Source organism: Streptomyces sp. NPDC047982 (assembly GCF_043204165.1).
GTDB lineage: Bacteria > Actinomycetota > Actinomycetes > Streptomycetales > Streptomycetaceae > Streptomyces.
In genome coordinates this window covers 1-167,360 of record NZ_JBIDBS010000019.1, presented here as the reverse complement: position 1 = coordinate 167,360, position 167,360 = coordinate 1, and the positions used below count along the sequence as shown (strand labels likewise).

The following is a 167,360-nucleotide window of genomic DNA, read 5'->3' as shown; positions in this document are numbered from 1 at the left end:
CTCACAAACTAATGCACCCACACGTGAAGATCAAACCTGCTGGTCAGAGCACTACGATCCCCCCTGGCGGCGAATCGCAGCCCTTGCCCTGCTCCACAGGAGTCCATTTCCTCTCCGCCCTGAAGGGCGGAGTATCCACGGAGGAATCAGATGACTGCTGAGCCCTCGCGTTCCGTCAAACCTCTGCGCGCTTCCGATGCCGACCGCGAGGCGGTGGTGGAACAGTTGCGGGAGGCGGCGGCCGAGGGACGCATCGACCTCGACGAGCTGGACACCCGTCTCGGGCTGGCCCTGTCCGCCAAGACCTACGCGGAACTGGCACCCCTCACCGAGGACCTGGTGCCCGTCGCGGTGGCCGCGGGCGAGCCGCTGGTCCTCGAAGGAGGCATGCACGGCGCGTCCCGCTCGGGCCGCTGGAAGGTGCCCCCGGCGATACGTGCCCGGGGCGGCGCCGGCGGCGTCAGGATCGACTTCACCCTCGCCGATTGCCGGTGGCGCGAGATCGAACTGGACGTGCGAGGGGGCATGGGGGGCGTGAAGATCGTCGTCCCGCAGGGCTGGACCGTGCAGACCGACGAGCTGTCCCTCGGCCTCGGCGGCCTGAAGAACAAGACCACGGGCGAGGGGTTCCCCGGTGCGCCGGTGCTCCGGGTGACAGGATCGTGCGGCATGGGGGGCGTGGTCGTTCGCCACCCCAACTTCCGGGAACGTCGCAAGCTGCGCAACGCCCAGACGCATTGAGACACCGGCACGCCGGGCCTGGCATCGCGACTCAGGGACGGAAGAACGACTCAGGGCCTGGAAGAACGGCTTCAGGGGCCGGAAGAACGGCTCTCGGGGCCTGGCATCGCGGCTCAGGTCCGTAAGGGCGGCTCAGGGCCGGAAGACCGCAACGGCCTCCTGACCCGGCTCCCGCCGGAACGTCAGCCGCAGGGCCATACCGATCACCAGGTCCGACTCCGCGCAGTCCACGATCTCCGTCATCATCCGCGGCCCCTCGGCCAGGTCGACGACGGCGGCGGTGTACGGAACCCGGGCGCCGAACGGCGGCAGGTCGTTGCGGTGGACGACCGACCACGTGTACAGCGTGGCGGCCCCGCTCGCCCGCTCCCACGCGACGTCCTCGCTCCAGCAGTACGGGCAGAACTCGCGCGGGTAGTGGTGGGCACGCCCGCAGGCCCCGCAGCGGCGTAGCAGCAGCCGCCCGCGGGCGGCGGCGTCCCAGTACGGGCGGGTGAAGGCGTCGGGTTCGGGAAGGTCGAAGCGCGGGGCGGCGCCGGTGGCGGTCACAAGAAGAGTCCGATCGCGTGGTCGAGGGACCAGGTCTGCCAGGACATCGCGAACAGCGCCACGAGCGAGATCAGCGCCATCATCGCGTTCTGCCCCTGCTCGGCCCAGTCGTGGATCATGAGCACGAGGTAGAGGAGGTTGAGGAGCAGCCCGCCGACGAGGGCGACGGGGGTGAACAATCCGGCGATCAGGCCGAGGCCCAGCGCGAGTTCGGCGTACACGACGATGTAGGCCATCGCCTTGGGGCGGGGGGCGACGATCCGCCGGAAGCCGGTGCGCACGGCACCCCACCGGTGTTTCGCCGCCACGTCGGCGGCCCAGGCGATGCCCGTGCCGCGTTCGAACCAGCCCTTCTTGTCCTTGTGCCGCCAGCTCTCCAGCCACCACAGCCCGAGGCCCACCCGGAGAACGGCCAGCCACTCGGCCCCGCCGAGCCAGATCGTCTGCATGAGCCCTCCCAGCCACGTTATCTGACGGTACGTCAGTTCACCCGATGTCGACGACGGACACAAGAGGCAGGCGCCCGTGAGCGATTGATTCCCGTGATCGATCGGCCCGTGATCGATTCGCAACCGATTCCGGTCTTGACCGAGACCCATCAAAAGACTTCGCGATTACGCTCCGAGCCATGTCGCACACCGCCACCGCCTCGGCTGGTTCCGCCTCGGCCCCCAACGACCGCACCGAGATTCGGCCCGTGTACGTCATCGGCGGCGGCCCGGGCGGGCTGGCCGCCGCCGCGGCCCTGCGCGAACGCGGGATACGGGCGGTGGTGCTGGAGAAGTCCGGCGACGTCGGGGCGTCCTGGCGCGGCCACTACGACCGGCTGCGCCTGCACACCACCCGCCGCCGGTCCGCGCTGCCGGGTCTGGCGATGCCGCGCCGGTTCGGGCGCTGGGTGGCTCGGGACGACGTGGTGCGCTACCTGGAGAAGTACGCCGAACACCACGAGTTGGAGGTGGTGACGGGCGTCGAGGTCTCCCGCGTCGACCGGGCCCCGGACGGCTCCGGCTGGCAACTGGCCGCGAGCGGCGGCCGGATGCTGACCGGGCGCGCGGTCGTGGTCGCCACCGGCTTCAACCACACCCCGCGCGTTCCCGACTGGCCGGGGCGCGACACCTTCACCGGCACGTTCGCGCACGCCTCGGAGTATCGCGATGCCGCTCCCTACGCGGGCCGGGACGTCCTCGTCGTCGGCATCGGCAACACGGGCGCGGAGATCGCCGTCGACCTGGTGGAGGGCGGGGCGTCACGGGTGCGGATCGCGGTGCGCACGGCGCCGCACATCGTGCGCCGCTCGACGCTCGGCTGGCCCTCCCAGGCGACGGCCGTCCTGGTGCGCAGGCTGCCGGTGTGGCTGGTGGACCCGGCCGCGCGCCTGATGAGCCGGCTGTCGGTGCCCGACCTCGGCGCGTACGGGCTGCCGCGTCCGGACACCGGGCTGTACTCACGGGTCCGGGAGGGCGCCATTCCGGTGCAGGACGTGGGGCTGATCGACGCGGTGAAGCGCGGCCGGGTGGTGCCGGTGGCGGCCGTCGAGTCGTTCGACGGGGACGCGGTGGTGCTGGCCGACGGGGACCGGATCACCCCGGACGCGGTGGTCGCGGCGACCGGATACCGGCGGTCCCTGGAAGGGCTGGTAGGCCACCTCGGCGTGCTGGACGCCCGGGGCCGCCCGGTGGTGCGCGGCGGCCGTACGCCCAAGCAGGCGCCCGGCCTGTACTTCACCGGGTTCACCAACCCGATCAGCGGCATGCTGCGCGAAATGGCCCTGGACGCCAGGAAGATAGCCAAGAAGATCGCCAGAAGGGCACCACGCCGCACCCGCTGACCGGCCTGCGCACCCAATGCCGCACATGCGCGCGGGGCGAGGTACGCGGCACGCGCACACGCGCGCGGCGTGACGGGGCCCGCAGACACGCGCGGGGCGCGACCGGACGGACCCGACCGCGCCCCGCGTTGCGCCTGCTATGCCGCAGGGGTGCTGTTCGAGGTGGCGTTCACCACCACCTGGGCCGTGTTGTTCCCGGCGTTCGGGTCGAACGGGAACGGCGTGCTGCCGAAGGCCGGCCGGAGAACGACCTGGCCGGTGGCATCGGGCACGACCCGGTCGATGCGCAGCTTGAACGGGAAGGCGTGCGTCGTGTCCGGCAGCGTCCAGTACGGCAGGTCGCACACGTAACGCGGGGCGCCGGTCCGGCCCGGCAGAGAGCCGTTGCCGTCCAGGGTGCGCGCTATGCACTCCTCGGGCACGGAGGTGACGGTGACGCCCTCGGGAACGGTGAAGTCGACCAGGGCGACGGGGTCCCCGGAGCCGAGGTTGCCCAGCCAGGCCGGGCCGTTGTTGCGGAAACCGAGTTCGGCGGTGACGGTCTCGCCGGCACCGCCCGCGACGCGGGCGCCTCGCGCCTCGAAGTCGGCGGTGTTCACCGCACCGAAGGAGGCGACGGTGTAGTTGTCCTCGTCCGCGAGATCGGTGGCCCCGTTGCCGGGCTCGACGCTGATGTCGAGGCGCTCGGCGTACGCGTGCGGGGCCAGGGCCACCCGTATCGGCTCGGGCAGCGCGAAGGACTCACCCGGTTCGAGGAGCTCGTCGAACGTACAGGTGGCCTCGGTCATCGGGGCGTAGTCGCCACCGATCGTCCGGTACGTGCACTCGGGGTACCGGGTGACGAGATCGAGCCCGTACGAGGCGACCAGCCTGGCGGTGAAGCCCTCGGAAGGGCCGTCGCCCTTGTTGGTGAGCGTGAACGGCACGGTGTGCGTGCTGCCCGGCTGGGCACCCTTCACCGGGGCGATGTTCCCGAGGGAGAGGTCCGGCCCGCCGGCGACGGTGAGCGTGGTGTCGAACGAATCGAGCGGCGCCTCCAGGGTGCCGGTGGGCCCGCCGGTGGCCACGGCGGAGTAGGTGATCCGCCCGTGCGCCCCGGCCGCCGCACCCTCGGCCGCCCGTACCGTGAGATGGACCTGCGGGCTGTACGCGTCGCCCATGACCGGGACCTCGGGAACGCCGCACACGGCGGTCGTCCCCCTCGGCGTGCAGTTGTCGGGCCAGGTCACCTCGGCCACACCGGCGATGCCGGAGATGTCGACCGTGAGCCGGCCGTCCGTGACGGCGAAGCTGTCGTTGTCGTGGTAGAGCCCGATGTCCAGCGAACGGCTCTGCGGCTCGCCGTCGGAACCACCACCGAGCGGCAGGCTCCGCTCACCGGGCGCGTTGATCCACAACTGGTCGGACTGGCCGGTCGGCTCCTCGGCGGACGCGGGCGCGGCGGCTCCGACGGCGAGCAGTCCGGCGGTCAGCAGACCGGTGGCTGCTGCGGCGGCGGTACGGGCCCCGAGGCGCGCGGTGCGCCGGGCGGCGGCAGGTCTCATTCTTTCTCCCAAAGGTGTGCCGTGGACGGCGGATTCGGCCGACGAAAGCCGGCCTGCACATGGGACGTTCAAGATCACCCGGTGGTTGTACGCCGCCACCTGCCCGCATCGCCTGCCCGCCGCACCGCCCGCCCGCATCAGCCTTTGCCTGCACACCCATTCCTGACGGCCCGTCAGTTCTGTAACCTGACACGGTGTCAGCTTTTGCCTGGCCGGAAACAGGCACCCGACGGACTTCGAGCAGGAGCGGGGCGGAACGATGCTTGGATCGACTCACGGCACCCTCACCACCGACTTCCGCGCCAGGGTGGTGGCCTGCGGCGAGGAACCGCACGCCACCGTCCGCTGCATGGCGACCGCCGCCACGGAGGGCGATCTCGATGTCAGCGGCCGTCCGCTGCACGCGCCCGTGCCGGACCTGGACCGGTTCTTCCGGCCCGAGTCCGTGGCCGTCGTCGGCGCCTCCGACGCCGAGGGACGCCCCAACACGGGGATCACGCGTCAACTGATCGCCTGGGCCGAACGGGTCGGCGCCCGGCTGCATCCCGTCCATCCCACCCGCGAGACCGTGTTCGGGCGGCCCTGCTTCCCGTCCGTGGCCGACCTGCCGGAGGAGGTCGACCTGGCCGTACTGCTGGTCGGCGATCCGCTCCCCGTGATCGAGGAACTCGCCCAGGCCAAGGTGAAGTTCGCGGTCGCCTTCGCCTCCGGGTTCGCCGAGACCGGCGACGAGGGCGCCGCCGCCCAGGCACGGCTGGCCGAGGCGGTGGAACGGTCCGGCCTGCGGCTGCTCGGGCCGAACACCAACCTCAACGCCTTCGAGAAGTTCCGGGGCGACCTGGACGGCCCGGCGATCGCCCTGATCACCCAGTCGGGCCACCAGGGACGCCCTGTGTACACCCTTCAGGAGCTGGGTGTGCGGCTCTCGCACTGGGCACCCACGGGCAACGAGGCGGACCTGGAGACCGCCGACTTCATCTCGTACTTCTCGCAGCGCCCGGAGGTCGGGGCCATCGCCTGCTACGTGGAGGGGCTCAAGGACGGGCGCTCCTTTCTGCTGGCAGCGGACCGGGCCGCGCGGGCCGGGGTACCGGTGGTGGCGGTCAAGGTGGGACGCACGGAGACGGGGGCCAGGACGGCCGCGTCACACACCGGCAAGCTGACCGGTGCCGACGAGGTGGTGGACGCGGCGATGCGGCAGTTCGGCGTGATCCGGGTGGACGGGCTCGACGAACTCCAGGACACCGCCGCCCTGCTGGCGCGGGCCCGCAAGCCGCTGGCCGACGGCGTCGTCGTGTATTCGATCTCCGGCGGCACGGGCGCGCACTTCTCGGACCTGGCGACCGCGGCCGGCCTGAAGCTCCCCACCCTGTCCGAGGAGAAGCAGCGCGAGCTGCACACCTGGATACCCGGCTACCTGAACGTGGCGAACCCCGTCGACAACGGCGGGCACCCGGTCGGCGACTGGCGGGGCCGGAAAATCATCGACGCGATCCTCGCCGACCCGGACGTAGGAGTGCTGATCTGTCCGATCACCGGCCCCTTCCCGCCGATGAGCGACAAGCTCGCGCAGGACCTGGTGGACGCGGCGGAGGCCACGGACAAGCTGGTCTGCGTGGTGTGGGGCTCGCCCGTCGGCACCGAGGACGCGTACCGCACGACGCTGCTCGGTTCGTCCCGCGTCGCCACGTTCCGTACGTTCCGCAACTGTGTCACCGCCGTGAAGGCGTATCTGGACCACCACCGGTTCACCACCCGTTACCGCTCCCCCTTCGACGAGGCACCGCGCACGCCGTCTCCGTCCTTCCGCAAGGCCCAGGGGCTGCTGCGCGCGGGCGACCAGCTCAGCGAGCACGCGGCGAAGCAACTGCTGCGGGCGTACGGGATCCGTGTCCCGCGCGAACAACTGGTGACCAGCGCGGCGGCGGCCGTCCGGGCAGCGGGGCTGGTCGGCTACCCGGTCGTCATGAAGGCGTCGGCGGCCCGGCTCGCCCACAAGACGGAACTGGGCCTCGTCAAGGTCGGACTGACCTCCGCCAGCCAGGTGCGGGACGCGTACCGCGAGCTGACCGACATCGCGCGGTACGAGGACATCGACCTGGACGGCATCCTGGTCTGCCAGATGGTCGAGCGGGGCGTCGAGATGATGGTCGGCGTCACGCAGGACGCGCTGTTCGGCCCGACGGTGACGGTCGGGCTCGGCGGCGTGCTCGTCGAGGTGCTGCACGACGCGGCCGTACGGGTGCCGCCGTTCGGCGAGGACCAGGCCCGGTCGATGCTCGGCGAACTGCGCGGCCGGGCCCTGCTGGAGGGTGTGCGCGGCGGCCCGCCGGCGGACGTGGACGCGCTCGTGGAGGTCGTGCTGCGGGTGCAGCGGATGGCGCTGGAACTGGGTGACGACCTCGCCGAACTGGACATCAACCCGCTGATGGTGCTGGGGCGGGGACAGGGCGCGGTGGCACTGGACGCGCTGGCCGTCTGCCGCTGAGGGAGCGTGGGACCGACGCCCCCGTCGGTCCCGCCGGACCCATCGGACACGTCGGCCCGACCGGCCCGGCCCACCCCACCGGACCGCCCCGGCCCACCGCAACCACCCGGTCCCCCGTTCCGCCCCGTGCCGCGCACGGCCCCACCACCTGCCAAGGAGCTGCCTCATGCCGTCCTCCCCCGAAGACACCGCCGAGCACCACACCGAACGCGATCAGCCCTCCCGACACACCGGGCACGACGAGCACGCCGAACGAACCGGTCCGGCCCCATCGGCCGACCCGCTCGATTCATTGGTACTCCACACCACTGACAACGGCGTCTCGTGGATCACGCTCAATCGCCCGGAGGCGATGAACGCCGTCACCTGGGACCAGCGGGAACGCCTCATCGCCCTGCTCGCCGACGCCTCCGCCGACCCGGCGGTCCGGGCGGTCGTCCTCACGGCCACCGGCCGCGGCTTCTGCGCGGGAGCCGACCTGCGCGGCTCCCCGGCGACGGGCTCCTCCGCCCCCGGCACCCGCGCGCCCGGCGACCGGATTGCGGGGGACGTGGCCCGGACGATCCGGCTCGGCGCGCAACGCCTGATCGCCGCGGTCCTGGACTGCGAGAAGCCGGTGATCGCGGCGGTCAACGGCACGGCGGCGGGTATCGGCGCCCACCTCGCGTTCGCCTGCGATCTGGTACTGGCCGCCGAGTCGGCCACGTTCATCGAGGTGTTCGTACGCCGCGGTCTCGTGCCGGACGGCGGTGGCGCCTATCTGCTGCCGCGCCTGATCGGCCCGCAGCGAGCAAAGGAGCTGATGTTCTTCGGGGACTCCCTCCGGGCGGCGGACGCGGAGCGCCTGGGCCTGGTCAACCGGGTCGTACCGGACGGGGAGCTTGCGGCGACGGCCCGCGCCTGGGCCGAACGGCTGGCCGAGGGCCCGACGCGGGCCATCGCCCTCACGAAACAGCTCGTGAACGCCTCGCTGGAGTCCGACCGGGCGACGGCCTTCGCGGCGGAGGCCATGGCACAGGAGATCAACATGACCACGCACGACGCCAACGAGGGCGTGACCGGCTTCATGGAGCGGCGGGCACCGAAGTACCGGGGGCGGTGAGGGCCCGGGGTCCGGCGGCGATCGTGCCGGACCCGGCCGCGGCCGCGAGGGGCCCGGTCGTTCGGGCCCCCGGACCTCGCTCTGCTACTTCTTCCCGGCGAAAACTTCCTCGACGGTGGAGGCGTTCGGAGCCCGCAGCAGCCATTGATTCAGCGTCTCGACATCACCACAGCCCAGGATCTGCGCACGGGCCTCGTCCGAGACATCCACACCGGCCTGCCCCAACAGAAGCAGCACACTCCGCGCGATGCCCTCGGCGCGGCCCTCGTCCCGGATCTCCTCCGAAAGGGCCGACTTGTAGAATGAAAGATCCACGGCCACCAGGTTCCTCCACTGTTGTGCGGCCGGGCGATTGCCCAGGCCCTGTGCGGTGAGTTCGACAATCGGATCGGCGATGGTTTCCGGCACATCCCGCAGAGCGCTCGACAGCGTCTTCAACATGGTACCGATGTCCGGATCGCTTGCATGTGTGATCGCCGCCAGCGTGGCCAGTGCCAGGTCCTTACGCGCCTCGGCCACGTCCTTGATCACCGGCATGTTGTGCGGACCCACGACGAGGGGGCGCAGGGTGAGTACGGGCGCCTCCGGATGTCCGACGGAGTACGGCCGAGCGGCCCATTCGGCGGTCGCCCGGTCCTGACAGACGACCAGCAGCATGGGCGGCAGCCTGTACTTGGCCTGCAAGTAGGACAGGTAGTACATCCAGCTCACTGGCTTTTCCGGATCCTTCTTCCCCTGAGCCTCGATCGCCAGGAGGTACGAGTGGTCGTCGTCCTCCATGTCGATCCGCAGCAGGGTGTCCACCCGGCGTTCGAGTGGCCGGTTCTCGGTGAGGTCAGTGGGCATGACGGTGGCCGAGACCGGGGAGTCGATGGAGATTCCCAGCACCTCGGAGACACGGGAGAAGAGCCCGGGATACTCCTGAAAGATGCGGTGCATCGCCTCGTGGGACGAGCTGACCATACGGATTTCCTTGGAATTGCTTGGAAACGAACGGAGGGCGTGGCCTGGTGAAGACGCACGGGCCACCGACGGGCTTACGGGTCCATGTGCGGGGCGGAGGAAACGGCGAGTGACGGCCCGTCCGGCGGTATGTCGCGGACGGTCCCGGGCCACATATGCCTGGAAGGCCGTGTTGCGTTCTGCCGGCGACGTCGCGTCCCCGAAGCTGTTCGCCTGGCGAGCATATGCCCGACAACCAGGCCTATTTCCAGCTCAGTTGGCCTGGTTCAGCCGAGCGTGTGACGGGACGGCGAGAGCGTGATCGCACGGATATTCGCTCACGCACCGCTCGGCGGTCGGAGGGCCAGGCAGGCCGATCCCGGTAGCGGTGACCGGCCCCGGTCACGGCGCGGGGGCGAGGTCGAGATCGAGTTCGGCCCAGACGGTCTTGCAGGGCAAGGGCCCCGGGCTGACGCCCCAACGGTCCGCCAGCGCCTCGACGATCAGCAGCCCGCGCCCGGACTCGCGGTCGGCGTCCGGTACCAGCGTGTGCCCCGGCTCGGGCGGCAGGCGCTCGCCCCGTGCGTCACTCACCTCGACGCGCAACACCGCGCCCCCGCCGTACAGGGCGAGCCCGAGCCGGAAGTCCCTCCCCCGCGCCCGACCGTGGGCCACGGCATTGGCCGCCAGTTCCGCCACGATCTGGACTGCGGCCTCCGCCCGCGACGTGACGCCCCACTCGTCCAACTGCGTCGTGGCGAGCAGCCGGGCCAGCCTGGCACCTCGGCGGGTGGGCGAGAGCAGCACGGCGAACGCGCGGATAGCACCGCTGTGTTGAGGGAGGGTGATTTCTTCTTTCACACCACTCAGCCTCGCCGAACCGATCTACGCTGACCAGTGATCAGCCGAATGCGTACGGTAACTGTCCGCCGCTTGTCCGGAGCTGTCGGGGCTGTCCGGAGCGTGCATACGAACAGACACGGCCGTCGCGATGACGATGACACGAGGGCATGGCGGAGGTGGCGCGGATGCGGGTGGATGCGGACGGTACGGAACGGTCCGGTACCGATACGGACGAGCCCGGCTGGGAGGTCGACCCCGACGACGAGTCCGGCGCGGCCGTCGTGGCCACGGTGGGGCGCCAGCTGAAGCTGCGCCGGGAAGCCGCAGGGATGCGGGCGGCCGAATTCGGCCTCGCGATCGGGTACGGCGAGGACCAGGTCTACAAGGTCGAGGACGGAAAGCGGATTCCGCGCCCGGAGTATCTGGACAAGGCCGACAGGACCTTGAAGGCGGGCGGGCTGATCTCCGCCATGAAGGCGGATGTGGCGGAGGTCCGGTACCCGAAGAAGATCCGGGACCTGGCTCGGATGGAGGCTCGGGCGGTGGAGTTGCTGTCGTACGGCAGCCACAGCCTGCACGGGCTACTCCAGACCGAGGAGCACGCCCGAGCGCTCCTCAAAACCAGGCGCCCCACCTTTTCGGACGACGAGGTGGAACGCGGAGTGGCAGGCCGCGTGGCCAGACAAGCCATTTTCGATCGCTCACCTGCGCCCGAACTGAGCTTTGTCCAGGAAGAGTCGACGCTCAGGCGCCCCACCGGAGGCACGATGGTCCAGCGCAGGCAGTTGGAACACCTCTTGGAGGTGGGACAGTTGCGCAATGTGGAGATCCAGGTGATGCCGATCGCTCGTTGGAATCACCCTGGGACAGGTGGGCGGATCCAGGTGCTGAAGTTCGGGGACGGCACCGCAGTCGGGCGTACCGACGACGAGTTCGGGGGACGCCCCGTCTCCAGCCCGAAGCATCTGAGGATCCTCGAACTCCGCTATGGCATCATCCGATCGGAGGCTCTCAGCGCACGGGAGTCGCTGGCTTTCATCAAGCGAATGCTGGAGGAAACATGATCCGGAATGCCTCTACTGGAGACGATTCCGAGCTGACGTGGTTCAAGAGCAGCTACAGCGACACCAGCAATCCAAATGACTGCGTCGAGGTCGCCACCACCGCTCACACGATCCACATCCGTGACTCCAAGAATGTCCCGGGCCCGCTGTTCACCGTGTCACCCGGCACCTGGAGCGACTTCGTGACGTACGCCGCCGATCTCTGATCTGCGCGGCACCCGTGCCTCGCCCTCGTAACGGGGGCGAGGCAGATCACCAAGCCGACATGTACCAACGAGTGCTGGAGGAAAGGTGATCCGGAACGCCTCTGCCAGGAACGGCCCCGAGCTGACGTGGTTCAAGAGCAGCTACAGCGACAGCAGTAGCGGAAACGACTGCGTCGAGGTCGCCACCACCCCCCGCACCGTCCACATCCGTGACTCCAAGAACGCGAACGGCCCCCACCTCTCCCTCGCCCCCACCACCTGGGCGGACTTCCTGGTGTACGCCACCGGCGGCTGACCAGTCGGTCGGCGAGTGATCAGCGACCGGTCAGCGCGTGGTCAGCGTGTACCAGTCCGGTGAATCCGGGTCTCCGTACTCATAGTTGAGTTCGATCCGGTCCGGCGTACCGCTGATCCGCCACCCGCCGATTGCGTCGTAGTCGGGGCAGCCACCGACCCGGAGCCGTACGCGCTGCCCCCAGGTCGTGGAGTCACCCGCTTCGTAACTCCATGTGCCCCGCCCCGAGCAGCGGTGCTTCGCGGGGGCCGACTTCGCCGGGTCCGGCCACGCGTTCTCGGGGTCTGCCAGCGCGTCGGCGTGTGCCGTGCCGTCGGCGGCCAGGCGCAACGTGCCGCCCCCGCCGTCGGTCCAGGTTCCGGCGAGCCGGGCGGTGTCGACCTTCGGCGGGCGGTACTCCGTGACCAGTCCGGTGCCGTACAGGCCCGCGCCGATCCCGTACACGGTCACGGCGGCGACCACGCACCAGCCGAGCACGCCCCGCAAGCGGCGGCGCCGCAGCACGACCTCGCGGGCCACGAGCGCGGTGGCCGTCAGCAGCGACGCGCCCACTGTCCAGCACAGGAGCAGCGACAGCGGGGCCGGATGCCAGGCGATGCCTGCCACGGCGGCGCCCACCGTGGCCGGGACCAGCGCGGTCGCCGGGACCCACCACCACACTTCGCGTCCGGTGAACCGGGCACTCGCCCAGCACGCCGCCGCGACGGTCGGGAGCACCACCAGCAGGCTCGCCACCAGGAAGAACGGGGCGCCGAAGCAGAGCAGGAACGGCACCATCAGCAGTACGGCTGCCGGGTCGACCGGCGGAGCGGGAGCCGGGAAGGCGAGTTCCACGACCCCCGCGATCTCCACGGCCAGCAGGACCAGCATGAACTGGGTGATCGCGCTCGCCGCGATCGGCCGACCGCTCCAGATCGTCCATGCCGCAACGGCCGGTCTCGCACCTCCCCCGATACGCGTCGACACGCGCCCTCCCCTCCCCCGTACTGTCCGCGCCGCCGCACTCGCCCGCCGCCCAGGCCGGACCGAAGCGGCTCCGGGCGGCTTGAAGCTTCTCCGAAGCGTTTCCGGAGCGAGAGTAGTCCTGCTCTTCCGTCCGGATTCGCCGCCCCCACCCCTTCCGATCTGACGTGCCGTCAGTTTCAATGGTTGTGTGATGGGACACGCAGGAATGGCCGCAACCGCCGTCCGGTACCTCAGGTCCGTCGGCGCCGCCACCAGTGCCGGGCCGACGCCGGTCGATCCGCTGCCGCGCCCGGATCTGCGGGCCGTCGCCGAGGACGAACGGGCCCCCGTCGACCCGGCGGAATTCCGCCGCGTACTGGGTCACTTCGCCAGCGGGGTCACCATCGTCACCGCGCACGACCCGGGCGGCGGCGCCCCGGAGGCGCCCGCGGGGCAGGGGGGCACGGCAGGGCAGGAGGGGCCCGCGGGCTTCGCGTGCCAGTCGTTCGCGTCGCTCTCCCTCGATCCGCCCCTGGTCGCGTTCATGGTCGCCCGTACGTCGACGACCTGGCCGCGCATCGCCCGCGCCGGAGCCTTCTGCGTCAACGTGCTCGGGGCGGACCAGGAGGCGTTGTGCCGGAGCTTCGCGGTGAGCGGGGCCGACAAGTTCGCCGGGGTGGCGTACGAGGCGGCCCCGGTGACCGGCTCACCGCTGCTGGACGGCGTACCGGCCTGGATCGACTGCCGGATCCACGCCGTCCACACCGGGGGCGACCATCTGATCGTCGTCGGCCGGGTGGAGGCGTTGGGAACGGCGGACTCGGCGGATCCGGTGGGCGAAGACAGGGCCGCGGACGGTCCGTTGCTGTTCCACCGAGGGCGGTTCGGGCGGTTCAGCCAGTGACCGGTTCTCCGGCCGGCCGCCCGTCGCGGCGGCGTCGGACAGCCAGGGTCATCAGGGCGGCTGTCGCGCACAGCACTCCCGACGCGCACCAGACCACGACGTAAGAGACGAACAGGTCGTAGAGCCAAACACGTCGCACGGCACGCCGCCCAGGAACGCCACCGGCGCCGCGCCCACCTGGTGGGAGCCGAGGGCGCGACCGAAGACGATGGCGCTGTCCTCCCGTACTGCTCGCGGCAGAGGGCAAGCGTCGGCGGCGTACCGAATCCGACGCGTTCGCCTCGTTCGCGCCCTGGCGTGCTCCTTTCGCGCATAGGATCACTGGGCCACGCCTTCGAGCCGATGCCCGCCTCAGGCCGAACCGGGCACCAGCCGCGCCCCGATGCTGCGCCGGGAGAGGTCGGCCGGCAACCCGGTCAGTTGCAGCAGTTCGACCGGGTCCTGCCCCCGGCCGGGATCAGAAGACCAGCACCCCCCGGGCCACCCGGCCGTGGTGCGCGTCGTCCGCCGCCTTGGCGAAGTCCTCCACCGGGTAGGTCTCGGTGACGAGTTCGTCCAGCAGCAGCCTGCCGTCCCGGTACAGCTCCGCGTACAGCGCGATGTCCCGTTGCGGACGCGAGGAGCCGTAGCGGCATCCCAGGATCGACTTGTCCAGGTACATCGACGAGACGAGGAACGACGCCTCCGCCGTCGCCGCCGGGACACCCAGCAGGACCGCCTGCCCGTGCCGGTCCAGCAGGTCGATCGCGGTGCGGATCAGTTCCGTACGGCCCACGCACTCGAAGGCGTGGTCGGCGCCGTGCGGCAGGATCTCCCGTACGGCCCCGACCGAGGCGGAGGTCAGGAAGTGCGTGGCGCCGAAGCGCCGGGCCACCGCCTCCTTCGCCGGGTTGGCGTCGATCGCGATGATCGTCAGGGCGCCCGCGATCCGGGCACCCTGGATCACGTTGAGCCCGATGCCGCCGGTGCCGATCACCACCACCGTGTCGCCGCGGTCGACCCTCGCCCGGTTGAGCACGGCCCCGACCCCGGTCAGCACTCCGCAGCCGATCAGGGCCGCCGAGGTGAGCGGCAGGTCGGCCGGGATCTTCACCGCCTGCACGGCCTTGACCAGGGTCCGTTCCGCGAAGGCCGAGTTGGAGGCGAACTGGTACAGCGGCTCGCCCCGCCGGGAGAACGGCCGCCCCGGCATCCCGATCGCCTTGCGGCACATCGTCGGCCGACCCCGGTCGCACTGCGCGCACGCCCCGCAGTTGGCCAGCGTCGACAGGGCCACGTGGTCGCCGGGCACCACATGGCCGACACCCGCGCCGACCGCCTCCACCACACCCGCGCCCTCGTGCCCCAGCACCACGGGCGACGGGAACGGGATCGTCCCGTCGACCACCGACAGGTCGCTGTGACACAGCCCGGCCGCGGCCACCGCCACCAGCACCTCGCCGGGCCCCGGCTCCCGTATCTCCAGATCGTCGACGACCTCGGTGCGACTGCCGTCGAAGACGACGCCTCTCATCCCGTCTCCCTCGGTAGGCCGAGCACCCGCTCGGCGATGATGTTCCGCTGGATCTCGTCCGAGCCGCCGTAGATGGTGTCGGACCGGGTGAACAGGAACAGCCTTTGCGCCTCGTCGAGTTCGTACGGCGCGCTCGACGTCCAGTCGTGCGGGCCGACGGCCCCGGACGCGCCCCTGATCCGTACGGCGAGTTCGCCCAGGCGCTGATGCCAGCCGCCCCAGAGCAGCTTCGCCACGCTGGGCGCGCCGCGGTCGCCGACGGCTCCCAGGGTGCACAGCGCGTTCCAGCGCATGACCTTGAGCTCCGCCCACTGGCGGACGAGGCGTTCGCGCAGTACCGGGTCGGTGACGGCGCCGGTGGTCACGGCGTCCCGCACCACCCGGTCGAGCTCGGCGGCGAAACCGATCTGCTGGACGAGCGTGGAGACGCCGCGTTCCAGGGCCAGCAGCCCCATGGCCACGGCCCAGCCGTTGCCCTCGCCGCCGACGCACTCCTCGGCGTGCGCCCCGTCGAAGAAGACCTCGTTGAACTCGCTGGTCCCCGACATCTGGCGGATCGGCCGCACCTCGATCCGACCCGGCTGGTCCATCGGCACCAGCAAGAACGACAGGCCGTGATGGCGCCGGGAGCCGGGCTCCGTACGGGCCAGCACGAAGCACCAGTCGGCCTCCCGGGCGAGCGACGTCCAGATCTTCTGCCCGGTCACGCGGTGGCCGCCGCGGGAGGTGTCGGGGACGGCGCTGGTCCGTACGCCGGCGAGGTCGGATCCGGCGCCGGGTTCGCTGTAGCCCTGGCACCACAGCTCCTCGCCGCGTGCGACGGGGGGCAGGAAGCGCCGTCGCTGCTCAGGGGTGCCGTGGGCGATCAGCGTCGGGGCCAGGAGGTTTTCGCCGATGTGGCCGACCCGGGCGGGGGCGGCGGCGCGGGCGTATTCCTCGGCCCAGACGATCTGCTGGGTGAGGGTCGCCCGCCGGTTGCCGTACCCCCCGCCGTCCCCGTGGCCCCGCTGTCCGCCCCGCTGTCCATCCCGGTGTCCGCCCCCGTCTCCGCCACCCTCTCCGCCACCGGGGCTCTGCCAGCCGAGGCCGATCCAGCCGCCGCGCCCGAGTTCGCGTTCCCAGGCACGACGCACGGCGACGCTCTCGTGCTCGCTGCCCGGACCACCGGTACCGGCCGCCTGCGCGTACGGGCCGACGAGGTGCTCTCGCAGCCAGGCGCGGGCCTCCGCGCGGAAGGCGGTGTCGTCCGGGCCAAAGGTGAAGTCCACGTTGCCTCCTGCGCACGGGTGGGGCTGCTGTGTACGGGTGGGCTCTGCGTACGGGCGAGGCTCCCGGGTACGGACGGGCGGGGCTCTGCGTACGCGCGGGTGGGCTCTGCGTACGGACGGAGAGCGTCCGCGTCAGGCGTTCGGCCGGGCCTTGGCCGCCGCCGCCGCGGCCATCTCCTCCAGCTGCGCCAGCATCGGCATGGGATCGGTGCCCACCGTCCCCGGCAGGAAGTCGGCGATCCGTTCCGGGGTCCACGGCCCCTGCGCGTACCCCGCGCGCAGTTCCCTCGGCTGCGCCCAGACCGCGATCTTCGGCCCGGCGACCGTGTACACCTGGCCGGTGATCCGCTCCTTGCGGGCCCGGTCGCTGAGCAGGTAGACGACGAGCGCCGCCACGTCCTCCGGCTCGCCGATCTCCTTGAGCTCCATGGGCACGTTGGCGGACATCCGGGTGCGGGCGACCGGGGCGACGGCGTTCGCCGTGACGCCGTACTTGTGCAGACCGAGGGCCGCACTCCGTACCAGCGAGATGATCCCGCCCTTCGCGGCGCTGTAGTTGGCCTGGGCGACGCTGCCCTGGTGGTTGCCGCTGGTGAAACCGATGAGCGTGCCGCCGCCGTCCTGCTTCCGCATCACGGCCGACGCGGCGCGGAAGACGGTGAACGTGCCCTTGAGATGGGTGGCGACCACCGGGTCCCACTCCTCCTCGGACATGTTGAACAGCATGCGCTCGCGCAGGATGCCGGCCACGCACACGACCCCGTCGATCCGCCCGTACCGCGCCAGCGCCGTGTCCACGATCCGCTGTCCGCCCGCCATCGTGGAGATGTCGTCGGCGACGGCCACCGCCTGCCCGCCCGCCGCCTCGATCTCCTTGACGACGGACTCGGCCACCTCGCTGCTGGGCTCGCCGCCGTCGATGGAGACGCCGTAGTCGTTGACGACGACCCGCGCGCCCTCGGCCGCCGCCGCGACCGCGACCGCCCGCCCGATGCCGCGACCGGCACCCGTCACGGCCACCACCTTGCCTGCCAAGAAGTTCCCCATGCCCGGCCCCTTCCCGTAGTTTCTGACGGACCGTTAGATTTTATGGGCCATCAGGTCCGCGAACACAAGCCCCGGGAGGCGCCGTGTCACTGCCGGAGGAGTTCCACGACATCGCCACGCGCGTGAACAACTGGGGCCGTTGGGGCGCCGATGACGAGATCGGGACGCTCAACCTGATCAGCGACTCCGTCGTACGGGACGCCGCCGCCACGGTCCGCTCCGGGCAGCGCGTCCCGCTCGCGCTGCCTCTCCAACAGGACGGCGTGCAGAGCGGGCTGGTCCCCGGAAGGATCAACCCGCTGCACACCATGGTCCAGATCAACCAGGAGCTCTTCGGCCCCGGCACCGTCGCCACCAGCGACGACTCGGCCGTGTTGAGCCTCCAGACGGCCACCCACTGGGACGCCCTCACCCACGTCTCGCACTCCGGGAGGATCTACAACGGCCGCCCGGCCGGCACGATCACCGCGCACGACGGAGCGCGGTTCAGCGGCATCGACAAGGTGCCGCACCTCGTCTCGCGCGGGATCCTGCTCGACGTGGCCCGCGCGCACGGCGTCGACCGGCTGCCCGGCGACCACGCCGTCACCCCGGAGGACCTGGACGCGGCGGAGGACCTGGCCGGGGCCCGGGTCCGGGCCGGCGACATCGTCCTCGTACGGACGGGGCAGATGCAGGTCTATCTGGCGGGCGACAAGCCCGCGTACGCCTACCCCTCGCCCGGCCTCTCGATACGCACACCCGAGTGGTTCCGCGCGCGCGACGTGGCGGCGGTCGCCAACGACACCCTGACGTTCGAGATCTTCCCGCCCGAGATCGAAGACCTGTGGCTGGGGGTGCACGCGCTGGACCTGGTCGAGATGGGCATGCTGCAGGGCCAGAACTGGAACCTGGAGGCGCTGTCCACGGCCTGTGCGCAGGAGAAGCGTTACGCCTTCCTCCTGTCGGCCATGCCGGAACCGTTCGTCGGCGCCACGGGCACCCCGGTCGCTCCGGTCGCCGTGCTCTGACCCGGGCACTCCGCCGGCTCCCGGCCGCGGCCCGAAGGGCCCGACTCGGCCCCGACCACCCCTCGGACCACCACTGCTTTAACCTTTATGCACGTCCTTGACGCGGGTCTTTCACGCACGTCGCGTGACAGCGCGCGGGGGCTCGTACGCCTTGTGGTCCCCGCTCCCCGTGCCGCCCACGCCTCCCGTGCCGCCCCCGCACGAGGCACCGCCCCCGCACCGCGTACCGCCCGTGCACGATGCGCCGTGGACGCCGCGCGGGGTGTGGGCGCCCGGCGCCGCGTGGGTGTCCTTCGCCCCCGGGGGGGGCCGCAGGGCCTGGCCGCCCGGGTGCAGGGCGACGACCTGGACCAGTGGGGGCTTCCGGTCGACCTCGCACCAGATGCGCTTGCCCGCGCCCTCCGGCTGCCAGCCCCAGCGGTCGGCGAGGCCGTCGACCAGTTCCAGGCCGCGGCCGCCGGTGTCCTCTCCCTCCGCGTGACGCTGCTGAGGCGGGCGGCAACTGGCGTCGGCCACCTCGACCCGTACCGTCCCGGAGCCGCCCGCCGAGCCGAACAGCATGCGCAGCACGGCCGGACGGCCGGTGTGGACCACCGCGTTCGTGACGAGCTCCGAGATCAGCAGGATGAGAGTTTCGGCCAGCGGCTCGTCTCTCCTCATCCCCGCCCCGATCAGTCTCGACCGGGCCCATCTGCGGGCCCGCCCGACCTCTGCGGGATCCGGACCGATCTCCAGCTGAACCTGAAGCACCTGCACCGCTCACACCATCCGAACCGGCGGACACATCGCCTCGCGCCTCCTCGGGGTCACGGAACGTGATTCCCGTACGCGACAGCATGGTTGACGTACAGTCACCGCAACAAGCGCTTCGGGCATATTCCAGCGCGAAGGAGTACGCGTGGTCCATACTGTGCGACGCACATTGCGCGGAGTCGAACAGAAGCGCGTGGAGGTTGCGGGAATCTCCCGAGCGGGACCGGTGTCACCACCGAAAACGCGGGCCGGGCGCCCCCTCCGGTCCGGAGCTGCCACGCAGGCATCACCCGGACCATCCGGCACACCCGGTTCCAGAACCTCTCGCACCCCACGGAGAGTACCCGAGGCGACCGCCGACTCCGCCCCGTGACGGATTCCGCCGCGGGAACACGCCCCGCCCCTGAGGCGGCCGAGCACACGACGACTCCGCACGGTGAGGACCCGAGGGCCGTCCGTCACCTCCCGGCGAACCACGTTCGCACACGTCTGCGGGCGGGAATCCTTCACGGAACCTGACCGAATCGAGCACGGATTCGGACCGCACGCCACGAATCCCGACCGGAACGAACACAGGTCCGAGACACGCTCACCACAGATCCGACGCCAGCCGTTCCTCGGCCGCCGCCGCCGCGATCCACCGACCGGAGCGCAGCCAGGCCCGTTTGAGGTGCAGGTGGACGTCCGCCTCCCAGGTGAAGCCCATACCTCCGTGCACCTGGAGGCAGTCGCGGGCGTTGCGGACCGCCGCGTCGTCGGCGAGCAGCTTGGCCCCCGCGATCTCGACGGGGTCTGCGGTCACGGCCGCCGCATAGACGGCGCAGCGCGCCAGTTCGGCCCGGACCAGCATGTCGGCGCACAGGTGTTTGACCGCCTGGAACGATCCGATCGGAGCACCGAACTGCTCGCGCTCACTGGCGTGTTGGACTGCCATCTCGGTCGTGCGGGCGGCGCTGCCGAGTTGTTCGGCGGCGGCGAGCAGGGCGCCCTCGTCACGCCACCGGTCCGCCTCCCCGTGCGGCCCCCCGCCGGCCGGCCGACTGTGTGTTCCAGTGAGGCCGGTGGGACTGGTGGGGGCGGTGAGACTGACGAGACTGGCAGGGCCTGTGAGACTGGCGGGGTCAGTGAGACTGGTGAGACCGGCGGGACCGGTGATCCGCCACAGCGGGGTGAGCGGGTCGAGCGACCGTACGGGTTCGGCGAACTCACGTACGAGGCCCCGCAGTTCCCCGCCCGTCACGGCGTGCGCCCGCTCCGGTGCCGGCGCCGGTTCCTCCGGCTGCGACACCCGATCCGACACCCGCTCCGGCGCCCGGGCCCCCTGATACTCCGGGCCGAGCACCAGCAGTCCGTCCGCGTCCCCCAGGTGCTCCACCGGTCGTCCCGGCTCCAGCACGGTGACCACCGCCGTCCCCTCCGCAGCACCCTTCACGGTCCCCGCCGCGAGGTGGGTGGCGATCAGCGGTCCGGGCAGCAGCGCCCGCCCGGCCTCCTCGAAGAGGAGGACCGCCTCGGGCAGCCCGAGCCCGGCGCCGCCCTCCGTCTCCGCCAGCCGCAGCGCGAAGAACCCGGCCTCTCCGAGCTCCCGCCACAGCCCGCGGTCCACCGCCGTACCGGCATCGAGAGCCGCCCGCATCCGGTCCCTGCCGAAGCGTCCGGCGAGGATGTCCCGTATCCCCGCGCGCAGCGCCCGCTGGTCGTCCGAGAGCTGGAAGTCCATGGCCGGTTCAGCGCCCCTTCGGCAGGCCGAGCATCCGCTCGGCGACGATGTTCCGCTGGATCTGCGAGGTGCCCGCGGCGATCGTGTACGAGAGCGAGGAGAGCCGGTCCAGGACCCATTCCCGGTCCAGGTCGGCGGCGTCCGCGCCGAGCACCTCGGCGGCCGTCTCGTACAGCTCCTGACGGGCGTGCGAGTAGCGCAGTTTGAAGACCGAGCCCCCGGTGCCGGGCACACCGCCCGTGCCGGACCGGCCCGTGCCGCGCCCGACGGGGCCCGTCCTCGACGCCTCGCAGACGTTCCACTGGGTGAGCCGCCACAGCGCCCGGAACTCGGCGTTCAGCCTGCCCAGCCGCCGGCGCAGCACCGGGTCGTCCCAGCGTCCGTTGGTCCGGGCCTCGGCGGCCAGGGCGGCCAGGGTGCGGCGGCAGGCGACGACCTCGCCGACGAAGGCCGTGCCGCGTTCGAAGGAGAGCGTGACCATGGTGACCCGCCAGCCGTCGTTCTCCGCCCCGACCCGGTGGGAGACCGGCACCCGCACCTCGTCGAGGAACAGCTCCGCGAACTCGGTGGACCCGGCGAGGGTGCGCAGCGGGCGGACGGTGACGCCCGGGGTGTCCATCCTCATGGCGAGCCAGGTGATGCCCCGGTGCCGGGGGGCCGCGGGGTCGGTGCGCACCAGGAGTTCGCACCAGTCGGCGACCTCCGCGTGCGAGGTCCAGATCTTCTGCCCACTCACCACGTAGTGGTCGCCGTCGCGCACCGCCCGGGTCCGCAGCGAGGCGAGGTCCGATCCGGCGTCGGGCTCGCTGAACCCCTGGCACCAGACCTCGTCGCCGCGCAGCACCGGCGGCAGCCAGCGCGCCCGCTGCTCGGCGGTGCCCTCGGCCACGACGGTGGGTCCGGCGTGCAGCAGCCCGACGAAGTTGGCGCCGACGTACGGGGCGCCCGCCTTCTCCGTCTCCTCCAGGAAGATCAGGTGCTGGGTCGCGGTGGCGCCCTGTCCGCCCGCGTCGACGGGCCAGTGCAGGCCCGCGTAGCCGGCGTCGTACAGCATCCGCTGCCAGGCGGTGTCGTACGCGCGCCGGCCCGGCCAGTCGTCGGGGGCGGGCTTCGCGGGCAGCGAGGGCAGTACGGTGGCCAGCCACGCGCGCAACCGCGTCCGGAATTCCTGCTCCGCCTCCGTGTACGCGAGATCCATCGCGCCCCTACTCCCCTGGGCCCGTAGGCCCGTTCGGGTGCGGGCGGCGGTCCCGGTCGAGGTCGAGACCGAGCATCCGGATCGCGTTTCCGCGCATCAGTTTGTAGACGGTCTCGTCGTCCAGTCCCTTGACGTGGTCGAGCGCGACCTCCTTGGTGTGCGGGAACGTCGAGTCGACGTGCGGGTAGTCGGTCTCGAAGGTGGCGTTGTCCCGTCCGACGACGTCGAGCGAGGCGACCCCGTGCTTGTCGCGGAAGAAGCAGCAGAAGATCTGCCGGTAGTAGTACGTGGAGGGCGGCTCGGGGACGAGGCCCCGCACCCCGCCCCAGGCCCGGTGCTCCTCCCAGACGTCGTCGGCGCGTTCCAGCGCGTACGGGATCCAGCCCATCTGGCCCTCGCTGTAGGCGAGTTTCAGGCGTGGGTGGCGCACCAGGACCCCGCTGAACAGGAAGTCCATCATCGAAGCCATGGCGTTGTTGAAGGAGAGGCTGGCCTGGACGGCGGGCGGCGCGTCCGGGGAGGCGGCGGGCATCTGCGAGCTGGACCCGATGTGCATGTTGACGACCGTGCCGGTCTCCTGGCAGGCGGCGAAGAACGGGTCCCAGTAGCCGGAGTGGATCGACGGCAGACCGAGGTGGGTGGGGATCTCGGAGAACGTCACGGCCCGCACCCCGCGCGCCGCGTTGCGGTGGATCTCCGCGACCGCCAGGTCGATGTCCCAGAGCGGGATGATGCAGAGCGGGACGAGCCGTCCGCCGCTGTCGCCGCACCACTCCTCGACCATCCAGTCGTTGTAGGCGCGGACGCAGGCGAGCGCTACTTCCTTGTCCCGCGCCTCGGCGAAGGTCTGGCCGCAGAAGCGCGGGAAGGTGGGAAAGCACAGGCTCGCCTCGACGTGGTTGAGGTCCATGTCCTTGAGGCGCTCGGCGGGATCCCAGCAGCCGGGCCGCATCTCGGCGCGGGTGATGCCCTCCAGCGTCATGTCGTCGCGGTCGAAGCCGACCGCGGCGATGTTCCGCTTGTACGGGAACTTCAGGTCCTCGTAGATCCACCAGTCCGTGGGCGGCCCGTCCGGGTCCATCGTGATGACGTACTTGCCGCCGGTGTACTCCAGTTCCCCGATGCCCGCGGTGAGCGGCTGCGGGCCCCGCTCGCGGTACTTGGCGGGCAGCCAGGTGGAGAAGAGGTGCGGCGGCTCGATCACATGGTCGTCGACGCTGACGATCCGAGGCAGTTCCGTCATCGTGTCCCCTTCTCCGTCACGGTGTCCCCTTCTCCGTCCCCGGCGGGCTCTTTCGCGCTTTCCCGATGTTCATTTCTGATGGCCCGTCAGATTCGGTCTCGGACTCAGGCTAGCCCCGCACCCCTGGACCGACAAGGCGCGGCGCTCTACGCTCTCCGCACGATCTGACCCACCGTCAGCTTCTGAGGGGTTCGCCGTGGACGAGACCGCACACGCGCTGGGCACGTCGGGCACTTTCTGGGAACTCGTCGAGCGACGGGCCGCCCTGACACCGGACCGCCCGTTCCTGATCCAGGACGACCGGGCCCTGACCTTCGGGGAACTGCGGGACCGCGGCGAACGGGTCGCGGCCGGGCTCTGGGGAATGGGGGTACGCCCCGGCAGCGTGGTCGCCTGGCAACTGCCGACCCGGATCGAGACGGTGCTGCTGTCGTTCGCGCTGACCCGGATCGGGGCCGTGCAGTCGCCCGTCATCCCGTTCCACCGGGACCGCGAGACCGGGTTCGCGCTGCGCGAGTCGAAGGCCGCCTTCTTCGCCGTACCGGGCACCTGGCGCGGCTTCGACCACACGGCGATGGCGCACCGGCTGGTCGCCGCACAGACCTCGCCACCGGCCTCCGCGCCGACGTCGGGCGCGGCGACGGAACCAGGCCCGGCGGCGGGGCGTCCGCCGCTGGTCTTCGAGGTGTACGCGTCACTGCCGGACGGCGAACCGGCCGTGCTGCCGCCGCCGCCCGCCGACGGGACCGCGGTCCGCTGGATCTACTGGACCTCGGGCACCACCTCCGACCCGAAGGGGGTCCTGCACACCGACCGCAGCCTGATCGCGGGCGGCTCGTGCCTGGCCCACGCGCTGCGCCTGTCGGACGACGACATCGGCTCGATCGCGTTCCCGTTCGCCCATGTCGGCGGGCCGGACTACGCGGTGATGCTCCTGCTCTACGGGTTCCCGGCGGCGCTCTTCGAGCACTTCGCGATGCCGGACGCGCTGGCGGAGTACCGGCGCCACGGGGTGACGGTCGCGGGCGGTTCCACGGCGTTCTACTCGATGTTCCTGGCCGAGCAGCGCAAGGCCCCGGACCGCCGGCCGGTCCCCACCCTGCGGCTGCTGGCGGGCGGCGGAGCGCCGAAACCACCGGAGCTCCACCACGCGGTCGTACGGGAGATGGGCGTCCAGCTCATCCACGGGTACGGCATGACCGAGGTCCCCATGATCACGATGGGCGCCCCCGACGACACGCCGGAACACCTCGCCAGGACGGAGGGGCGCCCGCCCCCGGGCATGGAGATCCGGATCACGGACGAGGGCGGCAAGCCATTGCCGTACGGGACGGACGGCGAGGTGCGGTTGCGCGGGGAGGCCGTCTGCGAGGGCTATCTGGACCCGGCCGCGACGGCGGCGGCCTTCGACGCCGACGGGTTCCTGCTCACCGGGGATGTCGGCCATGTCGAGCCGAGCGGGCACCTGGTGCTCACCGGGCGACTGAAGGACATCATCATCCGCAAGGGCGAGAACGTCTCCGCCAAGGAGATAGAGGACCTGTTGCACGGGCACCCGGACGTCGGGGACGTGGCGGTGATCGGGCTCCCGGACGCGGAGCGCGGCGAGCGGGTCTGCGCGGTCGTGGAGCAGCCCGCGGGCGCGGCCCCGTTGACCCTGCCGGACGTGACCGGCTACCTGCGGGAACAGGGGCTCTCCGTGCACAAGCTGCCGGAGCAACTGGAGGTCGTCGCGGAGCTGCCGCGCAACGAGACCCTTCGGAAGGTGCTGAAGTACCGGTTGCGCGAGCGATTCTCCTGACGGCGGCCGGTGACCCGTTTCCCGGCCCTCGCGGCCCTCCCGCCCTCCCGGCTCCCCCGGCCCTCCCGGCTCCCCGTTCCTCCGGCCCTCTCGGCGTCCCTGTCTCCCGGCTCTCCCGGTCCTCGCGGCCCTCGCGGCTCTCCCGACCTTCCCGGCCCTCTCGCCCCTCCCACCCCGGTCCCCGGCCTCCCGGTGCTCAGACCGGGAGCGGGCGTGCCCCGTCGTCGACGGCGGCGCGCCGGTCGGGGTAGACGTCGAAGAGCCGGCGTACGCCGAGGGCGCCGATGACCCGGTTGACGTGCGAGCCCTCCTCCGCGCCACGCGCTGGGAGTATCAGCCGCAGCCGGCCCCCGCACGAGCGCATCAGGCGGCGGGCCGCGATCAGCACGCCGACGCCGCTGGAATCGCAGAACTGGACCTCGGAGAGGTCGAGCACCACATCGTGGCGACCCTCGGCGACCGCCTCGTGGACGGACTGGCGCACCGCGGGTGACGACACCAGATCCAGTTCGCCGCGCACGCGCAACACGGTCCAGTCACCGTGCATGGTCTCGGCCACTTTCAGTGTCACGCGGCGGGGCCTCTCGTTCCGTGTCTTCCGAGGTCGTTCCGTGACATCGGCTTCCGACCGTTGCCGACCGGATCGTCCGATGTTCCGGAAGATTCCGTTCACTCTCGCGGGTGCCCCGCCGCGGACCCATGAAACACCGGCCCATGCGAGAGGAAGTAGTCGAGTTCGAACCAAAATGATCACTTCGGGTACGATTTCTCCACCGTGGAAAGACGGCGGCTTCTTTACCACGTCCGGCCTCAGCGGGGGCGTACTTGCCACAAAGGGTCGTCCGTGGTCGGCACCGCCGACTACATTCGGTGTGTCGAGGGGAACAGGGCTGGGGGTCGCATGGCGAGAAACGCACCACCCCGCTGGGACCGCAAGATGCAGCAGCGACTGGCGCGCGGTGAGGCGGCCGCCCTCGGCGAGCTCTACGACCGTTTCGCCTCGCTCGTGCACAGCCAGGCCCACCGGATGCTCGACGACGAGACGGCCGCGGACCAGGTGACCCGCGAGGTCTTCGGCTACGTGTGGGAGAACCCGGACGCCTACGACCCGAAGCAGGGCTCGATGCGCTCCTGGGTGGCCCGGCTCACGCACCGGCACTCCGTACGGCGACTGCGTGAGACGTACCACCCCGCCGAGGACACGGACGGGCGGACCGGTGCCGAGCTGGAGGAGCGGGTGCGTCGGGCCACGGCCTCGGCCCGCGCCGACTACATCGTGACGTCCATGCCCGCCCCGTTGCGGGCCGCACTGGAACTCGCGTACATCCAACGCAGGGACTACCGGCAGGCCGCCGCCGACCTCGGCGTCACCGAGGACGAGGCCCGCCGTCGGCTGCGGCTCGGACTGCAACTGCTGTCCACCGCCCACACCCACCCGCTGGAGGGGGCGTCCCCGCCCGGATACGGACGGGCGATGTGACCGCCGACAGCAACGCGCACGGACGCGACGACGAGGTGCGGGGCGCACCGCGCATACCGGGACCGCGGGCGGCCGCCGACGACTACGACCTCGGCTCCCTGCCGCTGCCGCCGCTCGCCCCGGCGTCCCCGCCCGACGAGCGGCGGTGGGCATCCGAGGAGCGGGCGTGGTCACCCGACGAACCGCGGCCGACGACTCCGGAACGGGAATCCGCCGTGGCTCCATCCGGCCCACTGACACCGTCAAAGCCCCAGAGCCCACCGGTCCCACCGGTCCCGCAGATGCCGACGGAGCCGCCGACCCCGCAGATGCCGCACCGCGTCCTCAAGGCGCTCCTCGGTGCCTGGGCGCTGGCCGCGTGTTCGACGGAGGAGACCGAGGCCGTCGAGGCGCATCTGACCGAGTGCGCCACCTGCGCGGACGAGGCGTTGCGGCTGCGCGACGCGGTCGGCCTGCTGCAGACCGACCGCAGTCTGGATCTCGATCCGGCGCTGCGTTCCCGGGTGATCGACTCCTGTCTGATCCGTCGCCCGGCCGCCATCCCCGTACCGGACTGGGCCGCTCCGTACGAGGCGGAGACCGCCCGGCTCGACGCGCTGCTGCACGACATCGGCGATTGCGAGTGGCACGCTCCGGTGCGGCTGAAGTGGTTCGAGGGCGAGGAGCAGGTCCGTCGCAGGACGACGGTCGCGGGTGTCGTCGGCCATCTCATGACCGTCGACGGGCTGGTCGGCGCCGCCCTCGGGCTCGACGTACCGCTCGGCGACGGGACCACCGGCCGGGCCGATGACTGGCCGCTGTCGCCCACCGCCCGTACGGAGCGGTACTGGTCCGCGACCCGTCTGCCGCCCACCCGCTCGGTCCACGAGCCGTGGCGCGCGCAGAGCCACACCCTCATCCGCACGGTGTCCTTCGCCGGCCGCCGGGTCTCCGAGCTCTCCGTCCCGTACGGCGACTTCGCGCTGCCGATGCACGACGCGCTGTTGGAGCGCGCCTTCGAATGCTGGGTGCACGGCGGTGACGTCGCGGACGCGGTGGACTATCCGTACGAGGCGCCGTCCGCCCCGCATCTGAACCGGATGGTCGACCTGGCGGCGCGGGTGCTGCCCGCGCGGCTCGCCGAACGTCGCAGGACGGGACTGGCCGGGCCCGTCCGCCATCTGGCGACGGCCGGTTCACCGGGCCGTTCGCTGCATCTGGAGATCGAGGGCTCGGGCGGCGGCGACTGGTACATCCCGCTGGACTCCCCCGCCGCCGCCGGGTCGCCGGCGCACACGGTGGCGCAGATCGCGCTGGACAGCGTCGAGTTCTGTCAGTTGGTCGCCGGGCGTGTGCCTCCGGTGGACGCGGCGGCCGGTCAGCAGGGAGACCGCGAGGCGATCCGCGACGTCCTGTTCGCGGCAGCCTCACTGGGCCGCCTCTGAGGGCTGCCGTACGTCCCGCGCGCTACGCGAAGATCACCGTACGGTTGCCATTGAGCAGGACGCGGCGCTCCGCGTGCCACTTCACCGCCCGCGCGAGCGCCTGGCACTCCACGTCGCGGCCCAGGGCGACCAGCTCGTCCGGGGTGACGTCGTGGCCCACCCGCTCGACCTCCTGCTCGATGATCGGCCCCTCGTCGAGGTCGGCCGTCACGTAGTGCGCCGTCGCACCGATCAGCTTCACACCGCGCGCGTGCGCCTGGTGGTACGGCTTCGCGCCCTTGAAGCTCGGCAGGAAGGAGTGGTGGATGTTGATGATCCGGCCGCTCAGCCGCTTGCACAGGTCGTCCGAGAGGACCTGCATGTAGCGGGCGAGGACGACCAGCTCGACGTTCTCCGCCTCGACCAGCTCCAGCAGCTCCGCCTCCGCCTGCGCCTTCGTCTCCTTCGTCACCGGGATGTGCCGGAACGGGATGTCGTACGAGGCGACGAGCTCGGCGAAGTCCGTGTGGTTGGAGACGACGGCGGCGATCTCGACCGGCAGCGCCCCGATCCGGGAACGGAACAGCAGGTCGTTGAGGCAGTGGCCGAACTTGCTGACCATCAGCACGACCCGCATCCGCTCCGAGGAGCGGTGGATCTGCCAGTCCATCCGGAAGGAGTCGCCGACCGCGGCGAAACTGGCCCGCAGCTTCTCCACGGTCACCGGGCGGTCCGCCGAGAAGTGGACCCGCATGAAGAACAGACCCGTGTCGTGGTCGCCGAACTGCTGGCTGTCCTCGATGTTGCAGCCCGTCATGAAGAGATAGCTCGACACGGCGTGCACGATGCCCTGCTTGTCGGGGCAGGAGAGCGTGAGTACGTACTGCTCGGGGCTGGTCTCGGCCGGTTCGGCGGGATGTGGCACGGTCATTCCCGTAGGGTGCCACATCGGGCCGGACTCAGGCCGGTCCGATCATGATGCGGACCCGATCACGGTGCAGTCAGGACCGAGACCGGCCAGGACCGAGACCGGTCGGACTGCGGCCCGGTCGGGACGCGGCCCCCGTCAGGACGCGGCCCCCGTCATGATGCGGAGCACGTCCAGGGAGCGCGGCGGGGTGTCCGGGTCCTCGCCGTCATTGGTGGCGAGCAGCACATGGGCCTCTCTGGCGGCCGTCACGGCCTCCGTCCAGCCGGGATGCTCCAGGTACGCCGACACGGGGGCGTCCGCGCCGATCTGGTGCATGATGCGCAGCACCCGCAGCACGGCGACGTCGACGAGGGCGGCCTCGTCCGCGTCGCGGAAGATCGTGCCGACGTACTTCTCGGCGGACCAGTTGTCCAGCCACGTGTCCTCGACCAGGCGGTACACGGCGTCGGTGACGTCGCCGTACCCTTCCCGTCCGGCCAGCCAGCACTCCTGGTGGAAGACGGGGTCGGAGAGCATGTGCAGCGCCGAGCGCACGTTACTGCGCCAGCGCCACCACGGCATGTCGTTCAGCGGCATGCCGCCCATGGTGGAGGAGCGGCGGCCGCGACGGGAAGTGTTCTGCGAACCTTGCTGCACGGTAGTCGATCGTACGTTCCCTTTTTCGGCCAGCCGCGAAGGCCCCCGCAATTCACCTGGACGTCACCGAGCGTTGTACGGAGCACACAGTGCCGTTACCCCGGGCGCGGAATCCTCCTTGACCATGACCGGACGGCGACGCCCCACCTCCCCCCGCCCCCGCAGACTCCTCGCGAGCGCGGTGGCGGCCGGGGCGTTGCTGGTCACCGGCTGCGGCGCGCTCCCTGGGGCCGCGGGGGGTTCCAGAGAGCCCGTCACCGTGGTGACCTGGGCCCCCGGTGGCACCACGGGGCCCGACGCCCTGGACATGTCCGGCATGACCGCAATGGCGGTCGCGTACGGGCGCTGGGTCAACCAGAACGGCGGGCTCAACGGTCACGAGCTGCGCGTCGTCACCTGTGACGAGGCGGACACCACGATCGGCGCGGCCAACTGCGCCCGGCTGGCCATCGAGAAGAAGGCGGTGGCGGTCGTCGGCTCCTACAGCCGGCACGGTTCGTCGTTCATGGCGCCGCTGGAGGCCGCCGGCATCCCCTACATCGGCGGGTACGGCGCCTCCGAGGAGGAGTTCACCAGCTACAACTCCTTCCCCGTCAACGGCGGCCAGTCGGCGCTGCTCGCGGGCAACGCCCAGCAGCTGGCCCGCCGCTGCGACCGGGTGTCCGTGGTGCGGCCCGACACCCTGGGAGGCGACGGCCAGGCGTGGCTCCTGAAGACCGGCCTCGCCAATGCCGACCGGCCCGCCCCCGCCGACATCCGGGCGGCCGAGACGGCCACGTCGTACGACGAGGCCGCCGATCGCGCGCTCCAGGCGGCGGGCCGGAACGGCGGCTGCGTGACGGCCGTGCTCGGGAGCCGTACGGAGACCTTCTTCGACTCCTTCCGACGGCTCGAACCCTCGTACGGCGACGTCCGCATCTCATCCGTCCTCGGCAGTGTCGGGCAGCAGTTGATCGACAGCACCGGTGGCCGGAAGAGTCTGTTCGAGGGTGCGTACATCACCGGCTGGTACCCGGCACCGAGCGATGCCCGCTGGGACCGGATGCGGTCGGTGATCCGCACGTACGCCTTCGGCGACAACCGGATCGACCCGGACGACCCGGGCGTGCAGACCACGTGGATCGCCTACACCGTGCTGAACGAGATCGTGAAGGCGATCGACTCCCCGCAGGTCACCGCCGGGAAGGTCATCAGCACGCTCAACCATGGTCCGAAGGTCGAGACCGGCGGGCTGACACCGGCGCTGCGCTGGCGGTTCTCGGACACACTCGGCTCGTCCGCGTATCCCCGCATCGTCAACAGCAAGGTGACGTTCCAGGTGGTACGCGAAGGGCGGCTCGTCGCGGACAAGAAGGGTTTGGTGGACGTCGCCGAGACGCTGTCGGACGCCAGCGCCAAGGGGTGAGCGCATGAGGAGGAGGGGCGGGGCCCGCTCCTCCTGCCCTCATTACCCTCACACCCTTGGCGTACGAGTCCCCGTCGGCGCAGGAACGCCGTGTCGGCTCACGGGCCGGGGCCGGTCCGTCTCGTCCCGGCCCTTCGTCGCGGTCTTTCTGTCCCGGCCCGCCTCGTCACGGCCCGCGCCTCGCCGCCGGAGGCCGGCCGCCGACGACGGCGGCCGGCCGCGGTTCTCAGAGGTCGACCGCTTCCCGCGGGGTCAGCCCGTACTTGGAGGCGATCGTGTTCCACAGCCCCGACGCCTCCTGCTTCGCCTGGCTCGCCTCGCCGCTGCGCACGGTGGCCTGCTGCGTCTGAGAGGTCGTGCGGGCCTTGCCGTGCTTGCAGACCTTCTTGCCCTGCTTGGCCTGCTCGGCCCACGCGGCGTAGTGGTCGTCCGCGGAGGCGGACGCCTGCCACGCCTTGGTGAGGGCGGCGGTCAGCCGCTCGTGGTCCGGCAGCTTGTCGACACTCAGCCCCTGGAGCCGGGTCACCAGATCGCGGCGCTGACGGGCCGCTTCCTTCAGGTCCGTCACGGCCTGGTCCAGGTCCTGGCAGTTCTTGGTCTTCTCGACGGCGCCGATGACCGCGGAACGGCTGTTGTTGCTGTCCGCCAGCAGCTTGTCCAGCGCCTCGGCCTGCGTCTTCACCGGGTCCTCGACCGGCTGCGGGGAGGACTCTTTCGACGGTGAACCAGCCGACGCCACGGGCTGCTTGTCGTCGTCGCCCTTGCTGTCGCCGCCGCTCAGCAGCGCACCGGCGCCGAGTCCCACGACGGCACAGCCGGCGACGACCGCCGCGATGAGCGTGACGTGCGCGCGCTTCTTGCGCGGTGCGGCCCGCCCTTGCGTCCTCTCGTCCGCCTGCTGGTACCCCGGTCGCGGTGCTGGGGGAGCCTGATGGACGCCGCCGCCGCGGTGCTGCTGCTCGGGGGCGATCCGGGGCATGTGCTGGGTGGCCCCGGCCGTCCCGCCCTCGCGGAACAGGTTGTCGAACTCGGCCGGCGGCTGACGGTCACCGGGGGCGCCCGGCCTGATGCCGTACGGGGCGCCGCCGGGGACCGGCGGGATGTACTGGGTCGCGTCCGCGTCACCGCCGTGCGCCTGTGGCTGCTGCTGTTGCTGGTACGGCTGCTGCGGCTGCGCGCCGTGGGCGAGGAACTGGGTGGCCGCCGCCGGGCTCTCCGGTGCCGGCCCGCCGGGCACCGGCGCGATGTACCGGGTGGCGTCCGCGTCCCCGCCCGCGTGGGGCGCCGCGCCCGGCACGGCCTCGGGCGGCAGGGGCTGCGCGTACGACTGCGGCGATTGCGGCTGCTGCGGAATCTGAGGCGACTCATGGTGCTGGTGGTGCTGCGGAGGCTGCTGCTGCGCCGGGGGCAGCGGCTGCCCGTACGGCTGTCCCTGCGGCACCTGCCCGTACGTCTGCCCCTGTGGCGCCTGCGCGTACGGCTCCTGCCCCGGGGCGGCCTGCTGCGGCAGCGGCGAGGCGTCCGGATGTGCCGCCTGCGGCCCCCAGGGCTGACCCCACGGCTGACCGCCCGCCGGGACGCCCTGCTCGCCGGGCCCCCCTGGCATCCAGGGCTCGCCGCCACCCGCGGGCAGCACGACACCTTCGTGCGCGGGCCGTACAGCAGGGAGCTGCCGTTCGTCACCCTGTCCGCTCTGCGTCACCGGGACTCCTACATGTGAACCTACGGAATCGTCGGCTCACGCTATCGGGTGGCCCCCACCGTCCGCCAAGGGCGTCCGGTCACTCGCCGCCCCTTCACACAAGCCATGGCACCCGGCGCCCTCGTGACGCGTCCGAAAGACCGTCGGACAACGGGGGAACGAGGGCGTGTTTCGAAAGTAGCGTCGTCCGCCCGAAGGGCGGGCCCCGCGGCGTCTGGTGCGGTGCATCGCAAGGCGGAGGGGCGTCCTCGTACTGGGCGTACGTGGACGATCCCGACAACGTGGCGAGGCGCCGTGCCAGGCGTCGCGGGCCAGACGGGACTTTCGAAACACGCCCCAGTGCCCGACGACGCCGGTCAGGCCGCCTGAAGCTCCAGACGTGCCCCGAACTCCCGCACCGCCGCCTCGTCCCCGTACGGGACCAGACGCTGTTGCAGATCGTCCAGATACTCCGTGCCCCGGCTGGAACGCACCGATGCCAGCAGCTCCATGGCCCGGGTGCCGGTGTGGCACGCCTGCTCCACCTCGCGCAACTGGACCTGGGCGGTGGCCAGAAGCACCAGGCCGATGCCTCGGCGGCGGGCTCGGGACTCCGGATGTCCGTCCAGAGCCTCCTGCGCCCGGCGCGCGGCGGCCTCGGCCTCGCCGAGGTCGCGGTGGCAGTGCGCCAACTCGTCGGCCAGGTAGGCCCGATCGAAGTGCGCGATCCAGTCGGGGTCGTCCCCGGTGTCCGGTTCGACGAGCTCCATGGCCGCCGACGCACGGCCCGCCGCCGCCTGGCAGTTGCGGGCGTCGCCGAGCAGCGCGTGACCGCGCGCCTCCGCCGCGTGGAACATCGCCTGCGCGCGCGGCGTGACGTGCCCGCGCGCCCCCTCCTGCGCGGCCCGCGCCAACTGCGCGATCTCCCGCGGATTGCCGAGCTGGGCGGCGAGATGACTCATCGACGCGGCCAGTACGTAGCCGCCGTACGCCCGGTCGCCCGCCGCCTGCGCCAGCCGCAGCGCCTGGATGTAGTAGCGCTGGGCGAGCCCCGGCTGGCCCGTGTCGACCGCCATGTATCCGCCGAGTTCGGTGAGTCGGGCGACCGCCGCGAACAACTGCCGTCCGACCGACTCGCGGTACGCGCCCGAAAGCAGCCCGGACACCACGCTGTTCAGGTAATGCACGAGCACCGGCCGTACATGTCCGCTGCCGAACCGGTGGTCGAGGTCGACCAGCGCGGACGTCATCGCCCGGACCGCCGCCACGTCCGACATCCCGACCCGGGCCCCGGCGGACCGCGCCACCTGTGGGTCGGCGCCGGTGATCAGCCAGTCGCGGCTGGGCTCGACCAGGGCCGACGAGGCGGCCGTCGCACCCGAGAGGAAGTCGCGGCGGCCGACGTCGCTCCGCCACAGCTCACAGACCTGCTCGATCGCGCCGACGACGGTCGGGGCGAACTGGAGGCCGACGCCGGACGCCAGGTTCTTGCCGTTCGCCATGCCGATCTCGTCGATCGTGACCGTACGGCCGAGCTTGCGGCCGAGCGCCTCGGCGATGACGCCCGGTGCCCTGCCTCGTGGTTGCTGCCCCCGCAGCCACCGGGCCACGGAGGTCTTGTCGTACCGCAGGTCGAGCCCGCGCTCCGCGCCGACCATGTTGACGCGACGGGCGAGGCCGGCGTTGGAACATCCGGCTTCCTGAATGAGCGCCTGGAGCCGTTCGTTCGGCTGGCGGGCGACGAGAGGCCTGGCTGTCATGTTTCCCCCAGAGGCCGCGGAGATCGATGAGCGGATCAATGCCCGGCGATCGCAAGGAAAATGCGCATGTTCATCGTGTTCACCACGTCTGTCATATTCCTTGCTGTTCCTTGCCGTTCCTTGCCATTCCTGTCGGCATATGACAGAGGGCGACCGTTCCCAGAGTGCTGCGCCCCGGCCCTCCGACGTTGCCGCGGGGGGATGTTGCGGCCGCGTCCGTACATGGCTACCCGACCACCCGGGCGCCGTCCCGCGCGCGCCCCCGCCCATGCATCCATGCGCCTGTTCACCGGATCGGTACGCCGTGGCCGCACCCGGTACGCCCGTAACCCCGTCCGGCGGCGGGAGTTGTGCCGATCATGGAAGAGCCCATCGGAGTGGAAGATCTCGTCGGAGTCCGGCAGCGGACCGGGACCGGGGACCCCGACGGCCAGGTAACCGGCGGTGGCCCCGCGTCCGGCCGTGGCCATGTGGCCGGTGCTGAGCGGGAACCCGCCGGTGCCGCGCAGGCCACGCACATCCCCCGGCAGCGGGGCGGACAACTGCTCGACGCCGCAGTGCGGTACGCGGAGGAACGGCACTGGGACGTCTGCCCCGGAACCTGGCTGGAGGAGGTGGACGGCACCGAGCGGTGCTCCTGCGGCGACACCGGCTGCGCCTTCCCCGGCGCCCATCCCGCCGGGCCCGACTGGGCGGACCACGTCACCGGCAGCGGCCCCGCGGCCCGCCGGATGTGGTCCGAGCACCCGGGAGCGTCGATCCTGCTGCCCACCGGCCGCTCCTTCGACGCGCTCGACGTACCGGAGTCCGCGGGTTTCCTCGCCCTGGCCCGGATGGAGCGGATGGAACTGCCGTTCGGCCCCGTCACCCGCACCCCCGACCGACGGATGCTCTTCTTCGTCCTTCCGGGCGCGGCGGCCAAGGCGGACGGTCTGGTACGGGAGTTGGGCTGGCGAGCCGCCACGATCGACCTCGTCGGCCACGGCGAGGGCCGCTGCGTGACCGGTCCGCCGACCCGGGTCGGCGGACGTGGCGCGGTCCAGTGGGCCCGGCGCCCCACCGCCGCCAACCGCTGGCTGCCGGACGTGGAGGAGGTCATCGGCCCGCTCGCCTACGCCTGCGCGCGAGAAGCGGCCGACGCCCGGACGCGCCTTCCGTAGGCGCGTCGAGCCCGGACGCGCCCACCACGGGCGGCGACCGGCCGAACGCGCCTTCCGCGAGCGACGACGTGCCCGACCGTACCTTCCCTAGGCAAGAGCGGGCCTGCACACGCCTTTCGTAAGCTGTCCACACAAACGGGGCAACGAAAGGCAAAAAACATGCAGGACCGGGCACAGAATGAAAGAGAAGTCCGGCCGGGGGAAACGGGAACGGCGAGCGGAGCGCCGACGGCGTCGCCCGCCGTTCGCGTGCAGGGGTTGTGGAAGCGGTTCGGCCAGCAGACCGCGGTCGCCGGGATCGATCTCGAACTGCCCGCGGGCAAGTTCATCGGTCTGGTGGGGCCGAACGGCGCGGGCAAGACCACCACACTGTCGATGATCACCGGGCTGCTCCGCCCCGACGAGGGGCGCATAGAGATCGGTGGCCACGACGTGTGGCGCGACCCGGTCGCGGTGAAGTCCAGGATCGGCGTGCTCCCGGAGGGGCTGCGGCTCTTCGAGCGTCTCTCGGGGCGCGAACTCCTCGCGTACACGGGGAGGCTGCGCGGGCTGCCGGGCACCGAGGTCGACAAGCGGGCCACCCAGCTCCTCGACGTCCTCGGCCTGGCCGGCTCCCAGCACAAGCTGGTCGTCGACTACTCGACCGGTATGCGGAAGAAGATCGGGCTCGCCGCCGCGTTGCTGCACAACCCCGAGGTGCTCTTCCTGGACGAGCCGTTCGAGGGCGTCGACCCGGTGTCCGCGCAGACCATCCGCGAAGTGCTGGTGCGGTACACGCACTCGGGCGCGACCGTCGTCTTCTCCAGTCATGTGATGGAGCTGGTGGAGTCCCTCTGCGACTGGGTGGCCGTCATGGCCGCGGGACGGATCAGGGCCCAGGGCCCGCTGACCGAGGTGCGCGGTGACGCACCCTCCCTGCAGAACGCGTTCCTGGAACTGGTCGGCGCGGGTGCACGGACCGCCGGCGAGTCCCTGGACTGGCTGGGCGGCGACCGATGAGCGTGCTCGACACCCCCGTGGGAGCCGCGCCCGCCGGGCCCGCCGCGACCGGGCGCACGGCGCTCGTCCCCGTCTTCGTACAGCTCAAGCTGGCCCTGTTGCGCAACGGGCTGCGCCAGTCGGCGGGCCGGCGCGCGGCGTACATCGCCTCGATCGTCTTCGCCGCGCTGTTCGCCGCGAGCGAGTTGCTCGGGCTGATCCTGCTGCGCGGCAACGCGCACGTCGCGTCCGTGGTCGTGCTGACGGCCGGGGTGCTGGCGGTCGCCTGGGCGGTGATGCCGCTGTTCTTCGCCGCCGGTGACGAGACGCTCGACCCGAGCCGTCTGGTGATGCTGCCGTTGCGTCCGCAGCCGCTGATCACGGCGCTGCTGGTGGCGTCGCTGATCGGGATCGGCCCACTGTTCACGCTGTGCCTGGTGCTGGGCTCGGTGATCGCGGTGGCGCACGGGGCGGCCGGTGTGGCGTTCGCCGCGGTCGCCGCGCCGCTCGCGCTGCTGCTCTGCGTGACCCTGGCCCGGGCCGTGGCCACGGCCAACTCCCGCCTGCTGACCTCGCGCAAGGGCCGCGACCTGGCGGTGCTGAGCGGGCTGGTGATCGCCGTGGGCTTCCAGGTGGTCAACTTCGGCGTGCAGCGACTGGGCGAGGCGGGCGGCCTGTCCGCGCTCGCCCCGGTGGCGGACGTGGTGCGCTGGCTGCCGCCCGCCTCGGCGATCGCCTCCGTGGACGCGGCGTCGCAGGGGCTCTACGGGCAGGCGGCCGCGCAACTGCTGCTGTCCCTCGGGGCGTTCTTCCTTCTGTTGTGGCTGTGGCAGCGGAGTCTGGTGAAGCTGATGACGGCCCCGGACGGTTCGACGCTGGCCGCTGCCGCGCCGACCCGTGAGAAGGCCGGCCGGAGCGGCTCCGGGCTCGCCGCGCTGCTGCCCGCCGGACGCACCGGCACGGTGATGGAGCGCAGCCTGCGGTACATCGCTCGCGACCCGAAGACCAAGGCGTCCTGGGTCACCGCGCTGGCGGTCGGGCTGATCGTGCCGGTGTTCAACGCGCTGCAGGGCCACGGCTCGGTCTACTTCGCCTGCCTGGCCGCCGGGATGCTCGGCGTCCAGATGTACAACCAGTTCGGCCAGGACACCTCCGCGTTCTGGATGGTGGCGCTGACGATCTCCTCCAGCCGGGACGCGTACGTCGAACTGCGCGCGCGGGCGCTGGCGTTGCTGCTGATCACCCTGCCGTACACGGCCGCGGTGACGGTGGCGACGGCGGCGATGATCGGCGACTGGACGGCGCTCCCCGGGGCGCTGGGGCTGTCGTTCGCCCTGCTGGGCGGGATGCTGGGGACGGGCGCGGTCTCCTCGGCGCTGTTCCCGTACTCGATTCCTCAGGACGGGGCGTTCAAGAACGTCGCCCCGGGACAGGCCGGGCTCGCCTGGATCTCGATCTTCGGCGGCATGATCTCGGCCGTGGTCCTGGGCGCTCCCGTGATCGCGGCGACGGTCTGGCTGAGCGTCACGGACCAGCACGCGTGGCTGTGGCCGCTGCTGCCGGCGGGCGCGGTGTACGGAGCGCTGCTCATCTGGGCGGGGCTGCGGATCGCCGCACCACGCACGGCGAACCGGCTGCCGGAGATCCTGGCGGCGGTCAGCAAGGGCTGAGGGCCGGGCCGTGACGGGCCGCCCGGTTCCGTCACGGCCCGCTCAGGTCCGTCATGACCCGTCCCGATCCGTCAGATCCGTGCAGGCCCGTCAGATCCGTCAGGTCCGCTCACGGGGAGGCGGGCTCGTGGTGGTCGTCGACGGCCCGGGGCCCTCGGCGAACCGCTCCAAAAAAGGCTGGACCGCCGTGCGCCAGCCCTCCGGCTGGTCGTAGTGGACGAGGTGACCGGCGTCGGCCACCTCCGCGTACTCCCCGCGCGGAAGAACGCGGACCATCTCCTGGGCCTCCGCCCGGCCGAGCTCCCCGTCGATTCCCCGGAGCACCAGGGCCGGGCAACGGACCTGGGCCAGCTCCTCCCAGTGCGCGTCGAACACCCAGGTCGCGCGGGACAGGAGCATCTGGCGGCGGGAGAAGACGGGGCGCCAGCCGTCCGCGCGTTCGGCCATCACCTCGGCGAAGAAGTCGCCGCGCGCCGGGTTGGGCCGTTCCACCCGGGGATCGTCCTCGCCGAACCACCTCCGTACGTCGGAGAGCGTCGCGAACGGCACCGGCCAGGACGTGAACCACTCCTCCCACTCCCGCTGCGAGGCCGCGCCGAGCGCGGACGCCCGCATGTCGCAGATGACCAGGGCGCGGACCAGGTCCGGGCGCTTCGCGGCGATCTGCCAGGCGGTGAGCGCCCCCATGGCGTGCCCGACGAGGGTCACGGGGGCGAGGCCGAGCTGTTCGATCGCGGCCTCGGCGTCGGCCACGTACGCGTCCCGGGTGTAGGGGCCCTCGGCCGGTTTCTCGCTGCGGCCGTGCCCCCGCTGGTCGAGGCCCACGGCGCGATACCGCTCGCCGAGCCAGCGGCTGGTCGAGGCCCAGTGCGAGGCCCGGCCCATCAGGCCGTGGAGCAGGAGTACGCCGGGGGCCCGCTCACCCTCCGCGCCCCCTTTGGGTGGTTCGGCGAACTCCCAGGCCGCGAGACGTACGCCATGGGCCCCGGTCACATCGATGCGCCGCGCCATAGGTTCTGGCACCCCCTTCTCGTCCTCGATCACCGCTCGGTTCCGCTCGATCACCACGTGGTCACACCGACGCAGACTATCGAACCTCTATTCGAAAACAGGGTTCCGTCGGCCAACACCCCTCGTTCGAGTGACCGGCCCCGAGGGTTGGCGCCGACGTCGGAGGGGAGACCTTCCCCGGGAGGCGGGCCGCTCGGGGATGAGGGCCCGTGGGGACCGACCCTGAGAGCTCGGGGCTCCGGGTCGAAGCGGGGGAGGGCAGGCCCCGGCGTCCGCAGGCGCCGGGGCCCTCTGCTGCCCAGGGGCCCTCTGCCGCACGGGCCCTCTGCCGTGCGTGGCGAAAGCGGCCGGGCGGGTGCACCGCTCGCTGGTCGCTGGCCGCGGGTCGAGCGACTGGGCGGGCCGGACGCGCTGGATGGGCCAGACGTGCCGGTTCGACGGGCGCATGCGCCTGCTCCCTCCCCGGCCGCGCGGCCGAGTAGCGACACTCTCAGGCATGCCTGGAGCCACAGACTGGCACGTGACCCGTCCGAGCGCTGCGGTCCGGACAGAAAAACAAAAAAAGCGAACGCCGAAACAAAAAAGCGGACGCCGGGCTCTCGGCTCCGGCGTCCTGTCGATGTACGGCGCCCGGTGCGGCCGAGGGTGCTCCTCGGCCGCACCGGGCGCGGCTCAGCGCTTGCCCACGAACACGTGCGAGGCGATCTCGGCGTCCAGCTCCGCCGCCTCGCCGCCGCTGCCGACCAGCACCCCGCCGGGCGACTGGGTCACGCTGACCACGGAACCAGGCTGCACACCCGCCCGCCGCAGCGTGTACATGAGCTGTGCGTCCGTCTGGATCGGCTCGCCGATCCGGCGCACGACCACCGTCTTGCCCTCGGCTCCCGGGTCGAGCTCGGACAGGCTCACCATGCCCTCGTCGAGGAACGGGTCGGCCTCTGCCTTCTCGCCCAGCTCCTCCAGGCCCGGAATCGGGTTTCCGTACGGGGACTCCGTGGGGTGGCGCAGCAGTTCCAGGACCCGCCGTTCCACCGCCTCGCTCATCACGTGCTCCCACCGGCACGCCTCGGCGTGGACCTGCTCCCATTCCAGCCCGATGACGTCGACGAGCAGACATTCGGCGAGCCGGTGCTTGCGCATGACGCGGGTGGCGAGGCGGCGCCCCTCCCCGGTCAGCTCCAGATGGCGGTCGCCCGCCACCTGCACCAGGCCGTCGCGCTCCATCCGCGCCACCGTCTGGCTGACGGTCGGACCGCTCTGGTCCAGCCGTTCCGCGATCCGGGCGCGCATGGGCACCACGCCTTCCTCTTCGAGTTCGAGGATGGTGCGGAGATACATCTCCGTGGTGTCGATCAGTCCGGACATTCGTGCCCCTCGGTGCTGTGACAGGAAAACGTCGTGCGCTGGCCCTCCATCAATTCTGACGCATACCGCAGACAACCGTGCCGAGCCGGTCGAACGGCATGCCGCGAAGCAGCGGGGACGGTATTGACAGGTCACTGGTCCAGACCGCAACGTGATCCGCGGCGCGACGCCTCATGGACATCCCGTGCACCATCCCGTGACTTCTCCCCCTGTGGAAAGGGCCTCCTCGATGAGCGACAGCAAGCTGGCCGGTCAGTTCTTCGACGCGGCGATCGGCCTGCTGGAGCGCGTGCGCGACGAGGAGTCCGGGAACATCTCGGCGGCCGGAGCCGCGATCGCCGACACCGTCGCCGCGGGCGGCAGGCTCTTCGCCTTCGGCGCCGGGCACTCCTCGCTGCCCGCGCAGGACGTCGTCTACCGGGCGGGCGGGCTCGCTCTGATGAACCTGCTGGCGGTGCCGGGGACGGTCGGCGTCGATGTCGTACCGGCGACGCTCGGCTCGGCGCTGGAGCGGGTCGACGGTCTGGCGGGCGCGGTGCTCGACTCCAGCCCCGCCAAGGAGGGCGACCTCCTCGTGATCATCTCGCTCTCCGGGCGCAACGCGCTCCCGGTGGAGATGGCGGTGAACGCGCGGGCCCTGGGGTTGAAGGTCATCGGTGTCACCTCGGTCGCCTACGCGGAGGGCACCAGGTCCCGGCACGCCTCGGGCGGCTTCCTGCGCGACCACTGCGACATCGTGCTCGACAGCAAGATCTCCATCGGCGACGCCGAGCTGACCACCGAGGGCGTCGAGGCGCCGTTCGCGCCGGCGTCGACCGTGGTCACCAGCGCGATCATGCAGGCCATGATGGCCGCCGCCGCGGAACGGCTCGTGGCGCGCGGCATCGAGCCGCCACTGCTGAGGTCCGGCAATGTGGACGGCGGCCACGCATGGAACGGGCGCGTGATGGCGGAGTACGGGGACCGGATCTTCTACCGTCACGGCTGACCTGGCGCGACCGGACCGGCGCGACGGCACGGGCGAGGTGGCACGGGCGGCAAGGTGGCACGGCGCCCCTCGGTCCCGCCTCGGTCCGGCCTCCCCTGAAGTTCTCCCCGGACGTTCTCCGGAAGTTCTCCCGACCCGCTGCGAACCCCTCCGGACGAATGTGCCGCGCGCCCGAATAAATGGGTTGATCCGCCTTCCGCGCGTTCCTAGGCTGCTGCCACACGTGAAAGGAGGTGTTCCGAAAAGTGATTTCTTCTCGGACTCGTGAGGTGGCTGCGGGCTGACGCCCGTTGCCGCGCTCTTCGCAGTGCAGGCCGGTCATCGGCCAATCCCAAGCAGTCACCGACCCGCAGGCTCGCCGGTAAGTCCGGCCGGCTCCTCCGTGAGGAGGGACCAGAGCCTGCGGGTTTCTGCTTGTCCGGCGCGGACACCGCGGTATCCGCGTCTCCGGCGCCGTATACCCCCGTATCCGCGATATCCGCAGTATCCGAAGTGCCCGCAGTGTCCGAAGTACCCGCAGGACAGGGCGTCCGCTACGGACACAGGCGCTCGACGCGCCAGTTCTCGCCCTCGCGCACATACCTCAGCCGGTCGTGCAGCCGGTTCTCGTGGCCCTGCCAGAACTCGATCGTGGCGGGGACGACGCGGAAGCCGCCCCAGTGCGGGGGCACGGGGACGTGTGCGCCCTCGGGGTAGCGGGCGGCCAGTTCCTCGTAGCGCGCGATCAGTTCGGTGCGGGTGCCGATCACGGTGGACTGCGCACTCGCCCAGGCACCGAGCTGAGAGCCGTGCGGGCGGGTACGGAAGTAGGCCACGGTCTCCTCACGGCCGACGCGGGACGCGGTGCCGGTGACGACGACCTGGCGGGCCATGGGGTGCCAGGGGAAGAGCAGCGAGACGCACGGATTCATGGCCAGCTCGCGGCCCTTGCGGGACTCGTAGTTGGTGAAGAAGACGAAGCCGCGCTCGTCGTACTTCTTCAGCAGCACCGTGCGTGAGGACGGCCGGCCGTCGGGGGTGGCCGTGGAGACCACCATGGCGTTGGGCTCGTAGAGCAGCCCGCCGACGGCGACCTGTCGGAACCAGTGGGCGAACTGCTGCATCGGGTCGGCGGCCAGCGAGTCCTCGGTGAAGGGCTCGGAACGGTACTGCTCGCGCATAGCGGCCGGATCAGTGATGGAATCGGAACGTGAGTCTGCGGTGGGCACGGGGGTCATCCTGCCGCAGCGGTCGACTTCGCCCGCCAAGGAGGGGGCGTCTGTCCGTCATCGGTGATGAAGGGGAGCCGTGCCGGATGTCACGCTTCCCCGAGTCGTGGTAACCCGCCAATATCCTGGGGCAGGCCACTGTGGCCTCCGCACAGCCGTCGACCGAGGGAGCCGCCATGTCCGACTTCGTACCGGGACTAGAGGGGGTCGTCGCCTTCGAGACGGAGATCGCCGAACCGGACAAGGCCGGCGGTTCGCTGCGCTACCGCGGGGTCGACATCGAGGACCTGGTCGGTCATGTCTCGTTCGGAAACGTCTGGGGGCTGCTGGTCGACGGGGCGTTCAGCCCCGGTCTGCCGCCGGCCGAGCCGTTCCCGATCCCGGTGCACTCCGGTGACATCCGGGTCGACGTGCAGGCCGCGCTCGCCATGCTCGCGCCTGTGTGGGGGCTGGGACCGCTGCTCGACATCGACGAGCGGACGGCGCGCGACGACCTGGCACGGGCGGCGGTGATGGCGTTGTCGTACGTCGCCCAGTCGGCGCGCGGGCAGGGCCGGCCGATGGTCCCGCAGAGCGAGATCGACAAGGCCGGTTCCGTGGTCGAACGGTTCATGATCCGCTGGCGCGGCGAGCCGGACCCCAAACACGTGAAGGCCGTCGACGCGTACTGGACGTCGGCCGCCGAGCACGGCATGAACGCCTCCACGTTCACCGCGCGGGTCATCGCGTCGACCGGTGCCGATGTGGCCGCCGCGCTGTCGGGCGCGGTCGGGGCGATGTCGGGGCCGCTGCACGGCGGCGCCCCGTCCCGGGTCCTCGGCATGATCGAGGAGATCGAGCGGACCGGGGACGCCACCGCGTACGTGAAGCGGGCCCTGGACCGGGGCGAGCGGCTGATGGGCTTCGGGCACCGGGTCTACCGGGCGGAGGACCCCCGGGCCCGTGTTCTGCGGCGCACCGCCGAGGAACTGGGCGCCCCGCGCTTCGAGGTGGCGCGGGCGCTGGAGAAGGCCGCGCTGGAGGAACTGCACGCGCGGCGCCCGGACCGGGTCCTCGCGACGAACGTGGAGTTCTGGGCCGCGATCGTGCTGGATTTCGCGGAGGTCCCGGCGCACATGTTCACGTCGATGTTCACATGCGCGCGCACGGCGGGCTGGTCGGCGCACATCCTGGAGCAGAAGCGGACGGGCCGGCTGGTGCGGCCCACGGCCCGTTACGTCGGGCCCGGGCCGCGCGCCCCCCGGTCGATCGAGGGCTACGAACAGCTCGCGGATCTGGGGAACTGAGCCCCGGGCCGGGCTGCCTCCGGCCCGGTCGACGGGGCGGAGGCGAGGGCGGGGCGGACCCGGCCGGGCGGCGGACCCGCCCCGCCCTCGTCGAACGCTCCGGAACCCGTACCCGCCCGGGGCCGTACCCGCCCGGAGCCCGTACCGGATCCGGCCCGGAGGCGGGCCTTCCGGACGCCCCGTCAGTCCTGGCGGCCCGTCGTCCGCTTGGCGCAGGTCCGGTCCGTCGCGGGCAGCTTTCCGGTGGCGAGGTAGCGGTTGACCTGGTCGTCGACGCAGGCGTTGCCGTAGTCGCCGTAGATCCCGTGGCGGTTGGCGCCCGTGAGGGTGATCAGCTTGGAGCTCGGCAGCTCACGGTGCAGCTTGACGGAGCTGCGGTACGTGGTGCGCGGGTCGCCGGTGGCGGCCACGATCAGCGCCGGGACGTCGCGGCGCACCTGGGTGGGCTCCTCGCGGGGCCGGTCCCAGAAGGCGCACGGCGTGATGTTCTCCGTCATGGGGCCGAACCGCGGGTGGGCGGCGCGGCTGCGCTCGACGTCCCGCCAGTAGCTCTCGGGGTTCCGGGGCGCGGCCCTGTCCCCGCAGAGGATCGCGGTCTGCACGCTGCCGGTCGGCGAATTGTCGCCGGTCAGCACGTGCCGCAGGTTTGAAATGAATGCCGGTGACGGCCGGGTGGGCTTCCCCTTCGCCGCCTCGGACAGCACGAAGACCGCCGCGCCGAGTTCGGCCCGCGACGCGTCGCTGTCGTCCGAGAGCATCATGAAGAGGAGAAGTGGCACGTGGGAGGCGTCGACCCGGTACGTGTCGCTGCCGGTGCCGATAGTCAGCGGCCGACGGGAGGCCGCCTCGGTGACGCGGTCGACGGTGGCGAGGACCTGGTCGCGGGTGCGGCCGACGTGATAGGTGGCGTCCCGGGTGGCGGCCCAGGTGGCCCAGTCCGCGAGCGCCTGTTCGTTCTCGGATGTCGCGTCCCGCAGCAGCCCGGGGCCGTAGTCCTGCGGGGAGATCGCCCCGTCGAGCACCATCCGGTCGTAGCGGCCGGGGAACATCTGGCTGTAGACGGTGCCCAGGTAGGTGCCGTACGAGTAGCCGAGGTAGGAGATCTTCCGCTCACCGAGCGCGCCCCGGATGACGTCCATGTCGCGGGCGGTGTTGCGGGTGGTGACGTGCGGCAGCACGGACGCGTTGGTGGCCCGGCACTTGTCGGCGAGGTCCTTCTGGAACGCGACCTGGCGGTCGAAGCCCGCCCGGTCGGGTCCGGCCGAGCGGAAGAGGATGCCGGTGGGCCAACCGCAGTCGAGCGGGGTGCTGCGGCCGACGAAGCGCGGGTCGAAGCCGATGATGTCGTAGCGCGCGCCGACGTTCTTCATCGCCTTCCGCATGAGCGGCGGGGTATCGATGGCGGTGCCGCCGGGGCCGCCGAAGTTGAGCAGCATCGCGCCTATGCGGTGGCGGGTGTCGGTGGCCTTCAGCCGGGACATGGCCACGGTGATCGTGCGGCCGTCGGGCTTGGTGTAGTCGAGCGGCACGGTCGCGTCCGCGCACTGGGCCCCGACCTCGTCCAGCTCGCGGCCCACCGTGTCGTCGGGGCCCGTGACACAGCTTCCCCAGGCGAGGTTCTGCCGGTAGTAGCGGTCGAGGCCGACCCCGGTGGCGGTGGCGGTGGCGGTGCCGGTGGTCGCGGTGGCGGAGTTCGTCCCGCGGTCGGTCGCCGGGGACGCGGCGGCCGAGGCCGTGGCCAGCGCGGAGGACGCGGTGACGCAGGCGGCCAGGGCGAGGCCGACGGCGGAGGCTCGGCGCACGGCCCCGGCCGGACTCGTCGAACTGGTCAAGCGATTGTTCGAGGCGTTCACTCTGTCTCCCTGAGCTGGTCGGTGCTGTTGGTGTTGGTGCTCTCAGTGCCGGTGGTGCTGTCGGTGCCGGTGGTGCTATCGGTGCCGGTGGTGCTGTCGGTGCTGCTCGCGTGCGGGGCACGGCCCGCGGGGCAGAAGCCGGCGTCCACGGCGGCGAGGAAGTCCGTCTCGGCCTGCTGACTGTCGGGCACCTTGTTGAGGGCGAGGGCGACACCGCGTCCGTCGGGGCCGATCGCCCCGAGCGCGCGGTGTCCGCCGGGCACCGTCCCGCCGTGCCCCCACCACATGCCGCCGCATGTCAGCGGGGAGGCGATCAGGCCGAGGCCGTAACGGGCACCGGGCCAGAGCCGTTCGGGGTCGGCGGGGACGGTGCGCTTCATCTCGGCGAGCCCGTGCGCGGACACCAGCCGCCCGCCGAGCAGGCCACGGAAGAACCGGTTCACGTCGGCGGGCGTGGAGACCAGCGCCCCGCCCGCGCCGCCGAAGCTCATGTTCCACTCGGTGCCGTCGGAGAGCGCGGCGCCATCGGACAACGATGTGCCGTCCGGCCGTGCGGCGTCCGCCGAGCCTGCGGCGGGGAAGTAGCTGCGCGAGTGCGAGCCCCTGATACGGGTGCGGTCGCCGGGCCAGTACGTGTCGCGCAGGCCGAGCGGCTCGATGATCCGGCGACGCACCTCCGCCTCGATGCCGTGCCCGGTGACCTTCTCGACGATCATCCCGGCGATCACGGAGTTGGTGGTCGAGTAGTGCCACCCGGCGGCGGGGCGCGGCATCGCCAGCGCGGTCGCGACCAGTTCCCGGGGCTCGAAGTGGCGCAGCCGCCACTCGTCGACGGGCCGCTCGACGATCGCCTCGGTGTAGTCGGGGAGCCCGCTGGTGTGCTGGAGGAGCTGTCGCACGGTGATCGTGCGGCCGTCGTGGCCGTTGCCCCGGATCAGTCCGGGGAGGTGGCGCTCGACCGGGTCGTCCAGCCGGATCCGGCCCTCGTCGACGAGCTGCACGACGACGGTGGCGGTGAAGGTCTTGGTGACGCTGCCGATCCGCAGCCGGTCCGCGGCGCGCATCGGCCGGCCGGTGTCCAGGTCGGCGACGCCGCGTTGCGCCGTCCACCGGCCGCAGTCCCGGCCGGTGACCTCGGCGGCCACGCCCGGTATGCCGTCCCGGGTGACGAGGGTGTCCAGGGAGCGCCCGAGCGCCGTGCGCGCCGCGTCGCAGCCGTTCGGTGCGCCGGTCGTCCGGTGCGCCGAGGTGGTGCGCTGGGCCGCTCCCGCCCCGTCGGCCGCAGCGGAAGCACGCGCCGCAGCCGAAGCACGCGACGTACTCGACGCACGCGTTGTTTCCGACGCGTTCGCCGCCGGGACGGCGACCGCCAGCAGGGCCGAGGCCGCCACCAGCACCGCCGCGCGGGGCGCCGTACGACTCGTTCCGGAGAAGGGCAGAACTCCGGCGGAGGGCGGGGTTCCGAGGGGGTTCCTGGTTGCTCTGCTCTGTTCGTGTCTCACGCCTATTGACGCTAGGGACGCGAACCTTGGCGATCACTCCGACTGCCACCCCAAGTCCCCTGGTGCTAGCCCCACTTATGGGCGACATCGGGCACGTCCCGCAGGCGGCGCCGCCCGTGTCCGGCTCAGCCCAGCGCCTCGTCCAGCAGCACCGCCCACTGCTCCACGACCCTGCGGCGGCGGGCGGTGTCGTCGGTGAGGACGTTGGCCAGGCCGAGGCCGCGCGCCATGTCGAGGAAACCCTGCACGGTCTCGCGCACACCGGGTCTGGACTCGTCGGCGGCAAGGAGTTCGACGGCGATGCGGTGGGTCTCGCGGCCGACGCGGGCTTCGAGTTCGGTGACGCGGGGACGGAGCTGCTCCTCGTTGGAGGCGACGACCCAGAGCTGGAGCGCGGCGCGGAACAGCGGACCCGTGTACAGGTCGACGAGGGCGGCGACGACGGCCGTACGGCCCTGCACGGGCAGGGCGCGCAGAGCGGCGGAGCGTTCCTCCGCCACGTACTCGACGGCCGCGGTGAAGAGGTCCTCCCGAGTCGGGAAGTGGTGCTGGGCAGCACCGCGCGAGACCCCGGCGCGTTCGGCGACGACCGAGACCGTGGAGCCCGCCCAGCCGTGTTCGGCGAGGCAGGCGACCGCTGCCTCCAGGAGCCGTCGGCGGGTGGCCCGGCTGCGGTCCTGTTTGGGCGTCCTGTCGGTGGGGGGCGTCACAGCACCCATGCGGGGTCCCGTCGTTCGATGAAGGCCGTCATCCCCTCCCGCGCCTCGGCGGAGGCGAAGAGCGCCGCCGAGTGGGCGATGAGGTCTTCGGTGTACCGGTCGAAATTCTCCAGCACACTAGCCGTGACCAGCTCCTTCGACGCGGCCAGCCCCTGCGGGGAGGCCCTGCGCAGCCCGTCGAGCACGGGTCCGAGCGCCTGGTCCACGTCCCCCTCGGCTGCGAGCGTGACCAGGCCGATGCGGGCCGCTTCGCCGGCACCGAAGCGTTCGCCGGTCAGGTAGTAGCGGGCGGCGGCGCGCGGGTCGGTGCGGGGCAGCAGCGGCAGCGAGATCACGGCGGGGGCCAGCCCGAGCCGGGATTCGGTGAGGGCGAACGAGGCGTCGGGCCCGGCGACGGAGATGTCGCAGGCCGCCAGCAGCCCGAGCCCGCCAGCCCGGACGTGCCCGGTGACGCGGGCGACGACGGGCTTGGGCAACGCGACGATCCGCCGCATCAGGGCGACGAACGCCGCCGGGTCGGGCGGCGCGGTCAGGTCGGCGCCCGCGCAGAACGTGTTGCCGGTGTGGGTGAGCACCACGGCCCGTACGGCGTCGTCGGCGGCGCACGCCTCCAGCGCGGCGGACAGCTCGCCGACCAGCGCGGCGCAGAGCGCGTTGCGGTTGCCCGGCGAGTCGAGCGCGAGAGTGGTGATGCCCCGGTCGTGGACGGGGGTGGCGAGCGACGTCATAAGGTTCGTCTCCTTGTCCTGGGGGCGGTCGCCCCGGGGGCGGCACCGGGGTCCCGCCGAGTTGTCCCACGGTGTCCCGCAGAGCGTGGCAGCGGAACCCGGAACAATCAAGCGCGCTTGCATGGTTCTGTGTTCCGGCCGGACACCGTGACGGAGGCGATGATGCCGACGCGGACCGTGCCGGTGGTGAGGGGCTTCCCGCACCAGACGCACATCGCGCCCCGCTGCCGTGCGGGGAACAGGGACATCGGGTTGGGAAGCGGTAACGCGGCAGCAGTGAGAGGCATGTCGTTGCGGGTTCTCGGACTCCTGTGCGGCGACCATGCCACGCTCGGCCACCCGCCACAGCAGGGCACCATCAGGCTGGTACGCGCTGAAGAACTGGGAGAGCGGGTAGACGTCGGCCAGCACTGCTTGGGCGGCCCGCCGAGACGCTGCGGAATCCGCCTGCGGCACGGCGAGTTGGGCGTCGCGGATCAGATCGGGCAGCAACTCGGCTGAGCCTCCCGGTGGTTCGCCGACCGGTGACGGGTGGCCCACGCCTTCGCGAGCCTGGCCGCCAGGTGCTCGGTCGACGGTGCGGGTCGGTGTACGCGTCCCGGGGTAGCGTCGGTTGGCATGGCCTTGTCCCTCCCTGGTCAGCTCGTCACTGCCAGGGCATGGGGTGAGGCCCTTCCTCCATGAGGCAACAACTGACCGCGGACGCACGAAACCGCCCTCTCGCGGCGGAGGACGGGGCGGTCCGCCTGTCCATACGGGCCGTCGATGCCCCGGATATGACATATGCGGCATGTGTGGAAACATGAAATACACGGCACTTGGGTGCTGAAGAGAGTCGAGAGGAGTGCATCATGCTCGCCAAGCTGCTCCGCAAGCTGTCCTTCACGCGCCACTACGGTGCGTACGGGGAACACGACTGGACCTGACCGCACTGCCGGCGGGCTCCCCCGGGCGCCCGCCGGCTCACGGTCACGCTGCCGACGGTATCGACCTGGACAGGCACGAGAGTCAGGGACGATCTCATGGGCCGAATGAATGAGCCGCAGCGGTTGCCCGAAGGCAGCTTCGCGGCCTGGAGCCGCGACCGGCTGGCACTGGCGCGCCGTGGCGCTGATGAGTGCGGAGACGTCTGGCAGCTGGAGCCGGGTGTCTACGTAGCCGCCCTGGCCGGGCCGTGTGAAGAAGTCCTGCGCCGCGCACAGGACTTCCTCAAGGTGCGCTCGCCTCTCTTCCCGCCGTTGAAGCGGTCGAGCGGAGCACCGACGCCTGAGGAGCGGGCACACGCTCACACCGCCCGCATGCGCGGACTGCGCCCGCAGGCGGTTGCAGCCCGGGTCGGTGAGATTGCGCCCGGGACCGCTCGATTTGCTGACCAATGGCCCACGGGCCAGGACATCGAGATTCTTCCCCCGGTCCGGCACGCCCTCGCAGAGATCGGCGTGCGCTACCTCTTCTCCGAAGATGCTCCCACCCTGCTGCCCTTCGCCTCACGGCTCTTCCTGGCCCGGGAGATGCTCGTACGCCCCTCGCGCTGGGTATGGCCGCGCTGGATCCCCACACCGGCACGGCGGTTCCGCACACGGCAGCAAGTCGACTTCACCAACGCTTTGCGGGCCGTCGTCCGTCGGCGCCGTTCATCGGGCCACCTCGGAGACGACGTGCTGGGACAGATGCTCCGGCCCTCCTCCCGCTACGGTCCACTGCCGGAAGAGGCCATCCTCGACAGCCTCCCCGGAATCACCGTCGCCACCTTCGAGACACCTTCCAGGGCAGCCGGATCGATCCTGCTCCACCTGGCCCGGTACCCCCAGGCCGCGGGTCGCGTCGCGGCCGAAGCCGCCTTGCTGCCCGTAAACCCGGCCGCGACGACCAGCACCCACCTCGACGGCCTGCAATACACCCAGGCCCTGGTACGCGAGGTGCTTCGACTGCACCCCCCGAGCTGGCTACTGACCCGGCGCGCCACGCGACAGACTCAGCTCGCCGACTACACCATCGACGCCGGGTCCACCGTTCTCGTCTGCCCCTACACCGCCCACCGCGACGCCCGGGAACACTTCGAGCCGGACCAGTTCCAGCCCGAACGCTGGCTCGAGGATTCGGGCTCGCCGGCGAAACCCGAGGTCTTCCTCTCCTTCGGTACCGGGCCGCATGGCTGCGAGGGAGCCGCTCTGGCGATGGCGATGCTGACGCTGCTGACTGCGCAGACCGCCCGCCGCTACCACGTGAGCGAGCCGCCCGGACCGGAACCCGGCTATCAGGTCACCACGTTCGGAGGTCTCACAACCGTCGGCTTGCGCCTGCGTGCCACCTTGCGCAGCTGAGGGGGCAGGGGCAGGGGCGCGATGCGTTCTGATCAAGGACCACGGGTCCGTACCCGTCGTTGAGGCCGTCGCGCGGCGGCACGCGACGCGGTGTGCGTTCTCAGAGACGGTGTGCGTTCTCAGAGACTCAGGGTGATCACCGCGGCGATGCCGCCCAGCCCCAGAGCGAAGGCCGCCTCGGGCCAGCCGCCGTCGCCCCAGCGGAAGATCCGGTCGACGGCGAGCCGACCCGGGCCTATGGCGGCGATGGACAGGGCGACGACGGCGATGCAGACGTTGTATTCCACGCCGCCGTCCGTGTCCCACAGGCCGTGGGCGCCGGTGACGGTCACCATGGCGTTGATCATCACGCCGATCAGGGCGGCGGCCGCCAGCGGGGTGAACAGCCCCAGGGCAAGGCCGAGGCCACCCAGGAACTCGGACCCGCCACCGATCACCGCGAAGAGCTTCCCCGGGCGAAACCCAAGAGACTCAAAGCCCGTGCCGGTCGCCGTCAGGCCGTGGCCCCCGAAGAGACCGAACAGTTTCTGCGCGCCGTGCCCCGCCATCAGCAGCCCAAAGGTCAGTCTGATGAGCAGAAGGCCGCAGTCGGCTGCGGACGCCGAGGGCGCGGCGGTGTCGCGCGCCACCGGTTCCGTCGGACGCGCAAGGCGGTTCGGGATGCGATTGGTCATCATGAGAAAGCTCCGGTTGAACGCCGAAAAGGCGTCACCCCCAGCTCGGCCGGACGCCGAGGCACCGGTCGGCGGCGAGCCCGCGCAATGTCGCGGGCATACAAGCCGCCTGTCACTACCGATCCTGCCGCAGCCGCCGGGACCGTGCATCCGGGCGCCCCACCGTCCTGCCGGCTGCCCCTTGCTCAAGCTTCAACGACACGCTCGCTTGCGGCGTTGTCGGCCATGGGTGATCGGGGTTGTGACTGCCGCTCGCGGCAGCTTGATCGCACCGACCAGTCGCGAGCGGACCCACCCCCGAAGTCGGGCGTCAGAAGTGGCCCACCGACTCAGCGTCGACCACCCGTATACGGACTGTGCTCCCGCCTAGACTGGCTCGGCCGCCACGGAAGGAATGATCACAAATGCGCCCTCAGAGGTTCCAGGAATTCGCCGTCGAAGCCCTCCTCAAGGCTCCCGACGTGACGGCCGCCGAACCCTGGCAGGAGGGTCGCCCATACGGTCTCCACGTCACCTTCAGCAGCGGGGCACAGCTGTGGGCAGCCATCACCGCCGCGGCTCTCAGCGATGACTACGATCAGCCCGAAGTACCCGTGACAGACGTGCCGCCTGCGGAAGTTCCGCTCCCGGATCTGTACGACGACGGAAAGATCACCCCCGCGCGAGCAGAGCAGTATCTTGCCGCGGTGCTCACCAATTCCGGCAACGCCGAGATCTCGAAGGTCTACACCTACACGACCGGTGAGAGGGCAGCCGAACCAAATGCCCACCCCGGGGTGGGCCTGATGTTCCACAGCAATTCCCGAATCTTCATGCTGATCCAGCACACAGCACGCCCCGGCCAGGACAAGGGCGGGCAGGCTTTCGAGCTCCAGGGCTCCTTCTGACTCTCTCTGCCCGGCCGGGCGGCCGACCGCCCGGCCGGGTACGGAGTGCAAGCGCACCACCTCTGTCAGCCCCGCCCCAGCAAGGAGGAACTGATATGTGCGACACGACCAGTCACCGCTTCGATCCCGGCCTGTGTGCCGGCGCCTGCCCCGTCTGCGGCGCGGGCGTAGGAAGCGAGCCCGGCACGCCAACGACCATCCACCAGGCGAACGGCAGCGGCGACGACACATGTCCCGGCAGCGGACAGCCTGCACAGTAGTCTGAGTAGACCGCCCCGGTTGGTTCGCTTTTGACCGATCGGGGCGGTCGTACGTTGGCGCTGAAGTCCCCCACTGGTCCCACTACATCGGCACCCGCCGTCAGTACGACTTGGGGAGCCCAAGGGACTGGTGGGACACGTAGTTGAGGATCATCTCCCGGCTGACGGGGGCGATCCGGGCGACGCGGGACGCCGTGATCAGGGACGCGATGCCGTATTCACGGGTGAGTCCGTTGCCGCCGAGGGTGTGGACGGCCTGGTCGACGGCCCTCACGCACGCCTCGCCCGCCGCGTACTTCGCCATGTTGGCGGCCTCCCCGGCGCCGATGTCGTCGCCGTCGTCGTAGAGACGGGCGGCCTTCTGCATCATCAGCCGGGCCAGTTCGAGTTCGATGTGGGCCTGGGCGAGGGGGTGGGCGATGGCCTGGTGGGCGCCGATGGGTTCCTTCCACACCTGCCGGGTCTTCGCGTAGTCGACGGCGCGGGCGAGCGCGTAACGGCCCATGCCGATGCCGAACGCGGCGGTCATGATGCGCTCGGGGTTGAGCCCGGCGAAGAGCTGGAGCAGTCCGGCGTCCGCTCCCCCGCTCTCGGCTTCGCTCGAGCGGGAGGTACCCCCTCCCACCAGGGCGTCCACGGGCAGCCGCACGTCGTCGAGGACGAGTTCGAACTGCTTCTCCGCCGCCTGGAGTTCCATGTCGATGTGCGAACGTTCGAAGCCGGGAGCGTCGCGCGGGACGATGAACAGGCAGGGCTTGAGGCGTCCTGTCCTGGCGTCCTCGGTGCGCGCGACGATCAGGGTGGCGTCCGCGATGTCGACACCCGAGACGAAGACCTTGCGCCCGGTGAGCAGCCAGTCGGCGTCCGCTCCGGAACCGTCCCGGCGTGCGGTGGTGGTGATGCGGTGGGAGTTGGAACCGGCGTCGGGTTCGGTGATGCCGAAGGCCATGGTGAGGCTGCCGTCGGCGAGGCCGGGGAGCCACTGACGCTTCTGCTCCTCGGTGCCGAAGCGGGCGATGACCGTGCCGCAGATCGCCGGGGAGACGACCATCATCAGCAGCGGGCTGCCCGCCGCGCCCAGTTCCTCCAGAACGATGGAGAGTTCGGCCATGCCGCCGCCCCCGCCGCCGTACGCCTCGGGCAGGTTCACACCGAGGTAGCCCAACTTCGCGGCTTCGGACCAGAGTTCGTGGGGGTGGGAGCCGTCGCGCACGGCAGCGGTCATGTAGTCGCGTCCGTACCGCTTGCCGAGGGTGGCGACGGCGGCGCGCAGGGCCCGGTGCTCTTCGGTTTCGAGGACAGTGCTCATGGCGTTGCTTCCTCCTGTACGGCTGTGTCTTGCGTGACGTCTTGCGTGACCTGTACGGCCGCATCGGGTGCGGCCGCCACGTCCGGTGCGTCCGGTACGTCCGGTACGTCCGTGTCCCGCACGACGGCGAGCAGGGTGCCGACCTCGACCTGGAGGCCGGGGGCGGCGTGGAGTGCGGTGAGGGTGCCGGAGGCGGGGGCGAGGATGCGGTGTTCCATCTTCATCGCCTCCAGCCAGATCAGTGGCTGCCCGGCCTCGACCGCCGCCCCGGTGGCCAGGCCGTCCGCGATACGCACGACCGTGCCGGGCATGGGGGCGGTCAGGGAGCCGGGTTCGGTGCGGTCGGCGGGGTCGGTGAAGCGGGGCAGGGCGGTGAGGGTGTACGAGCCGGTGGCGGTGTCCACGTACACCGTGTCGCCGTGCACGGTGACGGCGAAGCGGCGGGTGACGCCGTCGTCGGTTTCGAGGGTGACGTGGTCGGGGCGGGCGGCGACGACCCGTTCGCCGGTCTCGGGGACCGGGCCGTTGCGGGTGGTGCGGTAGGCGGCCTCGTGCTCGGAGCCGTCGGGTTCGGCGCGGTAGCGCTTGACCTGGGGCCCCGAGGGGTTGTTGCGCCAGGCGCCGAAGCGGACCGGGCCCGGTCCGGGGCCCTGTCGGCGGGCGGCCTCGTCGGCGAGGGCGGCTGCCAGGGCGGCGAGGCGGAGTTCCTCCGGGCCGGGGGGCGGGGTGAGGGCGACGAGGTGGCGGTCGTAGAAGCCGGTGTCGAGGCGGGCGGCCCGGAAGTCGGGGTGGCGCAGGGACCGTACGAGCAGGTCTCGGTTGGTGACCGGGCCGTGCACGCGGGCGCGTTCCAGGGCGCGGGCGAGGAGGCGTACGGCCCGGTCGCGGGTGGGGGCGTGGGCGATGACCTTGGCGAGCATCGGGTCGTAGTGCACGCCGATCGTGTCGCCGCCGACGTATCCGGTGTCGAGACGCAATCCGGGTTCGTCGGGCACCTCCAGCGCGAGCAGTGCTCCGGTCTGCGGCTGCCAGTCGCGGGCGGGGTCCTCGGCGTAGAGCCGGGCCTCGACCGCGTGTCCGTGCGGTTGCGGTGGTGTGGCGGTGGGCAGGGGTTCGCCTTCCGCGACACGCAGTTGCAGGGCGACCAGATCGACCCCGAACACCGCCTCCGTCACGGGGTGTTCGACCTGGAGCCGGGTGTTCATCTCCAGGAAGTACGGCCGCCCGTCCGGGGCGAGGAGGAACTCGACGGTGCCCGCGCCCCGGTAGCCGACCGCGCGTGCGGCGGCCGTGGCGGCGTCGTGCAGCCGGGTCCGCAGCGCGTCGTCGAGTCCGGGCGCGGGGGCCTCCTCGACGACTTTCTGGTGGCGTCGCTGGAGCGAGCAGTCGCGGGTGCCGAGTGCCCAGACCCCGCCGTGCCCGTCGGCCATGATCTGCACCTCGACGTGCCGCCCGCGCTCCACGTACGGCTCCGCGAAGACCTCCCCGTCCCCGAACGCCGCCTCGGCCTCGGCGGAGGCATCCTTCAACTCGGCTGGGAGATAGCCGAGTTCGCGTACGACCCGCATTCCGCGGCCACCGCCGCCGGCCGCCGCCTTCAGCAGCAGCGGCAGGTCGGACTCGGTGGCGCGCTCCGGGTCGACGGGGGCGAGCAGCGGCACCCCGGCCCCCGCCATGAGTTCCTTGGCGCGGGTCTTGGAGGCCATCAGCTCGATGGCCTCGGGCGGGGGTCCCACCCACACGAGTCCGGCGTCCTGCACGGCCCGGGCGAATCCGGGGTTCTCGGAGAGGAAGCCGTAGCCGGGGTGGACGGCGTCGGCGCCCGCCGCGAGGGCGGCGCGTACGACGAGGTCACCGCGCAGGTACGTGTCGGCCGGGGCCGCGCCCGGCAGCCGTACGGCGGTGTCGGCCTCCCGTACGTGAAGCGCGCCGGCGTCCGCGTCGGAGTACACGGCGACGGTGGCGATGCCGAGCGCGCGGCAGGTGCGGAAGATCCGGCAGGCGATCTCGCCCCGGTTGGCGACGAGCAGCGCGGAGATCGGTGGGGCGAACGACGCGGTGGAGGTCGTCGCGGAGATCGGTGTGGTCATCGTCGGCCTCACATCCGGAAGACGCCGAAGCCGCCGCTGGCGCCTTCGACCGGGGCGGTGTGGATCGCGGACAGGCACATCCCGAGGACGGTCCTGGTGTCGCGCGGGTCGATGACCCCGTCGTCGTACAGCCGCCCGGACAGGAACATCGGCAGCGACTCGGACTCGATCTGCTGCTCGACCATGGCGCGCAGCCCGGCGTCCGCCTCGTCGTCGTAGGGACGTCCCTTCGCGGCGGCGGAGGCGCGAGCGACGAGGGACAGCACCCCGGCGAGCTGCTGCGGCCCCATGACGGCGGACTTGCTGCTGGGCCAGGAGAACAGGAAGCGCGGGTCGTACGCCCGCCCGCACATTCCGTAGTGCCCGGCACCGTACGAGGCGCCCATCAGCACGGACAGGTGCGGCACCTTCGAGTTCGACACCGCGTTGATCATCATGGCGCCGTGCTTGATGATGCCGCCCTGTTCGTACTCCTTGCCGACCATGTAGCCGGTGGTGTTGTGCAGGAACAGCAGGGGGATGTCGCGCTGATTGGCGAGCTGGATGAACTGCGCGGCCTTCTGCGACTCCTCGCTGAACAGCACGCCCCGCGCGTTGGCGAGGATGCCGACCGGATAGCCGTGGAGCGTGGCCCACCCGGTCACGAGGCTGGTCCCGTACAGCGGTTTGAACGCGTCGAAGTCGGAGCCGTCGACGATCCGGGCGATGACCTCGTGCGGGTCGAAGGGCACCTTCAGGTCGCCGGGCGCGATGCCGGCCAACTCGTCCTCGTCGTACTTCGGCGGTTCGGCGGGCCCCGGATCGGGCTGCGCCTTGCGCCAGTTGAGGCGGGCGACGATGCGGCGGGCCTGACGCAGCGCGTCGGGCTCGTCGACGGCGAAGTGGTCGGCGAGCCCGGAGGTGCGGGCGTGCATCTCGGCGCCGCCGAGCGATTCGTCGTCGCTCTCCTCCCCCGTGGCCATCTTGACCAGGGGCGGTCCGCCGAGGAACACCTTGGACCGGTCCTTGATCATGACGGTGTGGTCGGACATGCCGGGGACGTACGCCCCGCCCGCGGTCGAGTTGCCGAAGACCACGGCCACGGTGGGGATGCCGGCCGCCGACAGCCGGGTGAGATCGCGGAACAGCGCCCCGCCCGGGATGAAGATCTCCTTCTGCGACGGCAGGTCCGCCCCTCCCGACTCGACGAGGCTGATGCAGGGCAACCGGTTGGCGAAGGCGATCTCGTTGGCCCGCAACGCCTTCTTCAGCGTCCACGGGTTGGAGGCACCGCCGCGCACGGTCGGGTCGTTGGCGGTGATCAGGCACTCGACGCCCTCCACCACGCCGATGCCGGTCACGAGCGAGGCGCCGACCGTGTACTCACTGCCCCAGGCGGCGAGCGGCGACAGTTCCAGGAAAGGGGTGTCCGGGTCGATCAGCAGCTCGATCCGCTCTCGGGCGGTCGACTTGCCGCGCTTGCGATGCCGTTCGACGTACTTCTCACCGCCGCCCGCCCGTGCCCTGGCGTGCTCGGCGGCCAGTTCGTCGAGTTTCGCGAGCATCGCGGCGCGGTTGGCGGCGTATTCGGGACTCGCGGTGTCGAGTCCGCTGCGCAGGACGGTCATACGGTCGCCTCCGGTGCCTGGGCGGATTCCAACAGCGTTACGGGAACAGGGAGATGCCGGGAGCGCAGCCACTCCCCCACCGCCTTGGCCTGCGGATCGAACCGGTGCCGCGCGGCGACGCCCTCGCCGAGCAGCCCGCGCACGACGAAGTTCAGCGCACGGAGGTTGGGAAGCACGTGCCGCGCCACGTCCAACCCGGCGCACTCCGGGAGCAGTTCCTTGAACCGTTCCACGGTCAGCTCGTGCGCCAGCCACCGCCAGGCGTCCTCGTCGCGTACCCAGACCCCGACGTTGGCGTCGCCGCCCTTGTCCCCGCTGCGGGCGCCCGCGATCCGGCCGAGCGGTGCGGTACGGACGGGTCCTGGCGGCAACGGCTCGGGCAGCGGGGGCGGTTCGGCGTCGTGGAGCGGTCGCGTGTGTACGGGCGGTTCCTGGTACGCGCGCCGCCCGTCGGGGAGGACGGCGATGTGCGGGACCTCGCCGGCCGGTACGTACCGCGCCTCGAAGACGCCGAACGGGCTGCCCTTCCCGGGCGGGGCGGTGACGTGGAAACCGGGGTAGCTGCCCAGCGCGAGCTCGACCGCCGCTCCCGAGACGGCGCGCCCGACGGCCTCCGGGTCCTGGTCGCGGACGATGAGCCGGAGCAGGGCGCTCGCGGTCTCCTCGGTGGGGGCGTCGGGCCGGTCGAGGCGCGCCAACTCCCAGCGCACCTCGTCCGGTTCGGTACGGGAACGGGCGAGCGCGTCCGCGAACTGTTCCCTCACCAGTCGCGCCTTGGCCTCGATGTCGAGCCCGGTGAGCACGAAGACGACCTCGTTGCGCCAGCCGCCGAGCCGGTTGAGCCCGACCTTGAGGGTGGGCGGCGGCGCCTCGCCCCGTACCCCGGACATCCGCACCCGGTCGGGCCCCTCCTGGCCGAGCCGCACGGTGTCGAGCCGGGCGGTGACATCCGGCCCGGCGTACCGCGCCCCGCCGGTCTCGTACAGCAGTTGCGCCGTGACGGTGCCGATGTCGACGACACCGCCGGTGCCGTCGTGCTTGGTGATGACGCAGGTGCCGTCGGCGTGGATCTCGGCGACGGGAAAGCCTGGGCGGCGGATGTCGTGGTCGCGGAAGAAGGCGTAGTTCCCGCCGGTCACCTGGGTGCCGCACTCCAGTACGTGACCGGCGACGACGGCCCCGGCGAGCGCGTCGTGGTCGCCCGGCCCCCAGCCGAAGTGGGCGGCGGCGGGGCCGGTGACGAGGGCGGCGTCGGTGACGCGTCCGGTGACGACGACATCGGCCCCTGCCCGCAGGCAGGCGGCGATCCCGGCGCCGCCGAGGTAGGCGTTGGCAGTGAGGTACCCGTCGGGGACGGCCAGACTGTCCCCCTCCACGTGGGCGACCCGCACCGGGACGCCGGTCTTCTCCGCCAGCTCCCGTATTTCCTTGGCCAGTCCGGCAGGGTTGAGTCCTCCGGCATTGGTGACGATCTTCACCCCGCGTTCGTGGGCGAGCCCGAGTCCTTCTTCGAGCTGGCGCAGAAAGGTGGTGGCGTATCCACGCGCGGGGTCCTTGATCCGGCTGCGGCCGAGAATGAGCATGGTCAGCTCGGCGAGGTAGTCGCCGGTGAGGACGTCGAGGGGCCCGCCGGTGAGCATCTCGCGCAGGGCGTCGAATCGGTCGCCGTAGAACCCGGAGGCGTTGCCGATGCGGAGGGGGGCGGTCATGCCTGGGCTCCTCGGGATGCGGAACCGTCGTCGGGCACGGTCGGCCCGGGTGCGCGGCCGGGGCCCGGGGGCCCGGCGAATGCCTGGGCGATGTCGAGCCAGTGGTCGGCGTCGGGACCGGTGGCCCGGACGGCGAGGTCATCGCGATGGGCGCGCTGGGTGACCAGAAGGCAGAAGTCGAGGAGCGGCCCGGTGACGCGCTGGGCGGCGTCCTCGGGCCCGAACACGATCAACCCGCCGTCGGGGGCGAGGAGTTCCACCCGGAACTCCTCCCGGGGTGCCGTGCTTCCCCGTACCAGGTACGCGTAGTCCCGTGCCCGCACCCCGATGCGGGCCACATGCCGCAACCGGGCGGTCGGCACCCTGGTCACCCCGAGCGCGTCGGCGATGTCCTGGCCGTGGGCCCAGGTCTCCATGAGCCGGGCGGTCGCCATGGACGCCACGCTCATGGGCGGCCCGTACCAGGGGATCCGGGTCCCGGCCGGCGCCGCGCGCAGCATCTCCTGCATCCGTCCCCGGCCGTCCCGCCACCGCGCGAGCAGCACGTCCGGGGCGGCCCCGGCCGCCTTCGCCTCCGCCACGATCGCCCGCGCGGCCACGTCCACGAAGGTGTCGGGCGCCTCCTGGGCCTTGGCCGTCTCGGCCGCGAAGGCGTCGGGGTCGGTCGCGGCAAGCAGTGCGACACCGTCGGTCCAGGCGAGATGGGCGATCTGGTGGGCGATGCTCCACCCGGGGGCGGGCGTCGGGGTTTCCCATTGCTCGGCGCTCAACCCCCGCACCAGCTCGTCGAGTTGGTCGCTCTCCTCACGCAGGTCGTCGAGCACGGCTGCGACATCGGACACGGTGCGCTCCCTCGGGGCGTGGCGGTGTGCCCAGGAGCATGGCAGCGAGACGATAAACAAGCAAGCATGCTTGCATGATTTTTCACCCCGCCTGGTCGGCGGCGAGAGCGCCCCGGTGGAGCCGAGTCCGGTGACCGCGCGCGGCTGCTCCACGCCTGAGCCCGAGCGCGCCCCCGCCCCGGTCGGCCGCACGGACCGGGGCGGGCGCGGCGGACCGGGGCGGGGCCTGCGGACCGGGGCGGGGCCTGCGGACCGGGGCGAGCACGGCGGGACAGGTGCGGGCGCGGCGGAACGGGCCGGTACGGCGGAACGGGGCCGGTACGGCGGGACGGGTACGGGAAGCCGTCAGGTCCGGTCGCGGACCCCGGTGCCCCGCACCTGACTTCGTACCGCGCCCATGCTCGCGCCGATGACCAGGGCGATGGCCAGGGCGTCGGTCGGGGCGAGGGCCTGGCCGAGGACGAGGAAACCGGCCGTGGCCGCTATCGCGGGTTCCAGGCTCATGAGGATCGCGAAGGTGGGCGCGGGAAGGCGCCGCAGCGCCATGAGTTCGAGGGTGTACGGCAGGACGGAGCTGAGCAGCGCCACCGCCACGCCCAGCCCCAGCGTGGACGGGACCAGCAGTTTCGAGCCGGACTCCAGGACGCCGAGAGGCAGGGTGAGGAGGGCGGCGACCGCCATGGACAGGGCCAGGCCGTCCGCCTGCGGGAAGCGGCGGCCGGTGCGGGCGCTGAAGACGATGTACGTGGCCCACATGGCACCGGCGCCCAGCGCGTACGCGGCGCCCACCGGGTCCAGACGGTCGAAGCCCCCGCCGCTCAGCAGCACGACACCACCCAGCGCGAGCCCCGCCCACACCAGGTTGATCAGGCGGCGCGAGGCGATCACCGAGAGGGCGAGCGGGCCCAGCACCTCAAGGGTCACGGCCGCGCCCAGCGGGATGCGGTCGACGGCCTGATAGAAGAGCGTGTTCATGCCGGCCATGGCCACGCCGAAGGCCAGGACGGTGCCCCAGTCGGCGCGGGAGTAACCGCGCAGCCTCGGGCGGCAGACGACCAGCATCACGAGCGCGGCGGCGGCCAGCCGCAGGGTGACCACCCCGAGCGCCCCGGCCCGGGGCATCAGCAGTACCGCCACGGAGGCGCCGAACTGGACGGAGAGGCCCCCCGCGACGACCAGGGCGATCGGGGCGAGCGCCGCCGCCCGGCGCGGGGCGCGGACGGAATCGGGTGCACCGACGGACCGGGCGGAACCCGGTGCCGGGTCGGCCGCGGCGGCCATCTGGGGTGCGGCGACGGCCGCCACCCGTTCCGTCGCCGCCGCCCCTGCCGCCGCGCACCGGTCGTTCACGTCCACCTGCGTCGTTCCTTCCGCGTCCGAGCCCCGAGCCCGGGTCCGAGCCCGGTGCCCGGATGCCCGATATCCGGATGCTCCGCGTCCGGAAAGCGATGAACTAAGGCTCGAAGCCGTCGCCATCAGTGCCTTCCGCCGCACCGGCCGATCGAAATCACTGCACCTTCGTGAGGTACCTCCCTCTTACGGTAGGTACCTCCGCGTGCCATGTGAAATGCCGGTTGGGCTCCGGTTATGCTCCACACGCATGAGCCTTGGACCCAGTCGTGACCCCCGTACCGGGCGCTCCCCGGACCGTGAACGGGACCGCGGCGTCGAGATCCGTCATCTGCGCGCCTTCCTCGCCGTCGCCGACGAGGGCAATGTCACACGCGCCGCCGCCCGGCTGCGCGTCACCCAGCCCGCCGTCTCCCGGACGCTCGCCGCCCTGGAACGGCACCTCGGCGTCCGGCTCGTCGACCGTTCCACCCACCATCTCGCGCTCACCCCCGAGGGCATCGCCTTCCGGGACCGGGCCGTCGCCGCGGTCGCCGCGTTCGACGAGGCGCTCGGCCCCGGCGGACCGCACCACCGGGCCCTGCGGGTCGGGCACGCCTGGTCCGCGTTCGGTCCGTACACGACACCGCTGCTCCGACACTGGCAGGAGCGCCATCCGTCCACCCCGCTCGAACTGCTGCGGATCGACGACCGCACCGCCGGGCTCGCCCGCGGCGAGGTCGACGCCGCGCTGCTGCGGGGCCCGGTGGCGGCGCCCGGGCTCGTCGCCGAGGTGCTGTTCGACGAACGCCGGGTGGCCGCCGTGGCGGCGGACGGCCCGCTCGCTGCCTGCACCGTGCTCCGTCTCGCCGATCTCGCGGACCACACCGTCGTCCTCAACACCGTCTCCGGTACCACCGGCCTCGACCTGTGGCCGCCCGACGCCCGCCCCGCCGCGACCCTCACCGTCGCCAACACCGACGACTGGCTGACCGCCATCGCGGCGGGTCGGGGCGTCGGGGTCTCCGCAGCCTCCACCGCCGAGATGCACCCGCACTCCGGGGTCGCCTACCGCCCGCTCGTCGACGCCCCGGCCGTGCCGGTCCTGCTCGCCCGGCGTGACGCCCGCGGCCACCCGGCGCTGCCGGACCTCCTCGACCTCGCCCGCGAGATCGTGCGCGGGGATGCCCGCCGCCGCGACCCCGTGTCCGATGACCGAGAACGCCCTCGCCGATGACTACGGGATGTCCCGCCCGACCGTCCGCCGGGCGATTGCCGTGCTCACCGGGGAAGCGCTCTTAAACGCGGTGTCGGGGCGCGGTAACCCCGCCGGGTTGACGAAACAGACAGGGGCACCCCCCTTTGCGGCCTGGCACGTCCTTCGAACGCACCCTGCCGAGTTCGATCGCACCCTGCCGACCCTTCGGCCCGGCCGTCGGAGCAATATGCTGGTTCCGTGTGGCGCGTCCGCCCGGCCCTCGGCCGACCTCACTCGGCGGAGACGACAGCGGGCGAGCACAGGCTTCGAGGGGCCGGAGCGGAGAGGTGCTCGGCACCTGGTCGCTCTCCCGTGCCGCGGCCTCGTCGAGAGGGGATGAGCCCCGATGAATCGTCCCTCCGCCACCCCCGACGATAAGCCCGACGACCTCGGCGGCGTCTTCACCGCTACGGCCACGGTCGATGATCGCGGCATCGTGACGGGGTGGAGCGAGGGTGCTCTGCTCCTGCTCGGTTACCGGTCCGACGAGGTCGTGGGGCGACCTGTGGCGGGGCTGCTGGCGGAGGACGTCAGCGGTGCGGTTCAGCGGGGCGGAGCCGACGGGCCCCGCCGGAACGCAGACGGGTCCGGCTGGAACGGAAGGGTGACGCTGCGGCACCGTGACGGTGGCCGCGTCGAGGTGGGACTGCTCGCGCACCGCGGAATGACGGACGGCGGGGCTGTCGAGTGGTTCGTGGTCTGCGCCCCAGCGCGCGAGGCGTGCACCCTCGGGGAGCACGCGCTGTTGGAGCGGACGTTCGTCCAGTCCCCGTACATTCTGGCGATCTACGACACCGACTTGCGGTCGGTGCGTGCGAACGCGGAGATGGAGCGCGCGGTCTCCATGACAGACGACGAGATGCGCGGGCTGCGCCTGTCGGAGATCGTTCCGCACCCGGACGCGGAGAAGAACGAGAGGGCCATGCGCCGTGTGCTGGAGACCGGCCGACGGGTCTATCTGGAAAACTACCTGCGCGTACCAGGAGAGAGCCGTGAGCACGCCTGGTCGATCTGCGTCGCCCCGGTGGTGGACAGTTCCCATCGGATGAACGCGGTGTGTTTCACCGCGCGTGACATGACCAAGCGGTACTGGGCACGGCAGCGGCTGCTGTTGATCAATGAGGCCGGCACCCGCATCGGCAGGACCCTGGACGTGGCCCGCACCGCCCAGGAGCTGGCCGACGTGGCCGTTCCCCGGCTCGCGGACTGCGCGACGGTCGACCTGCTCTCCTTCCTCCACGGCGGCGACGAGCCGCGCCCGGGCCCGCTGACCGGCCCCGTCAGCATGCGCCGCACCGCCGTGCAGTGCGCCGGGGCCGTCAAAGCTCCGGCACAGGGGGAGTACATGGTCACCTACCCGGATTTCTCACCTCCGGCCCAGTGCCTCTCCACGGGCCGGCCCTCCGCGTACGACACGACCGACCCGCTCATGGCCCGCTGGGCCGCCCATGACCCCGCGTGGGCGGCGATGATGCGCGAACGGGGGGTGCACTCGGTGATGGTCGCGCCGATTCGTGCCCGTGGCATCACGCTCGGTGTGGCATTCTTCAGCCGCCACCAGCACCCGGAGCCCTTCGAGCAGGACGACATCCTGTTGGCCGAGGAGATCACGGCGAGGGCGGCCGTCTGTATCGACAACGCGCGTCGTTTCACCCGGGAGCGCACGACCTCCGTCACTCTGCAACGCAGCCTGCTGCCGCGCGAGCTCCCCGAGCACGTGGCTGTCGATGTCGCCTTCCGCTACCTGCCCGCAGGGGGCTCGGTCGGAGTGGGCGGAGATTGGTTCGACGTGATCCCGCTCTCCGGTGCCCGGGTGGCCCTGGTCGTCGGAGACGTCGTGGGCCACGGTCTCCATGCGTCCGTGACCATGGGCCGGCTGCGTACCGCGGTGCGGACCCTGGCCGACATCGATCTGCCGCCCGACGAACTGCTCACCCACCTCGATGACCTCATCGTCCGGCTGGGCTCGGAGGACGAAGCCGAAACCGTCGGGGACGTCGGCGCCACCTGCATGTACGCGGTCTACGATCCGGTCTCGCGCCGGTGCACGCTGGCCAGCGCCGGCCACCCCATGCCCGTCGTCGTCCTGCCGGGCGGCACAGCGGAACTCCTTGAGATGCCCATCGGCCCGCCACTGGGCCTGGGCAGCCTGCCGTTCGAGACCGCCGAGGTCGAACTGCCCGAAGGCAGCCTTCTCGCCTTGTACACCGACGGCCTCGTCGAGTCCCGCATCCACGACATCGACGAGCGGATCGACACCCTGCGTGCGGCCGTCTCCCGGACGGCTCCTTCGCTGGACGAGGTCTGCGACACCGTGCTCGACGCGCTGCTGCCGCCCCAGTCCGACGACGACATCGCCCTGCTCCTCGCCCGTACCCGTGCCCTGGGACCGGGCCAGGTCGCCGGCTGGGACATCCCCGCCGAGCCCTCCGCCGTCGCCTCGGCCCGGCAGCACGCCGCGGACCAGTTGGCCGCCTGGGGACTGGACGAGGCCGTCTTCACCACCGAGTTGGTGGTCAGCGAACTCGTCACCAACGCCATCCGCTACGGACACCCTCCCATCCAGCTGAGACTGCTGTTCCACGACCACACCCTCATCTGCGAAGTCTCCGACGCCAGCAGCACCGCCCCCCACATGCGCCGCGCCCGCGTCCTCGACGAGAACGGCCGCGGCCTCCTCCTGGTCGCCCAACTCACCGGACACTGGGGTACTCGCCCCACCCCGAACGGCAAGACCATCTGGGCCGAACAGAACGTCCGAGCAATGGCCGCAGGGCTGTCGGTCTGACCGCCGGTCTCTCACGCGGTGGCCACCGCCCGTGACCACGGCCATCGATCCGCCTGTTCTCCTCCTTGGTCGCTTCGTACGGTGATCTCGTGCAGGGCCCGCCCCGGTCGGCGCTCGACCTGTCCAAGGGGTGCGGGCGTTGTGGATCCAACCGGCGCGGGGTGGTTCCCGCTCCCCTGCCGGGGGGTCGATGTGGCAGAACCAGTTGACGGGTCGTCCCCGGCAGGGGGCGGAGCCTTCACAGGTAGAGCTGTCGTTTGCAGTCCCGGCAGTAGGTCTTGCCGTCGCGCTGTTCGGTCTGCCGGTGCTCACACGTCTTGGTCCTGGTCATCGTGACACCCCTGCGGGCAGGGCCGCGGCGTACAGATCACGGCCCCGGCGGGACGCCCGGTGACGGCCGCCGGAACCCTCCGCGGGCAGGGCGCGCGGCGGGGGCACATGGGCGGGAACGGCGAGGCTGGCTGACTGCGCGGCGCGGTCGCCGTGTGCGTCCCGGTCGTGCGCCTGGACGCGCACCATATGGTCGAGCTCCGCGAGGCAGGGGCCACAGGCGTACACGTCGCCCGTCGCCCCGGGTGTGGTCACCGAGCCGACCCACAGCACGGCCACGCCCTCACGGCGGCAGAACAGCCAACACTCGCCCGCCACCCACGCGTTACCGTCGCCAACCTGCGCGACCAGGGGCCACGCATCGCGCCACGAACGCTCGACGGACGGGGAGAACATCACGCCGTACCCCCCGTTCGCCCCGCCAGTTCGGCCAGTTCGGCCAGTTCTGCCGGGGGCCGCATCACCGCGTAGTCGCCGAAGTTCCGGCGGTAGCGCCGGTGCCCCGTCTCCTGCGCGTGCCTGCGCTGCCACTCCTCCACCGGCCCGGGGCCGCTGTGCGTACCGGACTCCACGCCGCACTCGGTTTCGTCGCCGGACACGCAACGGGCCTCGTACTCCGGTTCCGCTGTCGCGTCCTGCTCGACGGAGAACGGAACATAGCGGAACACGCGCCGGGTCACCGCGCCGCCTCCTGCCGGCGTCCGGGGCCCTGGAGCCGGAGCGCGGCGGCCAGCGCACGGGCCGTCGCCACGTTGCAGCGTCCCAGGTCGATCAGCACGCGCGGGGCGGACCCGGCGCAGGAGACGACATCGAGAGAAAGGGACGGCAGCTTCACCCCCGCCGCCTTGAGCGCGTCACCGAGTTCATCGCGCGCCCGCTCGGCGTCCCCGATCCCTTCCTCCGTTGTCCGCCACCTGCTGCCTGTCGTCGCCATGCCTGCCGCTCCGTACGCCATTGACCCTTCACTCCCGCTGCTCTGCGTGACTTCCTGCTCACACCATGGCTTCGGAGCGCGTACGCTCGATAGATCTGGAGCCATTCCAACGCAGGCGGAATACCAGGGAGTTGAACAGGTGAGCGAAGGCGCTGACCAGGCACGGGAGCCCGCGAACGGTGCCGTGTACTTCGGCGAGGAAACCAAGGCACTGCGTGAGGCCCTGGGGCTGTCGCAAGAACAGTTCGCGGACAGGCTGCACTACCGACAGGCACAGGTCAGCAAGGTCGAGAACGGCACCGTGCTCGCGTCGGAAGCCTTCGCGGAGGCCATGGACCGCGTGGCCGGCACGCCGGGTGTGTACATCCGTTTCCGGGCCAAGCTGAGCAAGCAGGGGCACCCTGAATGGTTCGTGCCGTACATCACCCTTGAGGAGTCCGCGAGCGGGATCACGGACTACTCGTGCACGTTCCTCATGGGCCTGTTGCAGACCGCGGAGTACGCGACAGCCGTCTTCCGCGCCGCTCACCCACGTGAGGCGGAAGACCGAATCAAGGAGCGCGTGGGGCTACGCATCAGGCGGCAGGCCGTCATAGAGCGCGACGCGCCACCGCTCCTGTGGGTCGTGATCCACGAAGCCGTCCTGCGCACATGCGTCGGCGGCCGGTCCGTCATGATCGGGCAGCTTGAACACCTGATCGCGCGGATGGCATCGCCCCACATCACGGTCCAAGTGCTGCCGTACAGGGCAGGTGCCGCGCCCAGCCACCTGCCATTTACGCTGCTCTCGTCGAACGGTGCACCTCACGCGGTCTACACCGAGACTCCCACCCATGGCGGTCAGGTGGACGACACCCCTAGCGTGGTGGCGACAGCCGTCAGCATGTTCGACCGGCTTCGCATGGCGGCACTGTCCGAGGAAGAATCGCTGACCGTGATTCGCGAGATCATGGAGGACCACACCAAATGAGCAGCATGCCCGACCCTCGGCCCATCCAGTGGGTCAAGAGCACCTACAGCGGCGGCGATGGGGGGCAGTGCATCGAATGGGCGCCCGACCACGCGCGCACGAGCGGTGAGTTCCTGATCCGTGACAGCAAGAACCCGGACGGCCCGCACCTGACCCTGACGAACGAGGGGTTCACCGGCCTCGTGGAGTTCGCCAAGCGCCACGGGTGACCCACTGGCCCAACCGGCCCCGAGTGACCGGCCCTCGCCGCGCGGCGGGGGCCGTGGTCATGCCGTCGGGGCGACGGCGGCCAGATGGATAGCCCCCTGGCGCGAAAGTGACAGTGGGCGGCACGTTCGACACGTTTTTCCGCTGGTAGAGCGGGGGTGTGTGCCTCGCGGTCAGGCCACCGGGCCGGGGGCGGGTTGGCGGCAGGGGGTGCACAGGCCGTCGCGGAATGCTTCGGGCCTTCCGGGGACGCCGCATTCGGTGCATTCGACCATCAGGCGGCGCGCGGGAGTTCCCGGCGCGGCCGGGCCGGTGGTGGCGGGCAGGCGGGGCGGGAGTTTGTCGTGGAGGCGGCGGCGGACGAGGCCGAAGGGCGAGCCGACGGACGCAGGAAGCCCGGCGGTCAGGGCGTGTGTCAGGTAGTCGGCGTCCACACCACGTGCGAACCACTCGGCCGCCAGCCGTTCCAGTGCCGCGCAGTCCGCCGCCGAGAGGGCCAGGCGGGCGTCGGTACGGCCGAGACGGGCCAGGGCGAGGAAGGCGGGCGAGGGCTGCCGGTCCACGGCCGACCTCGGCCCGGACCCTGGCCCCAGCCCCGGCTGCGGATCCGGCTGCGGCTGTGCGGTGCGCTGCTGCGGCACTGCCGCAACGGGCGGCTGCGCCGGTACGCGCACGGGCGCGGACGCGGGAGCGGATGCGGGAATGGGTGTGGGCGCGGATGCTTCGGCCTGGGCTCCCGACCCGGGCGCGGCAGGCCCTGCGGCCTCCTGCGGCACGGAGCGGCGTTCCTCGGCGGCGAGGAACGCGTCCCACCACTCGTTGTCGTGGGCGACCTTCGACCAGAAAGTGCGGGTGACCCAGCGGACCTGACCACCGCCCTCGCCGCCCAGGCACCGCACACGCCGCAGGTGACCTGCCAGCCCCAGAGCCCGCAAGGCGCCGCCGACAGCCATCTGCCCGTACAGCGGCTGGCTCCGGGCCAGTGACTTGACGTCCATCGCCGCGCCTTCGGGCAGCGCGTCGACGAAGCCCGCGATGTGCCGCTCACGCTCGGGCAGCATCGCGAAATGGCCTTCGCGGGGGGCGTGTTGCTCCGGCACGGATCGCTTGCCGTAACCGGGCTTGGCGTTCGGGTGGACGCGCGAGTGGGGGCGCGGGGATGCGGGCGTGAGCAGGGCACGGCTAAGGTTCACAGCAGTCACGGGATCGCCTCTCGATCTTGGGATCAGACCCCGGCCGGTGAGCCAACACCGCGTCGGGGTCGCTATTTCGGGCACCGTAAACAGCCGCGACTCCGCGCCGCAACTTGGTCACGATTAGTCATACTTGCTGGCCGTTACGGGTCTGGGAGGGCGGGAGGTTTTTCCAACCTCCCTTTCCAACCAACCAGTTGAGCAACATCGCTCGAACCTCGAAGCTCAAGTCCCGGCTCTCGAAGCCCGAAGCTCAAGGCCCGGGTCCGAGCCTCTCTCCGTACCCACGAAAGAGTGAACGGCCCCACCTCCGAGGCTCGAAGCTCGGGGCTCGAATCCCGAGGCTCGAATCCCGAGGCCCAGGCTCAGAGGTCACCCGACGGGCTCTCAGGAAGCACCCGGCTCCGGCGGCAGTCCCTCCGCCAGCACCTCCGCCAGATGGCGGGCCCGTACCCCGTCGCCCAGATGTGCCAGTTGCGTGCGGCAGGAGAAGCCGTCCGCCAGGATCAGCGTGCCGGGACCGGCCTTCCGTACCGAGGGGAGCAGTTGCTCCTCCGCACACGCCACCGACACCTCCCAGTGGCCGCGTTCGAAGCCGAAGTTCCCCGCCAGTCCGCAGCAGCCTCCGCTCAACTCACCGCTCATCCCCGCCCGGTCACGCAGACGGCGGTCCGCCCCGTCGCCCAGGACGGCATGCTGATGGCAGTGGGTCTGGCCGGTGACCGGGCGGTCCAGGCGGGGTGGCTGCCAGTCCGGGGCGTACTCCTCCAGGTATTGGGCCAGTGTCCGCACCGAACCGGCGAGTTCGGCGGCGCGCGGGTCGTCGGGGAGGAGTTCGGGCAGGTCCGTGCGGAGGGTGGCGGCGCAGCTCGGTTCGAGGACCACGAGCGGGTCACCGACGGAGCCGCCCATCCGGTCCAGGGTGTGGCGCATCACGGCACGGGCCCGGTCGAGCTGGCCGGTGGACACGTAGGTGAGACCGCAGCACAGCCCGTGACCGGGTGTCAGCGCGGTGCGGCCCGCCGACTCCAGGACGCGGACGGCCGCCCGGCCCACCTCGGGCGCGAGGTGTTCGGTGAACGTGTCCGGCCACAGGAGGGCCACCTGGTCGTTCGAGAGGATCACCGTCCCCTTGCCCTGGCGCCGCCGCAGCCACCGGCTGAACGTCTCGTGCGCCAGGACCGGGATGTCGCGCTCGGGCGTGATCCCGGCGAGCCGCTTGGCCAGGGCGGCCAGGGGGCGCACCCGGGCCAGGGCGTTCAGCGCGCCCGCGAACGGGGCGGCCAGGCGCAGCCACTGCGGCAGCCGGCCCATCGTGTAATGGGCGGCCGGGCGCCGCCGCCCCCGGTAGTGGTGGTGCAGGAACTCCGCCTTGTACATGGCCATGTCGACGCCCACCGGGCAGTCGGAGCGGCAGCCCTTGCAGGACAGGCAGAGGTCGAGCGCGTCGCGCACCTCCGTCGACCGCCAGCCGTCCGTGATCACCTCGCCGGCGAGCATCTCGTGCAGCAGGCGGGCCCGGCCCCGGGTGGAGTGGGCCTCCTCGCCGGTCGCCCGGAACGACGGGCACATCACGCCCGCGCCGACGGGCGTGGCCGTACGGCATTTGGCGACGCCCACGCACCGGCGTACCGCCGCGGTGAAGTCGCCGCCGTCGTGCGGGTAGCCGAACGCGACGTCCACCGGGCGCCTCGGCAGCACGTCGACGCGGAGGTTCTCGTCGAGCCGGGCGGGGCGGACGAGAATGCCCGGATTCATGCCGTCGTCCGGGTCCCAGATGCCCTTGAACCGGGCGAAGAGGGCGACCAGTTCGTCGCCGTACATGCGGGGGAGCAGTTCGGCGCGGGCCATGCCGTCGCCGTGTTCGCCGCTCAGCGAGCCGCCGTGCTCGACGACCAGGTCGGCGAGGTCGGTGGAGAAGCGGCGGTAGCGGGCCACGCCCTCGGGGGTCAGCAGGTCGAAGTCGATCCGGACGTGGACGCAGCCCTCACCGAAGTGGCCGTACGGGGTGCCGCGCAGCCCGTGCTCGGCGAGCAGGGCGCGGAACGCGCGCAGGTACGGGCCGAGCCGGGCGGGCGGGACGGCGCAGTCCTCCCAGCCGGGCCACGCCTCGGTGCCGTCGGGCATGCGGGTGGCGGTGCCGGCGGCGTCCTCGCGGATGCGCCACAGGGCCTGCTGCCCGGCCGGGTCGGTGACCACCGCGGCGTCCAGCGGGTCACCGGCCCGCGCGATCCGTTCGGCGTGCGCGCGGGCCTCGGCCGGGGTGGCGCCGCCGGTCTCGACGAACAGCCAGGCGCCGCCGCGCGGCAGCCCGGCCGTCCCCCGTACGAGGTCGGCGGCGCCCGGCACCAGGTCGGCGGCCATGCCCTCCACTGTCAGCGGCCCGTACGGGAGGAGGCCGGGGGCGGCCTCGGCGGCCGAGGACTCGTCGGCGTAGCCGAGTACGGCGAGCGCACGGGCTGCCGGCGCCTCGACGAGTCGTACGGTCGCCTCCGTCACCACGCCGAGCGTGCCCTCGCTGCCGCAGAACGCGCGGGCCAGGTCGGTGCCGCGTTCGGGCAGCAGTGCGTCCAGGGCGTAACCGGAGATCCGGCGCGGGAGTGCGGGGAACCCGGTGCGCAGGAGGGCCAGGTTGGCGTCGACGAACGCGGTGAGCCCGTCCGGGCGTTCGGTCTCCCGGCCCCGGCCCGCCCGGAGCGTGTCGCCGCCGTAGCGGGCCACGGTCAGGGTGTCCACGTTGTCGGCGGTGGTGCCCCAGGCGACCGAGTGCGCGCCGCAGGCGTTGTTGCCGATCATGCCGCCGAGCGTGCAACGGCCGTGCGTGGACGGGTCGGGGCCGAAGGTCAGGCCGTACGGGGCGGCGGCCGCGCACAGCTCGTCCAGGACCACGCCCGGCTGGACGACCGCCGTACGGGACCCGGGGTCCAGGGCGGTGATCCGCCGCATGTGCCGCGTGAGGTCGAGCACGACCCCGGTGCCGGTGGCCTGCCCGGCGATGGACGTCCCGCCACCGCGCGGAACCACGGGCGCCTCGTGCGCGCGGCACACGGCGAGCGCTGCGGCCACGTCGTCCGCGTCGCGCGGGGCGACGACGCCGAGCGGTACGCGACGGTGGTTGGAGGCGTCCATCGTCGTCAGCGCCCGCGCGGTGGGAGTGAAGTCGACGTCTCCGCGGACCGCGGCGCGCAGGGCCCGGGCGAGTGCGTCGCGTTCGCCCGGATTCGCGAGTACGTCACGTTCCCTCGGACTCGCGAGTACGTCACGTTCCCTCGGACTCGCGGATGCGTCACGTCCCCTCGGGTTCGCGGATGCGTCGCGTTCCGTCGGTTTCCGGTGTGCGGCCATCGGCCCAGGATGCCGCCGACGGGGCGTCCGCGCTCCCGGGGCCGCGCGCGTTTCCCGCGAATGCCTCAATGCAAGGGAACACGCCCCCATGCCCGGGAACACACGCATACACCGGCATACATCGGAACACAGGTCCATGACCGAGGACGACGTTTCTTCACGGGCTGTCGCGCCCCGTGCACAGTCGGACACGCCGCCACATACGTAACAGAGAACGCCAGAAGATCTTCCCAAAGGGAGGGTCAATTCTCATATAGTGACCACGACTTACCTGGGAATTATCAACTCCAGTTGTCGCCTGACCTGCCGCTGTACCGATCCGTCCCGATAAGCCCTGTTCGTCCCGTCCGACCCGTTCAAGCTGCCCGACCTGCCCGATCGGTCCGACCGACCCGACCAACTTGTCCGACCGCCCGGCCCGCCCGCCCCGTCCGTCCCAAGGACCCCACTTGAGCGCCTCATCCCGGCCGACCGCACTGGCCCTGCTGACATCACTGGCCGTCACCGGTTCCCTGTGCCTGTGGGCGGTCGTCGCCGCCCCCGACTCGGTGCGGACCACCGTGGCGTGGGGCGCGGGCTCCGCCGCCGTGCTGCTGTCCGCCGCCGTGGCCGCCGCGGTCCACGCCCGTGCCACCGCGAACCGGCTGCGGGCCCGTCTCGCGTCGGAGACCCAGCGGTTCACCGGCGAGATCAGCAGACTGGTGTCCTCCTCCGCCGCCGAGGGCCAGCGATTCACCGCGGAGACCGCCCGGATCAAGGCCGCCGCCGGCGCCGAGACCGCGCGGGTCGCCGCGCAGGCCGCCGCCGAGGTCGAGCGACTGCGCGGCGAGCTGGAACGGCTCACCGCCCGTGCGGCCCGCAGCGAGACCGAGCGTTCCGCCGCGATCGCCGCCTGCGCCAACGCCGCGGGCCGGATGCAGGCGCTGGCCACCAGCATGCTGGCCGACCTGCGCGAGATGGAGCACCGGCACGCCGCCGAGGACGTGCTCGGCGACCTGCTCCACCTGGACCACCGCACCGCCCAGGCGGGCCGCCTCGCCGACTCCATCGCCGTGCTGACCGGCGCCCGCTCCGGACGGCGCTGGGCCAAGCCGATCGTGATGGAGTCGATCCTGCGCGGCGCCATGGGCCGAATCAGCGGCTACCAGCGGGTACGCCTGCACTCGAAGAGCGACGTCGCCGTCGCCGGTCACGCCGCCGAGGGCGTCATGCACGCGCTCGCCGAACTCCTGGACAACGCTGCCAACTTCTCGCCGCCCACGGCCGAGGTGCACGTGTACGTCGAGGAGGTACCGGCGGGCATCGTCGTGACCGTCGAGGACAGCGGCCTGGTCATGAGCGATGTGCAGCTGCGCCGCGCCGAGCGCGCGGTGTCCGCCACCGACCAGGACCTGACGGGGCTCTCCGGCACCCGGCTCGGCCTCGCCGTCGTCGGCCGGCTGGCCCGCAAGCATGGCCTGACCGTGTCGTTCCGGCCGTCCGCGCGCGGCGGCACGGGCGCGCTGATGATGCTCCCGCAGGAGATCCTCACCCGGGTCCCGGCCCCGGCCGCCGCCGGACCGGCCCTCGCCTCGCCCCCCGCCCGGGCCGTCGCCCCGGCCCGTGTCACGGCCCCCGAACCGGAGCCCACGCACAGCGCCGCCGCCCCGGCCGCCCCGGCCGCCCCGAGCGCCCCGGGCGACGTCCCCCGCCCGCGGAACGCGGCGGCCCCCGCAGGCACCGCGCCCGCGACCTCCGTCGGCGCCCCCGGCCCGTCCGCCGCCCCGGCCCCCGCCACGCCCCCGGACCCCACCGCGTTCGACACCTCCGGCGGCCTCCCCCGGTTCGGCGAGAGCGGGCTCCCCCGGCGCCCCCGCGGCCGTACCCTCGCCGCCGCCCAGGCCCGCATGGCCGAGGCCCACGACCGCGCCGACAACGCCACGAGCGCCGACGAGACCCCCCGGCCCCGTGCCGCCGACCCCAAGGAACAGGCAGCCCGCTTCAGCAGCTTCCGCCAGGCTGTCCGGCCCAGTACCCCGCACTCGGAAGAAGGCAACACCCGATGACCGCGACCACCGACGAGAAGCTCAACTGGCTGCTGGAGGGGCTCCTGGAGCGCACTCCCGGCGCCCGCCACGCCCTCGTCCTGTCCAGGGACGGCCTCAAGCTGTGCCGTACCCCCGAGCTGACCGTCGACCAGGCCGACCAACTGGCCGCGATCTCGGCCGGCATCCAGAGCCTCTCGCACGGCGCGTCCGTCGAGTTCGGCGACGGCACCGGCGGTGTGCGGTCCGCGATGACCGAGTTCTACGGCGGCGTGCTGTTCATCGTCGAGGCCGGGGCGGGCGCCCATCTCGCGGTCGTCGCCTCCGACCAGGCGGACGTCGGCCTCGTCGGGCACAACATGAGCGAACTCGTCGAGCAGCTCGGCGAGCACCTCAGCGCCCCGCCGCGCTCCGCCGCCGGGACTCCCGGAGCGACGGGGTCCGCTGCCGTCGACGCGACCGCGGCCGTATGAGCCGCCCCCGCCCCGGACGGGACGACGCCCCCGACCGGCTGTACACCCTCACCGGGGGCCGCAGCCGGTCCGACTCGGACGTGTTCGACCTGGTGACCCTGGTGGTCTCCGAGTGCGAACCGACCCCCGGCATGCAGTCGGAGCACGCCACGATCCTGCGGATGTGCACCCTGCCCACCGCCGTCGTCGAGATCGCGGCGGGCCTCGGACTGCCCATCAGCATCGTCCGCATCCTGCTGTCCGATCTGCTGGCCACCGGCCGGATCAGCGCCCGGCACCCACGTACCGCCCGGGTCGCGGACCGGCTTCCCGACCCCGACATCCTGGAGCAGGTGCTCGTTGGACTCCGCAACCTCTGACCGTTCCGCCCTGCGGGCGACGGCCGACAACGGACTGAAGATCGCCATCGTCGGCGGCTTCGGGGTGGGCAAGACCACCATGGTCCGCTCCGTCAGCGAGATCCGCCCGCTGAACACGGAAGAGACCATGACCAGCGCGGGCGAGGCCGTCGACCACCTCGACGGCATCCACTCGAAGACGGCCACGACCGTCGCCTTCGACTTCGGCCGGATCACGCTCGACGAACGCTCCGTGCTGTACCTCTTCGGCGCCCCTGGGCAGGAACGTTTCTGGTTCCTGTGGGACCGGCTGTTCTCGGGCGCGCTCGGCGCCGTCGTCCTCGTCGACACCCGTCGGCTCGCCGACTCCTGGTACGCGATCGACCGCCTGGAGCACCACGGCGCGCCGTTCATCGTGGCCTGCAACGACTTCGGCGGACCGCTCCACACCGAGCAGCAGATACGGGAGGCGCTCGCCCTCTCCGACGACGTGCCGCTGGTGGAGTGCGACGCCCGTGACCGCTCGTCCAGCAAGTACGTACTGATCACGCTGGTCGAGTACCTGCACACCCTGTCGCGGCGCCGCCTCGCCTCCGAGTCCTCCGCCGACGCCGACCCGTCCGCCGTCCCTCCGGGGACCGCGCCGGACATGACCCCGGAGCCCACGTCGTGACCCAGCCCCCGGAGCCGTCCTCCGGCTGTCCCTTCTCCCAGGGCCGCGTACCGCTCTCCGGCCCTCGGTTCCAGACCGAACCGACCCAGCTGTACCGCGAGATGCGCCGCGACCACGGGTCGGTGGCGCCCGTCGCCCTCGACGGGGACGTGCCCGCCTGGCTGGTGCTCGGCTACCGCGAACTGCACCAGGTCACCGGCGACCCGGTGCTGTTCAGCCGCGACTCCGACCTGTGGAACCAGTGGGACCGCATCCCCGCCGACTGGCCGCTGCTGCCGATGATCGGCCGCAAGCAGCCGTCGATCCTCTACACCGTCGGCCCCCGCCACACCCAGCGCGCCGCGATGATCAGCGACGCGCTCGAGGGCGTCGACCCGTTCGCGCTGAAGCGGTACGCGGAGGAGTTCGCCGACGGCCTCGTCGACCGGTTCTGCTCCACCGGCGGCACCGACATCATCGCCCAGTACGCGATGCTGCTCCCCGCGCTCGTCCTGGCGAAGATCTATGGCTTCGCCGACACCATCGGCGCCGCGCTCGTCGGTTCGCTCAACGACATGATCGACGGCCGGGAGCGGGCCCTGGCCGGGCAGCAGCACCTCGCCACGTCCATGTTCCAGTTGCTGGTGGACAAGCACGCCGCGCCGGGCGACGACGTCGTGACCAGGATGATCGCCGACCCGGGCGGCTTCACCGACGAGGAGATCGTCCAGGACCTGATGGTCATGATGGCCGCCGGGCACCAGCCGACCGCCGACTGGATCGGCAACTCTCTGCGGCTGATGCTCACCGACGACCGGTTCGCCGCCTCCCTCTCGGGTGGCCGGCACAGCGTCGCCGAAGCCATGAACGAGGTGCTCTGGGAGGACACCCCGACCCAGAACGTCGCGGGCCGCTGGGCCACGCGCGACACCCGTCTCGGCGGACGCCACATCGAGGCCGGCGACCTGCTGCTGCTCGGCCTCGCCGCCGCCAACTACGACCCGCAGGTCCGCACCGACGGCTCCGCGCTGACCGGCGGCAACAACGCGTTCCTCTCCTTCGGCCACGGCGAGCACCGCTGCCCGTTCACGGCCCAGGAGACCGCCGAGGTCATCGCCCGCACCGGCATCGAGGTGCTGCTGGACCGGCTCCCGGACATCGACCTCGCCGTACCCGCGGAGCAGCTCACCCGCCGCCCGTCACCCTGGCTGCGGGGCCTGAGCGCCCTGCCGGTGACGTTCACGCCCACGCCCGCCATCGGCTCGCCGGCCGGCACCGCCCTCGCCGCCGCCATCGGCCCCGCGACCGGCGACGCCGCCGGACCGGCCACCGGCACCACCGTCGACTCAGTGTCAGGAAACGCCACCTGACCCATCACTGAACCCACCATCGGAGGCCCGAGATGACCCGGATCGTGCTCGACCCCTTCGTCACCGACCTCGACGGCGAGTCCGCCCGGCTGCGCGCCGCCGGCCCGCTCGCCGACGTGGAACTGCCGGGCGGGGTGCCCTGCTACGCGGTCACCCACCACGCCGAGGCCCGGCAGTTGCTCACCGACAGCCGCCTCGTGAAGGACATCGACGTCTGGAACGCCTGGCAGCGCGCCGAGATACCCCTGGACTGGCCGCTGATCGGCCTCGCCAACCCGGGCCGCTCCATGCTCACCGTCGACGGCGCCGACCACCGCCGCCTGCGCACCCTGGTCGCGCAGGCCCTGACCGTCAAGCGGGTGGAACGGCTGCGCCCCGGCATCGAGACACTGACCGCGGCGAGACTGGACCGGCTGGCCGCGCTGGCCGAGGACGGGCCGGTCGACCTGAAGGCGGAGTTCGCCTACCCGCTGCCGATGAACGTGATCAGCGAACTCATGGGCGTCGACAGCGCCGACCACCCGCGGCTGAAGGAACTCTTCGAGAAGTTCTTCTCGACGCAGACGCCGCCCGAGGAGGTCCCCCGGATGATGGCGGACCTCGGCACGCTCTTCACGCAGATCGTCGACGCCAAGCGGGAGAACCCGGGCGACGACCTCACCAGCGCCCTGATCGCCGCGTCCGAGGACGGCAACCAGCTCACCGACGAGGAGATCGTCAACACCCTCCAGCTGATCGTCGCGGCCGGACACGAGACCACGATCAGCCTGATCGTCAACGCCGTCGTCGCACTCCAGACCCACCCCGAGCAGCGCGCGCGGGTGCTGAGCGGCGAGGTGCCGTGGGAGAACGTGATCGAGGAGACGCTGCGCTGGTCCACGCCCACGTCCCACGTCATGTTCCGGTTCGCCACCGAGGACATCGAGGTGGGCGACCGGGTCCTGCCGAAGGGCGAGGCGCTGATCGTCTCCTTCGGCGCGCTCGGCCGCGACGAGGCACAGCACGGGCCGACGGCCCATGAGTTCGACGTCACCCGCTCCCCCAACCGCCACATCGCGTTCGGCCACGGCCCGCACGTCTGCCCGGGCGCGGCGCTCTCCCGGCTGGAGTCGGGGGTGGCGCTGCCCGCGCTGTACGAGAGGTTCCCGGATCTGGAACTCGCCGTCCCCGCGTCCGAACTGCGCAACAAACCGATCGTCACCCAGAACGACCTGTACGAGCTGCCGGTGCGCCTGGCCTGACGCGCGCCCCCGGTCCGCGGCCCGCGCGCAGGGGGCCGCGGACCGGGGCCCGCTCGCCAGGGTCCACGCACGGGGTGTCCACACGCCCGGGCCCCGGGCGCCGGAAAAAGGAAGCCGTCCACACACCGGCGCGGCCATCGTCCGCGCACCGGAACGGGTGTCTCATTCGACGGACACGGTCATCGAAGCCGTCCATGAGGTACTACGCTCCGGTTCGTGGCCGATATCCAGATTCCCGCTGACATCAAGCCCGCCGACGGACGCTTCGGCGCCGGTCCTTCCAAGGTGCGGACGGAGGCGCTCGACGCCCTGGCCGCCACCGGTACCTCGCTGCTCGGTACGTCCCACCGCCAGGCTCCGGTCAAGAACCTGGTCGGCGCGGTCCGTCAGGGCGTGCGCGACCTCTTCTCCCTCCCCGAGGGCTACGAGGTGATCCTGGGCAACGGCGGCTCCACCGCCTTCTGGGACATCGCGACGCACGGTCTCATCGAGAACAGGTCCCAGCACCTGACCTTCGGCGAGTTCTCCTCGAAGTTCGCGAAGGCCGCCAAGCTCGCCCCGTGGCTGGCCGACCCGTCCGTGATCGCCTCCGACCCGGGCACCCACCCGCAGCCGCGGGCCGAGGAGGGCGTGGACGTGTACGCGTTCACACACAACGAGACCTCGACCGGTGTCGCCGCGCCGGTCAAGCGTGTCGCGGACGCCGACGCGGGCTCCCTGGTCCTGGTGGACGCCACCTCCGGCGCGGGCGGCCTGCCCGTCGACATCACCGAGTCGGACGTCTACTACTTCGCCCCGCAGAAGTCCTTCGCCTCCGACGGCGGCCTGTGGATCGGCGTGTTCTCCCCGGCGGCCCTGGAGCGCGCCGCGCGCGTCCACGCGTCGGGCCGGCACATCCCGGAGTTCTTCAGCCTGCCCACGGCGATCGACAACTCCCTCAAGAACCAGACGTACAACACCCCGGCCCTGGCCACCCTCTTCCTCCTGAACGAGCAGCTTGACTGGCTGAACGGACAGGGCGGCCTGGACTTCGCGGTCCGCCGCACAGCCACCTCGTCCCGGCACCTGTACGGCTGGGCCGAGGAGTCCACGTACGCGACCCCGTTCGTCTCCGACCCCGCCAAGCGCTCGCAGGTCATCGGCACGATCGACTTCTCGGACGAGATCGACGCCTCGGCCGTCGCCAAGGCCCTGCGCGCCAACGGGATCGTCGACACCGAGCCGTACCGCAAGCTGGGCCGCAACCAGCTCCGCGTGGCGATGTTCCCGGCGATCGACCCGGCGGACGTCCAGGCGCTGACGGCCTGCATCGACTACGTGATCGAGAAGCTGTGACGGGCACGCGCCCGTAGCCCCTCGACCGGCGGAGGTCCCCGCGCACCCTGCGTGCGCGGGGACCTCCGGCCTTCCCCCGACCGGCTGGTGGCCGCCCTCCGGCCCGACTCCATCGGCGCCCCGCTGGCCCTCGACGTGGACGATCTCGTCCGGGCCGGCCGCACCCGCGCCTGACCTCGGCCGCGCCCGGTACCCGTCGGGCGTCGGGCACGCTCAAGCGCTCGCCGCGACCAGCACCTCCCGGAGCCCGACGATGCCGGCCGTCCACACCTCGTCGTCCTCCCACAGCTCCCGCAGCTCCGAGTTCTCACCGAGCACCGCATCGAGCGCCTTCGCCGCGAGCGGACGCAAGTCCGCCGGGAACGCGGGCAACGGCTTCTTCGGGCCATACGCAGTGGTCACCGGCTCGCCGCCCGGGCACTGCGAACCGACCAGCGCCGCCGCCGCGACCGCTCTTGCCCCCTCGCCGTCGTCCAGGAAGTCGGCCGCGATCGCGATTTCCAGGGTCGTGCGGATCAGCGCCGCCCGCTCGGTCTCCGGCGCGTCGTCCAGGTGTCCGGAGAAGTCCGCGGCAGTGTCGTTGTCGAAGGGACCGGTGTCCCAGGCTCCCATGGTGATGTCCCCTCAGCGAAAGAAACGGCGTTTGCCGATGTGTTCCACCGGCGTTCGCCATCCTCGCACCCACCGCTGACAACGCCCCTTCAGCGGGATTCCCCGCCCCCTTCCCGGTTCTGATCCGGGTTCCGATCCGGGTTCCGATCCAGGTTCCGATCCGGGTTCCGATCCCAACGCCGTTCACAACGTCGTTCCCAACGCCGCTCCCAACGCCGTTCGCCGTCGTGCCACTGCGCCGTCGGCGCCAGACCCACCGCCGCGGCCACGGCGGCGGAGGCGGCGTGGTCCGGGTGGATGTGGGCGACGACGGTACTCACCTCCTCCTCCGCCGCCGCCCGCGTCAGATGGGACACCAGCCCGGCCGCGGCCTCCTTCGCGTATCCCCGGCCCTGCCACGGCGTCCCGACCACCCAGGCGATCTCCGCTTCCGCGTCCCGGGCGTTCACCGTCGCCTGCACGTACCCGGCCAACCGCTCCTCGTCCCGTATCCGCAGCACCCAGTTCCACCACCGCACCCCGGGGTCGGGCGAACCGGCGGTCTGCCGTTCGTAGCGGGCCCGCAGTCCGTCGGCGGACTCCGGGGCGCCCCCGGTGTACGCGTACAGGGCCGGGTCGTCCAGCACCGCCGCCATCTCGTCCGCGTACGCGATACGCAGAGGCAGGGCGTCGAGGCGTTCGGTGGAGAAGGGCGCGGGTGGGAGCCGGCTCGCCGCGGGTTCCTGATGCGTCATGGCGCGGACCCTACCCGCGTGCCGACGCCCCGGCGTCACCGCGGCTCAGCGGCTCAGTCGCTGGAAGCGCCGTACGGCCAGGGGCAGGAACACCGCGGTCAGCACCAGCGGCCAGACCACGGCCATCAGCAGGGCGTGTTCCTCGACCCAGGTGCCGCCGCTCGCCACCGGGTTGCCGAAGAGTCCGCGCGTCGCCGTGACCGTCGACGAGATCGGGTTCCAGGCGGCGACGGTGCCCAGCCAGCCCGGCATCAGGGACGGCGCGACCAGGGCGCTGGAGATCATCGTGACCGGGAACGCGATCGCGTACAGCCCGCCCGCCGACTCCGGGTCCGGGACCAGGAGCCCGAGCCATACGCCGACCCAGATCAGGCTGAACCTGAGCAGCAGGAGCAGTCCGAACGCCCCGGCGGCGGCCATCGGTCCGTCGCCCGCGCGCCAGCCGATCGCCAGCGCGGTGGCCACGAGGATCGCCAGTTCGGCGGCGGCGACCAGCAGATCGGCGAGACCGCGCCCGGCGCACACCGCGGACGGTGCCATCGGCATGGAACGGAACCGGTCCACCACCCCCTTCCCGACGTCCGTCACCATGGCCACGGCGGTGTTCATGAAGCCCAGGGCCATGGTCGTGGCGAACATTCCCGGCATCAGGAACTCCCGGTAGTCGCCCCCGCCGGGAACCTTCATGGCGCTGCCGAAGACGTACCCGTACAGCAGCACGGAGAGGATCGGGAAGCCCAACTGCCAGACGATGGCCAACGGTTGGCGCCGGTAGTGGGTGAGGGTGCGTCGGGCGACGTTCCAACTGTCGGCCAGCGCCCAGTGGAGCGGGCCGCGGACGGGACCGAGCGCGTGCGGTTCGACGACGGTCACGCCGCCACCTCCTCTTCCTCCGACGTGCCCTTACGGCCTCCGGTCGGGCTTCCGGCCGACGGACTTTCGGGCGTCGGGCTCCCGGTCAGGGCGAGGAACACGTCGTCGAGGGTCGGTCGGCGCAGGCCGATGTCCTCGACCGCGATGCCCTCGCCCTGGAGGGTGCTCACGACCCCGGTGAGCGCGGCGACCCGGTCGGAGACCCGGGCGTGCACGCGGCGGCCCGCGCCGTCGAGGACGACGGGACCGGTGCCGGCGACCCGTTCCACGATGCCGGCGACCGCGGGCAGATCGGCCGCGTCACCCGCGACGACCTCGATCCGGTCACCACCCACCCGGTTCTTCAGCCCGTCCGGGGTGTCGTCGGCGACGGCCCGGCCCCGGTCGATGACGGTGACGCGCGAGGCGAGCCGGTCGGCCTCCTCCAGGTACTGGGTGGTGAGCAGCACCGTCGTACCGTTCGTCACCAACGCCCGTACGCTGTCCCACACTTCACCCCTCCCGCGCGGATCGAGCCCCGTCGTCGGCTCGTCCAGGAACAGCACCTGGGGCGCGAGGATCATCGATGCCGCGAGATCGAGGCGTCGCCGCATGCCGCCGCTGTATTCCCCGGCCCCCTTGTCCGCGGCCTCGCGCAGGTCGAACTGCTCCAGCAGCTCCGCGGCGCGTCGCCGGGCCCGGTCGGCGCCCAGATGGAAAAGACGCCCGAACATCTCCAGGTTCTGCCGGCCGGTCAGGATCTCGTCGACGGCGGCGTACTGCCCGGCGAGCCCGATCCTCGCGCGGACGCGGCGGGGTTCGCGCGCCACGTCCAGTCCGGCGACCTCGGCGCGCCCGCCGTCGAACCGCAGCAGCGTCGACAGGACACGCACGGCAGTGGTCTTGCCCGCCCCGTTCGGCCCGAGCAGTCCATGCACGACGCCACGCCCCACCGTCAGGTCGAACCCGTCGAGCGCCCTTGCCTCCCCCTCGCCGCGCTTCCCGCCGCGCTGTCGCCGATACCGCTTGGTGACCCCCTCGGCACGTACGGCATATCCGCTCGCACCCATGACAACCCCCTTCGTCCGATGAACCGAGCACAACCGAACCGAGCACAACCGAGCCGGGCAGCCGTGAACCCGGCGCCCCTGCAGGGGCACCCATCCACCTGCGTACACCGTACCCAGAGGAGAGTACATCGTACGCAGTTCATGTCCAGCGGCTTAGGCTGGAGCCATGGTTCAGAGGGATTCAGCAGGTGGGACGGACGGCACGACGGCCGGCAGCGGCGACATCGCGCGCAGCCTGGAACTTCTCTGGGGCACCGGCGACCGCCCCGCCCGCGGCCCCAGGCCGGCCCTCACCCTCGACCGGATCATCACCGCCGCCGTGGAGATCGCCGACGCGGAGGGCCTGGCCGCCCTGTCGATGCGACGGCTCGCCGCCGATCTGGGCACCGGCACGATGTCGCTCTACCGCTACGTTCCCGGCAAGGCCGAACTGCTCGACCTGATGCTCGACCACGTCCTGGGCGAACCGCCGACCGCCCTCGACGACACTGCGGAGGGCGAACCCTCGGACTGGCGCACGTCTCTCGCCACCAAGGCCCGCACGTACCTGGACCAACTGCGCCGCCACCCCTGGCTGCTCAAGGTCAATCAGGCCCGTACGGTCCTCGGCCCCAACGCCCTGCGCGGTCTGGAGAGCGCCCTGGCCGGCATCAGGGGCATGGGGCTGTCCGACGCCGAGCTGATCTCCACGATCATCACGGTCAACAGTTTCGTGGAGGGCATCGCCCGCGCCCGTCTCCACACCTCCGAGGCCGCACGGGAGACCGGACTGAGCGACGACGACTTCTGGGAGAACCAACGCCCCTACCTGGAACGGGCCATGCTGAGCGGCGACTATCCGCTGATGGCGGCCCTCTCCGACGACGCGTTCGGCTACGGAATCGACCACTTCACGTTCGGTCTGCAACGGCTGATCGACGGCTTCGAGGTGCTCGTCGAGCGCCGGGCGGGTGAGTGAGCCGGGCCGCCCCTCCCGGTCAGCCCTGGCCTCGGCGCCGCTTCGTGAGGAAGAAGGCGGCCACGGCGACCAGCACCAGCACACCGGTCAGGCTCATGCCCCCGGTGCCGCCGACGCCGTCCTCGGCACCCCCGGCGCCCCCGTCGGCCGCCGACGAGTCCCCGCCCCGGGACCCGTTCCCGCCGGTGTCCTTCTCCACGTCCACCCGCACCACGTCGCTGCGTTCCCCCTCCGAGCCGAACATCAGCGCCGAGCCGTCCGCCGTGTACGTCACCGACTCGGCCTGCCGCTGGAACGGTGCCCGGACGGCGTGGTCGGCGCCGAGCCTGCCACTTCGGAAGGCGTACGCGCGAGCGCTGAAGTACGAGCGCAGCACCAGTTCGCCGCCGTCCGGCGAGAACGCCCCGTCCGTCACCCACGGCACCTCGCCCACCCGCCGGAACACGTTGGCGGAGCCGGTGGTGAGCCGGGCCGGACCCTCGTACAGTCCGCCGCCGTTCTCGTTCTTCGACGCGATGTAGACCCGCCCGGTCGTGGGATGGACCATCAGCGCCTCGGCGTCGCGCGGCCCGTCCGCGTACTTCACGTCGAACTGGGTGGCGCGGACCGTGGCGTCCTTCAGCTCCTTCGGCTCGGGGAAGCGGTAGATCCAGACGTGGTCCCAGCCGCCGTTCAGGTTGTCGCCGATGTCCCCCACGTACAGGTTGCCGTCGGGTCCGACCGAGACGGCCTCCACATCGCGCGGTCGTCCCACCCCGCTCATGGTGATCGTCGCGACGGTCTTCCCCGTGCGGGAGTCGACGGCGTAGACATGCGGCCCGTCGTCGCTGTCGTTGTGCGTCCAGTAGACGCCCGGGTGGGCGCGGCTGGCGGCGAGCCCGCTGGACTCGGTGATCCTGGGGTCCTCGATGGTGAAGTTCCGGTCGGCCCCGTCGCCGGATTCGGTGGCGGCCGCCGCCCCGGCGGGGAGCGCCCCGGCGAACAGGAGCAGTGCGGCGGCTCCGGACACAGTCAGGTACGAACGCATGACACAAGTGTCCATCGTCACGCCCTCGCCGGACGGACGATCGGCGGCGATCCGCGATGATGACACCCATGCGTTTCACGTTTGTCGGCGATTCCATGACGATCGGGCGCGCCGGCGACTTCACCTGGCGCTACCGGATGTGGCAGCACCTCACCTCCGCCCTCGGCGCCCCGTTCGCGATCGTCGGCCCGCGCGACGCGCTGTACGACACCGGGGCGGACGCCGCCGTCAGTCGCGCGTACGCCGCACCGGACTTCCCCGCCGAGGCGCGCGCCCATCTGGCCGGCTGGGGCGAGGGCTGGCTGCACATGGCCCCGGTGATCGCCGACACCGTCACCGCGCACCGTACGGACGTGCTGTTGGTGTCGCTGGGCCTGATCGACCTCGGGTTCTACACCGACAGCGACCAAACCGCTCTGAACGTACGGGAGTTCATCACCGCCGCGCGCACCGCGAACCCGCACGTGAAGATGGTGCTGCTGCCCGTGATACCGAATGTACGGGCCGAGTCGGACCCGCCGTTCGCCACCGAGTGCGACCGGTTCAACGAACTCCTGGCCAAGACAGTGGCCGACCTCGACGACCCGATGTCCCCCATCCTGCTGACCTCCCACCCCACGGGGTACGACATCCACCGGGACACGTACGACGGGACGCACCCCGGCCCCACCGGTGAGCACAAGCTGGCGGCGGCGTTCGCCGACGCGATGCACCAGGCGTGGGGGCTCGGCGGCTCGTACACGGCCCGCCCGTAGGCCGCCCGCCCGTCACGGTTCCCCGGCCCCGTCCCGTCAGGTTCCCGGCCCCCGTCCCGCGGGGCGGGCCCTCACGTGCATGCGTTCGCCCTGCGGGCCGAACAGGCTGAGGAATTCGACCGGTTCGGGCCCGGCACTGGCCCACGCGTGAGGAGTACGTGTGTCGAATTCCGCGACCTCACCGGCCGTGAGCACCAGATCGTGTTCGCCCAGCACCAGCCGCAGCCGCCCCGTCAGGACGTACACCCACTCGTATCCCTCGTGCACCCGCTGCTCCAGCGGCCCCGTCGCTCCGCGCCCGCCGGGCAGGATCTGCTTGTACGCGTGCAGCCCGCCCAGGTGACGAGCCAGTGGCACGAAGGTCATGCCGTCCCGGGTGATGGGGCGGAAGCGGAGGCGGGGATCGCCGGTGGGCGGGGCGCCGACGAGTTCGTCGAGCGGGACCCCGTACGCCTTGGCCAGCGGCAGCAGCAGTTCGAGGGTGGGTTTGCGGCCACCCGACTCCAGGCGCGAGAGCGTGCTGGGAGAGATACCGGTGGTCTCGCTGAGCTGCGCCAGGGTCGTGCCGCGCTCCTGGCGCAGGGCCCTCAGCCTGGGGCCGACGCCCGTCAGGACGGCCGAGATCTCCTCGTCCGCGCCCGTCTTGCGGTCGTCCGCCCGCCCACCGTGTCCCTGGTGGTTCCCGGGCCTGTGCCGCGCACCGTGCCGGTGCTCTCCGTCGTCCGCCATCCGCCCATTATTCGCCTGCCCGGCGGCGATGGCCGACGGCCCGTGACCGGGGAAGGGGGCCGGGGCCGGCGACCGAGGCCGTGGCCGGGGGCGGGACTGAGGGCCGGGGCCGGTGACCGAGGCCGGGGGTGGCAAGCAGCCAGGGGCCGGTTTCCGGTGGCGGGTGACCGGGGGCCGGGGCCGGGGCCGGGGCCGGTACGGCGGGTGGGTCAGGACGGCAGGATCATGGCCAGCGAAAGCCGGGTCAGTTCGTCGGTCAGCCATTCGGCGTCGACCTGGCGGGGGCGGCGGCCGTGGTGGGCCATGAGTTCGTCCACGGCGTGGTTCAGCACCGTGACGGTCACGGCGTGGTCGCTCGGCACCGCTTCGCCCCGGCGCACGGCGCGCTCCGCCTCGGAGGTGAGGAACTCGATCCACATCGTCCGCCAGGTGGCGAGGTGGTTGTCCACCTCCCGGCTGACCCCGAGCGCCTCGACGAACGCCACCCGGGCCGCGCAGGGATCCTCGGTGACCGCCCTCACATAGGCGTCGAACAGCAGCCGGACCCGTTCCCGGGTCGGGCAGTCCTCCATCCCCTCGGCCATCAGGGCGTTCTCGGCGGCGCGCAGTCCATGGGTCGCGAGCTCGTCGTAGATCGCCATCAGAAGCACCTCGCGCGAGACGAACTCCTGCTGGAAGACGTGAACGGGCACCTTCGCCTGCTCGCACAGGTCCTCGACACTCGTGTGCGCGTACCCGTACGCGGCGAACAACTGGCGTCCGGCCCGCAGGAGTCGGTCCCGCGCGCCCTGACCCTCCGTCTCCTGCCCGGCCGCCCCGCTCCGCTGGTTCGCCACGGCACCCACCATCGGTCCTCCTTCGTCGTCCGTACCGCTGCCCCACTCTTCCCGCTCCGCCCCGCCGGTGGGGTCTCCGCCACGCAGTGGGGCACGCATGGGACGGCACCTCATCAAGTCCGATCGCCCGACGAACCGTTGCCGTCACGGCATCGGCCTCCCGGCCGCGAGGGTCCACTCGTCCGCACCATGGCCGCACCGCCTCCGGCACGGGCGCCGCGCGTATGACGCGCCCTCACGGGGGCGACTCTAACGACACTCCGAGTCACGCGTCGGAGCCCGAAGCGCATATTCACCGGAGGGCGTGACGCTGCCCGGACCAAGGAATCCCGGCCCCCGGCAGCCCGCCTTCGACCCGGTGTCCGGACGGAGTACGCAGGGCCGCGGAGCACCGCTGAAAAAACACCCCCGGACGGCGCCGGAACACCCCTTCCCACGCCCTTCCACGCATGCGACAACGCCCGAACGAACCGGTTCCGACATGGGATACCCGCCACTCCTGCCGGAGATCGCCGGACGCCGGACAGCGGCCTTCGCCGTCTTCTTTGACGCTGGGCTCCCGCACCGCGCGGGCCTACGCTTTCCCTCTTTCGGACACGAAAGGGGAACGGGATCCGCATGGACCGGAACATTCGCACGACGGACGATGTCCTCGCCCTTCTTGACGACTTGGTCTCACCCGAGGCCGACCGCTGGACGGCCGGAGCGGCGTCGTGGTGGGACGGCTTCTACGCGGACCGGACGAAGCCCGTCCCGTTCTTCGCGGCGAAGCCCGACGAGAGCCTCGTCTCGTACGCGGACCGCCGACTGATCTCCCCGGGCCGCGCCCTGGACCTGGGATGCGGCCCGGGGCGCAACGCCCTGTACCTCGCGTCCCTGGGTTTCCGGGTCGACGCGGTGGACCTGTCCCCGGCGGCCCTCGCCTGGGCCGGGGAGCGAGCCCGGGAGGCCGGGGCCGACATCCGGTTCCACCACGGTGATGCCTTCGCCCTCACGGCGACCGAGCTGACCGGCCCCTACGACCTGATCCACGACTCCGGCTGCTTCCACCACCTGCCGCCCCACCGACGGGTCAGCTATCTCGCGCTCCTGGACCGCGTGCTGGCCCCGGGTGGACATCTCGCGCTCACCTGTTTCGCGGCCGGTGAGGGGGGCATGGGGTCCGAACTCCCCGACGCCGCCTTCTACGACGGGTCGGGGCTGCGGGGCGGACTGGCCTACACACCCGAGTCGTTGCACCGGATCTTCTCCGGCCTGACGCAGATCGAGTTCCGCCGCATGAACGACGAACCGCCCGAGTCCCCGTCCTTCGGCGAACCGTTTCTCTGGACGGCCCTGTTCCGCCGGGAGGCGGCAGCCTGACGGGCCGGTTCCCTAACGGGGAGCGGGGAGCAGGCTCGTGGGAGGGGAGCCGGGTCACGCGGACAGGGAGCAGGCTCGCGGCGGGAAGCCGGGTCACGGGGCAGGGGGTGCGGTGGCACCCGGGCGCAGGGCAGGGCGGTTCACGCCGACGGCGGCGGCGTGAAGGTGACGTCCGCGGCGCGCGCGACGACCTCCACATCTCTGCCGAGGGCCCACTCCGCCACCCGTGAGACCGCCGCGGCCGGAACCCGGTCGCTGATCCCGGGCGCCGCCGGGATGTCGTGGGTGGCGTGGGCGTCGTGCGGCATGACGACCCGGTACCCCCGCGCCAGGGCCGTCCGCGCGGTCGCCTGGACACACATCTCGGACATCACCCCGCAGACGGCGAGCGCCCGCACCCCCGCACCGGTCAGCAGGTCCCCCAGCGGCGTCTCGTGGAAACCGTCGTCCTCGGTCTTGCGGAGCACGGTCTCGGTGGGGCCGGGCTCGACGGCGTGGTGGAGTTTCCAGCCGGGGGTGCCGGGCTCGTCGCCCGCTCCGGGCTCCCCGTCGTTCTGGATGTGGACGACGAGCGCTCCGCCGCCGCGTGCCCGCGCGATCAGGTCCTGCGTACGGTTCAGGAGCCGGGCCGCGTCGGGCACCGCCCTCTCGCCGGACACGGCGTCCGACTGGACGTCCACGACGAGCAGGGCCTCAACAGGATGTGCGGGAACGGTCATTCGCTCATCATGGCCCGTCGGCGCCGTGCCCCTCCACCGTTTTCCGCACCGCTCGAAGGCGCCCCGCGGTCACCCGCCGTTGTCGAGTCCTCCCCGTTGCCGTCAGCGTTTCGGGCATTCGTTCGGCGACGGCCTGTTGGGCGCCGCCGCATGGTCCATCAGCGGATACAGGTGCTTGTGGTAGAGCCGCTCCCACGTCCCGTCCGCCATGATCTTCGCCAGGGCGGAACACACCTCGCCCTTCAGCTCCTTCTCCTCGGGCTTCATCGCGACGCCGTAGCCCTCCGCTCCCCAACTGCTCGGGAGCCGCTTCAGGCGGGTCGGGTCCTTCTTGACGAATCCGGCGACGATGACGTCGTCCGTGCTCACCGCGTAGACGTCCGAGGCCGGATTCAACAGGCGCTGCACGCACTCCTCGTACCCGTTGGGGCGCGAGGCCGTCATGTTGTACTTCTCCGCCGCCAGCCAGTCCACGTACGTCGAGCCCCGGGCGGTGCACACCTCCAGGTCGTCACGGATCAGATCGCTGGAGTCCTCGACCTTGTGCATTTTCGACTTCCTGTTCACCAGGAAGCTCCGGTTCGCCACGTAGTACGGCCCGGCGAAGGCGACGCTGTACTCCGGCGGCTTCGCGTTCTTCCGCGCGTCCGTGATGCTGTACGTGGCGATGACCAGGTCCACCGCCCCGCTCTCCAGCAGGCTGCTCCGGTTCTCGGTGCTCACGGATCTGAACTCGACGGCTTCACGGGTGTAGCCCATGTCCCGCGCGATCGCGAGGGCCAGATCGACCTCGTAGCCCCGGTACGTGCCCTTCGCCGTCCTCTCGCTGAGACCGGGTTGATCGGCCTTGACGCCCACCTTCAGGGTCCGGTGCGTCGTCCGGTACTTCTGCGCGGGCGCGCCCTTGCCCTCTCCGCCGCGCGCGTCCGTCTTCCCGCCCCGCTGGGAGAGGTCCACGGCGTACCAGCCGATACCGGCCAGCAGGGCGGCGCACAGCACAGCGGCCAGGGTCCTGCGCCGTGCCCGGCCCCGGCCCGGGTCCGGGTCCTGACCGGGCTCCTCCGGCGTCCGTGAACCGCCCGGGGGCGGCCCCGGGGGCGGCCCCGCAGGCGGTGCCGGCGGGACCGGTTCCGGGGATGGCGGCTCCCCGGGGCCGGGATGTGACGACCCCACCGGGCCGGAGTCGGGCCGGTGCACCGAGGAGATGCCGGGTACGGACGCCCCCGGTGCCCGGGTCTCGTGGACGACCGCCCGGAGCATCTCCTCCGCCTCCGCCGCGGAGAGCCGCTGCCGGGGGTCCTTGCGCAGCAGTTCCTCGACGACCGGGGTCAGTGGTCCGCCGTACGTCATGGGCGGCACCGGCGAGTCCCGCACGGCGATCAGGAACTCCACCAGGGACAGCCCGTCGAAGGGGGTCCTGCCCTCGACCATCTCGTACAGCGTGATGCCCAGGGCCCACAGGTCGGACGCGGGCGTCGCGGGCTGCGGCCGTCCCGACGCGTGGTCGAACAGCTCGGGCGCGAGGTACTTCACCGTCCCGACCAGCTCCCCCGACCGGGTGACCGGTACCGCCCCGTCGAAGGTCGCGATCCCGAAGTCGGCCAGGATCGCGAAATCGTCCGGGCGGAACAGGACGTTGTGCGGCTTCACGTCCCGGTGGACGACCCCCGCCCCGTGCACGGCCCGTAGCCCGCGCAGGATCTGAAGACCGATCCTCGCCGCCCGCCGCACCGTGAGCTGCTGTTCCGCGCGCAGCAGATCGGCCAGTGAGTGGGCATTGAGCAGTTCCATCACGATCCAGACCTGGCTGTCGGTCTCGACCCGGTCGTGCACCGACACCACGTTCTGGTGCTTGATCCGCGCGATGGCCTCCGCCTCGCGGCACGCCCGTTTCATGAGCTGGGCCTGCTTGTCCGTCCCCACTGCGCCGCGGTCGAGCAGGCCCTTCACCGCGACCTTGCGGTTCAGGCGCGTGTCCAGGGCCTCCCAGACCTCGCCCATCCCGCCGTGCCCGAGCCTGCTGAGCAACTGGTAACGCGCGTCGATCAGTTCGAAGGGCGCGGTCACCGTATCCGGCGGCGACTGGGTCTCCGGGCCGTCCTCCCGGGACCGGTCGCCCGCCCAGGGACGGCCGTGCTCGCCGGCGCCGTCCGTCCGGGGGCCGTCGTCCGGCCGGCCGTCGGATCCGTCGCCGTGCCGCCCGCCGCCCGTACCGCGATCCGCCGTACCGTCGCTGTGCATGCGACCCCCTGTGCGCTCATGGATCAACCGCGCCTCAGATTAGAGGCACCGTCATGTTCCCGGCCCCCACTCGTACTTGTGATTCGGCCAAGTCGGCCCTGATGTCAGCGCACGGTCCAGATCCAACCCAATGGGGTGAGCCCCGGGCGGCGGGCGACGGACCGCGACGCGTGGTTGTGGACGGAGGTGCTGGAGAACAGCACCTCCTTGCCGCGACGTCGGCGCGCCGCCCAGGCGGCCACGACGGCGGACGAGGGGGCCGGCCCGGGGGCGTCCGGTGTTCGCAGCGCTCAGTGTTGCGTGAACCGCTCGCCGCACCGGCTGCAGAACACCGGCTCCGGGTCCGCCGAGAGCCGGCCGCACGCGGGGCAGACCAGGTCCAGCATGCAGGGCACCTCACCGCCCTCGTTCCCGGCCGGGGGCACGGCGTACGGCCCCGCCTGCTTCGCGGCCCCGGCCCCGGACTCGGCCGGGGGCCCGATCGTGAGGCCGGGGCGTCGGCGGTGGACGGTCAGACAGGCCAGGCCGCCCGGCCCGGCGGCGAGCGCGCGGCGGGAGGTGCGGGGCAGCCAGAGGACGGTGGTCGGGGTGAGGGCCAGTTCCTCGCCCGCGACGACGGCCCGGCCGCCGCCCGCGACGACGAGGAGGAGCACGTCCAGCACGTCCTCCTGATGCTCACCGACCTCCCCGCCCGCCGGGATACGTACGAGATTGGCGTCCAGTTCCCGGCCCGGCTCGGCCAGTTGCCACAGCGCTCCGCGGTCGTCGGGCGCCGCGGCGGTCAACAGCTCGTCGAGTACGGCCAGTACCCGGGGTACGGAATTCACGGCGCTCAGGCTACGCCCCGCCCGACGATGGCCCCCTTTGCCACCGGAGCCGAGGGAGCGACGACGCCGTGGACCGCGAGCCCGACGAGAGCTGCCCGCCGATCGAACCGTACGCACACGGGATGCTCGACGTCGGGGAGGGCAACCACGTGTACTGGGAGGCGTGCGGCAACCCCGCCGGCAAACCCGCGGTCGTCGTGCACGGCGGCCCCGGTTCGGGGTGCACCGAGCGCGCCCGACGGTACTTCGACCCGGACCGGTACCGTGTCGTCCTCTTCGACCAGCGGGGCTGTGGCCGTTCCACCCCGCACGCGAGCGAACCGGCCACCGACATGCGGTACAACACGACCGACCGGCTGATCGACCGGTTCGCCGAACGGTGCTGACCTGAGCAGACCGGTTCACCGAACGGTGCTGACCGGACCGGAACGGGTCACCGAACGGCACCGGCGACACCCACGGCACCGGGGTTCTGAAACCGGTTCACCAAGCGGCACCGCTGTCACCGGCGGCCCTGAAGCCGGTTCACCGAACGGTATCGACCGCTCCGTACCGGTTCGCCGGGCGGTGAACGAATGCGGAATTCATCGCGTCCAGGGACATCACGGGCGGGGGCGGAGGTCCGTTCGTCGGAGCGGCATGGCAAGCTGTGTCCCCGCAGCACGCGCGCGACAGCACGCGACAGCACGCGTACCCCCCACTGGTCTCGTCATGAACCAGTGCTGTCGCCGGACACCACCTGACGCGTTCATGTCCGACACACCACTCGTGGGGTACGACTTGAGATCGAAGAAGAGAATCTGGCTCACGGCCGCCCTGGCCACCTCCGCCGTGGCGGGGGTCCTGGTCTTCGAGGGGGTCACGGGCGACTCACCGGCGGACACCGACGCCAAGTCCGGCCCGGCCAGGCCCGACGTGCGGGCGACCGCGCTGAAGGTCGCCGATGACGGCACGTCCGCCACCCTCGGCAAGCGGGACACCGCCCCCTTCAGCATGCTGGGCGTCACCTGGACCGATCCGGCCGCGAGGGTCACCGGCGCCGTGGAGGTGCGGACCCGGTCCGCCGCCGACGGCGCCTGGACGTCCTGGCTGCCGCTCGGGACCGATGTGACCGGACGCGCGGAGGCCGGCCGGTCCGGCGTGCGCGGCGGCACCGAACCGCGCTGGGTCGGCCCGTCCAACGGTGTCGAAGTACGGATCAACGCGAGCGGCAAGGTCTCCTCGAAGCTGCCCTCGGGGCTGCGGCTGGACACCGTGGACCCGGGCCGGGGCGCGCTGAACGCCGAGCCCGCCGCCTTCGCCGCGGACCTGCCCGGGGCGGATGACCCCGCGGCCACCCCGACCGCCGACCCGTCGGACCCGGTCACGCCCGAGCCGACCGCGCCCGGCACGGAGCCGTCCGGTGAGGCCACCGCGACCACCGACCCGATGCCCAGCGCCTCCGAACCCGCCGGTCAGGAACCCACGCCGACGGCGAGCGCCAGCCCCTCGCCGTCCGTGAGTTCGTCCCCGGCGCCGACGCTGCCGCCCGCCCCGTCGTCGACCGTGCCGAAGCCGCCGATCGTCTCGCGCGCCGACTGGAATGCCGACGAGTCGATGAGCCCGGAGGCGCCGGAGTACCTGAACGGCGTCAAGGCCGTCTTCGTGCACCACACCGCCGAGACGAACACCTACTCGTGCGCCGACTCCGCGGCGATCGTGCGCGGCCTGTACGCGTACCACGTCAAGGCCAACGGCTGGAAGGACCTCGGCTACAACTTCGTGGTCGACAAGTGCGGCACGGTCTTCGAGGGCCGCAAGGGCGGCGTCGACCGGCCGGTCCTCGGCGCGCACACCTACGGCTTCAACCGGGAGTCCACCGGCATCGCCGTCATCGGCACCTACACGGACTCCGCCGCGCCCACCGCTGTCACCACGGCCGTGGCCCGGGTCGCCGCGTGGAAGCTCGGCCAGTACAAGGTCGACCCGGCGGGCACCACGACACTGACGGCGGGTGCGACCGGCAACAACCTCGCGGGTACCACATTCACCTCCGGCACCGCGTACCCGTTCAACACCATCTCCGGACACCGCGACGGCTTCGCCACCCAGTGCCCCGGCACGAAGCTGTACGGGCAGTTGCCCGCGATCCGCTCCCTCGCCGCGGGCCCCGTCACCGGGCTGACCGTCAAGTCCGTGACCGGCGCCGGGCTCTCGGGCACGACGTACTACACCAAGTCCGCCGTCACCGTCGGCTGGTCGGCGTCGACCCCGAGCACGTTCATCTCCACGTACGAGCTGCTGGTCGACGGCAAGTCCGTGGCCACCACCGCGGGCACCGCCACCTCAGCCAAGGCGACGCTCGCCGTCGGCACCCACAAGGTCCAGGTCCGTGCCACCCACCAGTCGGGCAAGGTCACCACGTCCGCGGCGGTCACCGTGGTCGCCGACCAGACCGCGCCCTCCTTCACCACCAAGCCGAACCTGGCACTGCGCACCGGCACGGTGAACACCACCGCCGTCCCGATCACCCTGAAGTGGAAGGCCACGGACGCCGCCGCGCTCAAGGAGGTCCGGCTCACCGCCCCGGTCGCCAAGACCTACGGGCCGACGACGACCAGCGCCTCGCACACCGCGAAGTCGGGCGTCGCCACCGCCTGGCCCATGACCGCCTACGACGTGGCGGGCAACACCGCCGCCGCGTCGGTCTCCGGCACCCCGGTCATCCTCCAGGAGAGCTCGGGGACGAAGTCCGGGACGTGGACGACGAAGTCCTCGACCAGCTACCTCGGCGGCAAGTCGTACTCCAGCTCGTCCAAGGGCGCGTCCCTGAGCTGGACGTTCACCGGCCGCTCGGCCGCCCTGGTCGTCTCCAGGGCCGCCACCTCCGGCCAGGTGTACGTCTACGTGGACGGTGTGAAGGTGTCCACGACGGACCTGAAGTCCAGCACCACCAAGTACCGCGACGCGCTGTGGACGAAGACCTGGTCCAGCAGTGCCAAGCACACCGTGAAGATCGTCGTCGTGGGCACGTCGGGCCGCCCGACGATCACTACCGACGGGCTCGTGTACCTGAAGTAGCCGATACGTCAGGCGGTCGGTGCCCGAAGCAGTCGGCCGCGTTCGCCCGGTGGGGCGGACAGCCGCCCCCGTCCCGGGCCGCCGGGGCGGGGGCGGTGTCCGCCTCACCGGGCGGCGGGAGACGTCACTGACCGACGGCGGACGCCACGGCGACAACGACGAACATCAGTACGAGCACGGCCGCCATCACGCGGTTTCTGGTCTTCGGATCCACCCTCCGAGCGTAACCGCCGCCCTCAGCGGCCCAGCGGCCAGGATGCGTGCACCTCGTACCGGGGCCGCTCGCCCGGCGCAGCGCCACCCCGCAGGTTGCTGCGGACCAGGGCGACCTCGCCGACCTCCCACGGGGTGCCCTCGAAACCCGCCAGGGCCTCGACGAACGGGCGCAGATCGGTGTCCGCGCCCCGGCTCCGGGCCAGGGTCAGGTGGGCGCTGTAGCGGCGGTGCTCATCCATCGGGACGCCGGACCGGCGCGCGGCGGCGTCGGCGCGTTCGGCGAGGAGCCGCAGGGTGTCGATCGCGCCCGCGGCACCCGCCCACAGCGCCCGCCCGCCGAACCGCCCGGCGCCGTGGACGCGCAGCGCGAAGGGGTCGGTGCGGTGGGCGGCGCGGGCCAGGCGGTCGTGGAGTTCGGGCAGCAGGCCCTCGTCCACGTTCCCGAGGAAGGCGAGCGTGAAGTGCCAGCCGTCGGTACCGGTCCAGCGCAGGCCGCCGGCACCGGGGAGCGCGTGCAGCGGGGCGACGGCGCGGCTCAGTTCCCGGATGGCGGAGTCGGGCGGCACAACGGCGACGAAGAGTCTGAGGCTGCTCATGGCCCGAGTGTCGCACCGTACCGGCGCGCCCTGGTCTTCGTACGCATCGTCGTACTGCGCAACCCCCTGAGCGGTGCGTACGGGTCCAAGCTGAGCGTGCTGTTCGGTACGGACATCGATCCGACCGAGACCCCGGTGGGGCTCGTGCTCCACACCGAAGACTTCCCCCCGCGACTGACGCCCCCACGCACGGCGGCCCCGACCGGTTCCCCCACCGGCCGGTTCCCCCACCGGCCGGGGCCGTACCACGGACGAAGGCCGTACCCACGTGCGTCGCGGGCCGGCCGGGGCTCAGGCCACCGCGGCCAGTTCCTTGCGGGGCTCGCGGGGGACTACCCGCAGGTGCGGGCGGCCGGGGCGCAGGTCGACCCGGATGCGGAGGCCACCGACCCGGGTCAGCATGAAGCCGACACCGAGCGCCGCCACCAGCGAGAGCGCGCCGCCGACGGCCATGCCCGTGCGGACCCCGTAGGCGTCGCTGATCCAGCCGACGATCGGGGCACCCACCGGCGTGCCGCCGACGAAGACCATCATGTACAGGCTCATGACCCGGCCGCGCATCTCCGGGTCGGCGGCCATCTGCACGCTCGTGTTCGCGCTGATGTTGGTCGTCAGGCCGATCATGCCGATCGGGACCAGCAGGAGCGCGAAGAGCCAGACGTACGGCGACAGGGACGCGACGATCTCCAGCAGGCCGAACGCGGTGCCCGCGGCCACCAGCATCCGCAGCCGGGAGGCGCCGCGGCGGGCGGCGAGCAGGGCGCCGACGAGGGAGCCGGCCGCCATGAGGATGTTGAAGAACGAGTACATCCCCGCGCCGCCGTGGAAGACCTCGTCCGCGAAGGCGGTGAGCCAGATCGGGAAGTTGAACCCGAACGTGCCGACGAAGCCGATCAGGACGATCGGCCAGATCAGCTCGGGGCGGCCTGAGACGTAGCGCAGGCCCTCGCGCAGCTGTCCCTTGGCGCGGGGCACGGCGGTGGGCTTGTGCAGCTCGTGCGGGCGCATCATCAGCAGGCCGACGAGCGGGGCGGCGAAGGACAGTCCGTTGAGCAGGAAGGCCCAGCCGCTGCCGACGGTGGTGATCAGGACACCGGCGACGGCGGGGCCGATGAGGCGGGCGGACTGGAAGTTCGCCGAGTTCAGGCTGACCGCGTTGCGCAGCTGGTCGGGGCCGACCATCTCGGAAACGAATGACTGGCGGGCCGGGTTGTCGACGACCGTCACCATGCCGAGCAGGAACGCGATCAGGTAGACGTGCCAGACCTGGACGACCCCGGACAGCGTGAGCGCAGCGAGGGCGATCCCGCACAGGCCGAGCGCGGCCTGGCTGGCGAGGAGAAGCTTCCGCTTCGGCACGCGGTCGGCGATGACACCGCCGTACAGGCCGAAGAGGAGCATCGGGAGGAACTGGAGGGCCGTGGTGATACCGACGGCGGCGGCGGACCCGGTGAGGCTCAGGACGAGCCAGTCCTGCGTGATGCGGGACATCCAGGTACCGGTGTTGGAGATCACGGCGCCCGTGGCGAACAGGCGGTAGTTGCGGATCTTCAGCGACGAGAAGGTCCCGCCGCGCTTGCTCTCGTGGGTGGACGTCGGTGCGGGGGCGGAGTCTGCTCCGGATCCCGTACTCAAAGGGGTTCGCCTCCTCGGGCGTAAAACGGTTCGCTGACTGACGGGACGCGGCGGGGTCCGGCCGTGAGTCCGGCACGGCCGGCCGCCCGCCCGCTACAGGTGGGCGAGCTTCTCCAGCACGGGCGCCGCCTTGCGCAGCGTCTCCCACTCGTCCTCGTCCAGGCCCTCGGCCAGAGCTGTCAGCCAGGCGTTCCGCTTGGCGCGGCTCTCCTCGAGCATGGCCTCCGCCCGCTCGGTCCGGCTGACCATCTTCTGGCGACGGTCATCGGGGTGCGGTTCCAGTCTGACCAGTCCCTTGGCCTCCAGCAGCGCGACGATGCGGGTCATCGACGGGGGCTGCACGTGCTCCTTGCGGGCCAGCTCACCGGGGGTGGCCGAACCGCAGCGGGCCAGCGTGCCGAGCACCGACATCTCGGTGGGGCTCAGCGACTCGTCGACGCGCTGGTGCTTGAGGCGCCGTCCGAGCAGCATCACGGCGGAGCGAAGGGAGCTCACGGCGGCCGCACTGTCGCCGTCGTGGATCAGGTCAGGCATGTTTATTAGAGTAACTCATTACCTACCCTAAAGACCATTCGTGTGACGCGCGTACGGCCGGATCACCGAATCGCTCACCCGAACGAGTGAGTCGGATCCGGAAAGTGACGCGAAACGGCCCGCTGGGCCGTAACCCTGCTTTCCATGGGATCGACTGTGCTCAGCCTGCGGATAGACGGTGAGCTGCTCGACCGGCTCCGGCAGCATGCCGCCAGACGCGGAATGAGCGTCCAGGACTATGTGGTCCGGACGCTCATTCGTGATGACTTCGACCAGCGCTTCAAGGCGGCCGTCGACGAGACGGAGAAGTTCTACGGGTCGGAGGGTGCGGCAGGGGTCGCGGGGGCGACCGGGGTCCCGGGGGCCGGGGCGGAGAGAACCGCGCGAGGCCCCGGGGCCGTATGACCCCGGGGCCTCGCGCGCGAGTGGCGTGCCGTGCCGGGCCCTCGCGGGCCCCTCGGCTCAGGTGAGACCGAGGGCCGGCATCGTGTAGTAGAAGACGAAGACCGCCGAGACCGCGTACATGGCCGCCGGCACCTCACGCCAGCGCCCGGCCGCCACACGGAGCACGGAGAAGGCGATGAAGCCGATGCCGATGCCGTTCGTGATCGAGTAGGTGAACGGCATCATCATCATGGCCAGGAAGGCCGGGATGGCGAGCGTGTAGTCGCTCCAGTCGATGTCCCGCACCGAGTTCGAGATGATCAGGAAGCCGACCGCCAGCAGTGCCGGAGTGGCCGCCTGCGCCGGGACCATGGTCGCCAGCGGCGTCAGGAACAGCGCCACCGTGAACAGCAGCCCCGTCACGACACTGGCGAGACCGGTGCGGGCGCCCTCGCCGACGCCCGCCGTGGACTCCACGAAGCAGGTCGAGGCGGACGAGGAGCTCGCGCCGCCCGCGGCGACCGCGATGCCGTCGACGAACAGCACCTTGTTGATGCCGGGGAAGTTGCCGTCCTCGTCGGTCAGCTTCGCCTCGTCGCCGACACCGAGGATCGTGCCCATCGCGTCGAAGAAGCAGGACAGCAGCACGGTGAAGACGAACAGGATGCCGGTGAGGATGCCGACCTCGTGGAAACCACCGAACAGGTCGACCTGACCGAGCAGCCCGAAGTCCGGGGTCGCGACCGGGTTGCCCGGCCACTCGGGGACGGTCAGCCCCCACGCCTCGCCCGGCAGGCCCGCGACCGCGTTGATGATCAGGGCGACGACCGTCATCGCGACGATGGAGATCAGGATGGCGCCCGGCACCTTGCGGACGAGCAGCGCCATGGTCAGCAGCGTGCCGATGACGAAGACGAGGACGGGCCAGCCGCCCAGGTGGCCGTCGCCGCCGAGCTGGAGCGGCACGGTGGTCTTCGCGGCGTCCGGGATACGGGAGACGAAGCCCGAGTCGACCAGCCCGATCAGCAGGATGAACAGGCCGATACCGATCGCGATGCCCTTGCGGAGCGAGCCGGGTACGGCGTGCATCACGCGTTCCCGCAACCCCGTCGCGACGAGCAGCATCACCACGATGCCCGCGAGGACCACCATGCCCATCGCCTCGGGCCAGGTCATCTTGGGGGCGAGCTGGAGGGCGACGACGGTGTTGACGCCGAGACCGGCGGCGAGCGCGATCGGCACATTGCCGATGACGCCCATGAGGAGCGTGGAGAACGCCGCCGTGATCACGGTCGCGGTGACCAACTGCCCATGGTCCAGGAAGTGGCCGTTGATGTCCTTCGCGCTGCCCAGAATGATCGGGTTCAGCACGATGATGTACGCCATCGCGAAGAACGTGGCGAAACCGCCACGGATTTCACGGGCGACCGACGACCCCCGCTCGGAGATCTTGAAGAAACGGTCCATGCGGCCGGACGGCTGAGGAGCCGATGACTGCGCGGAATCGACCGGAGCGGTGGCCGAGGGGGACATGTATGACCTCAGTCGTTGGGCGGATTAAAAGTGGTCAGCTTTGGACGTTCACACGAATAATTCGAGTCAGCCGTAAGCAGATTCAGTATGAATACATAGGACGAAGATCGCTATCTCCGCGCGTAGACCCTTGGTGGGGCTGGGCCGTACCGCCCTGGAGGCGCCTTCACGCAATGCCCTTCCCGCCGGGTCGGCGAGGGGCCCGGGGTGGCCCCATACACTGAGGTCATGGCGAAGTGGACACCGAAGCACGAGGCGCCCGAGCCCCTGGAGGGGCCCGTCGTCGCCACGATCACCGGCGGCACGATCCTCTGGTTCGTCCTCTTCCTGGTCCAGCTCCCGTTCTACGGCTGGTTCGACGACCACGGGCACCTGTGGTGGCTGTGGACCTGCCTGGCCGGTGCGGGGCTCGGCCTGATCGGCATCTGGTACGTGCGGGGGCGCGACGCGGCGATCAAGCGGGCGGCGGCCTCACGGGCAGCTTCCGGCGGGCCTGACGGGACCGACGGGACGACAGGGGCTGACGGGACCGCCGGGGCCCCGAGCGGGTCCGCACCCGGCCCGAAGGGCGCGAGCAGCGCGACGGCGTGATCGCCCGGCCGGAACTCCGGCCGCCCTGCCCTGCACCGCCGCCCTCTGCACCGCCGCCCTCTGCACCGGGCACCCGGCCCGCGCCTCCGCTCCGCACCAGGCGACCAGGCGGCCTTGGCCGGTGGCCGTCGGCCGTACCAGGAGCCCCCACCCGTACCAGGGGTTTCCGTCCCACCACGGGACCACTCCCCCTCCTCCCCCGGTCTGATCTTCCGACCCCCAGTGGGAGATTCGGGCCTCTCACCCGTACCGTCGGAACATGACGCAGCGGGTACCCCCTTCCTCCGGCGAGCAGACCCCCGAGGCTCCCGGCTCCGACCGCCGCCCCGGCTCGGCCACGATCGACGCCGGGGCCGAGCTCGACCCCGTCCACCCGGCGGATCCGCCGGCCCCGGCCGTGAGCACCCGCGGGCTGACCGCGGCCGAGGTGGCCGAGCGGATCGCCCGCGGCGAGGTCAACGACGTACCCGTGCGCTCGTCCCGGTCCGTCAGCGAGATCGTCCGCGCGAACGTCTTCACCCGGTTCAACCTGATCATCGGCGTGCTCTGGGTGATCATGCTGTTCGTGGCGCCGATCCAGGACAGCCTCTTCGGCTTCGTGATCATCGCCAACACCGGCATCGGCATCATCCAGGAGTGGCGGGCCAAGAAGACCCTGGACAGCCTCGCGGTCATCGGCGAGGCGAAACCCACCGTCCGGCGCGACGGGGTCTCGGCCGAGATCTCGACCTCGGAGATCGTCCTCGGCGACCTCGTCGAGCTGAGCCCCGGCGACAAGGTCGTGGTGGACGGCACGGTCGTGGAGGCCGACGGGCTGGAGATCGACGAGTCGTTGCTGACCGGAGAGGCCGACCCGGTGCTGAAGCGCCCCGGCGACACCGTGATGTCCGGCAGTTTCGTCGTCGCGGGCGGCGGCTCGTTCGCCGCGACCAAGGTCGGGCGCGAGGCGTACGCCGCGCAGCTCGCGGAGGAGGCGTCCCGCTTCACCCTCGTCCAGTCCGAACTGCGCACCGGCATCTCCACCATCCTCAAGTACGTCACCTGGATGATGGTGCCGACCGCGATCGGGCTGGTCGTCAGCCAGCTTGTCGCCCAGGACAACAACCTCAAGGACTCGATCGCCCGGACGGTCGGCGGCATCGTCCCGATGATCCCCGAGGGGCTGGTGCTGCTGACCTCGGTCGCCTTCGCGATCGGTGTCGTACGGCTCGGCCGCAAGCAGTGCCTGGTCCAGGAGTTGCCCGCCATCGAGGGCCTGGCCCGCGTCGACATCGTCTGCCTGGACAAGACCGGCACCCTCACCGAGGGCGGCATGGACGTCACCGAGGTGCGGGCGCTGGGCGACGCACAGGACGCGTACATCCACCGTGTGCTGGGGGCCCTCGGCGCCTCCGACCCGCGGCCCAACGCCAGCCTCCAGGCCATCGTCGACGCCTACCCGGACGGCGAGAAGTGGCGGTGCACGCAGACGCTGCCGTTCTCCTCGGCGCGCAAGTACAGCGGCGCCGCGTTCGACGAGGGCGACGGCCGGACCTCCGCCTGGCTGCTCGGTGCCCCCGACGTGCTGCTGCCCGAGCGGGACCCGGCGCTCGACGAGATCGAGCAGCTCAACCAGCAGGGACTGCGGGTGCTGCTGCTCGCGCGGGCACGGGGCGGTCTCCAGGGCCCGGACGCCGCCGTCGGCGCCGCTCCGAGCGCACTGGTCGTGCTGGAACAGCGGCTGCGGCCGGACGCCGAGGAGACGTTGGCCTACTTCGCCGACCAGAACGTCGCCGCGAAGGTCATCTCCGGCGACAACGCGGTCTCCGTGGGCGCGGTCGCCGGGAAGCTGGGCCTGCCGGGCGCCGAGAACACCCTGGACGCGCGCCGGATGCCCACCGACCCGGACGACATGGCCACGGCCATGGAGCAGAACGCGGTCTTCGGCCGGGTCACCCCGCAGCAGAAGCGGGACATGGTCGCGGCCCTCCAGTCCCGCGGTCACACCGTCGCGATGACCGGTGACGGCGTCAACGACGTGCTGGCGCTGAAGGACGCCGACATCGGCGTGTCCATGGGTTCGGGCTCCGAGGCGACCCGGGCCGTCGCCCAGATCGTGCTGCTGAACAACAGCTTCGCGACGCTGCCGTCCGTCGTGGCCGAGGGCCGCCGGGTGATCGGCAACATCACCCGGGTCGCCACCCTGTTCCTGACCAAGACCGTCTACTCGGTGCTGCTGGCGATCCTGGTGGTCTGCTCCCAGGTCGACTACCCGTTCCTGCCGCGCCACCTGACCCTGCTGTCGACGCTCACCATCGGCGTACCGGCGTTCTTCCTGGCCCTCGCCCCCAACAAGGAACGCGCCCATCCGCACTTCGTGCGCCGGGTCATGCGGTACGCGATCCCTTCGGGCGTCATCGCGGCCGTCGCGACCTTCACGACGTACCTGCTTGCCCGGCACCACTACACCGGCCCGGACGCGCTGGGGGCGGAGACGAGCGCGGCGACGCTCACGCTGTTCCTGGTCTCGATGTGGGTCCTGGCGATCATCGCCCGCCCGTACACCTGGTGGCGGATCTGCCTGGTGGCGGCGATGGGGCTGGGGTTCCTGATCGTGCTGGCGGTGCCGTGGCTCCAGGAGTTCTTCGCGCTGAAGCTGGTGGGGACGACGATGCCGTGGACGGCGGTGGGCATCGCGGTGGCGGCGGCGACCGCCCTGGAGTTCACCTGGCGGCTGGTGGGCCGCCGCTTCCCGGCGTAGCGCGGCGCCGCCCGCCCCGCGGGTGCGGGGGAACGCGTACGGGGCGGGGGGGGGGGGGGGGGGGGCGGGGGCGGGGGGGCGGGGGGGGGGGGGGGGGGGGGGGGGGGGGGGGGGGGGCGGGGGGGCGGCGCGCGGCGGGGGGGGGGGCGGGGGGGGCGGGGGCCCCGGGGGGGGGGGCCCGCGGCGCCGGGGCCCGGCCGCGCGCGCCCGCGGGGGGGGCGGCCCCCCCCCCCCCGGCGCGCCGCCCCCCCCCCCCCCCCCCCCCCCCCCCCCCCCCCCGGCCCGTGGTGTGTCGCGGAACGGGACCGGGACCAGTGCGGGAAGGGCACTGGTCCCGGTGGGGCACTAGAGAACGCCTAGTGCCGCATCAGGCAACGTTTGCCCCGTCGCACCGGACGCCGCTCCTTGCGGGCAAACCTTGCCGGTCACGGCACTAGCGCACGTCGACGAAGTCGCCCGCGGTCGTGACGGCCGGGGTGGTGGACGTGCCGGCGAAGCTGTAGCGCCAGTAGCCGTCGACCGACGCCTTGACCGTGGTCTTCAGGTTGCCGGTGCTGTTGGTCTTGATGGTCTTGATGGTGGTGTAGGTGTTGCTGTTCTTCTTGCGGAACTGGAGCTTCACCGGCTGGCCGGTGTAGCCCTGGTACTTGAAGGTCTCCCAGTTGGCCCGCGAGAGCTTGCCGGTGACCGTGATGGTCTTGCCCTTCCTGACCGGCTCGGGCGAGGCGTTGACCGTCAGCTTCGACGCCCGCTGCACGCGCACCTTGCCGTAGGACTGGTTGTCGGTGGCACTGATCCCGTCACCGGAGAGGGCTGCCGCCGCGACCTTCCAGGTACCGGCCAGGGAGTTCTTGTACAGGTCCCAGCCCGGCTCGATGGTGAAGGTCAGCTTGCACGTCGAGGTCGTGGCGTTGACCTTGGTGCACTTGGCCACGTCCTCGTTCGGCATGACGGCCCCGTCCACGGTGTCCGGGGACGACAGGTCCTGGCCGTGCCACAGGCCGACGAAGGCGTCGGAGATGCCGGAGGCGTGCGAGGCGGTGAGCGAGACGGAGACCGTCTTGGAGGCGGTGGTGCCGAGGACGATGTCCTTGCCGCCGTTGACGACGACCTTGGAGATGACGGGATCCGACGTGGCCGCCGCCGCACGGGCGGCCTTCGCGTCCTGCGGGGCGATGCCGAAGATCTCGGCAGCCGACGTCGGGATGTTCGGCAGGTCCACGGTGTCATCCGCGTGGGCGGCCGGGACGACCAGGGCGGACAGGGCGAGGGCGCCGGAGACGGCGGCCACGGTGGCACGAATGCGCATGTGTTTCCCCAGTGGAGAAAGGGCCCCGCAGGCACGTGGTACGGCCCGGGCGAGGCTCGTTCGTCTGTGAGCCTGATGACTCGACAAAGCAGACCTGTGAAAGATGTGAAGGGTTGTATGGCGAACGGAGAAATTCCCGCGAAACGCTCCCGCTTCACGACAACCGTGCCCCGCTCACGACAGCCGTACCTTCCGCCTCACGACGGCCGCGCCTCGCCGCTTCCCAACAGCCGTACCTCCCACTTCGACGGCCGCGTCTCCCGTTCCACAGCTTGCAGCCGCGGCTTCTGGCCGCGTCCGCCTCGCCCGCCGCACGGCGCCCCGTGTCAGTCGAACCAGCGGTCCCGGGCCAGTTCCGCCGTCCGGGACGGGTCCTCCAACAGCGCCGCCACCTCGAAGCGACGCGGCCACTGTCCCGCCGCCCAGGCCAGTCCGGCCGCGACGCCCTCCAGCGTGGCGGCGTGCACGGTGCCGTCGGGGGTGCGGCGCCAGTCCAGTTCGACACCGCCCGCGCGCAGCTCGGCGTGCTCGACGAACGTGTCCGGGGTACCGGCGCCGAGCAGCACCCGTACCGCGTCCGGCACGCGGTGTTCCTCGCCGTCCGTGGTCACCTCGGCCTCGACGCTGTCGCCGAGCCGCCGGACCTGCAGCAGTTCGGCCAGTTCGGTCGCGCGCGCCGGGGCGACCGGGAGCAGCGGCAGCCCGGCGGCCAGCGGCAGCAGATCGGGAGCGTCGGCGATCACGGCGTCCGCCGCATCGACGACCCGGACCTCGCCGTCGACGACGGCCCGCAGTTCGTCGGGCAGCGTGACCTGCTCGGGGTCGAGGCCGGCCAGTTCCGTGTACAGCGCGTGCAGTTGTACGGGGCCGACCTCGCGGTCCGCGTCCGCGAGCCGGCCGAGGAGTTCGGCGGCGCCGCCCGGCTCGTCGAGGAGCGCGGCCACGGATGTCCGTACCCCGAGGGCGCGCAGCACCTGCGCGTCGTCGAAGCCGGTCGCGTCGGCGGAGTCGTACAGGCCGGCCAGCCGGGGATCGCCGGACGCCGCGCGCAGACCGGCCGGGCGGCGGCCGTCGAGCACCGGGTGGCCGCGCAGCCACCAGGCGGTGTACGGGCGCACGGACCGCGTGGTGCCGTCGGGCAGCAGCACCCGCACCGGCTGGGTCAGCGCGTCCCGCAGCGGCGGCCGGGCGAGCATCGCGAGCGCCTGCGGCCAGGCGTCGTCGTCGACGAGGTCGAGATCGCGGACGGCGACGAGTTCGGTGGCGACCGGCGGCACCGGAGTGTCGGGCATCTGGTCGAGGACGTCCTCGCACCACACGTCCACGGCGTCGAGCAGGCCGGGGTCGTCGGGTTCGGCGAAGTCGCCCTCGCGGGGCTCCAGTTCGTCCGGGTCGAGGACCACGTCGGTGGCCCTTACGAGGGTGAAGCCCGCGAGCACCCCGCAGGCGGTGAGCGGCTGTTCGCCCCAGAGCTCGGCCAGTTCCTCGTCGCAGAGGGCGAGTTCGCCCTCCCGCATGATCGCGGCGAACGGGCTGCCGGGCAGCACGAGTTCACCGGCGGGCGCGAGTTCGCCGTCCTCGTCGGGCAGGGCGAGCGCGCCGAGCCAGGGTTCGTCGCCGGGCGCCAGTTCGGCGTCGCGCACGAGGGCCAGGACGGTCTCGGCGAGCTCGTCCGCGCCGGGCGCGTCCTCGTCCCAGATCTCGCCCGCGTCCAGTGAACCGGCGACGGCGGCCCGCACCTGCGGGGTCCTCAGCACGGCGCGCGGGGTGGCGGGCAGGGCACCGAGCTTCTCCAGCAGCGGGTGGGCGGCGTCCGGGTGGGCGACCTTCAGCCCGAGCCGGGCGAGCCGGTCCAGTACCGGGCCGGTGAGCGCGTCGGGGAGCGGGAGGAGGACCTGGCGGGGGCCGATGGTGGTCCGGGGTGTGGCCCGGGTCCCGGCGTCGTGCGTCGTCGGCGTGCCTGCCGTTTGCGCCGTTCCTGACGTCTCCTGCGTACCTACCGTCTCCCCCGTACCTGCCATCTCCCCCCTGCCTGCCGTCTCCCGCGTTCCCGCCAGCGGGACGGGCAGGCCGGAGAGGCGATCGGGGTCGATGCCGGAGAGGCTGTCGTAGAGCCGCCGCCACCAGCCCGGGTCGCGTTCCAGCCCGGCGAGCCGGTCGATCGCCTCGGTCAGCGGGACGCGGGCGATACCGAGGGTGCGCAGTTCGCTGCGGCGTTCCAGCCCGGCGGGCAGCAGGCACGGCAGGACCTCGGCGAGTACACGTACGGTCTCGGCGCCGACGCCCTCCAGGACCTCGGCCTCGATGGGGCGCAGCGCGGTGCCGGCCGTCTCCCGGATGGCGTCGTGCTCGGTGTCCCAGGTGTCTTCCCACCGGTCCGTAGGCTCCGCCCGATCCGCTTCGCTGACGGTGTCGCGCGGGGCGGCGGGCTCCAGGAAGGCGACCCGCGGCAGCCGACCGAGAATGGCGCCGCGCAGGGCGCCGTCCAGTTCGCCCTTGCCGAGCGGGCCTGGCACGAGGTCGATGGTGTCGACGGACACCGGCCGCCAGCCGGCGAGCAGTTCGGCGTACGCGTCGGCGGCGCGCTGCACCAGGAAGTCGGTGAGCGGGCCGGGCGCGGGGTGGCGGCGGGTGGTGTCGAGCGGCAGCGACGCGATGAGCAGCGCGGGGATGCCGAGGGGTTCGTCGGTGGGGGTGGGCGCGTGGACGACGGGGGCGGTGCGGGGGCGTACCGGGGCGCCCTCGGCGTCGACCGGTACGGCCCAGGTGACCGACCAGTGCGGACGCAGTCGTTCCTCGCGGGGCCGGTCGGCGAGCAGGGCCGGTTCGACGGGGCCGTGGTGGGTGACGGTGCGCCACCGGTGCGTGCCGCGCGCGGAGTCCTCGATGTGGACGTACGGGCCCTGCCGGGTGCGGCGCAGCGTCCGTACGGCGTCCGGGGTCTCGATCACGATCTCGTCGAGGCCGCGCAGGGTGAGCAGCAGCGCGTCGTCGACCGCGGCGAGCAGCCGCACGACGAGGTCCTCGGCGCCGCCGTCGCGCAGCGGGAGGACGACGACGGTGTCGTAGCCGTCGGGCGGGGTGCCCTCGGCGGGCAGCGGGAGCCTCAGCAGGGGTACGTGACCGTCGCGGCGGCGCAGTTCGTCGCCGAGGCCGGGGCTGGCGGTGGCGACGTGGGCGGCCAGGTCGCGGGCCTCGGCGAGGGACCAGCGGACGCCGCCGTGCCGACCGATCACGGCGGGCTCGTCGCTCACCGCGAGCACGGCGGCGAAGCCGACGCCGAACCTGCCGACGGCTCCCTCGTGGCCCTCGCGCTTGGCAGAGGCGCGCAGGGTGGAGAGGGATTCCACGCCGGTGGCGTCGAGGGGGGCGCCGGTGTTGGCGGCGGCGAGCACGGCGGGGGCGTCCGGGGCCGCGGCGTGCAGGGTGAGGCGGAGCCGACCGGGGACGTCCGCGCGGGCGGCGGCGTCGGCGGCGTTCTGGGCCAGTTCGACGACGAGCCGGTCCCGGTAGCCGCCGAGCGCGAGTTCCTCCTCGGCGTTGGCGTCCTCGCGGAACCTGGCGGGGCCGGCGCCCCAGGCGTCGAGCACACCGCGTCGCAGCCGTGCGGTCCCGAACGGGTCGGCTCCCTCGGTCCCATTCATGCTCACGCTCCGACTCCGCTCTGTTCTTTCCGGTCTTCCGGGCGTTCCGGTCGTTCCGGCTGTTTCGGTGAGGTCTTTCCGGCTGTTCGGTTGGGGCGTCCCGTCGCCACCGAGCTTCCTGTTGCCACTGGGTCCCTTTGCCGCCGAGCATCCCGTGCCGCCAGTGTGCGCCCGAAGGTACCGGCTCCTCGCGCCGGACGGGGCATCGCGACAGGGCATCACGAACGGCGCCCGTGCGGCCCGCCACGACGGGAACGGGCACCACCGGATCAGCCACTACGGGAACGGGAACGCCAGGAGCAGGCACGTCAGGGACAGACCCGAACAGGGACAGCCCCCGACCGGCACGAACACGACGGGCGCGCCGGACCGCAACAGGGAGCACCCCGCCGGACGGAACGAGGGGCGTTTGTGCAGGGCCGTCCGCGGGGGAAGCCCGTCCACAGGGATGCCCGTCCACAGGGATGTCCGTCCGCGGCGAACGCGCGCGCGAGGGTCTCCCGCCCGCACGGCAGCCGTGCGAGGGGCTCCCGCAGGAGCCGACCAGGACACGCCTCAGGAGTGGCCGAGGGGCTCCCGCCGGAGCGACCAGGACACGTGTCAGGAGTGGCCGAGGTCCTCCGTGGGCGCGTCCGGCTCCGCCGGGACCGAACCGGAGTCCCGGGCCGGGCGCAGCGAGTAGTCGTCCACCCGCATCGTGTCCAGGGCATGCGGCGCCGGCTTCGGCGGCTTCGGCATGACCGCCGCCTCGGAGTGCCCGCCGCATCCGTACGACAGGGACACCACGTGTCCGTCCGCCGGGCCGAACTCGTTGGCACACACCCCGAAGCCCTGCCGCAGCGAGCCCGCCAGCGGCACCAGGAACGCGCAGGTGACGCAGGTCGCCGGGGCGGCCTGGGCCATCGGTGTCCGCGCGCCGAAGCCCTCGTCCCACCGGTCGGCCGCCGCGCGCAGCCCGTACCGCGACAGCACCCGCGCCCGGCGCATCCCGAGCTCGTCCGCGAGCGCCGCGATCGCACCGCGGCTCGTCGTCGCCGGGCGGGTCGTCAGCTCCGCGTCCTCCGTGTCGACGAGGTCGGCCATCTCCTCGGACACCTCGGAGACCGCGGAGTTCGGCGGCGGCTCCTCCTCGCCGGTGTAGCCGGGCTCCAGGCGGATGTCGTCCGCCTCGGTGGGCAGCAGGTCGCCGGGCCGCATGTCGCCGGGGCGCAGGCGCTCGCTCCACGGCACCCACTCCGGGGCGAGAAGCGCGTCGCCGCCGGGCAGCAGAACCGTCTCGTCAAGGGTGACCTTCTTCGCACGGGACGCCCGGGCGACGGTCACCGCCCAGCGCCAGCCCCGGTAGCCGGGCTCCTCGCACTCGAAGAAGTGCGTGACGACCCGGTCCCCCTCGGAGACCACGCCCACGTGGTCTCCGACGACCCCCGGCGCGGCCGCTTCCTCGGCCGCCGCGCGGGCCAGGTCCACCGCCTCGGCGCACAGGCGGTCGGGGGCGGGGGTACGGGCCGTACGCCTTCGCGTCGTCACAGCACTCACAGGTCTCGCTTCTCTCCTACGCCAGTCTCACGGGCGCGCCTGCACATCCATCGATTTCGGCCGTGGCGGGTGCGGGCGGAGCGGACCTGGGGGCCGCGTCGACGTCCGCGCCCGTCGTGCCTGCCTCGGGCGCACCTTCTGCCATCCATTCTGCGGGATCGCCGATAGGCGCGCGGCCGAGCACAACCGCCGGTGGCGCGCTACGCACGCTACCCCCTTCGTCGTCCCCCGCCCACCTGCCCGTCCCGAAGCGTGGGCGCGCGGCCGGGGACGGGCAGGACGTGCGGACCGGGGCCGCCCGCTGGCCCGACAGGGCGGAGTGCGCCCATGCCCTGGGCCGGTCCCGGTTCGCGGCCACCCCCACCGGGGCACTATGACGGGGTGACTTCCGCCCGGTCGCACCAGGATTCCGGCCCGTTCCGCAGGGCGGGCCGGATGGTCGGCCGTGCCCTTCGCTCTCCTTTCAGCCGTGCCCTTCGCTCTCCTTTCACCGGTGCCGCGCGCGGCATCCGGAAGGCGACGCACGCGCACGGCGCCGGGGAGTCCGGGCTCGGCAAGCTGATCGAGCTGCACGCTGTGAACGGCGCGGGCGACGTGATGATCACGGTGGCGCTCGCCTCGACGGTGTTCTTCGCCGTGCCGACGGACGAGGCCCGTGGCCGGGTCGCGCTCTACCTCGCCGTCACGATGGCGCCCTTCACGCTTCTCGCGCCCGTGATCGGTCCGCTGCTGGACCGGCTGCCGCACGGCCGCCGTGCCGCGATGGCGGGGGCGATGCTGGCCCGTGCCGTACTGGCGCTCACGATCGCGGGCGCGGTCGCCACCGGCGGTCTGGAGCTGTATCCGGCCGCGCTGGGCGTCCTGGTCTGCTCGAAGGCGTACGGGGTCGTGCGCAGCGCGGTGGTGCCGAGGCTGCTGCCGCCCCGCATTTCCCTGGTGAAGGCGAACGCCCGGGTCACGCTCGCCGGGCTGCTGGCGACGGGTGTCGCCGCGCCGATCGGGGCCGGGCTGCAGTTCGTCGGTCCGGCCTGGCCGCTGTACGGGGCGTGCGGGGTATTCCTCGGCGGGACGGTCCTCGCCTTCACGCTGCCGCCCAAGGTCGATTCCGCGAAGGGCGAGCGGCGGGCCCGGCTGGTGCCGCCGTACGGCGTGCTGCCCCCGCGGCCCCGGGTGGAGCGGAGCAAGGAACGCTGCTGGGAGCAGAACGGGGCAGGGGACCGGGAAGAGAACGGTGAGAAGAACAACGGGGCGAAGAGCAACGGTGAGAAGGAGAACGGAGAAAAGGACAACGGAGAGAGGGTCCGGGCGAACAGGCGTTCCGGTCGCGGGCGAAGGCTCCGGGGCCGGGAGCGCGAGGGCGAGAGGCGGCCCGGGCTGCGGACCGTGGGACCGTCCGTGCTGAACGGCCTCCAGGCCAACGCCGCCCATCGCGCGCTCTCCGGTCTCCTCATCTTCTTCCTGGCGTTCCTGCTGCGCGATGAGCCGCTCACCGGGCAGAACGCCGCCGTCTCGCTCGGCATCGTCGGGGTGGCGGCCGGGCTGGGCAACGCGCTCGGCACGGCGGTCGGGTCCTGGCTCCGGGCCCGCGGCCCGGAGGTGATCGCCGCCTCGGTGCTGGCCCTGGCCCTGGGGGCCGCCATGCTCGCCGCGTTCTTCTTCGGCACCGTCACGGTCGCCGTGCTGAGTGCGACGGCCGGCTTCACCCAGGCCCTGTCGAAGCTCTCGCTGGACGCGATGATCCAGCGGGACGTGCCCGAGGAGGTGCGGGCGTCCGCGTTCGCCCGGTCCGAGACGGTGCTCCAGATGGCGTGGGTGGTGGGCGGCGGCATCGGCATCGTCCTCCCTCTCAACGGCGTACTGGGCATGTCGGTCGCCGCGGGCGTTCTCGCCCTCGGTGCCGCCACGTCCGTACGGGGTCTGCTGGGCGCCGCCCGGCGCGGCTCGCCGCACCCCCGCGTGGCGTGAACCGGGGCGACCGATAGCCTTCGGCTCATGACCGTTGCGTTCTTCTCCGGTAAGGGCCGTCGAATCGGCGTCGCTCTTGGTGCCGTGTCCGCGGGACTCCTCGTCCTCTCCGCCTGCGACAAGCCGACGCCGCTCGCGACCGTAACGGTCGGCGGCGACTCGGTGAGCTCCGAGGCGACCTGCTACAACGACGGCAAGCCCCTCAAGACGTCCGATATCAAGAGCTGCCTCAACAAGAAGGCGGAGAAGACCGTCGAGGTCGCGATGGACGACAAGGTCCGCTTCGGCGTCGATCCGGAGATCGCCGAGCACGGCTGGACCCTGTTCATCAACGGCCAGCAGGCCGAGCAGGAGCCGTACAAGAAGACCTACCGGTCCATCCCCGGCAGCGCCTTCTTCTCCAGCCAGACCGGCGAGATCACGAACAGCACGCAGGTCAGCATCGTGGAGACGCAGGGCAAGAACCTCACGGGTATCTGGCACTTCCAGCTGAAGAAGACGTCCTGACCCACCCTCTGCCGAACCCTGGCCCCGGAGGGTCCCTACCCGTGCGCGTGCTCGTCGTGACCGCAGTCCCGGCAGAACGGGACGCGGTCACGCGCGCGTTCGAGGACGGAATACGGGTGGCCGTGCGCCGGGTGCCCGGCGCCGAACTCCACCGCGTGCACGTCTCTGGTGGCCCCGGTGGCCCCGGCGTCGACATCGATGTGCTCGCGGGCGGTGCGGGACCGGCCGCGGCGGCCGCCGCCACGGCCTTCGCCCTCGCCTCCGGGCACCTGCTCGGAGGCCCCGCCGCCCTCGTCGCCGGGGACGGCTCCGGGCAGGTCGCGGGCCACGTGCCCGGCCCGGGCGCCGGCCCGGGGTCCGCACCGTGCGAACCCGTCTCCGCGCTGTACGGCCCAGTCTCCGGACCGTACGAACCCGTCTCCGGACCGTACGAACCCGGGTCCGCGCCGCACGGCCCAGTCTCGGGACCGTACGAACCCGTCTCCGCGCCGCACGGCCCAGCCTCCGGACCGTACGAACCCGTCTCCGGACCGTACGACCTCGTGGTCTCGGCCGGGATCGGCGGTGGGTTCGTACCCGCCGCCCCCGTCGGCTCGCTCGTCGTCGCGAGCGGCATCGTCGCCGCGGATCTGGGCGCGGAGACGCCCGAGGGCTTCGTCCCCGTCACGGGCCTCGGCTTCGGCCGCGACCGGCATGTGCCGCCCCGCTCGCTGGTCCGGGACGTGACCGCCGCGACCGGCGCGCTCCCCGGCGAGATCCTCACCGTCTCCACCGTGACCGGCAGCGCGGAGCGCGCCGCCGCCCTGCTCGCCGCGCACCCACGCGCCGCCGCGGAGGCCATGGAGGGCTTCGGCGTCGCGGAGGCCGCCGACCGGGCCGGCGTACCGGTCCTGGAGCTCCGGGCGGTCTCGAACGCCGTCGGCCCGCGCGACCGCGACGCCTGGCGCATCGGGGACGCGCTGGCCGCACTCACCGGGGCGTTCGGGAAGCTCGTCCCCGTACTGGAAGGTTGGACCCACCATGACCGAGACCACGCCTGAGCCGCTCCGTGCTCCTCGTTCCCCGCTGAGCATCGCCTTCTCACCGTGCCCGAACGACACCTTCGTCTTCGACGCCTGGGCGCACGGAAGGGTCCCCGGCGCGCCCGCTCTCGACGTCACCTTCGCCGACATCGACATCACCAACGGCATGGCCGAGCGCGGTGAGGGCGACGTCCTCAAGGTCTCGTACGCGGTGCTGCCGTGGGTGCTCGACGAGTACGCGCTGCTGCCGTGCGGCGGGGCGCTGGGGCGGGGCTGCGGGCCGCTCGTCCTCACGAGGGAGCCGGGCACGGATCTGACGGGGCGGACGGTCGCGGTGCCGAGCGAGCGCTCCACCGCGTACCTGCTGTTCCGGCTCTGGGCGGCGGACGTCGTGCCGGACGGTGTCGGCGAGATCGTCGTCATGCCGTTTCACGAGATCATGCCCGCCGTGCGCGACGGGAAGGTGGACGCCGGTCTCGTCATCCACGAGGCCCGCTTCACGTACCGGAACTACGGGCTGCACAACCTCGCCGACATGGGCCGGCACTGGGAGGAGACCACCGGGCTGCCGATCCCGCTCGGCGCGATCATCGCGAAGCGGTCGCTGGGCGCGGACACGCTGAAGCTGCTCGCCGAGTCGGCGCGTACCTCGGTGCGGATGGCCTGGGACGACCCGGAGGTGTCACGGCCCTACGTGCTGGAGCACGCCCAGGAGATGGACCCGGCCGTGGCGGACCAGCACATCGGACTGTACGTCAACGAGTTCACGGCCGATCTCGGCGAGGACGGCTACGCGGCGGTCCGCGGGCTGCTGACCCGCGCGGCGGCCGAGGGGCTGGTGCCGCCCCTCGGCCCGGACGCGCTGTCGTTCGTCTGACGTACACCGGACGCCCCGGATACGCCGGGCGTCCGGGATACGCCGGGCGTCCGGGGTACCTCGAACGCCCCGGATACGTCGGACGCCCCGGCTATGCCGGACGCTCGGGCCATGCCGGACGCTCGGGCCATGCCGGACGCTCGGGCCATGCCGGACGCTCGGGCTATGCCGGACATCACACGCCGACGGATCACACGTCGAGGAATCAGCCGAGGAATCAGTAGAGGAATCACACGTCGAGTTGGTCGGCGACCGCGCGCAGCAGGCCGGCGATCTTCTTGCCGGCCGCCTTGTCCGGGTAGCGGCCCCGCTCCAGCATCGGCGTGATGTTCTCCAGCAGGGTGGTCAGATCCTGCACGATGGACGCGAGCTCGTCCGGCTTGCGGCGCTGCGCGGCCGCGACGGACGGGGTCGGGTCCAAAACCGTCACCGACAGCGCCTGATCTCCGCGCTGACCTGCGACGACACCGAACTCGACACGTTGCCCGGGCTTGAGCGCGTCGACACCGTCGGGAAGCACGGAGGAGTGCACGAAGACGTCGCCGCCGTCGTCGCGGGAGAGGAAGCCGAAGCCCTTCTCGCTGTTGAACCACTTGACCTTGCCAGTCGGCAAAGCACGCACCCCATCTCAACCCGTATGCCGGAACAAAGCCTCAGCAGGTCAGGCTATCCAGTGGTGGTGCTCCCCTGCTGGCAGCAGCCTCCCCAGCGGAGTACCCCTAGTCAAGCCTGGTCGTCCGGCCCACTGTCCGGAAACGATGCCTGCCCCGCACGCCGCAACCCGCGGGGCGGTCCTGCCGCCGTCGGGAACTACCCTGGCGGGGTGAGTACTACACCTCCTGGCGCGGGTGACCGGCTGGTCCGTATCGGCGCCATCGTCTTCTTCGTCGGCGCGCTGGCCACTCTGGTCACGGTGGCCCCGCTGTTCCTCGGCACCCCTCCGCTGCCGCCCATCGCGTGGTCGCTCTGCATGCTGATGGGCGTCGGCTTCCTGATCGCTGCGGCGGGCGTGGTCCGCTCGGTGCGGGCGGGCTCGCGCGAGCGATAGGGCCGGGGCCTCCGGCCGGCCGTTTCGGGCGCTCCGGCTCCGGCTCCGACTCCGACGCCGGACGAGCTTGGCCTCCCCCCTGAGACCTGACACCACAGACCTCTTCCCTACCGCAAACGCTACGAGCCACCCCGCTCGACCACCCGACCCGCCGCGCACGGCAGCGGCAAGAAACAAGATGGGCGGTTCCAGCCGCTCATCCAGCGACGCTTCTCGCTCACCACGACACCCCCGGCGACCACTCCGCACGCCCACCGCAACACACCTTTGGCTTGAAATGCGTTGCAAGTGCTACGGGCACGTTGATAAAGATGAAGATCCTATTGTCGATACCATGACTGCCGCTGGGCGCAGTTGACGAACGTGTCAGTCGGGGGATTGCGGGGGGGTTGGTGTGACGGGGTGGGACATCAGGCCGGGCGGGGTGGAGTCCGTTCTGTCGTTGGTGGGGCTGGCGGCCGAGGACCTGAGCAAGGGCGTCAAGGGGTACGGCGAGAGTGCGGAGGCCGCTGCGCTGTCCGCGGGGACGATCAGTGGGCCGTACTGCGGTGAGGCGCCCACGGGGCCGGTGGGGGCCGCGGTGGCGAACTTCGTTGCCGACACCCAGCAGCGGATCAGGTTCATGGCGGCACGGACCAGGAAATCGATGGACGGCACGGTCAAGGCCACCACCGAGTACATCGAGGGCGACCTGGCGATGGCCGCCCGGGCCCAGCGCGAGGCGGCGAAGGCTCCCACCCCTGCGGAGATCAGAGCGGTCGGGGAGAAGTCCGGCCACCGGGGCGGGGAGTAGCCGGCGTGATCGAACCGGGGGGAATACCTCAGTACACGGGTGACTTCGGCCAGTTGGAGAAGGCCGCGTCCAGTTTGCGGACGCACGCGATCGGCATCCGGAACGGGGGCAAGGACGTCCACTCCCGTTTCCAGGCGATGGCCGCCTATTACCAGGCCCCCGAGGCCGACAAGCTCTTCTCCTCCACCCGGCCGGTCATGGATACGGCGGAGGAGTTCGCCGGGAACATCGAGGCGCTGGCCGATGCCCTGGACACGTTCGTCTTCGAGGCCAAGCCGCACGCGGAGCGGCTCAAGCAGTTGAAGCTGGACGCGTTCACCTTCGTCGACAGCGTCCGGGGCGATGACGACTGGACCGAGGACCAGGGCAAGACCGACAAGCATCAGGCACTGATGGACGGTGTGGCAGCGGCGCGCGAGGGCTTCCAGGAAGCCGAACGCAACGCCGCCAACAAGATCAACGCGATCAGCCCGGCCATGTGCCGCCCTCGGTGGGTGGAGGACGACGGCACGCACGGCCCCGGCATGTACGGCCAGAGCGCCGACACGCTCAAGGGAATGAAGGACCTGCCGTGGGGCAGCCCCGAGGAGCGCACCTATGAGCGGTGGAGTCTGGAGTGGTGGGGGCACGGGGCCAAGAGCTGGGCGTGGGACGGCATCGTCAAGGACAGCATCGTGGGCGGCCTCGACGGCCTGGCCACCCTGGCCGGCTTCCACGGAGAGCAGGAGCGCGACCAGGCATGGGACGGCCTGAGGCGCACCGTCGTCGGCGGCTACGCCTACGGCATGGACCTGCTGGGGCAGGACGAGCACCTGTCCGACTGGCAGCGTGAGAGCAAGGCGTACGCGAAGGAGTTCGGCAAGCAGTTCATCGCGTACGACATGTGGCAGGAGGACCCCGCCCGAGCCCATGCCGTGACGTCCTTCAACGTGCTCACCCTGGGCGCCGGCCCGCTGGCCGCCGCCTCGAAGCTCGGCAAGGGCGGCACGCTCGCGAAGGCGGCCGGCACCATGGCCAGGGTCGGCGACGCCCTCGACCCCCTCGGCGGCGCCTTCAAGGCCACCAAAGCCCTCTCCGACCTGCCCAAGGTCTCCCAGGTCCTGGCCAACGTCAGCAACCACCTCCACCTACCCACGACCAAGTTCCCCGACGGCGCCCTCGACCTCAGCGACCGCTACCGCGTCGACAAGCACGGCAACCTCATCCCCCTCAACCGCGACGGCACACCCAACACCAACCCGGCACCGCACGAACCCTCCGCAACCGAACGCATACCCGCCGTCCAGGCCGGCGACCGCGAACTAGTCGCAGCGGGACGGCATGCGCCCGAAGCGACCGCCCATGCAGGCGACCTCGGTACGGGCCCCTCCCCCAACCATGGCCCTTCGACCGGTGCAGACCACCGAAACGGGTCGAGCAGTGGTGGACATGGGGGACCGGTCAATGGAAACCACAACGAAGGTGCCAGTGGCGCAGGCCACGGCCCCGGCGGAAGCGGCCACGACACTCCGGAAGGCATCGATCACGGAAGTCCGAATGGCAGGGGCGGCTCAAATGGCGGGGGCGGCTCAGGGGACAGCACGAGCGGCAGTCACCAACCCTCGGATGGGCCGGACCGGTTCAGTGATGGCGATCGTGCATCCACCGGTCCGACCGGCCCGATGCGCTCCGAACAGGAAGCCGGGGTCACAGCCGCGCTCGACCGTGCGAAGATGCCACCGCAGGATCAGCAGCGAGCGCTTGTACAACTACGCAAGGGAGATTACGGGGCAGGCATCGCCGAATTCATCGGCCGAGGAACCTTCGACGGACTTCCTGGATACAGAGAACTACTCAGCCAGTGCAAGCAGAAGGGCATGCTCCCCGCTGTGCACCAGGCCATGGAGTTCGCCTCGGATCTTCAGTCGCGCGGCGTGAAGGACCTGGCTTTCGAATACAAGAACAAAGCAGAAAACCTAGACCTCGATGTCTTGGTCAAGTCGGGTGACGAGATCAGGTACGGATGCCAACTGAAAGACGTGGACTTTGAACACGGCATCGGTTCGGCGGCCCAAAAGATCGCGAAAAAGCAGCTGCTCGGCGAGATCGCAGGACCCAAGGTCGCCATACTGGACATCCACGACACCAAGTTCGCTCTCACAGAGTCGACCATCAAAACTGTGGAGCACTGCGCCAAAAAGACTGGCGCTACCTTCGAGCTTCGCTTTCAAGACGGTTCTATCACGATCCCCGCCAACGGCTCTGTCTACCCGTAAGGAATTTTCATGTCCACCTTGATGCGCGCACCAGAGGAATGCGCCTCCTGGGAATGGGAGCTTGATAATTTCGCACCTCCCGGGCTTGATTCGGCACTGATGACCGCAGCACGAATGTCAGAACTGCTGCGAGCCCACAGCCTGCTGGAGCCCCGCGTTCTTGAATGGATGTGGTTTGTCTACGGCATCGGCGGCATTGGCGTGACCACAAGACTGCCAGTAAGGGGACGACTCAACGAAACGGAACTCGCGCAACGTATTCAACAAAGCCGCCCCTCTGGATTCCCGGATGCCAAAGTCGGCACTATTTCGGTATTCGGCAGGGGTATGTGGCTCGACGCCGAGGGTACAGAGCGCCATGAGCCTGATCTCCTCGTGCTGACAGTTAGCCCGGATGAACTACAACTATCAGCCGAAGTTGCAGTATTCCATGACATTTGGGGATACTTCAACTTCAAGGGAATCCCCCATCCGGACATTCAGAAGCGAAATGCGCCGCGTTTGGCAGCCGCCCTCCGAGACCTCGACACCCTTCTCGGGACTGCCGCAGAACCGGGCGATCCGACATATTTCGGACGCGCTAAAGGGTACGGAATCGAAATGCCTGACGTGATCGACGGGCGAGGCCCTGACCTGACGGACGGGCTTTGACCGCCTCCGACGTAACGCATGACCGCATGACCCAGGACGTCATAGCCCTCACCCCGAGACTTTTCGGCGTAGTGGAAGTAATACGCGAAGGTCCGCTGGAACATATTGCCGCGCTTTGAAGACGCGCAATCACAGCCCCATCCAACGGTTCTATTCCCCCCGTGAGGAATTGCAACGTCGACCTTGCTGCATACATCGCGCCACTGCGGTTCCTGACCTTGGGGACTTGATGAGGCCGCAACATGCGGGCTTAAATCGGCACTAAATAAGCAGCATGAATGATTGGCACCCTGAAATAAATGGCGTGCACTCCGACTGGGCGCCATTCAATAATTCTCACGACAAGTCGCTCCCTTTCGAGGATGCATACGACCCCACCAACAACGGCAAGTGGATCAAGAAGCTCTCTGAATAGATCGTCGAAAAGCACTGCACCGTTATTCTCGATGTCAGTAATGCAAATCAGGCAGTGATCGACTGCTATCAAGTCCGTCGTCGAGAAGAACGGTTGGGAAGGCGATGTCACCTGGCACCCGTAAGGGCTGGGCACCACGCCAATACCCTGACGACCAAGCCGCCGCCGATCGCCTGCGAGCGTGGCTGCAGAGTCCGGACGACAGCGGGCTCGATGCCGTGGGCCTCGACTTCAGCGGCGCGGACCTGACAGGCGGCGACTTCTCCGAATCATGGTTCACCGAGGCCAGGCTGGGTCGGTACGAACCTGACGGGAGGGAGTTCTATCGCGCGGATCTCGAAGGCGCCGACCTTTCTGGAGCAGACCTGACCAATGTCTCGCTGGTACGGGCGAACCTGGATGATGCCACGCTTCGGGGTGCCACTCTCGACGGTGCCAATTTCGTTAAGGCTTCACTTTACGACGTAGACGCCTCGGGGGCGAGCTTCCGTGGCGCTCGGTTGATGGGTGCTTCCCTGCTGGACGTCGACCTCCGCGGCGCAGATCTTACGAACGCAGGGGTGGACGAGAACTCATTCAAGGCGAAGCTCGACGAGAACACCGTTCTCGTCGGATTTTCCGGAACAATTTTCGGTCCGGTCGACATCGTTACCACAGAGGGCGTCACAGAACTGAGCGGTTCGGATCTCGAAGAATGGATTCGTCGTAGAAAATGGAATGCAAGGGTAATCCCTGTCCCACCAAGCACATCCGCATTCCCGTAATACCCCACCAAGCACATCCACATTCCCGTAAGGAATACCATGACGACGTTGATGCGGGCACCACGAGAATGCGGTTCCTGGTACTGGGACCTCGACGAATTCGCCGCACCAGGGCTGGAGTCAGCTCTCTCGGTCGCGGCACGGATGTGTGACGTACTGGCTCGGCTTGAACTCCTGACCCCCGTCGAGCTCAAGTACAGCTGGTACGTGCTGGACGTTGGGACAACCGGCATCACAAGCACCCTTGAACTCACCAAGCCACTGGGGGATCCGAGCCTCCCAGAGCGGGTACGGGGCAGCCGCCCCTCTTCGCACCCCGCCGCCGCTATCGCCAGCATCGGTGTGATCGGCACGGGTACGTGGATCGACGCGGAAGGGCAGCCTCGGACCGAGCCCGAGTTGGTCGACCTGTCCCTCTCTACCGCTCCCACCGGCCTATCGGCCGAACTGTCAGTGCACCATGACATTTGGTGCTGGTACGACTTCGCGGGACGCCCGCACCCCGAGGTCTACCGGAACAACGCTCCACGGCTCGCGGCCGCTCTGGAGGAAATCGGTGCTCTGCTCGGCATGCCTCCCGAGCCCGGCGAACCGACGTACTTCGGAACAGCCACACCTGAAGGACTTGCAACGCCGGACGCGTACGAGGACGGATTGGGGCCCGACCTGACCGGCAGACTCTGACGACCGAGAAGGTGGCTTCCGCCCCGCACCGCGGACGATGGAAGCGTCTGTGGGCCTACCGAGCCGCCGCTTCAGGAGCAGCACCTGACTCAGGACGTCATAGCCCTCACCCCGCAGATACCGGACACCAAGACACTGCCGGTCGGGCTCCACGCCGGTGGCCCCGATCTGCGGGTGAACCGGGTGGGACACCGCAGTACACGGGTGACTTCGGTCAGTTGGAGAAGGCGGCGTCCGGTTTGCGGACGCACGCGATCGGCATCCGGAACGGGGGCAAGGACGTCCACTCCCGTTTCCAGGCGATGGCCGCCTTTTACCAGGCCCCGGAGGCCGACAAGCTGTTCTCCTCCACCCGGCCGGTCATGGATACGGCGGAGGAGTTCGCCGGGGACATCGAGGCGCTGGCCGATGCCCTGGATACGTTCGTCTTCGAGGCCAGGCCGCACGCGGAGCGGCTCAAGCAGTTGAAGCTGGACGCGTTCACCTTCGTCGACAGCGTCCGGGGCGATGACGACTGGACCGAGGACCAGGGCAAGTCCGACGCGCACCAGGCGCTGATGGACGGTGTGGCAGCCGCACGTGAGGGCTTCCAGGAAGCCGAACGCAACGCCGCCAACAAGATCAACGCGATCAGCCCGGCCATGTGCCGCCCTCGGTGGGTGGAGGACGACGGCACGCACGGCCCCGGCATGTACGGCCAGACCGCCGACACGCTCAAGGGAATGAAGGACCTGCCCTGGGGAAGCCCCGAGGAGCGCACCTACGAGCGGTGGAGTCTGGAGTGGTGGGGGCACGGGGCCAAGAGCTGGGCGTGGGACGGCATCGCCAAGGACAGCATCTGGGGCGGCATCGACGACCTGGCCACCTTGGCCGGCTTCCACGGAGAGCAGGAGCGCGACCAGGCATGGGACGGCCTGAGATCTACAACGGGACCTTCGGATGACATACAACCTCTTCACCACCGATCGCTTGCAGCCGCCCCAAATCTCCGATGCCCTGGCGTCGTGCCTGCGTGTTGAGCCGAACGCCGTCGATGTCGCCGACTTCGACGGCGATCAGGAAAACCGCAACTGGGATGCTCTTGCCCTGTGCGACTACTCGCATGTCCTTGGTGACGTCTCGCTGACTATGAACATCTTCGTCCAAGAAGCTGTCTCCCAGCAGCCGGCCGAGCCGGATTTCGCTTCACGCTTCGCTGCTGCAGCGCAGACCGTGGTCCTGTATCCCGCCGAAGAGCAGCTTCCCAGCGCATATTGGCTGGTGACTCCGACCGGATTGGTGACCCGTGCTCGCCTCTTGGCGTCGGACGACGAGCGACCCGAGTACTCCATCGACGCCGTTGAGGCTGCCGTCCCTCAGCTTCCCGGTGTTCGTGTAATGCAGCTTCCGGAGATCGTCCGGGAACAGCATGTCCCCACGCCAATCACCTCGGAATTCATCCACGCCACGGAGCTCCTCCGAAAGGCACAGGAAAGCCCCACCGGTCCTGCACTTACCGATGAACCCGGATCCCATCTGTACCACTCTCGGGCTTATCTTGCAGAATGGGAGAGAATGGTGCGGCATATGGAATCTGGCTGGCACCCCACCGGCAACTATCCGTTCGAGTTGTACTGCGAAGCTCTACTGGCGCGAGACCGGATCGGGCAACTGCCGGAACAACTCCCTGGACCCGTAGCCGATCTCCTGCGCACGTTTGTCGGGCAACTCGACGAGGCGTTCAAGAAGTACACCGCGTCAGACGACACCTGAGCTGCTGAGGCAGGAGTCTCGGGACCTCTCACTAATCTCAGCGAACGCGATTGGTGGTGGCACCGCAAGCCTCTTATCCTGCCGTGGGAAAAGAACCGAATCCGAAGTGAGTGACGCAGCACATGACACAGGACGTGATCGCTCTCACCCCTCAGATGCCGGACACCAAGACGCTGCTGGCCGGGCTGCACGCCGGTGGCCCGGATCTGCGGGTGAACCGGGCGGGTGGTGGGTCCGTCGTTCAGTTGTGCACGGCTGCCGGGCAGGCACTGGTGTCGGTCGAGGCGCCCCGGTATCTCCAAGTCCCGGGCGAAGTAGGCCGGTTGCTCGGCACGGGCGTGGATGCGGAGTCACCCGTCTGGTGGACCGAGGCGCGGGCGACCACGGCGGTGGAGGAGGCCGGACGGCTGGCCGGATCCGTTGCCGGGCGCCTGGCGGCCGTGCTCGGGGGCACCGTCTGGCCGCGCGAGGCCGCTCATACCGATGTCGTGGCCGACCTCGCCGACGCCGTGACAGAGGCGGCTCCCATGGGAGTGGACATACTCACCGACAGGGCCGCTGTCGTCATCCAGGGCCGTCCCGTGATCGCTGCCACGACCTGGCTGACCGACGTGGTGAGCAACACGGCTCGCACCGGGCGTGAACTGCACCTCGTCACCCCGCCGGGCACCCGGCTCACGTTCCCCGCCCGCACGCTGCTGGACGGGCTGCCCTCCCGCTGGGTCGTGCGGAACCTCGAGTGCGGCTACTACGACGGACTCTCCGGAGCCGTACTGCACTGGCACGACGGGCACTTCACCCCCGTCCCCGGCGACAACCCCCGGATCGCGGATGCTTTCCGGCCCCGCCCCGGCGCAGAGGGGGAACGGCAGTTGCTGCTCTCCATCCGTACGATCCATCCGGCCGACGAACGGCTCGTCCTGGGCGGCGCCCTGGAACAGGCCTGGCGCACGCTCACCGGCACCCCGCCCGCCGGATGGGCCACCGCCGAACCCGTCAACGTCCCTTGGTCCACACGACAGTTGACCGACCTGGCCCGCACCCGCGCCCAACAGTCCCTGCCCACCTGGACCGTCGCCGTCGGCGACCCCGACCGCCCCGCGCTCGCCACCACACGCACTGCCCGAACCCGCGCCGGCGTCGAAGAGCACATCACCCTGGCCCTCGGCCACGGTGCGGAGCACAGCACTCCGATGGGTGCCCTGACCGAGCTGGCCGAGTCCCTGGCAACCAGGCACAACCTCGCCACGATGATCAGCCAACTACGCACGGCCCGCGCGGATCTGACCACCCCGGCCCACCACGAACCGCCCCCGGTACCTCTCACCTTCACCCTCGGCCCCGACGCCGTCGCCGACCTCGACGGGGACCACACAGCCTTCGCGCCCGTCCGGCTCGGCCCTGCCAATCGGCCCGCCCTGCACTACACGCTCGGCGACGGCACCGACCCCGACGCCTGGCAGCGTCTGCGGCAGATCGACAACCAAATCAGCCGCGTCCGGCAGTAGGCGTCGGTGGGGACGTCAGCTCTGGGTGCGATTCTCCTTGAGGTTTTGCACGAAGGCGGCCCAGGCAGCGGGTGTGGTGCGGAGTATCGCTCCGGTGGGGTCGCTGCTCTCGGTGAGACTGACCGTGCTGTTGTTCGCGGCGACGTACAGGCAGGATTCGCCCTGTCCGCAGTACGAGGACCTCTGCCATGAGTTCTGGTGCATGTCCAGTCCCTTCACTGGTCGTCGATCAGGCTGTAAATGAAGTCGCGGGACTTATCCGGCGTCAGCGCCACGGCCTCCATGCGTGCCAACAAGAGACGGTAAGCCTCCAGTTCCGCTTCGGCATCCACGAGAACAGGGCCGTGCGACTGGTCCAGTGAGACCGTGTCGAGGCGAGGCGCCGTGGCGTGTACGTACAGGATGGTCTGCCCTGATCCTGGATAGGCGCCGATGGCGAACGGGATCACCTGAACCGTGATGTGTTCCCGCTCGCTCTGCTCAAGCAAATGTCGAAGCTGGTTCCTGGCGATGGCGGGGCCGCCAACGGGCACGCGGAGGGCGGCTTCATGAATGACTGCCCGGTACGTCGGCGGGCTTGGTCGGTCAAGGAGGGCCTGGCGCTGAAGTCGGTGACTCACGCGGTGCTCGATGTCTGAGCGGGAGAACTCCGGAACCACCTGCCGGAAGATCTCGCGGGCATGGTCCGTGGTCTGGAGGAGACCCGGGACATGGCACGTGTTGGCGGACCGCAGCCCAGTCGCATGGTGCTCCAGCTCCGCGATGTCCAGCAACGGGGAGGGCAGGACCTCGCGGAACGTCTCCCACCAGCCCGATGAACGTTCCCCGGCGAGAGCGATCAAGCCTGCGATATAGGCGCTGTCCGAACAGCGATAGTTGCGAGCCATTGCGCGCAGCCGCTCCGCGCTCACACCGAAACGGCTCGCCTCGATGTTGCTGAGCTGCGCCTGGCTGATGCCGAGCAGACGGGCGCCCTCAGTGGCCGTGAGCCCAGCGCGTTCCCGCAATCGACGCAACTCGACCCCAAGGCGCAGGCGTCGCGCACTCGGGGCGCTTCTGAGCGCCATATGTCAACCCTCCTTAATCAGAAACGCGTTGGCAACATCACTCACAGGAGTACATATCTCAATCGATTGCAGATCTCGCAAATATTTTATGCCTCGTGCCGCTAGCTTGGACTCAGGCCACCCGCCCGGAAGTACCCCGCTCGACGGAGCGGCCTCGTCACCGGGCAACCCAAGCGCATACCTCAACTTCCCTCCGTGATCGGAGACTTCCATGGTCAGTGCCACGGTATCCCCGCCCTGGGCGTACGCCCTCCAACTCCCGCGCGATCCCCGCGCCCCCGGCGTGGCCCGCTCCACCCTCCGTACCATCCTGCGCGTGCACGGCATGCGTGAACTCACGGAGGTCGCGGAGCTGTTGGCGAGCGAACTGGTCACCAACGCGTACGTGCATTCCTCGGGCGAGTACTCCCTGCGCCTGCGCGACGCCGGGCGCAGCCGTGTCCGGCTGAGCGTCTGGGACACCAACCCGGACATCCCCGCACCCTTCCGATGGAGCGCCGAGGCCCCGGCGGAACTCGCCGAGCGCGGGCGGGGGCTGTATCTCGTCACCCTCTACGCGGAAAGCTGGGGCGCGTACCCCATGACGACCGGACTGCCGGGGCAGGGCGGGAAACTGCTCTGGGTGGAGTGCACGGCGAAGACGGACGACGCTCCGCCGTACGGCGCTCGGTGAACGGACGACGCTTCGTCGTGCGGCGCTCAGTGACCCGTACCGCGCCCTCGTCCCGCACCCGCCGGAGGGCCTACGCGTCCCGGACCGCCGTCGCGTATCCGTCCAGCCAGGACGGGAACTCCGTCAAGGACGACAGGACGACATCCGCCCCCGCCGGTCCCTCCCCCCGCCGGCACGGTGCTCAGGTTCTCCAGCACAGCGCTCATGTTCTCCGGTACGGCCGTCGGGTTCGCCGGTCCGGCCGTCGGGCCGGGAAATGGCGATGCTTAGACTTAGCCAAGCCTAACTTTGCTTCACCGCTCTGCCCGCCGTCCGATGGGGTCCGATGTCAGCCGCCGCACCACGCCGCTCCAGACGCGCACTCGCGACGGCGGCGGCCGTCGCGGCGCTGCTGGTGGCGGTTCTTCTCAGCCTCGCCGTGGGAGCCCGTTCCATACCCCCGTCCGAGGTGATCGACGCCCTGCTGCACGGCGGGGACTCCAACGCCGCCGAAGTCGTCCGGAACATGCGAGTGCCACGCACGCTGATCGGGTTGATGGTCGGCGCGGCACTGGCCCTCGCGGGAACGGTGCTCCAGGGCATCACGCGCAACCCCATCGCCGACCCCGGCATCCTCGGCATCAGCCAAGGCGCTTCGGTCGGCGTGGTGCTGGCCATCGCGTACGGCGGAATCCACTCCCTCACGGGGTACGTGTGGTTCGGGTTCGCGGGGGCCGCGATCGCCTCCGTCGCCGTGTACGCCATCGCTTCGAGCGGACGCGGGGGCGCCACCCCCGTGAAACTCGCCCTGGGCGGCGCCGCGATCAACGCGCTGCTCGTGTCGGTGACGACGGCGGTGCTGACGACCAAGGCGTCCGCGCTGGACGAGTTCCGCTTCTGGCAGGCCGGCTCGATCGCCGGACGCGAGGCCGAGGTGGCCCAGCAGATCTGGCCGTTCATGCTGGTCGGGACCGTACTCGTGCTGTCCGTCGCCCGCGGGCTCGATGCGCTGGCGCTCGGCGAGGACGTGGCGAAGGGCCTCGGGCAGAAGGTCGCGACGGTACGGATCGTCGGCGGCATCGGGGCCACGGTGCTGACCGGTGCCGGCGTCGCGGCGGCCGGGCCGATCGCGTTCATCGGGCTCGCCGTCCCGCACATCGCCCGCGCGATCGTCGGCAGCGACCACCGCTGGGTGCTGCCGATGGCGGCGCTGGTCGGACCCGTCATGCTGCTCGTCTCCGATGTCATCGGGCGCATCGTCTTCCCGCCGAGCGAGGTCCCGGCAGGGGTGATGACGGCGCTGATCGGCGTTCCGTTCCTGGTCACGCTGGTACGCCGGAAGGCGGTGCCCGCATGAGCGACACCGCTGTCCGGGTGCGGCCCGCCGGGTACTCCGTCGTACGGATCGGGGCCCGGGGCCGATTCCTGCTGCACCGGCGCGCGGCGGTCGTCGCCGCCGTCCTCGTCGTCCTGCTGGCCGCCGTATGTGTCGCGTACCTCTGCGCCGGTGAGAGCTTCGTCGCGCCCGCCGAGGTCGTGAAGGTCGTCCTGGGGCAGCCGTCCCCCGACGAACTGGTCGTCGGCACGCTGCGGCTGCCGCGCATGGTCGTGGGGCTGCTGGTCGGTGCGGCGTTCGGGACAGCCGGTGCGCTGATCCAGACCGTCGCCCGCAATCCGCTGGCCAGCCCCGACATCATCGGCATCAGCCAGGGGGCGAGCGCGCTCACGGTCGGCGCGATGACCTTCGGCATCACCTCGTACACCGTGCTGCCGTATCTGTCCGTCATCGGCGGGCTGGCCGCGGCCGCCCTCGTGTACGTCTTCGCCTGGCGCGGCGGTCTGCACGCCACCCGCTTCGTCCTCATCGGCATCGGTTTCGCGATCGCGCTGCGGTCGGTCACCACGCTGTTCATGACGAAGGGCGACTATCTGGTCGCCCAGCAGGCGCAGATCTGGATGTCCGGCTCGCTCAACGGCCGCGGCTGGTCCGAGGCCGCGCCGATCGGCTGGGCGCTGCTGATCCTGCTGCCCGCCGTGCTGTGGGCGGCGCGGGCGCAGCGCACCGTCTCACTGGACGACGACACCGCGACCGCTCTCGGGGTACGGCTCGGCCGGGTACGGCTGGGGCTCGTCGCCCTCGGCGTGACCCTGGCATCCGTGGCGACCGGGACCGCCGGGCCGGTCGACTTCGTGGCGCTGCTCGCCCCGCAGATCGCCCGCCGGATGACCCGTACCGCGCAGATCCCGCTGTTCTGCTCGGCGCTGCTGGGCGCGGTGATCGTGGTGCTCGCGGATCTGCTGGCGCGCAGGCTCTTCTCGCCCACCGAGCTGCCGGTGGGCGTTCTGACGGCGGCGGTCGGCGCCCCGTATCTGATCTGGCTGATCATCCGCGGTCACGGCGGCGGCCGTGGCCGTAGTGGAGGGACCGCATGAGTTCGACCCGTACGTCCGACACCACGGCGACCGCGACCAGCCGGCTCACCGCGCGGGAGCTGACTCTCGCGTACGAGGACCGCACCGTCGTGCAGGAGCTGGATCTCTCCGTTCCCGACGGCCGGGTCACCGTCATCGTCGGCCCGAACGCCTGCGGCAAGTCGACCACCCTGCGCGCGCTCGGCCGACTGCTGCGGCCGAGCGGCGGGTCGGTGCTCCTCGACGGCACCGAGCTGTCGAAGATCCCCACCCGGCGGATCGCCCAGTCGATCGGGCTGCTGCCGCAGACCCCGGTGGCCCCCGAGGCGATCACCGTCTCCGATCTCGTCGCCCGTGGCCGACAGCCCCACCAGCACTGGTGGCAGCAGTGGTCGGAGGAGGACGAGCGGGCGGTGACGGACGCCATGGAGCGTACGGACGTCACCGCGCTGGGCGACCGGTCGGTGGACGAGCTGTCGGGCGGTCAGCGCCAGCGGGTCTGGATCGCGATGGCGCTGGCCCAGGAGACCGATCTGCTGCTGCTCGACGAGCCCACCACGTACCTCGACATCGCGCACCAGGTCGAGGTCCTGGACCTGGTGCGGCGCCTCACCGCGTCCGCGGCGGACGGCACCCGGGGCCGGACCGTCGTCACCGTGCTCCACGACCTGAACCAGGCCGCCCGGTACGCGGACCACCTGGTCGCGATGAAGGCGGGGCGGATCGTCGCCGAGGGCCACCCGAAGGACGTCGTCACCGCGGACCTCGTGCGCGAGGTCTTCGGGCTGGACGCGGTGATCGTCCCGTGTCCGGTGACCGGTTCGCCGCTCGTGGTGCCGGGGGCGCCCTGGCAGTCGGCTGCCACGCCGTGAACGCGCGGACCACGCCCCTGCGGGCCCGTGCCGTACGCGCCGTGTCCGTACGCGCGGCCCGCTGCCGCGTCGCGCCCGCACCCCCATGCCCGAACCGGCGAAAAGCCCCGCCCTCGCTGAAAGGCCGTCCATGACCACCCTCACCCGGCGCCGCGGTCTCTCCCTGGGCGCGCTCGCCCTCGCCGGCGCGCTCGCGCTCTCCGCCTGCGGCTCCTCGGGCTCCGACAGCTCCTCCGATGCCGGTATCGGTGCCGGTACCGACGCCGCCCCTGCCAGGACCCACACCGTCAAGACGGCCATGGGCGATGTCGAGGTACCCGTGAACCCTCAGCGCGTCGTGGTGCTGGACACCGGTGAGCTGGACTCCGCGCTCAGCCTCGGTGTACGGCCGGTCGGCGCGACGCACTCCGCGACGGAGGAAGGCTTCCCCGCCTACCTGCCCGCCGAGGAGACGAAGGGCATCAAGGCGGTCGGCGAGATCGCCAACCCCGACCTGGAGACCGTCGCCTCGCTGAAGCCGGACCTGATCCTGACCAGCAAGGTCCGCGACGGCGACCGTTACGAACAGCTCAAGGCGATCGCCCCCACCGTGATGACGGAGTCCACCGGAACCGCCTGGAAGGAGAACTTCCAGCTGCACGCGGACGCGCTCGGCAAGCAGGCCGAGGCGAAGAAGGTCGTCGCCGCGTACGACACCCATGTCGCGGAAGTGACCGAGGCGCTCGGCGGCAAGGAGAAGGCGGCGGCCACCGAGGTCAACTTCGTCCGGTTCGTCGAGGGCTCCGACATCCGCATCTACGGCAAGCAGAACTACATCGGCTCGATCCTCGCCGACCTCGGCCTCGGCCGCCCCGCGATCACCGACAAGGCCAAGGACGGCTTCTCGTACGACGTGTCCCCCGAGAAGATCGACCTCGCGGACGCGGACGTCATCTTCACGTCGACGTATGGCAGCCCGGAGAAGGCGGGCACGACGAAGACGATGAACAGCGGTCTGTGGAAGGGGCTGAAGGCGTCGAAGGACGGAAAGGTCTTCGAGGTCGACGACCGCCTGTGGATCGCGGGTATCGGCTACACGGCCGCGGACCAGATCCTCGACGAGCTGCGGACGGACCTGACGAAGTGACGGTGCGGCGGGGCGCTTCACGTATCGCGCCGGTCTCTCCGACGCCCCGGCCCGCCCCGGCCCACGACGTACCGCCGGGCAGCATGACCCAAGCCCCGCCGCACTCCTGACCGGGGGCGCGACGGGGCTTTCGTCGTGTGGCGAAATCGGCACGGCGCGGCGGCGCGGAGGGAGCGACTGAGCGTCGAGAACGCGTTGCCGAGCCTCCGAAGCAGCCGAGGCGGGTTGTGAGACCGGCCGCGCACGAGCGTCTTCGTTCCGCTCGCGCGGGGCCCAGCCGGCCCTCGCCGTCCCCCCGCACGGCAGGGCCGGCATCCAAGCTCCGCCTCCCCGCAAGGCGGACGATCAGAAGCCCCTTCGGCAACGTGCGACGCCCCCTGGGATACGTCGTCACCCAGAAGACATTGACGGATCGATCCCGGTTGTTCGACACCTGCGGGCTCCCACGCTTCCCTACGTCACCCGCCTGGCCTGAACCTTGGCGGGCGGGCTGGATCACTCGCCGTACATGACGGATAGTGACCAGATGGGCACATGGGACAAGTCTGCAGAGATGCTCGTCCATCAAGACGAGCCCTACAACGCCGAAGCGCCGCCTGGCGCCCTCGAATCCCGGATCACCCCCGTGGACACCTTCTACGCTCGCAACCACGCGCCGATCCCGCGCATCGACTCTGCGAGCTGGCGACTGCGAGTGGATGGTCTGGTCGATCGTCCGCTGGAGTTGTCGATGGACGATCTGCGCCGCCTCCCCGAGCGGACGGTGGTGGCGACACTGCAGTGTGCGGGCAACCGCCGCGCCGATCTCGTCGAGATCCGCGACATCCCCGGTCAGGTCCCGTGGGGACCCGGAGCCATCTCCACCGCGAAATGGAGCGGGGCGAGCCTGGCGGATGTGCTCGCCGAGGCAGGGGTGCGGCCGGAAGCCGCCCACATCGCCTTCATCGGCGCCGACGTTTCGCAGCGGGCCACCCCGCCCCAGCCCTTCGGCGGCTCGCTGCCGTTGGCCAAGGCATCCTCCAGCGAGGTGCTCCTCGCCTGGGCCATGAACGATCAGGCGCTGCCCGCCGCGCACGGCGCCCCGCTGCGCGTGATCGTTCCGGGCTGGATCGGCGCCCGCAGCGTCAAATGGCTCCAGCGCATCAGCGCACAGTCCGAACCCACCGACAACTACTACCAGACCGAATACAGCATCTTGCCGCCCGAAGCCGACCCCACGGCGGCTGGACCCGGCGTCGGTATCACCCTCGGTCCGGTCGGCATCCACTGCGCCATCCTGCGGCCGGGCAGGAACGCCCACCTGGCCTCCGGGCCGACCGAGGTCAGCGGGTTCGCCTTCGCCGGGGACGACCGAACCGTGGCACGCGTGGACGTCTCCACCGACCGCGGCCGCACCTGGACCCGCGCGGATCTCGACCCGCCGGAGCACCTCTGGACGTGGCAGCACTGGCGCACCACGCTCACCCTGCCTCCCGGCGAGGCCGTACTCGTCGCACGCGCCTGGGACTCCACCGCGGCCGTGCAGGCCGAATCCCCGGCGACCGTCTGGAACCCCAGGGGATACGCCAACAACGCCGCGGCTCACCTGCGCGTCACGTGCCATCCCTGACGGGGTGCTGACCGGACGCCGACCGGACGCCGACCGGACGTCAGCCGGACGTCAGCCGGATGCCGAACGGATGCCGACCGGGCGCTGGGGTGGATCTTCCGCCCTCACCCGGCCCGTCGCCGCGCCCGCCACACCAGGAACGCCGCCGAGGCGACCGCGGCCGTCCGGACCAGCACCGGCCACATCCCGCTCATCGCGTCCGACAGGCCGTCCTGCGCGATCGGCTCGCCCCAGCGGCCCTCCATGCGGCCCCAGAGCCAGACGATCCCGCCCGCCACCACCACGCCCGGCAGCCCCATCGCCGCCCATTTCGCCTCGGCGCGGGACAGCGTGCGCGAGCTGTACGCGAGCAACCAGCCGCCCGCCAGGGCCAGCCAGGAGCCCAGCACCGCGCCCGCGACCAGCAGCGCGGCGGCGACCAGCAGCAAGGGGTGGGAGAACCCGCCCCGCCGCGCTCCGCCCTCCTCCGCCTCGCGCGGGGCGCGGCGCAGCAGCCCGCGGATCGGTCGGCGCCGCCGCGCCGACTCGTCGGAGCCGGCCCCCTCGGCGTGCGGTTCGTCCCCGGCCGCCCCATCGGCGTCCTCGTCCGCCTCCCCGCCCGGCGCCGTGCGGGGAGGCGGAACGATGTCCCCGGCCGACGGCTGCCGCACCATGGCCGGGATCTCGATGCCGCCGGTGAACCCCGGCACGTCGACCCCGGCGCCGAACGGTCCCGGCTCGATCAGCCACCAGTCGGCTTCGCCGCCGGACGGTCCCAGTTCGTCCGTGCCGGCCATGTGCGGCGGCGAGGGAACCCGTCCGGCCATCGGCGGCGGGGCATCGTGGCCCGGCGGGCCCGCCGGGCCCTCCAGGACTTCCGGGACTTCCGGGACTTCCGGTTCCTCCGGACCGCCGTCGCGCTCCCGGCCCTCCCGGCCCTCCCGGCCGTCCGGTCTTTGCCGGTCGCCCGGACCCTGCGGGTCGTGCGGGCTCTCCGGCCCCCCGGCGGGCCCGTGTGCACCCGCCCCCGCGTCCGTACCCGCCCTCGTGCCCCCGGCCGCCCGTGACGCGCCCCAGCCGAAAGCGTCCTTCCTCAGCAGCCCCCTGCGTGTCTCACGCGGACTGGGGACGCCGCGGGCAGGCCGCTCGGGCGGCGGCTTCACCGGTCCGTCACCCGATGCGGCGGCCTGGGCGACCAGTTCGTCCGGCGTGCCGAGCCTGCCGATGATGCGGCGGACGGCCGCCGGTGTGTCGGCCGACTGCTCCCGGCGCTGCCTGTCGATCTCGCCCCGGAGCGTCGACACGAGCCTCATCCGCGTGCCCGAGGGCAGTTGTTGCTGCTGGGCCAGGTCACCGACCCGGCTCAGATAGTCGTAGACAAGCTGGTCGCTCTCGATCCCCACGCGCTGGTTCCCCTCCTGCCGCCGCCCCGCACCGCCGACGGTAGCGCCCGGGCCCGTCCGGAGCGACCACCACGGAACGCGGCACGGCGACACGGACGACGACTGTGACGACGACTGTGGGGAAACACCGGACGAGGACCCCTCGGAATGCGGCCGGCAAAACCCCGCCAGAACGCAGAACAACGCACAACGCAGAACACGGACACGGACACGGACGACAATCGATGACGACCGCCGCGGAGCACCGGATGGGGGCTGCCCGCCGCGGACTACGACTACGGTGGGACGGATGGGGACGACCACACCACCGCGGACGCTCGCCGAAGCCCTCCGTGCCCGGGACGACGAGTCGCTGGCGGCGCTGCTGCGCGCCCGCCCCGATCTCCTCACCCCCGTGCCCAACGACATCACCCAGCTCGCGACGAGGGCCGGTACCCGCGCCTCTGTCGTACGGGCGCTGGAGCACCTCGACCGGTTCGCCCTCCAGACCGCCGAGGCGCTCGCCGTGGCCCCCGACCCCGCGCCGTACGAAACGCTGCTCGGCCTGCTCACCGGCGACGTCCGGGACACGGATGACACACCGCGGCACGACGGCGAGCGGCACGGCGGCGGCCGGCCGCGCGGCGATGCCGGACGGCACGGTGACGGGCCGCCTCACGACGGTGACGGACGGCGCGGCGACGGACGGCGCGGTGACGGACGGTGCGGTGACAGACGGCCGCACGACGGCAACGCACCGTCGCACGATGCCACGGCCACCACCGCCGCCGAGGCGCTCACCGACGCGATCGCGGCCGCCCTGCCCGCTGCCCTGGGCACCCTGCGCGAGCAGGCCCTCGTGTGGGGCGGGGACGACCGGCTGCGACTGGTCCGCACCGCGCGCGAGCTGCTCGCCCCGTCCCCGCGGCACCCCTCCCCGACCGGCCTTGGCCCGACCGTCGCGGAGGCCACCGCCGGTATGTCGCCGGGCCGCCTCCAGGAGATCCTGTCCGCCGCCGGGCTGACCGCCACCCATGACCCGGTCTCCGCCGTGGCGGCCCTGACCGGGCTCTTCACCGACCGGGCCGCCATGGCCGGACTGCTGGACACCGCCCCGGCCGAGGCCCTGTCCATCCTGGACCGGCTGGTGTGGGGGCCGCCGTACGGGGAGGTCACCCCGGATCCCGCCCCTCCCGTGCGGTGGCTGCGCGACCGCGGACTGCTGCTGCCCGTGTCGGCCCGCACCGTGGTGCTGCCGCGCGAGGCCGCCCTGCATCTGCGGGCCGGGCGCGCCCACCGCGTACCGGAGCCGCGGCCGCCCGTCGTCGAGGCCGTCGCGCACCGCGATCCCCAGGCTGTGGACAGTGCCGCGGCCGGCCAGGCGTTCCTGGCGGTGTCGACCGTCGAGGAACTGCTGAAGGGCTGGGACGGCGGCGGCCCCGCGACGCTGCGGGCCGGAGGGATCGGCGTGCGCGACCTGAAACGCACCGCCGCCACCCTCGACCTCCCCGAACCGGTCGCCGCGTTCTGGATCGAACTCGCCTACGCGGCCGGGCTGGTGGCCTCCGACGGGGAGGCCGATGAGCGGTACGCTCCTACGCCCGCGTACGACGACTGGGCCGAGCTCCCCGCACAGGAACGATGGGCTCGCCTCGCCACCGCCTGGCTCGCCGCCACCCGGACCCCGGGCCTGGTCGGAGGCCAGGACGCCAAGGGCCGGCCCCTGTCCGCGCTCGGCCCCGGCCTCGATCGCTCGGCCGCGCCCGAGGTACGCCAACGGGTACTCGCCCTCCTCGCCGCCCTGGAACCGGGCACCGCCCCGGACCCGGGGACCGTCCTCGCCCGGCTCCGATGGGAACGCCCGCTGCGCGGGGGCTCCGCGTCCTCGTCGGCCGCCCCTTCCCCCGCCCCTTCCCCCGCCCCTTCCGGTTCCGGATCGGGATCGGGATCGGGATCGGGATCGGGATCGGGATCGGACGGAGACACGGGGGACCTGCGGTCCCGGATCGCGCTGTGGACGCTGAACGAGTCCGAACTCCTCGGCATCACCGGCCGCGGCGCGCTCGCCGCGCACAGCCGGGCCCTGCTCGGCTCCGGACCCGCCGAGGCCGCCGCGCTGCTCGCGCCGCTGCTCCCCGAGCCCCTGGACCACGTCCTGCTCCAGGCCGACCTGACGGCCGTCGCGCCCGGCCCGCTGGAACGCCCGCTGGCCGACATGCTCTCCGTGCTGGCGGAGATCGAGTCGAAGGGCGGCGCCACCGTCTACCGGTTCACCCCCGGGTCCGTACGCCGCGCCCTGGACGCCGGGCGGTCGGCGGCCGACCTGCACGCGTTCCTCGCCGCGCACAGCCGCACGCCGGTGCCGCAGCCGCTCAGCTACCTCATCGACGACGTGGCCCGCCGCCACGGCCATCTGCGGATCGGCGCCGCCTCCTCGTACGTGCGTTGCGACGACGAGAGCGTGCTGAACGAGATCCTCGCCGACAAGCGCGCGTCCGCCCTGCGCCTGCGCCGCCTCGCCCCGACGGTCCTGGCCGCGCCGGTCGACCCCGCGTCCCTGCTCGAAGGGCTGCGCGACATGGGATACGCGCCGGCCGCCGAATCGGCCGAGGGCGACGTCCTGATCACCCGCGCGGGCGCCCACCGCACCCCGCCACGCACGCCCCCCGCCCCCGTGCCCGAGGGACCCCCGGTCCCCGACACCACCCTGCTCGGCGCCGCGATCCGGGCGGTCCGCGCCGGGGACGCCGCCTCGATGGCGCCCCGCAAGAAACCGGACCAGGACGCCGACGCCGACGCCCCGCCCGGAGCCCTGCCCCGCACATCCGCCGCCGAGACCCTCGCCACCGTCCAGGCCGCCGCGCTGACCGGCTCGGCGCTATGGATCGGCTACGTCAACGCCGACGGCGCGGCCAGCCAGCACGTCATCGCCCCGGTGAAGGTCGAGGGCGGATACGTCACGGCCTACGACCACACGGCGGACGGCGTCCGCACGTACCCGCTGCACCGCATCACGGGCGTGGCGGAACTGGCCGACGACGCGACGCCGTGAGGACCGCGACGCCGTGAGTGCTTCGGGCCGGCCGGTCAGGCGGGGTCCATGTCCCGAAAGCGCGTGAAGGTCTCCGAGCCGGTGGCGCCCTTGTTCCACTTGACGGTCAAGGTGTCGCCGTTCTGGCTGAGATTGCCGACCCGGTCCTTGTCCTCGACCCGGGCCCCGTCCTGCCGGCACAACAGCGCGACCTCCAGGAAGTCGCCGCTCTCGTCCTTCTGCCAGCGCCCCTTGCATTCGAACCCGTCGCCGTCGCTGAGGATCGCGTTGACCCGGGCGGGCTCGTCGACGTACGCGTCACCGAGCGCCAGCATGACGGAGTCGGGGCCCTTCCACACGGCTTGGAGGCCGGTCCCGGTGGGCTCGGGGACGTACGGGTTCCGGTCGGGGGTCTGCGACCCCTCGGACGGCGGCCGTACGGTCGGAAGCTGCTCGTTGCCCGGGCTCGGGCCGGACGGCGAGGCGCTCGGGCCCTCCTGGCTCTCCTGGCTCTCCTGGCTCTCCTTGGCCACGGTCGGCGCGTCGTCGCCCCGGCCGACCGCGAACCACACCCCGCCGGCCACCACGGCGACAGCCACCACGGCGGCCGCCCCAATGAGTCCGGTACGCCGCTTGCCCGTGCCGGGCGTCTGCCCCGGCGGTATGGGCCCCGGTGCCTGTCCGGGTATCTGTCCAGGGCGCGGCACCTGTCCGGGGCCCGGCACCTGTCCGGGGCCGCCGGGAAGGGGGCCGTGCGGCGGCGGGTAACCGCCATACGGCGAAGGCTGCGGCCCGCCGGACCGGCCGTATCCCGGCTGGGCGTGTCCCGGTTCGGCGTATCCCGGCTGGGCGTACCCCGGCTGGGCGTAAGGGTTCCCGGCCACGGGCACGCCGGGCGGCGGCGCCTGCGGCCGGCCGTGAGCGGGCTGCGGCGGCGCTGCCGGTGGGACCGGCGGTGAGACCGACGGAGGGACGCCCGGAGGGATGGGCGGAGGCGGCAGGTGCCCGAACGGCTGCTGCGGCTGCTGCTCACCAGATTGCTGCTGACCAGGTTGTTGCTGCTGCTCACCAGGTTGCTGCTGACCAGGATGTTGCTGCTGCTCACCAGGTTGCTGGGACACGTGGCTCCTCCCCCGAGGCCGACTGCTTGTCGGCGCGTCGCTTCTTTGTATCAGCCGACCGGTGCCGATTCCCGGCTCTGAGGGACAACGGGCTCCAGCCACCTGCGCCCCGGCCGCACGGTGCCCACGTGCGGCACGTGTGGTGCACGACCCACGCACCGGGCCCGCGCATGCGGCAGACTGGACGTTTGGCCGTTCCCGGCCGCTCCCCGCAGCAGAAAGGGCCGACGCGCGTGACCGGACCCCTCATCGTGCAAAGCGACAAGACACTGCTCCTCGAGGTCGACCACGACCTGGCCGATGCCTGCCGTCGCGCCATCGCGCCTTTCGCCGAGCTGGAGCGGGCGCCCGAGCACATCCACACCTACCGGCTGACGCCGCTCGGGCTGTGGAACGCGCGCGCCGCCGGGCACGACGCCGAGCAGGTCGTCGACGCGCTCGTGCAGTACTCGCGCTACCCCGTTCCGCACGCGCTGCTCGTCGACATCGCCGAGACGATGGCCAGGTACGGCCGCCTCACGCTCTCCAAAGACCCGGTGCACGGTCTCGTGCTGACCTCCACGGACCGGCCCGTGCTGGAGGAGGTGCTGCGGTCGAAGAAGATCCAGCCGCTGGTCGGCGCGCGGATCGCCCCGGACACGGTGGCCGTGCACCCGTCGGAGCGCGGGCAGATCAAGCAGACGCTGCTGAAGCTGGGCTGGCCCGCCGAGGACCTGGCCGGTTACGTGGACGGCGAGGCGCACCCCATCGAGCTGGACCAGGACGGCTGGGCGCTGCGGCCTTACCAGCAACAGGCCGTCGAGGGGTTCTGGCATGGCGGCTCCGGTGTCGTGGTGCTGCCCTGCGGCGCGGGGAAGACGCTGGTCGGGGCCGGTGCGATGGCACGGGCCAAGGCGACCACGCTGATCCTGGTGACGAACACCGTCTCTGCCCGGCAGTGGAAGCACGAGCTGGTGAAGCGGACCTCGCTGACCGAGGACGAGATCGGCGAGTACAGCGGTGCGCGCAAGGAGATCCGACCGGTCACCATCGCCACGTACCAGGTGCTGACGACCCGCCGCAAGGGCGTCTACCCGCACCTGGAGCTGTTCGACTCCCGCGACTGGGGTCTGGTGGTCTACGACGAGGTGCACCTGCTGCCCGCGCCCGTCTTCAAGTTCACCGCCGACCTCCAGGCCCGGCGGCGGCTGGGGCTCACCGCGACGCTCGTGCGCGAGGACGGCCGCGAGTCGGACGTGTTCTCGCTGATCGGGCCCAAGCGGTTCGACGCGCCGTGGAAGGAGATCGAGGCGCAGGGTTACATCGCGCCCGCCGACTGCGTCGAGGTACGGGTCGATCTGACGGACTCGGAACGACTGGCGTACGCGACCGCGGAGACCGAGGAGAAGTACCGGTTCTGCGCGACGACCGCGACGAAGCGCAAGGTGACCGAGGCGCTGGTGCGCAAGCACAAGGGCCAGCAAACCCTGGTCATCGGGCAGTACATCGACCAGCTCGACGAGTTGGGCGAGTACCTGGACGCGCCGGTGATCAAGGGCGAGACGACCAACGCCCAGCGGGAGAAGCTGTTCGACGCGTTCCGTGAGGGCGAGATCGGCGTCCTCGTCGTGTCGAAGGTCGCCAACTTCTCGATCGACCTCCCGGAGGCGACCGTCGCCATCCAGGTGTCGGGGACGTTCGGCTCGCGCCAGGAGGAGGCGCAGCGGCTCGGCCGGGTGCTGCGTCCGAAGGCGGACGGGCACGAGGCCCGGTTCTACTCGGTGGTGGCCCGCGACACGATCGACCAGGACTTCGCGGCGCACCGCCAGCGCTTTCTGGCCGAACAGGGGTACGCGTACCGGATCGTCGACGCAGACGAGTTGCTGAGCGGCGGCTGATCCTCGTTCCGGGAAGGCGACCGGGTGGCTCGGAGCGCCGCTCAGCGCCTGCGGGTGCGGACGCCCGCCTCCTCGGCGTACTCGCCCATGAGGATCACGCCGAACGCGGCGCGGGCGTAGACCTTGACGGCGCGCAGGGTGTCGCCGAAGCGGTGCGGGTGACCGGTGGACGCCGTCGCGTCGTGCGCGGGGCCGGTGCTGCGGGGGTTCAGGGTGACGGTGCTCATGTGTTCCATGCTCCTGCGCCCGATCCCCGCGGGCATCGGCCCGCGGGCGGAACCGGGAGACGGAACGCGTAGCCCTGGGGTCGTACGCGGTCGTCTCCGCGAAGGACCCGTCCGCGTCCATCCCCTACGGGACGCGGCCCGGCACCCCGGAACCGACTTCGCGTCTCCGACTCCGCGTTCAGCGGGCTCCCCGGGCGCGAAAACCGTTCGCCCCCGGCGGAAACGGCCGATACAATCGCCGGTCTGCCCGCCTCCCACACCGTGGTACCGGCTCGCGCCGGCAGCCGGGGGAGCGCCGCCGACCGGACGGAAACCGGCCGACATCCGTACGCGCGCACCACCGCGTACATACCCCGTGATCGATCCCCGAGCGGACCGCATCGCCCCGAGTGCAGCCGTACCCGAGCCGTGTCGTGCCGTGTCGTGCGGGTGCAGGGGGCAAGGCGCGGTCCGCCGTCCTGCGTTGAAAAGCCGGAGGCAACACCGTGCCCGCGCACGAACACGAAAGCGTCACCACCGATCCGCTGGTCCGGGAGCGCGCCCATCTCGCCGCGTCCCGTTCCGCGTTGCGCGCCATGCGCGAGGACGTCCAGGCCCTCGACATCACCGATGTCACCGCCAACTGGGTCAATGCGGCGGTCCTCCAGTCCCAGATCGACGAACGCATCAAGTCCCTCGCCGATCTCGCCCACACCCCGCTCTTCTTCGGGCGCCTGGACTACCTGCACGCGGTGGGCGCCGAGCGGGCCGAGAGGGCGGAGGGAGAGCGGTTCTACATCGGGCGCCGCCACGTCCACGACGCCGACGGCGACCCGATGGTCGTCGACTGGCGCGCGCCCGTCTCGCAGGCGTTCTACCAGGCATCGCGGAAGAACCCGCAGGACGTGGGCCGACGCCGCCGCTTCGGGTACACCGGCGGTGAACTGACCGCGTACGAGGACGAGGACCTCACCGATCCGGCGGGGCCCGAGCGGACCAGCAGGCTTCTCCAGGCGGAGATCGAACGGCCTCGTGTCGGCCCCATGCGGGACATCGTCGCGACGATCCAGCCCGAGCAGGACGAGATCGTCCGCAGCGGCCTGGGCGGGACGGTGTGCGTCCAGGGAGGTCCGGGGACCGGCAAGACGGCTGTCGGCCTGCACCGGGTCGCGTACCTGCTCTACGCGCACCGCGAGCGGCTGGCCCGGACCGGGACGCTGGTCATCGGGCCGAACCGGTCGTTCCTCCACTACATCGAGCAGGTGCTCCCGGCCCTGGGCGAGCTGGAGGTGAAGCAGGCGACGGTCGACGACCTGGTGACGGTGGGCACACCGGGCACGGCAGGCGCGTCGGGCATCGAGGTGCGCGGTACGGACGCGGCGGAGGCCGCCGTCGTCAAGGGCGACGTCAGGATGGCCGAGGTGCTGCGGCGGGCCGTCCGTTCACACGTGACGATGCCGACGGAGCCGGTCGTGGTGGTACGCGGCTCGCGCCGCTGGCGGGTGCCCGCGTACGAACTGGAGGAGATCGTCACCGAACTGCTGGCCCGTGACATGCGCTACGGGGCCGCCCACGAGGCGCTCCCCCAGCGCATCGCGCACGCCGTCCTGGTCCGGATGGAGGAGGCGGGCGAGGCGCCCGACGACCGGGTGCAGAACGCCGTGGCCCGCAATCCGGCGGTGAAGGCGGCCGTGAAGGCGATCTGGCCGGCCGTCGACCCGGCCAAGCTGGTGCTGCGGCTGCTGTCGGACGCGGAATTCCTGGCCGCGCACGCGGACGGGCTGCTCACCGAGGACGAGCGGAAGGCGGTCCTGTGGACGAAGCCCGCCCGCAGCGTGCGGTCGGCGAAGTGGTCGGCGGCGGACGCGGTGCTGATCGACGAGGCGCGTGATCTGGTGACACGTACGCACTCGCTGGGCCATGTGGTGCTCGACGAGGCGCAGGACCTGTCCCCGATGCAGTACCGAGCGGTGGGCCGCCGCTGTTCGACGGGGTCGGCGACGGTCCTCGGCGACCTGGCGCAGGGCACGACGCCGTGGTCGACGGAGAGTTGGACGCAGGCGCTGCGCCATCTGGGCAAGCCGGACGCGGAGGTGGAGGAGCTGACGGCGGGTTTCCGTGTGCCGCGCGAAGTGATCGCGTACGCGTCGCGGCTGCTGCCGGTGATCTCGCCCGGACTCGCGGCGGTCGAGTCGGTGCGGGAGTCGCCGGGTTCGCTGGAGGTGCGGGCGGTGGCCGGTCCGGCGGAGCTGGACGCGGCGGTGCTGGCGGCGTGCGAGGAGTCCCTGAGCCGGGAGGGCTCGATCGGGCTGATCGCGGCCGACGCGCGCGTTCCGGCGCTGGCCGAGGCGCTGACGGCCGCGGGCCATGCGTATCTCTCGCCCGGTGAGGAGACATCGGCCGAGAGTCGGCTGACCCTCGTTCCGGCGTCGCTGGCCAAGGGCTTGGAGTACGACTACGTCGTGCTGGACGAGCCCGCTGCGGTGGTGGACGGCGAGCCGGACACGCGCACGGGGCTACGGCGGCTGTACGTGGCGCTGACCCGAGCGGTATCGGGCCTGACGGTCGTGCACGCGGCGGCGCTGCCGGACGAGCTGGCGTAACGGCCGGGCTCCGGACCGGGTACGGAACGGGCTCCCTTCCCGGAGCGCGCACGGGAGAGGGTCGGTGCTGGAGCGGATACGAACGGGGCCGGGACGGGGCCGGGGACGGGGGCACAACGACGTACGGATGACGACGTACGGATAACACCGCACGGATGACGCCGCACGGATACGCAATGGGGGCCGGTGCCGGACGGGACGGGCCGGTGCCGGACGGGACGGGCGGGGCGGCCCGTGGCCCGTACCCCGTCGGGGCACCCGCCCGTCGGGGCACCCGCCCGGCGGGTGCTGCCCATCCCGTCACGCGTCGAGGACCGTCCGCCACTCCCGTACCGCCGCCGCGTCCACCGGGCCCGACCAGCCCTGCGGGCGGGCCGCGCCGCCGATGTGCACCGCGTCGATGCCCGCCGCCAGCAGCTCCGGCAGATGGTCCAGGCGGAGTCCGCCGCCCACCAGGATCCGCGGCGCGTACCCCGGTTCGTCGTTGCGCGCCGCCTCGGCGACCAGGGTCGGGATGCCGTCGTCGACGCCCCTCGGGGAGCCCGCCGTGAGGTAGGTGTCCAGACCGGGCAGGTCCGCCAGTTGCTTGCGCAGCGCGTCCCGGTCGGCGGCGCGGTCGATCGCCCGGTGGAACGTCCAGGGACAGCCCTCCAGTTCGGCGACGAGCCGCTCGACGGCCACCAGGTCCGGGCCGCCCTCGGCGTCGAGGAAGCCCAGGACGAACTCCTCGGCGCCCGCCTCCCGCAGTTCACGTGCGCCGGCCACGAGCACGTCGAGGTCACCGGCGGCGAAGCCGCCCGTCGGCCTGATCATCACCCGCAGCGGGATGTCCACCGCCGCCCGGATCTCCGCGTAGGTCGCACGGGACGGGGTCAGGCCGTCCGCCGCCATGTCGGTGACCAGCTCAAGCCGGTCCGCACCACCCGCCTGGGCGGCGACCGCGTCTTCCGCGTCGAGAGCGATCACCTCCAGGACTGCACGGTCGCTCATCGGATCCCCATCCTCCAGGAAGCAGCAGCAGCACATGGGCCAACAGGTCTAGTCCATTGACCAGCCTACGGGGAGATCACCCGTGGACGCAGCCCGAATGCGAGCCGAGGACCCGCGAGCTCGGGCGCCTCGCCGCCCGGACGCAGACACTCCGGGCGACTTGGATATTTCCCCCTTGCGTTTCATAGGGGTGGGGGGTATACCTGAAGGAGTAGGCATACCCCATGGGGGTATGGAGGTCTCCGCCAGGGAGGACATCGTGTCCGCGCATACCGCCACCACCGGCACCGGTTCCGGCACGGTCGCCGGCGCCACCGCAGAGGTCGAGCTCGCGATCGGCGGGATGACCTGCGCCTCCTGCGCGGCCCGCATCGAGAAGAAGCTCAACCGGATGGACGGCGTCGAGGCCACCGTCAACTACGCCACCGAGAAGGCCAAGGTCAGCTACCGGGGCGAGGACGTCTCCGTGCAGGACCTGATCGCCACCGTCGAGAAGACCGGTTACACGGCGCACGAGCCAGCTCCCCCGGCGCGCGTGGAGGAGGACTCCTTCGCCGCGGATGCGGTCGAGGACGGCGAGTTGCGGCCCCTGCGGCAGCGGCTGGTCACCGCCGTCGCGCTCGCCGTTCCGGTGATCGCCCTGTCGATGGTTCCGGCGTTCCAGTTCGACTACTGGCAGTGGCTGGCCCTGACGCTGGCGGCTCCCGTCGTCACCTATGCCGCCTGGCCGTTCCACCGGGCCGCCTGGACCAACGCCCGGCACGGGGCGGCGACGATGGACACGCTGATCTCGGTCGGCACCTCGGCCGCGTTCCTGTGGTCGGTGTGGGCGCTGTTCTTCGGTACGGCCGGGATGACCGGCATGACGCACCCCTTCGAGCTGACGATCGGCCGCAGCGACGGCGCCGGGAACATCTACCTGGAGGCCGCCGCCGGAGTCACCGCCTTCATCCTCGCCGGGCGCTACTTCGAGGCCCGCTCCAAGCGGAAGGCGGGCGCAGCCCTCAAAGCGCTCCTCGAGCTGGGCGCCAAGGAGGTCACCGTGCTGCGCGGCGGCCGTGAGGTGACCGTACCGACGGCCGAACTCCGGGTCGGGGACCGGTTCCTGGTCCGCCCCGGCGAGAAGATCGCCACGGACGGTGTCGTCGTGGAGGGCGCGTCGGCCGTGGACGCCTCGATGCTGACCGGTGAATCCGTCCCGGTGGAGGTCGGTGTCGGCGACTCGGTCACGGGGGCCACGCTCAACGCGGGCGGACGTCTCGTCGTCGAGGCGACCCGGATCGGTGCCGACACGCAGCTCGCCCGGATGGCGAAGCTCGTCGAGGACGCGCAGAACGGCAAGGCGGCAGCGCAGCGCCTCGCGGACCGGATCTCGGCGGTCTTCGTCCCGGTCGTCATCGCACTCGCCCTGGCCACACTGCTCGTGTGGCTGTTCGTCACGAACGACGTGACGGCCGCGTTCACGGCCGCCGTCGCCGTGCTGATCATCGCCTGCCCGTGCGCCCTGGGCCTGGCCACCCCGACCGCCCTCATGGTCGGCACCGGACGCGGCGCCCAGCTCGGCATTCTGATCAAGGGACCCGAGGTCCTGGAGACCACCCGCCGTGTCGACACCGTCGTCCTGGACAAGACCGGCACCGTCACCACCGGCCGCATGACCCTCCTCGACGTCCACACCGCCCCCGGCACCGACGAGACCGACGTCCTGCGCCTCGCCGGCGCCCTGGAACACTCCTCCGAACACCCCATCGCCCAGGCCGTCGCCACCGGCGCCGCCGAACGCACCGCAAACCCCCTCCCCACCCCCGAGGACTTCACCAACATCCCCGGACTCGGCGTCCAGGGCGTCGTCGACGGCCACGCCGTCCTCGTCGGCCGCGAACAACTGCTCGCTGAGTGGGAGATCCACCTGCCGAGGGAGCTGGCGCGGCAGAAGGCCGCGGCGGAGGCGGCGGGCCGGACTGCCATCGCGGTCGCCTGGGACGGCGAGGCGCGTGCGGTCCTGGAGGTGGCGGACGCGGTGAAGGACACCAGCGCGGAGGCCATCGAGCGGCTGCGGGCCCTCGGCCTGACCCCGATCCTGCTGACGGGCGACAACCGGGCGGTGGCCGAGGCGGTCGCGGCCGAGGTCGGGATCGACACGGTGTACGCGGAGGTCATGCCCGAGGACAAGGTCGACGTCGTCAAGGAACTCCAGTCCCAAGGGCGCTCGGTCGCCATGGTCGGCGACGGCGTGAACGACGCGGCGGCGCTGGCACAGGCCGATCTGGGCCTGGCGATGGGGACCGGCACGGACGCCGCGATCGAGGCCGGTGACCTGACCCTGGTACGCGGCGACCTGCGGGCCGCGGCGGACGCCATCCGGCTCGCCCGCCGGACGCTCGGCACCATCCGTACGAACCTGTTCTGGGCCTTCGCCTACAACGTGGCCGCCCTGCCGCTCGCCGCGGCCGGGCTGCTCAACCCGATGATCGCGGGCGCGGCAATGGCGTTCTCGTCGGTCTTCGTGGTCGGCAACTCGCTGCGGCTGCGGAGGTTCAGGGCCGCGTCGTGAGCCCTTCCCGCCCCCCGTCCCGACGCGGGGCCCGCCCGGCCGCTTCCCTGCCCGGCGGGCCCCGTCGTACGTGGTGGGGCCGGGACCCGGTCGGACGCGGGCCCCGTCGTCCGTGGTGGGGCCGGGACCCGGTCGGACGGCGCGCGCCGGGTGCGGCCTGCGAGCCTCCCGGCCAGGGGCGGACGCCGCCCCCGCAACCGCGGGTGCCCCTCCCGGCAGTGGCCGGCCCGTAGGGTCGTGCCATGACCGAGAGTTCACGCGGACACAGCGCCCACGAGAGACGCGAAGGGGACGACACCGCCGCCCGGCTCCGCGACCGCTGGCGGGAGACACTCGTCGCCGCCCGGCGCGGGGCGCCCGGGCCCGATCCTGGACCGTACGCCGACAATCTGCTGGCACGTTGGGCCGAGCCGCAGCGGCGGTACCACACGACCGCGCACCTGATCGCGGTACTCGACCACGTCGACACGCTCGCCGAGTACGCGGCCGACGCGGACGCCGTGCGCCTGGCCGCCTGGTTCCACGACGCGGTGTACCGGCCCGACCGGTCCGAGAACGAGGAACGCAGCGCCGCCCTCGCCGAACGCGCCCTGCCAGAGGCAGGCGTTCCGGACGACGTCACCGCCGAGGTGGCCCGGCTCGTCCGGCTCACCGTCGCCCACGATCCGGCGGACGGCGACGCCGACGGCGAGGTGCTGTGCGACGCCGATCTCGCGATCCTGGCGGCGCCGCCGAAGGAGTACGCCGTCTACGCCGCGCAGGTGCGCGAGGAGTACGGCTTCGTCCCCGACGACGCGTTCCGGGAAGGACGGGCGACCGTACTGCGTCAACTCCTCAGCTTGCCCTGCCTGTTCCGCACACCGTACGGGGCGGAGCACTGGGAGCCCCGCGCGCGGCAGAACCTGCTGACCGAACTGGGACTGCTCGACCGCTGAAGGCCGACGCCGAGGACCGGGCGCCGGACGACAGGCAGGAGCGCCGGACGACAGTCGCGGGCACAGAACGACAGGCGCGGGCACAGAACGACGAGCAGCAGCACCGGACGACAGGCGCGGGCACGGACGACGAGCAGGGCCGGACGACGAGCAGGGCCGGATGACGGCGGCGGGTCCGACGATGACGAGCGGGGACACGGCCGACGCACCGGACATGGCGGGTGTGTGACACCTGCCCAAAAGCGCCGTCGACGGGAATGGTGCGATGGCGGGGGCGGTTGTCAGCAGTCATGCCCGACTCCGCCGCTCGTCCTTCCCGTATGCCCCTGGCCGTCTACATCCTCGGTCTCTCCGTCTTCGCGCTGGGCACCAGCGAGTTCATGCTCTCCGGTCTGCTGCCGCCGATCGCCGACGACATGAACGTGTCCATTCCTCGTGCCGGACTCCTCATATCCGCCTTCGCGATCGGCATGGTGATCGGCGCCCCGCTGCTCGCCGTGGCCACGCTGCGGCTGCCCCGCCGCACCACACTCATCTCGCTCATCTCCGTCTTCGGCCTCGGACAGGTCGCGGGCGCGCTGGCACCGACGTACGAGGTGCTGTTCGCGTCGCGCATCGTGAGCGCCTTCGCCTGCGCCGGGTTCTGGGCGGTGGGTGCGGCGGTCGCCATCGCAATGGTGCCGATGAACGCCCGGGCCCGCGCGATGGCCGTGATGATCGGCGGCCTGTCGATCGCCAACGTGCTGGGCGTACCCCTGGGGGCCCTTCTTGGTGAGAACCTCGGCTGGCGCTCGGCGTTCTGGGCCGTGGGCGCGGCGTCCGCCGTGGCGCTGGTCGGGGTGGTGACGCTGATCCCGCGCATCCCGCTGCCGGAGCGCAAGCCGCCGCTCAAGCAGGAGATGGCCATCTACCGGGACCGTCAGGTGTGGCTGTCGATCGTGATCACGGCACTCGCCGCGGGCGGTGTGTTCTGCGCGTTCAGCTACCTGGCCCCGCTGCTCACGGACGTGGCCGGGCTGGACTCCGGGTGGGTGCCGACCGCGCTCGCGCTGTTCGGGATCGGCGCGCTGGTCGGTACGGCGATCGGCGGCCGGGTCGCGGACGCGCATCTCTTCGGGGTGCTGATGAGCGGCATCGCGGCCTCGACGGTGTTCCTGGTCGCGCTGGCGCTGTTCGCCTCGTCCCAGGTGGCTGCGATCGGGCTCTCGTTCCTGCTGGGAGTGTCCTCGTTCTACACGGCCCCGGCGCTCAACGCCCGGATGTTCAACGTCGCGGGCGCCGCACCGACGCTGGCCGGTGCGACGACGACCGCCGCGTTCAACCTGGGCAACATGGGCGGCCCCTGGCTGGGCGGTGCCGTGATCGACGCCGATCTCGGATTCACGGCGACCGCGTGGGCGGGTGCGGCCATGACCGTGCTGGCACTGGTGGCCGTGGTGTTCTCGCTGAGGCTCCACGGGCGTGGGGGCAGGTCCCTGCGGGTGGCCGGCTCGCCCGCGGCTTCGGCATCGGTTTCGAATTCGGAGGTGGGCCTGGAGGTGGGCCTGGAGACGGGAACCGCCGAGGTCCGGCCGTCAACCGGAGCCTGACTCCCTGATCTGCACCGTGCGCCTGCCCGGACAGGAGGGGAGGCGCACGGGCCGGACAGTGGGTTTCTTGGGGTCTCGGGTGTCCCGGAGGCCCCGGCCGTCCGGGTGCCCTGGGCGCCGCTGCCGCACCGAGCCCCCGGATGCCCCCGAGCGTCCCGGGCATCACCACCGCGCCAAACGTCCCGGGTGCCCCGGCCGTCCCGACCGTCCCGGGGCGGGGGTGATCCGGCGGACCCATTCCGCCGGCGCGGAGCCCCGTCCCCTCAGCGCGGGCCCGTCCCCTCAGCGCGGACGTGGGACGGGGCCCGGGGACGGGGCCGGGCGTCCCTTCGGACGTCGCAGCCCGGCGTCCGTGAGGCGGCGGACGAGTTCCTTCGAGCCCACCTCCTTCGCCCCGGCGCGCACCGCGTCCTCGTAGCGCGACTCAGGAACGTCGTAGTGGTCCCGGTCGAACGCGCGGACCGGGCAGCCGATGGACGCCGCGAAGGCGTGCAGTTCCTCGAAGGACACGTCGCTGACCAGGTGCGACCAGAGCCGCCCGTGCCCCGGCCACTGCGGCGGGTCGATGTAGACCGTCACCGGCGCGGTATCCCGCCCAGCGAACCGACCGGCGCCACGGCGACGGCCGCCTTGGTGCACACCCAGTGCGGGTCCGGTCCCAGTTCCGGTTCGACGTCCAGGGCGTGCGGGTCACCCGCGTCGCAGACCGGGCACAGCGGCCAGCGCCCGTATCGTTCGAGCAGCGCGTCCTGAACGTCCTGCGCGACCAGACCGACGACGAACGCGACGCCTTCCGGCCACTGCTCGACCCACCAGCGTCGATGCGTCACCGCGTCCTCGACCAGCGAGACGATCCCGGCCTCGGCGACGTCGCCCGCAGCGAGATCGGCCATCACCAGCGCGCGGGCCGTGTGCAACGCCTGCTCCAAGGGATTCATCTCCATACGCCCATTGTCACCCGGCCCCCGAACGGGCTTCTCCCGTCGGCACCGGGCGCGGAGCCGGAAACCGACGTCCGGGCACGGGACCGGAAACCGACGTCCGGGCACGGGAGCCGGAAGGGGGGTTGACGGGCCCTCGGATTGAAAATATCTTTCAAATGTGACCAACGACCTGAAGGAAAGTTTCAGCGCCGATTCCCCGCCCGCCCCGGCGGCCCTCGCGGCCAAGGTGCGTACGCTCGCGCCGTCCATGACCCGCTCCATGCAGCGCGTCGCCGAGGCCGTCGCGGGTGATCCCGCCGGTTGCGCCGCCCTGACGGTCACCGGTCTCGCCGAGCTCACCGGCACCAGCGAGGCGACGGTGGTCCGCACGGCCCGCCTCCTCGGCTACCCCGGCTACCGCGATCTGCGCCTCGCCCTCGCCGGCCTCGCGGCGCACCAGCAGTCGGGCCGGGCCCCGTCCGTCACCGCCGACATAGCGGTCGACGACCCCATCGCCGACGTGGTCGCGAAGCTGGCCTACGACGAGCAGCAGACCCTCGCCGACACGGCCGCCGGGCTCGACACGGTCCAGCTCGGTGCCGCCGTGGCCGCCGCCTCCGCCGCGCGCCGCGTCGACATCTACGGCGTGGGCGCCTCCTCCCTCGTTGGCCAGGACCTGGCGCAGAAGCTGGCCCGTATCGGCCTGATCGCGCACGCGCACACGGACCCGCATCTCGCGGTGACCAACGCCGTACAGCTGCGTTCCGGCGATGTGGCCATAGCGATCACGCACTCCGGCTCCACCGTCGACGTCATCGAGCCGCTGCGGGTCGCCTTCGACCACGGCGCGACGACGATCGCGATCACCGGCCGCCCCGACGGCCCGGTGACGCAGTACGCCGATCACGTACTGACCACGTCCACCGCCCGGGAGACCGAGCTGAGACCCGCCGCGATGTCGAGCCGTACGAGCCAACTCCTCGTCGTCGACTGCCTGTTCGTGGGGGTCGCGCAGCGCACCTACGAAACGGCCGCCCCCGCCCTCGCCGCCTCCTACGAGGCACTGGCCCACCGCCACACACCGCGCCCGCGCTGACGGCGTCACCGACACCTCACGGCACATCCGTACCGCGACCACCCGCACCGCGGTTACCCGCCCCGCCTGACCCGGCCCCCAGGCCCCGCACACCGCGAAGCCCTACGAGACCAAGGCCCCGCGCGGACGCGAAGCCGTGTGAGACCAAGGCCCGACACCACGAAGCCGCACGAGACCGAGAAAGAGAAAGCAGAGCCTTCCTCCATGACCCCCACGACCGACGCCGACCGTACGGGCGCCGAAGCCCCCACCTCCGCCGGGTACGGAGATCTCCGCGCCCAGCTCGACACGCTCACCACCGAGGCGTTCCGCCCGGAGCTGGCCGAGATCGACCGGTTGGGCACGCTCGAAATCGCCCGGATCATGAACGGCGAGGACCAGTCGGTTCCGGCCGCCGTCGGTGCCCGGCTGCCCGAGATCGCCGCCGCGATCGACGGAACGGCGGAGCACATGGCCCGGGGCGGCCGGCTGATCTACGCGGGCGCGGGCACCGCGGGCCGGCTCGGCGTGCTGGACGCGAGCGAGTGCCCGCCCACCTTCAACACCGACCCGTCCCAGGTCGTCGGCCTGATCGCGGGCGGCCCGTCCGCCATGGTCAAGGCCGTCGAGGGCGCCGAGGACAGCAAAGAGCTGGCAGCAGCCGATCTGGAAGCCCTGGGGCTCACCGCCGACGACACGGTGGTCGGCATCTCCGCCTCCGGCCGTACGCCGTACGCGATCGGCGCCGTCGAGCACGCGCGCCGCAAGGGGGCGCTGACCATCGGGCTGTCCTGCAACGCGGACTCGGCGCTGGCCGCCGCCGCCGAGCACGGCATCGAGGTCGTCGTCGGCCCCGAACTGATCACCGGCTCCACCCGGCTCAAGGCGGGTACGGCGCAGAAGCTCGTCCTCAACATGATCTCGACGATCACGATGATCCGGCTCGGCAAGACGTACGGGAACCTGATGGTCGACGTCCGCGCCTCCAACGACAAGCTGCGTGCCCGCTCCCGGCGGATCGTCTCCCTCGCCACCGGCGCGTCCGACGCCGAGATCGAGGCCGCGCTCGCCGCAACCGACGGCGAGGTGAAGAACGCCATCCTCGTCATCCTCGGCCGGCTCGACGGGCCCACGGCCGAGAGCCTGCTGGCCGCGTCCGGCGGCCACCTCCGGGCCGCCCTCGACGCCGCCCCGCACACCACCAGCACCACCAGCACCACCAGCACCACCAGCACCACCTGAACCATCAGCACCACCCCCGCACAGCAAGGCACCCTGCACCATGGCACCAGAAGACAAGAACCGCGCCACCGCCGCCGCGATCCTTCCGCTCGTCGGTGGCGCCACGAACGTCGATTCCGTCGCCCACTGCATGACCCGGCTCCGGCTGGGTCTGCACGACCGCTCGCTCGTCGATGACAAGGCCCTGAAGGCGATACCCGCCGTCATGGGCGTCGTCGAGGACGACACGTACCAGATCGTCCTCGGCCCGGGCACCGTCGCCCGGGTCACGCCAGAATTCGAACGGCTGGTGGAGGCGGGCAGGGAAACCGCGGCGCCCGCGTCCGCCCCCGCCTCGGCGCCCGCGTCCGCCCCCGCCTCCGCTTCGGCGTCGGCGTCGGCGTCCGCGGAGGAACTGGCCGCTCAGGGCGCGGCGATGAAGGCGGCGCGCAAGACGAAGAACGCGACCCCGTTCAAGCTCTTCCTGCGCCGGATCGCGAACATCTTCGTCCCGCTGATCCCGGCACTCATCGGCTGCGGCATCATCGCGGGTCTCAACGGCCTGCTGCTGAACCTGGGCTGGCTGACCTCGGTCACGCCCGCGCTCGCCGCGATGGCGTCCGGGTTCATGGCGCTGATCGCCGTGTTCGTGGGCTTCAACACGGCGAAGGAGTTCGGTGGTACGCCGATCCTGGGCGGCGCGGTCGCGGCGATCATCGTCTTCCCGGGCGTCGCGAACATCGAGGCGTTCGGCCAGAAGCTCTCGCCCGGTCAGGGCGGCGTGCTGGGCGCGCTCGGGGCGGCGGTGCTCGCGGTGTACGTGGAGAAGTGGTGCCGTCGCTGGGTGCCCGAGGCACTGGACGTCCTGGTCACCCCGACACTCACGGTCCTGATCTCCGGCCTGGTCACGATCTTCGGCCTGATGTTCGTGGCCGGTGAGATCTCCACCGCGATCGGTTCGTTCGCCGACTGGCTGCTCGCCAACGGCGGTGCGGGCGCGGGCTTCGTGCTCGGCGGTCTGTTCCTGCCCCTGGTGATGCTGGGCCTGCACCAGGCGCTCATACCGATCCACACCACCCTGATCGAGCAGCAGGGCTACACGGTCCTGCTCCCGATCCTCGCGATGGCGGGCGCCGGCCAGGTCGGGGCTGCCGTGGCGGTCTACTTCCGACTGCCCCGCAACGGCTCGGTCCGCCGCACCATCAAGTCCGCCCTCCCAGCCGGTCTGCTGGGTGTCGGCGAGCCGCTGATCTACGGTGTCAGCCTCCCGCTGGGCCGCCCGTTCATCACCGCGTGCGTGGGCGGCGCGTTCGGCGGAGGCTTCATCGGCCTGTTCAACCAGCTCGGCGACAAGGTCGGCTCCACGGCCATCGGCCCGTCCGGCTGGGCCCTGTTCCCGCTCCTCGACGGCAACCACGGTCTGGGCAGCACCGTCGCGATCTACGGCGGCGGGCTCGTGGTCGGCTACCTGGCCGGGTTCCTCGCGACGTACTTCTTCGGCTTCAGCAAGGACCTGCTGGCCGAATTCAACGTCTCGCAGGAACCAGCGGGCGCCACGGCCTCCGGCGCCCCCGGCACCACCACGGGCGCCCCCGGCACGACAACGGGCGCTCTGGGCACGACGACGGCCCCGGGCCCGGAGCAGGCCAAGGAGCCCGCGGGCCTGTGACCAGGTGAAGGTGCCCACACCCGTGTGGCAGGCGCACCGACTTCCGCCGTCACGACTCGTCGCGGTCAACAAGATGACGGCCCTTGCCGGAACGGCCCCTCGCGGCCCAGCGAGGACGGGAAGCGCAACTCGTCGTGAGAGGAGTGTCGGTTCTGCGGTCCAGACGACGAGCTGTTGTTCGGGGTAACCGGCGCAGGTGAGGCGTTCCCAGCCGAGGGCCGGCTCACCGGCTACAGGGGGCGCAGCACCTTGCTGAGCCTCAGCAGTCCCGGAGCGGCGCGTTCGGCTTCGTCACCCGAACGTCCGAGGCGGCCCGGTGACACACCCCCGCAAGGCCCAGGTCGGTTCCCTTCACGGTGTCGGCCTGGGCCATCTGCGCGCCCCGCGTTCAGCGCGGGAGCCGCCCCTCCCGGTTGATCTCCGTCACCCGCGCCCGCAGCGCCAGCCCCGGAGGGGCCGCCCGTACGAGGTGCGGCGGACAGTCCCACTCCGCCCCGCCGCCCGGCGCCCGCAGTTGTACGTACGGCCCGACGCTCCCCATCACGCGCCCCACCCGTCCGTCCCGCGCATCCACCGCGAACGTCCCGGGCTCAGGCACCCCCGAGGCCCCTGCCGCCTCTGGCGAACCCTGCGCACCATGCGCCGCCTGCGCACTCCGCGCCCACTGGGCACCGGACTCGACATCCTCACCAGTCATGTCCGGCTCACCGGTTCATGTCCGGCCCTCCCCTGCCCCTCCAGCACCGCGCTCAGCCGCAGCGCCGTGTCGAGGTTGCATCGGCCTAGCTCCACCAGCGGCACGGAATCACTCCCGGCACACGACACCGGATCGACCCGCAGCGATGGCAGCGTGATCCCCACCCCCGAAAAACCCTCTTTCAACCGTGCCACCACTTCCTCCGCCGCCCGCACTTTCCCCGCCGCCGCTTCGCGCCGTTCCATCGTCGTCATGATCCATACCTTTCCACTCTACGTAATGACAATGCATACCCAGAGTGTCCAACGCGCGGCAGGCCCGGAAGAGGCGCAGAACCAACAACCGCACGTGTGTCACAGGGAGTTGTCAGGCGGCCGAGGCCCCCGGTGCTCGCGCTCCCGGCGCCGTCAGGCTCGGCCCGAAGGCGGGGCCCTCGAAGCCGGGGAGCCGGTCGTCGTGGACGTGGAAGTACGCCTCGATGTCGGAGTGGGCATCGACCTCGCCCAGGGTCCAGGACCCGTGGAGCAGGACGCCTTCGAGGCGGTCGTCGGCCTGGGAGATCCGCCGCAGCCGGGCGATGCGGTCGTCCGGGGCGGGCGTGCGGAACGAGCGGACACCGGTACCGGCCTGGTCGAGGGTGTGTTCGTTCCGGCCGGGCCCGGCGGCGCCCACGGTGTACTTCTTCCACTCGCCGCCGAGGGCTTCCACCTCGGACAGGAAGGAGCTCTGGCCGAAGGTGAAGCCGATCGCGAGATGGCCCCGGCCCATCGTGTCGCGCAGGAACGCCCCCATTCCCCGGTTGCGCCCTTCCCGTCACCGCTCCCCGTCACCGCGCCCCTGGCGCCCGCTCCTGCTCCTGCTCCTGCTCCGGCTCCGGCGCCGGCTCCTGCTCCGGCTCCGGCTCCGGCGCCGACCACAGGTGCCCGAGCGCGCCGAGCACGAGCCGACAGACGTCCTCCGGTTCCGCCCCGGCCAGGGGCTCGCGCGCCACGACCGTCCGCATCAGGCCGATTCCGAGCAGCCACGCCATGGCCAGTTCCGCGCGCAGGGCGCCGTCCGACGTGCCGGAGAGCCCGGCCAGCGCCTTCTGGTACTCCTCGCCCAGCTCCCGCAAGGTTCCGGCCGACTCGTCGCCCTGCCCGATGGACCGGAGGTAGACCTCCAAGGTGCGGTCCCCCGTACCATCCGCGCTGCGGGTCAGCATCGAGCGCAGGGCGGTCTCGAAGAGTTCCTCGGGCGGGGTCGCACGCAACTGCTCCAGTCCGCCTTGGGCCAGGACCTCGGTGAGCAGCCCCTGCTTGGACCCGAAGTACCGGAACAGCAGCGCCTGGTTGACCCCGGCCCGTGCCGCGATGCTCCGTACCGTCGTCGCCTCGTAGCCCTGCTCGGCGAACAGGTCGTGGGCCGCGTCCAGCAGACGACGGCGCGTGGCGGCGGCGTCCCGCCGGCGCTCCTGGGACGGCAGGGCGGGGGCGGACTCCATGTCGGCCTTCCTCTCGGGCCTCTCGGACCTCTCGGAGCGGCCCGTAAGAATAACGGCCGTAATGGGTCGTTGACCTTCCGTACGGCCACTCCTACTTTTGTAAGCAGCCGCTTACATCCTGGAGAGCCGCTACCCACCGGAGGTCGTAGTGACCACTGCCGATGCCACTCCCCTCGCCTATCCCTTCAACACCGCCGCAGGGCTGGAACTCGCGGAGGAGTACGAGCGCGTACGCGACCAGCCCGGCCTCTTACGCGTCCAGATGCCCTACGGCGAACCGGCCTGGCTCGTCACCCGGTACGCGGACGCCCGGCTGGTCCTCGGTGACCAGCGCTTCAGCCGGGCGGCGTCCGTCTCGCGCGACGAGCCCCGGCAGTCCGAGGGGCAGCGCGACAGCGGAATCCTCAGCATGGACCCGCCCGACCACACCCGGCTGCGCTCCCTGGTCGCCAAGGCGTTCACAGTGCGCCAGGTGGAAAAACTCCGGCCGCGAGTACGGCAGTTGACATCCGACCTGCTCGACGAGATGGAGGCGGCCGGTCAACCCGCCGACTTGGTCGACCTGTTCGCGCTCCCGCTACCGGTCGCGGTCATCTGCCGGATGCTGGGCGTACCCACCGAGGACCGTCCGAAGTTCCGCGTGTGGAGCGACGCCGCTCTGTCGACAAGTTCGCTCACCGCCGAGGAGTTCGACCGCAACCGCGAGGAACTGCGCGCCTATATGGCCGAGTTGATTGCGCAGCACCGCGAGGCGCCGCGCGACGACCTGATGACGGCCCTGATCGAGGCCCGCGACGGCCAAGACCGACTCTCGGAACTCGAACTCGTCGATCTGTGCGTGGGCATCCTCGTGGCCGGGCATGAGACCACGGCGTCCCAGATCCCCAACTTCGTACTCACCCTGCTGGATCACCCGGACCAGCTGGCCCGACTCAGGGCCGAACCCGGACTCATCCCGAACGCGGTCGAGGAGCTGCTGCGCTTCGTGCCGCTGGGGAGCGGATCCGGTCAGGCCCGTTACGCCACCGAGGACGTCGAGGTCGGCGGAACACTCGTCCGGGCCGGGAGCCCGGTCCTGGTCGCCATCGGCGCGGCCAACCGGGACGCGTTGCGGTTCTCCGCCCCGGGCGTGCTGGACATCGCCCGCGAGAGCAACCAGCACCTGGGATTCGGCCACGGCGTGCACCACTGCCTCGGCGCCCCGCTCGCCCGGCTGGAACTCCAGGAGGCGCTGAGCGCCCTGATCGCCCGCTTCCCGGGACTGCGGCTGGCGGACGACGTGACATGGAAGTCCGAGATGCTGGTGCGCGGCCCGCGCGTCATGCCGATCGGGTGGTGACCGGCATGGCCGATGTCACCAGGTGGAACGTACGCGTCGATCCGGAACTCTGCCAGGGGTCGGGCATGTGCGCCGGAACGGTCCCCGAGGTGTTCGCACTGGACGGACAGCGCGACGGACGGGAACACGCCCGGGTCAAGGCCGACGGGACAGAGCCGGACGAGCGGGTCCTGGACGCCGCCGACATCTGTCCCGCGCTGGCGATCACCGTGCACGACGGCACATCCGTCATCGGCCCGCGCCGCGACTGAGCCTCCCGGCCACGGCACCGGGGCCGTGGCGCGGCTGAACGCCGCCCGGCACGCCGAGCCCGGTCGATTTTGTCGTACATCTCCAGCGCCGCCGCCCGTTCCGGCAGCGTCTGCCACCCGCCGTCGGGAAGCGGACGACACGCCGCTCGGTCGGCGGCCTCCGCACTTCACCGGCCGCCCCCACCAGAAGCCGTCCAGGTCCGCGGCGGCCCGGGCCGGGGCCGGGCCCGGGCCGCGTAGGCCCGCGCGTACTCGACGGCGAGCAGCCCCCCGAGGGAGTGGCCCACCACCACGGCCTCCGGCACACCGTTCGCGTTCAACGTGTCGTCTCTGTGCCACACCACGGCGGGGGGTCGCCGAGTGCGGAATGTCGGGAGAACGGCCCTGCCCCGGAAGGTCGACGGCGAGGAGGCGATGCCCGGCTCGGAGCAGCGTGGCCGAGGCGTCCCCCTTACGTGATAGGTGAGTTCCGTCCCGTCGGTGGCGGTGAACGTGGGCATGACGTCGTCCTCGCCACCCGCGATGTCCGAAAGCGGCTCCCACCTGGGAGTGGTTTGATCCACTTCCGCCACCCGACCGCTACTCTTCGTGTTCACCATGGCGCCTGTTGTGACGAACCGGCCCAAAGGGGAACGACCTGTGTCCGAACCGACCCGCGAGCAGATCGCCTCGGCACTGCGGAGCAAGCCTCCCATCGCCCTGACTCCCGGTCTCCGTCTGGAGGCCGAGCCGCACGGCGCCCTTCCGCTGCCGCCCAGCACCGTGTGGGACCTGCCCCGCGGCACCGCCTGGGTGTATTTCGGCGAGGGGCACCGGGATCTCGTACGGCCCGTGATCCTGGCCGACGGATTCAACACCGGGCCGAGCAGCCTGGATTTCTCCTGGGAGGTCTTGGAGTTCGGCGACTACGCGCTCATCAGCGAACTGCGCCGCCGAGGACACGACGTCGTCCTGCTCGGATTCCACGAGCGCAGTGCGTCGATTCTGGACAATTCCCGGACCGCGCAGGCCGCGGTCATGCGTGCGATCGCGGAGCGACGGGGCGACACGCCACTGGCCGTCGGCGGGTTCAGCATGGGCGGCCTGGTCACCCGGCACGCGCTGGCCAAGCTGGAGTACCAGCGCGTGGACCACCAGACCGCGTTGTACTTCTCGTACGACAGCCCGCATCGCGGGGCCTGGGTCCCGATCGCGCTCCAGGCGTTCGCGCACTACATCAGGGTGCTCGACAGCCGGTTCTCCGACCAGATCAACAGCCCGGCCGCCCGCCAACTGCTGTGGCGGCACATCGGGGAATGGAACGGGACACCGGCGCGGAGCGACGAACGCGCCGCGTTCCTCGCCGAGATGGGGAGCATCGGCGAATGGCCGCGCAGGCCGCGGCTGATCGGGGTCGCCAACGGCGCGGCCGACGGCACCGGCACCGATGTCCGGGCCGGCGAACTGGCCCTGGAGGGCAAGGGCCTGTCGGTCGTCGGCACCGAGCTCTACACCCAGGCGCCGGGCGACGCCGAACTCGTCGCGAAGCCGAGGGTGGTGACGCTGAAGGGCGACGAGGTGCGCACGTTTGGGCTCCCGTCCATCGACGGCGCCCCCGGCGGTTCGTTGGAGGGCTTCGGCATCCTCGCCGACGGTTTCAACGCCCTGAATCCGATCCTCGGCTTCAAGACCGACGTCCGTATCCGCTCGCACTGCTTCGTACCGTCCGTCAGCGCGGTCGACATCCGCGACCTGGACACGGACGAGGATCTGTACGCGGACATCTCCGCGCTCCCGCCCGAGGACAGCGGGCTCGACGAATTCAAGCTCGCCTCCCGGAACGAGGGCCACACCCTCGTGACGGAGGAACTCTGCACCTGGCTCCTCGACCGGCTTCCGTGACGCCGGTTGCTTCGACGTGACGTCGGTACCTCCATAGCGGCGACAGCGGCATTGGCGACGACGGAGACGACAGGGACGATGCCCCCGGACGCGTGGCCCCCTGACACGTGGCCGGACGCGTGCTCTCCTGACACGTGGCCGCCGGTGGTGGTGCGGCGCTGATGCGTCGCCGATACGGCGCAGGCCCCCGGGACCAGAAGGTCCCGGGGGCCTGCGCGACAGCGAAGCTGTGCCGGACTACCGATCCCGTGGGATCAGAAGTCCATGTCACCGCCCGGCATGCCGCCCGGAGCGGCCGCGGCGGCCTTCTCCGGCTTGTCGGCGATGACGGCCTCGGTGGTGAGGAACAGCGCGGCGATGGACGCGGCGTTCTGCAGCGCGGAGCGCGTGACCTTCGCCGGGTCGAGGATGCCCTCGGCGATCATGTCGACGTACTCGCCGGTCGCGGCGTTCAGACCGTGGCCGACGGCCAGGTTGCGCACCTTCTCCACGACGACGCCGCCCTCGAGACCACCGTTGACGGCGATCTGCTTCAGCGGGGCCTCCAGGGCCAGCTTGACGGCGTTGGCGCCGGTCGCCTCGTCACCCGAGAGCTCCAGCTTCTCGAAGACGGCCGATGCCTGGAGCAGCGCCACGCCACCACCGGCGACGATGCCCTCCTCGACGGCGGCCTTGGCGTTGCGCACCGCGTCCTCGATGCGGTGCTTGCGCTCCTTCAGCTCGACCTCGGTCGCGGCACCGGCCTTGATGACGGCCACGCCGCCGGCCAGCTTCGCCAGGCGCTCCTGGAGCTTCTCACGGTCGTAGTCCGAGTCGGAGTTCTCGATCTCCGCACGGATCTGGTTGACGCGGCCCTGGACCTGGTCACTGTCACCGGCGCCGTCGACGATCGTCGTCTCGTCCTTGGTGATGACGACCTTACGGGCGCGGCCGAGCAGGTCGAGACCGGCGTTCTCCAGCTTGAGGCCGACCTCCTCGGAGATGACCTGGCCACCGGTGAGGATGGCGATGTCGCCGAGCATGGCCTTGCGGCGGTCACCGAAGCCCGGGGCCTTGACGGCGACGGACTTGAAGGTGCCGCGGATCTTGTTGACGACCAGGGTCGACAGGGCCTCGCCCTCGACGTCCTCGGCGATGATCAGCAGCGGCTTGCCGGACTGCATGACCTTCTCCAGCAGCGGAAGGAGGTCCTTCACGTTGCTGACCTTGGAGTTGACGATGAGGATGTACGGGTCGTCGAGGGACGCCTCCATACGCTCCATGTCGGTGGCGAAGTACGCCGAGATGTAGCCCTTGTCGAAGCGCATACCCTCGGTGAGCTCCAGCTCCAGACCGAAGGTCTGGGACTCCTCGACGGTGATGACGCCTTCCTTGCCGACCTTGTCCATGGCCTCGGCGATGAGCTCACCGATCTGGGTGTCGGCGGCGGAGATGGAGGCCGTGGAAGCGATCTGCTCCTTGGTCTCCACGTCCTTGGCCTGCTCCAGGAGAGCGGCGGAGACGGCCTCGACGGCCTTCTCGATACCCCGCTTGAGGGCCATCGGGTTGGCACCCGCGGCGACGTTGCGCAGACCCTCGCGGACGAGAGCCTGGGCGAGAACGGTGGCGGTGGTCGTACCGTCGCCGGCGACGTCGTCCGTCTTCTTGGCGACCTCCTTGACCAGCTCCGCACCGATCTTCTCGTACGGGTCCTCCAGCTCGATCTCCTTGGCGATGGACACACCATCGTTGGTGATCGTGGGGGCGCCCCACTTCTTCTCAAGGACGACGTTGCGACCCTTGGGGCCAAGGGTGACCTTGACGGCGTCAGCGAGCTGGTTCATGCCGCGCTCGAGACCGCGCCGGGCCTCCTCGTCGAACGCGATGATCTTGGCCATGTGAAGTGGTCCTCCCGGACAGGGGTGGATTTTCTCCGGACCGAGTGGCGCCCGCGACGGACGGCCTGCATCCCGGTGGTTCCTTGCCCCACCGGAGCTGCGGACCTCACCGGCCCGGCCCAAGTTCTGTCACTCTCACCCGGAGAGTGCTAACGCCAATGATTAGCACTCGACCCCCGAGAGTGCAAGCGTCCCCCTCGGGATGTGGACAACCCCGGACGCCGGATCCAGGCGGAGGGCGGACGCCCCGGAACCCGTACGGGCGCGCGGTCCCGGCCGGTCTCCCGCCGCGCCGACCGCCCAGGAACGTTTCTGGATGGTCGGGCTCCCGGAAGGTTCCGGGAACGCGCGAAGGGCCCGCCCCTGGGTGATCCCCCGGGTACGGGCCCTCCGTACGTGAGTGGTGTCGTCGGTGGCCGACCGCGCCGAACTCAGCCGACGGCGAGCTTGACCATGTCCGCCTGCGGCCCCTTCTGGCCCTGCGAGATCTCGAACTCAACTCGCTGACCCTCTTCGAGGGTGCGGTAGCCGTCCATCTGGATCGCGCTGTAGTGGACGAAAACATCCGCACCACCGTCGACCGCGATGAAGCCGTACCCCTTCTCCGCGTTGAACCACTTGACGGTGCCCTGAGCCATGCCTAACTCCCCTATTACTGGCCCTTGCGCAGGACCGCACTTCGCGGACCCGGGTCAGAACTCACCCTCCGACAGGAGAGGGTGTGTGCGCCGGAACGCGTCGACCGCGGCTGAATGTATCTGCCCAACTGCCCTCTGCAACAGGTCAGTCGGACGAGAAATCTGGGCAGCACCGATCGCCCGGAACTGAAGAATTCACAAGATCCCGGGGCAAGTCGGGCCGGGCAAAGGTGACTTATGACGCAGGAAGATCGCACACTTTGGCCACTTCTTATCGTGACCGGGCGCATTCTCATGGGCGGGCGGCACGTGAAGCTGGGGGGACTTCCCCCACTCTACCGCGCTCAACCCTGCAGAATTGCCCCCTCCGCTTTCTCTCGGAGAGGGCAATTCGGATAACCCGTGAAGCCGTTGACCAACCGGCGGCCGACCGTTGACCGGCCTGCGACCAGCCGCGGCGCGTGGAGCCGTCGGGCCGTCGGGCCGTCAGCAGCCGCCCGCGACGGCGGGGATGATCGAGATACCGACGCCGTCCGGGGTCGCCGTCTCCAGGCCGTCCTCGAACCGCACGTCGTCGTCGTTCACGTAGACGTTCACGAAGCGGCGCAGCTTGCCCTGGTCGTCCAGGACGCGGGCGGCGATGCCCGGGTGGTTCGCCTCCAGGGACTCGATGACCTGGGAGAGGGTCTCGCCCTCGGCCGGGACCTCGGACCGACCGCCGGTGTAGGTGCGGAGGATGGTGGGGATGCGGACCTTGACGCTCATGGTGGGTATGCCTTCCTTCGGTCGCGGTGGGGATCAGGCGGTGGCGAGGCCGGCGGCGCGGAACGCGTCCAGGCTCGGGCGGATCGTCGCGGTCGCCTGCGAGGTGGTGGCCACCGCGTCCAGGGTCTTGAGGCCGTCACCGGTGTTGAGGACGACGGTGGCCAGCGACGGATCGAGCACCCCGTTCTCGATCAGCTTCTTCGTCACGCCGACGGTCACCCCGCCCGCCGTCTCGGCGAAGATGCCCTCGGTGCGGGCCAGCAGCTTGATGGCGTCGACGACCTGCTCGTCGTCGACGTCCTCGACCGCGCCGCCGGTGCGCCGGGCGATGTCCAGGACGTACGGGCCGTCGGCCGGGTTGCCGATCGCCAGGGACTTGGCGATGGTGTCCGGCTTCTGGGGCCGCACGACGTCGAGACCGGCCTTGAACGCGGTGGAGACCGGGGAGCAGCCCTGGGCCTGGGCGCCGAAGATCTTGTACGGCCGGTCCTCGACCAGACCCAGCTTGATCAGCTCCTGGAGCCCCTTGTCGATCTTCGTGAGCTGCGAGCCGGACGCGATCGGGATGACGATCTGGTCGGGCAGTCGCCAGCCGAGCTGCTCGCAGATCTCGTACGCCAGGGTCTTGGAGCCCTCGCCGTAGTACGGGCGCAGGTTGACGTTGACGAAGCCCCAGCCCTCCCCGAGCGGGTCGCCGATGAGCTCCGAGCAGAAGCGGTTGACGTCGTCGTAGGTGCCCTCGATGCCGACCAGCTCACCCCCGTACACCGCGGCCATGACGACCTTTCCCTGCTCCAGGTCGTGCGGGATGAACACGCAGGAGCGCAAGCCCGCGCGGGCGGCGGCGGCGCCCACGGCGCCGGCGAGGTTGCCGGTGGAGGAGCAGGAGAGGGTGGTGAATCCAAAGGCTCGGGCGGCTTCGACGGCGATGGCGACGACCCGGTCCTTGAAGGAGTGGGTCGGGTTGCCGGAGTCGTCCTTGACGTACAGGCCGCCGGTGACGCCCAGCTCGCGGGCGAGGTTGTCGGCCTTGACCAGCTTGGTGAAGCCGGGGTTGAGATTGGGCTTGTCCGCGACATCGGCGGGGACCGGCAGCAGCGGCGCGTAACGCCAGATGCTGTTCGGTCCGGCCTCGATACGCTTCCTCAGCTCCTCCGGGGAGCCGGCCGGCAGGTCGTACGCCACTTCGAGCGGCCCGAAACAGGACGCGCAGGCGAAGAGCGGTCCGAGCGCGAAACGCTCGCCGCACTCGCGGCAGGAGAGCGCCGCCGCGGGACCGAGATCGAGGTCGGCGGGCACGGTGCCGACGGAAGAATCGGCGTCGGAGGAATCGGCGGCGGAAGAGGTGGTGTTCGCTGGAGCGGTCGCAGCGGTCTGCACAGCCATGATGGCGGAGGCCCTTTCTCCTCATCTTCCTTGCGACGCGTTTCGTCGCAAGCCGGAATTGGCACCTTCCCCACCGTGACCTCGCGGTCGGCAGGAGGGTTGCCGGGACGTCAACGGGCCGTTCCCTCAGTCCCTCTGGATGAGCGCTGTGGCACTGGAGCGGTGCTCCAGGCATTTGTCGGCGGACCGACCCCGGCATGCGACGGTCGTCCGCGTTGTTCAAGACTGTAACCGAAGCACCGGACGGTTGAGATGGTCGTCCGAACCGCGAGATGGATCACATACAGGGAGTATCGACCGTGCTGGAAGAGGTCGAACGCTGGCTGACCAGGCGTTCCTGGTCGGCCGCCGACCGTCCGCTGGACAGCCTCCTGGCCGCCAAGGCGAAGGACCCGCGGCGCGGGAGCGTGAGCGTCGTCCTGCCGGCGCTGAACGAGGAGGCGACGGTCGGCGGGATCGTCACGACGATCCGGCGCGAGCTCATGGAGAAGAGCCGGCTGGTCGACGAACTCGTGGTGATCGACTCCGGCTCCACGGACGCCACCGCGAAGGTGGCCGGGGAAGCCGGTGCCCGGGTGGTGCACCGGGACGACATACTCCCCCGGATACCCGCCGTGCCCGGCAAGGGCGAGGTGCTGTGGCGCTCGCTCCTGGTGACGCGCGGTGACATCGTCTGCTTCGTCGACGCCGATCTGAGGGAATTCTCGGCGGACTTCGTCTCCGGCATCGTCGGCCCGCTGCTGACCGACCCGGAGGTGTGCTTCGTCAAGGCGATGTACGACCGGCCGTTCGGCGACGGCCCCACCGGGCCCGCCCTCGGCGGCGCGTCGGGCCAGGGGGGACGGGTCACGGAACTGGTGGCCCGGCCGCTGCTCAATCTGCACTGGCCGCGACTGGCCGGTTTCGTCCAGCCGCTGGGCGGCGAGTACGCGGCACGCCGCTCCCTGCTGGAACAGCTGCCCTTCCCCGTCGGGTACGGGGTGGAGCTGGGCCTGCTCGTCGACGCACTGCACACGGTGGGACTGGACGCGCTCGCGCAGGTCGACGTGGGCGTGCGCCGACACCGCCACCAGGACGGCCAGGCGCTCGGCCGGATGGCGGCTGCGATCTACCGGACCGCCCAACTCCGCTTGTCCCGCGGGCATTTGGTGCGCCCCTCGCTGACCCAGTTCGAGCGCGGAAAGAACGGTTTCGTACCGCGCACCCATGCGGTGGACACCGAGGAGCGTCCGCCGATGCGCGAGATCGAGGAGTATGTCTCGCGCCGCGCCGCTTGACGGTCCCGCCCCGTACGGCGGTCCCGGCACCGCGTGACGGGCCCGCCCCGCTTGACGGGCCCGCCCCGTACGGCACCACGGGTGAACCACGAGGAGCCACGGGAAAGCACAGGCAGCCCCCGGACACGACACCACCCGGATGCCACCTGAATGCCTCCGAACGTCGGCCGGCTTCGCACGTTTGAGTGGTTCGTGATCGGGCTAGATTCCGCAACATGGTCTCCGAGCACGAAGCCCACCCCGCCGAAGCCCGGTCCACCGGAACCGGTACCGCCGGAGTCGGTGGCGCCGAAGCCGGTGTTCTCGTCGCGTCGAACCGCGGCCCGGTGTCGTACACCCTGGGGACGGACGGAACGCTCGACGCGAAGCGCGGCGGAGGCGGGCTCGTCTCCGGGCTGAGCGCCGTCGAGGACAAGCTGTGGGTGTGCGCGGCGCTCGGCGACGGGGACCGTGAGGCGGTCCGGCGCGGAGTCGGTGAGCCGGGCGTGCGGATGCTCGACATCGACCCGGTCGTCCACACGGACGCGTACAACGGCGTCGCGAACTCGGTGCTCTGGTTCGTCCACCACATGCTGTACCAGACCCCTCTGGAACCGGTCTTCGACGCGGAGTTCCGGCGGCAGTGGGCGGCGTTCGAGACGTACAACCGGGCCTTCGCCGAGGCCCTCGCCGAGGAGGCGGGCCGCGGCGCGGCGGTTCTGGTGCAGGACTACCACCTGGCGCTGGTGCCCGGAATGCTCCGCGAACTCCGCCCCGACCTGCGGATCGGCCACTTCTCGCACACCCCGTGGGCTCCCGTCGACTACTTCCGGCTGCTTCCCGATGACATCGCGGAACAACTCCTGCGCGGCATCCTGGGCGCCGACCGGGCGTGCTTCCTCACCCGGCGCTGGGCCGACGCGTTCACCGCCTGCTGCACGAAGTTCCTCGGCGGTACGGGGCGGACCGGGATCGGGGTGCACGGGCTCGGTGCGGACGCCGACTTCCTGCGCCGCCGCGCGCACGAGGCGGACGTGGACGAGCGGATGGCCGCGCTGCGCGAGCAGATCGGCCCCGGACGGAGGACGATCGTGCGGGTGGACCGGACGGAACTGTCCAAGAACATCGTGCGCGGCCTGCTCGCCTATCGCGCGCTCCTCGAGGAACGGCCCGAATGGCGCGAGCGCGTCGTCCACGTCGCCTTCGCCTACCCGTCGCGGCAGGACCTGGCCGTCTACCGCGACTACACCGCCGAGGTCCGGCAGGTCGCCGACGCGATCAACGAGGCGTACGGCACGCCGGGCTGGACGCCGGTCGTGCTCCACGTCAAGGACGACTTCGCACGCTCGCTCGCCGCGTACCGGCTGGCCGACGTCGCGCTCGTCAACCCGATCCGCGACGGCATGAACCTGGTCGCCAAGGAGGTCCCGGTCGTCTCCGACCACGGCTGCGCGCTGGTGCTGTCGCGGGAGGCGGGGGCGTACGAGGAGCTGGGCGGCGACGCAGTCGTCGTGAACCCGTACGACGTGTCCGCCACGGCGCGCGCCCTGCACGAGGCGCTGACGATGGCGGACGGTGAACGCGCCGAGCGCACGCGACGGCTGGCCGCGGCGGCGGTCGCGCTGCCGCCGCAGCAGTGGTTCCTGGACCAGCTGGCCGCGCTGCGCGGCTGACGCACCCGGCGGCGAGCAACGTACGCCCAGTACGAGGACGGCCCTCCGCCTTGCGATGCACCGCACCAGGCGCCGCGGGCCCCGCCCTTCGGGCCGACGACGCTACTTTCGACACACGCCCTAGGTGTACTGCCCTGTGAGGTTGGGGACGCGGCTGGCGGGTGGTTTGCCTTTCAGCGCGGTGTGTCCGCGGTGGTGATTGTAGGTGTGCAGCCAGTCG

The 167,360-nt window shown here is 71.5% G+C and carries 144 protein-coding genes, 7 pseudogenes and 1 riboswitch; of the genes and pseudogenes, 76 read left to right on the top strand and 75 right to left on the bottom strand.

From position 1 onward, the window contains the following. The first annotated feature begins 150 nt into the window (after positions 1-150). The gene (locus ACGF2V_RS23435; RefSeq protein WP_362630479.1) at positions 151-741 is read left to right on the top strand and encodes a DUF1707 domain-containing protein; all 591 of its coding nucleotides are present in this window, start codon (positions 151-153) and stop codon (positions 739-741) included. Positions 742-873: 132 nt separating this feature from the next. Here the strand turns inward: ACGF2V_RS23435 and ACGF2V_RS23430 are convergent, their stop codons facing one another. Both ACGF2V_RS23430 and ACGF2V_RS23425 read right to left on the bottom strand, forming a co-directional pair. Beyond that, the gene (locus ACGF2V_RS23430; RefSeq protein ID WP_362630482.1) at positions 874-1,290 is read right to left on the bottom strand and encodes a Zn-ribbon domain-containing OB-fold protein; all 417 of its coding nucleotides are present in this window, start codon (positions 1,288-1,290) and stop codon (positions 874-876) included. Next, entirely contained in the window at positions 1,287-1,739 is a 453-nt protein-coding gene (locus ACGF2V_RS23425) for a DoxX family protein (RefSeq protein WP_362630485.1), read from the bottom strand. The genes ACGF2V_RS23430 and ACGF2V_RS23425 overlap by 4 nt, the downstream gene beginning before the upstream one ends. A 179-nt stretch (positions 1,740-1,918) precedes the next feature. On the opposite strand from ACGF2V_RS23425, the gene ACGF2V_RS23420 reads away from it, so the two are divergent. Next, on the top strand, positions 1,919-3,121 hold the full coding sequence (locus ACGF2V_RS23420) for an NAD(P)/FAD-dependent oxidoreductase (protein WP_362709364.1): 1,203 nt from the start codon (positions 1,919-1,921) through the stop codon (positions 3,119-3,121). A 137-nt stretch (positions 3,122-3,258) separates the two neighbouring features. Here the strand turns inward: ACGF2V_RS23420 and ACGF2V_RS23415 are convergent, their stop codons facing one another. Then, complete coding sequence (locus ACGF2V_RS23415; protein WP_362709361.1) at positions 3,259-4,665, bottom strand: hypothetical protein; 1,407 nt, start codon at positions 4,663-4,665, stop codon at positions 3,259-3,261. Between the two features lie 259 nt (positions 4,666-4,924). On the opposite strand from ACGF2V_RS23415, the gene ACGF2V_RS23410 reads away from it, so the two are divergent. Further along, on the top strand, positions 4,925-7,153 hold the full coding sequence (locus ACGF2V_RS23410) for an acetate--CoA ligase family protein (protein ID WP_362630494.1): 2,229 nt from the start codon (positions 4,925-4,927) through the stop codon (positions 7,151-7,153). 166 nt (positions 7,154-7,319) lie between these two features. Continuing rightward, positions 7,320-8,255, top strand: a complete 936-nt coding sequence (locus ACGF2V_RS23405) for an enoyl-CoA hydratase-related protein (protein WP_362709357.1) — start codon at positions 7,320-7,322, stop codon at positions 8,253-8,255. Positions 8,256-8,339: 84 nt separating this feature from the next. On the opposite strand, the gene ACGF2V_RS23400 is transcribed toward ACGF2V_RS23405, so the two are convergent. Next, entirely contained in the window at positions 8,340-9,218 is an 879-nt protein-coding gene (locus tag ACGF2V_RS23400) for a hypothetical protein (protein WP_362630501.1), read from the bottom strand. A gap of 381 nt (positions 9,219-9,599) precedes the next feature. After that, a complete protein-coding gene (locus ACGF2V_RS23395) occupies positions 9,600-10,058 on the bottom strand; it encodes an ATP-binding protein (protein WP_362630508.1) in 459 nt (152 codons plus the stop codon). A 167-nt stretch (positions 10,059-10,225) separates the two neighbouring features. Between ACGF2V_RS23395 and ACGF2V_RS23390 the strand changes: the two genes are divergently transcribed. The 3 genes from ACGF2V_RS23390 to ACGF2V_RS23380 all read left to right on the top strand — a co-directional run bounded on the left by ACGF2V_RS23390 (position 10,226) and on the right by ACGF2V_RS23380 (position 11,605). Then, positions 10,226-11,104: a helix-turn-helix transcriptional regulator gene (locus ACGF2V_RS23390; protein WP_362630511.1), complete on the top strand. Its 879-nt coding sequence runs from the start codon at positions 10,226-10,228 to the stop codon at positions 11,102-11,104. Continuing rightward, positions 11,101-11,310 (top strand): DUF397 domain-containing protein, encoded by a 210-nt coding sequence (locus tag ACGF2V_RS23385; RefSeq protein WP_362630514.1) that lies wholly within the window; start codon positions 11,101-11,103, stop codon positions 11,308-11,310. Before ACGF2V_RS23390 ends, ACGF2V_RS23385 begins: the two co-directional genes overlap by 4 nt. An 85-nt stretch (positions 11,311-11,395) precedes the next feature. Continuing rightward, complete coding sequence (locus tag ACGF2V_RS23380) at positions 11,396-11,605, top strand: DUF397 domain-containing protein (RefSeq protein WP_362709355.1); 210 nt, start codon at positions 11,396-11,398, stop codon at positions 11,603-11,605. A gap of 30 nt (positions 11,606-11,635) precedes the next feature. Here ACGF2V_RS23380 and ACGF2V_RS23375 read toward each other — a convergent pair whose 3' ends face one another. Further along, positions 11,636-12,571: a hypothetical protein gene (locus ACGF2V_RS23375; protein ID WP_362630520.1), complete on the bottom strand. Its 936-nt coding sequence runs from the start codon at positions 12,569-12,571 to the stop codon at positions 11,636-11,638. Between the two features lie 205 nt (positions 12,572-12,776). Between ACGF2V_RS23375 and ACGF2V_RS23370 the strand changes: the two genes are divergently transcribed. Further along, entirely contained in the window at positions 12,777-13,454 is a 678-nt protein-coding gene (locus ACGF2V_RS23370) for a flavin reductase family protein (protein WP_362630526.1), read from the top strand. On the opposite strand, the pseudogene ACGF2V_RS23365 reads toward ACGF2V_RS23370, so the two are convergent. From ACGF2V_RS23365 to ACGF2V_RS23350, 4 genes and pseudogenes are all read right to left on the bottom strand, one after another. Continuing rightward, a pseudogene (locus ACGF2V_RS23365) lies at positions 13,444-13,711 on the bottom strand (MFS transporter); the annotation flags it as partial. The gene ACGF2V_RS23370 and the pseudogene ACGF2V_RS23365 overlap by 11 nt on opposite strands. 200 nt (positions 13,712-13,911) lie before the next feature. Further along, positions 13,912-14,967, bottom strand: coding sequence for a Zn-dependent alcohol dehydrogenase (locus ACGF2V_RS23360; RefSeq protein ID WP_362709352.1), 1,056 nt, complete (start codon positions 14,965-14,967; stop codon positions 13,912-13,914). Further along, a complete protein-coding gene (locus ACGF2V_RS23355; RefSeq protein WP_362624280.1) occupies positions 14,964-16,235 on the bottom strand; it encodes an acyl-CoA dehydrogenase family protein in 1,272 nt (423 codons plus the stop codon). The genes ACGF2V_RS23360 and ACGF2V_RS23355 overlap by 4 nt, the downstream gene beginning before the upstream one ends. A 132-nt stretch (positions 16,236-16,367) precedes the next feature. Beyond that, entirely contained in the window at positions 16,368-17,282 is a 915-nt protein-coding gene (locus ACGF2V_RS23350) for an SDR family oxidoreductase (RefSeq protein ID WP_362624278.1), read from the bottom strand. Positions 17,283-17,365: 83 nt separating this feature from the next. On the opposite strand from ACGF2V_RS23350, the gene ACGF2V_RS23345 reads away from it, so the two are divergent. Continuing rightward, entirely contained in the window at positions 17,366-18,292 is a 927-nt protein-coding gene (locus ACGF2V_RS23345) for a cyclase family protein (RefSeq protein ID WP_362709350.1), read from the top strand. 303 nt (positions 18,293-18,595) lie between these two features. On the opposite strand, the pseudogene ACGF2V_RS23340 reads toward ACGF2V_RS23345, so the two are convergent. The 4 genes and pseudogenes from ACGF2V_RS23340 to ACGF2V_RS23325 form a co-directional block, all read right to left on the bottom strand. Continuing rightward, positions 18,596-19,048 (bottom strand): annotated as a pseudogene (locus ACGF2V_RS23340) (ATP-binding protein); the annotation flags it as partial. A gap of 586 nt (positions 19,049-19,634) precedes the next feature. After that, positions 19,635-20,765, bottom strand: a complete 1,131-nt coding sequence (locus tag ACGF2V_RS23335; protein WP_362624275.1) for an acyl-CoA dehydrogenase family protein — start codon at positions 20,763-20,765, stop codon at positions 19,635-19,637. A gap of 7 nt (positions 20,766-20,772) precedes the next feature. Then, the gene (locus ACGF2V_RS23330; RefSeq protein ID WP_362709347.1) at positions 20,773-21,963 is read right to left on the bottom strand and encodes an acyl-CoA dehydrogenase; all 1,191 of its coding nucleotides are present in this window, start codon (positions 21,961-21,963) and stop codon (positions 20,773-20,775) included. A gap of 7 nt (positions 21,964-21,970) precedes the next feature. Continuing rightward, positions 21,971-23,206 (bottom strand): amidohydrolase family protein, encoded by a 1,236-nt coding sequence (locus tag ACGF2V_RS23325; protein ID WP_362624271.1) that lies wholly within the window; start codon positions 23,204-23,206, stop codon positions 21,971-21,973. A gap of 196 nt (positions 23,207-23,402) precedes the next feature. Here ACGF2V_RS23325 and ACGF2V_RS23320 point away from each other — a divergent pair, with 196 nt between their 5' ends. After that, positions 23,403-25,007: an AMP-binding protein gene (locus tag ACGF2V_RS23320; protein ID WP_362624269.1), complete on the top strand. Its 1,605-nt coding sequence runs from the start codon at positions 23,403-23,405 to the stop codon at positions 25,005-25,007. A gap of 196 nt (positions 25,008-25,203) precedes the next feature. On the opposite strand, the gene ACGF2V_RS23315 is transcribed toward ACGF2V_RS23320, so the two are convergent. Further along, a complete protein-coding gene (locus ACGF2V_RS23315; protein ID WP_362624267.1) occupies positions 25,204-25,578 on the bottom strand; it encodes an STAS domain-containing protein in 375 nt (124 codons plus the stop codon). Between the two features lie 330 nt (positions 25,579-25,908). Between ACGF2V_RS23315 and ACGF2V_RS23310 the strand changes: the two genes are divergently transcribed. Further along, a complete protein-coding gene (locus tag ACGF2V_RS23310; RefSeq protein ID WP_362624265.1) occupies positions 25,909-26,487 on the top strand; it encodes a sigma-70 family RNA polymerase sigma factor in 579 nt (192 codons plus the stop codon). Beyond that, complete coding sequence (locus tag ACGF2V_RS23305; RefSeq protein WP_362624263.1) at positions 26,484-27,911, top strand: zf-HC2 domain-containing protein; 1,428 nt, start codon at positions 26,484-26,486, stop codon at positions 27,909-27,911. Before ACGF2V_RS23310 ends, ACGF2V_RS23305 begins: the two co-directional genes overlap by 4 nt. A 22-nt stretch (positions 27,912-27,933) precedes the next feature. Here the strand turns inward: ACGF2V_RS23305 and purU are convergent, their stop codons facing one another. Both purU and ACGF2V_RS23295 read right to left on the bottom strand, forming a co-directional pair. Beyond that, positions 27,934-28,821, bottom strand: coding sequence for a formyltetrahydrofolate deformylase (purU, locus tag ACGF2V_RS23300; RefSeq protein WP_362624261.1), 888 nt, complete (start codon positions 28,819-28,821; stop codon positions 27,934-27,936). 135 nt (positions 28,822-28,956) lie between these two features. After that, positions 28,957-29,406, bottom strand: coding sequence for a hypothetical protein (locus ACGF2V_RS23295; protein WP_362624297.1), 450 nt, complete (start codon positions 29,404-29,406; stop codon positions 28,957-28,959). A gap of 175 nt (positions 29,407-29,581) precedes the next feature. On the opposite strand from ACGF2V_RS23295, the gene ACGF2V_RS23290 reads away from it, so the two are divergent. Next, positions 29,582-30,862 (top strand): ABC transporter substrate-binding protein, encoded by a 1,281-nt coding sequence (locus ACGF2V_RS23290; protein WP_362624259.1) that lies wholly within the window; start codon positions 29,582-29,584, stop codon positions 30,860-30,862. Between the two features lie 226 nt (positions 30,863-31,088). On the opposite strand, the gene ACGF2V_RS23285 is transcribed toward ACGF2V_RS23290, so the two are convergent. After that, complete coding sequence (locus tag ACGF2V_RS23285) at positions 31,089-32,564, bottom strand: hypothetical protein (protein ID WP_362624258.1); 1,476 nt, start codon at positions 32,562-32,564, stop codon at positions 31,089-31,091. Between the two features lie 356 nt (positions 32,565-32,920). Beyond that, positions 32,921-34,303: a transcriptional regulator gene (locus ACGF2V_RS23280; RefSeq protein WP_362624256.1), complete on the bottom strand. Its 1,383-nt coding sequence runs from the start codon at positions 34,301-34,303 to the stop codon at positions 32,921-32,923. Between the two features lie 359 nt (positions 34,304-34,662). On the opposite strand from ACGF2V_RS23280, the gene ACGF2V_RS23275 reads away from it, so the two are divergent. The 3 genes from ACGF2V_RS23275 (at position 34,663) to ACGF2V_RS23265 (ending at position 38,111) form a co-directional block, all read left to right on the top strand. Continuing rightward, entirely contained in the window at positions 34,663-35,463 is an 801-nt protein-coding gene (locus ACGF2V_RS23275) for a bifunctional DNA primase/polymerase (protein ID WP_392912993.1), read from the top strand. A gap of 159 nt (positions 35,464-35,622) precedes the next feature. Continuing rightward, a complete protein-coding gene (locus tag ACGF2V_RS23270; RefSeq protein ID WP_362709343.1) occupies positions 35,623-36,462 on the top strand; it encodes an ABC transporter ATP-binding protein in 840 nt (279 codons plus the stop codon). Further along, the gene (locus ACGF2V_RS23265; protein ID WP_362709341.1) at positions 36,459-38,111 is read left to right on the top strand and encodes a transporter; all 1,653 of its coding nucleotides are present in this window, start codon (positions 36,459-36,461) and stop codon (positions 38,109-38,111) included. Before ACGF2V_RS23270 ends, ACGF2V_RS23265 begins: the two co-directional genes overlap by 4 nt. Positions 38,112-38,210: 99 nt before the next feature. On the opposite strand, the gene ACGF2V_RS23260 is transcribed toward ACGF2V_RS23265, so the two are convergent. Together ACGF2V_RS23260 and ACGF2V_RS23255 are read right to left on the bottom strand one after the other, a co-directional pair. Beyond that, entirely contained in the window at positions 38,211-39,122 is a 912-nt protein-coding gene (locus ACGF2V_RS23260; protein ID WP_362709378.1) for an alpha/beta hydrolase, read from the bottom strand. Between the two features lie 672 nt (positions 39,123-39,794). Continuing rightward, complete coding sequence (locus tag ACGF2V_RS23255; protein WP_362624250.1) at positions 39,795-40,487, bottom strand: metal-dependent transcriptional regulator; 693 nt, start codon at positions 40,485-40,487, stop codon at positions 39,795-39,797. A gap of 229 nt (positions 40,488-40,716) precedes the next feature. Here ACGF2V_RS23255 and ACGF2V_RS23250 point away from each other — a divergent pair, with 229 nt between their 5' ends. After that, positions 40,717-41,475, top strand: coding sequence for an SIS domain-containing protein (locus tag ACGF2V_RS23250; RefSeq protein WP_362624248.1), 759 nt, complete (start codon positions 40,717-40,719; stop codon positions 41,473-41,475). 533 nt (positions 41,476-42,008) lie between these two features. Here ACGF2V_RS23250 and pdxH read toward each other — a convergent pair. Next, positions 42,009-42,635 (bottom strand): pyridoxamine 5'-phosphate oxidase, encoded by a 627-nt coding sequence (gene pdxH / locus ACGF2V_RS23245; RefSeq protein WP_362709375.1) that lies wholly within the window; start codon positions 42,633-42,635, stop codon positions 42,009-42,011. A 224-nt stretch (positions 42,636-42,859) separates the two neighbouring features. Between pdxH and ACGF2V_RS23240 the strand changes: the two genes are divergently transcribed. Further along, the gene (locus tag ACGF2V_RS23240) at positions 42,860-43,969 is read left to right on the top strand and encodes a citrate synthase 2 (RefSeq protein ID WP_362624246.1); all 1,110 of its coding nucleotides are present in this window, start codon (positions 42,860-42,862) and stop codon (positions 43,967-43,969) included. Between the two features lie 182 nt (positions 43,970-44,151). Here ACGF2V_RS23240 and ACGF2V_RS23235 read toward each other — a convergent pair whose 3' ends face one another. The 5 genes and pseudogenes from ACGF2V_RS23235 to ACGF2V_RS23215 all read right to left on the bottom strand — a co-directional run. Beyond that, positions 44,152-45,801 carry an alpha/beta hydrolase gene (locus ACGF2V_RS23235; RefSeq protein ID WP_362709339.1) on the bottom strand — a complete coding sequence of 550 codons (1,650 nt, stop codon included), beginning with the start codon at positions 45,799-45,801 and terminating at the stop codon, positions 44,152-44,154. A 17-nt stretch (positions 45,802-45,818) separates the two neighbouring features. Then, the gene (locus ACGF2V_RS23230; protein ID WP_362709336.1) at positions 45,819-47,324 is read right to left on the bottom strand and encodes a serine hydrolase domain-containing protein; all 1,506 of its coding nucleotides are present in this window, start codon (positions 47,322-47,324) and stop codon (positions 45,819-45,821) included. A 125-nt stretch (positions 47,325-47,449) separates the two neighbouring features. Then, complete coding sequence (locus ACGF2V_RS23225) at positions 47,450-48,043, bottom strand: TetR/AcrR family transcriptional regulator (RefSeq protein ID WP_362624240.1); 594 nt, start codon at positions 48,041-48,043, stop codon at positions 47,450-47,452. Then, positions 48,031-48,771, bottom strand: coding sequence for an enoyl-CoA hydratase family protein (locus ACGF2V_RS23220; RefSeq protein ID WP_362709373.1), 741 nt, complete (start codon positions 48,769-48,771; stop codon positions 48,031-48,033). The genes ACGF2V_RS23225 and ACGF2V_RS23220 overlap by 13 nt, the downstream gene beginning before the upstream one ends. 294 nt (positions 48,772-49,065) lie before the next feature. Further along, positions 49,066-49,358 (bottom strand): annotated as a pseudogene (locus ACGF2V_RS23215) (XRE family transcriptional regulator); the annotation flags it as partial. Between the two features lie 435 nt (positions 49,359-49,793). On the opposite strand from ACGF2V_RS23215, the gene ACGF2V_RS23210 reads away from it, so the two are divergent. Next, entirely contained in the window at positions 49,794-51,095 is a 1,302-nt protein-coding gene (locus ACGF2V_RS23210) for a cytochrome P450 (protein ID WP_362709333.1), read from the top strand. A gap of 119 nt (positions 51,096-51,214) precedes the next feature. Here ACGF2V_RS23210 and ACGF2V_RS23205 read toward each other — a convergent pair whose 3' ends face one another. Then, positions 51,215-51,772 (bottom strand): DoxX family protein, encoded by a 558-nt coding sequence (locus ACGF2V_RS23205; protein WP_362709330.1) that lies wholly within the window; start codon positions 51,770-51,772, stop codon positions 51,215-51,217. Positions 51,773-52,173: 401 nt separating this feature from the next. Between ACGF2V_RS23205 and ACGF2V_RS23200 the strand changes: the two genes are divergently transcribed. Next, positions 52,174-52,656 (top strand): hypothetical protein, encoded by a 483-nt coding sequence (locus ACGF2V_RS23200; RefSeq protein WP_362709328.1) that lies wholly within the window; start codon positions 52,174-52,176, stop codon positions 52,654-52,656. Between the two features lie 360 nt (positions 52,657-53,016). Here ACGF2V_RS23200 and ACGF2V_RS23195 read toward each other — a convergent pair whose 3' ends face one another. From ACGF2V_RS23195 to ACGF2V_RS23170, 6 genes are all read right to left on the bottom strand, one after another. Then, positions 53,017-54,225: an acyl-CoA dehydrogenase family protein gene (locus ACGF2V_RS23195; RefSeq protein WP_362709325.1), complete on the bottom strand. Its 1,209-nt coding sequence runs from the start codon at positions 54,223-54,225 to the stop codon at positions 53,017-53,019. Then, positions 54,222-56,315: a biotin carboxylase N-terminal domain-containing protein gene (locus ACGF2V_RS23190; protein WP_362709322.1), complete on the bottom strand. Its 2,094-nt coding sequence runs from the start codon at positions 56,313-56,315 to the stop codon at positions 54,222-54,224. Before ACGF2V_RS23190 ends, ACGF2V_RS23195 begins: the two co-directional genes overlap by 4 nt. Before the next feature lie 8 nt (positions 56,316-56,323). After that, a complete protein-coding gene (locus ACGF2V_RS23185; protein WP_362709319.1) occupies positions 56,324-57,922 on the bottom strand; it encodes a carboxyl transferase domain-containing protein in 1,599 nt (532 codons plus the stop codon). Continuing rightward, complete coding sequence (locus tag ACGF2V_RS23180; RefSeq protein ID WP_362709316.1) at positions 57,919-59,631, bottom strand: acyclic terpene utilization AtuA family protein; 1,713 nt, start codon at positions 59,629-59,631, stop codon at positions 57,919-57,921. The genes ACGF2V_RS23185 and ACGF2V_RS23180 overlap by 4 nt, the downstream gene beginning before the upstream one ends. After that, entirely contained in the window at positions 59,628-60,473 is an 846-nt protein-coding gene (locus ACGF2V_RS23175; protein ID WP_362709314.1) for a TIGR03084 family metal-binding protein, read from the bottom strand. The genes ACGF2V_RS23180 and ACGF2V_RS23175 overlap by 4 nt, the downstream gene beginning before the upstream one ends. A 345-nt stretch (positions 60,474-60,818) precedes the next feature. Beyond that, positions 60,819-61,823, bottom strand: a complete 1,005-nt coding sequence (locus ACGF2V_RS23170; RefSeq protein ID WP_362624290.1) for an EamA family transporter — start codon at positions 61,821-61,823, stop codon at positions 60,819-60,821. Positions 61,824-62,073: 250 nt separating this feature from the next. Here ACGF2V_RS23170 and ACGF2V_RS23165 point away from each other — a divergent pair, with 250 nt between their 5' ends. The 3 genes from ACGF2V_RS23165 to ACGF2V_RS23155 are packed head-to-tail and all read left to right on the top strand — an operon-like array spanning position 62,074 to position 65,848. Then, complete coding sequence (locus tag ACGF2V_RS23165; protein ID WP_362709313.1) at positions 62,074-63,039, top strand: LysR family transcriptional regulator; 966 nt, start codon at positions 62,074-62,076, stop codon at positions 63,037-63,039. Beyond that, a complete protein-coding gene (locus ACGF2V_RS23160; protein WP_362709310.1) occupies positions 62,987-63,400 on the top strand; it encodes a GntR family transcriptional regulator in 414 nt (137 codons plus the stop codon). The genes ACGF2V_RS23165 and ACGF2V_RS23160 overlap by 53 nt, the downstream gene beginning before the upstream one ends. Before the next feature lie 6 nt (positions 63,401-63,406). Then, a complete protein-coding gene (locus ACGF2V_RS23155) occupies positions 63,407-65,848 on the top strand; it encodes a SpoIIE family protein phosphatase (protein ID WP_362709307.1) in 2,442 nt (813 codons plus the stop codon). A gap of 327 nt (positions 65,849-66,175) precedes the next feature. Here ACGF2V_RS23155 and ACGF2V_RS23150 read toward each other — a convergent pair whose 3' ends face one another. From ACGF2V_RS23150 to ACGF2V_RS23140, 3 genes are all read right to left on the bottom strand, one after another. Next, positions 66,176-66,496 carry a hypothetical protein gene (locus ACGF2V_RS23150; RefSeq protein WP_362709304.1) on the bottom strand — a complete coding sequence of 107 codons (321 nt, stop codon included), beginning with the start codon at positions 66,494-66,496 and terminating at the stop codon, positions 66,176-66,178. A gap of 77 nt (positions 66,497-66,573) precedes the next feature. Continuing rightward, positions 66,574-66,858, bottom strand: coding sequence for a hypothetical protein (locus ACGF2V_RS23145; RefSeq protein ID WP_362624214.1), 285 nt, complete (start codon positions 66,856-66,858; stop codon positions 66,574-66,576). Continuing rightward, the gene (locus tag ACGF2V_RS23140) at positions 66,855-67,112 is read right to left on the bottom strand and encodes a hypothetical protein (RefSeq protein ID WP_362624212.1); all 258 of its coding nucleotides are present in this window, start codon (positions 67,110-67,112) and stop codon (positions 66,855-66,857) included. Before ACGF2V_RS23140 ends, ACGF2V_RS23145 begins: the two co-directional genes overlap by 4 nt. Before the next feature lie 139 nt (positions 67,113-67,251). On the opposite strand from ACGF2V_RS23140, the gene ACGF2V_RS23135 reads away from it, so the two are divergent. Both ACGF2V_RS23135 and ACGF2V_RS23130 read left to right on the top strand, forming a co-directional pair. Next, positions 67,252-68,082, top strand: a complete 831-nt coding sequence (locus ACGF2V_RS23135) for a helix-turn-helix transcriptional regulator (RefSeq protein WP_362624210.1) — start codon at positions 67,252-67,254, stop codon at positions 68,080-68,082. Further along, positions 68,079-68,291, top strand: coding sequence for a DUF397 domain-containing protein (locus ACGF2V_RS23130; protein ID WP_362624208.1), 213 nt, complete (start codon positions 68,079-68,081; stop codon positions 68,289-68,291). The genes ACGF2V_RS23135 and ACGF2V_RS23130 overlap by 4 nt, the downstream gene beginning before the upstream one ends. Before the next feature lie 171 nt (positions 68,292-68,462). Here ACGF2V_RS23130 and ACGF2V_RS23125 read toward each other — a convergent pair whose 3' ends face one another. Both ACGF2V_RS23125 and ACGF2V_RS23120 read right to left on the bottom strand, forming a co-directional pair. Then, the gene (locus ACGF2V_RS23125) at positions 68,463-69,491 is read right to left on the bottom strand and encodes a MarR family transcriptional regulator (protein WP_362624206.1); all 1,029 of its coding nucleotides are present in this window, start codon (positions 69,489-69,491) and stop codon (positions 68,463-68,465) included. 378 nt (positions 69,492-69,869) lie between these two features. After that, entirely contained in the window at positions 69,870-72,611 is a 2,742-nt protein-coding gene (locus ACGF2V_RS23120) for an FAD-binding and (Fe-S)-binding domain-containing protein (RefSeq protein WP_362709370.1), read from the bottom strand. 665 nt (positions 72,612-73,276) lie between these two features. Between ACGF2V_RS23120 and ACGF2V_RS23115 the strand changes: the two genes are divergently transcribed. From ACGF2V_RS23115 to ACGF2V_RS23080, 8 genes and pseudogenes are all read left to right on the top strand, one after another. Then, positions 73,277-74,872 (top strand): ATP-binding protein, encoded by a 1,596-nt coding sequence (locus ACGF2V_RS23115; protein ID WP_362709301.1) that lies wholly within the window; start codon positions 73,277-73,279, stop codon positions 74,870-74,872. Further along, positions 74,869-75,324 (top strand): roadblock/LC7 domain-containing protein, encoded by a 456-nt coding sequence (locus tag ACGF2V_RS23110; protein WP_362624202.1) that lies wholly within the window; start codon positions 74,869-74,871, stop codon positions 75,322-75,324. Before ACGF2V_RS23115 ends, ACGF2V_RS23110 begins: the two co-directional genes overlap by 4 nt. Continuing rightward, positions 75,321-75,683: a DUF742 domain-containing protein gene (locus tag ACGF2V_RS23105; protein WP_362709298.1), complete on the top strand. Its 363-nt coding sequence runs from the start codon at positions 75,321-75,323 to the stop codon at positions 75,681-75,683. Before ACGF2V_RS23110 ends, ACGF2V_RS23105 begins: the two co-directional genes overlap by 4 nt. Next, entirely contained in the window at positions 75,664-76,335 is a 672-nt protein-coding gene (locus tag ACGF2V_RS23100; protein ID WP_362624198.1) for an ATP/GTP-binding protein, read from the top strand. Before ACGF2V_RS23105 ends, ACGF2V_RS23100 begins: the two co-directional genes overlap by 20 nt. After that, positions 76,332-77,576: pseudogene (locus ACGF2V_RS23095) on the top strand (cytochrome P450); the annotation flags it as partial. The gene ACGF2V_RS23100 and the pseudogene ACGF2V_RS23095, both read left to right, overlap by 4 nt. 140 nt (positions 77,577-77,716) lie before the next feature. After that, positions 77,717-78,925: a cytochrome P450 gene (locus ACGF2V_RS23090; protein WP_362624196.1), complete on the top strand. Its 1,209-nt coding sequence runs from the start codon at positions 77,717-77,719 to the stop codon at positions 78,923-78,925. 216 nt (positions 78,926-79,141) lie between these two features. Next, positions 79,142-80,260, top strand: a complete 1,119-nt coding sequence (serC, locus tag ACGF2V_RS23085; protein ID WP_362709295.1) for a phosphoserine transaminase — start codon at positions 79,142-79,144, stop codon at positions 80,258-80,260. Positions 80,261-80,311: 51 nt separating this feature from the next. After that, the gene (locus ACGF2V_RS23080) at positions 80,312-80,434 is read left to right on the top strand and encodes a hypothetical protein (protein WP_362624192.1); all 123 of its coding nucleotides are present in this window, start codon (positions 80,312-80,314) and stop codon (positions 80,432-80,434) included. Positions 80,435-80,473: 39 nt separating this feature from the next. Here the strand turns inward: ACGF2V_RS23080 and ACGF2V_RS23075 are convergent, their stop codons facing one another. The 4 genes from ACGF2V_RS23075 to ACGF2V_RS23060 all read right to left on the bottom strand — a co-directional run bounded on the left by ACGF2V_RS23075 (position 80,474) and on the right by ACGF2V_RS23060 (position 83,528). Beyond that, positions 80,474-80,872: a DUF4259 domain-containing protein gene (locus ACGF2V_RS23075; protein WP_362709292.1), complete on the bottom strand. Its 399-nt coding sequence runs from the start codon at positions 80,870-80,872 to the stop codon at positions 80,474-80,476. 89 nt (positions 80,873-80,961) lie between these two features. Then, positions 80,962-81,606: a GNAT family N-acetyltransferase gene (locus ACGF2V_RS23070; protein WP_362709289.1), complete on the bottom strand. Its 645-nt coding sequence runs from the start codon at positions 81,604-81,606 to the stop codon at positions 80,962-80,964. A gap of 45 nt (positions 81,607-81,651) precedes the next feature. Next, complete coding sequence (locus ACGF2V_RS23065; RefSeq protein WP_362709286.1) at positions 81,652-82,479, bottom strand: ABC transporter permease; 828 nt, start codon at positions 82,477-82,479, stop codon at positions 81,652-81,654. Then, entirely contained in the window at positions 82,476-83,528 is a 1,053-nt protein-coding gene (locus ACGF2V_RS23060) for an ATP-binding cassette domain-containing protein (RefSeq protein ID WP_362709283.1), read from the bottom strand. Before ACGF2V_RS23060 ends, ACGF2V_RS23065 begins: the two co-directional genes overlap by 4 nt. A gap of 166 nt (positions 83,529-83,694) precedes the next feature. Here ACGF2V_RS23060 and ACGF2V_RS23055 point away from each other — a divergent pair, with 166 nt between their 5' ends. Next, positions 83,695-84,486, top strand: coding sequence for a TetR/AcrR family transcriptional regulator (locus ACGF2V_RS23055; RefSeq protein ID WP_362709280.1), 792 nt, complete (start codon positions 83,695-83,697; stop codon positions 84,484-84,486). 19 nt (positions 84,487-84,505) lie between these two features. Here the strand turns inward: ACGF2V_RS23055 and ACGF2V_RS23050 are convergent, their stop codons facing one another. Continuing rightward, the gene (locus ACGF2V_RS23050; protein ID WP_362709278.1) at positions 84,506-85,513 is read right to left on the bottom strand and encodes a WD40 repeat domain-containing protein; all 1,008 of its coding nucleotides are present in this window, start codon (positions 85,511-85,513) and stop codon (positions 84,506-84,508) included. A 68-nt stretch (positions 85,514-85,581) separates the two neighbouring features. Here ACGF2V_RS23050 and ACGF2V_RS23045 point away from each other — a divergent pair, with 68 nt between their 5' ends. Next, positions 85,582-86,268, top strand: coding sequence for a GDSL-type esterase/lipase family protein (locus ACGF2V_RS23045; protein ID WP_362624184.1), 687 nt, complete (start codon positions 85,582-85,584; stop codon positions 86,266-86,268). A gap of 36 nt (positions 86,269-86,304) precedes the next feature. Here the strand turns inward: ACGF2V_RS23045 and ACGF2V_RS23040 are convergent, their stop codons facing one another. Then, entirely contained in the window at positions 86,305-86,997 is a 693-nt protein-coding gene (locus ACGF2V_RS23040; RefSeq protein ID WP_362709274.1) for an XRE family transcriptional regulator, read from the bottom strand. Positions 86,998-87,206: 209 nt separating this feature from the next. Then, positions 87,207-87,845 (bottom strand): TetR family transcriptional regulator, encoded by a 639-nt coding sequence (locus ACGF2V_RS23035; RefSeq protein ID WP_362624286.1) that lies wholly within the window; start codon positions 87,843-87,845, stop codon positions 87,207-87,209. A gap of 606 nt (positions 87,846-88,451) precedes the next feature. On the opposite strand from ACGF2V_RS23035, the gene ACGF2V_RS23030 reads away from it, so the two are divergent. Further along, positions 88,452-89,195: a class I SAM-dependent methyltransferase gene (locus ACGF2V_RS23030; RefSeq protein WP_362709272.1), complete on the top strand. Its 744-nt coding sequence runs from the start codon at positions 88,452-88,454 to the stop codon at positions 89,193-89,195. 140 nt (positions 89,196-89,335) lie between these two features. On the opposite strand, the gene ACGF2V_RS23025 is transcribed toward ACGF2V_RS23030, so the two are convergent. From ACGF2V_RS23025 to ACGF2V_RS23015, 3 genes are all read right to left on the bottom strand, one after another. Beyond that, entirely contained in the window at positions 89,336-89,914 is a 579-nt protein-coding gene (locus ACGF2V_RS23025; protein WP_362624178.1) for a cysteine hydrolase family protein, read from the bottom strand. Between the two features lie 102 nt (positions 89,915-90,016). After that, positions 90,017-92,155, bottom strand: coding sequence for a serine/threonine-protein kinase (locus tag ACGF2V_RS23020; RefSeq protein WP_362709269.1), 2,139 nt, complete (start codon positions 92,153-92,155; stop codon positions 90,017-90,019). A gap of 290 nt (positions 92,156-92,445) precedes the next feature. Next, a complete protein-coding gene (locus ACGF2V_RS23015) occupies positions 92,446-92,982 on the bottom strand; it encodes a hypothetical protein (protein WP_362709266.1) in 537 nt (178 codons plus the stop codon). Between the two features lie 68 nt (positions 92,983-93,050). Between ACGF2V_RS23015 and ACGF2V_RS23010 the strand changes: the two are divergent. Then, a pseudogene (locus tag ACGF2V_RS23010) lies at positions 93,051-93,344 on the top strand (alpha/beta fold hydrolase); the annotation flags it as partial. A 388-nt stretch (positions 93,345-93,732) separates the two neighbouring features. Next, positions 93,733-96,042 (top strand): N-acetylmuramoyl-L-alanine amidase, encoded by a 2,310-nt coding sequence (locus tag ACGF2V_RS23005; protein WP_362624172.1) that lies wholly within the window; start codon positions 93,733-93,735, stop codon positions 96,040-96,042. A 236-nt stretch (positions 96,043-96,278) separates the two neighbouring features. On the opposite strand, the gene thpR is transcribed toward ACGF2V_RS23005, so the two are convergent. From thpR to ACGF2V_RS22990, 3 genes are all read right to left on the bottom strand, one after another. Next, positions 96,279-96,854: an RNA 2',3'-cyclic phosphodiesterase gene (thpR, locus tag ACGF2V_RS23000; RefSeq protein ID WP_362709261.1), complete on the bottom strand. Its 576-nt coding sequence runs from the start codon at positions 96,852-96,854 to the stop codon at positions 96,279-96,281. Between the two features lie 291 nt (positions 96,855-97,145). Next, positions 97,146-98,489 carry an MFS transporter gene (locus tag ACGF2V_RS22995; RefSeq protein ID WP_362624168.1) on the bottom strand — a complete coding sequence of 448 codons (1,344 nt, stop codon included), beginning with the start codon at positions 98,487-98,489 and terminating at the stop codon, positions 97,146-97,148. 93 nt (positions 98,490-98,582) lie between these two features. Then, positions 98,583-99,023: a MarR family transcriptional regulator gene (locus ACGF2V_RS22990; RefSeq protein ID WP_362624166.1), complete on the bottom strand. Its 441-nt coding sequence runs from the start codon at positions 99,021-99,023 to the stop codon at positions 98,583-98,585. Positions 99,024-99,167: 144 nt separating this feature from the next. Here ACGF2V_RS22990 and ACGF2V_RS22985 point away from each other — a divergent pair, with 144 nt between their 5' ends. Continuing rightward, positions 99,168-99,428 carry a hypothetical protein gene (locus ACGF2V_RS22985; protein ID WP_362624164.1) on the top strand — a complete coding sequence of 87 codons (261 nt, stop codon included), beginning with the start codon at positions 99,168-99,170 and terminating at the stop codon, positions 99,426-99,428. Between the two features lie 57 nt (positions 99,429-99,485). On the opposite strand, the gene ACGF2V_RS22980 is transcribed toward ACGF2V_RS22985, so the two are convergent. Further along, entirely contained in the window at positions 99,486-100,940 is a 1,455-nt protein-coding gene (locus ACGF2V_RS22980) for an NCS2 family permease (RefSeq protein ID WP_362624162.1), read from the bottom strand. Positions 100,941-101,168: 228 nt separating this feature from the next. Here ACGF2V_RS22980 and ACGF2V_RS22975 point away from each other — a divergent pair, with 228 nt between their 5' ends. After that, a complete protein-coding gene (locus ACGF2V_RS22975) occupies positions 101,169-101,531 on the top strand; it encodes a DUF2530 domain-containing protein (RefSeq protein ID WP_362624160.1) in 363 nt (120 codons plus the stop codon). A gap of 259 nt (positions 101,532-101,790) precedes the next feature. Beyond that, positions 101,791-104,271 carry an HAD-IC family P-type ATPase gene (locus ACGF2V_RS22970; RefSeq protein ID WP_362624158.1) on the top strand — a complete coding sequence of 827 codons (2,481 nt, stop codon included), beginning with the start codon at positions 101,791-101,793 and terminating at the stop codon, positions 104,269-104,271. 433 nt (positions 104,272-104,704) lie between these two features. Here the strand turns inward: ACGF2V_RS22970 and ACGF2V_RS22965 are convergent, their stop codons facing one another. The 3 genes from ACGF2V_RS22965 to ACGF2V_RS22955 all read right to left on the bottom strand — a co-directional run bounded on the left by ACGF2V_RS22965 (position 104,705) and on the right by ACGF2V_RS22955 (position 110,760). Then, complete coding sequence (locus ACGF2V_RS22965) at positions 104,705-105,580, bottom strand: DUF5707 domain-containing protein (RefSeq protein ID WP_362624157.1); 876 nt, start codon at positions 105,578-105,580, stop codon at positions 104,705-104,707. 326 nt (positions 105,581-105,906) lie between these two features. Next, a complete protein-coding gene (locus tag ACGF2V_RS22960) occupies positions 105,907-109,224 on the bottom strand; it encodes a sacsin N-terminal ATP-binding-like domain-containing protein (RefSeq protein ID WP_362709368.1) in 3,318 nt (1,105 codons plus the stop codon). Positions 109,225-109,824: 600 nt separating this feature from the next. Then, positions 109,825-110,760 (bottom strand): DUF3027 domain-containing protein, encoded by a 936-nt coding sequence (locus ACGF2V_RS22955; protein ID WP_362624155.1) that lies wholly within the window; start codon positions 110,758-110,760, stop codon positions 109,825-109,827. A 381-nt stretch (positions 110,761-111,141) separates the two neighbouring features. On the opposite strand from ACGF2V_RS22955, the gene ACGF2V_RS22950 reads away from it, so the two are divergent. The 5 genes and pseudogenes from ACGF2V_RS22950 to ACGF2V_RS22930 all read left to right on the top strand — a co-directional run bounded on the left by ACGF2V_RS22950 (position 111,142) and on the right by ACGF2V_RS22930 (position 115,131). Continuing rightward, on the top strand, positions 111,142-112,725 hold the full coding sequence (locus tag ACGF2V_RS22950; RefSeq protein ID WP_362709258.1) for an MFS transporter: 1,584 nt from the start codon (positions 111,142-111,144) through the stop codon (positions 112,723-112,725). 27 nt (positions 112,726-112,752) lie between these two features. Further along, positions 112,753-113,232, top strand: coding sequence for a DUF2771 domain-containing protein (locus ACGF2V_RS22945; protein WP_362624151.1), 480 nt, complete (start codon positions 112,753-112,755; stop codon positions 113,230-113,232). A 41-nt stretch (positions 113,233-113,273) separates the two neighbouring features. Then, a pseudogene (locus tag ACGF2V_RS22940) lies at positions 113,274-113,498 on the top strand (hypothetical protein); the annotation flags it as partial. Positions 113,499-113,615: 117 nt separating this feature from the next. Beyond that, entirely contained in the window at positions 113,616-114,272 is a 657-nt protein-coding gene (locus ACGF2V_RS22935; protein ID WP_392913004.1) for a futalosine hydrolase, read from the top strand. Further along, positions 114,253-115,131, top strand: a complete 879-nt coding sequence (locus ACGF2V_RS22930) for a 1,4-dihydroxy-6-naphthoate synthase (protein WP_362624149.1) — start codon at positions 114,253-114,255, stop codon at positions 115,129-115,131. Before ACGF2V_RS22935 ends, ACGF2V_RS22930 begins: the two co-directional genes overlap by 20 nt. A gap of 229 nt (positions 115,132-115,360) precedes the next feature. Here ACGF2V_RS22930 and ACGF2V_RS22925 read toward each other — a convergent pair whose 3' ends face one another. Further along, a complete protein-coding gene (locus ACGF2V_RS22925) occupies positions 115,361-115,744 on the bottom strand; it encodes a cold-shock protein (RefSeq protein WP_030749636.1) in 384 nt (127 codons plus the stop codon). 210 nt (positions 115,745-115,954) lie between these two features. Between ACGF2V_RS22925 and ACGF2V_RS22920 the strand changes: the two genes are divergently transcribed. The 9 genes from ACGF2V_RS22920 (at position 115,955) to ACGF2V_RS22880 (ending at position 125,001) form a co-directional block, all read left to right on the top strand. Next, positions 115,955-116,179, top strand: a complete 225-nt coding sequence (locus ACGF2V_RS22920; RefSeq protein WP_362624147.1) for a hypothetical protein — start codon at positions 115,955-115,957, stop codon at positions 116,177-116,179. Between the two features lie 394 nt (positions 116,180-116,573). After that, the gene (locus ACGF2V_RS22915) at positions 116,574-116,972 is read left to right on the top strand and encodes a DUF6507 family protein (RefSeq protein ID WP_362624146.1); all 399 of its coding nucleotides are present in this window, start codon (positions 116,574-116,576) and stop codon (positions 116,970-116,972) included. A 5-nt stretch (positions 116,973-116,977) separates the two neighbouring features. Continuing rightward, a complete protein-coding gene (locus ACGF2V_RS22910) occupies positions 116,978-119,227 on the top strand; it encodes a hypothetical protein (protein WP_392912975.1) in 2,250 nt (749 codons plus the stop codon). 9 nt (positions 119,228-119,236) lie between these two features. After that, on the top strand, positions 119,237-119,878 hold the full coding sequence (locus tag ACGF2V_RS22905; RefSeq protein ID WP_362710803.1) for a hypothetical protein: 642 nt from the start codon (positions 119,237-119,239) through the stop codon (positions 119,876-119,878). A 519-nt stretch (positions 119,879-120,397) separates the two neighbouring features. Then, positions 120,398-121,057 (top strand): pentapeptide repeat-containing protein, encoded by a 660-nt coding sequence (locus ACGF2V_RS22900; protein ID WP_362710800.1) that lies wholly within the window; start codon positions 120,398-120,400, stop codon positions 121,055-121,057. Positions 121,058-121,096: 39 nt separating this feature from the next. Beyond that, entirely contained in the window at positions 121,097-121,741 is a 645-nt protein-coding gene (locus ACGF2V_RS22895) for a hypothetical protein (protein WP_362710797.1), read from the top strand. A gap of 239 nt (positions 121,742-121,980) precedes the next feature. Further along, on the top strand, positions 121,981-122,760 hold the full coding sequence (locus ACGF2V_RS22890) for a hypothetical protein (RefSeq protein WP_362710794.1): 780 nt from the start codon (positions 121,981-121,983) through the stop codon (positions 122,758-122,760). After that, positions 122,681-123,493, top strand: coding sequence for a hypothetical protein (locus ACGF2V_RS22885; RefSeq protein WP_362710791.1), 813 nt, complete (start codon positions 122,681-122,683; stop codon positions 123,491-123,493). Before ACGF2V_RS22890 ends, ACGF2V_RS22885 begins: the two co-directional genes overlap by 80 nt. A gap of 122 nt (positions 123,494-123,615) precedes the next feature. Continuing rightward, positions 123,616-125,001 carry a DUF6177 family protein gene (locus ACGF2V_RS22880; protein WP_362710788.1) on the top strand — a complete coding sequence of 462 codons (1,386 nt, stop codon included), beginning with the start codon at positions 123,616-123,618 and terminating at the stop codon, positions 124,999-125,001. Between the two features lie 15 nt (positions 125,002-125,016). Here ACGF2V_RS22880 and ACGF2V_RS22875 read toward each other — a convergent pair whose 3' ends face one another. Both ACGF2V_RS22875 and ACGF2V_RS22870 read right to left on the bottom strand, forming a co-directional pair. Then, entirely contained in the window at positions 125,017-125,205 is a 189-nt protein-coding gene (locus tag ACGF2V_RS22875) for a DUF397 domain-containing protein (protein WP_362710786.1), read from the bottom strand. A gap of 11 nt (positions 125,206-125,216) precedes the next feature. Beyond that, the gene (locus ACGF2V_RS22870; protein WP_362710783.1) at positions 125,217-126,068 is read right to left on the bottom strand and encodes a helix-turn-helix transcriptional regulator; all 852 of its coding nucleotides are present in this window, start codon (positions 126,066-126,068) and stop codon (positions 125,217-125,219) included. A gap of 211 nt (positions 126,069-126,279) precedes the next feature. Between ACGF2V_RS22870 and ACGF2V_RS22865 the strand changes: the two genes are divergently transcribed. The 6 genes from ACGF2V_RS22865 to ACGF2V_RS22840 all read left to right on the top strand — a co-directional run bounded on the left by ACGF2V_RS22865 (position 126,280) and on the right by ACGF2V_RS22840 (position 132,739). Next, positions 126,280-126,741, top strand: a complete 462-nt coding sequence (locus ACGF2V_RS22865) for an ATP-binding protein (protein ID WP_362710781.1) — start codon at positions 126,280-126,282, stop codon at positions 126,739-126,741. A gap of 325 nt (positions 126,742-127,066) precedes the next feature. Then, on the top strand, positions 127,067-128,077 hold the full coding sequence (locus tag ACGF2V_RS22860) for an iron ABC transporter permease (RefSeq protein ID WP_362629462.1): 1,011 nt from the start codon (positions 127,067-127,069) through the stop codon (positions 128,075-128,077). Further along, positions 128,074-129,153, top strand: a complete 1,080-nt coding sequence (locus ACGF2V_RS22855) for an iron ABC transporter permease (protein WP_362710778.1) — start codon at positions 128,074-128,076, stop codon at positions 129,151-129,153. The genes ACGF2V_RS22860 and ACGF2V_RS22855 overlap by 4 nt, the downstream gene beginning before the upstream one ends. Continuing rightward, the gene (locus ACGF2V_RS22850; protein WP_362710776.1) at positions 129,150-130,004 is read left to right on the top strand and encodes an ABC transporter ATP-binding protein; all 855 of its coding nucleotides are present in this window, start codon (positions 129,150-129,152) and stop codon (positions 130,002-130,004) included. The genes ACGF2V_RS22855 and ACGF2V_RS22850 overlap by 4 nt, the downstream gene beginning before the upstream one ends. Positions 130,005-130,134: 130 nt before the next feature. Next, positions 130,135-131,130: an iron-siderophore ABC transporter substrate-binding protein gene (locus tag ACGF2V_RS22845; RefSeq protein WP_362710774.1), complete on the top strand. Its 996-nt coding sequence runs from the start codon at positions 130,135-130,137 to the stop codon at positions 131,128-131,130. A gap of 508 nt (positions 131,131-131,638) precedes the next feature. Continuing rightward, entirely contained in the window at positions 131,639-132,739 is a 1,101-nt protein-coding gene (locus tag ACGF2V_RS22840; RefSeq protein ID WP_392912969.1) for a sulfite oxidase, read from the top strand. Positions 132,740-132,843: 104 nt separating this feature from the next. Here ACGF2V_RS22840 and ACGF2V_RS22835 read toward each other — a convergent pair whose 3' ends face one another. Beyond that, positions 132,844-134,121 (bottom strand): hypothetical protein, encoded by a 1,278-nt coding sequence (locus tag ACGF2V_RS22835; protein ID WP_362710771.1) that lies wholly within the window; start codon positions 134,119-134,121, stop codon positions 132,844-132,846. Between the two features lie 289 nt (positions 134,122-134,410). Here ACGF2V_RS22835 and ACGF2V_RS22830 point away from each other — a divergent pair, with 289 nt between their 5' ends. Beyond that, positions 134,411-137,152, top strand: a complete 2,742-nt coding sequence (locus ACGF2V_RS22830) for a helicase-associated domain-containing protein (RefSeq protein WP_362710768.1) — start codon at positions 134,411-134,413, stop codon at positions 137,150-137,152. 35 nt (positions 137,153-137,187) lie between these two features. Here the strand turns inward: ACGF2V_RS22830 and ACGF2V_RS22825 are convergent, their stop codons facing one another. Then, positions 137,188-137,733: a hypothetical protein gene (locus tag ACGF2V_RS22825; protein ID WP_362710765.1), complete on the bottom strand. Its 546-nt coding sequence runs from the start codon at positions 137,731-137,733 to the stop codon at positions 137,188-137,190. Positions 137,734-138,132: 399 nt separating this feature from the next. Here ACGF2V_RS22825 and ACGF2V_RS22820 point away from each other — a divergent pair, with 399 nt between their 5' ends. Further along, on the top strand, positions 138,133-138,333 hold the full coding sequence (locus tag ACGF2V_RS22820; RefSeq protein WP_362629486.1) for a hypothetical protein: 201 nt from the start codon (positions 138,133-138,135) through the stop codon (positions 138,331-138,333). 152 nt (positions 138,334-138,485) lie between these two features. Then, complete coding sequence (locus tag ACGF2V_RS22815; RefSeq protein WP_362710762.1) at positions 138,486-140,129, top strand: DNA repair helicase XPB; 1,644 nt, start codon at positions 138,486-138,488, stop codon at positions 140,127-140,129. Positions 140,130-140,170: 41 nt separating this feature from the next. On the opposite strand, the gene ACGF2V_RS22810 is transcribed toward ACGF2V_RS22815, so the two are convergent. After that, the gene (locus ACGF2V_RS22810) at positions 140,171-140,356 is read right to left on the bottom strand and encodes a hypothetical protein (protein ID WP_362629492.1); all 186 of its coding nucleotides are present in this window, start codon (positions 140,354-140,356) and stop codon (positions 140,171-140,173) included. Between the two features lie 485 nt (positions 140,357-140,841). On the opposite strand from ACGF2V_RS22810, the gene ACGF2V_RS22805 reads away from it, so the two are divergent. Further along, on the top strand, positions 140,842-142,938 hold the full coding sequence (locus ACGF2V_RS22805; RefSeq protein WP_362629494.1) for a UvrD-helicase domain-containing protein: 2,097 nt from the start codon (positions 140,842-140,844) through the stop codon (positions 142,936-142,938). A gap of 300 nt (positions 142,939-143,238) precedes the next feature. Here ACGF2V_RS22805 and ACGF2V_RS22800 read toward each other — a convergent pair whose 3' ends face one another. Further along, positions 143,239-143,928: a copper homeostasis protein CutC gene (locus tag ACGF2V_RS22800; protein ID WP_362629497.1), complete on the bottom strand. Its 690-nt coding sequence runs from the start codon at positions 143,926-143,928 to the stop codon at positions 143,239-143,241. Positions 143,929-144,187: 259 nt separating this feature from the next. Here ACGF2V_RS22800 and ACGF2V_RS22795 point away from each other — a divergent pair, with 259 nt between their 5' ends. The 3 genes from ACGF2V_RS22795 to ACGF2V_RS22785 all read left to right on the top strand — a co-directional run bounded on the left by ACGF2V_RS22795 (position 144,188) and on the right by ACGF2V_RS22785 (position 149,006). Next, entirely contained in the window at positions 144,188-146,482 is a 2,295-nt protein-coding gene (locus ACGF2V_RS22795) for a heavy metal translocating P-type ATPase (RefSeq protein ID WP_389046332.1), read from the top strand. A gap of 242 nt (positions 146,483-146,724) precedes the next feature. Further along, positions 146,725-147,417: a hypothetical protein gene (locus ACGF2V_RS22790; protein WP_362710964.1), complete on the top strand. Its 693-nt coding sequence runs from the start codon at positions 146,725-146,727 to the stop codon at positions 147,415-147,417. A gap of 320 nt (positions 147,418-147,737) precedes the next feature. Next, complete coding sequence (locus tag ACGF2V_RS22785; RefSeq protein ID WP_362710962.1) at positions 147,738-149,006, top strand: Cmx/CmrA family chloramphenicol efflux MFS transporter; 1,269 nt, start codon at positions 147,738-147,740, stop codon at positions 149,004-149,006. 282 nt (positions 149,007-149,288) lie between these two features. Here the strand turns inward: ACGF2V_RS22785 and ACGF2V_RS22780 are convergent, their stop codons facing one another. Both ACGF2V_RS22780 and ACGF2V_RS22775 read right to left on the bottom strand, forming a co-directional pair. Next, positions 149,289-149,585 (bottom strand): DUF4031 domain-containing protein, encoded by a 297-nt coding sequence (locus ACGF2V_RS22780; RefSeq protein WP_362627828.1) that lies wholly within the window; start codon positions 149,583-149,585, stop codon positions 149,289-149,291. Then, entirely contained in the window at positions 149,582-149,950 is a 369-nt protein-coding gene (locus tag ACGF2V_RS22775) for a hypothetical protein (protein ID WP_362627831.1), read from the bottom strand. Before ACGF2V_RS22775 ends, ACGF2V_RS22780 begins: the two co-directional genes overlap by 4 nt. Before the next feature lie 157 nt (positions 149,951-150,107). Here ACGF2V_RS22775 and ACGF2V_RS22770 point away from each other — a divergent pair, with 157 nt between their 5' ends. The 3 genes from ACGF2V_RS22770 (at position 150,108) to ACGF2V_RS22760 (ending at position 153,894) form a co-directional block, all read left to right on the top strand. Continuing rightward, on the top strand, positions 150,108-151,025 hold the full coding sequence (locus tag ACGF2V_RS22770) for a MurR/RpiR family transcriptional regulator (protein ID WP_362627834.1): 918 nt from the start codon (positions 150,108-150,110) through the stop codon (positions 151,023-151,025). A gap of 204 nt (positions 151,026-151,229) precedes the next feature. Beyond that, the gene (gene murQ, locus ACGF2V_RS22765; protein WP_362710960.1) at positions 151,230-152,246 is read left to right on the top strand and encodes an N-acetylmuramic acid 6-phosphate etherase; all 1,017 of its coding nucleotides are present in this window, start codon (positions 151,230-151,232) and stop codon (positions 152,244-152,246) included. A gap of 40 nt (positions 152,247-152,286) precedes the next feature. Continuing rightward, on the top strand, positions 152,287-153,894 hold the full coding sequence (locus ACGF2V_RS22760) for a PTS transporter subunit EIIC (RefSeq protein ID WP_362710958.1): 1,608 nt from the start codon (positions 152,287-152,289) through the stop codon (positions 153,892-153,894). A 388-nt stretch (positions 153,895-154,282) separates the two neighbouring features. Here the strand turns inward: ACGF2V_RS22760 and ACGF2V_RS22755 are convergent, their stop codons facing one another. The 4 genes from ACGF2V_RS22755 to ACGF2V_RS22740 all read right to left on the bottom strand — a co-directional run bounded on the left by ACGF2V_RS22755 (position 154,283) and on the right by ACGF2V_RS22740 (position 156,074). Next, on the bottom strand, positions 154,283-154,492 hold the full coding sequence (locus ACGF2V_RS22755; protein WP_389046378.1) for a hypothetical protein: 210 nt from the start codon (positions 154,490-154,492) through the stop codon (positions 154,283-154,285). A gap of 95 nt (positions 154,493-154,587) precedes the next feature. Continuing rightward, positions 154,588-154,845 carry a hypothetical protein gene (locus ACGF2V_RS22750; RefSeq protein ID WP_362627843.1) on the bottom strand — a complete coding sequence of 86 codons (258 nt, stop codon included), beginning with the start codon at positions 154,843-154,845 and terminating at the stop codon, positions 154,588-154,590. Between the two features lie 112 nt (positions 154,846-154,957). Further along, positions 154,958-155,383 carry an erythromycin esterase family protein gene (locus ACGF2V_RS22745; protein WP_362710955.1) on the bottom strand — a complete coding sequence of 142 codons (426 nt, stop codon included), beginning with the start codon at positions 155,381-155,383 and terminating at the stop codon, positions 154,958-154,960. 34 nt (positions 155,384-155,417) lie between these two features. Continuing rightward, positions 155,418-156,074: a TetR family transcriptional regulator gene (locus tag ACGF2V_RS22740; protein WP_362710953.1), complete on the bottom strand. Its 657-nt coding sequence runs from the start codon at positions 156,072-156,074 to the stop codon at positions 155,418-155,420. Positions 156,075-156,222: 148 nt separating this feature from the next. Here ACGF2V_RS22740 and ACGF2V_RS22735 point away from each other — a divergent pair, with 148 nt between their 5' ends. Together ACGF2V_RS22735 and ACGF2V_RS22730 are read left to right on the top strand one after the other, a co-directional pair. After that, entirely contained in the window at positions 156,223-157,413 is a 1,191-nt protein-coding gene (locus ACGF2V_RS22735) for a cytochrome P450 (protein WP_362627852.1), read from the top strand. A 5-nt stretch (positions 157,414-157,418) separates the two neighbouring features. Further along, the gene (locus tag ACGF2V_RS22730; RefSeq protein ID WP_362627854.1) at positions 157,419-157,664 is read left to right on the top strand and encodes a ferredoxin; all 246 of its coding nucleotides are present in this window, start codon (positions 157,419-157,421) and stop codon (positions 157,662-157,664) included. 167 nt (positions 157,665-157,831) lie between these two features. Here ACGF2V_RS22730 and ACGF2V_RS22725 read toward each other — a convergent pair whose 3' ends face one another. Beyond that, positions 157,832-157,984 carry a hypothetical protein gene (locus ACGF2V_RS22725; RefSeq protein ID WP_362710951.1) on the bottom strand — a complete coding sequence of 51 codons (153 nt, stop codon included), beginning with the start codon at positions 157,982-157,984 and terminating at the stop codon, positions 157,832-157,834. Between the two features lie 319 nt (positions 157,985-158,303). On the opposite strand from ACGF2V_RS22725, the gene ACGF2V_RS22720 reads away from it, so the two are divergent. Then, on the top strand, positions 158,304-159,545 hold the full coding sequence (locus ACGF2V_RS22720; RefSeq protein WP_362627858.1) for a hypothetical protein: 1,242 nt from the start codon (positions 158,304-158,306) through the stop codon (positions 159,543-159,545). Positions 159,546-159,799: 254 nt separating this feature from the next. Here ACGF2V_RS22720 and groL read toward each other — a convergent pair whose 3' ends face one another. From groL to thrC, 4 genes are all read right to left on the bottom strand, one after another. Continuing rightward, positions 159,800-161,422, bottom strand: coding sequence for a chaperonin GroEL (gene groL / locus ACGF2V_RS22715; RefSeq protein WP_073789226.1), 1,623 nt, complete (start codon positions 161,420-161,422; stop codon positions 159,800-159,802). A 431-nt stretch (positions 161,423-161,853) separates the two neighbouring features. Beyond that, positions 161,854-162,060 carry a cold-shock protein gene (locus ACGF2V_RS22710; protein ID WP_003967346.1) on the bottom strand — a complete coding sequence of 69 codons (207 nt, stop codon included), beginning with the start codon at positions 162,058-162,060 and terminating at the stop codon, positions 161,854-161,856. A 486-nt stretch (positions 162,061-162,546) separates the two neighbouring features. Further along, entirely contained in the window at positions 162,547-162,825 is a 279-nt protein-coding gene (locus ACGF2V_RS22705) for a ubiquitin-like small modifier protein 1 (RefSeq protein WP_362627861.1), read from the bottom strand. A 33-nt stretch (positions 162,826-162,858) separates the two neighbouring features. After that, positions 162,859-164,211, bottom strand: a complete 1,353-nt coding sequence (gene thrC / locus ACGF2V_RS22700; protein WP_362710949.1) for a threonine synthase — start codon at positions 164,209-164,211, stop codon at positions 162,859-162,861. A gap of 18 nt (positions 164,212-164,229) precedes the next feature. Continuing rightward, positions 164,230-164,357, bottom strand: a riboswitch (SAM riboswitch). 153 nt (positions 164,358-164,510) lie between these two features. Here thrC and ACGF2V_RS22695 point away from each other — a divergent pair. Then, the gene (locus tag ACGF2V_RS22695; protein WP_362627903.1) at positions 164,511-165,488 is read left to right on the top strand and encodes a glucosyl-3-phosphoglycerate synthase; all 978 of its coding nucleotides are present in this window, start codon (positions 164,511-164,513) and stop codon (positions 165,486-165,488) included. 215 nt (positions 165,489-165,703) lie between these two features. Further along, entirely contained in the window at positions 165,704-167,140 is a 1,437-nt protein-coding gene (locus ACGF2V_RS22690; RefSeq protein WP_362627865.1) for a trehalose-6-phosphate synthase, read from the top strand. A 120-nt stretch (positions 167,141-167,260) separates the two neighbouring features. On the opposite strand, the pseudogene ACGF2V_RS22685 reads toward ACGF2V_RS22690, so the two are convergent. Then, positions 167,261-167,360, bottom strand: a pseudogene (locus ACGF2V_RS22685) (IS481 family transposase); the annotation flags it as partial.

What these genes read in the sequence shown, in the direction of transcription:
- ACGF2V_RS23435 (WP_362630479.1), top strand. Translation starts at nt 151, where the DNA reads ATGACTGCTGAGCCCTCGCGTTCCGTCAAACCTCTGCGCGCTTCCGAT.
- ACGF2V_RS23425 (WP_362630485.1), bottom strand. Translation starts at nt 1,739, where the DNA reads ATGCAGACGATCTGGCTCGGCGGGGCCGAGTGGCTGGCCGTTCTCCGG.
- ACGF2V_RS23420 (WP_362709364.1), top strand. Translation starts at nt 1,919, where the DNA reads ATGTCGCACACCGCCACCGCCTCGGCTGGTTCCGCCTCGGCCCCCAAC.
- ACGF2V_RS23415 (WP_362709361.1), bottom strand. Translation starts at nt 4,665, where the DNA reads ATGAGACCTGCCGCCGCCCGGCGCACCGCGCGCCTCGGGGCCCGTACC.
- ACGF2V_RS23410 (WP_362630494.1), top strand. Translation starts at nt 4,925, where the DNA reads ATGCTTGGATCGACTCACGGCACCCTCACCACCGACTTCCGCGCCAGG.
- ACGF2V_RS23405 (WP_362709357.1), top strand. Translation starts at nt 7,320, where the DNA reads ATGCCGTCCTCCCCCGAAGACACCGCCGAGCACCACACCGAACGCGAT.
- ACGF2V_RS23400 (WP_362630501.1), bottom strand. Translation starts at nt 9,218, where the DNA reads ATGGTCAGCTCGTCCCACGAGGCGATGCACCGCATCTTTCAGGAGTAT.
- ACGF2V_RS23390 (WP_362630511.1), top strand. Translation starts at nt 10,226, where the DNA reads ATGCGGGTGGATGCGGACGGTACGGAACGGTCCGGTACCGATACGGAC.
- ACGF2V_RS23385 (WP_362630514.1), top strand. Translation starts at nt 11,101, where the DNA reads ATGATCCGGAATGCCTCTACTGGAGACGATTCCGAGCTGACGTGGTTC.
- ACGF2V_RS23370 (WP_362630526.1), top strand. Translation starts at nt 12,777, where the DNA reads ATGGCCGCAACCGCCGTCCGGTACCTCAGGTCCGTCGGCGCCGCCACC.
- ACGF2V_RS23360 (WP_362709352.1), bottom strand. Translation starts at nt 14,967, where the DNA reads ATGAGAGGCGTCGTCTTCGACGGCAGTCGCACCGAGGTCGTCGACGAT.
- ACGF2V_RS23350 (WP_362624278.1), bottom strand. Translation starts at nt 17,282, where the DNA reads ATGGGGAACTTCTTGGCAGGCAAGGTGGTGGCCGTGACGGGTGCCGGT.
- ACGF2V_RS23335 (WP_362624275.1), bottom strand. Translation starts at nt 20,765, where the DNA reads ATGGACTTCCAGCTCTCGGACGACCAGCGGGCGCTGCGCGCGGGGATA.
- ACGF2V_RS23330 (WP_362709347.1), bottom strand. Translation starts at nt 21,963, where the DNA reads ATGGATCTCGCGTACACGGAGGCGGAGCAGGAATTCCGGACGCGGTTG.
- ACGF2V_RS23325 (WP_362624271.1), bottom strand. Translation starts at nt 23,206, where the DNA reads ATGACGGAACTGCCTCGGATCGTCAGCGTCGACGACCATGTGATCGAG.
- ACGF2V_RS23310 (WP_362624265.1), top strand. Translation starts at nt 25,909, where the DNA reads ATGGCGAGAAACGCACCACCCCGCTGGGACCGCAAGATGCAGCAGCGA.
- purU (WP_362624261.1), bottom strand. Translation starts at nt 28,821, where the DNA reads ATGACCGTGCCACATCCCGCCGAACCGGCCGAGACCAGCCCCGAGCAG.
- ACGF2V_RS23295 (WP_362624297.1), bottom strand. Translation starts at nt 29,406, where the DNA reads ATGGGCGGCATGCCGCTGAACGACATGCCGTGGTGGCGCTGGCGCAGT.
- ACGF2V_RS23290 (WP_362624259.1), top strand. Translation starts at nt 29,582, where the DNA reads ATGACCGGACGGCGACGCCCCACCTCCCCCCGCCCCCGCAGACTCCTC.
- ACGF2V_RS23280 (WP_362624256.1), bottom strand. Translation starts at nt 34,303, where the DNA reads ATGACAGCCAGGCCTCTCGTCGCCCGCCAGCCGAACGAACGGCTCCAG.
- ACGF2V_RS23275 (WP_392912993.1), top strand. Translation starts at nt 34,663, where the DNA reads ATGGAAGAGCCCATCGGAGTGGAAGATCTCGTCGGAGTCCGGCAGCGG.
- ACGF2V_RS23270 (WP_362709343.1), top strand. Translation starts at nt 35,623, where the DNA reads ATGCAGGACCGGGCACAGAATGAAAGAGAAGTCCGGCCGGGGGAAACG.
- ACGF2V_RS23265 (WP_362709341.1), top strand. Translation starts at nt 36,459, where the DNA reads ATGAGCGTGCTCGACACCCCCGTGGGAGCCGCGCCCGCCGGGCCCGCC.
- ACGF2V_RS23260 (WP_362709378.1), bottom strand. Translation starts at nt 39,122, where the DNA reads ATGGCGCGGCGCATCGATGTGACCGGGGCCCATGGCGTACGTCTCGCG.
- ACGF2V_RS23255 (WP_362624250.1), bottom strand. Translation starts at nt 40,487, where the DNA reads ATGTCCGGACTGATCGACACCACGGAGATGTATCTCCGCACCATCCTC.
- ACGF2V_RS23250 (WP_362624248.1), top strand. Translation starts at nt 40,717, where the DNA reads ATGAGCGACAGCAAGCTGGCCGGTCAGTTCTTCGACGCGGCGATCGGC.
- pdxH (WP_362709375.1), bottom strand. Translation starts at nt 42,635, where the DNA reads ATGCGCGAGCAGTACCGTTCCGAGCCCTTCACCGAGGACTCGCTGGCC.
- ACGF2V_RS23240 (WP_362624246.1), top strand. Translation starts at nt 42,860, where the DNA reads ATGTCCGACTTCGTACCGGGACTAGAGGGGGTCGTCGCCTTCGAGACG.
- ACGF2V_RS23225 (WP_362624240.1), bottom strand. Translation starts at nt 48,043, where the DNA reads ATGGGTGCTGTGACGCCCCCCACCGACAGGACGCCCAAACAGGACCGC.
- ACGF2V_RS23220 (WP_362709373.1), bottom strand. Translation starts at nt 48,771, where the DNA reads ATGACGTCGCTCGCCACCCCCGTCCACGACCGGGGCATCACCACTCTC.
- ACGF2V_RS23210 (WP_362709333.1), top strand. Translation starts at nt 49,794, where the DNA reads ATGGGCCGAATGAATGAGCCGCAGCGGTTGCCCGAAGGCAGCTTCGCG.
- ACGF2V_RS23205 (WP_362709330.1), bottom strand. Translation starts at nt 51,772, where the DNA reads ATGATGACCAATCGCATCCCGAACCGCCTTGCGCGTCCGACGGAACCG.
- ACGF2V_RS23200 (WP_362709328.1), top strand. Translation starts at nt 52,174, where the DNA reads ATGCGCCCTCAGAGGTTCCAGGAATTCGCCGTCGAAGCCCTCCTCAAG.
- ACGF2V_RS23195 (WP_362709325.1), bottom strand. Translation starts at nt 54,225, where the DNA reads ATGAGCACTGTCCTCGAAACCGAAGAGCACCGGGCCCTGCGCGCCGCC.
- ACGF2V_RS23190 (WP_362709322.1), bottom strand. Translation starts at nt 56,315, where the DNA reads ATGACCACACCGATCTCCGCGACGACCTCCACCGCGTCGTTCGCCCCA.
- ACGF2V_RS23185 (WP_362709319.1), bottom strand. Translation starts at nt 57,922, where the DNA reads ATGACCGTCCTGCGCAGCGGACTCGACACCGCGAGTCCCGAATACGCC.
- ACGF2V_RS23180 (WP_362709316.1), bottom strand. Translation starts at nt 59,631, where the DNA reads ATGACCGCCCCCCTCCGCATCGGCAACGCCTCCGGGTTCTACGGCGAC.
- ACGF2V_RS23165 (WP_362709313.1), top strand. Translation starts at nt 62,074, where the DNA reads ATGAGCCTTGGACCCAGTCGTGACCCCCGTACCGGGCGCTCCCCGGAC.
- ACGF2V_RS23160 (WP_362709310.1), top strand. Translation starts at nt 62,987, where the DNA reads ATGCCCGCCGCCGCGACCCCGTGTCCGATGACCGAGAACGCCCTCGCC.
- ACGF2V_RS23155 (WP_362709307.1), top strand. Translation starts at nt 63,407, where the DNA reads ATGAATCGTCCCTCCGCCACCCCCGACGATAAGCCCGACGACCTCGGC.
- ACGF2V_RS23140 (WP_362624212.1), bottom strand. Translation starts at nt 67,112, where the DNA reads ATGGCGACGACAGGCAGCAGGTGGCGGACAACGGAGGAAGGGATCGGG.
- ACGF2V_RS23130 (WP_362624208.1), top strand. Translation starts at nt 68,079, where the DNA reads ATGAGCAGCATGCCCGACCCTCGGCCCATCCAGTGGGTCAAGAGCACC.
- ACGF2V_RS23120 (WP_362709370.1), bottom strand. Translation starts at nt 72,611, where the DNA reads ATGGACGCCTCCAACCACCGTCGCGTACCGCTCGGCGTCGTCGCCCCG.
- ACGF2V_RS23110 (WP_362624202.1), top strand. Translation starts at nt 74,869, where the DNA reads ATGACCGCGACCACCGACGAGAAGCTCAACTGGCTGCTGGAGGGGCTC.
- ACGF2V_RS23105 (WP_362709298.1), top strand. Translation starts at nt 75,321, where the DNA reads ATGAGCCGCCCCCGCCCCGGACGGGACGACGCCCCCGACCGGCTGTAC.
- ACGF2V_RS23090 (WP_362624196.1), top strand. Translation starts at nt 77,717, where the DNA reads ATGACCCGGATCGTGCTCGACCCCTTCGTCACCGACCTCGACGGCGAG.
- ACGF2V_RS23075 (WP_362709292.1), bottom strand. Translation starts at nt 80,872, where the DNA reads ATGGGAGCCTGGGACACCGGTCCCTTCGACAACGACACTGCCGCGGAC.
- ACGF2V_RS23070 (WP_362709289.1), bottom strand. Translation starts at nt 81,606, where the DNA reads ATGACGCATCAGGAACCCGCGGCGAGCCGGCTCCCACCCGCGCCCTTC.
- ACGF2V_RS23060 (WP_362709283.1), bottom strand. Translation starts at nt 83,528, where the DNA reads ATGGGTGCGAGCGGATATGCCGTACGTGCCGAGGGGGTCACCAAGCGG.
- ACGF2V_RS23055 (WP_362709280.1), top strand. Translation starts at nt 83,695, where the DNA reads ATGGTTCAGAGGGATTCAGCAGGTGGGACGGACGGCACGACGGCCGGC.
- ACGF2V_RS23050 (WP_362709278.1), bottom strand. Translation starts at nt 85,513, where the DNA reads ATGCGTTCGTACCTGACTGTGTCCGGAGCCGCCGCACTGCTCCTGTTC.
- ACGF2V_RS23045 (WP_362624184.1), top strand. Translation starts at nt 85,582, where the DNA reads ATGCGTTTCACGTTTGTCGGCGATTCCATGACGATCGGGCGCGCCGGC.
- ACGF2V_RS23040 (WP_362709274.1), bottom strand. Translation starts at nt 86,997, where the DNA reads ATGGCGGACGACGGAGAGCACCGGCACGGTGCGCGGCACAGGCCCGGG.
- ACGF2V_RS23035 (WP_362624286.1), bottom strand. Translation starts at nt 87,845, where the DNA reads ATGGTGGGTGCCGTGGCGAACCAGCGGAGCGGGGCGGCCGGGCAGGAG.
- ACGF2V_RS23030 (WP_362709272.1), top strand. Translation starts at nt 88,452, where the DNA reads ATGGACCGGAACATTCGCACGACGGACGATGTCCTCGCCCTTCTTGAC.
- ACGF2V_RS23025 (WP_362624178.1), bottom strand. Translation starts at nt 89,914, where the DNA reads ATGACCGTTCCCGCACATCCTGTTGAGGCCCTGCTCGTCGTGGACGTC.
- ACGF2V_RS23020 (WP_362709269.1), bottom strand. Translation starts at nt 92,155, where the DNA reads ATGCACAGCGACGGTACGGCGGATCGCGGTACGGGCGGCGGGCGGCAC.
- ACGF2V_RS23005 (WP_362624172.1), top strand. Translation starts at nt 93,733, where the DNA reads ATGTCCGACACACCACTCGTGGGGTACGACTTGAGATCGAAGAAGAGA.
- thpR (WP_362709261.1), bottom strand. Translation starts at nt 96,854, where the DNA reads ATGAGCAGCCTCAGACTCTTCGTCGCCGTTGTGCCGCCCGACTCCGCC.
- ACGF2V_RS22990 (WP_362624166.1), bottom strand. Translation starts at nt 99,023, where the DNA reads ATGCCTGACCTGATCCACGACGGCGACAGTGCGGCCGCCGTGAGCTCC.
- ACGF2V_RS22985 (WP_362624164.1), top strand. Translation starts at nt 99,168, where the DNA reads ATGGGATCGACTGTGCTCAGCCTGCGGATAGACGGTGAGCTGCTCGAC.
- ACGF2V_RS22980 (WP_362624162.1), bottom strand. Translation starts at nt 100,940, where the DNA reads ATGTCCCCCTCGGCCACCGCTCCGGTCGATTCCGCGCAGTCATCGGCT.
- ACGF2V_RS22975 (WP_362624160.1), top strand. Translation starts at nt 101,169, where the DNA reads ATGGCGAAGTGGACACCGAAGCACGAGGCGCCCGAGCCCCTGGAGGGG.
- ACGF2V_RS22970 (WP_362624158.1), top strand. Translation starts at nt 101,791, where the DNA reads ATGACGCAGCGGGTACCCCCTTCCTCCGGCGAGCAGACCCCCGAGGCT.
- ACGF2V_RS22965 (WP_362624157.1), bottom strand. Translation starts at nt 105,580, where the DNA reads ATGCGCATTCGTGCCACCGTGGCCGCCGTCTCCGGCGCCCTCGCCCTG.
- ACGF2V_RS22960 (WP_362709368.1), bottom strand. Translation starts at nt 109,224, where the DNA reads ATGAATGGGACCGAGGGAGCCGACCCGTTCGGGACCGCACGGCTGCGA.
- ACGF2V_RS22945 (WP_362624151.1), top strand. Translation starts at nt 112,753, where the DNA reads ATGACCGTTGCGTTCTTCTCCGGTAAGGGCCGTCGAATCGGCGTCGCT.
- ACGF2V_RS22930 (WP_362624149.1), top strand. Translation starts at nt 114,253, where the DNA reads ATGACCGAGACCACGCCTGAGCCGCTCCGTGCTCCTCGTTCCCCGCTG.
- ACGF2V_RS22905 (WP_362710803.1), top strand. Translation starts at nt 119,237, where the DNA reads ATGTCCACCTTGATGCGCGCACCAGAGGAATGCGCCTCCTGGGAATGG.
- ACGF2V_RS22900 (WP_362710800.1), top strand. Translation starts at nt 120,398, where the DNA reads ATGTCACCTGGCACCCGTAAGGGCTGGGCACCACGCCAATACCCTGAC.
- ACGF2V_RS22895 (WP_362710797.1), top strand. Translation starts at nt 121,097, where the DNA reads ATGACGACGTTGATGCGGGCACCACGAGAATGCGGTTCCTGGTACTGG.
- ACGF2V_RS22885 (WP_362710791.1), top strand. Translation starts at nt 122,681, where the DNA reads ATGACATACAACCTCTTCACCACCGATCGCTTGCAGCCGCCCCAAATC.
- ACGF2V_RS22880 (WP_362710788.1), top strand. Translation starts at nt 123,616, where the DNA reads ATGACACAGGACGTGATCGCTCTCACCCCTCAGATGCCGGACACCAAG.
- ACGF2V_RS22875 (WP_362710786.1), bottom strand. Translation starts at nt 125,205, where the DNA reads ATGCACCAGAACTCATGGCAGAGGTCCTCGTACTGCGGACAGGGCGAA.
- ACGF2V_RS22870 (WP_362710783.1), bottom strand. Translation starts at nt 126,068, where the DNA reads ATGGCGCTCAGAAGCGCCCCGAGTGCGCGACGCCTGCGCCTTGGGGTC.
- ACGF2V_RS22865 (WP_362710781.1), top strand. Translation starts at nt 126,280, where the DNA reads ATGGTCAGTGCCACGGTATCCCCGCCCTGGGCGTACGCCCTCCAACTC.
- ACGF2V_RS22860 (WP_362629462.1), top strand. Translation starts at nt 127,067, where the DNA reads ATGTCAGCCGCCGCACCACGCCGCTCCAGACGCGCACTCGCGACGGCG.
- ACGF2V_RS22855 (WP_362710778.1), top strand. Translation starts at nt 128,074, where the DNA reads ATGAGCGACACCGCTGTCCGGGTGCGGCCCGCCGGGTACTCCGTCGTA.
- ACGF2V_RS22850 (WP_362710776.1), top strand. Translation starts at nt 129,150, where the DNA reads ATGAGTTCGACCCGTACGTCCGACACCACGGCGACCGCGACCAGCCGG.
- ACGF2V_RS22845 (WP_362710774.1), top strand. Translation starts at nt 130,135, where the DNA reads ATGACCACCCTCACCCGGCGCCGCGGTCTCTCCCTGGGCGCGCTCGCC.
- ACGF2V_RS22840 (WP_392912969.1), top strand. Translation starts at nt 131,639, where the DNA reads ATGACGGATAGTGACCAGATGGGCACATGGGACAAGTCTGCAGAGATG.
- ACGF2V_RS22830 (WP_362710768.1), top strand. Translation starts at nt 134,411, where the DNA reads ATGGGGACGACCACACCACCGCGGACGCTCGCCGAAGCCCTCCGTGCC.
- ACGF2V_RS22810 (WP_362629492.1), bottom strand. Translation starts at nt 140,356, where the DNA reads ATGAGCACCGTCACCCTGAACCCCCGCAGCACCGGCCCCGCGCACGAC.
- ACGF2V_RS22800 (WP_362629497.1), bottom strand. Translation starts at nt 143,928, where the DNA reads ATGAGCGACCGTGCAGTCCTGGAGGTGATCGCTCTCGACGCGGAAGAC.
- ACGF2V_RS22790 (WP_362710964.1), top strand. Translation starts at nt 146,725, where the DNA reads ATGACCGAGAGTTCACGCGGACACAGCGCCCACGAGAGACGCGAAGGG.
- ACGF2V_RS22785 (WP_362710962.1), top strand. Translation starts at nt 147,738, where the DNA reads ATGCCCCTGGCCGTCTACATCCTCGGTCTCTCCGTCTTCGCGCTGGGC.
- ACGF2V_RS22775 (WP_362627831.1), bottom strand. Translation starts at nt 149,950, where the DNA reads ATGGAGATGAATCCCTTGGAGCAGGCGTTGCACACGGCCCGCGCGCTG.
- murQ (WP_362710960.1), top strand. Translation starts at nt 151,230, where the DNA reads ATGACCCCCACGACCGACGCCGACCGTACGGGCGCCGAAGCCCCCACC.
- ACGF2V_RS22760 (WP_362710958.1), top strand. Translation starts at nt 152,287, where the DNA reads ATGGCACCAGAAGACAAGAACCGCGCCACCGCCGCCGCGATCCTTCCG.
- ACGF2V_RS22750 (WP_362627843.1), bottom strand. Translation starts at nt 154,845, where the DNA reads ATGACGACGATGGAACGGCGCGAAGCGGCGGCGGGGAAAGTGCGGGCG.
- ACGF2V_RS22745 (WP_362710955.1), bottom strand. Translation starts at nt 155,383, where the DNA reads ATGGGGGCGTTCCTGCGCGACACGATGGGCCGGGGCCATCTCGCGATC.
- ACGF2V_RS22740 (WP_362710953.1), bottom strand. Translation starts at nt 156,074, where the DNA reads ATGGAGTCCGCCCCCGCCCTGCCGTCCCAGGAGCGCCGGCGGGACGCC.
- ACGF2V_RS22730 (WP_362627854.1), top strand. Translation starts at nt 157,419, where the DNA reads ATGGCCGATGTCACCAGGTGGAACGTACGCGTCGATCCGGAACTCTGC.
- groL (WP_073789226.1), bottom strand. Translation starts at nt 161,422, where the DNA reads ATGGCCAAGATCATCGCGTTCGACGAGGAGGCCCGGCGCGGTCTCGAG.
- ACGF2V_RS22710 (WP_003967346.1), bottom strand. Translation starts at nt 162,060, where the DNA reads ATGGCTCAGGGCACCGTCAAGTGGTTCAACGCGGAGAAGGGGTACGGC.
- ACGF2V_RS22705 (WP_362627861.1), bottom strand. Translation starts at nt 162,825, where the DNA reads ATGAGCGTCAAGGTCCGCATCCCCACCATCCTCCGCACCTACACCGGC.
- thrC (WP_362710949.1), bottom strand. Translation starts at nt 164,211, where the DNA reads ATGGCTGTGCAGACCGCTGCGACCGCTCCAGCGAACACCACCTCTTCC.
- ACGF2V_RS22690 (WP_362627865.1), top strand. Translation starts at nt 165,704, where the DNA reads ATGGTCTCCGAGCACGAAGCCCACCCCGCCGAAGCCCGGTCCACCGGA.